207 protein-coding genes, 5 tRNA genes, 3 rRNA genes, 1 other RNA gene, 1 pseudogene and 1 other annotated feature (2 of these 218 running past the window's edge) are annotated in these 230,686 nt (G+C 54.7%); of the genes and pseudogenes, 80 read left to right on the top strand and 137 right to left on the bottom strand.

What is annotated here, in order from left to right; all coding sequences use genetic code 11:
* The 3 genes from copA to ybaK all read left to right on the top strand — a co-directional run.
* Window positions 1-2,476, top strand: the 3' portion of a protein-coding gene (gene copA / locus L2Y28_RS05145) for a copper-exporting P-type ATPase CopA (protein WP_022647285.1). Its footprint begins 23 nt before the window's first position; the window shows 2,476 of its 2,499 coding nt (coding positions 24-2,499); the start codon falls outside the window, past its left edge; its stop codon occupies window positions 2,474-2,476.
* Window positions 2,477-2,526: 50 nt separating this feature from the next.
* Window positions 2,527-3,321 (top strand): TraB/GumN family protein, encoded by a 795-nt coding sequence (locus L2Y28_RS05140; RefSeq protein ID WP_022647284.1) that lies wholly within the window; start codon window positions 2,527-2,529, stop codon window positions 3,319-3,321.
* A 198-nt stretch (window positions 3,322-3,519) separates the two neighbouring features.
* Complete coding sequence (ybaK, locus tag L2Y28_RS05135; RefSeq protein WP_010428207.1) at window positions 3,520-3,999, top strand: Cys-tRNA(Pro)/Cys-tRNA(Cys) deacylase YbaK; 480 nt, start codon at window positions 3,520-3,522, stop codon at window positions 3,997-3,999.
* 92 nt (window positions 4,000-4,091) lie between these two features.
* On the opposite strand, the gene ushA is transcribed toward ybaK, so the two are convergent.
* Complete coding sequence (gene ushA, locus L2Y28_RS05130; RefSeq protein ID WP_022647283.1) at window positions 4,092-5,744, bottom strand: bifunctional UDP-sugar hydrolase/5'-nucleotidase UshA; 1,653 nt, start codon at window positions 5,742-5,744, stop codon at window positions 4,092-4,094.
* Window positions 5,745-5,908: 164 nt separating this feature from the next.
* On the opposite strand from ushA, the gene L2Y28_RS05125 reads away from it, so the two are divergent.
* Both L2Y28_RS05125 and ybaL read left to right on the top strand, forming a co-directional pair.
* Window positions 5,909-7,129, top strand: a complete 1,221-nt coding sequence (locus L2Y28_RS05125; RefSeq protein ID WP_022647282.1) for an MFS transporter — start codon at window positions 5,909-5,911, stop codon at window positions 7,127-7,129.
* A 232-nt stretch (window positions 7,130-7,361) separates the two neighbouring features.
* Window positions 7,362-9,038 (top strand): YbaL family putative K(+) efflux transporter, encoded by a 1,677-nt coding sequence (ybaL, locus tag L2Y28_RS05120; protein WP_022647281.1) that lies wholly within the window; start codon window positions 7,362-7,364, stop codon window positions 9,036-9,038.
* Between the two features lie 106 nt (window positions 9,039-9,144).
* Here the strand turns inward: ybaL and L2Y28_RS05115 are convergent, their stop codons facing one another.
* The 9 genes from L2Y28_RS05115 to L2Y28_RS05075 all read right to left on the bottom strand — a co-directional run bounded on the left by L2Y28_RS05115 (window position 9,145) and on the right by L2Y28_RS05075 (window position 18,546).
* Window positions 9,145-10,449: an inosine/guanosine kinase gene (locus L2Y28_RS05115; RefSeq protein WP_022647280.1), complete on the bottom strand. Its 1,305-nt coding sequence runs from the start codon at window positions 10,447-10,449 to the stop codon at window positions 9,145-9,147.
* 62 nt (window positions 10,450-10,511) lie between these two features.
* Window positions 10,512-11,474 (bottom strand): ferrochelatase, encoded by a 963-nt coding sequence (gene hemH, locus L2Y28_RS05110; protein WP_017383216.1) that lies wholly within the window; start codon window positions 11,472-11,474, stop codon window positions 10,512-10,514.
* A gap of 124 nt (window positions 11,475-11,598) precedes the next feature.
* Complete coding sequence (gene adk / locus L2Y28_RS05105; protein ID WP_022647279.1) at window positions 11,599-12,243, bottom strand: adenylate kinase; 645 nt, start codon at window positions 12,241-12,243, stop codon at window positions 11,599-11,601.
* A gap of 229 nt (window positions 12,244-12,472) precedes the next feature.
* Window positions 12,473-14,347, bottom strand: coding sequence for a molecular chaperone HtpG (gene htpG / locus L2Y28_RS05100; protein ID WP_022647278.1), 1,875 nt, complete (start codon window positions 14,345-14,347; stop codon window positions 12,473-12,475).
* A 110-nt stretch (window positions 14,348-14,457) separates the two neighbouring features.
* On the bottom strand, window positions 14,458-15,063 hold the full coding sequence (gene recR, locus L2Y28_RS05095; RefSeq protein WP_006809843.1) for a recombination mediator RecR: 606 nt from the start codon (window positions 15,061-15,063) through the stop codon (window positions 14,458-14,460).
* Entirely contained in the window at window positions 15,063-15,395 is a 333-nt protein-coding gene (locus tag L2Y28_RS05090) for a YbaB/EbfC family nucleoid-associated protein (RefSeq protein WP_003858972.1), read from the bottom strand. Before L2Y28_RS05090 ends, recR begins: the two co-directional genes overlap by 1 nt.
* A 53-nt stretch (window positions 15,396-15,448) precedes the next feature.
* Window positions 15,449-17,377, bottom strand: a complete 1,929-nt coding sequence (gene dnaX, locus L2Y28_RS05085) for a DNA polymerase III subunit gamma/tau (RefSeq protein WP_022647277.1) — start codon at window positions 17,375-17,377, stop codon at window positions 15,449-15,451.
* Window positions 16,055-16,119 (bottom strand) — a sequence feature (DnaX frameshifting element). (Overlaps the previous gene by 65 nt.)
* An 88-nt stretch (window positions 17,378-17,465) precedes the next feature.
* Complete coding sequence (gene apt, locus L2Y28_RS05080) at window positions 17,466-18,017, bottom strand: adenine phosphoribosyltransferase (protein WP_000127359.1); 552 nt, start codon at window positions 18,015-18,017, stop codon at window positions 17,466-17,468.
* Between the two features lie 151 nt (window positions 18,018-18,168).
* Window positions 18,169-18,546 carry a DUF454 family protein gene (locus tag L2Y28_RS05075; RefSeq protein WP_001189855.1) on the bottom strand — a complete coding sequence of 126 codons (378 nt, stop codon included), beginning with the start codon at window positions 18,544-18,546 and terminating at the stop codon, window positions 18,169-18,171.
* Window positions 18,547-18,596: 50 nt separating this feature from the next.
* Here L2Y28_RS05075 and priC point away from each other — a divergent pair, with 50 nt between their 5' ends.
* A complete protein-coding gene (priC, locus tag L2Y28_RS05070; protein ID WP_022647276.1) occupies window positions 18,597-19,124 on the top strand; it encodes a primosomal replication protein N'' in 528 nt (175 codons plus the stop codon).
* Between the two features lie 12 nt (window positions 19,125-19,136).
* On the top strand, window positions 19,137-19,331 hold the full coding sequence (gene rsmS / locus L2Y28_RS05065; protein WP_058655694.1) for a pleiotropic regulatory protein RsmS: 195 nt from the start codon (window positions 19,137-19,139) through the stop codon (window positions 19,329-19,331).
* 33 nt (window positions 19,332-19,364) lie between these two features.
* On the opposite strand, the gene mscK is transcribed toward rsmS, so the two are convergent.
* Window positions 19,365-22,742 carry a mechanosensitive channel MscK gene (mscK, locus tag L2Y28_RS05060; RefSeq protein WP_022647274.1) on the bottom strand — a complete coding sequence of 1,126 codons (3,378 nt, stop codon included), beginning with the start codon at window positions 22,740-22,742 and terminating at the stop codon, window positions 19,365-19,367.
* A 113-nt stretch (window positions 22,743-22,855) separates the two neighbouring features.
* Window positions 22,856-23,509, bottom strand: coding sequence for a multidrug efflux transporter transcriptional repressor AcrR (gene acrR / locus L2Y28_RS05055; RefSeq protein ID WP_032621623.1), 654 nt, complete (start codon window positions 23,507-23,509; stop codon window positions 22,856-22,858).
* Between the two features lie 141 nt (window positions 23,510-23,650).
* Between acrR and acrA the strand changes: the two genes are divergently transcribed.
* From acrA to L2Y28_RS05025, 6 genes are all read left to right on the top strand, one after another.
* Window positions 23,651-24,844 carry a multidrug efflux RND transporter periplasmic adaptor subunit AcrA gene (gene acrA / locus L2Y28_RS05050; RefSeq protein WP_022647272.1) on the top strand — a complete coding sequence of 398 codons (1,194 nt, stop codon included), beginning with the start codon at window positions 23,651-23,653 and terminating at the stop codon, window positions 24,842-24,844.
* A 22-nt stretch (window positions 24,845-24,866) separates the two neighbouring features.
* On the top strand, window positions 24,867-28,013 hold the full coding sequence (gene acrB, locus L2Y28_RS05045) for a multidrug efflux RND transporter permease subunit AcrB (protein ID WP_022647271.1): 3,147 nt from the start codon (window positions 24,867-24,869) through the stop codon (window positions 28,011-28,013).
* Window positions 28,014-28,522: 509 nt separating this feature from the next.
* Window positions 28,523-28,897 carry an Hha toxicity modulator TomB gene (gene tomB, locus L2Y28_RS05040; protein WP_006809850.1) on the top strand — a complete coding sequence of 125 codons (375 nt, stop codon included), beginning with the start codon at window positions 28,523-28,525 and terminating at the stop codon, window positions 28,895-28,897.
* A 28-nt stretch (window positions 28,898-28,925) separates the two neighbouring features.
* Entirely contained in the window at window positions 28,926-29,144 is a 219-nt protein-coding gene (locus tag L2Y28_RS05035) for an HHA domain-containing protein (RefSeq protein WP_015571250.1), read from the top strand.
* 207 nt (window positions 29,145-29,351) lie between these two features.
* Window positions 29,352-29,903, top strand: a complete 552-nt coding sequence (gene maa, locus L2Y28_RS05030) for a maltose O-acetyltransferase (protein WP_022647270.1) — start codon at window positions 29,352-29,354, stop codon at window positions 29,901-29,903.
* Between the two features lie 116 nt (window positions 29,904-30,019).
* Window positions 30,020-30,487: a YlaC family protein gene (locus L2Y28_RS05025; protein WP_022647269.1), complete on the top strand. Its 468-nt coding sequence runs from the start codon at window positions 30,020-30,022 to the stop codon at window positions 30,485-30,487.
* On the opposite strand, the gene L2Y28_RS05020 is transcribed toward L2Y28_RS05025, so the two are convergent.
* Entirely contained in the window at window positions 30,459-31,919 is a 1,461-nt protein-coding gene (locus tag L2Y28_RS05020) for a PLP-dependent aminotransferase family protein (RefSeq protein WP_022647268.1), read from the bottom strand. The two genes, L2Y28_RS05025 and L2Y28_RS05020, sit on opposite strands and share 29 nt — an antisense overlap.
* A gap of 102 nt (window positions 31,920-32,021) precedes the next feature.
* Here L2Y28_RS05020 and L2Y28_RS05015 point away from each other — a divergent pair, with 102 nt between their 5' ends.
* Complete coding sequence (locus L2Y28_RS05015; RefSeq protein WP_022647267.1) at window positions 32,022-32,732, top strand: GNAT family N-acetyltransferase; 711 nt, start codon at window positions 32,022-32,024, stop codon at window positions 32,730-32,732.
* Here L2Y28_RS05015 and ykgO read toward each other — a convergent pair.
* Window positions 32,729-32,869, bottom strand: coding sequence for a type B 50S ribosomal protein L36 (gene ykgO, locus L2Y28_RS05010; protein ID WP_003859006.1), 141 nt, complete (start codon window positions 32,867-32,869; stop codon window positions 32,729-32,731). The two genes, L2Y28_RS05015 and ykgO, sit on opposite strands and share 4 nt — an antisense overlap.
* A 2-nt stretch (window positions 32,870-32,871) precedes the next feature.
* Window positions 32,872-33,132, bottom strand: coding sequence for a type B 50S ribosomal protein L31 (locus L2Y28_RS05005; RefSeq protein ID WP_015571255.1), 261 nt, complete (start codon window positions 33,130-33,132; stop codon window positions 32,872-32,874).
* A gap of 215 nt (window positions 33,133-33,347) precedes the next feature.
* On the opposite strand from L2Y28_RS05005, the gene L2Y28_RS05000 reads away from it, so the two are divergent.
* The gene (locus L2Y28_RS05000) at window positions 33,348-34,907 is read left to right on the top strand and encodes an EAL domain-containing protein (protein ID WP_022647266.1); all 1,560 of its coding nucleotides are present in this window, start codon (window positions 33,348-33,350) and stop codon (window positions 34,905-34,907) included.
* 51 nt (window positions 34,908-34,958) lie between these two features.
* Here L2Y28_RS05000 and L2Y28_RS04995 read toward each other — a convergent pair whose 3' ends face one another.
* From L2Y28_RS04995 to L2Y28_RS04985, 3 genes are all read right to left on the bottom strand, one after another.
* Entirely contained in the window at window positions 34,959-38,048 is a 3,090-nt protein-coding gene (locus tag L2Y28_RS04995; RefSeq protein ID WP_022647265.1) for a beta-galactosidase, read from the bottom strand.
* Between the two features lie 103 nt (window positions 38,049-38,151).
* Window positions 38,152-39,222, bottom strand: coding sequence for a LacI family DNA-binding transcriptional regulator (locus L2Y28_RS04990; RefSeq protein WP_022647264.1), 1,071 nt, complete (start codon window positions 39,220-39,222; stop codon window positions 38,152-38,154).
* A 75-nt stretch (window positions 39,223-39,297) separates the two neighbouring features.
* Window positions 39,298-39,909: a YitT family protein gene (locus L2Y28_RS04985; protein WP_022647263.1), complete on the bottom strand. Its 612-nt coding sequence runs from the start codon at window positions 39,907-39,909 to the stop codon at window positions 39,298-39,300.
* An 84-nt stretch (window positions 39,910-39,993) separates the two neighbouring features.
* Between L2Y28_RS04985 and L2Y28_RS04980 the strand changes: the two genes are divergently transcribed.
* Complete coding sequence (locus L2Y28_RS04980) at window positions 39,994-41,415, top strand: PLP-dependent aminotransferase family protein (protein WP_022647262.1); 1,422 nt, start codon at window positions 39,994-39,996, stop codon at window positions 41,413-41,415.
* A 70-nt stretch (window positions 41,416-41,485) separates the two neighbouring features.
* On the opposite strand, the gene L2Y28_RS04975 is transcribed toward L2Y28_RS04980, so the two are convergent.
* The 3 genes from L2Y28_RS04975 to ffs form a co-directional block, all read right to left on the bottom strand.
* Window positions 41,486-41,701, bottom strand: coding sequence for a hypothetical protein (locus L2Y28_RS04975; protein ID WP_006809861.1), 216 nt, complete (start codon window positions 41,699-41,701; stop codon window positions 41,486-41,488).
* The gene (locus L2Y28_RS04970) at window positions 41,698-41,949 is read right to left on the bottom strand and encodes a hypothetical protein (protein ID WP_022647261.1); all 252 of its coding nucleotides are present in this window, start codon (window positions 41,947-41,949) and stop codon (window positions 41,698-41,700) included. The genes L2Y28_RS04975 and L2Y28_RS04970 overlap by 4 nt, the downstream gene beginning before the upstream one ends.
* Before the next feature lie 248 nt (window positions 41,950-42,197).
* Window positions 42,198-42,294, bottom strand: an RNA gene (gene ffs, locus L2Y28_RS04965) — signal recognition particle sRNA small type.
* 170 nt (window positions 42,295-42,464) lie between these two features.
* On the opposite strand from ffs, the gene L2Y28_RS04960 reads away from it, so the two are divergent.
* The gene (locus tag L2Y28_RS04960; RefSeq protein WP_022647260.1) at window positions 42,465-42,776 is read left to right on the top strand and encodes an MGMT family protein; all 312 of its coding nucleotides are present in this window, start codon (window positions 42,465-42,467) and stop codon (window positions 42,774-42,776) included.
* Between the two features lie 37 nt (window positions 42,777-42,813).
* Here L2Y28_RS04960 and L2Y28_RS04955 read toward each other — a convergent pair whose 3' ends face one another.
* On the bottom strand, window positions 42,814-43,341 hold the full coding sequence (locus L2Y28_RS04955; protein ID WP_022647259.1) for a YbaY family lipoprotein: 528 nt from the start codon (window positions 43,339-43,341) through the stop codon (window positions 42,814-42,816).
* A gap of 203 nt (window positions 43,342-43,544) precedes the next feature.
* Here L2Y28_RS04955 and tesB point away from each other — a divergent pair, with 203 nt between their 5' ends.
* On the top strand, window positions 43,545-44,405 hold the full coding sequence (gene tesB, locus L2Y28_RS04950) for an acyl-CoA thioesterase II (protein WP_022647258.1): 861 nt from the start codon (window positions 43,545-43,547) through the stop codon (window positions 44,403-44,405).
* A gap of 93 nt (window positions 44,406-44,498) precedes the next feature.
* Here tesB and amtB read toward each other — a convergent pair whose 3' ends face one another.
* The 5 genes from amtB to L2Y28_RS04925 form a co-directional block, all read right to left on the bottom strand.
* Window positions 44,499-45,785: an ammonium transporter AmtB gene (gene amtB / locus L2Y28_RS04945; RefSeq protein ID WP_022647257.1), complete on the bottom strand. Its 1,287-nt coding sequence runs from the start codon at window positions 45,783-45,785 to the stop codon at window positions 44,499-44,501.
* A gap of 35 nt (window positions 45,786-45,820) precedes the next feature.
* On the bottom strand, window positions 45,821-46,159 hold the full coding sequence (glnK, locus tag L2Y28_RS04940) for a P-II family nitrogen regulator (protein WP_006809867.1): 339 nt from the start codon (window positions 46,157-46,159) through the stop codon (window positions 45,821-45,823).
* Between the two features lie 211 nt (window positions 46,160-46,370).
* The gene (locus tag L2Y28_RS04935; protein WP_022647256.1) at window positions 46,371-48,152 is read right to left on the bottom strand and encodes a SmdB family multidrug efflux ABC transporter permease/ATP-binding protein; all 1,782 of its coding nucleotides are present in this window, start codon (window positions 48,150-48,152) and stop codon (window positions 46,371-46,373) included.
* Complete coding sequence (locus L2Y28_RS04930) at window positions 48,145-49,899, bottom strand: SmdA family multidrug ABC transporter permease/ATP-binding protein (protein ID WP_022647255.1); 1,755 nt, start codon at window positions 49,897-49,899, stop codon at window positions 48,145-48,147. The genes L2Y28_RS04935 and L2Y28_RS04930 overlap by 8 nt, the downstream gene beginning before the upstream one ends.
* 30 nt (window positions 49,900-49,929) lie before the next feature.
* Complete coding sequence (locus L2Y28_RS04925) at window positions 49,930-50,388, bottom strand: Lrp/AsnC family transcriptional regulator (protein WP_022647254.1); 459 nt, start codon at window positions 50,386-50,388, stop codon at window positions 49,930-49,932.
* 115 nt (window positions 50,389-50,503) lie between these two features.
* On the opposite strand from L2Y28_RS04925, the gene L2Y28_RS04920 reads away from it, so the two are divergent.
* On the top strand, window positions 50,504-51,550 hold the full coding sequence (locus L2Y28_RS04920; RefSeq protein ID WP_022647253.1) for a PLP-dependent cysteine synthase family protein: 1,047 nt from the start codon (window positions 50,504-50,506) through the stop codon (window positions 51,548-51,550).
* Window positions 51,551-51,591: 41 nt separating this feature from the next.
* Here L2Y28_RS04920 and cof read toward each other — a convergent pair whose 3' ends face one another.
* The gene (gene cof / locus L2Y28_RS04915) at window positions 51,592-52,410 is read right to left on the bottom strand and encodes an HMP-PP phosphatase (RefSeq protein ID WP_022647252.1); all 819 of its coding nucleotides are present in this window, start codon (window positions 52,408-52,410) and stop codon (window positions 51,592-51,594) included.
* Between the two features lie 101 nt (window positions 52,411-52,511).
* On the opposite strand from cof, the gene L2Y28_RS04910 reads away from it, so the two are divergent.
* Both L2Y28_RS04910 and queC read left to right on the top strand, forming a co-directional pair.
* A complete protein-coding gene (locus L2Y28_RS04910; protein ID WP_022647251.1) occupies window positions 52,512-54,212 on the top strand; it encodes an SgrR family transcriptional regulator in 1,701 nt (566 codons plus the stop codon).
* A 66-nt stretch (window positions 54,213-54,278) separates the two neighbouring features.
* Window positions 54,279-54,974 (top strand): 7-cyano-7-deazaguanine synthase QueC, encoded by a 696-nt coding sequence (queC, locus tag L2Y28_RS04905; RefSeq protein ID WP_022647250.1) that lies wholly within the window; start codon window positions 54,279-54,281, stop codon window positions 54,972-54,974.
* Window positions 54,975-55,036: 62 nt separating this feature from the next.
* Here the strand turns inward: queC and L2Y28_RS04900 are convergent, their stop codons facing one another.
* The 9 genes from L2Y28_RS04900 to bolA form a co-directional block, all read right to left on the bottom strand.
* Window positions 55,037-55,435, bottom strand: a complete 399-nt coding sequence (locus L2Y28_RS04900) for a YbgC/FadM family acyl-CoA thioesterase (protein ID WP_017694410.1) — start codon at window positions 55,433-55,435, stop codon at window positions 55,037-55,039.
* Window positions 55,436-55,532: 97 nt separating this feature from the next.
* Window positions 55,533-55,913: a helix-hairpin-helix domain-containing protein gene (locus tag L2Y28_RS04895; protein WP_022647249.1), complete on the bottom strand. Its 381-nt coding sequence runs from the start codon at window positions 55,911-55,913 to the stop codon at window positions 55,533-55,535.
* Between the two features lie 148 nt (window positions 55,914-56,061).
* Window positions 56,062-57,933, bottom strand: a complete 1,872-nt coding sequence (ppiD, locus tag L2Y28_RS04890; RefSeq protein ID WP_022647248.1) for a peptidylprolyl isomerase — start codon at window positions 57,931-57,933, stop codon at window positions 56,062-56,064.
* A 212-nt stretch (window positions 57,934-58,145) separates the two neighbouring features.
* Window positions 58,146-58,418: a nucleoid-associated protein HU-beta gene (gene hupB / locus L2Y28_RS04885; RefSeq protein WP_002444653.1), complete on the bottom strand. Its 273-nt coding sequence runs from the start codon at window positions 58,416-58,418 to the stop codon at window positions 58,146-58,148.
* 210 nt (window positions 58,419-58,628) lie between these two features.
* Window positions 58,629-60,983: an endopeptidase La gene (gene lon, locus L2Y28_RS04880; RefSeq protein ID WP_006809878.1), complete on the bottom strand. Its 2,355-nt coding sequence runs from the start codon at window positions 60,981-60,983 to the stop codon at window positions 58,629-58,631.
* A 185-nt stretch (window positions 60,984-61,168) separates the two neighbouring features.
* Complete coding sequence (gene clpX / locus L2Y28_RS04875; protein WP_006809879.1) at window positions 61,169-62,443, bottom strand: ATP-dependent protease ATP-binding subunit ClpX; 1,275 nt, start codon at window positions 62,441-62,443, stop codon at window positions 61,169-61,171.
* Between the two features lie 127 nt (window positions 62,444-62,570).
* Entirely contained in the window at window positions 62,571-63,194 is a 624-nt protein-coding gene (gene clpP, locus L2Y28_RS04870) for an ATP-dependent Clp endopeptidase proteolytic subunit ClpP (RefSeq protein ID WP_006809880.1), read from the bottom strand.
* 260 nt (window positions 63,195-63,454) lie between these two features.
* Entirely contained in the window at window positions 63,455-64,753 is a 1,299-nt protein-coding gene (gene tig / locus L2Y28_RS04865) for a trigger factor (protein ID WP_006809881.1), read from the bottom strand.
* A gap of 331 nt (window positions 64,754-65,084) precedes the next feature.
* Complete coding sequence (gene bolA, locus L2Y28_RS04860) at window positions 65,085-65,402, bottom strand: transcriptional regulator BolA (protein WP_003859051.1); 318 nt, start codon at window positions 65,400-65,402, stop codon at window positions 65,085-65,087.
* 303 nt (window positions 65,403-65,705) lie between these two features.
* Between bolA and L2Y28_RS04855 the strand changes: the two genes are divergently transcribed.
* The 7 genes from L2Y28_RS04855 to cyoE all read left to right on the top strand — a co-directional run bounded on the left by L2Y28_RS04855 (window position 65,706) and on the right by cyoE (window position 73,068).
* Window positions 65,706-66,284 (top strand): lipoprotein, encoded by a 579-nt coding sequence (locus L2Y28_RS04855; protein WP_022647246.1) that lies wholly within the window; start codon window positions 65,706-65,708, stop codon window positions 66,282-66,284.
* Between the two features lie 45 nt (window positions 66,285-66,329).
* Window positions 66,330-67,805 (top strand): muropeptide MFS transporter AmpG, encoded by a 1,476-nt coding sequence (ampG, locus tag L2Y28_RS04850; RefSeq protein ID WP_022647245.1) that lies wholly within the window; start codon window positions 66,330-66,332, stop codon window positions 67,803-67,805.
* A gap of 478 nt (window positions 67,806-68,283) precedes the next feature.
* Window positions 68,284-69,231, top strand: a complete 948-nt coding sequence (gene cyoA, locus L2Y28_RS04845; RefSeq protein ID WP_022647244.1) for a cytochrome o ubiquinol oxidase subunit II — start codon at window positions 68,284-68,286, stop codon at window positions 69,229-69,231.
* A gap of 16 nt (window positions 69,232-69,247) precedes the next feature.
* Complete coding sequence (gene cyoB / locus L2Y28_RS04840; RefSeq protein WP_006809887.1) at window positions 69,248-71,239, top strand: cytochrome o ubiquinol oxidase subunit I; 1,992 nt, start codon at window positions 69,248-69,250, stop codon at window positions 71,237-71,239.
* Window positions 71,229-71,843 carry a cytochrome o ubiquinol oxidase subunit III gene (locus L2Y28_RS04835; protein WP_022647243.1) on the top strand — a complete coding sequence of 205 codons (615 nt, stop codon included), beginning with the start codon at window positions 71,229-71,231 and terminating at the stop codon, window positions 71,841-71,843. The genes cyoB and L2Y28_RS04835 overlap by 11 nt, the downstream gene beginning before the upstream one ends.
* On the top strand, window positions 71,843-72,169 hold the full coding sequence (locus L2Y28_RS04830) for a cytochrome o ubiquinol oxidase subunit IV (RefSeq protein ID WP_006809888.1): 327 nt from the start codon (window positions 71,843-71,845) through the stop codon (window positions 72,167-72,169). The genes L2Y28_RS04835 and L2Y28_RS04830 overlap by 1 nt, the downstream gene beginning before the upstream one ends.
* 11 nt (window positions 72,170-72,180) lie before the next feature.
* Window positions 72,181-73,068 carry a heme o synthase gene (cyoE, locus tag L2Y28_RS04825; protein ID WP_022647242.1) on the top strand — a complete coding sequence of 296 codons (888 nt, stop codon included), beginning with the start codon at window positions 72,181-72,183 and terminating at the stop codon, window positions 73,066-73,068.
* 40 nt (window positions 73,069-73,108) lie between these two features.
* Here the strand turns inward: cyoE and fucU are convergent, their stop codons facing one another.
* The 3 genes from fucU to fucI are packed head-to-tail and all read right to left on the bottom strand — an operon-like array spanning window position 73,109 to window position 76,761.
* The gene (gene fucU / locus L2Y28_RS04820; protein ID WP_022647241.1) at window positions 73,109-73,537 is read right to left on the bottom strand and encodes an L-fucose mutarotase; all 429 of its coding nucleotides are present in this window, start codon (window positions 73,535-73,537) and stop codon (window positions 73,109-73,111) included.
* Window positions 73,530-74,933: an L-fuculokinase gene (gene fucK, locus L2Y28_RS04815; protein WP_022647240.1), complete on the bottom strand. Its 1,404-nt coding sequence runs from the start codon at window positions 74,931-74,933 to the stop codon at window positions 73,530-73,532. The genes fucU and fucK overlap by 8 nt, the downstream gene beginning before the upstream one ends.
* A gap of 49 nt (window positions 74,934-74,982) precedes the next feature.
* Window positions 74,983-76,761 carry an L-fucose isomerase gene (gene fucI, locus L2Y28_RS04810; protein ID WP_022647239.1) on the bottom strand — a complete coding sequence of 593 codons (1,779 nt, stop codon included), beginning with the start codon at window positions 76,759-76,761 and terminating at the stop codon, window positions 74,983-74,985.
* 407 nt (window positions 76,762-77,168) lie between these two features.
* Here fucI and L2Y28_RS04805 point away from each other — a divergent pair, with 407 nt between their 5' ends.
* The 7 genes from L2Y28_RS04805 to L2Y28_RS04775 all read left to right on the top strand — a co-directional run bounded on the left by L2Y28_RS04805 (window position 77,169) and on the right by L2Y28_RS04775 (window position 85,460).
* Window positions 77,169-78,668 (top strand): sugar ABC transporter ATP-binding protein, encoded by a 1,500-nt coding sequence (locus L2Y28_RS04805; protein ID WP_022647238.1) that lies wholly within the window; start codon window positions 77,169-77,171, stop codon window positions 78,666-78,668.
* A 2-nt stretch (window positions 78,669-78,670) separates the two neighbouring features.
* Window positions 78,671-79,654, top strand: coding sequence for an ABC transporter permease (locus L2Y28_RS04800; RefSeq protein WP_058655696.1), 984 nt, complete (start codon window positions 78,671-78,673; stop codon window positions 79,652-79,654).
* A gap of 46 nt (window positions 79,655-79,700) precedes the next feature.
* A complete protein-coding gene (locus tag L2Y28_RS04795) occupies window positions 79,701-80,651 on the top strand; it encodes an ABC transporter substrate-binding protein (RefSeq protein ID WP_000858088.1) in 951 nt (316 codons plus the stop codon).
* Between the two features lie 11 nt (window positions 80,652-80,662).
* The gene (locus tag L2Y28_RS04790; protein ID WP_032621616.1) at window positions 80,663-82,252 is read left to right on the top strand and encodes an FGGY-family carbohydrate kinase; all 1,590 of its coding nucleotides are present in this window, start codon (window positions 80,663-80,665) and stop codon (window positions 82,250-82,252) included.
* 60 nt (window positions 82,253-82,312) lie between these two features.
* A complete protein-coding gene (locus tag L2Y28_RS04785) occupies window positions 82,313-83,308 on the top strand; it encodes a LacI family DNA-binding transcriptional regulator (RefSeq protein ID WP_022647235.1) in 996 nt (331 codons plus the stop codon).
* Window positions 83,309-83,336: 28 nt separating this feature from the next.
* Window positions 83,337-83,984, top strand: coding sequence for an L-fuculose-phosphate aldolase (fucA, locus tag L2Y28_RS04780; RefSeq protein ID WP_017383181.1), 648 nt, complete (start codon window positions 83,337-83,339; stop codon window positions 83,982-83,984).
* A gap of 114 nt (window positions 83,985-84,098) precedes the next feature.
* A complete protein-coding gene (locus L2Y28_RS04775; protein WP_022647234.1) occupies window positions 84,099-85,460 on the top strand; it encodes an MFS transporter in 1,362 nt (453 codons plus the stop codon).
* Window positions 85,461-85,492: 32 nt separating this feature from the next.
* Here L2Y28_RS04775 and L2Y28_RS04770 read toward each other — a convergent pair whose 3' ends face one another.
* Window positions 85,493-85,984 (bottom strand): YajQ family cyclic di-GMP-binding protein, encoded by a 492-nt coding sequence (locus L2Y28_RS04770; protein WP_022647233.1) that lies wholly within the window; start codon window positions 85,982-85,984, stop codon window positions 85,493-85,495.
* Between the two features lie 125 nt (window positions 85,985-86,109).
* Between L2Y28_RS04770 and panE the strand changes: the two genes are divergently transcribed.
* Both panE and yajL read left to right on the top strand, forming a co-directional pair.
* On the top strand, window positions 86,110-87,021 hold the full coding sequence (gene panE / locus L2Y28_RS04765; RefSeq protein WP_022647232.1) for a 2-dehydropantoate 2-reductase: 912 nt from the start codon (window positions 86,110-86,112) through the stop codon (window positions 87,019-87,021).
* A complete protein-coding gene (gene yajL, locus L2Y28_RS04760; protein ID WP_022647231.1) occupies window positions 86,984-87,574 on the top strand; it encodes a protein deglycase YajL in 591 nt (196 codons plus the stop codon). The genes panE and yajL overlap by 38 nt, the downstream gene beginning before the upstream one ends.
* A gap of 87 nt (window positions 87,575-87,661) precedes the next feature.
* Here yajL and thiI read toward each other — a convergent pair whose 3' ends face one another.
* Window positions 87,662-89,110 carry a tRNA uracil 4-sulfurtransferase ThiI gene (thiI, locus tag L2Y28_RS04755; protein ID WP_022647230.1) on the bottom strand — a complete coding sequence of 483 codons (1,449 nt, stop codon included), beginning with the start codon at window positions 89,108-89,110 and terminating at the stop codon, window positions 87,662-87,664.
* A gap of 178 nt (window positions 89,111-89,288) precedes the next feature.
* Between thiI and xseB the strand changes: the two genes are divergently transcribed.
* From xseB to L2Y28_RS04735, 4 genes are all read left to right on the top strand, one after another.
* Window positions 89,289-89,531, top strand: coding sequence for an exodeoxyribonuclease VII small subunit (gene xseB / locus L2Y28_RS04750; RefSeq protein ID WP_003859094.1), 243 nt, complete (start codon window positions 89,289-89,291; stop codon window positions 89,529-89,531).
* Window positions 89,532-90,431 (top strand): (2E,6E)-farnesyl diphosphate synthase, encoded by a 900-nt coding sequence (ispA, locus tag L2Y28_RS04745; RefSeq protein ID WP_022647229.1) that lies wholly within the window; start codon window positions 89,532-89,534, stop codon window positions 90,429-90,431.
* A 24-nt stretch (window positions 90,432-90,455) separates the two neighbouring features.
* The gene (gene dxs / locus L2Y28_RS04740; RefSeq protein WP_022647228.1) at window positions 90,456-92,318 is read left to right on the top strand and encodes a 1-deoxy-D-xylulose-5-phosphate synthase; all 1,863 of its coding nucleotides are present in this window, start codon (window positions 90,456-90,458) and stop codon (window positions 92,316-92,318) included.
* Window positions 92,319-92,380: 62 nt separating this feature from the next.
* Window positions 92,381-93,355, top strand: a complete 975-nt coding sequence (locus L2Y28_RS04735) for an aldo/keto reductase (RefSeq protein ID WP_022647227.1) — start codon at window positions 92,381-92,383, stop codon at window positions 93,353-93,355.
* 69 nt (window positions 93,356-93,424) lie between these two features.
* Here L2Y28_RS04735 and thiL read toward each other — a convergent pair whose 3' ends face one another.
* From thiL to nrdR, 5 genes are all read right to left on the bottom strand, one after another.
* The gene (gene thiL / locus L2Y28_RS04730; protein WP_022647226.1) at window positions 93,425-94,396 is read right to left on the bottom strand and encodes a thiamine-phosphate kinase; all 972 of its coding nucleotides are present in this window, start codon (window positions 94,394-94,396) and stop codon (window positions 93,425-93,427) included.
* A gap of 77 nt (window positions 94,397-94,473) precedes the next feature.
* Complete coding sequence (gene nusB / locus L2Y28_RS04725; protein WP_006809908.1) at window positions 94,474-94,893, bottom strand: transcription antitermination factor NusB; 420 nt, start codon at window positions 94,891-94,893, stop codon at window positions 94,474-94,476.
* A 21-nt stretch (window positions 94,894-94,914) separates the two neighbouring features.
* Entirely contained in the window at window positions 94,915-95,385 is a 471-nt protein-coding gene (ribE, locus tag L2Y28_RS04720) for a 6,7-dimethyl-8-ribityllumazine synthase (protein ID WP_003859098.1), read from the bottom strand.
* An 87-nt stretch (window positions 95,386-95,472) separates the two neighbouring features.
* Window positions 95,473-96,576 (bottom strand): bifunctional diaminohydroxyphosphoribosylaminopyrimidine deaminase/5-amino-6-(5-phosphoribosylamino)uracil reductase RibD, encoded by a 1,104-nt coding sequence (gene ribD, locus L2Y28_RS04715; protein ID WP_022647225.1) that lies wholly within the window; start codon window positions 96,574-96,576, stop codon window positions 95,473-95,475.
* Between the two features lie 4 nt (window positions 96,577-96,580).
* Window positions 96,581-97,030, bottom strand: coding sequence for a transcriptional regulator NrdR (nrdR, locus tag L2Y28_RS04710; protein WP_003859099.1), 450 nt, complete (start codon window positions 97,028-97,030; stop codon window positions 96,581-96,583).
* 152 nt (window positions 97,031-97,182) lie between these two features.
* Here nrdR and L2Y28_RS04705 point away from each other — a divergent pair, with 152 nt between their 5' ends.
* On the top strand, window positions 97,183-97,722 hold the full coding sequence (locus tag L2Y28_RS04705; RefSeq protein WP_022647224.1) for a DUF3251 domain-containing protein: 540 nt from the start codon (window positions 97,183-97,185) through the stop codon (window positions 97,720-97,722).
* Window positions 97,723-97,990: 268 nt separating this feature from the next.
* Window positions 97,991-98,875 carry a nucleoside-specific channel-forming protein Tsx gene (locus L2Y28_RS04700; protein WP_032621817.1) on the top strand — a complete coding sequence of 295 codons (885 nt, stop codon included), beginning with the start codon at window positions 97,991-97,993 and terminating at the stop codon, window positions 98,873-98,875.
* Between the two features lie 88 nt (window positions 98,876-98,963).
* Here the strand turns inward: L2Y28_RS04700 and L2Y28_RS04695 are convergent.
* The 6 genes and pseudogenes from L2Y28_RS04695 to queA form a co-directional block, all read right to left on the bottom strand.
* Window positions 98,964-99,074, bottom strand: a pseudogene (locus L2Y28_RS04695) (DNA-binding transcriptional regulator); the annotation flags it as partial.
* A 70-nt stretch (window positions 99,075-99,144) separates the two neighbouring features.
* On the bottom strand, window positions 99,145-100,116 hold the full coding sequence (gene secF, locus L2Y28_RS04690; protein WP_003859105.1) for a protein translocase subunit SecF: 972 nt from the start codon (window positions 100,114-100,116) through the stop codon (window positions 99,145-99,147).
* A gap of 10 nt (window positions 100,117-100,126) precedes the next feature.
* Complete coding sequence (gene secD / locus L2Y28_RS04685) at window positions 100,127-101,974, bottom strand: protein translocase subunit SecD (RefSeq protein ID WP_032621613.1); 1,848 nt, start codon at window positions 101,972-101,974, stop codon at window positions 100,127-100,129.
* Between the two features lie 27 nt (window positions 101,975-102,001).
* Window positions 102,002-102,334, bottom strand: a complete 333-nt coding sequence (gene yajC, locus L2Y28_RS04680; RefSeq protein WP_003859109.1) for a preprotein translocase subunit YajC — start codon at window positions 102,332-102,334, stop codon at window positions 102,002-102,004.
* A gap of 22 nt (window positions 102,335-102,356) precedes the next feature.
* Window positions 102,357-103,484, bottom strand: coding sequence for a tRNA guanosine(34) transglycosylase Tgt (tgt, locus tag L2Y28_RS04675; RefSeq protein ID WP_003859110.1), 1,128 nt, complete (start codon window positions 103,482-103,484; stop codon window positions 102,357-102,359).
* 53 nt (window positions 103,485-103,537) lie between these two features.
* Entirely contained in the window at window positions 103,538-104,608 is a 1,071-nt protein-coding gene (queA, locus tag L2Y28_RS04670) for a tRNA preQ1(34) S-adenosylmethionine ribosyltransferase-isomerase QueA (protein ID WP_022647221.1), read from the bottom strand.
* A 92-nt stretch (window positions 104,609-104,700) separates the two neighbouring features.
* On the opposite strand from queA, the gene acpH reads away from it, so the two are divergent.
* Window positions 104,701-105,282, top strand: coding sequence for an ACP phosphodiesterase (gene acpH, locus L2Y28_RS04665; protein WP_022647220.1), 582 nt, complete (start codon window positions 104,701-104,703; stop codon window positions 105,280-105,282).
* A gap of 127 nt (window positions 105,283-105,409) precedes the next feature.
* On the top strand, window positions 105,410-106,012 hold the full coding sequence (locus tag L2Y28_RS04660; RefSeq protein WP_003859113.1) for a peroxiredoxin C: 603 nt from the start codon (window positions 105,410-105,412) through the stop codon (window positions 106,010-106,012).
* Between the two features lie 50 nt (window positions 106,013-106,062).
* Here L2Y28_RS04660 and L2Y28_RS04655 read toward each other — a convergent pair whose 3' ends face one another.
* The 7 genes from L2Y28_RS04655 to phoB all read right to left on the bottom strand — a co-directional run bounded on the left by L2Y28_RS04655 (window position 106,063) and on the right by phoB (window position 117,309).
* Window positions 106,063-107,442, bottom strand: a complete 1,380-nt coding sequence (locus L2Y28_RS04655) for a DUF3999 domain-containing protein (RefSeq protein WP_022647219.1) — start codon at window positions 107,440-107,442, stop codon at window positions 106,063-106,065.
* Complete coding sequence (locus L2Y28_RS04650) at window positions 107,439-110,048, bottom strand: DUF2339 domain-containing protein (RefSeq protein ID WP_022647218.1); 2,610 nt, start codon at window positions 110,046-110,048, stop codon at window positions 107,439-107,441. Before L2Y28_RS04650 ends, L2Y28_RS04655 begins: the two co-directional genes overlap by 4 nt.
* Before the next feature lie 90 nt (window positions 110,049-110,138).
* A complete protein-coding gene (gene malZ, locus L2Y28_RS04645) occupies window positions 110,139-111,956 on the bottom strand; it encodes a maltodextrin glucosidase (protein ID WP_022647217.1) in 1,818 nt (605 codons plus the stop codon).
* A gap of 162 nt (window positions 111,957-112,118) precedes the next feature.
* A complete protein-coding gene (gene proY / locus L2Y28_RS04640) occupies window positions 112,119-113,492 on the bottom strand; it encodes a proline-specific permease ProY (protein ID WP_017383160.1) in 1,374 nt (457 codons plus the stop codon).
* A gap of 81 nt (window positions 113,493-113,573) precedes the next feature.
* On the bottom strand, window positions 113,574-114,893 hold the full coding sequence (brnQ, locus tag L2Y28_RS04635) for a branched-chain amino acid transporter carrier protein BrnQ (RefSeq protein ID WP_003859118.1): 1,320 nt from the start codon (window positions 114,891-114,893) through the stop codon (window positions 113,574-113,576).
* A gap of 409 nt (window positions 114,894-115,302) precedes the next feature.
* Window positions 115,303-116,598, bottom strand: a complete 1,296-nt coding sequence (gene phoR / locus L2Y28_RS04630) for a phosphate regulon sensor histidine kinase PhoR (protein ID WP_022647216.1) — start codon at window positions 116,596-116,598, stop codon at window positions 115,303-115,305.
* Window positions 116,599-116,619: 21 nt separating this feature from the next.
* A complete protein-coding gene (gene phoB / locus L2Y28_RS04625) occupies window positions 116,620-117,309 on the bottom strand; it encodes a phosphate response regulator transcription factor PhoB (protein ID WP_003859122.1) in 690 nt (229 codons plus the stop codon).
* 187 nt (window positions 117,310-117,496) lie between these two features.
* On the opposite strand from phoB, the gene sbcD reads away from it, so the two are divergent.
* Together sbcD and sbcC are read left to right on the top strand one after the other, a co-directional pair.
* A complete protein-coding gene (gene sbcD / locus L2Y28_RS04620; RefSeq protein WP_022647215.1) occupies window positions 117,497-118,702 on the top strand; it encodes an exonuclease subunit SbcD in 1,206 nt (401 codons plus the stop codon).
* Complete coding sequence (gene sbcC, locus L2Y28_RS04615; RefSeq protein ID WP_022647214.1) at window positions 118,699-121,830, top strand: exonuclease subunit SbcC; 3,132 nt, start codon at window positions 118,699-118,701, stop codon at window positions 121,828-121,830. Before sbcD ends, sbcC begins: the two co-directional genes overlap by 4 nt.
* An 87-nt stretch (window positions 121,831-121,917) precedes the next feature.
* Here the strand turns inward: sbcC and mak are convergent, their stop codons facing one another.
* Window positions 121,918-122,823 (bottom strand): fructokinase, encoded by a 906-nt coding sequence (gene mak, locus L2Y28_RS04610; protein WP_003859127.1) that lies wholly within the window; start codon window positions 122,821-122,823, stop codon window positions 121,918-121,920.
* A gap of 123 nt (window positions 122,824-122,946) precedes the next feature.
* On the opposite strand from mak, the gene rdgC reads away from it, so the two are divergent.
* Window positions 122,947-123,861: a recombination-associated protein RdgC gene (gene rdgC, locus L2Y28_RS04605; protein WP_022647213.1), complete on the top strand. Its 915-nt coding sequence runs from the start codon at window positions 122,947-122,949 to the stop codon at window positions 123,859-123,861.
* Between the two features lie 47 nt (window positions 123,862-123,908).
* Here rdgC and ppnP read toward each other — a convergent pair whose 3' ends face one another.
* The 5 genes from ppnP to L2Y28_RS04580 all read right to left on the bottom strand — a co-directional run bounded on the left by ppnP (window position 123,909) and on the right by L2Y28_RS04580 (window position 126,545).
* A complete protein-coding gene (gene ppnP, locus L2Y28_RS04600) occupies window positions 123,909-124,196 on the bottom strand; it encodes a pyrimidine/purine nucleoside phosphorylase (RefSeq protein ID WP_003859131.1) in 288 nt (95 codons plus the stop codon).
* Between the two features lie 71 nt (window positions 124,197-124,267).
* A complete protein-coding gene (locus L2Y28_RS04595; RefSeq protein WP_003859133.1) occupies window positions 124,268-124,945 on the bottom strand; it encodes an AroM family protein in 678 nt (225 codons plus the stop codon).
* Between the two features lie 236 nt (window positions 124,946-125,181).
* Entirely contained in the window at window positions 125,182-125,373 is a 192-nt protein-coding gene (gene yaiA, locus L2Y28_RS04590; RefSeq protein WP_003859135.1) for a protein YaiA, read from the bottom strand.
* Window positions 125,374-125,417: 44 nt separating this feature from the next.
* Window positions 125,418-125,942, bottom strand: coding sequence for a shikimate kinase AroL (gene aroL, locus L2Y28_RS04585; protein WP_022647212.1), 525 nt, complete (start codon window positions 125,940-125,942; stop codon window positions 125,418-125,420).
* Window positions 125,943-126,086: 144 nt separating this feature from the next.
* On the bottom strand, window positions 126,087-126,545 hold the full coding sequence (locus L2Y28_RS04580; RefSeq protein WP_022647211.1) for a YaiI/YqxD family protein: 459 nt from the start codon (window positions 126,543-126,545) through the stop codon (window positions 126,087-126,089).
* Window positions 126,546-126,642: 97 nt separating this feature from the next.
* Here L2Y28_RS04580 and proC point away from each other — a divergent pair, with 97 nt between their 5' ends.
* On the top strand, window positions 126,643-127,452 hold the full coding sequence (gene proC / locus L2Y28_RS04575) for a pyrroline-5-carboxylate reductase (protein ID WP_022647210.1): 810 nt from the start codon (window positions 126,643-126,645) through the stop codon (window positions 127,450-127,452).
* 16 nt (window positions 127,453-127,468) lie between these two features.
* On the opposite strand, the gene adrA is transcribed toward proC, so the two are convergent.
* From adrA to L2Y28_RS04550, 5 genes are all read right to left on the bottom strand, one after another.
* Window positions 127,469-128,572, bottom strand: a complete 1,104-nt coding sequence (adrA, locus tag L2Y28_RS04570) for a diguanylate cyclase AdrA (RefSeq protein ID WP_022647209.1) — start codon at window positions 128,570-128,572, stop codon at window positions 127,469-127,471.
* A gap of 102 nt (window positions 128,573-128,674) precedes the next feature.
* Window positions 128,675-128,995 carry a phosphate starvation-inducible protein PsiF gene (psiF, locus tag L2Y28_RS04565; RefSeq protein ID WP_022647208.1) on the bottom strand — a complete coding sequence of 107 codons (321 nt, stop codon included), beginning with the start codon at window positions 128,993-128,995 and terminating at the stop codon, window positions 128,675-128,677.
* A 294-nt stretch (window positions 128,996-129,289) separates the two neighbouring features.
* Window positions 129,290-129,550, bottom strand: a complete 261-nt coding sequence (gene iraP, locus L2Y28_RS04560; protein WP_003859148.1) for an anti-adapter protein IraP — start codon at window positions 129,548-129,550, stop codon at window positions 129,290-129,292.
* A 199-nt stretch (window positions 129,551-129,749) separates the two neighbouring features.
* Window positions 129,750-130,973 carry a multidrug efflux MFS transporter gene (locus L2Y28_RS04555; RefSeq protein ID WP_022647207.1) on the bottom strand — a complete coding sequence of 408 codons (1,224 nt, stop codon included), beginning with the start codon at window positions 130,971-130,973 and terminating at the stop codon, window positions 129,750-129,752.
* Between the two features lie 169 nt (window positions 130,974-131,142).
* Window positions 131,143-131,826, bottom strand: a complete 684-nt coding sequence (locus L2Y28_RS04550) for an extensin family protein (protein WP_022647206.1) — start codon at window positions 131,824-131,826, stop codon at window positions 131,143-131,145.
* A gap of 103 nt (window positions 131,827-131,929) precedes the next feature.
* Here L2Y28_RS04550 and ddlA point away from each other — a divergent pair, with 103 nt between their 5' ends.
* Entirely contained in the window at window positions 131,930-133,027 is a 1,098-nt protein-coding gene (gene ddlA, locus L2Y28_RS04545) for a D-alanine--D-alanine ligase (protein WP_022647205.1), read from the top strand.
* A 3-nt stretch (window positions 133,028-133,030) separates the two neighbouring features.
* Here ddlA and L2Y28_RS04540 read toward each other — a convergent pair whose 3' ends face one another.
* Window positions 133,031-133,249: a DUF2754 domain-containing protein gene (locus L2Y28_RS04540; RefSeq protein ID WP_022647204.1), complete on the bottom strand. Its 219-nt coding sequence runs from the start codon at window positions 133,247-133,249 to the stop codon at window positions 133,031-133,033.
* Window positions 133,250-133,489: 240 nt separating this feature from the next.
* On the opposite strand from L2Y28_RS04540, the gene L2Y28_RS04535 reads away from it, so the two are divergent.
* Window positions 133,490-133,792 carry a DUF2755 family protein gene (locus L2Y28_RS04535; RefSeq protein WP_003859159.1) on the top strand — a complete coding sequence of 101 codons (303 nt, stop codon included), beginning with the start codon at window positions 133,490-133,492 and terminating at the stop codon, window positions 133,790-133,792.
* Here the strand turns inward: L2Y28_RS04535 and L2Y28_RS04530 are convergent, their stop codons facing one another.
* The 3 genes from L2Y28_RS04530 to L2Y28_RS04520 all read right to left on the bottom strand — a co-directional run bounded on the left by L2Y28_RS04530 (window position 133,793) and on the right by L2Y28_RS04520 (window position 136,771).
* Window positions 133,793-134,890 carry a DUF1615 domain-containing protein gene (locus tag L2Y28_RS04530; RefSeq protein ID WP_022647203.1) on the bottom strand — a complete coding sequence of 366 codons (1,098 nt, stop codon included), beginning with the start codon at window positions 134,888-134,890 and terminating at the stop codon, window positions 133,793-133,795. It lies immediately after the preceding gene.
* Window positions 134,891-134,902: 12 nt separating this feature from the next.
* A complete protein-coding gene (sbmA, locus tag L2Y28_RS04525; RefSeq protein WP_022647202.1) occupies window positions 134,903-136,123 on the bottom strand; it encodes a peptide antibiotic transporter SbmA in 1,221 nt (406 codons plus the stop codon).
* Between the two features lie 114 nt (window positions 136,124-136,237).
* Window positions 136,238-136,771: an isochorismatase family protein gene (locus L2Y28_RS04520; protein WP_022647201.1), complete on the bottom strand. Its 534-nt coding sequence runs from the start codon at window positions 136,769-136,771 to the stop codon at window positions 136,238-136,240.
* Window positions 136,772-136,975: 204 nt separating this feature from the next.
* On the opposite strand from L2Y28_RS04520, the gene ampH reads away from it, so the two are divergent.
* The gene (gene ampH, locus L2Y28_RS04515; protein ID WP_236919575.1) at window positions 136,976-138,136 is read left to right on the top strand and encodes a D-alanyl-D-alanine-carboxypeptidase/endopeptidase AmpH; all 1,161 of its coding nucleotides are present in this window, start codon (window positions 136,976-136,978) and stop codon (window positions 138,134-138,136) included.
* Window positions 138,137-138,138: 2 nt separating this feature from the next.
* On the opposite strand, the gene L2Y28_RS04510 is transcribed toward ampH, so the two are convergent.
* Window positions 138,139-138,765 (bottom strand): helix-turn-helix domain-containing protein, encoded by a 627-nt coding sequence (locus L2Y28_RS04510; RefSeq protein WP_022647199.1) that lies wholly within the window; start codon window positions 138,763-138,765, stop codon window positions 138,139-138,141.
* Between the two features lie 88 nt (window positions 138,766-138,853).
* A complete protein-coding gene (locus L2Y28_RS04505) occupies window positions 138,854-141,628 on the bottom strand; it encodes an autotransporter outer membrane beta-barrel domain-containing protein (protein ID WP_022647198.1) in 2,775 nt (924 codons plus the stop codon).
* Window positions 141,629-142,080: 452 nt separating this feature from the next.
* Here L2Y28_RS04505 and hemB point away from each other — a divergent pair, with 452 nt between their 5' ends.
* Together hemB and L2Y28_RS04495 are read left to right on the top strand one after the other, a co-directional pair.
* On the top strand, window positions 142,081-143,055 hold the full coding sequence (hemB, locus tag L2Y28_RS04500; RefSeq protein WP_003859169.1) for a porphobilinogen synthase: 975 nt from the start codon (window positions 142,081-142,083) through the stop codon (window positions 143,053-143,055).
* 125 nt (window positions 143,056-143,180) lie between these two features.
* Window positions 143,181-144,905, top strand: a complete 1,725-nt coding sequence (locus L2Y28_RS04495; protein ID WP_022647197.1) for a lysophospholipid acyltransferase family protein — start codon at window positions 143,181-143,183, stop codon at window positions 144,903-144,905.
* A 69-nt stretch (window positions 144,906-144,974) separates the two neighbouring features.
* Here the strand turns inward: L2Y28_RS04495 and tauD are convergent, their stop codons facing one another.
* The 6 genes from tauD to mmuP all read right to left on the bottom strand — a co-directional run bounded on the left by tauD (window position 144,975) and on the right by mmuP (window position 150,929).
* On the bottom strand, window positions 144,975-145,826 hold the full coding sequence (gene tauD / locus L2Y28_RS04490; protein ID WP_022647196.1) for a taurine dioxygenase: 852 nt from the start codon (window positions 145,824-145,826) through the stop codon (window positions 144,975-144,977).
* Window positions 145,823-146,650, bottom strand: coding sequence for a taurine ABC transporter permease TauC (gene tauC, locus L2Y28_RS04485; RefSeq protein ID WP_022647195.1), 828 nt, complete (start codon window positions 146,648-146,650; stop codon window positions 145,823-145,825). Before tauC ends, tauD begins: the two co-directional genes overlap by 4 nt.
* Window positions 146,647-147,414: a taurine ABC transporter ATP-binding subunit gene (gene tauB, locus L2Y28_RS04480; protein WP_022647194.1), complete on the bottom strand. Its 768-nt coding sequence runs from the start codon at window positions 147,412-147,414 to the stop codon at window positions 146,647-146,649. The genes tauC and tauB overlap by 4 nt, the downstream gene beginning before the upstream one ends.
* A gap of 10 nt (window positions 147,415-147,424) precedes the next feature.
* Window positions 147,425-148,387: a taurine ABC transporter substrate-binding protein gene (gene tauA, locus L2Y28_RS04475; protein ID WP_022647193.1), complete on the bottom strand. Its 963-nt coding sequence runs from the start codon at window positions 148,385-148,387 to the stop codon at window positions 147,425-147,427.
* 222 nt (window positions 148,388-148,609) lie between these two features.
* Window positions 148,610-149,542 (bottom strand): homocysteine S-methyltransferase, encoded by a 933-nt coding sequence (gene mmuM, locus L2Y28_RS04470; protein WP_022647192.1) that lies wholly within the window; start codon window positions 149,540-149,542, stop codon window positions 148,610-148,612.
* Complete coding sequence (gene mmuP / locus L2Y28_RS04465; RefSeq protein ID WP_022647191.1) at window positions 149,529-150,929, bottom strand: S-methylmethionine permease; 1,401 nt, start codon at window positions 150,927-150,929, stop codon at window positions 149,529-149,531. Before mmuP ends, mmuM begins: the two co-directional genes overlap by 14 nt.
* A 158-nt stretch (window positions 150,930-151,087) precedes the next feature.
* Between mmuP and L2Y28_RS04460 the strand changes: the two genes are divergently transcribed.
* Window positions 151,088-152,197 carry an AI-2E family transporter gene (locus L2Y28_RS04460; RefSeq protein ID WP_022647190.1) on the top strand — a complete coding sequence of 370 codons (1,110 nt, stop codon included), beginning with the start codon at window positions 151,088-151,090 and terminating at the stop codon, window positions 152,195-152,197.
* A 114-nt stretch (window positions 152,198-152,311) separates the two neighbouring features.
* Complete coding sequence (locus tag L2Y28_RS04455) at window positions 152,312-154,096, top strand: diguanylate cyclase (protein WP_022647189.1); 1,785 nt, start codon at window positions 152,312-152,314, stop codon at window positions 154,094-154,096.
* Window positions 154,097-154,118: 22 nt separating this feature from the next.
* On the opposite strand, the gene L2Y28_RS04450 is transcribed toward L2Y28_RS04455, so the two are convergent.
* Entirely contained in the window at window positions 154,119-154,628 is a 510-nt protein-coding gene (locus L2Y28_RS04450) for a hypothetical protein (protein ID WP_022647188.1), read from the bottom strand.
* A gap of 182 nt (window positions 154,629-154,810) precedes the next feature.
* Here L2Y28_RS04450 and L2Y28_RS04445 point away from each other — a divergent pair, with 182 nt between their 5' ends.
* From L2Y28_RS04445 to L2Y28_RS04425, 5 genes are all read left to right on the top strand, one after another.
* The gene (locus tag L2Y28_RS04445) at window positions 154,811-155,305 is read left to right on the top strand and encodes a molybdopterin-dependent oxidoreductase (protein WP_022647187.1); all 495 of its coding nucleotides are present in this window, start codon (window positions 154,811-154,813) and stop codon (window positions 155,303-155,305) included.
* Window positions 155,306-155,322: 17 nt separating this feature from the next.
* A complete protein-coding gene (locus tag L2Y28_RS04440; RefSeq protein WP_022647186.1) occupies window positions 155,323-157,260 on the top strand; it encodes a bifunctional diguanylate cyclase/phosphodiesterase in 1,938 nt (645 codons plus the stop codon).
* Window positions 157,261-157,519: 259 nt separating this feature from the next.
* Window positions 157,520-157,777, top strand: a complete 258-nt coding sequence (locus tag L2Y28_RS04435; protein ID WP_022647185.1) for a YjhX family toxin — start codon at window positions 157,520-157,522, stop codon at window positions 157,775-157,777.
* A gap of 10 nt (window positions 157,778-157,787) precedes the next feature.
* A complete protein-coding gene (locus L2Y28_RS04430; RefSeq protein ID WP_022647184.1) occupies window positions 157,788-158,534 on the top strand; it encodes a cyclopropane-fatty-acyl-phospholipid synthase family protein in 747 nt (248 codons plus the stop codon).
* Window positions 158,535-158,703: 169 nt separating this feature from the next.
* Window positions 158,704-159,198 (top strand): DUF523 domain-containing protein, encoded by a 495-nt coding sequence (locus L2Y28_RS04425; RefSeq protein WP_022647183.1) that lies wholly within the window; start codon window positions 158,704-158,706, stop codon window positions 159,196-159,198.
* 366 nt (window positions 159,199-159,564) lie between these two features.
* On the opposite strand, the gene hha is transcribed toward L2Y28_RS04425, so the two are convergent.
* The 7 genes from hha to L2Y28_RS04390 all read right to left on the bottom strand — a co-directional run bounded on the left by hha (window position 159,565) and on the right by L2Y28_RS04390 (window position 166,471).
* Window positions 159,565-159,768, bottom strand: coding sequence for a hemolysin expression modulator Hha (hha, locus tag L2Y28_RS04420; protein ID WP_022647182.1), 204 nt, complete (start codon window positions 159,766-159,768; stop codon window positions 159,565-159,567).
* Between the two features lie 49 nt (window positions 159,769-159,817).
* Window positions 159,818-160,903 carry a fimbrial protein gene (locus L2Y28_RS04415; protein ID WP_157843486.1) on the bottom strand — a complete coding sequence of 362 codons (1,086 nt, stop codon included), beginning with the start codon at window positions 160,901-160,903 and terminating at the stop codon, window positions 159,818-159,820.
* 35 nt (window positions 160,904-160,938) lie between these two features.
* On the bottom strand, window positions 160,939-163,524 hold the full coding sequence (locus L2Y28_RS04410; RefSeq protein WP_022647180.1) for a fimbria/pilus outer membrane usher protein: 2,586 nt from the start codon (window positions 163,522-163,524) through the stop codon (window positions 160,939-160,941).
* Between the two features lie 24 nt (window positions 163,525-163,548).
* Window positions 163,549-164,262, bottom strand: a complete 714-nt coding sequence (locus L2Y28_RS04405; protein ID WP_032621364.1) for a molecular chaperone — start codon at window positions 164,260-164,262, stop codon at window positions 163,549-163,551.
* Window positions 164,263-164,325: 63 nt separating this feature from the next.
* Complete coding sequence (locus L2Y28_RS04400; protein ID WP_022647178.1) at window positions 164,326-164,874, bottom strand: fimbrial protein; 549 nt, start codon at window positions 164,872-164,874, stop codon at window positions 164,326-164,328.
* A 216-nt stretch (window positions 164,875-165,090) separates the two neighbouring features.
* Entirely contained in the window at window positions 165,091-165,678 is a 588-nt protein-coding gene (locus L2Y28_RS04395; RefSeq protein ID WP_022647177.1) for a hypothetical protein, read from the bottom strand.
* 13 nt (window positions 165,679-165,691) lie between these two features.
* Window positions 165,692-166,471 (bottom strand): EAL domain-containing protein, encoded by a 780-nt coding sequence (locus tag L2Y28_RS04390; protein WP_022647176.1) that lies wholly within the window; start codon window positions 166,469-166,471, stop codon window positions 165,692-165,694.
* A gap of 421 nt (window positions 166,472-166,892) precedes the next feature.
* Here L2Y28_RS04390 and L2Y28_RS04385 point away from each other — a divergent pair, with 421 nt between their 5' ends.
* Both L2Y28_RS04385 and L2Y28_RS04380 read left to right on the top strand, forming a co-directional pair.
* Window positions 166,893-167,750 carry a winged helix-turn-helix domain-containing protein gene (locus tag L2Y28_RS04385; protein WP_022647175.1) on the top strand — a complete coding sequence of 286 codons (858 nt, stop codon included), beginning with the start codon at window positions 166,893-166,895 and terminating at the stop codon, window positions 167,748-167,750.
* A complete protein-coding gene (locus tag L2Y28_RS04380; RefSeq protein ID WP_022647174.1) occupies window positions 167,743-168,231 on the top strand; it encodes a hypothetical protein in 489 nt (162 codons plus the stop codon). Before L2Y28_RS04385 ends, L2Y28_RS04380 begins: the two co-directional genes overlap by 8 nt.
* A gap of 319 nt (window positions 168,232-168,550) precedes the next feature.
* On the opposite strand, the gene L2Y28_RS04375 is transcribed toward L2Y28_RS04380, so the two are convergent.
* From L2Y28_RS04375 to proB, 3 genes are all read right to left on the bottom strand, one after another.
* A tRNA-Thr gene (locus L2Y28_RS04375) sits at window positions 168,551-168,625 on the bottom strand.
* A 111-nt stretch (window positions 168,626-168,736) separates the two neighbouring features.
* The gene (proA, locus tag L2Y28_RS04370) at window positions 168,737-169,990 is read right to left on the bottom strand and encodes a glutamate-5-semialdehyde dehydrogenase (protein WP_022647151.1); all 1,254 of its coding nucleotides are present in this window, start codon (window positions 169,988-169,990) and stop codon (window positions 168,737-168,739) included.
* A gap of 11 nt (window positions 169,991-170,001) precedes the next feature.
* Window positions 170,002-171,105 carry a glutamate 5-kinase gene (gene proB, locus L2Y28_RS04365; protein ID WP_015571369.1) on the bottom strand — a complete coding sequence of 368 codons (1,104 nt, stop codon included), beginning with the start codon at window positions 171,103-171,105 and terminating at the stop codon, window positions 170,002-170,004.
* Window positions 171,106-171,410: 305 nt separating this feature from the next.
* Between proB and phoE the strand changes: the two genes are divergently transcribed.
* Window positions 171,411-172,463, top strand: coding sequence for a phosphoporin PhoE (gene phoE / locus L2Y28_RS04360; protein WP_022647150.1), 1,053 nt, complete (start codon window positions 171,411-171,413; stop codon window positions 172,461-172,463).
* A gap of 131 nt (window positions 172,464-172,594) precedes the next feature.
* On the opposite strand, the gene crl is transcribed toward phoE, so the two are convergent.
* The 3 genes from crl to gpt all read right to left on the bottom strand — a co-directional run bounded on the left by crl (window position 172,595) and on the right by gpt (window position 174,860).
* Window positions 172,595-172,996, bottom strand: coding sequence for a sigma factor-binding protein Crl (gene crl / locus L2Y28_RS04355; RefSeq protein ID WP_022647149.1), 402 nt, complete (start codon window positions 172,994-172,996; stop codon window positions 172,595-172,597).
* 56 nt (window positions 172,997-173,052) lie between these two features.
* Window positions 173,053-174,297, bottom strand: coding sequence for an esterase FrsA (gene frsA / locus L2Y28_RS04350; RefSeq protein WP_022647148.1), 1,245 nt, complete (start codon window positions 174,295-174,297; stop codon window positions 173,053-173,055).
* Between the two features lie 104 nt (window positions 174,298-174,401).
* Entirely contained in the window at window positions 174,402-174,860 is a 459-nt protein-coding gene (gene gpt / locus L2Y28_RS04345) for a xanthine phosphoribosyltransferase (RefSeq protein ID WP_003863205.1), read from the bottom strand.
* Between the two features lie 258 nt (window positions 174,861-175,118).
* Here gpt and pepD point away from each other — a divergent pair, with 258 nt between their 5' ends.
* Entirely contained in the window at window positions 175,119-176,576 is a 1,458-nt protein-coding gene (gene pepD / locus L2Y28_RS04340; protein WP_022647147.1) for a cytosol nonspecific dipeptidase, read from the top strand.
* A gap of 55 nt (window positions 176,577-176,631) precedes the next feature.
* Here the strand turns inward: pepD and dinB are convergent, their stop codons facing one another.
* The 8 genes from dinB to L2Y28_RS04300 all read right to left on the bottom strand — a co-directional run bounded on the left by dinB (window position 176,632) and on the right by L2Y28_RS04300 (window position 183,837).
* Window positions 176,632-177,690 carry a DNA polymerase IV gene (gene dinB / locus L2Y28_RS04335; protein ID WP_022647146.1) on the bottom strand — a complete coding sequence of 353 codons (1,059 nt, stop codon included), beginning with the start codon at window positions 177,688-177,690 and terminating at the stop codon, window positions 176,632-176,634.
* A gap of 107 nt (window positions 177,691-177,797) precedes the next feature.
* Window positions 177,798-177,998, bottom strand: coding sequence for a (Na+)-NQR maturation NqrM (nqrM, locus tag L2Y28_RS04330; RefSeq protein ID WP_003863212.1), 201 nt, complete (start codon window positions 177,996-177,998; stop codon window positions 177,798-177,800).
* Window positions 177,999-178,000: 2 nt separating this feature from the next.
* Complete coding sequence (gene nqrF / locus L2Y28_RS04325) at window positions 178,001-179,224, bottom strand: NADH:ubiquinone reductase (Na(+)-transporting) subunit F (protein WP_022647145.1); 1,224 nt, start codon at window positions 179,222-179,224, stop codon at window positions 178,001-178,003.
* Between the two features lie 10 nt (window positions 179,225-179,234).
* On the bottom strand, window positions 179,235-179,831 hold the full coding sequence (gene nqrE / locus L2Y28_RS04320) for an NADH:ubiquinone reductase (Na(+)-transporting) subunit E (RefSeq protein ID WP_003863217.1): 597 nt from the start codon (window positions 179,829-179,831) through the stop codon (window positions 179,235-179,237).
* A 6-nt stretch (window positions 179,832-179,837) separates the two neighbouring features.
* A complete protein-coding gene (locus L2Y28_RS04315) occupies window positions 179,838-180,476 on the bottom strand; it encodes an NADH:ubiquinone reductase (Na(+)-transporting) subunit D (RefSeq protein ID WP_003863219.1) in 639 nt (212 codons plus the stop codon).
* Window positions 180,469-181,263 carry a Na(+)-translocating NADH-quinone reductase subunit C gene (locus L2Y28_RS04310; protein ID WP_022647144.1) on the bottom strand — a complete coding sequence of 265 codons (795 nt, stop codon included), beginning with the start codon at window positions 181,261-181,263 and terminating at the stop codon, window positions 180,469-180,471. Before L2Y28_RS04310 ends, L2Y28_RS04315 begins: the two co-directional genes overlap by 8 nt.
* The gene (locus tag L2Y28_RS04305) at window positions 181,256-182,491 is read right to left on the bottom strand and encodes an NADH:ubiquinone reductase (Na(+)-transporting) subunit B (RefSeq protein WP_022647143.1); all 1,236 of its coding nucleotides are present in this window, start codon (window positions 182,489-182,491) and stop codon (window positions 181,256-181,258) included. The genes L2Y28_RS04310 and L2Y28_RS04305 overlap by 8 nt, the downstream gene beginning before the upstream one ends.
* 2 nt (window positions 182,492-182,493) lie before the next feature.
* Window positions 182,494-183,837, bottom strand: a complete 1,344-nt coding sequence (locus tag L2Y28_RS04300) for a Na(+)-translocating NADH-quinone reductase subunit A (protein WP_022647142.1) — start codon at window positions 183,835-183,837, stop codon at window positions 182,494-182,496.
* A gap of 300 nt (window positions 183,838-184,137) precedes the next feature.
* On the opposite strand from L2Y28_RS04300, the gene dpaA reads away from it, so the two are divergent.
* A complete protein-coding gene (gene dpaA / locus L2Y28_RS04295; RefSeq protein ID WP_006810008.1) occupies window positions 184,138-184,878 on the top strand; it encodes a peptidoglycan meso-diaminopimelic acid protein amidase in 741 nt (246 codons plus the stop codon).
* On the opposite strand, the gene L2Y28_RS04290 is transcribed toward dpaA, so the two are convergent.
* Both L2Y28_RS04290 and lpcA read right to left on the bottom strand, forming a co-directional pair.
* Window positions 184,849-185,616, bottom strand: a complete 768-nt coding sequence (locus L2Y28_RS04290) for a class II glutamine amidotransferase (RefSeq protein ID WP_017383120.1) — start codon at window positions 185,614-185,616, stop codon at window positions 184,849-184,851. The genes dpaA and L2Y28_RS04290 overlap by 30 nt on opposite strands.
* A 48-nt stretch (window positions 185,617-185,664) precedes the next feature.
* A complete protein-coding gene (lpcA, locus tag L2Y28_RS04285) occupies window positions 185,665-186,243 on the bottom strand; it encodes a D-sedoheptulose 7-phosphate isomerase (protein WP_003863232.1) in 579 nt (192 codons plus the stop codon).
* Between the two features lie 239 nt (window positions 186,244-186,482).
* On the opposite strand from lpcA, the gene fadE reads away from it, so the two are divergent.
* Window positions 186,483-188,927: an acyl-CoA dehydrogenase FadE gene (gene fadE / locus L2Y28_RS04280; protein WP_022647140.1), complete on the top strand. Its 2,445-nt coding sequence runs from the start codon at window positions 186,483-186,485 to the stop codon at window positions 188,925-188,927.
* Window positions 188,928-189,034: 107 nt separating this feature from the next.
* Window positions 189,035-189,805, top strand: coding sequence for an amidohydrolase (locus L2Y28_RS04275; protein WP_022647139.1), 771 nt, complete (start codon window positions 189,035-189,037; stop codon window positions 189,803-189,805).
* Window positions 189,806-189,846: 41 nt separating this feature from the next.
* On the opposite strand, the gene L2Y28_RS04270 is transcribed toward L2Y28_RS04275, so the two are convergent.
* The 9 genes from L2Y28_RS04270 to dnaQ all read right to left on the bottom strand — a co-directional run bounded on the left by L2Y28_RS04270 (window position 189,847) and on the right by dnaQ (window position 198,949).
* Window positions 189,847-191,448, bottom strand: a complete 1,602-nt coding sequence (locus tag L2Y28_RS04270; RefSeq protein ID WP_022647138.1) for a gamma-glutamyltransferase family protein — start codon at window positions 191,446-191,448, stop codon at window positions 189,847-189,849.
* 9 nt (window positions 191,449-191,457) lie between these two features.
* Window positions 191,458-192,333: an ABC transporter permease gene (locus tag L2Y28_RS04265; RefSeq protein ID WP_022647137.1), complete on the bottom strand. Its 876-nt coding sequence runs from the start codon at window positions 192,331-192,333 to the stop codon at window positions 191,458-191,460.
* 2 nt (window positions 192,334-192,335) lie between these two features.
* Window positions 192,336-193,277, bottom strand: a complete 942-nt coding sequence (locus tag L2Y28_RS04260; RefSeq protein ID WP_022647136.1) for an ABC transporter permease — start codon at window positions 193,275-193,277, stop codon at window positions 192,336-192,338.
* Between the two features lie 18 nt (window positions 193,278-193,295).
* Window positions 193,296-194,810, bottom strand: a complete 1,515-nt coding sequence (locus tag L2Y28_RS04255; RefSeq protein WP_022647135.1) for an ABC transporter substrate-binding protein — start codon at window positions 194,808-194,810, stop codon at window positions 193,296-193,298.
* A gap of 2 nt (window positions 194,811-194,812) precedes the next feature.
* Window positions 194,813-195,895, bottom strand: a complete 1,083-nt coding sequence (locus L2Y28_RS04250; RefSeq protein WP_236919574.1) for an ABC transporter ATP-binding protein — start codon at window positions 195,893-195,895, stop codon at window positions 194,813-194,815.
* On the bottom strand, window positions 195,892-196,905 hold the full coding sequence (locus tag L2Y28_RS04245; RefSeq protein WP_022647133.1) for an ABC transporter ATP-binding protein: 1,014 nt from the start codon (window positions 196,903-196,905) through the stop codon (window positions 195,892-195,894). Before L2Y28_RS04245 ends, L2Y28_RS04250 begins: the two co-directional genes overlap by 4 nt.
* Window positions 196,902-197,621, bottom strand: coding sequence for a FadR/GntR family transcriptional regulator (locus L2Y28_RS04240; protein ID WP_022647132.1), 720 nt, complete (start codon window positions 197,619-197,621; stop codon window positions 196,902-196,904). The genes L2Y28_RS04245 and L2Y28_RS04240 overlap by 4 nt, the downstream gene beginning before the upstream one ends.
* Before the next feature lie 387 nt (window positions 197,622-198,008).
* Window positions 198,009-198,085: transfer RNA gene (locus L2Y28_RS04235), tRNA-Asp, on the bottom strand.
* A 132-nt stretch (window positions 198,086-198,217) separates the two neighbouring features.
* Complete coding sequence (gene dnaQ / locus L2Y28_RS04230; protein ID WP_072201000.1) at window positions 198,218-198,949, bottom strand: DNA polymerase III subunit epsilon; 732 nt, start codon at window positions 198,947-198,949, stop codon at window positions 198,218-198,220.
* Here dnaQ and rnhA point away from each other — a divergent pair.
* Window positions 198,903-199,481 (top strand): ribonuclease HI, encoded by a 579-nt coding sequence (rnhA, locus tag L2Y28_RS04225; protein ID WP_160840538.1) that lies wholly within the window; start codon window positions 198,903-198,905, stop codon window positions 199,479-199,481. The two genes, dnaQ and rnhA, sit on opposite strands and share 47 nt — an antisense overlap.
* On the opposite strand, the gene L2Y28_RS04220 is transcribed toward rnhA, so the two are convergent.
* Entirely contained in the window at window positions 199,482-200,198 is a 717-nt protein-coding gene (locus L2Y28_RS04220) for a class I SAM-dependent methyltransferase (protein WP_022647130.1), read from the bottom strand.
* A 32-nt stretch (window positions 200,199-200,230) separates the two neighbouring features.
* Between L2Y28_RS04220 and gloB the strand changes: the two genes are divergently transcribed.
* Together gloB and mltD are read left to right on the top strand one after the other, a co-directional pair.
* A complete protein-coding gene (gloB, locus tag L2Y28_RS04215) occupies window positions 200,231-200,989 on the top strand; it encodes a hydroxyacylglutathione hydrolase (RefSeq protein WP_022647129.1) in 759 nt (252 codons plus the stop codon).
* Between the two features lie 68 nt (window positions 200,990-201,057).
* Complete coding sequence (gene mltD / locus L2Y28_RS04210; protein WP_022647128.1) at window positions 201,058-202,422, top strand: murein transglycosylase D; 1,365 nt, start codon at window positions 201,058-201,060, stop codon at window positions 202,420-202,422.
* A 52-nt stretch (window positions 202,423-202,474) separates the two neighbouring features.
* On the opposite strand, the gene L2Y28_RS04205 is transcribed toward mltD, so the two are convergent.
* From L2Y28_RS04205 to L2Y28_RS04195, 3 genes are all read right to left on the bottom strand, one after another.
* Window positions 202,475-203,248, bottom strand: coding sequence for a class I SAM-dependent methyltransferase (locus L2Y28_RS04205; protein ID WP_022647127.1), 774 nt, complete (start codon window positions 203,246-203,248; stop codon window positions 202,475-202,477).
* 77 nt (window positions 203,249-203,325) lie between these two features.
* Window positions 203,326-204,126 carry an endonuclease/exonuclease/phosphatase family protein gene (locus tag L2Y28_RS04200; RefSeq protein WP_032621812.1) on the bottom strand — a complete coding sequence of 267 codons (801 nt, stop codon included), beginning with the start codon at window positions 204,124-204,126 and terminating at the stop codon, window positions 203,326-203,328.
* Between the two features lie 137 nt (window positions 204,127-204,263).
* Entirely contained in the window at window positions 204,264-205,439 is a 1,176-nt protein-coding gene (locus L2Y28_RS04195; protein WP_022647125.1) for an MFS transporter, read from the bottom strand.
* A 104-nt stretch (window positions 205,440-205,543) separates the two neighbouring features.
* Here L2Y28_RS04195 and yafC point away from each other — a divergent pair, with 104 nt between their 5' ends.
* On the top strand, window positions 205,544-206,449 hold the full coding sequence (yafC, locus tag L2Y28_RS04190) for a DNA-binding transcriptional regulator YafC (protein WP_022647124.1): 906 nt from the start codon (window positions 205,544-205,546) through the stop codon (window positions 206,447-206,449).
* A 30-nt stretch (window positions 206,450-206,479) separates the two neighbouring features.
* Here the strand turns inward: yafC and dkgB are convergent, their stop codons facing one another.
* The 8 genes from dkgB to gmhB form a co-directional block, all read right to left on the bottom strand.
* Complete coding sequence (gene dkgB, locus L2Y28_RS04185) at window positions 206,480-207,283, bottom strand: 2,5-didehydrogluconate reductase DkgB (RefSeq protein ID WP_022647123.1); 804 nt, start codon at window positions 207,281-207,283, stop codon at window positions 206,480-206,482.
* Between the two features lie 160 nt (window positions 207,284-207,443).
* Window positions 207,444-207,520, bottom strand: a tRNA-Asp gene (locus L2Y28_RS04180).
* 55 nt (window positions 207,521-207,575) lie between these two features.
* Window positions 207,576-207,691: ribosomal RNA gene (rrf, locus tag L2Y28_RS04175) — 5S ribosomal RNA — on the bottom strand.
* A gap of 69 nt (window positions 207,692-207,760) precedes the next feature.
* Window positions 207,761-210,666: ribosomal RNA gene (locus L2Y28_RS04170) — 23S ribosomal RNA — on the bottom strand.
* A 170-nt stretch (window positions 210,667-210,836) separates the two neighbouring features.
* A tRNA-Ala gene (locus L2Y28_RS04165) sits at window positions 210,837-210,912 on the bottom strand.
* A gap of 105 nt (window positions 210,913-211,017) precedes the next feature.
* Window positions 211,018-211,094, bottom strand: a tRNA-Ile gene (locus L2Y28_RS04160).
* Window positions 211,095-211,164: 70 nt separating this feature from the next.
* Window positions 211,165-212,706: ribosomal RNA gene (locus L2Y28_RS04155) — 16S ribosomal RNA — on the bottom strand.
* Together the 16S, 23S and 5S rRNA genes with 3 tRNA genes alongside form the textbook arrangement of a ribosomal RNA operon.
* 371 nt (window positions 212,707-213,077) lie before the next feature.
* Window positions 213,078-213,644: a D-glycero-beta-D-manno-heptose 1,7-bisphosphate 7-phosphatase gene (gene gmhB / locus L2Y28_RS04150; RefSeq protein WP_022647122.1), complete on the bottom strand. Its 567-nt coding sequence runs from the start codon at window positions 213,642-213,644 to the stop codon at window positions 213,078-213,080.
* A 188-nt stretch (window positions 213,645-213,832) separates the two neighbouring features.
* Between gmhB and metN the strand changes: the two genes are divergently transcribed.
* From metN to proS, 6 genes are all read left to right on the top strand, one after another.
* Window positions 213,833-214,864 (top strand): methionine ABC transporter ATP-binding protein MetN, encoded by a 1,032-nt coding sequence (gene metN / locus L2Y28_RS04145; RefSeq protein ID WP_006810022.1) that lies wholly within the window; start codon window positions 213,833-213,835, stop codon window positions 214,862-214,864.
* The gene (locus L2Y28_RS04140; RefSeq protein ID WP_003856130.1) at window positions 214,857-215,510 is read left to right on the top strand and encodes a methionine ABC transporter permease MetI; all 654 of its coding nucleotides are present in this window, start codon (window positions 214,857-214,859) and stop codon (window positions 215,508-215,510) included. The genes metN and L2Y28_RS04140 overlap by 8 nt, the downstream gene beginning before the upstream one ends.
* Window positions 215,511-215,550: 40 nt before the next feature.
* The gene (gene metQ / locus L2Y28_RS04135; RefSeq protein ID WP_006810023.1) at window positions 215,551-216,366 is read left to right on the top strand and encodes a methionine ABC transporter substrate-binding lipoprotein MetQ; all 816 of its coding nucleotides are present in this window, start codon (window positions 215,551-215,553) and stop codon (window positions 216,364-216,366) included.
* A gap of 106 nt (window positions 216,367-216,472) precedes the next feature.
* Window positions 216,473-216,877 (top strand): Rcs stress response system protein RcsF, encoded by a 405-nt coding sequence (gene rcsF, locus L2Y28_RS04130; protein WP_003856133.1) that lies wholly within the window; start codon window positions 216,473-216,475, stop codon window positions 216,875-216,877.
* Window positions 216,874-217,581: a tRNA (N6-threonylcarbamoyladenosine(37)-N6)-methyltransferase TrmO gene (tsaA, locus tag L2Y28_RS04125; protein ID WP_022647121.1), complete on the top strand. Its 708-nt coding sequence runs from the start codon at window positions 216,874-216,876 to the stop codon at window positions 217,579-217,581. Before rcsF ends, tsaA begins: the two co-directional genes overlap by 4 nt.
* 112 nt (window positions 217,582-217,693) lie before the next feature.
* Window positions 217,694-219,412, top strand: coding sequence for a proline--tRNA ligase (gene proS, locus L2Y28_RS04120; RefSeq protein WP_022647120.1), 1,719 nt, complete (start codon window positions 217,694-217,696; stop codon window positions 219,410-219,412).
* 46 nt (window positions 219,413-219,458) lie between these two features.
* Here proS and nlpE read toward each other — a convergent pair whose 3' ends face one another.
* From nlpE to L2Y28_RS04105, 3 genes are read right to left on the bottom strand one after another with little or no spacing between them, the layout of a single operon-like run.
* Entirely contained in the window at window positions 219,459-220,157 is a 699-nt protein-coding gene (gene nlpE / locus L2Y28_RS04115) for an envelope stress response activation lipoprotein NlpE (protein ID WP_006810026.1), read from the bottom strand.
* Between the two features lie 39 nt (window positions 220,158-220,196).
* Window positions 220,197-220,613 carry an alternative ribosome rescue aminoacyl-tRNA hydrolase ArfB gene (gene arfB / locus L2Y28_RS04110; protein WP_022647119.1) on the bottom strand — a complete coding sequence of 139 codons (417 nt, stop codon included), beginning with the start codon at window positions 220,611-220,613 and terminating at the stop codon, window positions 220,197-220,199.
* Entirely contained in the window at window positions 220,610-221,155 is a 546-nt protein-coding gene (locus L2Y28_RS04105) for a YaeQ family protein (RefSeq protein WP_022647118.1), read from the bottom strand. Before L2Y28_RS04105 ends, arfB begins: the two co-directional genes overlap by 4 nt.
* A 195-nt stretch (window positions 221,156-221,350) precedes the next feature.
* Between L2Y28_RS04105 and L2Y28_RS04100 the strand changes: the two genes are divergently transcribed.
* Window positions 221,351-221,551 carry a YaeP family protein gene (locus L2Y28_RS04100; RefSeq protein WP_003856146.1) on the top strand — a complete coding sequence of 67 codons (201 nt, stop codon included), beginning with the start codon at window positions 221,351-221,353 and terminating at the stop codon, window positions 221,549-221,551.
* Window positions 221,538-221,798 (top strand): Rho-binding antiterminator, encoded by a 261-nt coding sequence (rof, locus tag L2Y28_RS04095; protein ID WP_022647117.1) that lies wholly within the window; start codon window positions 221,538-221,540, stop codon window positions 221,796-221,798. Before L2Y28_RS04100 ends, rof begins: the two co-directional genes overlap by 14 nt.
* Window positions 221,799-221,824: 26 nt before the next feature.
* On the opposite strand, the gene tilS is transcribed toward rof, so the two are convergent.
* The 6 genes from tilS to rnhB all read right to left on the bottom strand — a co-directional run.
* The gene (gene tilS / locus L2Y28_RS04090; RefSeq protein ID WP_022647116.1) at window positions 221,825-223,111 is read right to left on the bottom strand and encodes a tRNA lysidine(34) synthetase TilS; all 1,287 of its coding nucleotides are present in this window, start codon (window positions 223,109-223,111) and stop codon (window positions 221,825-221,827) included.
* Between the two features lie 58 nt (window positions 223,112-223,169).
* Window positions 223,170-223,559 carry a VOC family protein gene (locus tag L2Y28_RS04085; protein ID WP_022647115.1) on the bottom strand — a complete coding sequence of 130 codons (390 nt, stop codon included), beginning with the start codon at window positions 223,557-223,559 and terminating at the stop codon, window positions 223,170-223,172.
* A gap of 66 nt (window positions 223,560-223,625) precedes the next feature.
* Window positions 223,626-225,758 (bottom strand): lysine decarboxylase LdcC, encoded by a 2,133-nt coding sequence (locus L2Y28_RS04080; protein WP_022647114.1) that lies wholly within the window; start codon window positions 225,756-225,758, stop codon window positions 223,626-223,628.
* A 100-nt stretch (window positions 225,759-225,858) separates the two neighbouring features.
* Window positions 225,859-226,818 carry an acetyl-CoA carboxylase carboxyl transferase subunit alpha gene (accA, locus tag L2Y28_RS04075; protein ID WP_003856154.1) on the bottom strand — a complete coding sequence of 320 codons (960 nt, stop codon included), beginning with the start codon at window positions 226,816-226,818 and terminating at the stop codon, window positions 225,859-225,861.
* Between the two features lie 12 nt (window positions 226,819-226,830).
* Window positions 226,831-230,313, bottom strand: a complete 3,483-nt coding sequence (gene dnaE, locus L2Y28_RS04070; protein WP_022647113.1) for a DNA polymerase III subunit alpha — start codon at window positions 230,311-230,313, stop codon at window positions 226,831-226,833.
* Between the two features lie 38 nt (window positions 230,314-230,351).
* A protein-coding gene (gene rnhB / locus L2Y28_RS04065; protein WP_022647112.1) for a ribonuclease HII crosses the window boundary here: on the bottom strand, window positions 230,352-230,686 show its 3' portion. Its footprint extends 262 nt past the window's final position; 335 of the gene's 597 nt are visible here — the last part of the coding sequence; the start codon falls outside the window, past its right edge — the gene reads right to left on this strand; it ends in the stop codon at window positions 230,352-230,354.

Raw genomic sequence — 230,686 nt, 5'->3', positions numbered from 1 at the left:
ACTGGACGGCCTCTCCTGCGGCCACTGTGTCAAACGTGTTAAAGAAAGCCTGGAGCAGCGTCCTGACGTGGAAAGCGCTGAGGTGACTATCGATCATGCCGCCGTGACCGGCAGCGCCAGCGCCGACGCGCTGATTGATACCATTAAACAGGCCGGTTACGGGGCGGAGTTAAGCCACCCAAAGGCTAAACCGCTGGCAGAGTCATCATCCCCGTCGGAAGCACTGACAGCGGCCACCCCTGAGCTTCCGGTAGCTGATGATATTGATGACAGCCAACAGCTGCTGATCAACGGCATGAGCTGCGCCAGCTGTGTCTCACGGGTACAAAACGCCTTACAGGCGGTACCGGGCGTCGCACAGGCACGGGTAAACCTGGCGGAGCGTACTGCGCTGGTGATGGGCAGTGCCTCCGCCGCAGATTTAGTGCAGGCCGTGGAGAAAGCGGGCTACGGGGCGGAGGCCATCGAAGATGATGCCGAGCGCCGCGAGCGCCAGCAGGAAACGGCTGTCGCCACCATGAAGCGCTTCCGCTGGCAGGCGATCGTCGCCCTGCTGGTCGGTATTCCGGTGATGGTGTGGGGCATGATGGGTGACAACATGATGGTCACCGCAGACAACCGCACCCTGTGGCTGGTGATTGGTCTGATTACCCTTGCGGTGATGGTGTTTGCAGGCGGACATTTCTATACCAGCGCCTGGAAGAGCCTGAAAAACCGCACCGCGACGATGGACACGCTGGTCGCGCTCGGGACGGGCGCGGCGTGGCTGTATTCGATGAGCGTTAACGTCTGGCCGCAGTGGTTCCCGATGGAGGCGCGCCATCTCTATTATGAAGCGAGCGCGATGATTATTGGTCTGATTAACTTAGGCCATATGCTCGAAGCCCGCGCGCGTCAGCGTTCGTCGAAAGCGCTGGAAAGATTACTCGATTTAACCCCGCCGACGGCCCGCGTGGTCACCGACGATGGGGAAAAAAACGTTCCTCTCTCAGAGGTGCAACCCGGTATGACGCTGCGTCTCACCACCGGTGACCGCGTACCCGTCGACGGTGAAATCACCCAGGGCGATGCCTGGCTGGATGAAGCGATGCTGACCGGCGAGCCGATCCCTCAGCAGAAATCTCAGGGCGATGCGGTGCATGCGGGTACGGTGGTACAGGACGGCAGCGTGCTGTTCCGCGCCAGCGCGGTCGGGAGCCATACCACGCTGTCACGCATCATTCGCATGGTCCGCCAGGCGCAGAGCAGTAAGCCGGAGATTGGTCAGCTTGCCGATAAAATCTCCGCCATTTTTGTGCCGGTGGTCGTCGGTATTGCCCTGCTGAGCGCGGCGATCTGGTATTTCTTCGGCCCGGCGCCGCAGATTGTCTACACCCTGGTGATCGCCACCACGGTGCTGATCATCGCCTGCCCTTGTGCCCTTGGCCTGGCCACGCCGATGTCGATTATCTCTGGCGTCGGACGCGCCGCCGAATTTGGCGTACTGGTCCGTGATGCTGACGCCCTGCAACGGGCAAGCACGCTGGACACCCTTGTCTTTGATAAAACCGGCACGCTCACCGAGGGCAAACCGCAGGTGGTAGCCGTCAGTACCGTTGGCTGTACGGAGACGGATGCCCTGCGCCTGGCCGCCGCGCTGGAACAAGGCTCCAGCCACCCGCTGGCGCGCGCCATCCTGGAGAAAGCCGGTGATGCCCGTCTGCCGCAGGTAAGCAACTTCCGCACCCTGCGCGGTTTAGGGGTCAGCGGTGAAGCTGAAGGCCATACGCTGCTGCTGGGTAACCAGGCACTGCTGACTGAACACGGCGTTGATACGTCCGCGCTGGACGCAGAGCTGAACGCGCAGGCCTCTCAGGGCGCGACGCCGGTTCTGCTGGCGAGGGATGGTCAGGTGGCGGCGCTGCTGGCCGTGCGCGATCCGTTGCGCCAGGACAGCGTAGATGCCTTACAGCGCCTGCACCGCGCGGGCTATCGTCTGGTGATGTTAACCGGTGATAACCCGACCACCGCCAACGCCATCGCCAAAGAAGCCGGTATTGATGAGGTGATCGCGGGCGTGCTGCCGGACGGCAAAGCGGACGCCATCAAGAACCTGCAAAGTCAGGGTCGTCAGGTGGCGATGGTCGGCGACGGCATTAACGACGCCCCGGCGCTGGCGCAGGCTGACGTAGGTATTGCGATGGGCGGCGGGAGCGATGTCGCCATTGAAACCGCGGCGATCACCCTGATGCGCCACAGCCTGATGGGGGTGGCGGATGCGCTGGCGATTTCGAAAGCCACGTTGCGCAACATGAAGCAGAACCTGCTGGGGGCGTTCGTCTATAACTCGCTCGGCATTCCGATTGCCGCCGGGATTTTGTGGCCGCTGACCGGCACCCTGCTGAACCCGGTTGTTGCGGGTGCGGCGATGGCGCTCTCGTCAATTACCGTGGTGAGCAACGCTAACCGTCTGCTGCGGTTTAAACCGAAGGATTGAACCTTGTACCCGTACGCGCTAGCATGAACCTTTCCGGTCATGGAGCGCGTATGGGTCTGTTTAATCGTATAAAAACATCGTTTCGCGCCCTTTTTCCCCGCCGTTATGCCTGGCCCGGTATGGATATTTCGCTTCCGGGTGGGCAGCAACTGCACCTGGTGGGAAGCATTCATATGGGCACGCAGGATATGTCCCCCCTGCCCTCCGGCCTGATTAAACTACTGAAGCGCGCCGACGCGCTGATCGTCGAAGCCGACATCTCCGGCCATGAATCGCCGTTTGCCGGGCTGGAAAGCGACCGCCCCCTGGCTGAACGTCTTAACGAGACGCAGCTGGCTGAGCTTACCCGTCTTGCGGATGAGTCCGGCGTCTCGCTCTCAATGCTCGACACCCTGCCCCTGTGGCAAATTGCCATGGTGCTACAGGCAACCCAGGCGCAGCGCCTGGGGCTGCGCGGCGATTACGGTATCGATTATCAACTGCTGAATGCGGCAAAGGCGTGCAACCTGTCCGTCATTGAACTGGAAGGCACGGACAGCCAGATTGCGCTTCTTCGCCAGCTTCCTGATGACGGCAAGATGCTACTGGATGATACCCTGACCCACTGGCACACCAACGCGCGTCTGCTGCAAACGATGATTGGCTGGTGGCTGGATGCGCCGCCCGCAGACGGTAAGCTGGCGTTACCGTCGACGTTCAGTGAATCGTTGTATGATGTGCTGATGAACGCGCGCAACCAGGCGTGGCGGGAGACGCTGTATGCCCTGCCTGCCGGTCGTTATGTTGTCGCGGTTGGCGCGTTGCATTTGTACGGAGAAGGGAATTTGCCGTCGCTGCTGAAATAAAAAAATGGCCAATATTTCTATTGGCCCGTCAAAGAGGAATTTCATCGTTTTTGTTATACCGAAGTGACCTTCGGCTACGCCGATTGTCGCTCAAAGTAACCATCACTGCCAATACTATTGCGCAAGATGGTGCTATTTTTTAGACAAACGTCAGGCGTATGCTGCTGGCATGAACCGTCTGTCGTAAGAAGGATAGCCATGACTCCCGCCGTTAAATTACTCGAAAAAAACAAAATTTCTTTCCGGATCCACACCTACGATCACGATCCGAACGAAACCAACTTTGGTGATGAAGTGGTGCGCAAGCTGGGGCTGAACGCGGACCAGGTCTACAAAACGCTGCTGGTCGCGGTGAATGGCGATATGAAGCACCTCGCCGTGGCAGTGACGCCCGTCGCCGGACAGCTTGATCTGAAGAAAGTGGCCAAAGCGCTGGGAGCGAAAAAGGTCGATATGGCAGACCCGATGGTTGCGCAACGCACTACGGGTTATCTGGTCGGCGGGATCAGCCCGCTCGGCCAGAAAAAGCGTCTGCCGACCCTGATCGATGCGCCTTCGCAGGAATTTGAGACGATCTATATTTCTGGCGGCAAACGCGGGCTGGATATCGAACTGGCCGCAGGCGATCTGGCGAAAATGCTGGACGCGAAATTTGCGGATATTGCGCGCAGGGATTGAGAAAATTGCCCGGTGGCGCTGCGCATACCGGGCCTACGATTCGAATGTAGGCCGGGTAAGGCGTAGCCGCCACCCGGCACAACACACCCGCTCTACTGCCAGCTCACCTCGCCCTTCGGCTCATACGCGTTCACGTCAATCGGTGAATTTTGCTGGATAAACTGCTTTAACACTTCCGCATCAATAAACCCGGTATTTACATAGCCCGGTTTGTTATCGATATGCGGATAGCCGTCGCCGCCGGTGGCGTTAAAGCTTAACGTTGCCAGGCGGTAGGTTTTCGCCGGATCAACAGGTTCGCCTTTGATTTTGAGATCGTTGAGCTTACCGTCCTTCGCGACGAAGCTGACGTTAGCAAACTGCGGATACGCTCCGGAGTCCGGCTTCATCTGCGCCACGGCGGTCAGGTAGTCAATTACCTCTTTCCCGCTCATGTCCGCATACACCACCACGTTGCCAAACGGCTGCACTTTGAGCACGTCTTTATAGGTGATGTTTCCGCCATCGATGGAATCTCGAATACCGCCGCCGCTCATCACGCCGAAATCCGCATTCGTGCGCGCCATCTGCGCGGCCAGCACCAGACGCCCCATGTTGGTTTGTACGAAGCGGACTTTGCTGCGGTCCCCTTCCAGTCGTCCGTTAAGCGTGCCAATCTTCACGTCCAGCTGCGCTTTCCCTTTGCTCTGGAACGGCGTCAGCAGGGAGAGCATCTGCTGGTTTTCAGCGATCTCTGGCGTGTAGAGTACCCGCTCGCTTTTGCCGTCCGGGTAGGTTACTTTCTTCTTCAGGTTGACCGGGATGAGCTGATAGTGCACCAGCTTCATCTCGCCGTTACGGAATTCGAAATCCGCACGGCCTACGTATTTACCCCACTCGTGGGCCTGTACAATCCAGATCCCGTTCTGACGATCCGGCGCGCACGGCGTGCCGGGCACATAATCTACCTGCTTTTTATTCTCAGAAGCCATGCAGACCGGATCCTGTGAGTGACCGCCCACAATCATCGCCAGCGAGCCCGCAGGAAGGCTGCGCGCCATCTCCACGTCGCCCGGCGCGTTAGAGCCGTGCTGACCGTTGTCGTAATGCCCCATGTGGGTGGTAGCGATAATCACATCCGGTTTTTCATTCTGCTGCAACTCCTGGATCACCAGCTTCGCTTCGTCCGCCGGTTTACGGAATTCGATGTCGGTGAAAAATTCAGGGTTGCCAATTTTGGCCGTATCGTCGGTGGTTAAGCCGATGACCGCGATCTTCAGATCCTGACGCTTAAACAGCGCCCACGGTTTAAACAGGCGCTCGCCGGTGCTTTTCTGATAAATATTGGCGGAAAGGAACGGAAATTTGGACCACTTTTCCTGCTGGCGCAATACGCTCAGCGGGTTATCAAACTCGTGGTTTCCGACCGCCATCGCGTCGTAACCAATTAAATTCATGCCGCGGAAATCAGGCTCGGCATCCTGCAAATCAGATTCCGGTACGCCGGTATTAATATCCCCGCCCGACAGCAACAGCACGCTGCCGCCCTGAGCCGAGACCTCTTTACGAATGCCGTCCACCAGCGTTTTTTGCGCCGCCAGGCCATATTCACCGTATTCGCTGCGCCAGAAATGGCCGTGATGATCGTTAGTATGCAGAATGGTAATTTTATAGGTTTTATCTTTTTCATACGCCTGCGCGGGCAGGCTTGTCAGCCCCCATGCGGCGATGAGCGCCAGCGCGACGCCACGCTTTATTAACTTCATCTTCTCTCTCCCTGACCCATAGACAAACGCAAAAATTACAGTGACTCACAAGAATAGACAAATAAGTTTTCAGAATTGCGACTTTCTTCAAATGTCACGGACGGGTATGTTAGTCGGATAATAATTACTCCCTGCATCTCTAATTACAAATTGACGTGGTATTTATGGCAATCAGTGAATCAACCCAGCCTGTTCAGGGCGTTCCGGCGTCGCCGCCGAAATCGCGCACTTCCTTCAAAGTATTAGGCGCAATCAGTCTCTCTCATCTGCTCAACGACATGATCCAGTCGCTGATTCTGGCGATCTACCCGCTGTTGCAGTCTGAGTTCTCATTAACCTTCGTGCAGATCGGGATGATTACCCTGACCTTCCAGCTGGCCTCTTCGCTGCTACAGCCGGTGGTGGGCTACTGGACGGACAAATACCCGATGCCATGGTCGCTGCCCATTGGGATGTGCTTCACCCTGAGCGGGCTGGTGCTGCTGGCCATGGCGGGCAGCTTTGAGGCGGTACTGGTTGCCGCGGCGCTGGTGGGAACCGGTTCATCGGTGTTCCATCCGGAATCGTCCCGCGTGGCGCGTATGGCCTCCGGCGGACGCCACGGGCTGGCGCAGTCTCTGTTCCAGGTGGGGGGGAACTTTGGTAGCTCCCTCGGTCCTCTGCTGGCGGCGGTAATTATCGCGCCTTACGGCAAAGGCAACGTGGCGTGGTTTGTGCTGGCCGCGCTGCTGGCGATTGTCGTCCTGGCGCAAATCAGCCGCTGGTATGCCGCGCAGCACCGCGTAAATAAGGGAAAACCTGTCGCGAAGATAACCAATCCCCTTCCGCGTAATAAGGTGATCCTTGCCGTCAGCGTGTTGCTGGTGCTGATTTTCTCGAAATATTTCTATATGGCGAGCATTAGCAGCTATTACACCTTCTATCTGATGCAAAAATTCGGATTATCGGTACAAAACGCCCAGTTCCATCTCTTTGCCTTCCTGTTTGCGGTGGCGGCAGGCACGGTGATTGGCGGCCCTGTGGGAGATAAAATCGGACGTAAATATGTGATTTGGGGCTCTATCCTCGGCGTTGCGCCGTTTACGCTTGTTTTACCGTACGCAACGCTGGAATGGACCGGAATATTGACAGTGATAATTGGTTTTATTCTCGCGTCGGCGTTTTCAGCCATTCTGGTCTATGCGCAAGAGCTGCTGCCGGGACGTATCGGTATGGTTTCCGGTCTCTTTTTCGGTTTTGCCTTTGGCATGGGCGGCCTTGGCGCCGCCGTGTTAGGGATGGTTGCAGACCACACCAGCATCTTCCTGGTCTATAAAATCTGCGCTTTCCTGCCACTTCTGGGGATGTTGACCATATTCCTGCCTGACAACCGTCATAAAGCGTAACTTCATGGCTGCCAAAGTTAAACTTTGGCAGCCGGATAACCTGATGCCATAAGGCTTTCCTCTCCCTCCCCTCAGCAAATTTATCAAAATCTGCCTTTTTTCATGCTTATTGCCTTTTTATTGTGATTTCAACAATTATTCATAAACATAAGCGTAAAAATTGTCATAAACTATTAATCGGCTTTTTGGTATTTGCACCAAAAATGGATCACCCATCGCGAAAGGAGACGGAATGCACCACGCCACACCGCTTATCACCACCATTGTTGGTGGACTTGTGCTCGCTTTTATCCTCGGCATGATTGCCAATAAACTGCGTATTTCGCCCCTGGTAGGCTATTTGCTGGCGGGCGTGCTGGCAGGACCCTTTACGCCGGGTTTTGTCGCAGATACCAAACTTGCACCGGAGCTGGCGGAACTGGGCGTTATCCTGCTGATGTTTGGCGTCGGACTGCATTTTTCCCTGAAGGATCTGATGGCGGTAAAGTCGATCGCCATACCGGGAGCGATCGCCCAGATAGGGGTGGCGACGCTGCTGGGCATGGCGCTTTCGGCGGTGCTGGGCTGGTCAATCATGACCGGTATCGTATTTGGGCTGTGTCTTTCAACCGCCAGTACCGTGGTGCTGCTGCGCGCGCTTGAAGAGAGGCAGCTGATAGACAGCCAGCGCGGGCAAATCGCGATTGGCTGGCTGATAGTTGAAGATCTGGTGATGGTGCTGACGCTGGTACTGCTGCCCGCCGTCGCCGGGATGATGGAAAAAGAGAATATCGGCTTCGCTTCGCTGGCGCTGGATATGAGCATTACCATCGGTAAGGTTGTGGCGTTTATTGCCATCATGATGCTGGTGGGCCGCCGTCTGGTGCCGTGGATCATGTCCCGCAGCGCCGCCACCGGCTCGCGTGAACTGTTCACGCTTTCGGTCCTTGCGCTGGCGCTGGGCATTGCCTTTGGCGCTGTCGAGCTGTTTGACGTCTCCTTTGCGCTGGGCGCGTTCTTCGCCGGGATGGTGCTGAACGAGTCCGAGCTGAGCCACCGTGCCGCGCACGATACTCTGCCACTACGTGATGCGTTCGCGGTGCTGTTCTTTGTCTCCGTCGGGATGCTGTTCGACCCGATGATCCTCATCCAGCAGCCGCTGGCCGTGCTGGGTACGCTGGCAATCATCATCTTTGGTAAGTCCGTTGCCGCCTTCTTCCTGGTGCGGATGTTCGGTCACTCGCCGCGCACGGCGCTGACCATCGCCGCCAGCCTGGCGCAGATTGGCGAGTTCGCCTTTATTCTGGCTGGTCTGGGAATGGCCCTGAATCTGCTGCCACAGGCTGGGCAAAATCTGGTGCTGGCGGGGGCGATCCTCTCCATCATGTTGAACCCGGTATTGTTTGCCCTGCTGGAGAAATATCTCGAGAAGACTGAAACCCTCGAAGAGCTGACGCTGGAAGAGGCGACAGAAGAAGAGAAACAGATCCCGGTGGATATCTGCAACCACGCGCTGCTGGTCGGTTTTGGCCGCGTCGGCAGCCTGCTGGGTGAAAAACTGATGGCTCAGGGCATTCCACTTGTAGTGATTGAAACGTCACGCACCCGCGTCGACGAACTTCGCGAACGCGGCATCCGCGCGGTGCTGGGCAACGCGGCTAACGAAGAGATTATGAATCTGGCGCATCTGGACTGCGCTCGCTGGCTGCTGCTCACTATCCCGAACGGTTACGAGGCTGGCGAGATTGTCGCCACAGCCCGTGAAAAATGCCCGCATATCGAAATCATAGCCCGCGCCCATTATGATGACGAAGTGGAGTACATTACCGAGCGCGGCGCGAATCAGGTGGTGATGGGTGAGCGTGAGATTGCGAATACGATGCTGACAATGCTGACGAAGCCGCCGGTTGAAGAGGCGGTGACGGGGTAAATTTTGTGCGGCCTGGTCCCCTCACCCCAGCCCTCTCCCCAAAGGGGAGAGGGTGTTCAAGTTCCCTCTCCCCTTTGGGGAGAGGGCCAGGGTGAGGGGTCTTCTTTTACCTGTCCCAATACGCCTCTTCGAGGCTGTCTTCCCGTTCCGGCAGCCCACGCGTTAAGCGCGGTGAATGCTGGTTCAGCACCTGATAACTCACGCGGTTCGCGTACTTGCACACCTGCGCCAGCGAGGAATAGGTCAGCCAGTTGAAGGTGTGTTTGCTGGAATTCGGCACATTGGTTTTGTGGTAGGCGTTAGCGGTGATGTCGTGCAGCAGCGCGGCCAGCGCGCCGTCGCCCGCGCCGTTGGTGTTCATGATCTTCTCGGGGCCACCCATATACGGTGCAATGTGGGAGAAGATACGCAGCGGGTTGATGCAGTCTTTATGACGCATGGCGCGGCTGAACTCGTACTGGTTAAATTCGGCGATAGCGCCCGGCAGCAGCGGGTGCTGGGTTTTCCGCTTGCTCTCTTCTTCCGTGAAGCCCGCCATGTACAGCCCGACCGGCCCGGCGGTGCAGAGCACCAGATCCACCCAGTCCAGCGCCTTATCAGACGCCAGCAGCGGATCGCTTTCTCCGGTCAGCGCTTCGGCTTCTTCTTCATTCATCGCCAGAATCGAAACGTGTTCTTTCAGGAAGGCCTGCCACCACTCCGGGTTGTCGGCAATCACGAATTTGGTGCCCAGCGTCAGAACCACAGGCACGTTGTATTTCTTCGCATACTCAATTGCCTTCATGGTTGCGTCCGGCATTGGTTCGCCCGGCTTGCAGCGCACCAGATAAGACGTCAACACCAGCGCAGACGCGCCCGCGATCACCTCTTCCGGAATACTTTCAGCGCGTAGCTTGTTCATATGGCCGGGGCTGATGGCAAAGGTACGCTCGCCGGAATCGCTTATCAGCGTAAAGCAACGACCAATCGGCCCGTCAACGCCCTGCAAATAGTTCAGATCGGTGCGGCTGGAGGTATTGCACAGGTAGCGGTAGGCGTAGCCACCGATTTCGATATTGCTGCACATCACGCCAAGCAGCACCGAGCGGTCGTCTGCCAGAACGGAGTAGTTGTGCATGGTGTTACCGATGGTGCCGCCAGCAAACTGGTGGGTGATAAGATTTTCGCGCATCAGTTCCTGATACAGCGCTTCGGCAACGTCATCCTCAATCACCAGCGAGTGCCCGGCGCTCAGACCGTAACGTGCGACAAACGCATCATCCACTTTGGCTTCAATGTCCACCAGCGTCTGATCGATACCGACCACCCAGGCAGCGCTGGTTTCGCTTTCCTGCTGAATTTGCTGTAACAGCGGATCGCGGGCATCGACGGGGAAATAGTGTTTGGACTTACGTTTACCGGGAAATTTCATGGTCTGAACTGTGCAAAGAATACGGGCCGGGAATGGTAGCACAAACCCGGCCCGTAACGCGATCAGCGGCGGGTGGTGACCAGTGACACCATCATATCGATGTGTTCAGGGGAGTCGTTAAGCGCAGGAATGTATTCGTATTTCGTTCCGCCGGCCTCCATGAAGAACTCTTTGTTCTGGACGGCAATCTCTTCCAGCGTTTCCAGACAATCCGCCGAGAAGCCCGGCGACATAACCTGAATGTGCTTCACGCCCTTCTCGCCCAGCATTTTTAGCGTTTCATCAGTATACGGGGTCAACCACGGTTCACGGCCGAAGCGCGACTGGAAGGTCATCATCACCTTCTCAGGCGGCAGGCCGAGGGCGGAGACCAGCTCGCGGGTGGTATCGCGGCAACGCTGGGGGTAATCGTCCCCTTCGTTCGCGAAACGCTGCGGAATACCGTGATAGGAGAGCAGCAGCAGATCCGGCTCGCCGTGTTTTTCAAACGACGCGCGCGCGCTGCTGGCAAGCGCCTGAATGTACAGCTCGTTATCGGCGTAGTCGCGGATAAAGGTGATGCCCGGTATACGGCGGCGGGTCGCCAGAATGCGTGCCAGTTCGTCCCAGACGGCAGCCACCGTGGAGCACGAATACTGCGGATAAAGGGCCAGCACCACAATGTGTTCAACGCCCTGCGCCAGCAGAGAGTCGACGGCGCTTTCCAGGGATGGCTTACCGTAGCTCATACCGAGCGCAACGGGCATGTCCGGCAGACGGGCGGCCAGCGCCTTCTCCTGACGACGGCTGTAGACCATCAGCGGCGAGCCTTCTTCCATCCACACGGACTGATAGAGCTTTGCTACACGCGGAGAACGAATCGGCAGAATGACACCACGCAGCAGTGGCCACCACAGCAGTCTTGGGGTATCCACGACGCGCGTGTCGCTTAAAAATTGTCGCAGGTAGCGTTTTACCGCCGCTGGAGTAGGTGCTTCTGGGGTGCCCAGATTGGCAAGCAGGATGCCGGTTTTCGCCTGACTCATTCACGCCTCTTAACCATTTGATAGGCTGTCAATTGTAGCGGAAATGCGTTTAAACGAAACCCATTGCTGTAATAGGTAAGATGAGAATTTTTCTCACCCGGGGCTCCGGGTGAGAGAGGTGCGCTTAGCCGAGGATTTTTTCCAGCTCTGCACGTACGTCAGCCACGGCTTTGGTGCCGTCAACTTTCGCGTATTTGGTGTTACCCGCCTGCGCCTCTTTGGAGTAGTAGCCGATCAGCGGTGCGGTCATCTGATGGTATTCCACCAGGCGTTTACGCACGGTTTCTTCCTGGTCGTCTTTACGGGTGGTCAGCTCTTCGCCGGTCACGTCGTCTTTGCCTTCAACCTTAGGTGGGTTGAATTTGATGTGGTAAACGCGGCCAGAGGCAGCGTGCACGCGACGGCCAACGATACGGTCAACGATCAGTTCGTCCGGTACATCGAACTCCAGCACGTAATCCACGTTGATGCCCGCTTCTTTCATGGCGTCAGCCTGAGGAATGGTGCGCGGGAAGCCGTCCAGCAGGAAACCATTGCGGCAGTCTTCCTGAGCAATGCGCTCTTTTACCAGCGCGATAACCAGTTCGTCGGTCACCAGCTTGCCTGCGTCCATGATGTCTTTAGCTTGTTTGCCCAGCTCGGAGCCAGATTTAACAGCGGCACGCAGCATGTCACCAGTAGAGATTTGCGGAATACCGTATTTCTCCATGATGAACTGAGCCTGAGTTCCCTTACCCGCGCCCGGAGCGCCAAGCAGAATAATACGCATTGCGAAAATCCCCTCAAATGTCGATTCAATTTTTCAAAAGCGCTAAACAATACCACCAGAACGGGTATCGCTCAAGGAAGGCGGGGAGGCTGAAACGGTTAACGGGGGGAGATTATTTGGGTTAGTGCGAGAATGCCCCCTCACCCTAACCCTCTCCCCAAAGGGGAGAGGGGACGATTATACCCTCTCCCCTTTGGGGAGAGGGCCAGGGTGAGGGGTAGGTTTTGTATTACGCCAGCAGCAGCGCATTCACACGTTTAATGAACAGGTTAGGATCTTCCAGGGTGCCGCGCTCGGCCAGCAGGGACTGATCCAGCAGCAGTTCAACCCACTCCGCAAAGCGGGCGTCGTCCTGGGTATCCGCCGCGCGTTTCACCAGCGGATGATCCGGATTAAGCTCAAAGATATATTTCACTTCCGGCACGGCCTGGCCCGCCGCAGCGAACAGTTTCGCCATCTGGGTGCTCATTTCGTCCGCATCGGTGGTGACAATGGCTGGCGTATCGGTCAGACGGTGCGTGAAGCGCACCTCTTTCACGCGGTCGCCCAGCAGGGTTTTCACGCGCTCAACGAACGGCTCCAGCGCCTTCTCGGCTTCCTTCGCGCTGTCGTCCACTTCATCCGCCAGCTTATCGATAGACTCGTCGGCTTTAGCAACGGACTGGAAGGATTTACCGTCGAACTCGGTCAGGTAGTTCATCATCCACTCGTCGATGCGGTCAGACAGCAGCAGCACTTCGATGCCTTTCTTACGCAGCAGCTCCAGATGCGGGCTGCTCTTCGCTGCCGCATAGCTGTCGGCGGTGATGTAGTAGATCTTCTCCTGCCCTTCTTTCATTCGGGAGACGTACTCTTCCAGCGATACGGTCTGGGCGGAGGAGTCGTTGTGCGTAGAGGCGAAGCGCAGCAGTTTAGCGATAGCTTCCACGTTCGCGGTGTCTTCCGCCGGGCCTTCTTTCAGCACCAGGCCGAACTGTTTCCAGAAGGTCTGGTATTTTTCCGCATCGTCTTTCGCCAGTTTTTCCAGCATCTGCAACGCTCGCTTGGTCAGGGCGTTACGCAGGTTACGGGTGACGGTGCTGTCCTGGAGAATTTCACGGGAGACGTTCAGCGGCAGATCGTTGGAATCTATCAGGCCACGCACAAAGCGCAGGTAGTTCGGCATGAACTGCTCGGCGTCGTCCATGATGAAGACGCGCTGCACGTACAGCTTCAGGCCGTGCTTGTGATCGCGGTTCAACATGTCCCACGGCGCCTGCGCCGGAATGTACAGCAGGCTGGTGTACTCCTGCTTCCCTTCCACACGGTTGTGGCTCCAGGTCAGCGGGTCGGTAAAGTCGTGGGCGATGTGCTTGTAAAACTCGTTGTACTCGTCGTCTTTAATTTCAGCTTTGTTGCGCGTCCACAGCGCCTGCGCCTTGTTGATTTTCTCCCACGAAACCACGGTTTCGCCGTCTTTCTCTTCCTGTTTTTCAATCTCAACCGGCAGCGCGATGTGGTCAGAATATTTGCTGATGATGGAGCGTACGCGCCAGTCGTTCAGGAAATCGTCTTCGCCTTCGCGCAGGTGCAGAGTGATTTCGGTGCCGCGATCCGCTTTGGTGATATCATCAACGGTGTATTCGCCTTCCCCTTTGGATTCCCACAGCACGCCGTTTTCGGTGCTGTCGCCCGCGGCGCGGGTGCGCACGGTGACTTTATCCGCCACGATGAATGCCGAGTAGAAGCCTACGCCGAACTGACCGATCAGCTGGCTGTCTTTCGCCTGGTCAGAGCCCATGGACTCGAGGAACGCTTTGGTGCCGGATTTAGCGATGGTGCCAAGGTGGTCGATCACCTCGTCGCGGTTCATCCCGATGCCATTATCGGCAATCGTCAGGGTGCGGTTCTCTTTATTAAAAGAGACGCGCACGCGCAGTTCGCCATCGCCTTCGTACAGATCCGGGTTGGACAGCGCGCGGAAGCGCAACTTGTCCGCCGCATCGGAGGCGTTGGAAATCAGCTCACGCAGGAAGATTTCTTTGTTGGAATACAGGGAATGGATCATCAGGTGCAGAAGCTGTTTTACTTCTGACTGGAAACCACGGGTTTCTTGTCCTTTCATCTAAGTCGACCTCAACAATGCCATTTAATGGGGTTGTAAAACGTTGAGTGAGAGATGGGGATAAGGGGGGGAATTTTCAAGCGGAGGCCGCGCACGCAGCCTCCGTTTGGTCAGAAAATAATCTTGTGTCGTCCGGCCAGCGAGTGCGACAGCGTGGTGCCGTCGACCATCTCCAGCTCACCGCCGACCGGCACGCCGTGGGCGATGCGGCTGGCGTCAACGCCGTACTGCGCGCACAGCTCGGCGATGTAGTTGGCGGTTGCCTCCCCTTCCACCGTCGGGTTGGTGGCGAGGATCACCTCTTTGATCGTCTCGGACTCAAGACGCTGTTCAAGACGATCGAGACCGATATCATCCGGGCCGATGCCGTCCAGCGGGGAGAGATGCCCCATCAGCACGAAATAGCGGCCGGAAAACTGCCCGGTTTGTTCGATGGCGTAGATGTCCGCCGGACTCTCCACCACGCAAATCTGACCGTTTTCCTGACGACGCGGGTTCGTGCAGATGTTACAGACGTCCTGCTCGGTAAAGGTCCGGCAATCCGCACAGTGACCAATTTCTGACATGGCGCGGGTCAGAGCCTGCGCCAGGCGCATCCCGCCGCTGCGGTCGCGCTGCAATAGCGTAAACGCCATACGCTGCGCCGACTTCGGGCCAACGCCCGGCAGGCAGCGCAGTGCTTCCATTAACTGCGTGAGCAGCGGACTGGTTTGCATCAGAATGGCATCTTAAAGCCCGGCGGCAGTTGCATACCGCTGGAAACAGAGGCCATTTTCTCTTTCTGGGTTTCGTCGATACGGCGAGCGGCATCGTTAAACGCGGCTGCAACCAGATCTTCCAGCATCTCTTTGTCGTCTTCGAGCAGGCTCGGGTCGATTTCAACGCGACGGCAGTTGTGCGCACCGTTGATGGTCACCTTGACCAGACCGGCACCCGATTCACCCGTGACTTCCAGCTGAGCGATCTCTTCCTGCATCTTCTGCATTTTTTCCTGCATCTGCTGAGCCTGCTTCATCAGGCCACCCAGACCGCCTTTTCCACCAAACATAGGCTTCTCTCTTCTTTCACGTTAAGGATTACAACCGTAAGTCAGACTCACGATCAAAGGGGGCGAATACTCTCTTCATCCAGATCGGCGTCGAAGAACCGGCGCAGGGTCTGGATGTTGTTATCCGCGATAATCGACTCGCGCGCCTGCGCGAGCTTCTCTTCATAAATCGCCTGTCGCCACTCGAGCGGCGTTTTCACCGCCGGATTATCATCTTCAATGATAGTCAATTCAACCGGCACACCCTGTAATGCGGTAAGCGCCTCGGCCAGCGCCTTTTGCGCGCCTGGGGAGTTGAGGTGCCGCTGGCCAGGGCGCAGGTGCAGACGCACCTGATTGCCTTCCTGCTCTTTCCAGGCATTCAGCGCGACCTGCTCCACCAGCTTCGGCAGCTGAAGTTTGCTGACCTCAGCGGCCCAGGCGTCGCGCTCGATGGACTCTTCCGCGAGCTTCGCGGACAGCTCCGGCGTTTTTTCATGCTCAAGCGCCTTTTTCAGCGCTTTTGGCGTGGCGACCACTTCCTTGACCGTTTCAACAACGGTAGTCGCCTTCCAGCGGTATGCCTCTTCTTTCGCCGGGGCTTTTTGCTCGAGCGCGGACGGTGCCGGACGCGACTGCACGCGCTCCGTTACCGAGGCCAGTCGTTCAAGCGCGGCGTTGTTCACCGGCCGCGCTCTTGCAGGCGCTGCCGGTTCACTCTTTTTTGGTTTGGTTGCTCCCTGCGCACGTTGCAACTGGCTTCGTGCGGCAAGCACCGAACTGGTGGCATCCGACAGCGGCACGTTCTGCGGCGGCGGCGATGCCGGTTGCGATGGCACCTGCTGCGGTGACATTACCGCGGTCGGCGCAACCGGCGCAAAGGACTGCCGGGGCGTTTCCGGCTCCGGCAATGGCTTGCGCGGATGGAAGGCCAGCGCGCGCAGCAGCGTCATTTCAACGCCCATCCGGCGATCCGGTGCAAACGGCAGCTCTTTGCGGCCAATCAGCAGCGTCTGATAATAAAGCTGAACATCAGCCGGCGGCACGGTGCGCGCAAGTTCACGCATCCGCTGTTCAATGGTCGCCATGTCCGCGCCAATGGCCGACGGAGACAATTGCAGCATCGCCACGCGATGCAGCAGGCTGAGCATCTCGACCAGCAGCGCTTCCCATTCAATGCCACGGGCGGCGGCATCGTTGACGAGGGTCATTACCCGCTCACCGTTGGCGGCAATCATCGCTTCGATAAGCGACAGCGCCTGATCGTCATCCAGCGTGCCGAGCATGGTGCTAACCGCGTCAGTGGAAAGCTTACCGTCACCGCTGGCAATTGCCTGGTCAGTCAGGCTCAGCGCATCACGCAGGCTGCCGTCCGCCGCGCGGGCCAGCAGCTGCAGGGCGCGCGGCTCGTGAACGATCTTCTCTTCATCAAGAATGTGTTCAAGCTGTGCGCGGATCTGCTCAACGTCCAGCGCCTTCAGATGGAATTGCAGGCAGCGCGACAGGATCGTGACCGGCAGCTTTTGCGGATCGGTGGTCGCCAGCAGGAATTTTACATGCGCAGGCGGCTCTTCCAGCGTTTTCAGCAGGGCGTTGAAGCTGTGGCGCGACAGCATGTGTACTTCATCGATCAGATAGACCTTGAAGCGGCCGCGCGCCGGGGCGTACTGCACATTGTCGAGCAGATCGCGGGTGTCTTCCACCTTGGTGCGCGAGGCGGCGTCGATCTCGATCAGATCGACAAAACGCCCCTGCTCGATCTCCCGGCAGTTGTCACATACGCCGCACGGGGTGGCGGTGATCCCGGTTTCGCAGTTCAGACCTTTTGCCAGCAGACGGGCAATAGAGGTTTTACCGACGCCACGGGTGCCGGAGAAAAGATAGGCGTGATGGATGCGACCTAGCGACAAGCCGTTCGCCAGGGCCGTCAGCACATGTTCCTGACCGACAACGTCAGCAAAGGTTTGTGGTCGCCATTTACGGGCTAACACCTGATAACTCATGGGCAGGCTCTGCAACGCTGGAAGGTGAATTAATGGAGGGGAATGCTATCACAACCTCACCCATTGAGCGAGGTTGTGAGATACGGGATTAATGACCCGGGAAAGGCACCAGGCTGTAGCTGGTAATACCCTGTTTTTCCAGGCGCTGCTCGCCGCCGAGATCGAACAGGTTGATGATGAAGGCCGCGTCAGTCACTTCCCCGCCCAGACGACGGATCAGCTTCACGGTCGCTTCGATGGTGCCGCCGGTTGCCAGCAGATCGTCCACCACCAGCACTTTGTCGCCTGGCTTGATGGCATCAACGTGAATTTCCAGCTGATCGGTGCCGTATTCCAGCTCATAGCTCTCAGCAATGGTTTCACGCGGCAGTTTGCGCGGCTTACGCACCGGCACAAAACCCACGCCCATCGCCAGCGCAACCGGTGCGCCGAACAGGAAGCCACGGGCTTCGGTACCTACTACTTTGGTGATCCCGGCGTTTTTATAACGCTCAACCAGCAGTTCAATGCTGAGGGCGTACGCTTTCGGGTCTTCCAGCAAGCTGGTGACATCACGGAAAAGAATGCCAGGCTTTGGATAATCCTGGATACTTTTGATGCTATTTTTCAGATATTCAAGCTGCTGTGCAGTTGCGGTCATCGGTTTGTGCCTAAATGAAACAGTGTTACTCACGGCGCGCGACGAGTCGGTCAAAGTAACAGTTGTTTAACCTTTGACCAGGCGCACCTGTGCTCGAAAACGGTCGAATTTACTGGCTGTGCGCCATAATTGCAACCGCCATGATGAGGCTTCAGTGCTTTTGTTGCTTTTCATCAACCACGGGGATCCGCCACATGAAGATCAGCAGGCAGGCCAGGATTGCCAGCAGCAGAATGCGCACCCACATCATTTTCACCAGCCATAACGAGACGGCGAAGGTGATCAGGATGAAGGCAATGGCGCGCGGCTTGGCCCCGGGCGGCATGGCCCGGTGTTTTTGCCAGTGCCGCAGGTAGCCGCCAAACCACGAACGGTACAGGAGCCAGTGGTGAAAACGCGGCGACGAGCGGGCGAAGCACCAGGCGGCCAACAGGATGAACGGGGTGGTCGGCAGCAAGGGCAATACGATGCCCAACGTACCCAGCACTACCGCGAGCCAGCCAATGATGATTAAAATAGTACGCTGCATAATGCGAATCGTTATCAAACTGAACGGCTACTTTACCACTGGAGAGCGCATTGAAAACAGCACTGCTTCTTGAGAGGCTGCAAAATCAGCTGATCGCGCTGCGGGCGCAGGCCACACCGCTGATGGGACATGCTACGCTGAAACCGCGCTTTGACCGGCAGCTCTTCCGCACCCGCAGTACCGTCATTCAGGATTACCTTGCTGAGATGCAGACCAACCTCGACGAGCTTCGCCACGCGGTTGAGAGTGAACAGCAGGAACAGGTGGTGTGGCTTGCGGAGCATCTTACTGAGCAGATCACCGCCCTGCACCGCGAAATCGCCGCCTGGCCGCTACGGGCGTGGGACAGCGCCTCGCCTGGGCTCGGAAAATGGCAGCGCAAGCGGCTGGAGAACCAGGAGTTTGAGCGGCGTCTGTTTGAGATGAAGTGTGAGCGCGAAGCCCGCCTGACCACCAGCGAAACGCTGCAAGAGCAGCAGTTATTAATGCGTGAAATCAGCGCGCTGGAAGGCCGCATCGTCCGCTGCCGTCAGGCGCTGGATGAGATTGAACGCGTCATTGAACGCCTGACCCGTTAACAGGAGCCACTAATGTCACTGGAAAATGCCCCCGACGAGGTCAAGCTGGCCCTCGATTTAATTATGCTGCTGGAGAATCACGAGATCCCGGCGGAGACGGTGCTGAAAGCGCTGGAGATTGTGCGGCGGGATTTTGAGGGAAAGGTGAAGGCCGGTTGCCCTCACCCTCACCCTAGCCCTCTCCCTGGAGGGAGAGGGGACCGTTAGGTGCGGTTTGAAAGATCTGCACTGATTCGCTTTTTACCCTCTCCCCTCTGGGGAGAGGGCAGGGTGAGGGGCGGAGTTTTCGTCCCCCTTAATCTCACGCTTCACTTCCGTATGTTCGTCACCTTTCTCGTTACGCAGGTGAACTTCAAGCTGGTTGAAGGCGATATTAATGTTGTTTTCACGGCACAGACGGTCAATGGTGCGGTTCAGCTCATCGACGGTGTAGCTGCGATCGCGTAGTTCGCGTACGTACAGGCGCAGCTCATGATCCAGCGTGCTTGGCCCGAAGGTGGTGAAGAACACGTCAGGCGCAGGATCGTGCATCACTTTAGGATGTGATTTCGCGGCTTCCAGCAGGACCTCTTTCACTTTATCCAGATCTGAACCATAGGCCACCCCGAGTCGGACCACCACGCGCGTCGTAGTATCCGAAAGCGACCAGTTGATCAGTCGCTCGGTCACGAAGGCTTTGTTCGGGATGATCACCTCTTTACGATCGAAGTCAGTGATGGTGGTCGCACGAATACGGATCTTGCTGACGGTCCCGGAGAAGGTGCCGATGGTGACGGTATCGCCGATACGCACCGGACGTTCGAACAGGATTATCAGGCCAGAAACAAAGTTACCGAAGATCTCCTGCAAGCCGAAGCCCAGACCTACCGACAGCGCCGCCGCCAGCCACTGGAGTTTATCCCACGAGACGCCCAGCGAGCCGAATACCGTCATCGCCCCGACAATAATAATGACGTAGTTCAGGATGGTGGTAATGGCATACGACGCCCCCTGACGCAGGTTCAGCCTTGAGAGCACCAGCACTTCCAGCAGACCAGGCAGGTTGCGGATCAACGCCCAGGCCACCACCGACGACACCAGCGCAAAGAGCAGGCTGCCCATGGTGACGCTTTTCATTACCGCAGCGCCCGCTTCGGTACCGTTGTATTGCCAGAGGGTGATACTGTCGAGGTAGGCGAAGACGGTAATTAAATCAGACCAGATGGCCCAGAACATCACCGCAAACAGCGCAATCATCACCAGCATGGTAATACGCATCGTTTGCTGGTTTACCTGCTCCAGGGCAATGGTCGGCTCTTCCTGCGGCTCAGCCCCTTCAGCCCCCTCTTTAACCTGATGCTGTCGACGGGCAACAGCGCGACGATACGCAATGCGGCGCGCCGCCACGCTCAAACCGCGCAGCACGGTCTGGAACAGCAGGTTCCACAGGATCACCAGATACACGGTTTCAATCCAGCGGCCTGACAGACGAAGCGTGGTATAGAAGTAACCCGTTGCCGTCAGCACCATCAGCGCCAGCGGAATGATCGCCAGCACCGTTACGGTAACCAGACGAAGATTGTGGGACTCTTTATCACGCCAGCTGTCGCGGCACATCGGCCACATCAGGACGGCTATCAGCAGCAGGTTCAGCATAATTACCAGCTGTCCCAGCACGTCATCCATCAGATGCAGCGGCGAAAGCTCGGCCACAACGGACCAGAAGTGCAGCGGCAACAGCGCGAGGCTGATACGTACAATCTGGCGACGCCAGTGGCTGGTGAGTTTCTCCGGCATGTTGAAGTGTCGGACCGCGACGCCATCTTTTTCCAGCACTTTCCAGCACAGGCCAAACACCAGCCAGAACAGCGCCAGCTTTTTGCTGAACGCCCACAGCAGGTCGCTGATATTGAGCTGCATGGTCAACAGGATCAGGCCGACGGCGAGGATCAGCAGGCAGACCGGCAGAGCACGGATCAGATCGATCAGGATCGCTTTCGGGGTGTGCAGCTGGCTGTCGTTACGCAGTTGCCCCACTTCCGAGGCCAGCTTCGCCTGGTACTGCTTCAGCCATTTCAAACGCCAGCGTATTACTCCGGCGATAAGCAGCAAAGGCAGACCCGCAAGGAAGGCAATCATCACCGCAGGCCAGGCTTTCTCCCAGTTCACGGTAATTTTCATGCTTTTGATCTGGGATTTCAGCGTTTCAGGGAAAGATTTAAACCAGCCCCAGTCCATGGGTTTGTTGCTGTTCACCCAGAAAATCTGCTGGGTCAGGATCTCCTGGAGGCTTTTAGACACGCTCACCAGCTGCTGCTGGTTGATTTGCAGGTTAATCGCCATCATCAGCTGGTTGCCCAGCTGCTTATTAAGCTGATCGAGCAGCTCGCGGCGCATATCCACAACCTGCAACAGCGCGTCGTGAACTTCACCGTTTACTTCACTTGAATGGCCTTCTTCCACTTTGGCAACAAACGTATCGCTCTGGAACAGGGCATCGCGCTGCTGGTTAACGTCAAACTGTTCAAGACGCAAATCCGCAATGCGGTTGGTCATGTCTTCCAGCTCGTCGGCGGACGGCAGCGTCTGCTGCTGCTGGTAAAGAATGCGCGACAGCAGCAGGCTTCCCTTCAGGACGGCAATCTGCTCTTTGACATTGCGCTCAGCCTGCAAAGCGCGATCCAGCCAGTTTTTGACTTTAATATTCTGCTGCACCAGCGCGCTGCCGCTTTCAGTAGCCTGAATCAGGCGCTCGCTCAGCTGATGATTAATCTCCAGCTCCTGCTTCACCAGCGGATTGGCCTGGATACGCGCCGTTTCGTCTGGCGAGACCGCTTCCTGCGCCGTTTTTTCGGTCAGCGTCAGGCGCTTGCTGTTCACCGCCTCCTGCAACAGCTGAAGCTGATGCTCGAGCCGGTTGATATTCGCGTTCACGTAGTCACGCTGTTTTTGCAGCGCATCCTGCAACACCGTGTTGCCTTCCAGACTCTTACGCTGCTGTTCAATCTCCGCGTTCAGCAGCGTCTGCTGGATGTTCAGCAGCGTTTGCTGGGTCGGTCGAAGCGCCCCTTCCCCCACGGTAATGCCATTCAGACGGTTACGTATCTGCTGTAGCTGTTGCGATGCAGAATACATGGCGTTCTGCACGCGCTCAGGCTGGGTTTGCAGCGAAACCAGCTGGCTGTTATAGGTCGAGAGATCGGACTGCGCCGTTTGCAGATCGTCCAGCAGCTGCGCCACGCGCGACTCGAGCTGGCGCAAAGAAAGCGTGGCAAGCGTTTTTCGGGTTTCATCGTCGTTATCAACGTCGCTAAGCGCGTTCAGGGCCTCCGTTGCTTTACGCATGTTCTCCGGCGCCTGAGCGACCTTCTGCCGCAGCTGGGCCGTTTCGGCTTTGATGCGATCGATCTTATCCAGCGTATCCAGGGTTTCCGTCAGGTCCTGCTGAACGAGCTTTTCCTGGGCGGAGAGATCTTTTTGTTTATTTAGGGTGTCGAGTTGCGACTGAACCTCGGCACGCGTCGGGACGTCACTGCCGTTGTCTGCACGGGCCCAGGAATGCGGTGCGGCTGCAAAGAAAAACAGCAGGATCAAAAAAACGGCCAGAACAGAATGTGTCGAGCGATAGGTGTGCAGCATAGTCGTGAATGTGATCTGAGAAATGACCGAAAATAGTCGGGCGTGAAGAATATCACGCCCGGCTAAAGCAGAATAGCGGGAAGGTAATCCTCTAAGACATTTCCTGGAAAGATTCAGGCAGTAAGCGGCGATCCCTCGCTGCGGAGGGTCGGGCAAAGCTGGCACATCTCCAGGAAAATCGCGACGTAGCTACGCGCCTCTGATTTCAGATCGAACGACTGCGGGGCGAAAAGCCAGTTTTCCATCAGGCCGGAAATATAGCTGCGCATCAGGATCGCCGCCCGGCGCGTTAACAGCGTAGCGGGAAGCATGTCGGCCTGCATACATTCCTTAAGAACTTGCTCGATGCGATCGTAGCTTTCCAGACACAGGTCGCGCTGCGCCTGCTGAACCACCGCCATTTCGCCAACAAACTCACATTTATGGAAGATGATTTCCATCATCAGACGTCGGCGTTCTTCCACAACAGTCGCTTCAAGGATATATACTAATATTTCTCTTAATACTGAGAGTGGATCGTGAGGGAATTTTGCCCGATACTCACTCTCAAGATCGCTGATGCTGGACTCTGAAAGCTCCCAGATTTCACCAAACAGATCTGACTTGTCTTTAAAATGCCAGTAAATCGCTCCCCGCGTGACGCCCGCGGCCTGAGCAATCTGCGCCAGCGAGGTTGCCGAAACACCCTGCTGTGAGAACAAACGCATTGCCACATCCAGAATGTGTTGTCGGGTTTCCAGCGCTTGTTGTTTGGTTTTTCGTGCCATACGTTGATGAATTTACAGGAGTCAGATTTACATACATTTATGAATGTATGTACCATAGCATGACGATAATATAAACGCAGCAATGGGTTTTTAGACTCAGGACCCTTGATCAATTTGAAATCGGACACTCGAGGTTTACATATGAACAAAAACAGAGGGTTAACGCCTCTGGCGGTCGTTCTGATGCTCTCAGGCAGCTTAGCGCTTACAGGATGTGACGACAAAGAGGCTCAACAAGGAGCTCAGCAGGTGCCAGAAGTTGGCGTCGTGACGCTCAAATCCGAACCTCTCCAGATGACAACAGAACTACCGGGCCGCACCAGCGCCTACCGCATTGCAGAAGTACGTCCGCAGGTGAGCGGTATCATCCTGAAACGTAACTTCACCGAAGGCGGTGATGTGAAAGCAGGTGAGTCTCTTTATCAGATTGATCCAGCAACCTATCAGGCGTCTTATGAGAGCGCTAAAGGCGATCTGGCGAAAGCAGAAGCGGCAGCCAAAATTTCGCAACTGACGTTGAATCGTTACAAGAAACTGCTCGGCACGCAGTACATCAGCCAACAGGATTACGATTCTGCCCTGGCCGATGCACAGCAAGCCAATGCAGCCGTTGTGGCGGCGAAAGCGGCGGTAGAAACCGCGCGTATTAACCTCGCCTACACCAAAGTGACCTCCCCTATCAGCGGTCGCATTGGTAAATCAGCCGTCACCGAAGGTGCGCTGGTGCAGAACGGTCAAACCAACGCGCTGGCCACCGTGCAGCAGCTTGACCCGATCTACGTTGACGTTACACAGTCCAGCAACGATTTCCTGCGTCTCAAACAGGAGCTTGCCAGCGGACAACTGAAACAGGAAAACGGTAAAGCCAAAGTTGAACTGGTTACCAACGACGGTATCAAGTTCTCACAAACAGGCACACTGGAATTTTCTGATGTGACCGTCGATCAGACCACCGGCTCTATCACCATCCGGGCTATTTTCCCGAATCCGGATAAAACCCTGCTGCCGGGTATGTTCGTACGCGCCCGTCTTGAAGAAGGGACTAACCCAAGCGCCATTCTGGTTCCGCAGCAAGGTGTGACCCGTACGCCACGCGGCGATGCGAGCGCGCTGGTTGTAGGTGCCGATAACAAAGTCGAAACACGCAATATCACTGCAACGCAGGCGATTGGCGACAAGTGGCTGGTAACGGAAGGTCTGAAAGATGGCGATCGCGTGATTATTACTGGTTTGCAAAAAGTTCGTCCTGGCGCGCAGGTCAAAGCTCAGGAAGTGAAATCTGACGACAAACAACAAGCGTCGGCCGCTGGCCAGTCAGAACAAACCAAGTCTTAACTTAAACAGGAGCCGTTAAGACATGCCTAATTTCTTTATCGATCGCCCCATATTTGCGTGGGTGATCGCCATTATCATCATGCTGGCCGGGGGACTTGCGATCCTGAAGCTGCCTGTTGCGCAATATCCAACGATTGCGCCGCCGGCAGTGACGATCTCCGCAACCTACCCGGGCGCTGATGCCAAAACGGTGCAGGACACCGTTACGCAGGTTATCGAACAGAACATGAACGGTATCGATAACCTGATGTACATGTCCTCAAACAGTGACTCAACCGGTACAGTTCAGATTACCCTGACCTTTGAATCCGGTACGGATGCGGACATTGCGCAGGTTCAGGTGCAGAACAAACTGCAGCTGGCGATGCCCCTGCTGCCGCAGGAAGTGCAACAACAGGGTGTGAGCGTCGAGAAATCGTCCAGTAGCTTCCTGATGGTTGTCGGCGTGATTAACACCGATGGCACCATGACGCAGGAAGATATTTCCGACTACGTGGGCGCCAACATGAAGGACGCCATCAGCCGTACGTCTGGTGTGGGTGATGTTCAGCTGTTCGGTTCACAGTACGCGATGCGTATCTGGATGGATCCGAATAAGCTGAACAACTTCCAGCTAACCCCGGTTGACGTGATCAGCGCAATTAAAGCGCAAAACGCCCAGGTTGCAGCCGGTCAGTTAGGCGGCACGCCGCCGGTGAAAGGCCAGCAGCTTAACGCGTCTATCATCGCGCAAACGCGTCTGACCTCGGCGGATGAGTTCAGTAAAATTCTGCTGAAGGTGAATCAGGACGGTTCGCAGGTTCGCCTGCGTGACGTGGCGAAAGTGGAGCTGGGTGGCGAGAACTACGACGTTATTGCGAAGTTCAACGGTAAACCGGCTTCCGGTTTAGGTATCAAACTGGCGACTGGTGCGAACGCCCTGGACACCGCGACGGCTATCCGTGCAGAACTGAAGAAGATGGAACCTTTCTTCCCGTCAGGTCTGAAAATTGTTTACCCGTATGACACCACGCCGTTCGTTAAAATTTCGATTCACGAAGTGGTTAAAACCCTGGTTGAGGCGATCATCCTCGTCTTCCTGGTAATGTACCTGTTCCTGCAAAACTTCCGCGCAACGCTGATCCCAACCATCGCCGTGCCGGTTGTACTGCTCGGCACCTTCGCGGTTCTGGCGATATTTGGCTATTCGATAAACACCCTGACGATGTTCGGGATGGTGCTCGCCATCGGCCTGCTGGTGGATGACGCCATCGTAGTGGTCGAAAACGTTGAGCGTGTGATGGCGGAAGAAGGCCTGCCGCCGAAGGAAGCAACCCGTAAATCAATGGGCCAGATCCAGGGCGCGCTGGTCGGTATCGCGATGGTTCTGTCTGCGGTATTTATCCCGATGGCCTTCTTCGGTGGTTCAACCGGTGCGATTTACCGTCAGTTCTCTATTACCATCGTTTCCGCGATGGCGCTGTCGGTGCTGGTAGCCCTGATCCTGACGCCAGCCCTGTGTGCGACCATGCTGAAGCCGATTAAGAAAGGTGGCCACGGCGAGCACAAAGGGTTCTTCGGCTGGTTTAACCGCATGTTTGATAAGAGTACGCATCACTACACCGACAGCGTGGGGAACATCCTGCGCAGCACCGGTCGTTATCTGCTGCTCTATATCATCATCGTGGTGGGCATGGCTTTCCTGTTTGTTCGTCTGCCAAGCTCGTTCCTGCCAGATGAAGACCAGGGCGTGTTCCTGAGCATGGCTCAGCTTCCGGCGGGTGCGACGCAAGAACGTACGCAAAAAGTGCTGGATGAGATGACCGACTACTTCCTGACCAAAGAGAAAGACAACGTCGAATCCGTGTTTGCGGTTAACGGCTTTGGCTTCGCGGGTCGTGGTCAGAACACCGGTATTGCCTTCGTTTCTCTGAAAGACTGGTCCGAACGCCCGGGTGATGAGAACAAAGTTGAAGCCATTACCAACCGGGCCATGGGTACCTTCTCACAGATTAAAGATGCGATGGTCTTCGCCTTTAACCTGCCAGCGATTGTTGAACTGGGTACGGCGACCGGCTTCGACTTCCAGCTGATTGACCAGGGCGGTCTGGGCCACGAAAAACTGACTCAGGCGCGTAACCAGCTATTTGGCGAGGTGGCTAAACACCCTGACCTGCTGGTGGGCGTGCGTCCTAACGGTCTGGAAGATACGCCGCAGTACAAGATCGATATCGACCAGGAAAAAGCACAGGCGCTGGGTGTGACCATCAGTGACATCAATACCACGCTGGGTGCAGCCTGGGGTGGCAGCTACGTCAACGACTTCATCGACCGTGGTCGCGTGAAGAAAGTGTACGTCATGTCCGAAGCGCAATACCGTATGCTGCCGAACGATATCAACAACTGGTACGTTCGCGGCAGCGATGGCCAGATGGTGCCGTTCTCCGCCTTCTCAACTTCGCGCTGGGAATACGGTTCGCCGCGTCTGGAGCGTTATAACGGCTTGCCATCGATGGAGATTCTCGGTCAGGCGGCGCCGGGCCGAAGCACCGGTGAAGCCATGAACCTGATGGAAGAGTTGGCCAGCAAACTGCCTGCGGGTATTGGCTACGACTGGACCGGTATGTCCTATCAGGAACGTCTGTCCGGTAACCAGGCCCCTGCCCTGTACGCCATTTCACTGATTGTGGTGTTCCTGTGTCTGGCGGCATTGTATGAGAGCTGGTCGATTCCGTTCTCCGTTATGCTCGTGGTTCCGCTGGGGGTTATCGGTGCGCTGCTTGCCGCAACCTTCCGTGGGCTGACTAACGACGTTTACTTCCAGGTGGGCCTGCTGACAACCATTGGCTTGTCGGCGAAGAACGCGATACTTATCGTCGAATTCGCCAAAGATCTGATGGAGAAAGAAGGTAAAGGCCTGATTGAAGCAACGCTTGAAGCCGTTCGTATGCGTCTGCGTCCAATCCTGATGACGTCCCTGGCGTTTATCCTCGGCGTTATGCCGCTGGTTATCAGCTCAGGCGCAGGCTCCGGCGCACAGAACGCGGTAGGTACCGGTGTAATGGGTGGTATGGTCACTGCGACCGTTCTCGCCATCTTCTTTGTACCGGTGTTCTTCGTGGTGGTACGTCGCCGCTTTAGCCGCAAAAATGAAGATGTGGAGCACAATCATTCGGTAGAACATCACTGATACCGGTTTCACATGATAAAAAGGCCGCATTTGCGGCCTTTTTCATTTTCAGAAAAATTCATAAAATAGTCTTATTGTCGTTTTATTTATTTTCACCCGTCCTGATAAGACTTATCATAATAATCCGATAAGCTAATCGTAGAATTCAGCATTCTTTTTATATCAATTCATCGCCTAAAATATTCGGACAAATCCTAAATCATCGTAAATGCCGAAGACATCTGAATCCGGACTTCAATTGAAACATTGCGCTAACTCAATGAATCTTAAGGAACGGATTAAAAAAAGGGTTTCTCTCGATAAAAGTGTTCGCGTCTGAGGTCACATTTGCGTAAGCGCTCGCAAGGAAACGTTTTAATTGTAATTTTTCGTAATAGCGCGGTGAAATCCTGATCAGAGTGGCTTATAGTTAGAGTTATCAGGAACACAGCTCCCGTGTGGCTAAGCAAGTTGTATCCATCCCGACATGATGTTCGGTGAGTAAAAAATCACTCAGAAGGGGATGCGCTTTGGACGAGTACTCGCCAAAAAGGCATGATATCGCGCAGTTGAAATTTCTCTGCGAATCCTTGTACCATGACTGCCTTGCCAATCTTGAAGAAAGTAACCATGGCTGGGTGAACGATCCAACGTCTGCTATCAATTTACAGCTTAATGAGCTGATCGAGCATATCGCAACCTTCGCACTTAATTATAAAATTAAGTACAATGAAGATAATAAGTTGATAGAGCAAATTGATGAATACCTGGACGACACCTTTATGTTGTTCAGCAGCTACGGCATTAACGCACAGGATTTGCAGAAATGGCGTAAATCAGGAAACCGTCTATTTCGCTGCTTCACGAATGTCAGCAGAGCTAATCCGGTTAGTCTTTCCTGTTAAAATTATTACAAATACTAAGGTGAATTTTATGTCTGATAAACCATTAACTAAAGTCGATTATTTGATGCGCCTGCGACGCTGTCAGTCAATTGACACGCTCGAACGAGTTATTGAGAAAAATAAATACGAGCTGTCTGATAATGAACTGGCGGTATTTTATTCAGCTGCCGACCATCGTCTTGCTGAACTGACCATGAATAAACTCTATGACAAGATCCCCTCTTCGGTATGGAAATTTGTTCGTTAGTCGTTGAAGAGAGACTTTAAGGCACTACACCCGTTGTTAAGCTGAATTTACCTTTCGTATTACGCTTCAAGTGCAAACGCCAGGTCCCCGTATAAAACGTATTTATACGCAAGAATGTTGTGACTCCTGTCACAGCCACTTTTAGGGAACGTTCCCTTTCTGGCTAATCCTCTTTACGCTACGTAAAACGATTCCAGAGAGGTTCCCATGAGTGAAGAAAAACAGAAGATGATTGCCGGTGAATATTATCGCCCTGGCGATGACACGCTGAGGGCTGACCGTTTACGCGCTCGTCATATTGTTCACCGCTATAACCATACCGCACCCGATGAGAAGGCCGAACGTCGCGCCTTATTAGCTGACCTGCTGGGTCAAAGCGAAGGCGCTTATATTGAGCCGAGCTTCCGCTGCGACTACGGCTATAACATCTATCTGGGCAACAATTTTTACGCCAACTTCGACTGCGTCATGCTGGACGTCTGCCCTATCCGCATTGGCGATAACTGTATGCTCGCACCGGGGGTGCACATTTATACAGCCACGCATCCTCTGGACGCGACCGAACGTAACAGCGGGCTGGAGTACGGTAAATCGGTCACCATAGGCCATAACGTCTGGATCGGCGGACGCGCGGTGATTAATCCTGGCGTGACCATTGGCGATAATGCGGTTATCGCTTCCGGCGCGGTAGTGACCAAAGACGTGCCGGCCAATGCGGTAGTGGGCGGGAATCCGGCGAAAATCATTAAAATGATCTAAGCGCATCCTGAGTAACTGTTATGCTTTTTCCTGGCATAACTGTTACTTTCATCGCATAAACCCCTCTCATAAAATAGGCAGATCACCTGTATTTTTAACAATCATAAAGGCAAAAAATGACAGAGATACAGCGCCTGCTTACCGCCACCATCGACGAGCTCAATACCCGCGAAAAGCGCGACAATCGTCCGCGCTTTAGCATCAGCTTTATTCGCAAACATCCCGGATTGTTCGTCGCCATGTACGCCGCCTGGCTGGCAACGCTTATCGTCATGCTGAAGTCTGAAACGCTGGTCGATTCCGTCTGGCTGCTGGTTGTGCTGTTCGTGGTGTTTAACGCGTTTTTCTTTTTCGACGTCAATCCGCGTTACCGGTATGAAGATATCGACGTACTCGATTTCCGCGTCTGCTACAACGGGGAGTGGTACAACACGCGTTACGTGCCGAAGGAGCTGATCGACAGCATCCTGCACTCGCCGGCTGTCGAAGCCGGGCAAAAAGAGAAGTTGCAGAAAATGGTCATCACCAAGGGCCAGCTCTCTTTTTATGATGTCTTTACCCTTTCCCGCCCCGCTGCTGTGTAATGAGCGCCTGAAGACGTCGAATACCCGGCGCAAACTGCGAAGCAGAGGTATTGCCGTAACCTAAAACCAGACCGGTTTGCCCCTGCGTCGTCTCAAGGTAGTACCCGCTCAGTGCAGCGGGTGCCAGCTGAAACGCTCTTGCCTGCTCCACCAGCCGCTGGTCGTCGATACCGTCAATCGCCAGCGCCAGGTGCATCCCTCCTTCTCCGGCAAGAACACGGTGCGGCGTATGAAGCTCTGCGCTTAGCACCTCCCGCAGCTGGCGGTATCGCTTACGATAAAGTCGGCGCATGGCGGCAAGATGTCGCGCATAGTGGCCTTCCTCAATAAATAGCGCCAGGGTGCGCTGTTCAGCGCGATGCCCGCCGCGCAGCAGCGAGCCGATGGCCGGACGCGCCGCCTTAGCCAGCGCTGGCGGTAATACCATGAACCCCATTCTGAGCGACGGAAACAGCGTTTTGCTGAACGTCCCCAGATACACAACGGGCGCATTGTTGACCATTCCCAGCATCGCCGGTACGGGCTCACCGGCATAACGGAATTCGCTGTCGTAATCGTCCTCAATGATCCACGCGCTGTGCTGCCGGGCCAGTTCCAGCAGCGCCAGACGCCGCCGCGCGCTGAGCACGCTTCCGTAAGGGAACTGATGCGATGGCGAGGTAAAAATCAGCGTGGGTGAAGGCGCACACAACCCTTCCCAGCACATCCCCTCGTCATCCACCGGTATGCCGGTCATCGCCAGGCCGGTTTTGACGAAAGCGCTTTTGGCGCCGCTATAGCCAGGATTTTCCACCCAGGCGACATCCCCCGGCTCGCTTAACAGCATCGTGCACAGATTGACGCCCTCCAGCGCCCCTTCGGTTATCACTATCTGGCTTGCATCGCAGTCAATGCCGCGGGAGAGCGCAAGATGGCGGGCAATGGCGGCCCGCAGCGTCGGCTCACCGGCCGGGTCGCCATACCCTAACAGGGCGCTCCCCTCCTCGCGCAGGACGCGATCGTATAACCGCCGCCACAGCGGCAAGGGGAAATAGTTGATGGCAGGCGTTCCCGGCGTAAACGCCATCACCGGAGTGTCGCGCGGCACAGGCGCGGGCAGTAGCGCGACACGTTTTGTCAGCCTGACGTCCGGGTCCGGTAATGTCCGGGCAAGCGTCCGAGGAGTGAATTGCCCCACCCGCGTACCCTGGCGGCTACGCAGCAAATAACCTTCGAGCGTGAGCTGGTCCAGCGCCGCATTAACGGTGTTTCGGGACACCGAGATCTGCTGCGCCAGCGTTCGCGAGCCGGGCAAATGACTGCCGGACCGAAGCCTTCCGCACAGTATGGCCTCCCGCAAAGCAAGGTAGAGCGCGCGCTGGAGCGTTTCTTCCCCACGTTTTTTCAGCGCAGCATGGAGCAGGGTGTATAGCTCATCACCCGGTATATTCATCTTTACCTCCTCGTGGTACCAGCAAAACATAGCCTGGTGGTTCTTTTTAAGGAACCAGTAATTCACTAATCTGGAGATCTTTTCAACATCGTGGAAATAAAGATGAGTGTATTCAATGAGTTTGGACAACCTGTAGGGGAAAGCCTTGCCGACTGGCAGCCTCGCCCGCCCCCGTCCCGGGTGGTACTTCAGGGTCGCTATTGTCGGCTTGAGCCGCTGCGCGTGGAGCATGCCCACGCGTTGTTCTCTGCGTATTCCCTGGCCGGAGATACCCGAAGCTGGACGTGGCTGCTGCGTGAACCCGATGCCACCGCAGAGGAGTTTGCCGAATGGGTGGCGAGCGTGAGCAAATTATCCGATCCCATCCACTTTAGCGTTATCGATAACCAGACCCAATCTCCTGTCGGGACGCTGTCCCTTATGCGGATCGATCCTAAAAACGGCGTTGTAGAAGTGGGACATGTTCACTTCTCGTCAATGTTAAGCCGCACGCCCATGTCGACAGAAGCGCAGTATCTGCTGATGCGGTACGTGTTCGATACCCTGGGCTACCGACGTTATGAATGGAAGTGCAACAGCCTGAACGAACCCTCCCGCAAAGCGGCCCTGCGTCTTGGCTTTCAGTTTGAAGGGCGTTTTCGCCAGGCGCTGGTCATTAAAGGCCGAAACCGGGACACCGACTGGTTTTCAATTCTCGACAAAGAGTGGTCAGCGCTGGCGAGCGCGTTTGAAAGCTGGCTTGCCACCGACAATTTTACCGTCGATGGCAAACAGAAAAGATCCCTGGAAAGCTGGCGAGAAACGCGCGTCTAGCGTCTTTTTTTACGCCCCTGCACCGCCTTAAAGCGCGGGTTAGATTTGCAAATCACGTATAAGCGTCCCTTGCGTTTGACTATCTGGCAATCCGGGTGACGCTGTTTTGCACTGCGCAATGAGTTAAGCACCTGCATGATTAGCCTCGCTTCGCATCAAGAAAGCCACCAAAACGCTTGCGGAAGCGTGCCGCGCTGCCATCCGTCGAGAAGGTCTTCTGCTTCCCGGTATAAAACGGATGTGATTTAGAGGAGACATCAAGAGTAACGTAGGGATACGTTTTCCCCTCAAGTTCAATTTCACGGTCTGTCTTAATCGTTGAGCCAACTTTAAAATATTCATTAGCCGTGGTGTCGTGAAACACAACGGTGCGATAGGTTGGATGGATATTCGGTTTCATCTCTGGCCTTCATGTATTGTTATAACATAACAAAATACTATCTGAGCTTTGCTGCAAAAACAACCCCTGTGACGCACAGCCTGTTTTTGAAAGGTTTTTTCAAATACTGCCAGAGACTGTTACATGCTATAACTATATCATTTAGCGATAAAAAATTTTTCATCTGGCGCGCAAACTCCATGCCCTGGTCGGGCATATGGAAAGGATACAGCAGCATGCGAACCCGACATCTGGTCAGCCTGGTGACAGGCGTACTGATCTTCTCTGTGCTGGTCCCTGTGTGCCTCAGTATCTGGCTGGCGCATCGTCAGGCAGAGGCGAAATTTGTGGATGCACTGGACAGATATGCCTCGCGCGCCCTGATCCGTACCGACAGAGTCGTTGCGCAGGCAAAACAGGCGCTCACGCACCTACAGTTGTTCAACGCCCCGCCCTGCACTCCTCCGCACTTACGCGAAATGCGTCGTGTCGCGTTCTCATGGCGCTATATTCAGGAAGTGATGTATATCGATAACCTGAAGCCGCTCTGCTCCTCTCTGGAACAATCCAGTAATACGGCGATCTTACCGCCCCCGATGCGGATCACCGCAGACGGATATAGCGCGTGGCTCACCTCGCAAAACGACCTCGGCATTCACCGTTATATGGCCGTTCTGGGGAAAGGACATTATCTGGTAATGGTCGATCCGGCGTCGCTTGTGGATGTTGTCCCGTTCGGTGACATTTCGATGGATGCCGCCCTGGTGGGAAGCGAAACCCATCGGATATTTGCCAGAAGCAATATTCTCGACCCGTATATTCTTTCTGTCGTTAAGGAGCAGCAGGACGTTAAGCGCGTGCAATACAACGGCTCGATGTACGTGTTAAAACCGGTGCCAGAACTGGGGCTTACGGTTATTGCCTGGGCATCGTTAAAACCGCTCGCGGCATCCTGGCATCAGCAGCTGATCATCTGGCTACCGGCTGGCATACTGATAAGCCTGGTTGCAGCCCTTATTGTGCTTCGCATCCTCCGCCGTTTGCTTTCCCCGCGTAACCGGCTGATCGACGCGATCAACAACCGGGAGATCGAGGTTCACTATCAGCCCATTGTGGCGCTATGCAGTGGAAAACTGGTGGGTGCAGAAGCGCTGATGCGCTGGCCGCAGCCAGATGGCAGTGACCTGTCGCCTAATCTCTTTGTTCCCCTGGCGGAGCAGACGGGGCTTATTTCAACGCTGACGCAGCTGGTAGTGAATAAGGTGTTTGAGGATTTAGGTGCCTGGCTGCATCATCACCCGGAACTGCACATTTCTGTCAACCTTGCGCCAGCCGATTTAACGTCCCCCGAGCTGCCTCGCCTGCTGAGTCAATTGCTCAACAAATGGGGCGTCCACCCGCGCCAGATCACCCTTGAATTGACCGAGCGCGGCTTTGCCGATCCTGCCGTCAGCGCCCCTGCCATCGCTGCGTTTCGGCGCTCCGGGCATGCCATCTACATTGATGATTTTGGTACGGGTTACTCCAGCCTGAGCTATTTGCAGGATCTTGATGTCGATACCCTGAAGATTGATAAATCCTTTGTGGACGCGCTGGAGTATAAGAACGTGACTCCCCACATCATCGAAATGGCCAAATCGCTTAAGCTGGCGATGGTCGCAGAAGGCATTGAAACTGAAGGGCAGCTCGAATGGTTGCATCGCCACGGCGTGCAGTACGGACAGGGCTGGTATTTCAGCAAGGCGCTGCCTAAAGAAGATTTCATTCGCTGGGCCGAGCACAACCTCAGGAAATAAACCCATTACGCGGTGTTACGTGCGGTCACGACAGTGGCCGCACGTTTCGGCTCAGCCGTTCTGCTGCCAGCTAAACGTGTAGCGCAGCCGACGGTTTTGCAGAATGAAGGCGGGTGCTACGCTCGGGCTCCATGAGTCGTCCCCCCCCACGCCCATGTGGAACGCATCAAGATTCAACCAGCAGCCATCCTCTTCCCGTAGCAAATGGTGATGCGTTGTCGTATGCAGTTGCTGCTGGCTGTAACGGCTCAGGGAGAAATGGAACTGTCCCTGGAAGTGATGTGAGCCAAACGTCAGCTCACGGGTGTCGCAGCGTAAACCGTTCTCCGTCGGGAAGATATACGGCGTCTGCATGGCGTCCAGCGGTAACGCCCAGCGCCCCTGCTGCGCCGCCAGTTTTCTGTCCGGATAGTTCTCCAGCGGGCCCAGCCCCAGCCAGCGCACCGTTTGCGGGATATCCGCCAGCATAACGCTCAGGCCCACGCGAGCGAGTTCAGGAATGTCAGACGCCACCGTCACCTGCACATCACCGTGCAGTAACCCGTGGTCATCAATCCGCCAGACCTTGTAGCTGATAAACAGCGCTTTACCCTGATGCTCCCAGACGTGCTGCGTGGTCACCACCACCTCACGGGCATGCTGTTCCGCTTCACACTGGATAAGGCGCGAGGATATCTCATACATCCCTGCCGCTTTCCAGCGTTCCACCCACGCGTTCGGATCGATGCGAGTCGCCTCGCTGATGCCAATGTCATTATCCAGCGGCGCGCGGGTAAAGTTATCCGTTAGCGGGGAACGGAGCGTTTCAGCGCCCGCGTTCCACCACTGGGTCAGGTTGCCGGTGAGACGGCTAAACTGCCAGCGCTGCTGCTGATGAGTGATGTCCAGCACCTCGTCCTGCACCGTTAACTGTGGTGGGGTTCCGTCTGCTTTCGGTGGCGTAAGGTACAGCGGAGCCGGGAGCGGCCACTGATCCCAGGCACAACGGTGGCCGGACGGCGACCACGGCGTGGCCTGCGGCTGAACGATCTCCACGTTGAGCCAGACCTCGCCCGGTTCAGCGCCGAATTCAGTCTGCGGGATCTCAACGCGCTGTGTTCCCTGGGGCGCAACAGAAAGGGTTATTTCGCCGGAAGCCAACACCGCACCGTCACGCGCCACCGACCATCGCAGACTCTCGTTGTCAGTATGACGGAACAGATAATCGCTCTGGATATCGACGACCAGCGGAGCGGTGCTCACCAGCGTAAAGGTAAAGAACTGCTGGGCACGCTGTGCCTCGTAAAGGGCGGGATGCGGGGTGCGATCGGGAAACACCAGCCCGTTGAGGCAGAACTGACGATCGTTGGGCTTATCGCCAAAATCGCCGCCGTAGGCCCAGAATGCCGTGCCGTCTTCCGCTTTTTTCGTCAGCGCCTGATCGACCCAGTCCCAGACAAAGCCGCCCTGCAACCGGGGATGGCTGCGGAATGCCTGCCAGTAGCTGGCAAAGCCGCCAAAGCTGTTACCCATCGCGTGGGCATACTCGCACAGGATCAGCGGACGGGTTTCGTCCGGCATACCAATCCATTTTTTAATCGACCACTTTGGCACCGCCGGGAACGGCTGATCCTGATCGACGCGGGCATACATCGGGCAAATAATATCGGTTGCCGCCGTACTGGCCCCCCCGCCTTCGTACTGCACCGGCCGCGTGGGATCGGTGGTTTTCAGCCAGCGGTACAGCGCATCGTGATTCGCCCCATGCCCGGACTCATTCCCCAGGGACCAGATGATGATGGACGGATGATTCCGGTCCCGCTGCACCATACGCGTGACGCGTTCGCTCATGGCAGGCAGCCAGCGCGGATCGTCCGCCAGGCGGCTCATCGGCACCATGCCATGGGTTTCAATATTCGCCTCATCGACCACGTACAGGCCGTAGCGATCGCAAAGCGTGTACCACAGAGGGTGATTCGGATAATGCGAGCAGCGCACGGCATTGAAGTTATGCTGCTTCATCAGTTCGATGTCGCGGCGCATGGTCGCCTCATCCATCACCTGCCCCTTCTCAGGATGATGTTCATGACGGTTCACGCCGCGGATCAGCAGCGGTTTGCCGTTAAGCTTCAGCAGGCCGTTGCTGATTTCGACGCGTCTGAAACCGACATCGCAGGCTTCAGTCTCCAGCATGTTGCCCTGCACATCCCGAAGCGACATGGTCAAACGATAGCGTTCCGGTGTTTCAGCGCTCCACAGCGCGGGATTGTTCACGGGTATCGCCACCGTGAGCCGCTCCGCCCAACTGCCGCGTTCGTCCACGATGGCCGATCCGGGCTGTTGCGTGATTTGCGCGCAGGCTTCGCCGTTACGCCACAGGGTAAACGCCACCTCGCATTCGGCATAGCGTAAGCCTTCCAGCGCAACGTCAACCCGGAGCAGCGCCCGATCGCATTCGGCATTCAGATCGGTCACGATCTGATAATCGGCAATCTGCGTTTCCGGCTTGTGCAGCAGCGAGACGTCACGGAAAATGCCGCTCATCCGCCACATGTCCTGATCTTCCAGGTAGCTTCCGTCGCACCAGCGTAACACCATCACCGCCAGGCGGTTCTGCCCCGGTCGCAGCACCGCGCTGAGGTCGAACTCCGCAGGCAGACGGCTGTCCTGGGAATAGCCCATCCACTGGCCGTTACACCACAGATGAAAAGCTGAATTCACCCCATCAAAGATAATGCGGGTTTGCCCGCTGAGCAGCCAGGCACCATCCATCTCAAATGTGAGCGAGTAACAACCGGTTGGGTTTTCAGCCGGAACATAGGGCGGGTTCACATTTATCGGGTAGGTGACGTTGGTGTAGATGGGGGTATCAAATCCCTCCATCTGCCAGTTCGACGGCACGGGCATCTCAACGGCATCAGACAGATCGTCCGTTACCCATGCCTCGGGCACCTGCTCTGGTGCCGGGAAAAAGCTGAATCGCCAGATGCCGTTAAGCAGACGCTTGCTCAGCGAAGGCTTATCCTCCCGGGCGAGGGTTTCATCGCGCCAGCTATGAAAAGGCGCGTGTGCGGCCAGACGATTCCACTGCGTCACGCCCGGGTTTTCCCAGTCACGACGAGCCAGAATTGCGCTGAGGGTCAGCGGCAATGTGGAAGACATATCAACCTCTTTGCGAAGCGCTCACAATTTTAGTCAACATGCCCTGGTAAACGGTGGCGGTAAAGACTTTGATCGTCACCAGGCGAGCACGATCACAAAAGCGCTAGCTGCGCGCCAGTTTCTCCGCCAGCAGCGCCAGCGTTCTTAGCTGTTGCGCCAGCTCTTCACGATCGGCCTGTTGTACGGCGCGCGGCGCGGTGGAATGACGAACGATCAACGTAACGGGAAGTTGTTGTTGCCAGGGTTCGGCGTGACGGGCTGTTGCCAGGAGCCACTCCACGCTGCGTTCACCGGCCTCGCGGAACGCCTGCCGAACGGTGGTCAGCGGAGGGGAAAACCACGCGCTGTCAGCCGTATCATCAAACCCGACAACCGAGATCTGCCCCGGTACCGCAACGCCTTTTTCCGCACAGGCGCGTAAAACGCCAAGCGCCATCTGATCGTTCGCCACAAGGATCGCCTCCGGCAGCTGTGCGCCCGCCAGGAGCTGATGACCTTTCTCGTAGCCTGAAGCCGCGCTCCAGTCGCCCTGCGCCACCGCAAACGCCTCCACGCCAGCCTGAGCCAGCGTAGTTTTCCATCCCGCCAGGCGAGCCCGGGCAGAGACAGAACTTTCCGGCCCGGCGAGCAGCGCAATTCGCCGGTGCCCCAGCGAAAGCAGATGCTCCGCCCCCAGGCCAGCGCCCTGTTCAGCATTGAAAACGAGGCTGTTAACCCGAGCTGTGGGGGAAACATCAAGAAAAAGAACCGGGGTCGGCGAGGCCATTTCCTGAAGCATTTCTGCCTGAGCATCTTCCAGCGGAACGTTCACCAGCAGCGCCTCCACGCGCTGCGCCAGTAACTCCTGCAAAGCAGCCTGACACTGCGCGGGCTGCTCCACCATAGAGATGAGCACGCCAGCCCCCTGCTCCACTGCCCGGGATTTTACAGCTGAGGCGATTTGCGACGGCGCATGCAGCGCCAGATCGCTGGTCATCAGCCCCAGCGTGCGGGTGCGTTTTCCGGCCAGCTGCTGCGCGCCACGGTTAGGTACATAATGTAGCGCCGCCATGGCCTGTCGGACCTTTTCCCGCGTACGGGCAGAAACGTGTTCCGCGTCGTTAATCACCCGGGAAACGGTCTGATAAGAAACGCCCGCTACGCGGGCAACGTCATAAAGAGTGATCGCTTTCATAGATTCTGGCGTCGTAAAAGGTAGTCACTATTCTGACACAGTTACGCCACTATAGCCTGTGAGCGCTTCGCAAAATTAAGCAATCCGCTCCGGCTGCGCGGCTTTCTGCATGCGCGGTCTCTGGCGAAACCACGGCAAACAAAGCTGGATCAGCGGGCCGATGGTTAACGCATATAGCACGGTTCCGACGCCAAACGCTCCCCCGAGGAGATAGCCGACGATCAACACGGTCACCTCGATTGCGGTACGCACGCTGCGGATCGACCAGCCCAGCCGGGCGTGTATGCCGGTCATCAGACCGTCGCGCGGGCCTGCGCCAAAACCCGCGCCGATATACATTCCGGTGGCAAGGGCGTTAACCACAATGCCGGAAACCAGCAGGGTGATGCGCACGGGCAGCGAGGTGAGTTCCGGGATCAATGCCATTGACGCATCTGCCGCCAGGCCAATACAAATCACGTTACTGACCGTACCCAGCCCCGGAAGCTGACGCAGCGGGATCCATAGCAGCAGCACCGCAGCCCCGGTTAAAATCATCACCGTGCCGATGCTCATTCCGGCCTGGATGGCGACGCCAAGGTGAAAAACATTCCAGGGATCAACACCCAGATCCGAACGAATAAACATCGCGGTTGAAAGTCCGTAAAGGGCTAAACCGACATAAAGTTGTACCAGACGACGCACCATTTTCACTTCTCCGAAGAACCAGCTTCCATCTTCGCTGAAAATGGCACTATGATTAATGTCCAGTTTTCAAATAGTGGACTGCACATGTCATCACGTCGTTTTGGAAGCCAGTCTCTGGTTCGCCTGTTAGGGCACTGGCAACAAACCTCTTCCCGCACCCCGCGGTGGCGCCAGCTGGCTGACGCGTTACGCCTGTTAATTCTGGATGGCAGGCTGGCGCTAAACACGCGCCTGCCCGGAGAGCGGGAACTGGCCGCCGCACTGGACGTCAGCCGCACCACCATCAGCAGCGCGCTGGCGCATCTGCGTGAAGAGGGTTTTCTGGAGAGTCGTCACGGCAGCGGTTCCCGGGCGATCCTGCCAGACAGCCGGGCCGTGCCCACGCTTTCCACTGCCAGCGCGGCGCTGGATCTCTCAACCGCCGCGCTCAACGCAGGGCCAGAGATCCATCAGGCCTACACCCACGCGCTGACGACCATTACGCCGAATCTGGCGCTGACCGGGTACGATCAGCTTGGGCTTCCAGCGCTGCGTGAAGCTATCGCCGCCCGCTACACCGCACGCGGTCTGCCCACCCGGGCAGACGAAGTGATGGTGGTGAACGGTGCCGTCAGCGGCTTCGCCCTGATCTTAAGAATGATGACCGGGCCCGGGGATCGCGTGGTGGTGGATCATCCCACCTACCCGCTGGCGATAGCCGCGATTCAGGGGGCGCAATGCCGGCCCGTGGGCGTCTCGCTGCCAGAAACGGGCTGGGATACCGATGGTTTTGCCGCAACGCTTGCCCAGACAGCCCCGCGTCTGGCCTATCTAATGCCGGATTTTCATAATCCGACCGGGCGCTGCATGGATGCCGCGACGCGTCAGACCATAACCGACATCGCCGCGCAAACCCGCACCACGCTGGTGGTGGATGAAACCATGGTCGATCTCTGGTTCGATGCTCCCCCGCCGCCGCCGCTGGCCGCCTTTAACCCGGAGGCCGCGGTGATTACGCTGGGTTCCGCAGGCAAAAGCTTCTGGGGTGGGCTTCGTCTCGGCTGGATCCGCGCCTCGTCCCGCACTATCGCCACGCTCGCACAGACGCGCGACACGCTGGATCTGGGCTCTCCGGTGCTGGAACAGCTGGCCACGCTGTGGCTTATCGAAAACAGTGAAACCTTCCTGCCTGCCCGGCGGGAAATGCTGGCAGAACGGCGTGACCGCTGCGGCCAGATGTTACGGGAGCATTTCCCCGAATGGCGGTTTCAGGAAGCGGAGGGAGGACTTTCATACTGGATTGAACTACCCGGCATGCTGGCGACTCAACTGGCGGCACGTGCGGAAACGACAGGCATCATTATGGGCACCGGCACGCGCTTTGGGCTTTCAGGCGCGTTTGACCGCTACCTGCGTATGCCCTTCTCACTCAATTCGCCAGAACTTGAAGAGGCATTACTGCGTATCAAACCGCTGTGGCTTGCCTTAAATAAAAGTACACCGCCAGTAAAACGGAGCCTGGTGTAAATTATTCGCCAGAAACAATAAAAACAGCTGACTGTAACGCATGCAGTCAGCTATTTTCATGAAGAACAACTTAATGTTGAGGAGGAATCGGGAAGCCTTTCAGCGAAATAATGAAATTTTCACCTTCTTTCTTTATTTTCGCACCGGTATCACACCAGTCAGACGCAATTCGAAAGAACTCATCACTTCCTACATTCCAGCCAAGACGAACATGTTTCACATAGCCCGAACGTAACAGATTGCAGGCCTCGTTGTAATCGCTGGCTGTCGATAGTTGTTGTTTCATTTTCTCTTCTTCAGAAGTTTACGTAGTGCTTTGATTTCTTTAGGAGTAAATGGATTTACGCTCTCTTCTTCCGTATGCTGATTATCAACATCCTCTTCCGATACTCCCGCCTCTTCTACTGCTTCAAATGCCAGCAGCAGCAGTTTCTCTGTGGTCACGCTTAAATTCTCATTATTGTCTTCCGCATAGTGGCGGAGTCTTTCTTTTAGCGCTTCATCAATTTTAACGTTTAAAACCGCAGTTACCATGATTGTCACATCCTTTCGGAACACGTGTTTAATTTAATACACGAAGATAAGTTTGTTATCCAGATATATATTTTTTTACTTATGACAACAAAAAGACGCCCGATAATAAAATGACAGTCTATTATTACAGGTTTATGACATTATTATTTCAGTTCAATGAAGGATATATTGCACGAACAAAATAGGCACATAATTGAGAAGGTTTATATAGGGGGGAAACTTCAGAGAAGAACACAAATGGGTGGGGGCCCTGCCAGCTACATCCCGGCACCCACGTCGTCTGCCCTGGCTGCTTCCTTCCGGACCTGACCTGGTGAACAGAGTAGCGTTGCGGGAGAACCAACAGAGCCCCCATTGAGAGCGTTGATAACCAACGCGCTGGCGCATTATCCCTGTGGAGCACCTCAATTGCAAGCCGCTGGCAACTGGATGCTGGATTATTGCGCAAACTGACCCGACAATCTTCTTTATCTTCGTATAACATTACCCTTCGCTGAATTCCCGCTGGAGAAACAATGGACGAACACGACTCTTTCCCACAGCGAGTGTGGCAAATCGTGGCCTCGATTCCGGAAGGCTGTGTTACGACCTATGGGGAAGTCGCCCGACTGGCGGGCTCTCCGCGCGCAGCGCGTCAGGTTGGCGGCGTGCTAAGAAGGCTTCCGGAGGGAAGTACGTTACCATGGCACCGGGTCGTTAATCGCCATGGCGCCATTTCCCTCACCGGGCCAGACTTGCAGCGCCAGCGTCAGGCATTACTCTCAGAAGGGGTACAGGTGTCCGGGACGGGACAGATAGATATGCAGAAGTATCGCTGGGAATACTGACGCCCTCTCCCGTCAAGATGAAGAGGGCGAAAGAAAGTTACAACTGTGTTGGCGGTGTAGGCAAGGTCGGCTGATTGGTCTGCGTTGCCACAGGCACTTCAGTCTGCTGCACCGGGACCAGGGTCAGGTCGATTTTGGTGCCCCCTTTGTTGACCGCTTCCTGCACGGTATCGGTGATAAAGACCAGCTTATCGTTGATCGTTACCGCCGCGCTCAGGAGGATACGCGCGTTAGGCTGAACGTCAGACGGGTTGTACGGCAGCACGAAGCTGAACGGCGCCTGTTTACCCTCTGTACGAACTGCACGCTGTGCAAGGACTTTAGACGGTGCATCCGCCAGAGACGCATCGGATAACGTGACCGTTAAAACCGCGTCCGGCGGCAGAGCGACTTTCTGTTTGATCCAGATGGTACCGGACACGTTAGGCTGTCGAATAGCTTGCTGTGAAAGGGTGTTAATCCCGTTTGGGGTCGCCGTTGGTACCGCTACATCGGCACTCTTATCCGCACAGGCGGACAACGCCACCGCCATTGCAACACCGCTTAACATAGGCACGAGTTTCATTGAAGTCTCCTTATCATCAATGCACCGGCGGGATCGATCCCATCCGATGTCGTTTTATTCACATAACGTAAACAAGTGTGGCACAAATCACGGATTTATGCCTAATTTTGCCCAGGTATTAAGATAATTCTACCCATCGGACCACTATCGTTTCTGCGTTATACTCAGCGTATCTTTCGCCACGGCGTTTATTGAGGACCACTATGAGTCAGGCACTGAACAATCTGCTGACATTGCTGAACCTGGAAAAAATAGAAGAAGGGCTTTTTCGCGGACAAAGCGAAGATTTAGGCTTACGCCAGGTTTTTGGGGGCCAGGTCGTGGGGCAAGCGCTATATGCCGCTAAGGAGACCGTTCCGGCAGACCGTCTGGTGCACTCATTCCACAGCTACTTTTTACGCCCCGGTGACAGCGCTAAACCGATTGTGTACGACGTGGAAGTTCTGCGTGACGGCCAAAGCTTCAGCGCTCGCCGTGTGGCGGCCATCCAGCATGGGAAGCCCATCTTCTACATGACCGCCTCCTTCCAGGCGCCAGAGCCGGGCTATGAGCATCAAAAACAGATGCCGTCTGCCCCATCGCCGGACGATCTGAAATCGGAAACCGAAATTGCCCGCGCACTCGCACATCTACTGCCGCCGCAGGTAAAAGAGAAGTTTCTGTGCGATAAACCGCTGGAGATCCGCCCGGTCGAATTTCATAACCCAATGAAGGGGCATACTGCTGAGCCCACCCGCCAGGTGTGGATCCGCGCCAACGGCAGCGTACCGGCAGACTTGCGCGTGCATCAGTATCTGCTGGGTTATGCGTCGGATTTCAACTTCCTGCCGGTTGCGCTACAGCCGCACGGCGTGGGATTCCTGGAAAAAGGGATGCAGGTCGCCACAATTGACCATTCCATGTGGTTCCATCGTCCTTTCGATATGAACGAGTGGCTGCTTTACAGCGTAGAAAGTACCTCTGCGTCCAGCGCACGCGGTTTTGTTCGCGGGGAGTTTTACACCCAGGATGGTGTGCTGGTGGCTTCTACCGTGCAGGAAGGTGTGATGCGTAATCGCGGGTGAGGTAAAAAGCCCGGTCGCTACGCTTACCGGGCCTGCAAATTTCACTTTTTCAGGCCGGGTAAGGCGAAGCCACCACCCGGCAAGGCACTCAAATTATGCGTTGTACGCATTCTCGCCGTGGCTGTTGACGTCCAGACCTTCGCGCTCCTGCTCTTCCGGTACGCGCAGCCCCACGGTCATATCGGCCAGCTTGTAGCCGATAAAGGCCACAACGCCCGACCAGACAACCGTAATCGCGATACTTTCAAGCTGGACCAGCACCTGATGCATCATGGTCACGCCTTCAGCATAACCCACGCCGCCCAAAGATTGTGCAGCAAAGATACCGGTCATGATACAGCCGATAATGCCGCACACACCGTGTACGCCGAATACATCACACGGATCGTCAACGCGCAGAATACGTTTCAGTGCGGTAACGCCCCACAGCCCCGCCAGACCCGCGACGATACCGATCAGCAATGCGCCGCCCACGCCCACGTAACCGCATGCTGGCGTAATACCTACCAGACCGGCAATCGCCCCAGAACAGGCACCCAGCAGGGATGGCTTGCCGCGAACGGCCCACTCGCCAAATACCCATGAGAGGATGGCCCCGGCAGTTGCCACCACGGTATTCACGAAGGCCAGCGCGGCGATTTCGTTAGCGGCGCTGGCTGAACCTGCGTTGAAGCCGAACCAGCCAAAGTAGAGGATGGCGGTGCCGGTAAAGACCATCGGCAGGTTGTGCGGCTTAAATGCTTCTTTCCCGAAGCCCACGCGCTTGCCAATCAGGTATGCGCCTACCAGGCCGGCTACGGCGGCGTTGATGTGAACAACGGTGCCGCCCGCAAAGTCCAGAGCGCCATGGGAAGCCAACAGACCACCGCCCCAGACCATATGCGCAATCGGGACATAGGAGAGCGTCAGCCAGACCACCACGAAAATCAGTACCGCAGAGAAGCGGATACGCTCAGCCAGCGCGCCCACAATCAGCCCCACGGTGATGCACGCGAATGAGCCCTGGAACGCGACATGAATATACTGATAGAAGCTGCCCATTACCGCGGTCAGTTCGATATTTTTCAGCATCGCCCAGTTAACGTTGCCGAAGAAGGCGTTGCCCTCCCCGAAGGCCAGCGAGTAACCGTAAACCACCCACAGCACGCACACCAGCGCGAACGTGACGGCAACCTGCGTCAGCATGGAGAGTACGTTCTTGCCGCGGATCAGGCCGCCGTAAAACAGCGCGATCCCCGGAATCGTCATGAACAGCACCAGCGCGGTGCAAATCATCATAAAGGCATTATCGGCTTTGTCTGCCACAGCAGGTGCAGCCATTGCCAGGCCCGGCAGCAGTGCCAGCGAACCCAGACCTGTTTTCATTGTTGCTTTCATCATTTTCTCGATCCCTATCACTGTGTGCCAGGAGTTACTTACAACGCCGCTTCGTCAGATTCGCCGGTACGGATGCGAATGACGCGCTGTAGTTCGGCAACGAAAATTTTGCCGTCGCCAATTTTTCCGGTATAGGCCGCTTTGCTGACGACATCAATCACCTCATCAAGCTGATCGTCGGCAATCGCCACATCAATCTTCACTTTTGGCAGGAAGTTAACGCTGTATTCCGCCCCGCGATAAAGCTCGGCATGACCTTTCTGACGCCCAAAGCCTTTCACTTCGGTGACAGTCAGTCCCTGAATACCCATGGAAGACAGCGCTTCACGCACGTCTTCGAGTTTGAATGGTTTGATTACCACCGTAACCAGCTTCATATATCCCCTCCAGTCAGAATTCGGTAATGGCCGCAGCTAACACGAGAGGGATATTGCAAAGGGTGTGCCAGAAGTGAAATGTGAGGAGGAAAGCGCCGCGGCGCGCATGCGCCGCGAAGGGGGGAAAAAAAACGCACCATGGCAGTGCAGGGTGCGTTTCAGTTTTGCACCAACGGTTAAGACTGTTAGCGCATTGCCTTGTTATGGTGCATCAGGCGCTGAGCGACTCCTCCTCGCGCACGCTGGCGGCCAGCTCGTCGCCTGCCAGCTGCAACTGATACATCTGCCAGTAGCGTCCTTTCGCCTCGAGCAGCGCTTTGTGCGTACCCCGTTCAACGGCCTGGCCACGGTGCAGCACCAGAATGGTATCGGCATCGACGATCGTTGAGAGGCGGTGAGCGATCACCACCAGCGTAGTGCGATCCCGCACGGCAGCCAGCGCCAGCTGGATCGCCTGTTCGGTACCGGAGTCGATGCTTGCGGTCGCTTCATCCAGAATCAACACCTGCGGCGTCTCAATCAGCACGCGCGCCAGCGCCAGGAGCTGCTTTTGCCCGACAGAGAGGTTATTGCCTTGCTCGCCCAGCCGGGTATTGATCCCCTCGCTTAACCCGCGCGCCAGATCTGCCAGCTGCACCGTTTCCAGCACCTCCCATACCTGCTCAGGCGTGAAAGATCGTCCCAGCGTCACGTTGGCATAAAAGGTATCCGCCAGCACTACCGGATCCTGCTGCACCATCGCGACGCCTTTACGCAACGCGTTGTGGCTAAGCGCGGAAAGAGGCCGTCCATCCAGACGGATCTCCCCCTGCGTCAACGGATAGTAGCCCATCAGCAAACTGGCGAGCGTGCTTTTGCCGCTGCCGGTATGCCCAACCAGTGCGACAAAACCGCGCGACGGTACCTCGAGGTTGATATCCTGCAAGACAAGCTGATCGTCGCGGTAGGCAAACGAGACATGATCAAACGCTATGGATCCACTTTCCAGCGGACGTTCATCATCGCCATAGGTCTGACGCGGCCTGTCCATCAGCTCAAACACACGCTCACCCGCGACTACCGCCTGTTGCAGCATCGATTGCTGCGTAGTGAGTTCAATCAGCGGTTCGTTAAGACGGCCAAGGTAACTGATAAACGCGTACAGCACTCCCACCTCAATGGTTCCGCGCGTCGTCAGGCCAAACAGCATCAACAGCCCGCACAGCACCAGCGCAGAGAAGAGGCTCAGCAGCGGGCGTAACAGGAAGCCGTCCAGACGTAACGTCTGCATCCGCGCCATATAGTGCGAGCGGCTGGCTTCTCCCATTCGCTCGCCAAAACGCGCCTGCTGGCGAAACTGCTGGATAACGCTCATGCCGTTGATCACTTCGTTGAAGCCATCATTGATATCTGCAAGGTAAGCGCGCACGCGACGAACAATCGGCGTGCTGTAGCGCTGGTAAATTACCATCACAATCAGCACCGCCGGGAAAATAGCGATCGCCACCAGCGCCATCCGCCAGTCCAGACTGAACATCGCCACCAGCATCGCGCCAATCAATGCGGCACTGCGCAGAACCGTTGCGACAACGGTCACATAAAGGTCGCGGATCACCTCGGTGTCATTGGTGACGCGCGAAATAACCTGCCCGACCGGCTGGGTATCAAACTCGCTCAGCGGCTGGCGCAGCGCGGCATCCATCACATCCGTGCGTAGCTGCTGGACCACGCCCACGGCGGCCCGGTTAAACAGCAGCGACTGCGCATAGTGCAGCCCCGCCGCCGTCAGCTGTAGCCCGACATACGCCACACCCAGCCCCGCCACCAGCCCCAGCGGCAGATAGCTTTTCGCCACCATGTTATCGATAAAATAGCTGATAAGCAGCGGACCGGTCACCTCCGCAATCGCGGCGATCCACAGTAACAGCACGGCGATGGAAAGCGGTTTGCGCCACGGTGAGCCATAGGCGAGCAGCCGTTTTAACGTCGGCCACATCTGTCCAAACTTACGCATCGGTGACCTCCTCATCCAGCGCAGCTTCAAGCTGTTGATAGCGGTACATATCCCGATACCAGCCGGCCTGCCCGGCAAGCTGCTCATGCTGACCACGCTGAGCAATATGCCCGTGCTGAAGCACCAGAATTTCACTGGCTTCGGTAAGGGCCGACAGACGGTGCGCGCTGATGATGACCGTGCGCCCCTCCCCCCACTGCCGAAGGTTATGCAGAATTTGATGCTCGGTACGCCCGTCAACCGCGGACAGCGCATCATCCAGAATCAGGATCTCAGCGTCCAGCAGCAGCGCGCGGGCAATAGAGATACGCTGTTTTTGTCCGCCGGAGAGCATAACGCCCCGCTCACCCACTTCTGTGTCGTAGCCCTGCGGCAGGCGCAGAATATCCTCGTGGACGCTGGCTAAGCGCGCCACATGCTCGATCTGGTCCTGTGTCGCCGTCGGGCACCCGAGCGCGATATTGTTGGCTATGGTGTCTGAAAACAAAAACGGCGTCTGGCTGACGACCGCCAGGCGGCTGCGCCAGTCATCCAGCTGCAGACGTGGCAGGGGGACGTCATGGAAACGGATATCGCCTTCGCTCACGTCAAAATGGCGCTGAATCAGTGACAGAATGGTGCTTTTACCGGAGCCCGTCGGGCCGCAGATGCCCAGCATCTGACCAGGACGCAGCGTGAAACTGACGTTTTCAAGCACCGGATGTTCCGTTTGCGGGTAGATAAAGACGCGGATATCAGCCTTCAGAACACCCGGACCTTCCGGTACCGGCTCGCTGCCATCGTTCACTACCGGCACTTCCGCCAGCATGGCGCGGATACGGCTGTAGGCGGCGCTCCCACGTTCAACGATGTTAAACATCCAGGCCAGCGCCAGCATCGGCCAAATCATCAGCCCGAGGTACATCGCAAAGCTGGTTAACTGCCCGAGGGTCATGGTGCCTCGCACCACCATCCAGCTGCCGCCGCCCACCGCCAGCAGGTTCGCCATGCCAATCGCAATATAAATTGTCGGATCAAAGCGGGCGTCTATACGCGCCACGCGCATGTTTTTCGCACCGGTATCGGCGGCGTCGGCCGCAAACAGCGCGGACTGCCTGTCTTCCAGACCAAACGCTTTGATCATGCGGATGCTGGTCATGCTCTCCTGGGTGCGATCGTTTAACGACGAGAACGCCGCCTGCGCCAGCTTAAAGCGTTCATGGAGCTGTTCGCCGTAGCGGTTAATCGCCAGCGCCATCAGCGGCATCGGCAGCAACGCCAGCAGCGTGAGCTCCCAGCTAATTTGCGTAGACATCACAATCAGTACCGCACAGCCCATCACCAGGGAATCCACCAGCGTTAACACCCCTTCACCGGCGGCAAACACCACACGGTCCACATCGTTTGTGGCGCGGGCGATGAGATCCCCGGTACGGTGACGCAGATAAAACTCAGGGTGCTGGCGGCTCAGCTGGCGGTAAAAGTCCTCGCGCAGCTCAACGGCAAGCTGATAGGACGCGCCGAACAGCAGCACGCGCCAGACATAACGCAGCAGGTAAACCACCACGGCCGTCAACACCAGCGTACCGACCCACATCATCACCCGTGCGGCGGTGTAATGTTGTTCCGTAACACCATCCACGACGTATCCCACCACTTTGGGCGGGATCAGTTGCAAAATGGCAATGATAATAAGCAGAGCCACCGCGCCGAGGTAGCGTTGCCACTCCCGACGAAAGTACCAGCTTAATTGGGCAAATAATCGCACGCGGTCTTTTCCTGAAGATATTTTATGAAGTTATTCAATGGGTAACGCTGTGGTGTATTTAATCTGTTCCATGGCGAAACTGGAGGTGACATCGGACAAGCCCGGTACGCTATTGACCAGCCGCTTGTAAAAATCATCGTAGCGCTTCATGTCTGCCACCTGAACGCGCATCAGATAGTCGTATTCCCCCGCCATGCGCCAGAAGCCGAGCACCTCGGGCATGTCGGAAACCTGGGTGACGAAGCGGCTGTACCATTCGCTGCTGTGATGCTGCGTTTTTATCAGGACGAAGGCGGTCAGTCCAAGCCCCAGTTTTTCGGGGTCCAGCAGCGCCACACGTCCCAGCAGAATGCCATCGTCTTCCAGCTTCTTGAGGCGCTTCCAGCACGGTGTGGTGGTCAGATTAACGGCATCTGCCAGCGCCTGCAAAGAGAGGGTGCAGTCGCTTTGCAGCAAAGAAAGCAGCTTGCGGTCAATTTTATCTAGCATATCCACCTCCCAGAGAAAATTATTCTCCTTACATTCTATTTTAAAGGCCAGATAGCAACAATTTTTTCTGTGCTTTTCGCTATGCTGGGCACAAAATGACAAACGGATAACTACGATGAATAGCACCTGGGTTAAACATGCCATCAGCGAAATAAATGCCGACTATCAGCGCTCGGCAGATACCCATTTGATCCGCCTGCCTTTGCCTGGATTTCCCGGCATTCAGCTTTACCTGAAGGATGAAAGTACCCATCCTACCGGCAGCCTGAAGCATCGCCTGGCGCGTTCACTCTTTTTATACGGTTTATGTAACGGCTGGATTAAAGAAGGCACCACGATTATTGAATCGTCGTCCGGATCAACTGCCGTCTCAGAGGCCTACTTTGCCCGCCTGCTGGGCCTGCCGTTTATCGCTGTGATGCCCTCCTGCACGGCGAAACGTAAAGTTGAACAGATCGAATTTTACGGCGGACGCTGCCACTTTGTGGAAAGCGCCTGCGAAATCTATGCGGCCTCCGAAATGCTGGCCCGCGAACTAAATGGTCACTATATGGACCAGTTCACCTTCGCCGAGCGCGCCACCGACTGGCGCGGCAATAATAACATTGCGGACAGCATTTTCCGCCAGATGACCCACGAGCCACATCCCGTCCCCTCTTACATTGTCATGAGCGCGGGCACGGGCGGAACCTCCGCCACCATCGGACGTTATATCCGCTGTCAGGGTTATGATACGCAGCTGATGGTGGTTGACCCTCAGAACTCGGTGTTCCTTGATTACTGGCAATCTCGCGATGCCAGCCTGCGCAGCCCTGTGGGGAGCAAGATCGAAGGAATTGGTCGCCCGCGCGTCGAACCCTCGTTCATTCCGGACGTTGTGGATGAGATGCTCCGCGTGCCGGACGCCGCCAGCGTCGCGACGGCGCACTGGCTGGAGACACAGCTTGGCCGTAAGGTCGGAGCCTCTACCGGCACCAATATGTGGGGGGCGCTACAACTGGCCGCGAGAATGCGTGAAGAAGGCCTTAGCGGCTCTGTCGTCACGCTGCTGTGCGACAGCGGGGAACGCTACCTGGACACCTATTACAACGCAGAATGGGTACAGGCCAATATTGGCGATGTTGAACCGTGGAAAGCGCAGATTTCGCATCTGGTGAAATAAAAAAAAGCCAGGCTTTAGCCTGGCTTGCTGGAAGGATCTCGCTATTCGGGGGAATATGGGAGGTTATTTTTGTCCAGCCAATGCGTCAAAAAATGGGACACCGCTTCGTTACGACAGTGTCCGATAACCGGTAAATGCGGGAGCGCGGCGATAAGTTGCGGCATCGCGTTCCCCATAATCAGACCACGGCCTACGCTGCTCAGCATCTCGTGGTCGTTCATGGCGTCACCAAAGGCCATACAGTCCTGCATCGTCAGCCCCAGACGATCGCTCAGCACCGCCAGCGCAGATCCTTTGTTACAGCCCACCGGCAGAACTTCAAGACAGTCCACCGCCGAGAAGGTCAGGTGCGCCCGGTCGCCCAGCGCCTCGTTAAGCTGAATACGCAGGCGGCAGAGATCGTCGTGATCGCCGCAGAAGCAGATCTTGGTTACCTTGTGTGCCGGAATGCGGCGCAAATCGATGAGCTGATATTTAAAGCCGCTGTAAACGTGAGCGTGCAGCAAGGCCGGGATCTCACGCCCGGTAAACCAGCCTTCATCGTTAAAAACATGCACGCTGGCCTGCGTATCCCAGGTGCTGTGCAGGACGATGTTCGCCACTTCCGGATCCAGATCCTGACGGTGCAGCACATCGCCCTCGACGGAGTGAATGCGCGTCCCGTTGCCGGTGATCAGGAACGCATCGAGGGCAAATGTTCCCAGCAGATGGCGCATCTCCAGCACATGACGACCAGTGGCAAACGTCAGGGTGACTTCACGCTCGCGCAGGCGCTTAAGTGTGTTCAGGGTTTTCTCCCCTAAACGGTGATCCGGCATTAACAGCGTGCCGTCCATATCAAATGCAGCGAGCCGAGCCATAATTACTCCCGAAATGTGATGCGGTTAACTTGTGCATCAGTATTACGTGAGATATACGGAAGTAATAGTGAATAGATGATAATTATTGTTCCGGGTTTTTCATGCGCCAGCTTAACCGTCTTAACCAGTATCAGCGTCTGTGGCACCCCTCCGCCGGCGCAACGCAGCAGGTGACCATCAGTGAACTTGCCAGCCGCTGCTTTTGCAGCGAGCGACATGTACGCACCCTGCTGCGCCAGGCGCAGGAGGCGGGCTGGCTAAGCTGGCACGCCCGCTCCGGACGAGGAAAGCGTGGGGAATTACGCTTTCACGTCACCCCGGATTCGTTGCGTAATACGATGATGGAAGAGGCCCTGAAAAGTGGACAGCAGCACAACGCGCTGGAGCTGGCCCAGCTCGCGCCTGAAGATTTGCGATCGCTGCTGCATCCGTTTATGGGCGGGCAATGGCAGAACGATACGCCGACGCTGCGTATTCCCTACTATCGCTCGCTGGAGCCGCTTCAGCCGGGGTTTCTCCCTGGCCGGGCGGAGCAGCATCTGGCGGGACAGGTATTCTCTGGTTTGACGCGTTTTAATGGTAACAGCAGTGAACCCACGGGCGATCTGGCGCATCACTGGGAAGTCTCTGCTGACGGCCTGCGCTGGCATTTCTTCATACGCTCCACCCTGCACTGGCATAACGGCGATAAAATAGAGACGGCACAGCTCAGGCAAAGCCTGACGGCGCTGCTATCGCAGCCCGGCATGGACACGCTTTTCCGCAGCGTCTTACGTATCGAAACCACGCATCCGCAAAGCCTGACGTTTATTCTCCATCAACCTGACTACTGGCTGGCGCACAGGCTGGCAACCTACTGTAGCCGTCTGGCGCATCCCGATTACCCCGTGGTGGGCAGCGGTCCCTTTCGGCTGAGCGTTTTTGAGCCTGAACTGGTGCGTCTGGAAAGCCACGAGCAGTATCACCTTGGTCATCCGTTACTTAAGGCTATCGAGTACTGGATCACGCCCCAGCTTTTTGACTACAGTCTGGGCACCAGCTGTCGCCACCCGGTGCAAATCGCCATTGGCGAGGCCGACGAGCTGGCCAGCCTGCGGCTGGTGAGTAACAGCACCAGTCTGGGCTTCTGCTACCTCACGCTGAAACAAAGTCCGCGTCTGAGCGAACTTCAGGCAAAGCGGCTGATTAATATCATTCATCTCTCAACGCTGCTGCATACGCTTCCCCTGAACGAAGGGCTCATCACTCCTACCGAGGAACTGCTTCCCGGCTGGGCGATCCCCCAATGGCCTGATTTAACCGACGTTGTGCTGCCAGAGGCATTGACGCTTGTCTACCACCTGCCGGTTGAGCTTCACACCATGGCCAGCCAGTTAAAAGCATACCTTGCGCGGCAGGGCTGTGAACTGACCGTCATCTTTCACGACGCCAAGACGTGGGACGGTTGCCAGCAGCTTGCCGATGCAGACATCATGATGGGAGACAGACTGATTGGCGAAGCGCCAGCGTACACCCTTGAGCAATGGCTCCGCTGCGATGCGCTCTGGCCGCATCTGCTGAGCGCACCGGCATACGCCCATTTGCAGGCCACACTGGATGCGGTGCAGACGCAGGCCGACGAACGTGACCGACACGCAGGACTTCAGGCTATCTTCAGCCGGTTAATGGAGACAGCCGTCCTGACGCCGCTCTTTAACTACCAGTATCAAATCAGCGCTCCTCCGGGCGTCAACGGAATACGCCTTAACACTCGCGGCTGGTTTGACTTCACCGAAGCCTGGCTTCCTCCACCAAACGCGTGAAGAAGCTGGTCGCCGCTTTAGCCAGGCGTTAACATGACGCTTTTACCGTAACTGTCGAGATGATCTATGAAACGTGCCGTCGTCGTGTTCAGCGGAGGACAAGATTCCACAACCTGCCTGATTCAGGCACTTCACCAGTATGATGAAGTGCACTGCGTCACTTTTGATTATGGTCAGCGTCATCGCGCTGAAATCGATGTCGCTCGTGAACTGGCCCTCAAACTGGGCGCCCGCGCTCATAAAGTGCTGGACGTGACGCTGTTAAATGAACTGGCCGTCAGCAGTCTCACCCGCGACAGCATTCCGGTGCCTGATTACGAACCGGATGCCAGCGGCATTCCGAATACCTTCGTACCTGGGCGTAATATTCTCTTCCTGACCCTGACGGCAATCTATGCCTACCAGGTGAAAGCCGAAGCGGTGATCACGGGCGTGTGTGAGACCGACTTCTCTGGCTACCCGGACTGCCGGGATGAATTCGTGAAAGCGCTCAATCACGCCGTGGATCTGGGAATGGCAAAAGAGACCCGCTTCGAAACGCCGCTGATGTGGCTGGATAAAGCCGAAACCTGGGCGCTGGCCGACTACTGGGGCAAGCTGGATATCGTTCGCAACGAGACCCTGACCTGCTACAACGGCATTAAAGGGGACGGCTGCGGGCAGTGTGCCGCCTGTAACCTGCGCGCGAACGGTCTGAATCATTATCTTGCGGATAAAGCGGGCGTGATGGCCGCGATGCAGAAAAAGACCGGTCTGAAATAAGGGCGACCTGACCGTGCTGTCGAACGGTAAGTGGCGACAGCACGGTTATCCCTGAACATTTTTTACGCGATCATCAGCTCCAGCTTTTCGCGCAACTCCCCTTCCAGCGGCAACGCTTTCTGGGTTTTGAGATCGATACAGACAAAGGTGATCAGCGCATCGGCCACCACCTGCCCTTCTGGCTCAAGCGTGACGACCTGGCTCAATACACCACTTTTGCCATTCAGTTGTTGGACCTCACTGGTCACGGTGAGCACATCCCCCAGCACAGCCGGGCGGCGGTAGTTAATGTTGATGTTGACGACCACAAACGCGATGTTGTGTGCGGTCAGCCACTGGAAGCTTTCGCTATTCTCCAGGCCATCCCAGCGCGCCTCTTCAAGAAATTCAAGGTAGCGGGCGTTATTGACGTGCTGGTAAACATCGAGGTGATAACCACGGACTTTGATTTGTGTCTGCATAGCGCAATAGCCTTTCGTTGTTATAGGTTCAGAGGTCATAACTGGTATGACCTCTTTATCCTGGCAAATTTTTGCCGCAGTGCAAGTGATTACGCGATTACAGCGTCAGGTGTGCGAGATTGCGCTCAACCAGCGCGCTGCCCATACCCGGCACCTGCTTGAGATCGTCAAGGGTTTTAAAAGGACCGTACTCCTCGCGGTAACTAACAATGGCCTGGGCTTTTTTAAGTCCCACACCGTTCATCACGCGCGCGAGCTCTTCTGCCGATGCCGAATTGATGCTGACTCGCGTACCGTCATCCTCTGCACTTTTACCGGCCTCAGTCGCTTTTGATTGCGTATGAGCCTGCGCAGCTGAGTCTGTTTTGGTCTGTGCAGCCTGCGCTTTAGCCGAGGGCGACGCCGCCAGCGCTCCCGCACTCATCCCGGAAGTGGCAATAGCCAGTGTAATTAACAGTGCTTTGATTCCACATTTCATGCTGTTTTCTCCTTGTTTGTTGACAGCCACGCCACGATAGCCGTACGAGAAAACAGGGACAAACAGCAGATTGCAGAAATGGAAAAGGCCGCGAAAGCGGCCTTTAGTTTTTGCAGAGCGTTACGAAAATCTGCGAGCAGGTACGTAATTATTGCTCCTGGGTCACCACATCACCCAGCTTGATTTTGGCTTCTTTACGCAGGTTGCTCATCATCGCTTCGAAAGCAATCTGGGCATTATTCTGGGTAATTCCCTGAACCATGGCCTTCTTCTGCGCGTCTGGCAGCGTGCCGGCTTTGACTTCATCCAGCGCCAGAATCACCACGTTACCCTGCATATCGGTCGTGGTGCCAAAGACAGGTTTGTCTTTCGCCGGCAGGCTCAGACCAAACGCCGCCTGGCTGACAGGATCCTGACCGGTACGGCTCAGCGTTTTGGCTTCGCCAAAGTTCAGGCCAGCCGCTTTCAGTGCATCGTTCTTACCGGCTTTCAGATCGGCCAGAATTTTCTCTGCATCCAGTTTTGCCTGCTGTGCCGCTTTGTTGTGTTTGACCAGCGCCACCACCTGATCTTTCACTTGCGCCAGGGGCTTCACTGCCTCGGCTTTGTGCTCGCTGACGCGCAGTACGAACGCACGGTCACCGTCAACGGTAATGATGTCTGAGTTGCTGCCCGGCGTACCGTTCTCACCTACCAGACCACCATTGAAAATGGCATCTGAAACCGGTTTGAAGTTCAGTTCTTCCGGCAGATTTTCATGGCTGAACCAGCCCGTCTCAACCGCTTTCACGCCAGCAGCCTGCTCAGCGCCCGCCAGTGATTCGTTGTCGTTGCTTGCGGCATCGCTCACTTTCTGTTGCAGAGCATAGAAGGCGTCCAGCGCTTTCTCCTGCTTCACTTTCGCAGCGATATCATCACGAACGTCAGCCAGCGGCTTGGTTTTCGCCGCTACGACATCGTCCAGACGCGCCACCAGGAAGCCAACGGAGGATTTGATTACACCAGACAGTTGGCCTTTCTCTTTAAGACCCGCATTTTTCAGCTCGTCCGGGGTAGTGGAATCTTCCAGCCAGCCCATATCACCACCGTTTTTGGCAGAAATAATGTCGGTGGATTTTGCTTTCGCCACGGTCGCGAAATCAGCGCCTTTGTTCAGCTCGTCCAGCACGGCTTTTGCTTCTGCTTCCGTTTTGGTCTGGATCACGCTGTAACGGTTACGCTGCGGCTGAGTGAACTGATCCTGATGCTGGTCGTAATAAGACTGGATCTCGGCGTCAGTCGCGTTTTTCTGCATCGCGGCAGCATCCAGCTTGATATAGCTTACGCGGAACTGTTCAGGAGAGATGAAGTTGTTCTTGTTTTGCTCGTAGTAAGCATTAACTTCAGCGTCGCTAACCTGCTGTTTCGCCGCCAGTGCATTGACATCAATCGTCGCTTCACGCACCACGCGTTGCTGCGCTACCAGTGCCGCCAGCGCTTCAGTTTCGCCTTTCAGCATGAAATCGGTGCCCACCACCGCGTTGATCAGCTGTTGCGTGGTCAACTGGTTACGCAGCGCCTGTGCGTACTGGTCAGCCGTCATCCCCATCTGGTTAACAATGCTGTTGTAACGCGCGTTGTCGAACTTCCCATTAGACTGGAAAGCCTGCGTCGAGAAGATGGCTTTTTTAACCTGCTCATCGCTGATGCCCAGACCGAGGCTTTTCGCGTACTGGTCCAGCAGCGCTTCGTCGATAAGGCGGTTCAACGTCTGCTGACGCAGGTTTTTCATATAGCCTTCGTTGGCTGCAAGTTCAGAGTATTGGTCGCCCAGCTGTTGCTGCATGCGGTTACGTTCACCAGCAAAAGCGTTCTCGAACTGCCCACGGCTAATTTCCTGGCCATTCACTTTTGCGGCGTAGTTCGCGCCACCGCCGATGAGGTAACTACTCACACCGGTCAATATGAACGACACGATAATGATACCGAAAATAATCTTGAGCACGAGACTGTTAGCAGCCGTGCGTAAGCTGTCCATCATGGTGTAACAACACTCCGCTGTAGGTGACTGGTTACCTGACGCTGACGGAAAATCCTGACCGTCGCGCGTAAAGGCGTATTGTGACAAGAAAACAGGGCAATTGTCAGCCCACAACTCGCATAAACTCGCACAAATCAGGTCTGGACAAACAAAAAAGGCACATCAAACGATGCGCCCTTGTACTTTTCAGCTTCCCTGGAGCGGGAAAGCAATCAATTTACTGCGTCTTTCAGCGCCTTACCTGCACGGAAACCCGGCACTTTAGCGGCAGCAATGGTGATCTCTTTACCGGTCTGCGGGTTGCGGCCAGTACGGGCAGCACGCTCTTTAACCGCAAAAGTACCGAAGCCTACCAGTGCAACGTCGTCCCCAGCTTGCAGAGATTCAGTAACAGAAGCAATTAAAGCATCTAAAGCACGTCCAGCTGCAGCTTTAGAAATATCAGCACCCGCAGCAATTTTGTCAATCAGTTGAGATTTATTCACTGTTCTCTTCCTCTCTTTATAATTTATATCGCACCTGAATCCTTCACAGCGCGACCGCGCAGCAGTTATATCAGTCCTGCTATGACCTTACAACACCCGTTGTTGATGGCTAACCCAATCAGCAATCTAAATTAGCTATACAAAAAAAGGCTGGCAAGTACGAAATGACTTACCAGCCTTGTTTTTATTAGCGCTCTTTGCGCGAGGTCACTATTTTGCGGTTACAACCTGCATTCCGGACGGTTCATTTTGCAGTGCGAGAGTCAGAACTTCCTCAATGCGTTTCACCGGATGGATCTGCAAATCGGCAATAACGTTGTCCGGAATCTCTTCCAGATCGCGTTTATTCTCGTAAGGAATCAATACGGTTTTGATCCCACCACGGTGTGCCGCCAGCAGTTTTTCTTTTAACCCGCCGATGGGCAGTACCTGACCACGCAGCGTAATTTCACCAGTCATGGCCACATCAGCACGGACCGGGTTACCCGTCAGGCAGGAAACCAGCGCCGTACACATAGCAATACCCGCGCTTGGGCCATCTTTCGGCGTCGCCCCTTCCGGAACGTGAACGTGAATGTCGCGTTTTTCGTAGAAATCCGGGTTAATACCCAGTTTTTCCGCGCGCGCACGCACCACGGTCAACGCTGCCTGGATGGACTCCTGCATCACTTCACCGAGCGAGCCAGTGTAGGTCAGCTTGCCTTTACCCGGTACACAGGCGGTTTCAATGGTCAGCAGATCGCCACCCACTTCCGTCCACGCCAGTCCAGTCACCTGACCAACGCGGTTTTCGTTGTCCGCACGGCCATAGTCGAAGCGCTGAACGCCGAGGTAAGCATGCAGATTGTCGCCGTTAATCACGATGTGCTTCAGGCTCTTATCCAGCAGCAGCTGCTTAACCGCCTTACGGCACAGTTTAGAGATCTCACGCTCAAGGCTACGCACGCCCGCTTCACGGGTGTAGTAACGAATAATGCCGACAATCGCGCTGTCCTCGACGGTCAGCTCGTTAGCTTTCAGCGCGTTACGCTCAATCTGCTTCGGCAGCAGGTGCTGCTTAGCAATGTTCAGCTTCTCGTCTTCGGTATAACCGGACAGACGGATCACTTCCATACGGTCCAGCAGCGGTGCCGGAATGTTCATGGAGTTGGAGGTCGCCACGAACATCACATCGCTCAGGTCGTAGTCCACTTCCAGGTAGTGATCGCTGAACGCCACGTTCTGTTCTGGATCAAGCACTTCCAGCAGCGCCGACGCCGGATCGCCACGCATGTCCGAAGACATTTTGTCGATCTCATCGAGCAGGAACAGCGGGTTTTTAACCCCCACTTTCGCCATCTTCTGGATCAGCTTGCCCGGCATAGAACCGATGTAGGTACGGCGGTGACCGCGGATTTCCGCTTCATCGCGTACGCCGCCCAGCGCCATACGGATATACTTACGTCCGGTCGCTTTGGCGATGGACTGGCCCAGAGAGGTTTTACCCACGCCTGGAGGCCCTACCAGGCACAGAATTGGACCTTTGATTTTGTTCACACGGCTCTGTACCGCGAGGTACTCAAGAATGCGGTCTTTCACACGTTCCAGGCCATAGTGGTCGGTATCAAGGATTTCCTGTGCCTGACGCAGGTCTTTTTTGACCTTGCTGCGGGCATTCCATGGAACCTGAACCATCCACTCAATGTAGCCGCGTACAACGGTCGCTTCCGCCGACATCGGAGACATCATTTTCAGCTTCTGCAACTCAGCTTCGGCTTTCTCTTTCGCCTCTTTCGGCATCTTCGCCGCGTCGATCTTACGCTTCAGCGCTTCGTTTTCATCCGGCGCATCGTCCATCTCGCCGAGCTCTTTCTGAATGGCTTTCATTTGCTCGTTCAGATAGTACTCACGCTGCGATTTTTCCATCTGCTTTTTGACGCGGTTGCGAATGCGCTTCTCAACCTGGAGCAGATCGATCTCAGACTCCATCATCGCCATCAGGTATTCCAGACGTTCGTTAACGTCGGACATTTCCAGCACGGACTGTTTGTCAGCCAGCTTCAGCGGCATGTGCGCAGCGATGGTATCCGCCAGACGTGCAGGATCGTCGATGCTGTTCAGTGACGTCAGCACTTCAGGTGGGATTTTCTTGTTCAGCTTGATGTAGCCTTCAAACTGGCTGATCGCGGTGCGTACCAGCACTTCCTGCTCGCGCTCATCAAGTTCCGGTGAATCAAGGTACTCTGCCTTCGCAGAGAAGTGCTCGCCATCGTCTGACAGAGTGGTAATACGCGCGCGCTGTAAGCCTTCCACCAGCACCTTCACGGTGCCATCTGGCAGCTTCAGCATCTGCAAAATAGAGGCCACGGTCCCGACGGTGAAAAGATCGTTTACACCCGGCTCATCCGTTGATGCTTCCTTCTGCGCAACCAACATGATTTTTTTATCATGATCCATGGCGGCTTCGAGGCAACGGATAGATTTTTCCCGCCCTACAAATAAGGGTATGACCATGTGCGGATAAACCACCACATCGCGCAACGGCAATACGGGGATTTCAATGCGTTCAGAACGCTCAGGATTCATAGAGCTCTCTCTTAGTTTAGTGTCCGCCAGGTAAACTGGTCATGTAACTGTGCTTCACACAACCATTAACATGTAATCCAGTATATGGGGATGTTTCCCATACATTCAACGCCATGAATACGGAAAAAGTAAAGGGGAGATAAAATCCCCCCTTTGTTGATTAACTGATTGTATGAAATGGTGAATTATTCGCCAGATGCCTGCTGCGCTTCCGGTTTACCGTAAATCAGTAACGGCTTGGTCTGGCCACCAATGACGGACTCGTCGATCACGACTTTTTCGACATCTTCCATAGAAGGAAGATCGTACATCGTGTCGAGCAATGCTGCTTCCACGATAGAACGCAGGCCACGGGCACCGGTTTTACGCGCCATCGCTTTCTTGGCAATCGCGTCCAGTGCTTCGTCACGGAATTCCAGCTCAACGCCTTCCAGATTAAACAGCGCCTGATACTGCTTGGTCAGCGCGTTTTTCGGCTCTTTCAGGATCTGAATCAGCGCGTCTTCGCTCAGTTCGTTCAGGGTCGCCACAACCGGCAGACGGCCGATAAATTCCGGAATCAAACCAAATTTGATCAGATCCTCCGGTTCAACCTGCGCCAGCAGCTGGCCTTCGTTTGGTTTTTCAGACGTAGCTTTCACCGTTGCGCCAAAACCAATGCCGGAGCCGGTTTCCACACGGTGCGAGATCACTTTATCCAGGCCTGCAAACGCACCACCACAGATAAACAGGATCTTGGAGGTATCAACCTGCAAGAATTCCTGCTGCGGATGTTTACGCCCACCCTGCGGTGGAACAGCCGCAACCGTACCTTCAATCAGCTTCAGGAGCGCCTGCTGCACGCCTTCGCCCGAGACGTCACGGGTGATGGATGGGTTGTCTGATTTACGGGAGATTTTGTCAATCTCATCGATATAGACGATCCCGCGCTGGGCTTTCTGTACGTCGTAATCGCACTTCTGGAGCAGCTTCTGGATAATATTTTCAACGTCTTCGCCCACATAACCGGCTTCGGTCAGGGTGGTGGCATCCGCCATGGTGAACGGAACATCCAGCAGGCGCGCCAGCGTTTCCGCCAGCAACGTTTTACCGGAACCCGTAGGCCCGATCAGCAGAATGTTACTTTTGCCCAGTTCCACGCCATTGCTGGTATCGCCGTTACGCAGACGCTTGTAGTGGTTGTATACCGCCACCGCCAGCACTTTTTTCGCCTGCTCCTGACCAATGACATAGTCGTCCAGGTGGTGGCGAATCTCGTGTGGCGTTGGTAACGCGCTGCGCTCACGGTGCGGCGCGACTTCTTTAATCTCTTCGCGAATGATGTCGTTACATAAATCGACGCATTCGTCGCAGATATACACGGACGGCCCGGCAATCAGTTTACGCACTTCATGCTGGCTTTTGCCGCAAAAAGAGCAGTACAGCAGTTTGCCCGAACCATCTTTGCGTTTATCTGTCATGAGTCCAAACCTCTTTTTAAGTTCTATGTGCCGCACATGACGACGCAAATGCCATACTCAGACGCAAGCTGCTTACAGGCAACGTGCCGCCCTAAATTAGTATAGCGGCACACTCGCGTCGCGGGCATCAATTACGATGGGTCAAAATGGAGTCGACTAAGCCGTACTCAACTGCCTCAGGTGCAGACAGGAAGCGATCGCGCTCGGTATCGCGCTCGATCTGCTCGAGTGGTTGACCCGTATGCTGCGCCATAAGTTCATTCATGCGCGCTTTTACTTTCAGAATTTCTCGGGCGTGGATTTCAATATCCGTCGCCTGGCCCTGGTAACCACCCAGCGGCTGGTGAATCATCACGCGGGAGTTAGGCAGGCAGAAACGCTTACCTTTCGCCCCTGCGGTTAACAGGAAAGCCCCCATGGACGCCGCCTGTCCCATACAGATGGTGCTGACATCCGGCTTGATGAATTGCATGGTGTCATAAATAGACATGCCCGCCGTAATCACACCGCCCGGCGAGTTGATGTACAGGTAAATGTCTTTTTCCGGGTTTTCCGCTTCCAGGAACAGCATCTGCGCCACGATCAGGTTAGCCATATGGTCTTCCACCTGGCCGGTCAGAAAGATAACGCGTTCCTTGAGCAGACGGGAATAGATATCGAAAGATCGCTCACCGCGTGAGGTCTGTTCAATAACCATTGGCACCAGCGCCATATGGGGTGCAAAGTTATCTCGTTCGCCACTGTATGACATTTCCGTCTCCTGGTTCAAAATTGAAAACACCTGCTGTACTGATTGTAACCTTATGGACGGATTATCAGCCAGTCTCAATCATCGTGATTACATACTAATGGGGGTCGCCATGCCCTATTTCAAGCATAACAACGTTTTGTTGTAACGCTAACACTGAAAGGGCGTTTTAGCACCCTTCCAGGACTAAAGCTGTGATAAAAAAAACCCGTCGCCGGAGGGCAACGGGTTTTTTGTTCAAACTTTAAACCGTTGGGGCGAAATTACGCCTGCTGGTTCATCAGTTCGGTGAAAGAGGTCTCTTTTTCGGTTACTTTCGCTTTCGCCAGTACCGCTTCAACAGCCTGCTCTTCCAGTGCAACGTTGCGCATGTTGTCCATCAGCTCTTTGTTCTTACCGTAGAACTCGATCACTTCTGATGGATCTTCGTATGCAGAAGCCATCTCTTCGATCAGGCCTTTCACACGCTCTTCGTCAGCTTTCAGCTCGTGGGTACGAATCACTTCGCCCAGCAGCAGGCCAACAACAACGCGACGTTTCGCTTGCTCTTCGAACAGCTCGCGTGGCAGTTCCATCGCTTGCTGCTGGTTGCCACCGAAGCGCTGTGCAGCCTGACGGCGCAGAACGTCGATTTCGCTGTCGATCAGGGCAGCAGGAACGTCGATGTCGTTCGCTTTCACCAGACCTTCAATCGCCTGAGACTTCACACGGTTACGTACAGCGCCGTTCAGCTCGCGCTCCATGTTTTTACGCACTTCAGCACGCAGACCCGCAACAGAACCATCTTCCACGCCGAAACGCTTGATGAATTCTTCAGTCAGTTCTGGCAGTTCGCGCTCTTCAACTTTCTTCAGGTTGATGACGAACTTCGCTGCTTTACCTTTCAGGTTTTCAGCGTGGTATTCTTCAGGGAAGGTCACGTCGATGGTGAACTCTTCGCCTGCTTTGTGGCCTTTGATACCGTCTTCGAAGCCTGGAATCATACGACCCTGGCCCATCGCCAGTACGAAATCAGACGCTTTACCGCCTTCGAACTCTTCGCCGTCTACTGAACCGGTGAAGTCGATGGTTACGCGGTCTTCCGCGTCAACAGCGCCTTCTTTCTCTTTCCAGTTCGCCTGCTGCTTACGCAGGGTATCCAGCATGCCGTCAACGTCTTCGTCAGTCACGGAAACGATCGGTTTTTCAACTTCGATTGATTCCAGACCTTTCAGCTCAACTTCCGGGTACACTTCGAACTCGACGGAATAGGTGAAGTCTTCGCCCTGCTTGTATTCACCTGGAACGTAGTTTGGCGCGCCGGCTGGATTGATTTTTTCTTTGATGATCGCGTCGATAAAGTTGCGGCTCATCAGTTCACCCAGCACATCCTGACGCACGGAAGCGCCATAACGCTGAGCAACAACATTCATTGGTACTTTGCCCTTGCGGAAGCCGTCAATACGTACTTTTTTTGCTACGTTGACCAGCTCGCTTTTCACAGCAGTTTCGATGCTGTCAGCAGCGATAGTAATCGTTACACGGCGGCCAAGGCCTTGAGTGGTTTCAACTGAAACTTGCATCTTGTTACCTCAAAAAAATCACAGTGCTCGGTCAACTCTGAATCTGTCTGTTATACCGGGATGCTCTCTTATGTGCAGATTCACATTCCCTGTCGCCAGAATCATCCCGAAGACATTCAATAAGACGCGGCATTATAGCGGCATCACTTAGGTGAGTCGAGAACGGTTGGAGCATGTTGCTGCGGCTTTTTTCACACTTTAAGGCTATTTTTAGCCTTAAAAACGCGCCATCCGCTCAAAACTCAGACAAAACAAAACGGCCCGAAGGCCGTTTTGACGAAATCTGTAAGCAACATACTGGAAAAACTCCGGCGGTTGCAAATCCGATTTATCAGGCGATGGTGCCTGCACCCCGACAAGGCGGTGATGCGAATACCGTATCCTGCAGCCCTTCCCATTCCTTAATGGTGTAGGTATGCAGCGCCAGCGCATGTACGGTTGTGGAGAGTTCTTCCGTCAAGGTGCTGTAGATCAAGCGGTGTCGGTTCAGGAAACGTTCTCCCGTGAAGCGATCGCTGACCAGAACCACTTTGAAGTGGCTTTCAGAACCTGCCGGCACGTTATGACGATAGCTTTCGTCGACAACTTCGAGAAACACAGGGTTGAACGCTGCCCTTAATTTTTCTTCTATCTGTTCACGTATCATCATGAAATCACTCCTCCGACAACGCTAAGATGTCACCCATCCCTTTAAATATTAGCCGCTTTTACCGGTTCCATTACACCGTGACAACAAATATTTAGCTTTCGTCTGATTTTCTCATCCAAACGGATGAAGTTCACTATGAGGTTCATACGTTTTGTCATTTACAGGTAGAGAAAAGCGGAAAGGTGGTCAGTTTTCGGACAAGGCGATGAATTTACATGCGTTGACCACTTCCCCTGGCCGTTGGCGATGTTATGATGGCGGCAATTTTTCTCTCTTTGCTTACGATTCGTTGAGAACCCGAAAATGTTAAAAAAAATCTTCTTTCCGTTGGTAGCACTCTTTATGCTCGCCGGTTGCGCAACCCCGCCGACGACCATTGACGTTTCACCAAAAATTACCCTGCCTCAGCAGGATCCAAGCCTGATGGGCGTGACGGTCAGCATTAATGGCGCCGATCAGCGTCAGGACCAGGCGCTGGCGAAAGTGACTCGCGACAACCAGCAGGTTACGCTGACCGCTTCCCGCGACCTGCGCTTCCTGTTGCAGGAAGTACTGGAAAAACAGATGACCTCCCGTGGCTACATGATTGGCCCAAGCGGCGCGGTTGATCTGCAAATCATCGTGAACAACCTGTACGCTGACGTCTCTCAGGGTAACGTTCGCTACAACATTGCGACCAAAGCCGATATCTCCATCATCGCTACCGCGAAGAACGGCAACAAGATGAACAAAAACTACCGTGCAAGCTATTCCGTTGAAGGCGCATTCCAGGCCTCCAACAAAAATATCGCTAACGCGGTTAACAGCGTGCTGACTGACACCATTGCCGACATGGCACAGGACACCAGCATTCACGACTTCATCAAGCAGAACGCACGTTAATCCTGCTGACTGACCCGGTGCTTCACCGGGTCAGTTCATAAGAACATGTCCAGTCACTACTTACGCATTTTCCAGCAACCGAAATCAGCTATTCTGCTGATCCTGGGTTTCGCCTCCGGTTTACCCCTTGCGCTCACCTCCGGCACGTTACAGGCGTGGATGACGGTTGAGAACATCGATCTTAAAACCATTGGTTTCTTCTCGCTCGTCGGCCAGGCTTACGTCTTTAAGTTCCTGTGGTCGCCAGTGATGGATCGCTATACCCCACCGTTCCTCGGGCGCCGTCGCGGCTGGTTAGTGATGACGCAGGTGCTGCTGTTGCTCGCCATTGCCGCAATGGGTTTCCTTGAACCGTCAACGCAGCTGCGCTGGATGGCCGCGCTTGCGGTGGTCATCGCCTTCTGCTCCGCCTCGCAGGACATTGTTTTTGACGCCTGGAAAACGGACGTCCTGCCAGCAGAAGAGCGTGGCGCCGGTGCGGCAATCAGCGTGCTCGGCTACCGCCTGGGTATGCTGGTTTCCGGCGGACTCGCACTGTGGCTTGCTGACCGCTATCTCGGCTGGCAGGGCATGTACTGGCTGATGGCCGCACTGCTGATCCCCTGCATTATTGCCACTCTGTTCGCGCCTGAACCGAGCGATGTGATCCCGGTTCCACGCTCGCTGGAGCAGGCCGTCGCCGCACCGCTGCGCGACTTCTTTGGTCGCAATAATGCCTGGCTGATCCTGCTGCTTATTGTCCTTTATAAGCTTGGCGACGCTTTCGCCATGAGTCTGACCACTACCTTCCTGATCCGCGGCGTCGGGTTTGATGCGGGCGAGGTCGGCGTGGTGAACAAAACCCTGGGTCTGTTTGCCACGATTGTCGGCGCGCTGTACGGCGGCGTATTGATGCAGCGCCTGACGCTGTTCCGCGCTCTGCTGATATTTGGCATACTTCAGGGCGCATCGAATGCCGGTTACTGGCTGCTGTCGATCACCGACAAGAATATGATCAGTATGGGGACGGCGGTATTCTTTGAGAACCTGTGCGGCGGTATGGGCACTGCGGCATTTGTCGCCCTGCTGATGACGCTGTGCAATAAGTCATTTTCCGCTACCCAGTTTGCGCTGCTCTCTGCCCTTTCCGCCGTCGGGCGCGTATACGTTGGCCCCGTCGCGGGCTGGTTTGTTGAAGCCTACGGTTGGCCGACCTTTTATCTCTTCTCGGTGGTGGCGGCCGTGCCGGGGATTTTATTGCTGCTGGTCTGTCGCCAGACGCTGGAATATACCCAGCGGACGGAACACTTCATGCCGCGCACGGAATATCACGCTGCCTATCGGTTTGCCCTGCGTCTGCTAATGGCAGGTTGTCTTGCCCTGGTAGGGTGGCTCACGGTGCTCATCATGAATGCGACTACCGACTTGTCACTTCCTTTTGAAACCCTTCTGCTTGATGCAGGTGTGTTTCTCGCCCTGGCGGGGATCCTGACGGGTGGGATGCTGGATTTCATGTCATTACGAAAGACGCAGATGACATGAAGTAAAAAGCGAAAGGTTATTTCCCGTTGTAATAACAGCCCGAAATTATAACGGTGAAATAACCGCCATCGACAAAAAAAATATTTGTTGTTTTGTGCGGGATAGCATTCGGAAATTATTGGAGCTTATTTCGCTACGCTATTTTTCATTAAACGATTCAGCATTCGAAACATTGAATTTTCGTTTTTTAGTTGTCTTTTTATTGATAATTAATTGTTAACTAATTGTGTGTTTTTCGCAATGGTTATACCAATTGTCCCTTTTGCGGTATGCTGGGGCACCCTTTCGTTATAACGCCCACTCCGTGCGGCTTCCGTCTGGAAACGCGACATAATTTGCAACACTTGTGACATGTGCGGCAGAACCCAGTAACACCTTCCTGACACAGGGCTAATGATGTTTACAGTAATGTAACCTTCCCGTAAAATGCCCCCACACTTTAAACGCCACCAGACTCCCGTGGAATTGAGGTCGTTAAATGAGACTCAGGAAATACAATAAAAGTTTGGGATGGTTGTCATTATTCGCAGGCACTGTATTAATCAGTGGCTGCGATTCTGCACTACTAGACCCCAAAGGACAGATTGGACTGGAACAACGTTCATTGATACTGACGGCTTTTGGCCTGATGTTGATTGTGGTTATTCCTGCCATCTTGATGGCTGTTGGTTTCGCCTGGAAGTATCGTGCGAGCAATAAAGATGCGAAGTATAGCCCTAACTGGTCACACTCCAATAAAGTGGAAGCTGTGGTCTGGACGGTACCTATTCTGATCATCCTGTTCCTTGCTGTACTGACCTGGAAAACCACTCACGCACTTGAGCCGAGCAAACCGCTGGTTCACGATGAAAAACCCATTACCATTGAAGTGGTCTCCATGGACTGGAAATGGTTCTTCATCTATCCAGAACAGGGCATTGCTACCGTGAATGAAATCGCCTTCCCGGCGAACACTCCGGTTCAGTTCAAAGTGACCTCCAACTCCGTAATGAACTCCTTCTTCATCCCACGTCTGGGCAGCCAGATTTACGCGATGGCCGGTATGCAGACTAACCTGCATCTGATTGCGAATGAAGCAGGCACCTACGACGGTATCTCCGCCAGCTATAGTGGCCCGGGCTTCTCGGGTATGAAGTTCAAAGCTATCGCTACGCCAGACCGCGCGACTTTCGACCAGTGGGTTGCAAAAGCGAAGCAGTCTCCAAACACCATGTCTGACATGGCGGCGTTCGAAAAAGTGGCTGCACCTAGCGAATACAACAAGGTGGAGTACTTCTCTAACGTGAAACCGAATCTGTTCAAAGATGTTATTGGCAAATTTATGGATCACGGCATGAGCATGGACATGACCCAGCCTGAAGGCGAGCACAACACGCACCAGGGTATGGAAGGCATGGACATGAGCCACGCGGAAACCGCTCACTAAGGGGCCGAGGAAGAAAATGTTCGGAAAATTGACATTGGATGCGGTGCCGTACCATGAACCCATTATCATGGTTACGATTGCTGCAATTATCATTGGTGGCGCGGCCTTAGTTGGCCTGATCACTTACTTCGGTAAGTGGAGCTACCTGTGGAACGAGTGGCTGACTTCGGTTGACCACAAAAAACTCGGCATCATGTACTGCATCGTCGGTATCGTCATGTTAATTCGTGGCTTTGCGGATGCAATCATGATGCGTAGCCAGCAGGCGCTTGCGTCTGCGGGCGAAGCCGGATTCCTGCCACCGCACCACTACGATCAGATCTTTACCGCTCACGGCGTTATCATGATCTTCTTCGTGGCGATGCCGCTGGTAATCGGTCTGATGAACGTTGTCGTTCCGCTGCAAATCGGCGCGCGCGACGTTGCGTTCCCGTTCCTGAACAACCTGAGCTTCTGGTTCACCGTTGTCGGCGTTATCCTGGTTAACCTGTCACTGGGTGTGGGCGAATTTGCTCAGACCGGCTGGCTGGCCTACCCGCCACTTTCGGGAATTGAGTACAGTCCGGGCGTGGGCGTTGACTACTGGATTTGGGCGCTTCAGCTCTCCGGTGTCGGTACCACCCTGACCGGTATTAACTTCTTCGTGACCATCCTGAAGATGCGTGCACCAGGTATGACGATGTTCAAGATGCCAGTATTTACCTGGGCATCTCTGTGCGCCAACGTCCTGATTATCGCGTCGTTCCCAATTCTGACCGTCACCATCGCGCTGCTGACCCTGGATCGCTATCTGGGTACCCATTTCTTCACGAATGATATGGGTGGCAACATGATGATGTACATCAACCTGATTTGGGCCTGGGGTCACCCGGAAGTGTACATCCTGGTTCTGCCGGTGTTCGGTGTGTTCTCCGAAATCGCGGCAACCTTCTCGCGTAAACGTCTGTTTGGTTACACCTCTCTGGTGTGGGCAACTGTGTGTATTACCGTCCTGTCGTTCATCGTCTGGCTGCACCACTTCTTCACCATGGGTGCGGGCGCCAACGTAAACGCCTTCTTCGGTATTACCACTATGATTATCGCGATCCCGACCGGGGTTAAGATCTTCAACTGGCTGTTCACCATGTACCAGGGCCGTATCCAGTTCCACTCAGCGATGCTGTGGACCATCGGCTTCATCGTGACCTTCTCCGTAGGTGGGATGACCGGCGTGCTGCTGGCGGTTCCGGGCGCTGACTTTGTCCTGCACAACAGTCTGTTCCTGATTGCGCACTTCCATAACGTTATCATCGGCGGCGTCGTCTTCGGCTGCTTCGCAGGTGTGACCTACTGGTGGCCAAAAGCGTTCGGTTTCACCCTGAACGAAAAATGGGGCAAACGCGCGTTCTGGTTCTGGATCATCGGCTTCTTCGTGGCGTTTATGCCGCTGTACGTGCTGGGCTTCATGGGGATGACCCGTCGTCTGAGCCAGCAGATCGATCCGCAGTTCCATCCGATGCTGATGATTGCAGCGGGCGGCGCCGCGCTGATTGCCTGCGGTATCCTGTGCCAGCTGATTCAGTACTACGTGTCTATCCGTGACCGTAACCTGAACCGCGACCTGACCGGTGACCCGTGGGGTGGCCGTACGCTGGAGTGGTCTACCTCTTCTCCACCTCCGTTCTATAACTTTGCCGTAGTGCCGCACATTCATGAGCGTGACGCATTCTGGGAAATGAAAGAAAAAGGTGAAGCGTACAAGCAACCTGAACATTACGAAGAGATCCATATGCCGAAAAACAGCGGTGCGGGCATCGTGATTGCCGCCTTCGCAACGGTATTTGGTTTCGCAATGATCTGGCACATCTGGTGGATGGCGATTGTTGGCTTCGCTGGCATCGTAATCAGCTGGATTGTGAAGAGCTTTGACGAGGACGTGGACTACTACGTACCAGTCCGTGAAGTTGAAAAGCTGGAAAACCAGCATTTTGACGAGATTTCTAAAGCGGGGCTGAAAAATGGCAACTGATACTCTGGCGCACTCGACTGCCCACGCGCATGAACATGCGCACCATGATACAGGACCGACGAAAGTCTTCGGTTTCTGGATCTACCTGATGAGCGACTGCATCCTGTTCTGCTGTCTGTTCGCAACCTATGCCGTTCTGGTGAACGGCACAGCGGGCGGCCCGACCGGTAAGGACATCTTTGAGCTGCCGTTCGTTCTGGTTGAAACCGCACTGCTGTTATTCAGCTCCATCACCTACGGCATGGCGGCTATCGCCATGTACAAAAACAACAAAAGCCAGGTTGTTTCCTGGCTGGCGTTGACCTGGTTGTTTGGTGCTGGCTTTATCGGGATGGAAATCTATGAATTCCATCACCTGATTGCGGAAGGCTTTGGTCCGGATCGCAGTGGCTTCCTGTCAGCGTTCTTCGCGCTGGTCGGCACCCACGGTCTGCACGTGACCTCTGGTCTGATCTGGATGGCAGTGCTGATGTTCCAGATCTCCCGTCGCGGCCTGACCAGTACTAACCGTACCCGTATCATGTGCCTGAGCCTGTTCTGGCACTTCCTGGACGTGGTATGGATCTGTGTGTTCTCTGTTGTCTATCTGATGGGGGCGATGTAATGAGTCATTCTAACGATCATGGCGCTTCCCACGGCAGCGTAAAAACCTACATGACAGGTTTCATCCTGTCGATCATCCTGACGGTGATCCCGTTCTGGATGGTGATGAACGGTTCTGCATCTAAGCCGGTTATCCTGGGTGCAATCCTGGTGACCGCGGTGATTCAGATTCTGGTGCATCTGGTTTGCTTCCTGCACATGAACACCAAGTCCGATGAAGGCTGGAACATGACGGCCTTTATCTTTACCGTGATTATCATCGCTATCCTGGTAGTCGGTTCCATCTGGATTATGTGGAACCTTAACTACAACATGATGGTTCACTAAGAGCGGCGAGTATGTTTAAGCAATACCTGCAAGTCACGAAACCAGGCATCATCTTTGGCAACCTGATCTCCGTAATCGGAGGGTTCCTGCTGGCCTCTAAAGGCAGCATTGATTACACCCTCTTTATCTACACGCTGGTCGGTGTGTCACTGGTGGTTGCGTCCGGTTGTGTATTTAACAACTACATCGACATGGATATCGACAAGAAGATGGAAAGGACCAAAAATCGGGTGCTGGTTAAAGGCCTGATTGCTCCTTCCGTCTCGCTGGTGTACGCCACCTTGCTGGGTATTGCTGGCTTTATGCTGCTGTGGTTTGGTGCTAACCCGCTGGCCTGCTGGCTGGGGGTGATGGGGTTCGTGGTGTATGTAGGCGTCTACAGCCTGTATATGAAACGCCACTCCGTCTACGGCACGCTGATTGGTTCTCTCTCCGGCGCTGCGCCGCCGGTGATTGGCTACTGCGCCGTCACGAACGAGTTCGACAGCGGTGCGCTGATCCTGCTGGCTATCTTTAGCCTGTGGCAGATGCCGCACTCCTACGCCATCGCGATTTTCCGCTTTAAGGATTATCAGGCAGCGAACATTCCGGTTCTGCCGGTCGTGAAGGGCATCTCAGTTGCCAAAAACCACATCACGCTGTACATCATCGCTTTTGCCGTGGCAACGCTGATGCTCTCTCTGGGCGGTTACGCCGGATATAAATATCTGGTGGTGGCCGCTGCGGTGAGCGTCTGGTGGCTCGGCATGGCTCTGCGCGGTTACAAAGTGGAAGATGACAAGGTCTGGGCACGCAAGCTGTTTGTGTTCTCGATTGTCGCCATCACCTCCCTGTCCGTGATGATGTCCGTAGACTTCATGGTGCCAGATTCACAAAGCCTGCTGACGTACGTCTGGTAAGAAGACTGAAGTAAAAACGCCGGGTTTAACCCGGCGTTTTTTATTGGTACGGCGTAACCCCTTTCTTTAACAGTATATTGCCGTATTTCGCTGTCTCGCCTGTCACCACAATGGCGTACGCTTTCTGTGCCCGCGCATAAAACGCATAACGGTCAATACGCGTAATCCCCTCCCCTTCCGCCTCACCAAAGAGTGCGTTGCGATAGCGTGCTTCTACCTGTATATCGAGCGTATCCCCGTCGACAGGGGCCATCATCACCAGCGGTGGCGCATAGCTGTCGAGTTCAAACAGCGGTATCACCGCGGCCAGCAAATCGCTGATGAGCAGGCCATCTGCGCGGATCGTCTTTGGCCCCAGGCTGTGCGCGGGAAAGTGAGCGTCTGCAAAAATAATCTCGTCACCATGGCCCATCTCTGCCAGCGTTTTCAGCAGCTCGGGTGAAATCAGTGGGGATATCGTTTTAAGCACGGCTTTGCTCCTCAGGATAGAAATAACGGTAACGATAGTGGACCCGATCGCGAGCAGCCTCAGCGCTGGCCGTTTCACCGACGCCCCACCATCCGTACAAAGACGCCCCCAGCACGGTCGTATCTGCATCTTCAAGAACCTTCACCGGGATCCCAAGCGCATTGGACTTGAGCTGATTCCACAGCATATTGCGGCTACCTCCCCCCACCAGCAGGAGTTCACGCGCCTTAAATTGCGCGATCGCCTCCAGCGCCTGGAGTTTTTCTTGCAGATGCACCGTGAGTCCTTCCAGGGCTGCGCGGTAAAAATGGGCTGGCGTGGTGGTGAGCGTAACGCCCTGCCAGCCAGCGAGCGGAGAATCGAGCAACTGGGTATTCATCGTGACGCCATCCGCCCCGTACGGAATTGCCGCCGCCTGAGCCAGAATAGTGTCCCAGTTGACATCAGGCGACCAGAACAGCGCGCGGATCCACTCCAGTACGCCAGACGACAGATATTGCATTCCCGGATTATAGAGCCCCGTCCGGCTATCCAGTTCGCAGGTCGCGCCCGGGTATTGCCCCAGTAAAGCGGTATCAACCTGCGAGGTGCGCGCCATTAAAATCTCCCAGGTTCCCGAAGAGAGAACCGGCTCATTAATTCCCGCACCGGCGCCAAAAAGGGCAAACTGCGTATCGTGCCCGGCGGAGATCACCGGCACACCGCAAGGCAATCCGAGTCTGGATGCAGCGTCGGGCTGCAGTTCACCCATCATCTCTCCGGGGTAAACCAGCGGCGGGAAAAGGGAATGAGGCACGCCGATCTTGCTTAAGATCGTTTCGCTGAAGCACCGCTGATGCAGATCGAACATCTGACTGGTACCGGCCATCGTGAGATCGGTCGTCATTTTTCCGGTCAGGCGATGGTTGATTAGCGAGGAGATAAAAAGCCAGGCGTGAGCACGCTGTAACAGATCGGGATGGTTGTCCTGAAGCCAGCCTAGCTTATACAACGTGTTGAAACTAAACTGCCCAACGCCGGTGATCTGCTGTAGTTCAGCCGGGGAGCACAAACGGGCAACCGCTTCCATCACCGGCACGGTCCGTGGACATTTCCAGCTGATGATCGGGTAAAGCAGTTCTCCGCGCTCATCTACCAGCGCGCCATCCACGCCAAAGGTCGTCACACTCATTCCGCACAGTTGATGCTTGCTCAGCACTGCGCTGATTTTCTGACAACAGACGGCAAAACGTTGCATGATGGCGTCGAGCGACCACTGGTGCCAGGCCGGATTTTCAGCGGCACTTTCGCTTTCGTTCGCCACCGAGGCTCGCGCCACAATATTCCCTTCAGGATCCAGCGCAATGGCGCGCACGTTCGTCGCGCCACAATCGAGAACCAGAAAACATTTTTTCATTGCGGTCCCCACAGGCTGCCAGTCCGCCGGAGCAGGCTGGCAAACCGGCTTATTGTTTGTATAACGGTCCGTAATTTTCACAGGCGCGGTAATCCTGCCCTTCCGGATCCATACCGTGAGCGCCCCAGGCCGTCGGCCGATAAATCAGCGCCTCCGGTACGTTATGCATGCACACGGGAATGCGCAGCATGGACGCCAGGGTGATGAAATCAGCACCGACGTGCCCGACGGTTAATACTCCGTGGTTAGCGCCCCAGTTCGCCATCACTGAATAGACGTCGCTGAACGGGCCTTTACCGGTCAGACGTGGGGCAAACCAGGTGGTGGGCCAGGTTGAATCGGTGCGCTTATTCAGAATGTCATGTACTTGTTCCGGCAGCTCAACACTCCAGCCTTCCGCTATCTGTAATACCGGGCCCACCCCCTTGATGAGGTTTACGCGGGTCATGGTAAATGGCACGCCACCTCGGGTGAGGAAGTTTGATGAGAAACCGCCCCCGCGAAAGTATTCATGCACCGCCGGACACCAGTGGGTTGCGGCCAGGCACGCGTTGGCTTCCTGCTCAGTAATGTCCCAGTGTGGTTTCAGGGTCGGTTTCCCCTCGGCATCTTTCTGCTCCGCTGTACCGTCCAGTGCCGCCGAGCCGGAGTTGATCAGATGAATAATGCCCTGCTCAGCCCGTCCAGTGAGTTTCTGGCCGGTAACACGCTCAACCGACTCTGGCGACCAGTAGGTGCGCACGTCGGCAAAGATTTGCGCTGTACCGGTCATCAGATGTCCAAACAGCATTGCTACCCCGTTCAGGCTGTCATTTTCCGTCGCCACCACCAACGGCTGGCGAATACCGTTCCAGTCAAAGGAGCTGTTCAGCAGCGCCTCTGCGGTATCGCCATTTGGATACTGATCCGTCCAGTGGCGCTGTCCCTGGAACCCGGACGCGATGGCGTTATAGCCCAGAGATTCCTCCACGCGGCCCATCGCAGCGAGTTTTGGGTTACCCTGCATCATGTCGCGGATGCACATCGCCATCAGCAGACTCTCCCGCAGGATCGCGGCATTCTCCTGTTCATTGCGACGATACTGCTCCGCGTTTTTATCCTCGCCGAAACGGAAATGTGCTTGCGCCCAGTCCAGGGCCAGCTCAAGTTCTTGCTCGTCGTAAATCTTATGATCGATGCGGCGACGCAGTTCGGTCATATCCACCGCCTGCACCTTCATCCCCAGCCAGGATTCAAAGAAGTTGTGATCGACAATCGAGCCCGCAATCCCCATCGAGACGCCGCCCACCGACAGATAACTTTTCCCCTTCATGCTGGCGACCGCCAGGCCCGCGCGGGCGAAGCGCAACAATTTTTCTTCGACGTCTGCCGGGATGGTCTCGTCGCCCGCATCCTGTACATCGTGGCCATATATGGAAAACGCCGGGATCCCTTTCTGGTTATGCGCCGCCAGTGCCGCCGCGAGATATACTGCCCCCGGACGCTCGGTGCCGTTAAAGCCCCAGATCGCTTTCGGACGCAGCGGATCCATATCAATGGTTTCACTCCCGTAACACCAGCAGGGGGTGACGGTGATCGTCAGACCAACGTGGCACGTGCTGAACTTCTCTTCGCAAGCAGCGGCCTCCGCCATTCCGGCAATGCAGCTATCGGCAATCACGCACTCAACGGGCGTACCGCAGGGGTGGCGTAATTTTTCACTGAGTAGCGCCGCCGTGGCTTTCGCCATGTTCATGGTCTGCTCTTCCAGAGACTCGCGTACGCCCATTCGGCGGCCATCAATAACAGGTCGAATGCCAATACGGGGTAACGCTTTTATCGTTTTCATAGCCCTTCCTCACGTTGGTTAACCTATCCGTCTCAGGGGCATAGCCGTGAAAAAGCGCCCAGGCAGCGCCGTGAACGGAAAGTGGTGAAATTTGCTAACTCGAATTAGCTTAGGGTTCACACTAAAAATGAGACAAGATAAATGTGCAGGATCTGTGAGCAGTTTCACGATGAGAGGTCAAAATTCGATCAGTGTCAGGTATTACGATTCAGCAAAAACTAAACATATCGTTTAAATTCAATCAAATAACAAAATACCTTTGCACGACGTCACAATTTGAATACAAATGATTTGGCTAAATTATAACCCTAAAATAGCTTTTAAGGACGAAAGCTAAGTCGAGTTAGCTTATTAACTAAATCACTGTGGCTTGTGATTCATTGCCTTTCCAACACAGGAATTTTGCAATGTCAGAGACTCTTATTCAGATGACGCGCATTACCAAACGCTTTCCCGGCGTGCTGGCGCTGAATCAGGTTGATTTCGATTTACGCTGCGGCGAAGTTCATGCCCTCTTAGGTGAAAACGGTGCCGGCAAATCGACGCTGATGAAAATATTATCCGGTGTTTACCAACCTGATGCCGGTGAAATTCGCTTTGAAGGGCAATCCGTATCATTCAGCGATCCGCTAAGTGCTCAGCACGCAGGTATTACGATTATCCATCAGGAATTTAATCTCTTCCCCGATTTAACCGTGGAAGAGAATATCTTTATTGGCCGTGAATTTTGCAAAAATAGTCGCTGGCAGTTAGATAAACGCGCCCAGCGACAGGCGGTTGAGAAAATACTGCACACGCTGAATTTAAAAATCGCCCCGGACGCCCGCGTCAGTGAATTAACCGTAGCCCAGCAGCAGATGGTGGAAATTGCCAAAGCGATTTCGGTCAATGCCAAAGTGCTAATCATGGATGAACCCACCGCCGCGCTGACCGAAAGTGAAATCGAGAGTTTATTTGACGTCACGCGGATGCTCAAGGCTCAGGGCACGGGGATTGTCTACATCTCGCACCGTCTGGAAGAGCTGGCGCTGATCGCCGATCGCGCGACCGTCATGCGCGACGGACAATACATCGCCACCGTAGATTATGAAACGGTTCAGATCGGCGAGCTTATCGCCATGATGGTTGGCCGCAATCTCGATAACATCTACCCAAAACGCCCGCCGCATCAGCGCAGAGAAAAAGTGCTGGAGGTGAACGGCCTGACGCGTAATGGTGTACTGCATGACATCAACTTTACCCTCTGGCGCGGTGAGATCCTCGGTCTCGCTGGCTTAATGGGCGCAGGCCGAACTGAACTGGGCCGGGCCCTGTTTGGCGCCGATGCGATCGACGCTGGCACCCTGACGCTGAACGGCACCCCCACACGTATTAAAGACGTGGCTGACGCCATTGAGAAAGGCATCAGCTATTTAACAGAAGACCGCAAAAAAGAGGGACTCGCCCTGGGCCTTTCTGTTGAGATGAACATTATGCTCGGCAATTACCCGGACTACGCTGGCGCCGCGGGTAATGTCGATGAAAAACGCTGCCGGGAGTCCAGCCAGAAACTGGTGGATACGCTGCGAATAAAAACGCCACATCTGGAACAGGCGGCACTGAATTTAAGCGGCGGTAATCAACAGAAGATCATTATTGCCCGCTGGGTCTGCAAAGACACCGATATTTTAATTTTTGATGAGCCAACCCGGGGAATTGACGTTGGCGCCAAGCTGGAAATCTACGAATTAATGAATCGCCTTGTCGCTAAAGGTAAATCGATCATCATGATTTCATCCGAACTGCCGGAAGTATTAGGAATGTGCGACCGCATACTCGTGATGCGCAGCGGCCGCATTGCCGGCGAAATAGCGGCTGAGCACGCCACCCAGGAAAAAATCATGCAATACGCCACGCTGGAGGATTAATCATGTCCGTTACCGTTCCATCGCCGCAAAGCCGAAGTCATACGATGAAAATAAATAAAGCGCTCCTGATGCGTCTGGCGCCTCTTTTTAGCCTGGTATTGCTGGTTCTGTTTTTCAGCTTCAGCTCACCGTTCTTCTTTAATACTGAAAATATCATGACTATCGCCCTGCAAACGGCGGTGATTGGCATCATGGCCATTGGCGTGACCTTTGTGATTATTACCGCCGGGATCGACCTGTCACTCGGATCGGTGGTGGCGTTCTCAGGGGTTGCGGTGGGCATCGCCGCCGGGTTTGGTATGCCGTTGCCGGTCTGTATTCTGGCAGGCGTGCTCGCAGGCGGACTTTGCGGCTATGTGAACGCGTTTCTGGTCACCAAAATGACCATACCACCGTTTATTGCCACCCTCGGCTTAATGATGTCGGTACGCGGCATCAATATGGTGATGACCGATGGCCGCGCGATTTATTTTTCTGACTACCCGCAGTTCAAGCTGCTAGCACAGGGTCGCCTGTTCGACGTTCTGCCTTATCCGGTGTTCTACCTGGTCATCGTGGCACTGATCGCCATGTGGATCCTGAAGAAAACGGTGATGGGCCGCTATATCTACGCTGTCGGCAGCAATGAAACGGCGGCACACCTTTCCGGGATCAAAGTCCAGCGAGTGAAAATTTTCGTTTACGCCTTCTGCGGCCTGTTAACCGGCGTGGCCGGGGTGATCCTCGCCTCTCGTCTCAACTCAGGCCAGCCAACCGTGGGCGTGGGTTATGAGCTGGAAGCCATTGCGGCGGTAGTGATCGGCGGTACCAGTCTGATGGGCGGCGTGGGCACGATTGGCGGCACCATCATAGGCGCGTTCATTATGAGCGTGCTGAAAAACGGCCTCAATCTCATGGGCGTGTCCCAGTTCTGGCAGATGGTGGCGATGGGCGTGGTCGTCGTTGCCGCCGTCTACCTGGACACGTTACGTAAAAGAATGCGTTAGGTTCTCGATACAACAAGCCCTGCCAACCCTACAACGGAGCAAAATAATGAAAACCAGCCATATCCTGAGCGCCCTGTCGCTCGTTGCCATCCTGTCCAGCAGCGCGCTGGCAAAAGATTTAAACCTGCCGGTGGTCAGTAAAGGTTACCAGCACGAATTCTGGCAGACGGTCAAAATGGGAACGGAAGCTGCCGCAAAAGAGTTGGGTGACAAAACCAGCTACGTTGGCCCTGCCGATGAAACGCAAATCGCCGAACAGATCCAGTTAGTCGAAAACACCATGGCACAAAAACCAAACGGCCTGTTGCTGGCCGCACTTGATGCAAACGCCCTTGCCCCGCTGGTCGAAACCGCCAACAGCCGGGGGATCAAAGTGGTGACCTTCGACTCGGGCGTGAACTCGGATATCCCGGCCAGCTTTGTCGCCACCAATAACCGTAAGGCGGGCGCACAGGCTGCGGATGCGCTGGCAGAGCAGGTAGGCCAGAAGGGGAAAGTGGGTATTATCGCTCACGTAGCCGGGACGACGTCCGCCATTGAGCGCTCTGAAGGGTTCAGCGAGCGGATGAAAGAGAAGTACCCGAATATTCAGGTACTTCCGGTGCAATACAGCGATGGCGACCCGCAAAAAGCGATGGATAAAACCATTGATATGGTTCAGGCCAACCCGGATATCGCCGGTATTTATGCCACCAACGAAGGCTCAACCCTGGGCGTTGCGAACGCTATCGACAGCCAGAATCTGAAGGGCAAAGTAAAAGTCATCGGTTTTGACAGCACCGAAGCCATCATTAACTTCCTTAAAAACGGTGTGATTCAGGGCTTCGTGGTGCAGGACGCCTATCAGATTGGTTATCAGGGCATAAAAGCGCTGAACGCGGTGATTTCCGGACAGACGGTGGCCAAAGAAATTGATATTCCAGTGAAATATGTCAATGCGCAGAATATCAACACGCCTGAAATTGATAAACTGCTGCATCCGTTTGGTAAAAAATAAGGAAGTTCATGATGAGTGACGGCTATTTCCTCGGGGTAGATGTAGGTTCAGCCAGCGTTCGTGCAGGGCTTTACTCTGCGCAAGGCGAGCGTTTGAGCTTCGCGACCCGTCCGATTTCGCAGTTTCACGCCAGCAATGCGCGCGTGGAACAATCCTCTGTGGAAATCTGGCAGCAGGTTTGTGCGGTGGTGCGGGAAGCCGTCGACTCCTCTGGGATTTCACCTGACGCCATTCGTTCGATTGGCTTCGACGCCACGTGCTCGCTGGTCGCGCTGGATGCTGACGGTAACGGCCTGAGCGTCTCCCCGGACAGTCCGGCATCGCAGGACATCATTATGTGGATGGATCATCGTGCTCACGAAGAAACCGTTCACATCAATGCCACACGCGATCCGGCCCTGTGCTACGTGGGCGGCGAGGTGAGTATTGAAATGGAACTGCCAAAACTGCTGTGGTTGCAGCGACATCATCCTGAAACATGGAATCAGGCCTGGCGCTTTTACGACCTTGCCGATTTTCTGGTCTGGAAAGCGACGGGCCAGGACGTCGCCAGCCTGTGCACCCTCACCTGCAAATGGAACTACCTTGCGCATGAGGCGCAGTTCAGCGAATCGCTGCTCAGAGCGGTGGGGCTGGAAAACTTACTGACAAAAATTCCCGGCACTATTCTGGACGTCGCTGAATGCGTCGGGAAACTTAGCCCGCAGGCAGCGCAAGCTCTGGGTTTGTCCGAAGAAGTGGTTGTGGCAAGCGGCATGATCGATGCCCACGCGGGTGGCGTGGCGCTGACGGGCTCACACCCGGAAGGCACGCTGGCGCTCATCAGCGGAACCTCGAACTGCCATATGCTTGCCAGTCAGACGGAGATCCATACGCCCGGCGTCTGGGGACCTTACTGGAGCGCCATGCTGCCGGGCTACTGGCTGACGGAAGGCGGGCAAAGTGCTGCCGGGGCGCTGGTCGACTGGACGTTGCGCGAGCACGGAGTCAGCGCAGAGCTGTTTGCAAAAGCAGAAGCGGCGCAATGCCATCCGGTGGCATTACTCAACGACTGGGTAGCCGCGCTTGAACAGGAAGAAAAATATCCCACCCGCAACCTGCACATTCTGGCCGATCACCACGGCAACCGCTCGCCGCGTTCGCGTCCTGATGCCCGGGGCAGCGTAGTCGGTCTGACATTAGAGACCGGTGAGCGCGCGCTGGCGAGGCTCTATCTGGCCACGCTACAGGCCATTGCCTACGGCACACGACACATTATGGATACTCTGAAACATCATGGGCACACCTTGTCGCGCATTGTCATTTGTGGTGGAGCTACTCATAACCGGCTCTGGCTGCGGGAGTATGCCGATGCCACAGGCTGCGATATTCACCTTTTAGCCGAAGAAGATGCGGTCACTCTCGGCGCGGCCATTTGCGGCGCTGTGGCGAGCGGTGCATGGGCAACGCTTACCGACGCCACCCGGGAAATGGTCAAAGCCGGCGCTATCATCACCCGTCGGCCGGAAACCGCGGCCTTCCACCGGCAAAAATATGAGGCGTACCTGATGCTGTGGACCCAGCAACAGGCGCTTAATCTCCTGATGCAGCAGGAAATGTAATGGCAGGATGCGTATGCTTTATCAGCAGTTTTTACGTACGTTAAGGATTGAGGCGTAGCGATGGCCAAAACAGTTGAACAGATAGCGAAGGATCTGAATTTATCCGTCACCACCGTGCGGCTGGTACTGAGCGGGAAAGCCGAACAGTATCGGATCAGTGTGAAAACACAGTCCCGAATTAATGAACACGTCGAGCGCTTCGGCTATACCCTCAACCATTCGGCGCGCAGTCTGAAGTTAAACAAAACCGAGACGCTGGGGCTCATCGTGCCCAACATCTCAAACGTGTTCTTTGCAACGCTCGCCGAGAAACTCGAACTGCGCTGCCGCCGTTCGGGTTACCAGCTGATGATCAGCTGTACTTACAACGATGTGGATTACGAAAACAAGCTGGTAAAAGCTCTGATGGCGCGCAACGTGGACGGCTTATTTATCGTTCCCTCGACGCTGGAAAATCAGCAGCATCATTTGCGGCAGATCCAAAAGCCACTGGTGCTCCTCGACCGGGATTTTGGCTTTACTGACAACGCGCTGGTAGAGAGTCATAACGAGGCTGGGGGGGATGAACTGGCCAGCAATATGCTGGAAGAGTGCAAAACGCCGCTCTGGTTCCTTGTGGGCGATACCGCACTACCCAGCATTACGGACCGTCTGAACGGCTATTTGCAGGCCCTGAAAACAGCCGGTATTCACCATCGCGAGTGGGTCATCGAAGGGCCGGACAATACGCCGGAGGGCGGATATGCCCTGATGGATTCGCTTATCGACAGCCAGGGTGTTCCGCAGGCGTTTATCGCCTCATCGTTACCCGTCCTGGAAGGGGCAATCGAAGCCCTGCGGACGCGTACCGGTACTGTGCCCCAACACATCAATATTGGCACCTTCGATGAGCACCCCATGCTGGGGTTCCTGCCTAACAGCGTCTGGTCCATGCAGCAGGATGAAGATACCTGGGCGGAAAAAGCGTTTGAACTGATGCAGCGAGCCATCGACGGCGAAGCGGTCAACGAGACGGCGAAAGTCGATATGAAGCTGGTCAAACGTTCCCGCCAGTAAAAATAAAACTGTACCCGGAGAATAAAAAATGGAACGAGCCCGATTAGCCAGAGACATTATCGACACCTGCCTTGAGATGACCCGCATGGGATTAAATCAGGGCACCGCCGGGAATATCAGCGTTCGCTATCGCGACGGTATGCTGATTACGCCGACCGGAATTCCCTACGAGCATCTGACCGAAGAGAGTATCGTCTATGTCGATGCACAGGGGCGACACGAAGAGGATAAACTGCCCTCCAGCGAATGGCGTTTTCATCAGGTTGTGTATCAGACCCGCCCGGATGCTAACGCCGTCGTCCATAACCATGCGGTTAACTGTACCGCCGTCTCGATACTCAACCGCCCCATTCCTGCTATTCACTATATGATTGCCGCCGCCGGGGGAAACTCCATTCCCTGCGCGCCTTACGCGACCTTCGGGACGCGCGCGCTGTCAGAGCATGTCGCGGTCGCGTTACGCGATCGCAAAGCGACGCTATTACAGCACCACGGCCTGATCACCTGCGAAGAAAATCTTGAGAAGGCACTGTGGCTGGCGCAGGAGGTAGAGGTGCTGGCAAAACTCTACCTGGCCACGCTGGCGATCGTGGATCCCGTTCCGGTACTCAGTGACGATGAAATTGCCATTGTTCTTGAGAAATTTAAAAGCTACGGGTTGCGCGTCGAGGCGTAATTTTTTATCCGGGGGTGCTTTTATCACACCCTCGTAATATCTCTTAAACAAACACCTATTTACCGCACTTATCACCCCGCCTAAACTATGGCCTGCTTTTTGGTAGAGGTGGTAATGAACGATTATAAAATGACGCCAGGCGAACTGCGTGCGACCTGGGGTTTAGGGACTGTTTTCTCGCTGCGGATGCTTGGCATGTTTATGGTCCTGCCCGTTCTGACCACATATGGCATGGCGTTACAGGGTGCCAGCGAAGCGCTGATTGGTCTGGCGATCGGTATCTACGGCCTGGCGCAGGCGATATTCCAGATCCCCTTTGGCCTGCTCTCCGACCGCGTGGGTCGCAAACCGCTGATTGTCGGCGGGCTGCTGGTGTTTGTACTTGGCAGCATCATCGCCGCCCTCTCCCACTCCATCTGGGGAATTATTCTTGGCCGCGCCCTGCAAGGTTCCGGGGCGATTGCCGCCGCCGTGATGGCGCTGCTGTCAGATTTAACCCGCGAGCAAAACCGCACCAAAGCCATGGCGTTTATTGGCGTCAGCTTCGGCGTTACGTTTGCCATTGCCATGGTGCTGGGGCCGATTATTACCCATTCACTCGGCCTGCACGCCCTGTTCTGGATGATAGCCGTGCTGGCAACCATCGGGATCGCACTCACGCTGTGGGTTGTGCCGGACAGTAAAAACCATGTCCTGAACCGTGAATCCGGGATGGTCAAAGGCTGCTTCAGCAAAGTCATCGCCGAGCCGCGCCTGCTTAAGCTGAACTTCGGCATTATGTGCCTGCACATTCTGCTGATGTCCACCTTTGTCGCCCTGCCCGGTCAACTTGCCGCAGCAGGTTTCCCGGCGGCAGAGCACTGGAAAATTTATCTGGTCACAATGCTGATCTCGTTTGTCTCCGTTGTGCCCTTCATTATTTACGCCGAAGTGAAGCGCAAAATGAAACGCGTCTTCGTGGGCTGCGTGGCGTTACTGTTGATTGCCGAGATTGTGCTGTGGGGCGCCGGCCCACATTTCTGGGAGCTGATCGCAGGTGTACAGCTGTTCTTCCTGGCGTTTAATCTGATGGAAGCCCTGCTGCCGTCGCTTATCAGCAAAGAGTCTCCGGCAGGATACAAAGGCACCGCGATGGGCATTTACTCCACCAGCCAGTTTCTCGGCGTGGCGATCGGCGGGTCCCTCGGCGGCTGGGTGGACGGCCTTTTTGATTCTCAGACCGTGTTCCTCGCCGGTGCGCTGCTGGCGATGCTCTGGCTGTTTGTTGCCAGCACCATGAAAGAGCCGCGCTATGTGAGTAGCCTGCGGGTAGAAATTCCCGATGACGTGGCAATCGGTGACGCGTTACAACAGCGTCTGGAAGCGACAGAGGGCGTGAGCGAAGTGCTGATTGTCCCGGAAGAGCGCAGTGCGTATGTCAAAATTGACAGCAAAGTGACTAACCGCTTTGAGGTAGAGCAGGCGCTGAAGGCGTGAAAAAATGCCCGGTTTAGCCGGGCATAATTGTCTTAATCGCGGAAGTTTTTAAACTGGAATGGCTGACCGAGATCGCCGCCACGCACCAGCGCCATCACGGATTGCAGGTCATCACGGGATTTTCCGGTCACGCGGATCTCTTCCCCCTGGATCTGCGCCTGCACTTTCAGCTTACTGTCTTTGATAAGCTTAACGATTTTTTTCTGTACCGCGCTTTCAATCCCCTGCTTCAGCTTCGCTTCCACAAACCAGGTTTTGCCGCTGTGAACAAAATCTTCCGGTACATCAAGTGAGGTCCCTTCAATGCCGCGCTTGAGCAGCTTGGCGCGCAGGATATCCAGCAGTTGGTTGACCTGGAAATCAGACTCACTCAGGACTTTGATTGTCTTGTTCGCGTCGTTCAGTTCAATGGTCGCCTCAACGCCACGAAAATCGAAACGTGACTCCACTTCACGAATAGCATTATCTACGCCGTTACGCGCTTCCTGCAGATCAACTTCAGAAACAATATCGAAAGATGGCATCTTTTCTTCTCCCTTCATTTTTGTTGCGTTGCATAATACCTGCAACGAGGCATAACGAGAAGCTTAGCTGATGGCGCTATACTTAGCGTCTTAGCACCTGGCGCAGTTGCAGGTGAGGAGGAACAATGAAAGTAACAGTGCTTGGATGCGGCGCCCTTGGTCAACTCTGGCTCAGCGCGCTATGCAAACAGGGACACGACGTTCAGGGCTGGCTGCGAATTCCCCAACCCTATTGCAGTGTGAATGTGATGGGTACAGACGGTTCAATTTTTAACGAGTCTTTGACGGCAAACGATCCGGAATTTCTCGCGAGCAGCGATCTGCTGCTGGTCACGCTGAAGGCCTGGCAGGTCTCCGATGCGGTGAAAAGCCTGGCCGCCCAATTACCTGAAAGCACGCCAGTCCTGCTGATTCACAACGGTATGGGTACCATTGAAGAGCTAAAGTCTGTCCGGCAACCGCTGCTGATGGGAACAACCACCCACGCGGCACGCCGCGACGGTAACGTCATTATTCATGTTGCCAGTGGCATCACCCATATCGGCCCGGCGCGTGAACAGCCCGGCGATTACAGCTATCTTGCGGATACCCTGCAAAGCACGCTGCCTGACGTCGCCTGGCACAATAACATTCGCGCAGAACTGTGGCGCAAACTGGCGGTCAACTGCGCGATCAATCCGCTGACTGCCCTGCTGGATTGCCCTAACGGTGATCTGCGCCAGCATCCCGATCGGTTAGCGCTGATTTGCCGGGAAGTTGCCGCCGTCATTGAACGCGAAGGCTACCACACCTCAGAAACCGATTTACGTTATTATGTCGACCAGGTCATTGAGAGTACGGCAGAAAATATCTCCTCAATGCTGCAGGATATCCGGGCTATGCGGCATACCGAAATTGATTACATTACCGGTTATCTGTTAAAACGCGCCCGGGCACACGGCATTACCGTTGCGGAAAACAGCCGTCTGTTTGAGTTAGTTAAACGAAAGGAGAGTGAGTATGAGCGCATCGGCACTGGTATGCCTCGCCCCTGGTAGCGAAGAGACAGAAGCGGTCACCACCATTGATTTGATGGTACGTGGTGGTATTAAGGTTACCACCGCCAGCGTCGCCAGCGACGGAAGTCTGGCGATTACCTGCTCGCGTGGGGTCAAGATCCTGGCAGATGCACCGCTTGTACAGGTGGCGGACGGTGATTACGACATTATCGTGCTGCCGGGCGGTCTGAAGGGCGCGGAGTGTTTCCGCGACAGCCCGCTGCTGGTTGAAACCGTTCGTCAGTTTCATCTTTCCGGGCGTATCGTCGCGGCAATCTGTGCGGCCGCAGGTACGGTACTGGTTCCGCACGACATTTTCCCCATCGGCAATATGACCGGCTTCCCAGGCCTGAAGGATACGATTCCGGAAGACCAGTGGGTGGATAAACGCGTGGTCTGGGATCCGCGCGTTAACCTGCTCACCAGCCAGGGGCCGGGCACCGCCATTGATTTTGGCCTGAAGATTATTGACCTGCTGGTCGGGCGTGAGAAAGCGTACGAAGTGGCGTCATCGCTGGTGATGGCGGCAGGGATTTATAACTACTACGAGTAAAAAAAGCCGGGTGGCGGCTACGCCTTACCCGGCCTACAAGTGTACGGTACCGTAGGCCCGGTAAGCGAAGCGCCACCGGGCAATAGGCTACGGGCGATACACCTTCACGTTCGCGAAGCCCTGCTCGCGCAGGTACAGCGCCTGTAAACGGCTCATGACCCCACGTTCGCACCACAGCAGATACGTTTTGCTCTGGTCGAGATCGCCAAACTGGGTGCTCAGCTTGTAGAACGGCAGCGAAACCACCTCCACGCCTTCCACCTGCAACGGCTTGTCATCCTGCTCATCAACAGAACGTATATCCAGAATCGTATCGTTAGCACCGAAGCCGCTGACCGTCTCCACCTCAACCACGTCCTGCTCGGTCTGCTGGGCGATCTCACGGATATCGATGTTGGACGCTTCCGCCACCACTTTTTCCAGGATGCTGAAATCGAAGTTCTCTTCTTCCGCTTCGATCTTCGCCTTCACCGCTTTAATGGTTGGACTTTTTGAGATCACGCCGCAATATTCCGGCATGGTGCGGGCAAAATCTTCAGTACCGATTTTACGCGCCAGATCGATGATGTGCTCTTTATCGTGAGAGATCAGCGGACGCAGGATCAGCGTATCAGACACGTTGTCGATAAGACGCAGGTTGGTCAGCGTCTGGCTGGAGACCTGCCCCAGTGCTTCACCGGTGACCAGCGCCTGCACGCCGTAGCGCTCAGCCACTTTGGACGCCGCACGCACCATCATACGTTTCAGGACCACGCCCATCTGGCCGTCATCCACTTTCTCAAGAATTTCGCCGACCACCGGCTCAAAGTTGATCGCCACGAAACGCACGCGGTGAGAGCTGCCGAAGCGGTTCCACAGGTAATGCGCCACCTGACGTACGCCGATTTCGTGCGCCGCGCCGCCCAGATTAAAGAAGCAGTAGTGCACGCGGCAGCCGCGACGCATCAGCATATAGCTGGAAACGCCGGAGTCGAACCCGCCGGAGATCAGCGACAGCACATCTTCTTGCGTGCCGATCGGGAAGCCGCCAATACCTTCATAACGGCCCTTAACCAGCAGCAGGCGATCGTTTTCGATCTCAAGATTAACGGTAACGTCCGGATTAGTCAGGCGCACGCGCGCCGTCTCAACGTGCTGGTTCAGACCGCCGCCGACATAGCGCTCAACGTCAATGGAGCTAAACTCATGCTTACCACGGCGCTTCACGCGTACGCAGAACGTTTTCCCTTCGATCTGATCGCGGTACTGTACCAGCGCCTTTTCGAAGATATCGTGCATATCGGTGAAGGGAACGTCTTCCACTTCCAGAATATGGTGAATACCCGGGATACGGGTCAGCGCGTCGCGAATATCAAGACGTTTGTTTTCGTCTTTCGCGCGGACTTCAACGTGGTCCCAGTGACGCACCACGGCGAGCGTTTCGTCGTAGTGTTTTAATACGTTACGAATGTTCCCGGTGAGAATTTTAATAAAGCGCAAACGCACGGATTGGCTTTTGATGGTGATTTCAGGGAACAATTTAATGATAAACTTCATGGCGGCAATGTTTCTTAGGCAAGCTTATAAAGGCTTGTAGTGGAAAATGATACAGCAGCCCACACCCGTGGCTGCATCCAGGCGCGCAAGTATACCACCATCGCGCCACTCGCGTTATTTGATAATTGCCCCGAGTCCGTTACCATGTCAGGGCGAAAAATTTAAGAGTCAATTCACTATGCCGAAGAAAAACGACGCACCGGCCAGTTTCGAAACTGCGCTGAGTGAACTGGAGCAGATCGTTACCCGTCTTGAGAGCGGCGATCTCCCGCTGGAAGACGCGCTCAACGAATTTGAACGCGGCGTGCAGCTCGCGCGCCAGGGGCAGGTAAAACTCCAGCAGGCCGAGCAGCGTGTGCAGATCCTGCTTTCCGACAGCGAAGACGCTAAAACCACGCCATTCACACCGGACGCCGAGTAAATGGATTTTTCCAACGCGCTTCAGGCGCGCGTCATCCGCGCCAACGACGCGCTGCGCCGTTTCATTGAGCCGCAGCCTTTTCAGAACACTCCTCTGGTTGAAGCCATGCACTATGGCGCACTCTTGGGGGGTAAACGCCTGCGTCCGTTCCTGGTGTATGCCACGGGCAACATGTTCGGTATCAGCGATAACACGCTGGACGCCCCGGCAGCCGCCGTGGAGTGTATCCACGCCTATTCGCTGATCCACGATGATTTGCCGGCCATGGACGATGACGATCTGCGTCGCGGTCAGCCGACCTGCCACATTAAGTTCGGCGAAGCGAATGCCATTCTGGCGGGTGATGCGCTGCAAACCCTGGCGTTCTCCATTCTGAGCGATGCGCCGATGGTTGAAGTGAGCGATCGCGATCGTCTGGCAATGGTGTCCGAACTGGCAATGGCCAGCGGCGTCGCCGGGATGTGCGGCGGCCAGGCGCTGGATTTAGAGGCTGAAGGTCGTCAGGTAACTCTGGAACAGCTGGAGCGCATCCACCGTCACAAAACGGGCGCCCTGATTCGGGCAGCCGTTCGTCTGGGCGCGCTGAGCGCGGGTGAACGCGGGCGTAAAGCCCTGCCGATTCTGGACAGATACGCAGAAAGTATCGGTCTGGCATTCCAGGTTCAGGATGACATTCTGGATGTGGTGGGCGATACTGCAACATTGGGAAAACGTCAGGGTGCGGATCAGCAGCTTGGCAAAAGTACCTACCCCGCCCTGTTGGGCCTTGAGCATGCCCAACGTAAAGCCCGGGATCTGATAGACGATGCCCGCCGGTCACTGAATGAGCTGGCCGCGCAATCGCTGGATACCTCGGCACTGGAAGCGCTAGCGGACTACATAATCCAGCGTAATAAATAAACTATATATCTCGATGAGCCTTTGATGAGTTTTGATATTGCCAAATACCCGACACTGGCGTTAGTTGACTCCACTCAGGAGTTACGTCTGTTGCCGAAAGAGAGTCTGCCGAAGCTGTGTGACGAGCTGCGTCGCTACCTGCTCGACAGCGTTAGCCGCTCCAGCGGCCACTTCGCCTCCGGACTTGGCACGGTTGAGCTGACCGTGGCGTTGCATTACGTCTATAACACGCCGTTCGATCAGCTGATCTGGGATGTTGGCCACCAGGCCTATCCGCACAAAATTCTGACCGGACGTCGCGATAAGATTGGCACCATTCGCCAGAAAGGCGGCCTGCATCCGTTCCCGTGGCGCGGCGAGAGCGAGTTTGACGTGTTAAGCGTCGGCCACTCTTCCACCTCCATTTCCGCAGGCATCGGGATTGCCGTTGCCGCCGAAAAAGAGAATAAGCAACGCCGTACCGTCTGCGTGATTGGTGACGGGGCGATCACCGCCGGGATGGCTTTTGAGGCCATGAACCACGCGGGCGATATCAAACCGGACATGCTGGTGATCCTCAACGATAACGAAATGTCGATCTCCGAGAACGTCGGCGCGCTGAATAACCATCTGGCGCAGCTGCTGTCCGGTAAGCTTTACTCCTCACTGCGCGAAGGCGGGAAAAAAGTCTTCTCCGGCGTACCGCCGATCAAAGAGCTGCTTAAGCGTACCGAAGAACATATCAAAGGCATGGTCGTGCCGGGTACGCTGTTCGAAGAGCTGGGCTTTAACTATATTGGCCCGGTGGATGGCCACGATGTGCTGGGCCTGGTGACGACGCTTAAAAATATGCGCGACCTGAAAGGCCCGCAGTTCCTGCACATCATGACCAAAAAAGGGCGTGGTTACGAACCGGCGGAAAAAGATCCGATCACCTTCCACGCGGTGCCCAAGTTCGACCATACCAGCGGTTGTCTGCCGAAAAGCAGCGGCGGAATGCCGAGCTACTCAAAAATCTTTGGCGACTGGCTGTGCGAAACGGCGGCGAAAGACAACACGCTGATGGCGGTGACGCCTGCCATGCGTGAAGGCTCCGGCATGGTCGAGTTTTCCAAAAAATACCCGGACCAGTATTTCGACGTCGCCATTGCCGAGCAGCACGCGGTAACCTTCGCAGCGGGCCTGGCGATTGGCGGCTACAAGCCGGTGGTAGCGATTTACTCTACCTTCCTGCAACGCGCCTACGATCAGGTGATCCATGACGTTGCCATCCAGAAGCTGCCGGTGCTGTTTGCTATCGACCGTGCGGGCATCGTGGGGGCTGACGGCCAGACGCACCAGGGCGCATTTGACCTCTCCTTCCTGCGCTGCATCCCGGACATGGTGATCATGACGCCAAGCGACGAAAACGAGTGTCGTCAGATGCTGTATACCGGTTACCACTATCAGGACGGTCCCTGTGCGGTACGTTATCCACGCGGCAATGCCCTTGGCGTTGAATTACGGCCGCTGGAAAAACTGGATATCGGTAAAGGTCTGGTGAAACGTCGCGGTGAAAAAGTGGCGATCCTGAACTTTGGTACGCTGATGCCGGAAGCGGCAAAAGTCGCTGAAACCCTGAATGCGACGCTCGTCGATATGCGATTTGTGAAGCCGCTCGATGAATCTCTGATTCTGAGCATGGCGGAAAGCCATGAGGTGCTGGTCACGCTGGAAGAGAACGCCATCATGGGTGGCGCGGGTAGCGGCGTGAACGAAGTGCTGATGGCGAACCGTAAAGTCGTTCCGGTGCTTAATCTCGGCCTGCCGGACCACTTCATCCCGCAAGGCACTCAGGACGAGGCGCGCGCCGACATTGGCCTGGACGCCGTCGGTATCGAAGCTAAAATCCGCACCTGGCTGGCCTGATCCCTCCCCTTTTCTGCTCCTGCTATGCTTAAACGTATTGTTTAAACAGCAGGAGCGGAACCATGCAATACACGACATTAGGAAAAACAGACCTCAAGGTGTCCCGGCTTTGCCTGGGCTGCATGACGTTTGGCGAGCCTGACCGGGGAAATCACGCCTGGACGCTGCCTGAAGAGAGCAGCCGCCCTATCATTAAGCGCGCCATTGACGGCGGCATCAACTTCTTCGATACCGCCAACAGCTACTCCGACGGCAGCAGCGAAGAGATTGTGGGCCGCGCCCTGCGAGATTTTGCCCGTCGGGATGAGATTGTGGTCGCCACCAAAGTGTATTACCCGTCAGGCGATCTGGCGGAAGGCCTTTCTCGCGCACAGATCCTGCGCTCCATTGATGACAGCCTCAGACGCCTGAATATGGATTACGTCGACCTGCTGCAAATTCACCGCTGGGATTACAACACGCCGATCGAAGAGACGCTTGAAGCGTTGAACGACGTCGTGAAAGCCGGTAAAGCGCGCTACATCGGCGCATCGTCCATGCATGCCTCACAGTTTGCTCAGGCGCTCGATCTCCAGGCGCAGCATGGCTGGGCGCGTTTTGTCACTATGCAGGATCACTACAACCTGATCTACCGGGAAGAAGAACGCGAGATGCTGCCGCTCTGCTACCAGGAAGGCGTGGCGGTGATCCCGTGGAGCCCGCTGGCGCGCGGAAGGTTAACCCGTCCGTGGGGTGAAACTACCGCCCGGCTGGTATCGGATGAAGTAGGTAAAAATCTGTATGACGATACAGAAGCCAGCGATGCGTTGATTGCCGAACGATTAGCCGGGATCGCCGACGATATCGGTGCAACGCGCGCACAGGTTGCGCTGGCGTGGCTGCTGAGCAAGCGCGGTGTCGCCGCGCCGATTGTGGGCACATCGCGGGAAGAACAGCTGGACGAGTTGTTGAGTGCGGTGGACTTATCGTTGACGCCGGAGCAGATTGCCGAGCTGGAGACGCCGTATCAGCAACATCCGGTGGTAGGGTTTAAATAAACAATTCAGGGAACAAAATCCGTAGGCCGGGTAAGCGCAGCGCCACCCGGCAATACAGAGCGCACAAAATTACGCGAAGTGATCGTACCCTTTCCAGTCAAGCGTAACCGGGGCGCCGTCGCGGACAAACAGCAGCCCTTCACTTTCCGGCATCACCTGCCCGATGCAGGTAAATTTCGCCCCCAGATGCGCTAACGCCACATCCAGCGTCCCGCGATTCAGCTCGGGAACGGTAAAGCACAGCTCATAATCTTCCCCACCGGATAGTGCCCAGCGCAGCGCCTGTTCAGGATCGGCATGGCGACGCAACGGCTCTGACAGTGGGAACAGATCCAGATCGATCCGTGCGCCCACGCCACTGGCCTTCAGGATATGGCCGAGATCGGAGATCAGCCCGTCAGAGAGATCGATAGCAGAACTGGCCCGCTCGCGCAGCGCCTGACCGTGCAAAATACGCGGCGTGGGCCGCAGGTGGCGCTTCACCAGGTACGCCGCATCGTCAGCATCTTCAACTGCTAAACGGTTCTGAAGGATCGCCAGCCCGGCCGCGCTATCCCCCGGCGTACCGGTCACGTAGATCCAGTCGCCCGGTTTTGCGCCCGAACGCTTCAGCGCGCGCCCCGCTGGCACATAGCCGTGGATTGCCAGGGTCATCGACAGCGGCCCGGCGGTGGTATCACCGCCAATCAGCTGCATATCGTAATAATTCAGCTGTTCAAACAGGGCATCGCTGAAGGCTTCAAGCCAGGCTTCATCCACCTCCGGCAGGGTCAGAGCCAGCGTCAGCCAGGCCGGGTCGGCGCCCATTGCCGCCAGATCGCTAACGTTGACCGCCAGCGCCTTATACGCCAGGTCGGCAGGATCGATATCGGGCAGGAAGTGACGCCCACATACTAAGGTGTCGGTGCTGATTGCCAGCGTCTGTTTTTCGGGAATATTGAGTAGTGCACAATCATCGCCAATGCCGGTTTCAACATCAAGACGAGAGGTTCTGACACGGTCGAAATAACGGGCAATCAGGGAGAATTCGCCGCATGCCATACGTTATGCCTCAGCAAATAAAAGAAAAAACCGGAGCCGCACTGCCAAAAAGGCAATGCAAGACTCCGGTTTGCGGATCACTTTTTGTGGGGACGGATCGCAGGTGCGGCTTTATCCAGCACGCCGTTTACAAACTTGTGGCTGTCTTCAGCGCCGAAGGTTTTTGCCAGTTCGATCGCTTCGTTGATGGCCACTTTGTACGGCACATCATCACGTTTAGACAGCTCAAACAGCGCGATACGCAACACTGCTTTTTCGACCTGGCCCAGCTCTTCGAGCAGACGGGACAGGTATGGCTTCATCAGACCATCGAGATACGCGCTATTAGTCGCCACTCCCGACAGCAGTTCACGGAAGTACAGAACGTCAACGTCTTTCACGTCCTGTTCTGACAGGAACTGGTATTCAACATCAGCGATGTCGTTCTGGGACAACTGCCAGGAGTAAAGTGCCTGGACGGCACATTCACGGGCGCGGCGACGAGCAGCAGGTTTCACGGAATTCCCCTTACAAAAAAATCAGGCCTTGATGGCTTTCAATACATTGATCATTTCAAGCGCGGTCAGTGCAGCTTCTGCACCTTTGTTACCGGCTTTGGTGCCAGCACGTTCGATGGCTTGTTCAATACTTTCGGTAGTCAGTACGCCGAACGCGACAGGAATTTCAGCATCCTGTGCAACGTGCGCCAGACCATTGCTTGCACCGCCCGCAACGTATTCGAAGTGCGCAGTGCCGCCACGAATAACAGTACCCAGTGCAATCACCGCGTCGTATTTACCGGTTTTCGCCAGCGCGCCCGCTGCCAGTGGCAGTTCGTAAGCACCTGGTACCCAAACGACGGTAATGTTGTCATCTTTAACCTGGCCGATACGTTTCAGGGCGTCAACCGCACCTTCCAGCAGGCTGTCGTTGATGAAGTTGTTGAAACGCGCAATGGTGATGGCGACGCGAGCGTCCGGGGTAGCTACAGCAGCTTCAATAATGTTCATACTCTTCCTTTACGGGTTCATTTGGCCCCGCAGGGGGGCGGATTTTATCATAATACTTTGCGCACTGCTTCCCTATTTCAGGAGCAATTACGCTGTCGTTAAATGGAGGCAGACATCCGGGCCTACCGGACGAATCTCGCTGAATGAGAGTTGCGGCGCATCGGCCAGTTTTTCAAGGCCGGGCAGCACAAACAGGCCGCGCGCGTCGTTACCTAACAGTTTAGGCGCAACGTAGACCAGAAGCTCATCCACCAGCCCTGCCTGGAGCAGCGCGCCGGCGAGCGTCGGACCGGCTTCGACCCAGATGCTGTTGACCTGCTGTTTACCCAGCAGCATCATCAGCACCACCAGATCGAGATGCCCGTTGTGTTCCGGCACCATAATACTGCGCACGCCTTGCGGCCATTCGCGCGTATCTTCTTTGGTGCGGGCAATCCAGGTTTCCCCCGGCTGCTGCACGATGCGGTGTTCCGGCGTCACGCGGTTCTGGCTATCAATAATAATGCGCAGCGGCTGACGCAGGTTCTCCTGCGGATAGAGTGCCTGGGTATCGGCATTCAGCTCATCCCAGCGCACGGTCAGGACCGGATCGTCAGCCAGCACCGTTTCACTGCTGGTGAGAATAGCATGGCTTTGTGCGCGCAGACGTTGCACATCGCGCCTTGCCTGTGGCGAGGTGATCCACTGGCTCTCGCCGTTCGCCATCGCCGTGCGGCCATCCAGTGACGCGCCAAGCTTAAGCTGGATAAACGGGAAACCGGTGCGCATACGCTTCAGGAAGCCTTTGTTGATGGCTTCGGCATCCTGCATCATCAGGCCGTGACTGACGTCGATCCCTTCCTGTTGCAGACGATACAGCCCGCGGCCCGCCACCTGCGGGTTAGGATCCTGCATGGCGGCGACAACGCGCGAGACTCCCGCCGCAATCAGTGCTTCGCAGCACGGAGGCGTGCGCCCGTGATGACTGCATGGCTCCAGCGTCACGTAAGCCGTCGCGCCACGCGCCCTCTCCCCCGCCATGCGCAGGGCATGCACTTCAGCGTGCGGCTCGCCTGCGCGGTAGTGAAAACCTTCACCCACGATCTCGCCATCTTTAACAATGACGCACCCGACATTAGGGTTAGGGTGAGTGGTAAACCGACCGCGCTGTGCCAGCTTCATGGCTCTCGCCATGTACATCTCGTCCTGCATAGGCTTAATCCTGTAAGCGGGCGATCTCTTCGCCAAACTCTTTAATGTCTTCGAAGCTGCGGTAAACGGAGGCGAAGCGAATATAGGCGACTTTATCGAGCTTTTTCAGCTGTTCCATCACCAGGTTACCGATCATTTTGCTCGGCACTTCGCGCTCACCTAGCCCCCGCAGATAAGATTTAATATGATTTAACGCCATTTCGACGTCATCGGAGCTGACGGGCCGTTTTTCCAGCGCCTTGAGCATCCCGCTACGCAGTTTTTCTTCATTGAACGGTTCGCGCACATCGTTACTTTTTACCACGCGCGGCATTACCAGCTCTGCCACCTCGAAGGTGGTAAAACGCTCGTTGCACACCAGACACTGCCGACGACGACGCACGGAAGACCCTTCGCCTACAAGACGTGAGTCGATGACTTTGGTATCCACAGCGGAGCAAAATGGGCAATGCATACGATGTCCCTGTTATCTGGTTAACTGATTTCTATTTTACCCTGAACTGGCCCGACAACAAAGGAAGAGCTTTTTGAGACAAAGGATCTATGCCTGACGCCACTATCCTGTCTACCATTGCAGCAATGTGTGATTTCAAGGAATTAAACGCAATGACAAGACGTTACCTGAAAATAGTGCTGGTTGGGAGCCTGTTCACGCTCAGCGCCTGCGCACAGCAAAGTGAAGTTCGCGAGATGAAACAAAGCGTGAATACGCTCAATGTGGCGATGGACAAACTTAATAAAGAAACCGTGAAGATCACCCAGCAGAACGCGCTGAATGCCAAATCCAGCAATGGCGTTTATTTATTGCCGGGCGCAAACACGCCCGCGCGTCTGAACAGCCAGATTGGCACGCTAAGGATGTCTCTGGTGAATGTTGCAGCGAATGCCGATGGTACGCGCGCAACATTACGCATTCAGGGTGAATCCAACGATCCGCTTCCCGCCTTCAGCGGCACCGTAGAGTGGGGCCAGATTCAGGGCACCACGGAGAGCTATCAGGAGGTGAATGTGAAGAATCAGCTCTTCACCGCCCCCGCCAGCACGCTGGCACCGAGCGATGTTGATATCCCGCTCCAGCTGAGCGGACTGACGCCAGAACAGTTGGGCTTTATCCGCATTCACGACATTCAACCTGCCGCGCAATAACCCGCCCTTTTAGCGGAGTGAAATGTCACTCCGCTAACATTTACATTTCGTATGGATTGGCAACATAAATGATTGCCGCTACAATCCCGGCCGTTTAAAGTACGCAAACGTGAACGCAATCGATTACGTATGTGAGAGATATGTGAAACAACACATATTTTTGTGAGCAAGGATTCCTATAATAGGCTCCGCAGAAACACGAAATATTTAGAAACGCAATTCGCGCATTTTTCACTCCCGGAAGGGAATTTCAATCAGTGGCATGATTATGAAAAAAACATTACTCGCAGCTGGCGCCGTGCTGGCACTGTCCTCCTCTTTCACTGTTAACGCAGCGGAAAACGACAAACCACAATATCTCTCCGACTGGTGGCACCAGAGCGTTAACGTGGTAGGCAGCTACCACACCCGTTTCGGGCCGCAGATCCGCAACGATACCTACCTGGAATACGAAGCGTTTGCCAAGAAAGACTGGTTTGATTTCTACGGCTACGTCGATCTGCCGGTATTCTTCGGCGGTAACTCCGATGCGAAAGGTATCTGGAACAATGGCTCCCCGCTGTTCATGGAAATCGAACCGCGTTTCTCTATCGACAAACTGACCGGAACCAGCCTGGCGTTTGGTCCGTTCAAAGAGTGGTACTTCGCGAACAACTACATCTATGACATGGGTCGCAACGATTCTCAGGAACAGAGCACCTGGTATATGGGTCTGGGTACTGACATCGAAACCGGCCTGCCAATGAGCCTGTCACTGAACGTGTATGCGAAATACCAGTGGCAGAACTATGGCGCATCAAATGAGAACGAGTGGGATGGCTACCGTTTCAAAGTGAAATACTTTGTGCCAATCACTCAGCTGTGGGGCGGTAACCTGAGCTATATCGGCTTCACCAACTTTGACTGGGGTTCAGACCTGGGCGACGATAACTTCTATGACAACAACGGGAAGCATGCTCGTACCAGTAACTCCATCGCCTCCAGCCACATCCTGGCGCTGAACTACGATCACTGGCACTACTCTGTTGTTGCGCGTTACTGGCACAACGGTGGCCAGTGGAACGACGACGCCAGCCTGAACTTCGGCAACGGCGACTTCAGCGTTCGCTCTACCGGTTGGGGTGGTTACCTGGTCGTGGGTTACAACTTCTAACCTGTGCGGACTTCGCCCGGCGGCGCTGCGCTTGCCGGGCCTACGATCCGAATGTAGGCCGGGTAAGGCGTAGCCGCCACCCGGCTTTTTACTGCTTCACCTTCCGCAAAAAATCTGCCAGAGCTCTGTCCGCACTTTCGCTAAAGCGTCTCTCCGTCTGCACAATATTGAGGCACCTGTCGAGCCGGAAGCAGCGATATGCATACTGTCAGGAATAGACAAAAAAAATCCCGGCCAGCAGGCCGGGATTTCGATACCGCATAAGACTCTTACGGCAGAATGGACGGCTGATCCGCCCCTTCTTTCTCGACTTTCTGCTGGATCAGATGCTCGCGCTTCATGCCCAGCTTCAGCGCCAGCGCGGACGCGACGTAGATAGACGAGGCCGTACCGATAGACACACCGATCAGCATGGTCAGCGAGAAGCCTTCCAGCACCGGGCCACCGAACAGGAACAGCATCAGGATCACCATCAGGGTGGTGCCGGAGGTGATCAACGTACGGTGCAGCGTCTGGGTCAACGACACGTTAAAGATTTCGTACGGCGTGCCGCGACGGATCTTACGGAAGTTTTCACGAATACGGTCAGATACCACGATACTGTCGTTCAGTGAGTAACCGATAACGGACATCAGGGATGCCACAATCGTCAGGTCAATCTCAATGTGGAAGAGAGACAGTATGCCCATGGTGATCACCACGTCGTGCGCCAGAGCGATAACCACGCCTGCCGCCAGTCGCCACTCAAAGCGGAAACCGACGTAAATCAGAATCGAGATCAGCGCCACCAGCAGCGCCATCGCACCGGTCTGCGCCAGGTCAGCACCAACGCTCGGGCCGACAAACTCAATACGCTTAACCGTTGCATCCTGGCTGGTCGTTTCGTTAATAACCTGAACGACCTTGCTGCCCAGCTCCTGGCTGCCGTTGGCATCGTGTACCGGCGGCATACGCACCATGATGTCGCGGCTGCTGCCGAAGTTCTGTAGCAACGGCTCTTCAAAGCCCGCTTTTTGCAGAGACTCACGCATCTGGTCCATATCGACTGGTTTTTCCAGGGTAATTTCGATCACCGTACCACCGGTGAAATCCAGACCCCAGTTAAAGCCTTTCACGCCCATAATGACGATGGACAAGATCAGCAGAAAACCTGAAATGCCGAAGGCCCAGTAGTCCCAGCGCATAAAGTCCCAGACTTTACGGCCGTGGTTCAATTGTTCAACAGTATATTCCTGTGCCACAACGCACTCCTCAGATAGACAGCTTTTTGACGCGCTTGCCGCCGTACAGCAGGTTCACGATGGCACGGGTGCCGACAATAGCGGTAAACATCGACGTTGCGACACCGATACCGGTAGTAATCGCAAAGCCTTTGATCGCGCCAGTACCCACTGCATACAGGATAAGAACCTTAATCAGTGTTGTTACGTTCGCATCGAAGATGGAGCTGAACGCCCCTTTGTAGCCTTCTTCAATCGCCTGCTGTACAGAACGACCGTTGCTCAGCTCTTCTTTAATACGTTCGTTTATCAGTACGTTGGCGTCGACCGCCACCGCAAGGGTTAGAACGATACCCGCGATACCTGGCATGGTTAGCGTCGCCCCCGGCAGCAGGGACATGATACCGATGATCAGCACCAGGTTGGCAATCAGCGCGGAGGTCGCAATCAGGCCGAACTTCTTATAGAAGAAGATCATGAAGATAATGGACACCGCCAGACCGGCCAGACACGCTTCCAGACCCTGCTTGATGTTCTGCATACCCAGGGTTGGACCGATGGTACGCTCTTCAACAATCTGAATTGGCGCAATCAGCGCACCGGCACGCAGCAGCAGAGAGAGCTGACGCGCTTCGTTCGGGTTGCTGATACCGGTAATACGGAAGCTGTTACCCAGACGAGACTGGATGTTGGCGATGTTAATCACCTCTTCCTCTTTCACCAGCACGGCACGGCCATTGGCGTCTTTCTTACCGCTGTCTTTGTACTCCACGAACAGGGTCGCCATCGGCTTGCCGATGTTGTCCTTGGTGAAGTTAGACATGATGTTGCCACCTGCGCTATCCAGCGAGATGTTAACCTGCGGCTGGTTGTACTCATCCTGGCTTGAAGTGGAGTCGGTGATATGGTCACCGGTCAGGATCACGCGTTTGTACAGCACAACCGGCTGGCCTTCGCGGGTCTGTTTCACTTCGGAATCGCCCGGCACACGGCCTGAAGCCGCAGCAGCCTGGTCAACGTTGGCGTTAACCAGACGGAACTCCAGAGTCGCCGTCGCGCCCAGAATCTCTTTCGCACGGGCGGTATCCTGGATACCTGGCAGTTCGACCACGATACGGTCAGCACCCTGACGCTGTACCAGTGGCTCAGCCACGCCCAGCTGGTTTACACGGTTACGCAGAATGTTAATGTTCTGCTGAACGGCGTACTCACGTGCTTCACTCAGACGCGCGTCGGTCATTACCGCACGCAGCTGGTTGCTGCCCTGAGAAGTGATCACCAGATCGCGGTGACGCTGAGACAGATAGGTCACAGCCTGATCGCGTGCCGCGCTGTCGCGGAACGTGATGCTCATGCCGTAGTTATCTTCTTTACGTACGGTGGTGTACGGAATGCCTTTATCGCGCAGATCGCTGCGCAGGCTGTCGATATTCTGTTCCTGTAGCTTGCCGAGCGCGGTATCCATATCCACTTCCATCAGGAAGTGAACGCCGCCACGCAGGTCAAGACCCAGTTTCATTGGCTCTGCGTTCAGCGCAGCCAGCCAGCGTGGGGTTGCAGGAGCAAGGTTAAGCGCCACGACATATTTATCACCCAGCACGCCCATCAGCGCTTCACGTGCGCGGAGCTGCGTGTCGGTGGTGTCGAAGCGAGCAAGAATTGCGCCCTCTTCCAGTGCCACAGACTTAGCGGTAATTTTTTCTTCTTGTAACGTTTTCTGGACCTGGATCAGCGTTTGCTCACTGGCGGCGACACCGCGCGCGCCAGTGATTTGAACGGCCGGATCCTCACCATACAGGTTGGGAAGCGCGTACAGCAGGCCGACGATAATCACGACGACCAGCATGATGTACTTCCACAAAGGATAACGGTTTAACACGGCAGTTCCCTTTGGGAAAAGTTGGGATTACAGCGCCTTCATGGTGCCTTTCGGCAGAACGGCAGCTACGAAGTCACGTTTGATAACCACTTCAGTGGTGTCGTTCAGGGCGATAGCAATGTAGCCGTTTTCCGCTACTTTGGTTACGCGACCCACCAGGCCACCATTGGTCAGGACTTCATCGCCCTTCGCGATGGAGTTCATCAGGTTTTTGTGCTCTTTAGTACGCTTCTGCTGTGGACGCAGGATCATGAAGTAGAAGATCAGACCGAACACAACCAGCATCAGAATCAGAGACATCGGGCTGCCCTGCGCTGGTGCACCCGTTGCTGCTACCGCATCAGAAATAAAAAAGCTCATTCAAATTCCCTCATTATTAAAATTAATCAACGTTCAACGGTGGAACATCCCGCCCCTGACGTTGGTAGAAATCGGTCACGAAGCTCTCTAATTTACCCTCTTCGATAGCCTTACGTAAACCAGCCATTAAGCGCTGATAATAACGAAGATTATGAATGGTATTGAGACGCGCCCCCAAAATCTCGTTGCAACGATCGAGATGATGCAGATACGCGCGAGAATAATTGCGACAGGTATAGCAATCGCACTCGGAATCGAGCGGGCTGGTGTCACTCTTATGCTTCGCGTTACGGATTTTCACCACGCCATCGGTAACGAACAGATGACCGTTACGTGCGTTTCGGGTTGGCATAACGCAGTCGAACATATCAATGCCGCGACGTACGCCTTCCACCAGATCTTCTGGTTTACCCACACCCATCAGGTATCGTGGTTTATCCGCCGGGATTTGCGGGCAGACATGCTCCAGAATACGGTGCATATCTTCCTTCGGCTCACCCACAGCCAAACCGCCGACAGCGTAGCCATCAAAGCCTATCTCTACCAGACCTTTAACCGAGATATCGCGTAAATCTTCGTAAACGCTGCCCTGGATAATGCCGAACAGCGCATTTTTGTTTTGCAGGGAGTCAAAACGGTCGCGGCTACGCTTCGCCCAACGCAGGGACATCTCCATGGAACGTTTGGCATAGTCCCAGTCCGCCGGGTATGGCGTACATTCGTCGAAGATCATCACGATATCGGAACCGAGATCGTACTGAATCTCCATAGACTTTTCCGGATCGAGGAAGATTGGATCGCCGTTGATCGGGTTACGGAAGTGTACGCCCTGCTCGGTGATCTTACGGATATCGCCCAGGCTGAAGACCTGGAAACCCCCGGAGTCGGTGAGGATGGGGCCTTTCCACTGCATGAAGTCGTGCAGGTCGCCGTGGAGCTTCATGATCTCCTGGCCTGGACGCAGCCACAGGTGGAAGGTGTTGCCGAGAATAATCTGTGCGCCAGTGGCTTCAACTTCTTCCGGCGTCATTCCTTTTACGGTGCCGTACGTGCCCACAGGCATAAACGCGGGGGTTTCTACCACGCCGCGATCAAACACCAGGCGACCGCGACGCGCGCGGCCATCGGTGGTATCGAGTTCAAATTTCATTTTTTCTCCGACGTCAGAAAAACAGTCCAACGTTGTAACACGGTGCCGCGGACTTATTCCCCGACACGCTCATTCAAAGCCTGCGGATTGTACGTGATAAACATCGCGTCACCGTAGCTAAAAAAGCGATATTTTTGTTCTACCGCAGACTTGTAGGCGTTCATCGTATGCTGATACCCCGCAAACGCGGAGACCAGCATAATCAGCGTCGATTCAGGCAGATGGAAGTTGGTCACCAGCGCATCAATGACTTTGTACTGATAGCCCGGGTAGATAAAGATCTGCGTATCGCCAAAGAAGGGCTCAATCAGCTCTTTTTTCGCGGCCTGCGCAGCGCTCTCAAGGGAACGTACCGACGTTGTACCGACGGCCACGACGCGGCTACCGCGCGCTTTCGCCGCCAGCACCGCATCCACAACCTCCTGCGGCACTTCGGCATACTCAGAGTGCATGATGTGGTCTTCGATGCTGTCCACGCGCACCGGCTGGAACGTCCCCGCGCCGACGTGCAGCGTCACGAAGGCCATCTCAATACCCTTGGCGCGCAACTTTTCCAGCAGCGGTTCATCAAAGTGCAGGCCCGCCGTTGGCGCCGCCACTGCGCCAGGCTTCTGGCTGTAGACGGTCTGATACAGCTCGCGGTCGGCTTCTTCATCCGGGCGTTCAATGTACGGCGGCAGCGGCATGTGGCCGATGGCGTTGAGGATATCAAGCACCGTGCGCTCGTCGTTAAACTCCACCTCGAACAGCGCGTCGTGACGCGCGGTCATGGTCGCTTTGATGCTCTCGTCATCACCCAGCAGCAGTTCAGCGCCCGGCTTCGGCGCTTTGGATGCGCGAATATGTGCCAGAATACGTTTATCATCGAGCATACGTTCGACCAGCACCTCAATCTTGCCGCCGCTGGCTTTACGGCCAAACAGACGCGCTGGGATCACGCGGGTATTGTTAAAGACCAGCAGATCGCCAGGGTTGAGCTTGTCGAGCAGATCGGTGAAAGTACCGTGCGTCAGCGCGCCCGTTGGCCCGTCCAGTGACAGCAAGCGACAGCTGCTACGCTCAGGCATGGGGTAGTGAGCAATCAGGGATTCAGGTAGTTCAAAGGAGAAATCGGCGACGCGCATGACGTATACTCGTGACTTAAAAACAGGCGGCATAGTCTAGTGCTCACACCCTTTTGCTGCAACAACTAGCCGCCACCGGACGAATAAAACGCATGAATTTTCTCGCTCACCTGCATCTCGCTCACCTCGCGGACAGCTCCCTCTCCGGCAATTTGCTGGCCGATTTCGTACGCGGCAACCCCGCGGAAGATTATTCCCCCGAGGTTATCGACGGGATTTTTATGCACCGCCGCATCGACGTGCTGACCGATAACCTGCCGGAAGTGACGGAAGCCAAAGCCTGGTTCCGCCCCGAAACGCGACGCGTGGCGCCGATCACGCTCGACGTCATGTGGGATCATTTCCTGTCGCGCCACTGGTCCCAGCTGTCGCCTGATATGTCGCTGCCTGAGTTTGTGCGCTACGCCCACGCGCAGGTGTCGATCATTTTGCCGGACTCCCCACCGCGCTTTGTGAATCTGAATAACTATCTGTGGTCTGAACGCTGGCTGGAGCGTTACCGCGAGATGGATTTCATTCAGAACGTGCTCAACGGCATGGCCAGCCGTCGACCGCGTCTGGACGCGCTGCGCGACTCCTGGCACGACCTGGACAAACATTATGACGCGCTGGAAACGCGCTTCTGGCAGTTCTACCCGCGCATGATGGCGCAGGCGAAAAATAAAGAACTGTGATGCCGGTTCGATTGATAGGTAAAAGCTGGTGGAACGATTGTTACCACCTCTTTGTCTTATTCCCGCACTGCCTCTATACTGGCCCGCGTTGCGTTCCAAATAACCTTAGTATCTACAGGAGAATCATATGGTTCTGGTAACTCGTCCGGCTCCGGATTTTACAGCTGCCGCCGTTCTGGGCAACGGTGAAATCGTTGAAAACTTCAACTTCAAACAGCACACCAACGGTAAAGCGACCGTTCTGTTCTTCTGGCCAATGGACTTCACTTTCGTTTGCCCGTCTGAGCTGATCGCGTTCGACAAACGTTACGAAGAATTCCAGAAGCGTGGCGTGGAAGTGGTTGGCGTCTCCTTCGACTCTGAATTTGTACACAACGCATGGCGTAACACCCCTGTCGAAAACGGCGGCATCGGTGCGGTGAAATACGCGATGGTTGCGGACATCAAACGCGAAATCCAGCAGGCTTACGGTATCGAACATCCGGACGCTGGCGTTGCGCTGCGTGGTTCTTTCCTGATCGACGCGAACGGCATCGTTCGTCACCAGGTTGTGAACGATCTGCCGCTGGGTCGTAACATCGACGAAATGCTGCGCATGGTTGACGCGCTCCAGTTCCACGAAGAGCACGGTGAAGTGTGCCCGGCTCAGTGGGAAAAAGGTAAAGAAGGTATGGCGGCTTCCCCAGACGGCGTAGCTAAATACCTGTCTGAGAACGTATCCAGCCTGTAATCGGCACGGTTTACGAAAAAAACCCGCGACTACGCGGGTTTTTTTATGGCTTATGCTGCGCCGTCTTTTTTTACCTCGCGCCAGATGCGCCATGCCATAGCCGCAAGCACCATCACCCCGACGATCAGTACGCCCCAGACCATCAGCGTTTTCATTCTGCTTTCCTGCTCAGCCGCAGACGTCGCGGTTAAACGCGCCTCGCCGCCCAGCGGGACAGGTTCCAGCGTATCCGCCATCGGCAGGGCTGCCAGATCGTAGGTTTTACGCAGTTCGGTCGGGATCAGCATATCCGTCTCCACGCTTGCCGGTTTCGCAGCCCCGTTCCCCCATGCAAGCAGATACGGCCCCTTCCCCTGCGCGTTGAACACCAGATCATAGCGCACGCGTTGCCCGATCACGCCCGGCAGGTTCTCTGGCAAACGCGCATTGAAGGTCTTGATTTTTACCGCCTCGACCAGCCCGCCCGGGAGCGGAACAGGTTCAGACGTTTTGCCGCCGAGCTGGTAGATCACCTCTTTTTTCAGCGTATGCCACCGATCCTTGTCCGCCCCCCGCCAGGCTATTTCTGCCGGGAGAACGCCGTCACCATTCAGCATGAAGGCGATCGCACTCAGAGGCTGCGGATGTTTCCAGCGCCACACGGCTTCGCTTTCGGATAGCCGCTCCCCCTCTCCCGCCAGGCTAATGTGCTCTGATTCCGGCTGCACAGGAGCGGTAATCGCGTTGACGCCGGTTAACGTCAGGGCTGAACGCCCCGTGTTCAGCACCAGCAGCAGATAGCGATTCGCCTCAGGAGATAACACCAGATCGGTATCGATGCGGTCGAGCTTCAGGCGATCCTGTCCACTCATCACGTCCAGCAGGGGCATCTCTTCGCGCAGGGTATACCAGTTTTTCAGATCCTCGCTGTAATAGACCGATGCCGTCCCCTGCCACGAGCCCTGCGGCGTGTCCCAGAAAAGCTGGAGCTGAGAGAGCGGAACCTCCGTCGCGTTTTCCGGCAGGGTCAGCAGATAGTGCTGTCCGGCAGCCGCCGCGTGTTGCCCTTCCAGCACAATCTCCACGCCGTTTCTGGCACGTAACATAATTTTATCGCCACTGCCCTCTTCCCCGCCCGTCGAGGCGTTAAGCGCAAAGAGGCGCAGCGCCGTGGTGGTCGGTGCTGGCTGCGGACGCGTCGTGGTAACCAGGCTGAACGGTACCGGCTCGCCCGACTGATTAAACACGCGCACGTCGCGCAGATCGGGCGATGTGCTCTGCTGATAAACCGCCAGCGGCAGCATGACCCGATACCACGGCGAAGAGGCAGAGGTATCAAGGGACAGGCCATAGGCATAATCCCGCGGGGATTCCACCGGCGCGCCCTCGCTGAATGCCGGACCGGCCACGGCCAGCAGTGCCGCACAAACAACCGATTTCATCCATTTCATTTTTCTTCTCCTGCTTTAGGCGGTAGCGGCGAGAAATAGCCCACAATCAGGACCAGGATCGCCACGCCAATAAACGCGACAGCACGCGCCAGGCCGCCACCGCCCGCGCTGTCCACCAGCATCAGTTTGAGCATGACCACTCCCAGCAGCACCGCACCGGCAAGCCACTGCTGACGGGAGGCCTGACGGGTGGCGCGGATCATGACCACCAGCGCGCAGAACATCCAGAACAGGGCAAAGGTGGTCTGGATAAGCCGCGAATGCCACAGCGACTCCATATTCCAGGCCACCTCGCCGTACCACGCCAGCGCGCGCAGCAGTGCGCCGTTTAGCCACCAGAAGCCAAGCGCCATCAGCACAACGGCGGGCCACGGTCGGGACTGAGCAAGCGATGCCGGATAGTGGCGATCCACTGCCCGATAAAACACCACCAGCCCCAGCAGCGCGAACGCCGCCCCTTCCTCAAGCGGGTTCACCAGCGGCAGCCAGGTCTGTCGATAGACCACCCCGTCCTGGAAATTAGTCACGACCAGCAATACCACCAGCGCCACAACCACAGGGATCATGGCAAGGCAGGCGTAGAGCGCAGGCCATACCCGGAACGGCCACCCGCGACGCCGTACAGCCGCGGAGAGTGCCATAATCACCCCACCGCCGACAGCCATCGCAATGCCGCTTCCCCAGGCCGCCATGCCCCATGGCAGGGAGCGGGCAAACCAGTAAAGCTCGGCGGCCATGGCGAGTAAAATCATCCACAACAGCGACAGATGCAGCCCCATTGCGATGCGTGGAAGAAGTTTATCTTCGTCGCGCCGCAGCATCATCAGGGCGGCAGGCAGCGCAATAGCCCAGGCCAGATTTGCCCAGCCGGCTGCCAGGATCTGCTGTTGCCAGACCTGATAAAGCACCATCAGCAGCATCACCGGCCACAGCAGCCATTTGCTGGCATCCAGCTCCCGCCATGCCAGACGAGCGGCAGCCTGCCGCCATCCCCAGGCCGACACCGCCGTCAGCGCCAGCACGCCCGCAAGAACCGATAATTCTGTCTTGAGGATCAGTTGCGACGCACCAAGTTGCGCCACTAACCAGAACAGCAGCCCACCGACCAGCAGCGCCCAACTGCCCGACAGCACGATTTTCTGCCACAGCCAGGCCGCAGCCAGCCAGCAAAGACTGAGCACTGCGAAAATAAGCAGCAGGCTCAGCGAGGTGACGCCGTTCATCTGCGCCCATATCGCGCTGCCGAGCGCCAGCACCAGCAGCGCCGTCCCGCTATAGCTCATACGCCGCTGCTGCTGTTGCACGCCCAGCCAGAGGATACCCAGCCCCTCCAGCGCCCAGGCCATCGCCGTCCAGCGCGCCGAAAGCGCCAGCGGAATGGCAAGCGTGGCAAACCCGCCGCCAATCGCCAGCGCCGCCATAATCAGTGGTCGCCCAATGGAGGGGTAACGTCGCAGCGCGAGGAGCGCCAGTGAGAGATAAAACGCACCATAACCCAGCGCGCTGAGTGCCGGGCCGTACGTCCAGTGCGACGTCATGCCGTACTGCATCCCAAAACCAATCAGCGGCGGGGCAAACAGCAGTACGCCGTCAATAATCTGTTTACCTTTTTCCTGCGCCCGCAGCGACAGCGCTACGCTAAACACGCCAAAAATAAGCGTATTGGCAATCAGGAACAGCTGACAGATAACATAGTTTTCAGGCTGGTAGTCGCTCAGCCCCCACACTCCGCCAACGCCAAACGTGAAGAGCAGCCCGAGCAGGTTGAGCTCGCGCCAGTGCTGCCAGATGCTAATGACGAGAATGCCGATGGAGAGCAGAAGATAGAAGGAGAACAGCGCCACAAAGCTACCGCCCCCGGTAGACAGGAGCAGCGGCGCAAGATATCCGCCCAGGCTCGCCAGCATGGCAAGGCTCAGCGCCTTTTGCAGCACGGCCAGCCCGACGCTCGCCGCGCAAATCACCACCAGCAGCGCAAACGCCAGCGTCATCGGCAGCATCTGCCACAGCCGGAATGCGCCAAAGACGGTCAGGTAAAGCACGCCGGTCGCCCCGCCCTGGAGGATCAGCGCGTAGATCCGCTGCCTGTGCCGCAGCCGCCATCCAACGGCCAGCAGACCCATGGCAAACAGCGCCGTGGCGGCAAGACGCAGCTCAAGCGGAAACAGTGAATGTTCAACGGTATAGCGCAGCAGGAAAGAGAGGCCGAGGAAGAGCAGTACAATCCCCAGTTTTGCCAGCGGATTGCCCTGCATAAACCAGCGCGTCAGCGAGGACAGGATGCCGCCAAAGGCGGAAGGCCGTTTTGCCGCCGGGACAGGCGCAGGTTCTGCTTCAGTGACGGGCGGTTCGGGACGCCAGGGATCGACAGGTGCGTTAACGGCCTCTGGCACCGGCGCTGGTGTCTCCACTGGCGCGGCGGTCTGCACCGGCTCCGGCGCTTTCTCAGCTACACCGTGCTGCTCAAGCGCCTCAATGCGCTGGCGAAGCCGGGCGATCTCCTGCCGCGCCGCCGTGCTTCGATTAAAGCCTATCACCGCAAGCACGGGGGCCACGACCAGCGCAAAAACCAGGAACAAACAGCCAAGGATGTAAAGCTCGTCCATGTTTCCACCTTCACCGTAAAAGATCCGTTAAGATTGACACAAGTAGTTGCATTTGCGCCATCTAAAAGGTGAAAACCATGCTGCCTGCGCTTAGCTGCCGAACCAGACCGTAGCGGAGATCGCCGGCAGCGTGAGCACGTTCTCCTGTAACGTCGCTTTCCCCTCTTTGCTCTTCCACGTTTTACCGGCCAGCAGCGGTGAATCTTCCAGCACCACTTCACACGCCTCACCCCGGTTGATCGCCACCAGCACGCGCTGCTGGTTGTAGACGCGGACAAACACCACCACATTATCTTGGGCGTACATCACCTGACAGCCCCCGTAGCGCAGGGCCTGACTCTGCCTGCGCAGCGTCGCCATACGCTGGTACAGGCTGAACAGATCCTGATCCTGTTTTTCACTCTCCCATGGGAAGGTTTTGCGGCAGAACGGATCGTTGTTACCGTCCAGCCCCACTTCATCTCCGTAATAGATGCACGGCACGCCCGGCCAGGTGAAAAGCCAGGTCACCGCCAGCGGCAGACGCGCCAGATCTTTACCCAGCAGCGATTTAAAGCGCGCGGTATCGTGGCTGTCGAGCTGGTTAAACATCCGAAGCTGCTGCTGATGAGACAGGCCAGCGCGATAGTTCTCCATCCACGTCATGCAGGTTTCGGCGTCAATATGCTGCGGATCGTAAGAGATATCGGTGTTAGCGAGGAACCCCCACAGCGGGAAGGTGAAGCCGCGATAATTCATCGACGCGTCTTCTGCATCTGCCTGCAACCACTGACGCGCGTCGCCAAAGTGCTCCCCGAAGACGAATGCTTCCGACCGGGCCGCTTTTGCCGACCGGGTAATGGCGGCGACATGCTGAAGGTTATTCCGCGCCCCGCCTGCTTCCCCCAGCATATGCACCACGTCCAGCCGCCAGCCGTCCATATTCCACGGCGCTTTCAGCCAGTGGCGCACGATGCTGTCTTCGCCGCCGTAGATTTCATTCACAAGCGTTGACGACTGGAAATCGAGCTTCGGCAGACTCGGGTAGCCCAGCCAGTCCAGGGCGCGGCCATTCTCGTCAAAACTGTACCAGTCACGCTGGGGGGAATCCGGATTATGGCATGCGCCGCCCATCGACTGATTGTGGCGGTCGAACCACGCATGAGAATCACCGCTGTGATTGAACACGCCATCAAGGATCAGGCGCATACCTTCTTTTTGCGTGTTGTGGCGCAGCCGCAGCAGCGCCTCGTCACCGCCAAACTGCTCGTCAACGTGGCGGTAGTCCTGCGTATCGTATTTGTGAACGCTTGGCGCTTTAAACACCGGGTTCAGGTACAGCGCCGTCACGCCGAGCTTTTTCAGGTACGGCAGTTTTTCGCTGATACCGTCGAGATCGCCGCCGTAAAAGGTCGATCCCCCCGCCTGGGCGGTCAGCGGCTCGTCCCATTTTTTCAGAATGATGTCGTGACCGACCGCATGATGGTAATAAACCTTGTCCTGGTCGGCGGTGCGCTTTTCACTGCGCGCAAAGCGGTCCGGGAAAATCTGGTAAAAGACCTGATCGTTAACCCACTGCGGGCCGTTATCCGGGTGATCCACGGCAAACTGCTCCAGCCGGGCCGGAGGGAAACGGCTGAAGCCCTGCGGGGTAAACCACAGCTGACGGTTGTTCCACAGCAGCTTGAAGCTGTAACGGCGGCGCGGCTGCCCGCTGCGCAAATCGATATTTGCCCGCCATGCCGTAATACCCGGCTGAGGCTGGCTGCGCACCTTGTGCATTTTCAGCGACGTCTCTTCGTTATCCACTTCGGCGCGCAGGGTCACACGTTCAGGCTGATTTTCCCCTGCCAGCCAGAGCGTAATCACAAGGTTGTCTTTGTTTTGCTTAACAAATGGGGCAACCGGAAGGTGCCAGGCGTTTAACATCACGAATCCCCTTTGATGAAATTGACGTCACCTTGCCACAGGGTTGTTAAGGATAGCTCACCATGATGGGATTTATTGGGGGAGGAGGACGGGGGAGGAGGCATCAGTGCGGCCTGATGCCCTCACCCTAACCCTCTCCCACGGGGAGAGGGGAAAAGAATGTTACTGTGCTTCCGCCAGCTGACGATCGCGGCGACATTTAAACATCCAGCCCACCAGCAGCAGGACGATCCACGCGAAGCCCACGTACAGGGAAATACGGGTATCCGGGTGATAACCAATCAGGCCAATGATGAAGACCAGGAAGATGAGACCGACAATGGTCGTTGGCACGCCGCCCGGCACTTTAAACTTCAGCGCTTTGGCCTCTTCTGGCGACAGGCGGCGACGGAACGCAATCTGCGACAGCAGGATCATGATCCACACCCACACCGTCGCAAAGGTCGCCAGCGACGCAATCACCAGGAAGACGTTCTCTGGCATAATGTAGTTCAGGTAGACCGAGAACAGCAGCGCCACGGTCATGACCAGCACCGTTACCCACGGGGTACCGCGACGCGACGTTTTGGCAAACACCTTCGGCGCACTGCCCTGCTCCGCCATGCCGTGCAGCATACGGCCCACGCCGAACACGTCACTGTTGATGGCCGACAGCGAGGCGGTCAGCACCACAAAGTTGAGAATGCTGGCGGCAAACGCAATGCCCATATGCTGGAAAGTCAGGACAAACGGGCTGCCGTTGGTGCCCACCTGGTTCCACGGGTAGATGGACATAATCACAAACAGCGTGCCCACGTAGAACACCAGGATGCGCATCGGTACCGAGTTGATGGCGCGCGGAATAGACTTCTCCGGATCTTTCGCTTCCCCGGCGGTGATGCCGATAATCTCGATTCCGCCATAGGCGAACATGACCATCTGCAGCGACATGACCATCCCGAGCCAGCCGTTGCTAAAGAAGCCGCCGTTGCTCCACAGGTTGTGAATGCCGGTTGGCTGTCCACCGTTGCCGATACCCCAGATGATAATGCCGAAACCGGCGAGGATCATGATGATAATGGTCGCGACCTTGAAGAAGGAGAACCAGAACTCCAGCTCGCCAAACACCTTCACGCTCATCAGGTTAACGGCGCAGATAATCAGCACCACGCTCAGCACCCAGATCCAGTGCGGCACGGCGGGGAACCAGACCCCCATATAGATACCAAACGCCGTCACATCGGCAATGGCAACAATCAGGATTTCGAAGCAGTAGGTCCAGCCGGTGATAAACCCGGCCAGCGGGCCTAAATTTTCCTGCGCGTAGCGGGAGAAGGAACTGGCAGAGGGGTTGTGAACCGACATTTCGCCAAGGGCGCGCATGATGATATACGCCGCCACGCCGCCGATGATGTAGGCCAGCAGAACGCTTGGACCGGCCATTTTGATGGCATCTGCCGAGCCATAAAAAAGACCGGTACCGATAGCCGAGCCCAGCGCCATAAAGCGGATGTGGCGGGTGCTCAATCCACGTTTAAGTTTGTTAGTGCTTTCCATTAAAATCTTGCCATTCAACACGAAAAAAACAAAAAACCACGGGGCCTTAAGCCCCGTGGTTAAACAATTTGTTGCCGTTGATTAATGGGCGTTGGATGTCACCTGACGCCCTGCCGCACGGTCCCAGATAATCGCCAGAACCAGCGCTACAACGGAAGGCATCAGCCAGGCCAGGCCCTGCTCGGACAGCGGCAGACGCTGTGTCCAGGCTGGCAGGATTTCTGCAAATGCTGATGCTTTGATCCCGTCAAGGATACCAAAAATCAGGCTGATAAACATGGCTGGCGCAATAATTCGCGTGGAGTTATGCCACCACGGACGGGTGAAGCTCAGCACTACCAGCACGATACATGGCGGATAGATCGCCGTCAGCACCGGAATTGAGACCTGAATCAGGTGGCTCAGACCGAGGTTTGACACCGCCATGGAGAAGATGCCGAGGATAAACACCAGCGTGCGGTAAGAAAGCGGCAGATACTGAGCGAAGAACTCCGCGCAGGCGCAGGTCAGACCCACCGCCGTCACCAGACAGGCCAGGAAAATCAGCGCCGCCAGCAGCATGCTGCCTGCACCACCAAAGGTGTGCTGCACGTAAGCATGCAGGATCGCCGCGCCGTTTGCGCTCTGATCGACCAGCGTTGCGCTATCTGAACCCAGGCGGAACAGCGCCAGATACAGCAGCGTCAGGCCGACACCGGCCATCAGGCCAGCCCAGATGGTGTAGCGAGTCAGCAGACGCGCTTCGGTCACACCGCGGGAACGCGCGGCGTTAACGATAACGATACCAAACACCATCGCGCCAAGCGTATCCATCGTCAGATAGCCGTTCACGAAACCGTTTGAGAACGCCGCGTTCTGGTAAGCGTCCATCGCGGAGCTGATGGGCCCCGCAGGCCAGACGATGGCCGCAACCGCCAGCACAATCAGCGCCACAATTTTCAGCGGTGCCAGGAAGTTACCCACAGTATCCAGCAGTTTGCCGGGATAGAGAGAAACCAGAATAACGATGGCGAAGTAAATGAGGCTGTAAATAAACAGCGGCATCGCGCCGTCACCGGTCAGCGGGGCAATACCCACTTCAAAGGAGACGGTCGCCGTACGCGGGGTTGCGAACAGCGGGCCAACAGCCAGATAGCAGACGGTTGCCAGCAGAACGCCAGCCACTTTGCCAATCGGGGTGCTGAGGCTGTCCACACCGCCACCGACTTTCGCCAGCGCGATAACGGTCAGTACCGGCAGGCCCACGGCAGTAAGCAGGAAGCCAAACGCAGCCGTCCAGACGTGTTCACCCGCCTGTAAGCCAACCATTGGAGGAAAAATGATGTTACCTGCGCCAACGAACAGCGCAAATGTCATAAAGCCCAGCGCGATAATGTCACGCGATTTCAAGTGATGGGTCATAAAACCTTACTGCCTGTGGATGTGGTGTTGAATACGTTGAGATTTTCGCCATCCCTGACGGGACGATACAGCGGAAAATTTGCTCAATTTCAGCGGGATATGCTCCCGTCCAGGCGTGGCGAAGAATAGTTTTTCGATTTACCACGCAAATACAGTCGGTCTGACAGTATATGGGGGGCAATTTAAACGCTTATAACGTTTAAAGGCAAGAAGGGATCGTAAAACCAGAACAATATGCCAGCATGAAAATTAAGACCAAAATAATATGCCATGTATAAGAAAAACTCATGGCTAATCATGCGAACAAAAAAGCACCAGCCGTATAATATTCACTCGCGTTTCGCTTGACTGCAAAGCAAACGGGCCAGCAATCGCTGGCCCGTGGAAAGGTAGCCTGACACACACGCTGTCAGGCACTTTTTTTGGCAATTAATCGTTCCGGGATCGCGAAGCTAAAGCGCGTGCCCTTACCCAGGGTGCTTTCGATATTGAGCCGGCTTTCGTGGTGGCTGACGGCATGCTTCACAATTGCCAGCCCCAGTCCGCTCCCGCCGGTCTGCCGCGAGCGCGCCTTATCCACCCGGTAGAACCGTTCGGTGAGACGCGGGAGGTGTTCAGGCCCAATCCCCGGCCCGTTGTCCTCGACGCTAAACTCAGCCCCTGCCGGAGTATGCTGCCACCGCACCGCGATATGCGTCCCTGTCGGGGTATGATTCACGGCGTTATAGACCAGGTTTGAGATAGCGCTTCGCAGCTCATCTTCACTGCCGAGCACTTTCAGCGTGTTATCAACATCAAAACTCAGGGTGTGTTGATTATGGCTCAGCGTTTGGGCTTCGCGCTCCACCACTCGCAGCATCATCGGCACATCAATGATGTCGTTTAGCGCCAGCGACGGGGCAGCCTCAATTTTTGAAAGCGTTAGTAGCTGTTTGACCAGCCCTTCCATGCGGAACGTCTGTTCCCGCATGGTATGCAGCGCTTTCTCACGCGGCGCCCCCTCAAGCGTTTGCTCCTGCATCATCTCCAGATAGCCCTGAAGCACCGTCAACGGCGTACGCAGCTCGTGGCTGACGTTGGCAAAGAAGTTACGTCTTGCGCCCTCAAGCTGATGCATCTGGGTGACATCCCGCGCCACCATCAGCCACTGCCGATCGCTGTAGGGCATCACGCGAATTTCAAGATGGCGACCGTTATTGAGCTTCAAATTGTGCGGACGACTAAAATCACGCGTTTTCAGATACAGCGTGAACTCGGGATAGCGCAGAAGGTTGAGGATGTTCTGACCGTTATCATCCGGCCAGCGCAGGCCCAACAGCTGCTGTGCGAGGCCATTGCACCAGAAGATGGTCCCTTCTTCCGTCGTCAGGATCACTGCGTCCGGCAGCGACTCCGCGCCGCTGCGAAAGCGTTTTATCAGGCTTCCCAGCTCACGACGGCGCTTTTTATTACGCATCTGCATCTGGTGCAGGCCGTAGAGTAGCGGTTCCCAGCTCCCGCTTCCCGGCGGGGGTGTCATACTTCTGTCGACCCACAGCCACCAGGAAAGACGCAGTAAATTCCAGAAATGCCAGACGAGCAACCCCGTCACGGCCACCAGTAAAAACCACGGCAGATAGCCAAAAATAGCCCCCAGAATGAGGGCCGGAATACAGCATAAGATCAGTTCAAAGACGAGCCTTTTCCATGACAGACGTTCCAGCACGCGTCACACTCCTGTCATTGTTCAGAAACGGGTCGAGAAGCGATAACCCGTGCCGCGGACCGTCTGTACCATGCGATCGTGGCCGCTCAGTTCCAGTGCTTTACGCAGGCGGCGAATATGGACGTCAACCGTTCGGTCTTCGACATAGACGTTAGTTCCCCAGACGTTATTCAGCAACTGTTCGCGGCTGTAAACGCGCTCCGGGTGTGTCATAAAGAAGTGCAGGAGTTTAAATTCGGTGGGGCCCATATCGAGGGGATTTTCACCGGTCATGACCCGGTGTGAGGTAGGATCCAGGCTCAGGCCCTGCATCTCAATCACCTCTTCCACCGCCATCGGTGAAATACGGCGCATCACGGCTTTGATACGCGCCACCAGCTCTTTCGGGGAGAACGGTTTGGTGATGTAATCGTCCGCGCCGGTTTCCAGACCGCGCACGCGATCCTCTTCCTCACCGCGCGCCGTCAGCATCACCACCGGGATATCGCGGGTCATCGCCTCGCGTTTGATATGCTTGATAAACTGCAATCCGGAACCGCCAGGCAGCATCCAGTCCAGCAGGATCAGATCGGGCCAGGGTTCATTCAGCTGGTTCACCGCGCTGTCATAATCTTCCGCTTCAACCGGCTGGAAGCCATTTTGTTCAAGCACGAAGCACACCATTTCACGGATCGGAGCTTCATCTTCTACGACCAGAATACGTCTCGCCATACTTTGCCCTGTCTTATCGTATTTAAGTTACAAGTCTGTAATGCGGCGTCATTATGCGTCAGATTTATGACAGATTTATGAAAAACATTACCACGATAAATAGCAAACTGTTGTTTTATTACAGCGGTTATTTTCCGTTCCCCGAACGTTTATAATCCTGCTTTCTTATTATTGCCACGGATCTCTTATGCGCATACTTCACACCTCAGACTGGCACCTGGGTCAAAATTTTTACAGCAAAAGCCGCGCCGCGGAACATGAAGCGTTCCTGAACTGGCTGCTGGAGACGGCTCAGGCTCACGAGGTGGACGCAATTATTGTGGCGGGCGACATTTTTGATACCGGATCGCCGCCGAGCTATGCGCGTGAGCTGTACAACCGTTTTGTGGTCAACCTCCAGCAAACCGGTTGTCACCTGGTGATTGTCGCCGGAAACCATGACTCGGTGGCGACGCTGAATGAATCCCGCGATATTCTGGCGTTCCTCAATACCACCGTGGTGGCCAGCGCCGGACACGCGCCGCAGATCCTGAAAAAACGTGACGGCACGCCGGGCGCAGTGCTATGCCCAATTCCGTTTTTACGCCCGCGCGATATCGTGCAAAGCCAGGCAGGCCTGTCCGGGAGCGAAAAACAGCAGCATCTGTTGCAGGCCATCACCCGCTATTATCACCAGCAGCATACGGAAGCCTGCGCCCTGCGCGGCGAACAGGCCATTCCTATCGTTGCCACCGGGCACCTCACCACCGTCGGGGCCAGTAAGAGTGACGCGGTGCGCGAGATTTATATCGGTACGCTGGACGCGTTTCCAGCGCAAAACTTTCCCCCCGCCGACTACATTGCCCTCGGGCATATTCACCGGGCCCAGATCGTCGGGGGATGCGAGCATATTCGCTATTGCGGCTCGCCCATTTCCCTCAGTTTTGACGAAACGGGCAAAGCCAAATCCGTGCATCTGGTGAGCTTCACCGAAGGCAAACTTAGCGCCGTTGAGACGCTTGAGGTGCCGGTCACCCAGCCGCTGGCGGTGCTGAAAGGCGATCTGGCCGCCATTACCGCTCAGCTTGAGCAGTGGCGCGGCGCAGCGCTTAATCCCCCCGTCTGGCTCGATATCGAAATCACCACCGATGACTACCTGTACGATATGCAGCGTAAAATTCAGACGCTGACGGAAGACCTTCCCGTAGAGGTGCTGCTGGTACGTCGCAGCCGCGAGCAGCGCGAGAAAATTCTGCTGAACGCCCAGCGTGAAACGCTTAGCGAACTTCGGGTTGAAGAGGTGTTCGCGCGGCGGCTTGCGCATGAAGAAGTGGACGAGGCCAGGCGCACCAGGCTTAACGAGCTGTTTGCCCATACCTTGCATTCCCTCAATGACGAGGACGAAAACGCATGAAAATTCTGAGCCTGCGTCTGAAAAATCTGAATTCGCTAAAGGGTGAGTGGAAAATCGATTTCACCGCGGAGCCTTTCGCCAGCAATGGGCTGTTTGCCATCACCGGCGCAACCGGCGCGGGTAAAACCACGCTGCTGGATGCCATCTGCCTGGCGCTTTACCACGAAACACCGCGTCTTAATAAGGTCTCTCAGGCACAAAACGACCTGATGACGCGCGATACCGCCGAATGCCTGGCTGAAGTGGAATTTGAGGTCAAAGGCGTTGCTTATCGCGCTTTCTGGAGCCAGAACCGCGCCCGCAACCAGCCAGACGGGAACTTACAGGCACCGCGCGTTGAGCTGGCCCGCTGCGAAGACGGCAAAATTCTGGCCGATAAAGTCACGGATAAGCTGGAACAAACCGCCGCACTCACCGGGCTGGACTATGGTCGCTTTACCCGCTCGATGTTGCTCTCACAGGGGCAGTTTGCCGCCTTCCTGAATGCTAAACCGAGCGATCGCGCAGAGCTGCTGGAAGAACTGACCGGCACGGAAATTTACGGCCAGATTTCCGCCATGGTTTTTGAAAAACACAAAGCGGCACGCAACGCGCTGGAGATGTGCGAAGCGCAGGCCGCAGGCGTTGTGCTGCTGAGCGAGGAACAGCAGCAGCACTTGCAGCAAAGTTTGCAGGCACTTACTGACGAAGAAAAAATCCTGCTGGCACAGCAGCAGAGCCAACAGAAAGATTTTCAGTGGCTTACGCGTAACGACGAGCTGATACGTGAGCAGCAGCGCGTAGCCGCTTCGCAGCAGCAGGCGCAACAGGCTCTGACGGACGCCGCGCCGCAACTGGCGAAGCTCCAGCTGGCACAGCCCGCCGCCCAGCTACGTCCGCTGTGGGAGTATCAGCAGGAGCAGACCACCCGCCTGGCGCAGACAACAGCGCGAATTATTGAAGTAAATACTCGCTTACTCGACAGAGCGGCGCAGCGCTCGCGTATTCGCAACGGTGCGCTGCGCAACCGTGAACAGTTGCAGACAGAACACACGGTACTGACGCAGTGGCTAACCGAACACGATCGTTTCCGTCAGTGGGGGCAGGAAATTGCCGGCTGGCGGGCGCATTTTACGCAACTGAGTCGCGATAAAAATCAGCTTGTGGCCCAGTCAGCGCGTATGGCTGAGCTTCGTCAGAAACTGACTGAGATGCCGGAGAGTACGCTGACGCTGACGGCTGAGGATCTCGCGACGGCAATGGAGCAACAGGCACAATCGCGGGCGCTCCGCCAGCGTCTGACTGCGCTTCACGCTCGCTATCAGCCGCTGCAAAAACGGCTGCGCCATAATGCGGAAAGCGTTCAGAAAGCGCAGGCTGAGCAGGGTAAGCTCAATGAAACGCTGATCCTGCGGCGTCAGCAGTTCAAAGAGAAAAATCAGCACTATGCCGACCTGAAAGCGCTCTGTGAGCGTGAGGCGACAATCAAGGATCTTGAGAACTATCGTGCACAGCTCGAAGCGGGTAAACCTTGCCCGCTCTGCGGTTCAAGCGAACATCCGGCAGTTGTGCAGTATCAGGCGCTTGAACTGACCGACAATCAGCGCCGCCGCGACGCGCTGGAGAAAGAGGTTGCCGCGCTAAAAGAGGAAGGATTGCTGGTGCTCGGGCAGGTGAATGCGCTCACCCAACAGATCCAGCGCGAGACAGAGGAAGTACAGGCCCTCTCTCAGGAAGAGCAAGCACTCACTAAAGAGTGGCTGGAGGTCTGCGCCTCCCTGAACATAGCGCTGAATATTCAGGATGATATTGCCCCCTGGATGAGCGAACAGGAGCAGTATGAACGCCATCTGTATCAGCTTAGCCAGCGTCTGACGCTGCAAAACCAGCTCAATGAACAGGAAGATCAGGCGCGCCAGTACCAGCAGCAGCTGACGGCGACGCGTCAGGCGCTGGCGGCCTCGCTAGAGTCGCTGTCGCTTAGCGTGCCCGATGAAGGGGCCGAAAGCGCCTGGCTGAGCGCACGCGAAGCTGAATATACCCGCTGGCAGGAAAAACAGGCCCAGCACGGTACGATTCAGGAACGTATTAACGTCCTGATGCCCATCCTGGAGACGCTGCCGGATTCTGATGACGCAGAAGCCGACGCGGTTATCCCTGAGAACTGGCGCGGCATCCATGACGAATGCGTGTCGCTGCAAAGCCAGCTCGCCACCCTACAGCAGCAGGAGACGCTTGAGCGTGAACGGCTTCAGCAGTCGCAGGCTCAGTTCAGCGCCGCGCTGACCGCGAGCTGCTTTGCCAGTCAGGAGGCATTTCTCTCCGCCCTGCTGAATGAAGCGTCGATCCGCCAGCTTGAACAACAAAAGCAGACGCTGGAGAACCAGCTCCAGCAGGCCACGGCGCTCTCCGTACAGGCAAACCAGCAGCTTCAGGCGCATCAGGCACAACGCCCGGAGGGGCTGGAAACCGACGCCGCAACCCTTCAGGCGCAGTTACACCAGCTGGCGCAACAGCTTCGTGAAAACACCACGCATCAGGGGGAGATCCGCCAGCAGCTCAAACAGGACGCCGATAACCGTCTGCACCAGCAGGCGCTTATGCAGCAGATTGAGGAGGCGGCGCGTCAGGCTGACGACTGGGGCTATCTCAATGCGCTGATAGGCTCCAGCACCGGCGATAAATTCCGTAAATTCGCCCAGGGGCTGACGCTGGATAATCTGGTGTGGCTTGCCAACCAGCAGCTCAACCGTCTGCATGGCCGCTATCTGCTTCAGCGTAAAGCCAGCGACGCGCTGGAGCTGGAGGTGGTTGATACCTGGCAGGCCGATGCGGTACGCGATACCCGTACCCTGTCCGGCGGGGAAAGTTTCCTCGTCAGTCTGGCGCTGGCTTTAGCGCTTTCCGATCTGGTCAGTCACAAAACGCGCATTGACTCGCTTTTCCTGGATGAAGGGTTCGGCACACTCGACAGCGAAACGCTGGACACCGCGCTGGATGCGCTCGACGCGCTGAACGCCACCGGGAAAACCATCGGCGTGATCAGCCACGTAGAGGCAATGAAAGAACGTATTCCGGTGCAGATCAAGGTGAAGAAGATCAACGGGCTGGGGTATAGCAGGCTGGACAGGGAGTTTGCGGTGCAGTAAATGGGGGATGTTGCCCTCACCCTGGCCCTCTCTCTGTGGGAGAGGGTACAAACATCAAAAACGGCAACGCAAGTTGCCGTTTTGCGTTTATTCCGGCCAGAGCCACGCCGCGCCGCGCACACCGCTGGAATCTCCATGGACGGCTTTGCGGATCGGCGTTTCGCATTCGCCCCCAAATACCCACTGTTTCACCAGCGTTGGCACCGTCGCGTACAGCCGGTCAACGTTGCTCATGCCGCCGCCCAGCACAATCACGTCCGGATCGAGGATATTGATCACATGCGCCAGTGATTTAGCCAACCGCATTTCGTAGCGGCTGAGCGCCAGTTCAGCCACCGGATCCTGTTCCTCAACCAGACGCATAATCTCGTTGCCTTTCAGCGGCTGGCCGCTCAGACGATGATAATCGGTGGCAAACCCCGTGCCGGAAATAAAGGTCTCAATACAGCCCTGCTTGCCACAGTAGCACGGCACCTCGGCACGGTATTTGAGTTCATCTTCGTCCATCCACGGTAACGGGTTGTGCCCCCACTCACCTGCGGTGCCGTTGCCGCCAATATGCGAGCGCCCACCGAAGGCCACGCCCGCCCCGCAGCCGGTACCGATAATGACCGCAAATACGGTCTGCGCGCCAGCCGCTGCGCCATCTACGGCCTCAGAGACCGCCAGGCAGTTAGCGTCATTTGCCAGACGCACTTCCCGGTTCAGACGCTGGCTTAAGTCTTTATCAAACGGCTGACCGTTGAGCCAGGTAGAGTTGGCATTTTTCACCACGCCGGTATACGGCGAAATGGAGCCGGGGATCCCCATCCCGACCGTGCCCGTCTCGCCCGTTGCCTGCTCTGCCATATCGACCAGACGGGCAATCGTCTCTATGGTCTGGTGATAATCATCGCGCGGCGTAGGCAGACGGTGGCGAAACAGTTGCTCCCCCTGCTCGCTCAACGCAATAACTTCTGTTTTGGTGCCGCCCAAATCAATCCCAATACGCACAAGACACTCCTCATTATTTTGATTATCAACAGAGTAGAAGCCCACTTCCCGATTAGCAATGCAAGCGATGCGACAATTCGTTATCATGCCCGCTGATTTAACGACAAGGCCGTGGAAATTATCATGCTGTGGTTCAAAAATTTGATGGTTTACCGTCTCAGCCGCGACGTTTCGCTGCGTGCAGAAGAGATGGAAAAACAGTTAGCCGCTTACTCCTTTACCCCTTGCGGTAGCCAGGATATGGCAAAAACCGGCTGGGTTCCGCCAATGGGTTCTCAAAGCGATGCGCTGACCCACGCCAGCAGCACGGGGCAAATCATCGTTTGCGCCCGCAAAGAAGAGAAGATCCTGCCGACGCCTGTGGTGAAGCAGGCGCTCGAAGCGAAGATCTTCAAGCTGGAAGCTGAACAGGGCCGTAAGCTTAAAAAAACCGAAAAAGATTCACTGAAGGATGAAGTGCTGCACTCGCTGCTGCCGCGCGCCTTTAGCCGCTTTAGCCAGACCATGATGTGGATCGACACCGTGAACGGGCTGATCATGGTCGACTGCGCCAGCGCCAAAAAAGCGGAAGATACGCTGGCGCTGCTGCGTAAGAGCCTTGGCTCATTACCGGTGGTACCGCTGGAACTGGAGACGCCGATTGAGCTGACCCTGACTGAGTGGGTGCGCAGCGGGACTGCCGCGCAGGGCTTCCAGATCCTTGATGAAGCAGAGCTGAAAGCGCTGCTGGAAGATGGCGGCGTGATCCGCGCGAAGAAACAGGATCTGGTGAGCGACGAAATCGCCGTGCACATTGAAGCGGGCAAAGTGGTGACCAAACTGGCACTCGACTGGCAGCAGCGCATTCAGTTTGTGATGTGTGATGACGGCTCCGTGAAGCGCCTTAAGTTCTGCGATGAACTGCGCGATCAGAACGAAGATATCGACCGCGAAGATTATGCTCAGCGCTTTGACGCAGACTTTATCCTGATGACCGGCGAGCTGGCGGCGTTAATTCAGAACCTGGTGGAAGGTCTCGGCGGCGAAGCGCAGCGCTGACAGGCAAAACGTAGGCCGGGTAAGCGAATGCGCCACCCGGCATGCTTTTATTTCAGATAGCGGCACAGATAAGAGGTTGGCTCTGCAACCTGCAAATGGAACTCGCTGTGGCCCGGCACGTTGAACACCTGCCCGGCACTATAGACTTTCCACTCCGTTTCACCCGGCAGCAGGACGTTCAGCGCACCACTGACCACCGTCATCTCTTCCGCTTCTGCGGTGCCAAAGGTGTATTCCCCTTCCGCCATGACGCCGACACTGGCGCGGCCAGTGCTGCTGCTGGTAAAACCAATGGATTTCACTTTACCGGAAAAGTATTCGTTACTTTGAAGCATGAACTGGCCCTTATATTTATTGAGAAAAATCCACTATAGGGGCCATGCTCATGACCTGTCACGAAAAATCATTACACCAGTAATTCTGACGCCAGGCGCGCCATCAGGACGTTAGAGAGCAACACCGGAACATCCAGCGCCTTTTGCAGTAAATCACGATGCCGCTGATGGAAGCCCAGGCAGTCCAGCATCAGGACATCCGCCCCTCTGTCGATCAACTCCTGCCCGGCCGCAATCAGCTTCGCTTCGCTGTCCCAGAACGGGTTTGCCAGCGCGTACAACGGGGTGTGCTCCAGCGCGGCCCACTTCACCGTCTGGTTATCCAGCAGTTCTTCTACGGGAACGATAACGCCCACCTGATGACCATCAACAATTGACGCCACCAGCGGGGGGATAATCCGCATCGGTTCGAGCAGAATGGCATTACGCGCGCTGAGTCCTTTAACGGGTGCCGTGCTCATCAGCAAAATAACGTCATAGTCCTGATTGTCGAGCACTTCGATCACGCCCTGTAGCGCGCGCTCGATTTTCTGGCGCGACACATGCGCCAGTTTACCGTCACTGAGTAACGTTGCCAGGGGATCTTCCCCCTCTCCGACCGCGTAGTCTTCCATGACCTCTTCCCGACTGAGCTTCCCTAACAGACTGAGATGCGTAATTTGTTGTTCAGAGACATGCTCGGTTAAGAGCGGTAATACTTCGCTTACAGGCACCACACCAATCGTGAGGATCGCCAACGTCGCCTTCATTTTGATCGCCTTCCGTTACTACCACAACTGCCACACAAGTACAGGCTCACTACGCTGCACTGTTCATTTTTTCAACAAAACAGCACCAAGGGTAGCAGGGGATCTCTACACCGTAATGTAAAGATCGACTTGCCTTTCCGAATCCACCTGTAATAACTAAATATTAACTGCTGCTTAACATCAGCGATATGTTAAAAGTGTGATTCAGGCACGGTTGTAACGAATTCGGATTCCTGTCAGGACTTCTCAGGATCCTCATAGCGCCGTTTCGCATCCAGCGCTTCCTGTTCGGTTTCATGTTCGCTGATCAGCGAATCAGGTTTAGGGTGATCGGCACGCAGCTGGTACCAGGTTACGGTCTGATCGCCGTTACCTTTTTCAACGGTAACGATGCGGGCTTCACGTGGATAGGGAGGTCTGGTTGGCATAGCTCATCCTTTTTTTATGTCTGAGCTATGAGTATAGACGGCTGTTAGCTGGCGCAAGCCAAACGCAGGGCGGTAATAATCTGAATCGCAACTTTCTCGGGTGACGCTGACGCATCCACAACGTGGTGTGCCGCCTCGCGGTACAGTGCATCGCGTTCGGCGAGGACGTCGCTGACCTCTTCACTCAGCGGTTTCGCGGTCAGCGCCGGGCGCTGTCCCTCTTCCGGAAACGCCTCCAGCCGCCCCACCAGCGTAGAAACCGGGGCACAAAGGTAGATTACGACACCCTTTTCGCGCATAAACTGGCGGTTATACGGCGCCAGAATAATGCCTCCACCGGTCGCAATCACGGTCGACGGTGCGGTCACCGCTTCCAGCGTGGCCGTTTCGCGCGCACGAAAGCTCTCCCACCCCTCATTCTCCACGATATCGGCGATGGTCTTACCGGCATTCTCCTGGAGCCAGTGGTCAGTATCGACAAACTGACTCTGGCACAGACGCGCCAGCTCCAGACCAACGGTGGTTTTCCCACAGCCGCGAGGGCCAACTAAAAAGATGGGTGGGTTCATAACCAGGTGTTCCCCTTGCTGCCGGATAACTGAAGGCTGTAAAGAAATGATTGCAGAAGATGTTGCGCTAACTTTACTGCAAAGCGGTACGGAATGACAAGCCTGTGGAAGTCACACTGTACCACAAAACAGCCCGGAGGTGGGCTACGCCGGGCGGCGCTTCACTTCCAGCAGCCATTTATCCAGCTCGGCGGCAAACTGCTGGCGATCGCGCTGCGACAGGCTGTCCGGCCCACCGGTTTGCACGCCGCTGGAACGCAGGGTATCCATAAAATCACGCATGGTGAGCTTCTCCCGGATCGTTGCCGGCGAATAGCGTTCTCCGCGCGGGTTAAGCGCCGCGGCCCCCTTCGCCAGCACGTCGGCAGCCAGCGGGATATCCGCCGTGATCACCAGATCTCCTGCGTCACACAGGCGTACTATCTCGTTATCTGCCACGTCGAACCCGGCCGGCACGCGCAGAGAACGAATGAACCTGGAGGGCGGCACGCGGATATTCTGGTTCGCCACCAGCGTCATCGGCATCTGCACCCGCTCGGCGGCGCGGAATAAAATCTCTTTAATCACATTCGGACACGCGTCCGCATCAACCCAAATCGCCATAGTGTCTCCCCATTATGATTCTGGCGACTATTGTCGCCTGCATTTCGTTGTTAAGCTATCAATGAGAGATAACAACGCATAATAACGGAGAGACGTGATGGATAAGAAAATCGGGTTTATCGGCTGCGGAAACATGGGTAAAGCTATCCTCGGTGGACTGATAGCCAGCGGCCAGGTGCTGCCGGGGCAGATTTGGGTCTATACCCCATCCCCGGATAAAGTCGCGGCGCTGCGTGATGAGTATGGTATCAACGCCGCCGAAAGCGCGCAGGAAGTGGCTCAGGTGGCGGACATTGTCTTTGGCGCCGTTAAGCCGAATATCATGATTAAAGTCCTGAGCGAGATCACCTCCAGCCTGAACAAAGAGAGCCTGGTGGTGTCGATTGCCGCAGGCGTGACCCTCGACCAGCTCGCCCGCGCGCTGGGGCACGACCGTAAGATTGTTCGCGCCATGCCAAACACCCCGTCGCTGGTAAATGCCGGTATGACCTCCGTTACCCCAAACGCGCTGGTTACTACTGAAGAGGTGGCGGATGTATTGAACATTTTCCGCTGCTTCGGCGAAGCGGAAGTGATTGCCGAACCGATGATCCACCCGGTTGTCGGCGTGAGTGGTTCTGCCCCGGCGTATGTCTTTATGTTTATCGAAGCCATGGCTGATGCCGCCGTACTTGGCGGTATGCCACGCGCGCAGGCCTACAAATTTGCAGCGCAGGCGGTGATGGGCTCGGCCAAAATGGTGCTGGAAACGGGTAAACATCCGGGCGAACTGAAAGATATGGTGTGCTCTCCGGGTGGCACAACCATTGAAGCCGTGCGCGTGCTGGAAGAGCGCGGGTTCCGCTCCGCCGTGATCGAGGCGATGGAAAAATGCATGGAAAAATCAGAGAAGCTGAGTAAGTCCTGATGCGTTACGCCGGGCGTCAGGCGGCCACTTCGGTGCGACCCCGTCCGGCATTTTTGGCTTTATAGAGGGCCACGTCCGCGGCCTTTAGCCATTCACGATAGTGCGTGAACTGCGCCCCCCAGGGGGCAACCCCAACGCTGATACACAACCTCGCCATAGGTGCTCCGTGCAGCGGCATGTTGACCAGCCTTTCATGGACGCGCGCCATCGCCGCAATCGCATTGTCGGCAGGCGTGCCGGACATGATCACCGCAAATTCATCTCCCCCGAAGCGGCCAATATAATCGCCTGCGCGCAGGGTAAGCTGAAGCTGGCGCGTGATGGCAACAATCGCTTCATCCCCCACGTCATGCCCCCAGGTGTCGTTGATCGTCTTGAAGTGATCGATATCGATGAGCAGTATCGTCGCATGTCGATGGCTGCGACGGCAGGCCTCAAATTCGTTACGCAGCAACGTTTCCCAGTGACGGCGATTGAACACGCCGGTCATTCCGTCGCGGGTACTCATCAGCTCAAGCCGACGCTTATGCTCTGCCAGCCGGATCGCCGTGTGGTGGCTGAGCCAGGCAAACAGCATGGGGTAGACCACCAGCACGGGGAGCGTCAGCCACAACGCCAGCGGTTCAGAGGTCAATAGCACAGGAGTACCCGTGGATTGCACGGTGAGCAGGGCAGACAGAGCAAGCAGCGCAAGTCCTGTCAGAAATAAGCGGCATCCCCCCGATCCCATCATGTTCATGCCGATCATCACGATCAGCGCCGCCGTTGGCAGCGCATTGAACCCTATTAATCCCATCCAGACGCCAGCAATGATGGCATCGATTTTCAGATTAACGATTTCACCGCCGTGGGGGCAGGTCGAACGAAAAGCCAGCTGCCAGGCCAGATGGGGCCAGACAAAGACCCAGCCCACCAATAGCAACCACCAGACGCCAGAAAGAAGCTGACTCACCAGAACGCTGGCAAGCGGAACAAACAGCGCCGCCAGACCAACGATGCGTGCCAGCCGTATTCGCCGGGCAAATCGCAGACCGGAACGGTATGAGTCATCCTGAGAAAGCTGCTGATACCACGCTTCCCGAATGTTCTCGTGATTGTCATAAAACTCATCATTCATCATTTTTGGGAATATTCTGAAACATTTTCCCAAATTATAGAGAGGGGGATAGCGGGGAAAGTATGAAATTTTGGGTGAGCCACAGCCGTGACTCACCCGTTAGCACTACGCCTGTTTTTTCAGGCACGCGCTCATAAATTTGCTGCGATCGTCGCCTTTAAGCATCTGCTGTGTCGCCTGGGCATTGCACTCGCGCATTTTTTGCTGCTGCGGGGTCAGGCTTTTTTCACCCGGTTTGGTCGTACCATTTTTAAGGCAGTCGCTCATATACGTTTTACGGGCATCCCCTTTCAGACTTTGCGAGGTCGCCTGTTGGTTACAGGTCGTCATGCGCTGCTGCTGGGGCGTTAACGTTTTCTCTTCCGCATGTGCTGAGGCGATCAGACACAGGCCAGAGAGCAGGGTAACCAGTATTGTTGTTTTCATTGCACCATCCTTTATGTGAAGTTCCACGTTAAGTCTGGTTCGTTACGGGAAAAAAACCACCCTGCGGCCATGATTTTCACCGTGATTCAGGGTTATTTCAGTCCCGTCGCAGCGCGATTATTATTAACCGGTTTCGCAGGAACGGAGGAGGTAATTACGAGCGAGTTTAATGCGGTGAAAAGTGTGCTCTGCTTCATTTTAATTTCCCCATGGTAACGGGGTAAAAATAAAAACAGAGCGACGCCAGGCATCCGGCATGACAATTCTGTGACACGTCATTTCACCTCTGGCCGTTTAACTGCGCGGATGCCTTAAAAGCTTCTTTACGTATTGCTGAAGCAGCTCCGCGTCCTCTGCAGGCACCTGTGAATCAGGGCGAGCTTTTTCCAGCGCGCCTTCAACGTTGTCGATCAACGCCTCCTGCTCTGGTTTTGCCATCTGTCGCAGCAGCGCCGTCACAACGATCTCCAGCGCCTCGACCTGGGCAACCAGCTCTTTCGACTCTTCTTCCTTTTGGGCAAGCTTAACCAACAACTCAGCAATGAGATTTTTCATGGTGCTATGTCCTTATGTGATTTCCCCTGAAATTAACACCCTCACTGAATAATGAAAAGCATGGATTGGTTTTATCTTATGCAAAAGTGACATTGCTGCCAAAAAAGATATTTCGGAGGGCAAGCGAAACGTTTTTCTAAAAGACAGAAGCCGCATTTCGTTATATAAAAATGCGGCCATCATAAGAATTAATAATATATTATCGTGTTTGTCGGCCTGACTTTGCCTCAGCGATTCGCCGGCGACGGCGCAAGGCAAAGGCCAGTTGAATAATATTAAGAAGCACCACCAACGCCGTCGCGGCAAATACCCAGCGGAAACCCGCCATCGCCGAGACCGAGGCGCCAAGAAGCGGGCCCGCTACGTTGCCTAAATACATGAACGACTGGTTGTAGCCAAAAATGCGGCCGGTTACCTGGTCACTGGAATATTTCACCAGCAGCGTCTGTACAGCGGGCAGCATAGCACCATCCGCGAAGCCAAGCAGGAAGCGCAACACCCCGAGCTGAAGCGGTGTTGTGACGAACGACATGGCAAAGAAAAGGATCACCGCAATAATGAGCGTTGCCATCAGAATGCGTGCCGTACCGATCCTGTCGCCCAGTTTCCCCAGACGCGGAGCGGACATCAGCGCCGACACGCCCGGCACGGCGGCAATCATCCCGCTCAGAAAAGCAATGTTGCTGCTGTCCGGTGCCATCGACTTGATAAACAGCGCCAGAATCGGTCCCACCGAGCCGTTACAGAGCTGGATCACCATCGTTGTCACAAAAAGGCTAATCATCAGGCCAGGATAAGGTAGCGAGGCGAAAACCGCCTTTCCGCTCAGGCGTTCTGATTTGCTGACGACAGGCCGACCGCCCTCTTTAATCAGAAAAAGGGTGACCAGAAAGCTGACCGTTAGCAGGATGGCGGTAATGATAAAGACCGCGCGCAGCCCAACATGGTCAGCCAGGAAGCCGCCGAGCAGGGGGCCGCCAATTACACCGCTAATCTGGGCCGTGGAAAGCGTGCTGAGTGCCCAGCCGCTCCGCTCGCGCGGTACCTGTGAGGCCACCAGCGCCATGGCATTCGGAATGTACCCGGAGGTCAGCCCCATTATCGCCCGCAGAATAAACAGCTGCCAGACGTTGGTGGCGAAGGCCTGGAGCAAAATGGCTATCGCCATCCCCAGCGAGGCGCGGAGCAGCATCAACTTGCGCCCCTTGCGATCCGCAAGGCTGCCCCACATCGGTGACACAATGGCGGACACCAGAAACGTCACGCTGAACGTCAGGCCGGACCACATAGAGAGCGCTTCATGGGAAGTGACCCCCAGCTGCGACACGTAAAGCGGCAGGAAGGGCAATATCTGGCTGATAGCCAGTCCGGTGAAGAAGCAGCCGAACCAGACTGAAATGAGGTTAACTTTCCAGGATTCCATAACAGAAATAGTCTTCATTTTTAGGCGAATTCGCCGACAGATTAGCAAGTTACGCGCAATGACATAGCGCCAGAGATGCGGCCTTGCAGACTTTGGTGTTTTATCTTCCCAGTCATCATATTTGTGAGATAAGTCACAATCTATCCAATTTTCGGCGGAAGATTATGCTTCATCGACATAAGCCATAGCCGCGCATTCCCAGATGGAAATGGTTGGCATGGGCGGCATTGTAGTCCGGCCCCAGACCGTTACCGTAATAGCCGCAACTTGCCGACAGCAGCGCCTGTAGCCAGGGCTGCGTCTTTTCCGCTTTCCAGCCGTTGAGGACGGTAACACGCTGTCCGTTTGCCAGCCTGAAAGCGCTGATATCCAGCGCATCCGCCGTGGCATGTTCGCTGCGCCGCGCATCCGGGCGGCTGTAGATATTGCGGCAGGCGAAGCTGCCCAGATGTTCAATACGCGTAAGCTCGCTTCCGGTCCAGGTTTTGGTGAGCGGCCGGGCCTGCTGGCTGACAAACAGCGCCGAGCTTAACGCCAGCGGGCAACTGGCAATAAAGCTGCCGTTGAGGCTGACCGGGCCAAAATCGCGCACGCGCACCACGTTACTCAGCGGACACTCACCGGCGCTGTCAGCGACCGCCTGGGTACGGATAAGCTGGCGTTGATTCGCCTGCGCTAACAGGTTTGCGCACGCCTGCGGCGTTAAGCGCCGGAGTTTAAACTGGGTTATTTTTCCAGGCGGATCGTCAAGCGTAAGCGGCACGAAAGGGTTGTAATGCGGCGGCAACCAGCGGTAGCCCACCGTGGCGATCCCGGCAATAACAATAAGAATAAGCAGACCTTTTCCTTTCACGCGCCCCCCTTCAACATCCCTCAAACATTATGGCAGAAGGCCGCGAAACTCGCCGGGCATCGTGGTATGTTATTGGCTTTTCGTCAGACTGGAAGAGAGTGAGATGGCAAAGCAGCGCGTAGGTATTGTCTTTGGGGGAAAATCATCAGAGCACGAGGTGTCATTGCAATCGGCTAAAAATATCGTTGATGCGATTGATAAAAGCCGTTTTGACGTGGTGCTGCTGGGCATTGATAAACAGGGCCAATGGCATGTTAACGATGCCAGCCAGTATCTGTTACACGCTGATGATCCGGCGCGCATCGCCCTTAATCCTTCTGATATCAGCGTCGCAACGGTTCCAGGCGTGGCACAGGGACAGCTTATCGATGCCGGGAACGCGCAGGCGCTGGCACAAATTGACGTGGTGTTCCCTATCGTTCACGGCACGCTGGGCGAAGACGGGTCCCTGCAAGGCATGTTGCGGATGGCGAACCTGCCGTTTGTCGGCTCCGATGTGCTGGGTTCTGCCGCCTGCATGGATAAAGACGTCACTAAACGTCTGCTGCGCGACGCCGGTCTGAATATTGCACCGTTCGTCACGCTCACTCGCGCCAACCGTGATAAACACAGCTTCGCGCAGATCCAGGCGCAACTCGGCCTGCCGCTGTTCGTGAAACCGGCGAATCAGGGCTCGTCCGTCGGCGTCAGCAAAGTCACCAGCGAAGCACAGTTTAACGATGCCGTTCGTCTGGCCTTTGAGTTTGACCACAAGGTGGTGGTTGAGCAGGGAATTAACGGGCGCGAAATTGAGTGCGCCGTACTGGGTAACGACTTCCCGCAGGCGAGTACCTGTGGTGAAGTGGTGCTGAATAGCGACTTCTACTCCTACGACACCAAATATATTGACGACAAAGGTGCCCAGGTTGTGGTTCCCGCCGCGCTCGATCCTGACGTTAACGACAAGATCCGGGCGATCGCCGTTGAAGCCTATCAGGCGCTGGGATGCAGTGGGATGGCGCGCGTCGATGTGTTTCTGACGGCGGATAACGAGGTGGTGATTAACGAAATCAACACCCTGCCGGGCTTTACCAATATCAGCATGTACCCGAAATTGTGGCAGGCCAGCGGAATAAGCTATCCAGAACTGATCACCCGCCTGATTGAACTGGCGCTGGAGCGTCACGCCGCTGACAGCGCCCTGAAAAGCTCTGTTAACTGACGGTTAGTCGGCTTTCTCTGCCGTCGTCTCATCGGGACGACGGCGGATAATGAATCCCGCCAGCCAGAAACTGATTACCCAGGTCACCAGCCCAACCGCATAGGTTTGCCAGCCCTTCGCTTCAAATCCCAGCAGCCCGACAACACCATTGAGTATAAAGATCAGCCCGATCGCAAAGGCGTAGTAATGCCAGTCACGGCGTAGTTTGGAAGTGAGCTTCATGACAACTCCGGCAGAAAAAAAACTATCCTCTCACAGTTTGATAAAGCCGTCTGTGGCGAATTCTGAAAAGCAGCGTAGTTTCACTTATGTTATCAATTTGTGACGTGATGCAGAAATCGACAATCCAGGAGAAATCCTGAGCCGAATTTCCCACGATTCTGATATTGACAAATGCTATGACCTGTCACACTCACCCTGTACGACGCGTATTAAAACAGAGTGATATTTTCGGGAGGTCTTATGGCAGACTTTACATTGTCGAAACCGATTTTTGGCGGAAAACAACCAAAAACCTCCACGGCGGGGAATATTGCCTATGCCCTGTTTGTTCTGTTTTGTTTCTGGGCAGGAACCCAACTGCTGAATATGCTGGTGCATGCCCCTGGCGTGTATGAGCATCTGATGCAGGTGCAGGATACCGGCCGCCCGCGCGTTGAAATCGGTTTAGGCGTGAGCACCGTATTCGGGCTCATTCCCTTCCTCGCGGGCAGCATGGTTCTGGGCGTGATTGCGCTCGTGCTGCGCTGGCGCAACCGCCACTGATTACAGTCCCATACAGCGAGCCCGACGATCGTCCACGCGTTTTGCGAACCATGCGGTCGTCAGGTTACGCGTGATCTTCGGGCTTTCAAGCTGAATGCCTGGCAGAATGGCTCTGGGTAGTGCCTTTCCACTTTTCTTCTCTGCAAGCGCGAAAACCTGCTTATACAGATCCGTTTTCTCAAACGCCAGGCTGTCACCCTTCTCCAGCTGTCGGCGAATGTCACTGTTGCTCATCTCCAGCTTCGTCGAAAGTTTTCGCACTGCCCGTTCGGTGGACCCTGCCTCGCTGCTGCCGTATGCAATGAGATCGCCATCCAAAGCGAGCTTCACACCGCTGGAGCGGCTTACCGCATTCTGGAAGGCTGCATTTCGGCTGGCATACCAGCCCGCGTTAAAGTCGGCAAAACGATACAGCGGTTTATCGTAGTTGGCCGGATAATTCAGCAGGTGATACGTCCCAAACCACAGCCCACCGCGCAGGGAGAAGACTTCCTGACGCACCGTACCGTCGATATCCCACGGATAGCCGTCGGTATGCTTTTCCGCAAATGCGATGCTTACCTGCATCGGACCGCCGGTATGTACCGGATTCAGCGAGCCAAACAGCTTCTGCCCCATCGGCACCATATTGATGAAATCATCGAAAATGGCGCTGAGCTGCCTCTCGGTTTTCACCGTATCCAGCCGTTCGCTGTAGCTTTTCCCGTTTGGCGAGGTGATTTTAAGTGCGGTATGTACCAGGAAAACCGGGATATGCATCGATTCGGCCCGGCGGTCGATCTCCTTCCAGGCGATTTTGTTCAGGCCAGGCACAACAGGATCTGACTGATACATCGATTCCTGCTGCGCCACCGCCAGCACCGAGCAGATGTTCTCCTCGGTAGGCGCGATCTTCTGACTTTTGAAGGTCGTTGCCAGCGCATCAGCCCACTCACTGCGATCCTTCACGCTGGCGGGCATTTTTTGCCGCACCACGCTCGCCACATCAACGGGCTTCTCCCCTTCTTTGAGCGGGGCGGCCCCTTTCTCGGCACAGCCCGCCAGCACGACGGCGGCGAGTAACGTCAGCGGTAATGCACGTGGTACGGCAAATGGCATAGCAATTCCTTTTTAACCTAATGTATGGGTGACTTCCTGCAAATCCTTATCGTCCAGCTCACGCTCGAAACTGCGTAAACGTTTGTAGATGGACATCAGCTCCACCAGCGTAGTCCAGGAGCTAATCAGGTACTGGAACGAACCGCGAACCTGACCAAAAACGTTGGTGATCTGGGTCATCAGACCGAGTGTAATCGTACCCGCAACGATGGACGGGAACAGCAGGAACAACCCGAAAACGTTATCAACCTGAAGATAAAGGATGCGCGCGATATTGAAATACATGTAATGGAAATAGAGGCGGAAGTAATTACGACGTACGGCGCCAAACAGCTCACGCACGGTAGGCGGTGACGCACGGTTGGGATCGTCTTCACCATACACCAGCTCTTTACGGTAGGCCGCTTCCACGCGCTGGTTTTTAAATTCCAGCCCCGGCAGCTTGATCCCCACCACTGCCAGCAGTCCCGTTCCCATCAGCGACCAGACAATCGCGGCAATGACCAGGCCGTACGGCAGATGGCCGACAATCGGCAGTTCCGGAACGTGGGATGAGAGCGTCACCAGCACCGGCAGGAAGGCGATCAGCGTCATGATGGCATTAATAAAGCTCACGCCCATATCTTCGAGTGTAGAGGCAAAACGCATGGTGTCTTCCTGCACACGCTGTGCGGCACCTTCGATATGACGCAGGTGCTGCCAGTGCGCCATATAGTGTTCGTTCATCGCGGTACGCCAGCGGAACACATAGTGACTGACGAAAAAGTTATTCATCACGCCGATCACCACGGCGATGAGGGCGATGCCGAGGAAGATCCCCACCTCATGGTAGAACTGGTTAATGGTCACTTTATGCGGCGAACTCAGCGCCGTCTGGATCAGATCGTAAAACGGCGCATACCAGGCGTTGACCGCCACGCCCACTTCCACCAGGAACCAGGTGACAAAGATGATTAACGACGTGCCGAGAATCGACCAGTATTGCCAGCGGTGAGGCGAATAGATAAACCAGAACATGGCAAAAAGCCCCACGCAGAGCATGTAATAGGCGTAGAAAAGCAGATAGCTCATGGACCAGAAGCGCGCAGCGCTAATGGGAATGTCGCCCGTTGCCCCCGTAAGACGGGTCAGCCACGCGCCGCCACCGGCCTGCCAGAAAATGACAGCCAGCAGTGCCCAAATAAATGCCGACAGGAAAAAGGGCCCCGGCTTTGGGAAAAAAGACTTAAACATTGTGCTTCCTTCTTGTTGTTATGGCTGTTGCTGTGTTTAACATATCGCCACACGAAACCTTGCCTGGGCCAGCCTCCCGGCTCAGGCAAAAAAGTCAGACCTGCAGGTGAATTATTAGTTCGCTTTCCAGTTTTCAAGAATTGTTTCGGTGCGTTTCACCGAAGGCGGGTTGGCAGGGGCGATGAAGTTACGCCAGACATCGTTATAGTGCGCGATCAGAACCTGGGCATCGGCCGCTGGACGATTGGCCGTGGTGTGGGCATCCTCCGCAACCGTGATGTGGTAGCCCCGGCTGACACCGTTTTTAAAGGTGGCATCGACACAATAATCCGTCGCGCAGCCGCAGATAATAAATTCATCGATCCCCTGTTCGCGCAACAGTGCCTCGAGCGAAGTGTTATAGAAGGCATCGCAAGCGGTCTTCGTGACGTAAAACGCCCCTGCCGGCTGGTTGAGATCGGGCAGCAATGCAAACCCTTCGCTCCCCTCCTCTAGCCCGCCAGCTTCAGTATGCTGTATGAAAATAACGGCCTCAGCAGCCTGGGTAAGCTGATTGATCAGTGAGACACATTTCTCACTCTGATGGCGCGGCGTCTTAAACACCCCATTCTGCATATCAACCACCAAAACCACACGCTTTTCAGACATACCGTTCTCCGCAATAATGAATGTAACTGGTGACTATCATAAGCCCGATGTCACAAAATGGGAGTCTGGCCGTAAGTAAATTGTGCAAATTTACCCACGGTTACGTTTTTCTCGCTATCGTTATGCAAATCGGACGATTGCCCGACGCCGATTAGTAGTATAACTACCCGTAACTCTCCTTATTCACTGGATGGATGCTTTTCGTTGAAACGTTGTCTGCTCTCTTTCGCCGCGCTGTGTGCGGTGAGCCTGTCCACCGCCCAGGCAGCACAGCCTCTGACGGCACCGGTTCTGGCCTCTGACATTGCCGATCGCTATGCGAACCTTATTTATTACGGCAGTGGTGCGACGGGAATGGCGCTGGTCGTGATCGACGGTAACCAGCGGGTGTTTCGCAGCTTCGGTGAAACACGACCGGGAAATAACGTTCGCCCGCAGCTGGATTCCGTTATCCGTGTCGCGTCGATAACTAAGCTGATGACCAGCGAAATGCTGGTGAAATTGCTCGATCAGGGCGTGGTAAAACTCGACGATCCACTTAGCAAATATGCGCCACCCGGCGCTCGCGTTCCGACATATCAGGGAACGCCGATCAGGCTGGTGAACCTGGCGACCCATACCAGCGCCCTGCCGCGAGAACAGCCCGGTGGCGCTGCGCATCGCCCTGTCTTTGTCTGGCCAACTCGCGAACAACGCTGGAACTACCTGAGCACCGCAACGCTGAAATCGGCTCCGGGTTCTCAGGCTGGCTATTCTAACCTGGCGTTTGATCTGCTGGCCGACGCGTTAGCAACGGCATCAGGTAAGCCTTACCCTCAGCTGTTTGAAGAGCAAATCACGCGTCCGCTCGGGATGAAAGATACTACTTACACCCCCTCCCCGGACCAGTGCAAGCGTCTGATGGTGGCGGAAAAAGGGGCCAGCCCGTGTAATAACACGCTGGCAGCCATTGGCAGCGGTGGGGTTTACTCTACGCCTGGCGACATGATGCACTGGATGCAACAGTTCCTCTCATCGGATTTTTACGCGCGCAGTAATCAGGCCGACCGAATGCAGACGCTCATCTACCAGCGTGCTCAGTTACGTCGCGTCATTGGTATGGATGTTCCCGGTAAAGCCGATGCCCTCGGCATGGGCTGGGTATATATGGCGCCAAAAGATGGTCGCCCGGGTATTATTCAAAAAACCGGTGGGGGTGGCGGATTCATCACCTACATGGCGATGATTCCGCAATCAAACGTGGGCGCTTTTGTGGTGGTCACCCGGTCACCGAACACCCGCTTCGTGAATATGAGTGATGGCGTAAATAACCTTGTAGCCGAGCTGAGCGCCAATAAAGCGCAGGTACTTACGGCCGCTAACTGAGCTTAATAGTCCGTGGGCAAACGGTTGATACTGATCAGTTTGCCCCGGCTCATATTGATGTAGTTCCCCTGACGCAGCGCCGCCAGAACCTCCGCAACCACCGAACGTGATATACGCGTGCTACGCTGAATATGATTCATCACACCAATTTTTGAGCGTAGCGTGTCATCCCACTCGGCCATATTGATTAGCATCGCCCGAATTTGGCTATACGAATTATTTCCGACCAGCTGGATATCACGTTTTCCCAGTAAATGATTTAGCCATGAAAGCCAGCAGAATGCTTCTTGCCAGAGTTGCGCTTCTTGAATAATTTCGCATGCAGTAGAGGCTGGCAAATAAAATCCGGTACAAGGTGTTTGTGCCATCAGGGAATATTCAAGATAGCTGTCATTAATCCATGCACTTAATCCATGAATATAGGGTGCCCGTGCAATACCCACGAGTAATTCATCTGATTTACGGTGAACGACTGTCAGGCCGGATTGTATTACAAATGTCAATGGTTCATCATCATTATTGCCGGTAGTTATAAATTGTTGTGGTTCCGTTTTAAATGGGGTACCGGCGACTTCCAGACACTTTATGAGCCGGCTTAATTCAGAAAGTGGTTTCGCATTAACGTTCATGCATACCTCAAGTCATCTGTATATGTCGGTTCTTTATTATTTTTAAAGCACATAAAAAAGCGGGGGCAAAATCCCCCGCGTTTTTTTCTTACCAGGTATATTTCACACCCAGGTTTGCTCCCCAGTTCTGGTCAACGTCGCCGCCGCCCAGATAAGTCGCATCAGTGTAAGCACTGAAGTTTTTCGTGAAGCTGAACTGAGTACCCAGTCCCACGCGAACCGCAGAGCCTTCCACGCCGTTGTCAATGCTGTCACTGTTGATATCAGCATTGTTGTCGGCATCGTCATACACGTAAGCCAGCTTGAAGTAAGGGGTTAATGCCTGCTCGCCACCGTAGTTGAAGGTATAACCTGCATCCACGCCGAGCTCATAACGCATACTGTCGTAAGACTGGCCATCGATACGCATGTCGTTGCTTAACTGATAGTCATCACCGGACTGGAACAGGCCAGAGATCGCCGCGTAAGGCGTGACGTAGCCAGACAGGTTTGGTTTCCAGTCATAGCCCAGTTTCATCCCGAAACCAACGGCGTCAGTCGTGGTATTACCGTCAACATACTGACCGTTGCTCATGGTAGCAGAGAGGTCGTTGTTGAAGCGGGTGTAGCTCATAGAGCTGTCGAGGAAGATGTCGTTCATGAACTTCGCCGACGCGTAGATCATCGCAGTCTGGCTGTCCTGATCGACCTGACCAGTACGATCGCTGATATCACCCTTCGCGAAACCAGCCGCACCACCGACAATCCACTTCGCGTTATTACCGTCGATCTGAGTATCCAGACCCACCATAATGCCGCTTACGTCCTGATCGTAGCTAACGGTGCCATTATCCGCGTCAAAGTTGCCGCCAAAATAGCTCACCCATGCGCCGCCGTTATCTGCCAGGCCATGACGGCTGTTGGTCAGACGGGTACCCACGGTATCCTGTTGCAGATTCCAGATGTTGGTATTAGCAGAAGGAATGCTCAGCGCCATGTTGGCGTAGTCAGTCAGCTCTTCCTGCTGGAGAACAACGGTGTCACCCTTCTGCTGCGCCTGATAGGTGTATGCACCTAAATCAGCTTTGTTTGCCGCAGTAAAGCTGGCAGCGGTATCCGCGTTATTGTCATAGACGCGAATGATCTCTTTGTTTTTGTAGTCAGCTACGGAGCCTGCACCGGTCGCATCGTCGATGCGCACTTTATAGTTACCGGCAACGTCACCGTTCACCGCCAGATGGCCGTCAGAGTTCAGCGCGACAACACCATAGTCGTAGTCCGCTTTATGGCTATCGTTGGTGATATAGCGTGCGTTGTTCAGGTCGCTGTTCAGCACATAATCGCGGCTGGCAACGTTGAGCACACCGCCATCAGTCAGCACCATATTGTGCGTATCAACCTGACCCAGACCCAGCGCCAGCTCTGCACCGTTGTCTACAGTAATGGTGTTGGCATACAGTTCTGCCGTCTCTTCAGTCAGTGCCGCACGGCTGTAGCTATCCAGATACAGACTGTCGGTTGCCACGGCACCGCTGTCGCCAATATTCAAGGTTGAAGCATTGGTCAGGGTGATGGAATCTGCCAGCAGGCCGGAGTTTTCAACATTGACCTGAGACTGGTTGTTCACCGTCAGTGCATCGATGATGGAGATCTTGCGGGTATCCCACTCGGAACCGTTATCCAGCGCCACGTTGAACAGGCCGCTCTGATACACCTCTTCACCGGCAACGTGACCGTTGCTGTCAAAGGTAGAATCAGGCCAGATGCTATTCGGGGACAATGCGTGCCAGTCTACGTTGCTGTAGCCCTGGCCATACATCTGCGCAGTGCCGATAGCTTCAACGCTGGACTGCGCTGCACCCACCCACTTACTGCCGTTGGTCAGCGTGACATCCAGTTTATCGGTACCATCCCAGCCGTTGGTGGTTGGGTTATAGACGCCATCTTCTGTGGTATCCGTTGCCGGATCGCCATTCTCGTAGAAGTTGTTATCAAAGGTGCTGGAGAAAAGAATGTCACCCGTAACGGTAGAGTGATCGAAGGTAGCGGTGGTCTGCATGGCGTTATCAGACGCACTGGCAGCAACGATCAGCGCCGCATCATCCGCAGCCGTGGCGTTGGTTTCACCGTAGTCGCTCGGCTTCGCCGTTTGACCGTAGAAGCCGCTGGTGCCCAGATCGCTGTATGCGCCAGAGGTCAGCACAGAGTCTTTCACCACCAGCGTATCGGTAAAGATATTGCTGCTGTTAGCAACGCCTTCAACACCGTCGTATGGCGTGTTATCAAGCTCCTGATAACCCTGCGTCAGCGTGATGCCCGCGATGTGGGAATTGTTCTGAATAACGATATCAGACTCAACATCCAGGGTGATGGCGTTACCCAGACCATAGGTGTCCAGATAATGCGTTTCAGTGGTATCGCCATTATCGACATCATACGCATAATGCTCGTAGGTATCGTTGATGGTGGAGTTATCAACAGTCAGGCTAAAACGATCGTACTGGGTATGCGTAGTGCCGTCAGTATCCACGCCTTCTGCACACGTCGTGGTCATACACTCTGACGTGATCATGCCGTTAATGGTGCTGTTAGAAATACTCAACGCGTTCGCACGGCCATTGACACCATCATCCAGATAGTATGTCGAAATAACTCCGTTTACGGTTGATTTATTGATGACTGGATAAATGTCACCATCATGTGTGGCATCTGAATAATCCCAGTCAGCATAACCATAATACCAGGGCGTGGACGCAGTATTGTCATATCCAAAAGTATTATATGTCGTGCCGGATATATCTTTCGCATTGGCCTGAGAAGCGATAGCCAGTGTGCAGGCTAATGCAAGTTGTGATACAACCAGTTTCTTTTTCCATGTTTGCATTGGGTCATCCCTCCTCAGGGACGTAAGCAAGTTTGTCCATCAAATCATTTGGCAACGTTTAATTGCGGAAGGAATTATGCAGTTTCACTTCGAAAAGGTTCAATGAATGATTCCATTAAGTCCGTATTCAGACAAATAAGCTTATAAACCCAGGACAATATCAATCAATATGAATAAATATTATAAATTCAACTGATTGCAAACTTCTTTAGTTGCTTCGACACATATAATAAAAAGCAATAAATCATTTATATTTATAATCCCAAACCAATATAGAAGCCTCACCAATATCACATACCACTCTGGACACCATAATAAGATTTATAATATATACAAAAAACATGTAGCGTATATTAATCGATTTCGAAAATCTAAAAGACAACTTTAGTAAAACACCACTCTCCGCTTTCAGGTACACTAAGCCTCTTTGTTCCACAAACATCAGGCATACCATGACCGATTTAATTGCTCGTCCCCGTCGCCTGCGCAAGTCACCCGCACTGCGCGCCATGTTTGAAGAGACAACACTGACCTTAAACGATCTGGTGTTGCCGATTTTTGTTGAAGAAGAGATCGATGACTACAAAGCCATCGACGCGATGCCGGGCGTGATGCGCATTCCTGAAAAGCATCTGGCCCGCGAGATCGAACGCATTGCGAATGCGGGCATCCGCTCGGTGATGACGTTCGGTATCTCCCACCACACTGACGCAACCGGCAGTGATGCATGGAAAGAAGACGGTCTCGTGGCACGCATGTCGCGCATCTGCAAAGAGAGTGTGCCGGAGATGATCGTCATGTCCGATACCTGCTTCTGCGAATACACCTCTCATGGCCACTGCGGTGTGCTGTGCGATCACGGCGTGGACAACGATGCGACCCTGCTGAATCTGGGCAAGCAGGCGGTGGTTGCCGCCGCCGCGGGTGCGGATTTCATTGCACCTTCTGCGGCAATGGATGGTCAGGTTCAGGCTATTCGTCATGCGCTGGATGCGGCAGGCTTTACCGACACAGCCATCATGTCCTACTCCACCAAATTCGCCTCCTCCTTCTACGGCCCGTTCCGTGAAGCGGCGGGCACGGCGCTGAAGGGCGATCGTAAAACCTATCAGATGAACCCGCTGAACCGCCGCGAAGCGATTCGTGAATCTCTGCTCGATGAAGCACAGGGCGCAGACTGTCTGATGGTGAAACCGGCCGGCGCGTATCTGGATATCCTGCGCGACATTCGCGAACGCACCGAACTGCCTCTGGGCGCATACCAGGTGAGCGGCGAGTACGCGATGATCAAATTCGCCGCGCAGGCGGGTGCCATCGACGAAGAGAAAGTGATCCTCGAAAGCCTGGGTGCGATCAAACGCGCGGGCGCGGATCTGATCTTCAGCTACTTCGCGCTGGATCTGGCTGAGAAGAAAATTCTGCGTTAATCCGCTTTAGCGCCGGGTGGCTTCGCCATACCCGGCCTACTCTCTGCGCGAATCTTCACTAAACTGCAATACAACCGACATCTCCTCCTTCTACTGTCTGGGCAAGACGGCAGGAGGAGTGATCAATGTTTAGTCTCGACAGCGTTCTTGATGACCTTTGGCCTCAGGCGAGGCCCGCACCCTGGCAAAAAAGTCTGTTAAAAAGACTGCTCCACGAAGACGAATTTCAGCAGTTTGCCGCCAGCCACCGTCACCTGAAAGGGCTGGATATGGTAGAGCAGGTTCTGGAACACCTTGATATTCTCTGCACCATTTCCGCCCGAGACCTCGAACAAATCCCCGAACACGGCCCACTCATTGTGATAGCGAACCACCCGACGGGCACCCTGGATGGGCTGGCGCTACTGTACGCCGTTTCGCGCGTGCGCCGGGACGTCAAGGTTGTCACCAACCGGATGCTGTCTCACCTTGAGCCCCTCAGCTCGTTGTTTATCCCCGTGGACAATATGGGCGGCAGAACCGCAAAAGCATCTCTGGTGCAGATGGAGCAGCACCTGCAAAACGCCGGCGTGCTGATCTTCTTCCCGGCGGGCGAAGTCTCCCGCCCAACGCGTAAAGGCATCCGCGATAAAAAGTGGCATCCGGGCTTTATCAAGCTGGCCAGCAAACTACGGGTACCGCTGCTACCGGTACATATTCAGGCCCACAACAGCCTGCTGTTTTATGCCAGCACCCTGGTATCGCCGACGGTATCCCTGCTGCTGCTGATGCAACAGATGTTTCGCCGCCGTCACAGCCAGCTGCCGATTAAAATCGGCCAGCAGATTGCCTGGAATGATCGGTTTAGCTCTACCCTTTCATCGCGTGAGATGGCCGAGCAGTGCCGTCAGCACGTGATACGACTTGGCAAGGGATTGCCTGGCGTCTTTAAAACCCAGTGCGCCATTGCCCGCCCGGAAGACAGGGCCACGCTGAAGCGGGAGCTGGCGCAGGCCGAATGTCTGGGCAAAACCAGCGATGGTAAAACCATCTATTTGTGGCAGCGCAACGGGCAGGAAGAGGCGCCTCTGCTGCGCGAGCTGGGGCGACTGCGCGAGATTGCCTTTCGCGCCGTGGAGGAAGGCAGCGGAAAGCGCCGGGATACCGACAGCTACGATGATGACTATCTGCACCTTATTCTGTGGGATGATGATGACCTCGAGATTGTCGGCGCGTACCGCTTTATGCCAACGGCCATGCAGGTTGAAAAGTGCGGCGTCGAGGGATTGTACAGTTACAGCCTGTTCCACTACGACGAAAAAATGCAGGACATACTGGAGCACGGCATTGAGCTGGGGCGCAGCTTTATACAGCCGCGCTACTGGGGACGTCGCGGTCTGGACTACCTGTGGTCAGGCATTGGCGCCTATCTGGCGCGCTATCCACATTACCGTTACCTGTTTGGTCCGGTGTCCATCTCCGGCGGCTTACCGCCTGCCGCCCGGGATCTGCTGGTCGCGTTTTATCGTCTCTGGTTTCCGGCCAGCCACCCGTTAGCCGCCTCGCGTCAACCCTACCCGGCGTCACTCCCGGACGTGCTGGCGCAATTTAGCGGGGTGGATTACGTGGATGACCTGACAAAGCTCAAATCCCTGCTCGGCAATCTGGGCTGCGGTATTCCGCCGCTTTATAAACAATATTCCGAGCTATGCGAGCCAGGCGGCGTGCAGTTTATCGATTTCGGCAGCGATCCGGCGTTCAATAACTGTATCGACGGGCTGGTGCTGGTGGATCTGTGTTATCTGAAGACGAACCGCTATCAGCGGTATATTGAGGCGCACTTAATACCCTCACCCCTGCCCTCTCCCTAAAAGGGAGAGGGTGAAAACCGCACCGGTCAGTCCCCTCGCCCCTTTGGGGAGAGGGTTAGGGTGAGGGGCTCAAACCGCACGGTAGAACGGCTTATCCCCCAAAATCGTCGCCCGCTGCATAATCCTTCGCTGCGGCAGGTAATCCGCATTGGCGTAATGCTGCGTGACGCGGTTATCCCAGATCGCCAGATCGTTCTCCTGCCAGCGCCAGCGCACCTGAAACTCCGGCTTCGTGATATGCGCAAACAGGAAACTGAGCAGCGCCTCGCTCTCTTTTTCCGTTACGTCCACAATGCGCGAGGTAAACCCTTCGTTCACAAACAGCGCCTGCTTGCCGGTCACCGGATGGGTACGCACCACCGGGTGCAACAGCGGCGGATGCTTTGCAACCGCATCCAGCCAGCGCTGGTGCTCCTCTTCCGTTTTACGGTACTTATACTCCTGGAACGATTTTTTAAAATCATGCTCCGCCCGCAGGCCACTTAGCAAGGTCTGGAACGGCGCGGAGAGCGCCTCAAACGCCGCAATGCCGCTCGCCCACAGCGTATCGCCGCCGGTCTCTGGCAGTAGTTTTGCTGCCAGAATCGCCCCGGCTGGCGGTGTGTCGATAAAGGTAACATCCGTATGCCAGTTGTCATTATCGGGCGGGTTATCGTTATGAGTGTCCAGCACGATAATTTCCTCCACCCCTTCCGCATGCGGGTAGACCGGGTGGATATGCAGGTCGCCAAAACGCAGGGCCAGCGCGCGCTGCTGTTGCGGGGTGATGGCCTGATCGCGCAGGAACACCACCTGATGGCGCAGCACCGCGTGGTACAGCTGCTCAAACTGGTTATCGCTCAGCGGACGGGTTACGTCCAGGCCCGACACCTGCGCGCCAATGTACGGCCCCAACGGGATAATCGTCAGACGTTCACTCATTGTATTTCTCCATGCCAGGGCGTCAGGCGACGCTGTAGCGTGCGCAGTCCCAGTTCTAATCCAAAGGCGATCGCGGCGATGACCGCGATCCCTGCCAGTACCACGTCAGTCGCCAGGAACTCTCCCGCCGACTGCACCATAAACCCAAGGCCGCGCGTGGCGGCAATCAGCTCTGCCGCCACCAGCGTTGACCAGCCCACCCCAAGGCCGATGCGCAACCCGGTCAATATCTCCGGCAGCGCACCTGGTAAAATGACGAACAGCAGTACCTGCGCGCGGCTGGCGCCGAGCGACTGCGCCGCACGTATGCGTACCTGCTGCGCACTCTTTACGCCAGCCAGAGCCGACATTGCTACCGGCGCAAAAATAGCCAGATATATCAGTAAGATCTTTGACGTCTCGCCGATGCCAAACCAGATCACCATCAGGGGCAGATAAGCCAGCGGCGGTACGGGACGGTAAAGCTCTATCAGCGGGTCGAGAATGCCGCGCACCGTCGGGCTCAGTCCCATCGCAATCCCCACCGGAACGCCAATAATGACCGCCGCCAGCAGCGCCACCAGAATACGCGTCAGACTGGCGCCTAAATGCTGCCAGAGGGTGGCATCCATAAAGCCCTGCGGTCCGGCGATGGCGATCAGTTTTTCCAGAACCTGGCCTGGCGGGGGCAGAAACAGCGGGCTGATCCACTGCTGCGCGGCAACCGCCCACCATACCGCCAGCAACACCACCAGCGTGCTGACGCTTAAGGTGAGCTGGCGAGAGAACGGCCAGCGTAAGGCACGGCGCGTCCGCCGCGTTTTTTCACTGAAGACAATGCTCATGAGAACGCCTCCCGCTGTTCAAACACACGGCTCAGGATGTATTCCCGTTTTTCGATAAATAGCGGGTCTGATTTAATGCTGCGTACTGGCTCTCCCGCCACATAGCGCCGGGCAAACTCAAGCGGCAGACGCTCCAGCACGCGTCCCGGTCCCGGTGAGAGCAGCACCAGCTCCGTCGCCATAAACACGGCCTCTTCGATATCGTGGGTGATTAACAGCACCTGCTTGCCGGTTTCGTGCCACAGGCGCAGCAGCAGGGTTTGCATCTGCTCACGGGTAAAGGCATCCAGCGCCCCGAAAGGTTCGTCCAGCAACAGCAGCTGAGGGTTAGCCGCCAGCGCACGGGCAATCCCGACGCGCTGACGCTGCCCGCCTGAAAGCTGCCAGATAAAGCGTTTTTCAGCCCCCTCCAGCCCGACCTTTTTCAACATGTCGCGCGCCGTATTCAGACGCTGTTCACGCGCTACGCCGGCCAGTTGCAGACCAAACGCAACGTTTTCCTGCACGTTTCGCCACGGAAGTAGCCCTTCGTTCTGGAAGACCACGCCGCGCTCTGCGCCCGGCCCCGTTACCCGTTTTCCTTCGAGTTGGATCGTGCCGTGCTGATACGGTACAAACCCGGCGATCAGGTTCAGCAGCGTCGTTTTCCCGCAGCCGGACGGCCCCAGTACGACCAGCAGTTCACCGCTGTCCAGCGTCAGGTTGATCTCTTTCAGGGCGGGTTTGCCGCCGTAATCGGCAGACAGGTTTGTAATGTTCAGCATCGCAGCCCCCTTATTTCACAAAGCGGTCGGTCACGAACCGGCTGTAATCCGCTGCCACCGCAGGCACTTTGCCCTGCTCTTTCAGGAACGTCGCAGTGTCGACAATCGCTTTGCTCACCGGCCCGTTCAGCTGCTGGACCTGCTGCGCAGGTGTCAGATAGGTGTTGCCTTTCACCAGCCCCGGCACGTCAGCTTCCGGCACGCCGCTCAGACGTGAGAGTTTCTCCAGGTTGGCGGGCTGTTTCAGCCATTCATCCGGGTTGCTGATGTAAGGCTGCTGGGCCTCGATGGCGCTTTTGGCGAAGGCTTTCACCACTTCAGGGTGTTTTTCGGCAAAGTCCTTACGAACGACCCAGACATCAAGTGTTGGCGCCCCCCATTGCCCCACTTTTTCGGAGTCGGTCAGCACGGTGCCGTCTTTTTCCAGCTCGTTGACGGCGGGCGCCCAGACGTATGCTCCGTCAATGTCGCCACGCTGCCAGGCGGCAATAATCGCTGGAGGTTGCAGGTTGATGATCTGCACCTGGCCCGGCTTAATGCCCCAGTGTTTCAGCGCTGCCAGCAGGCTGTAATGCGTGGTGGAGATAAACGGCACCGCGATGCGTTTGCCAATCAAATCTTCGGGTTTCGTGATGCTTTTCTTCACCACCAGCGCTTCGGAATTTCCGAGCTGCGACGCCAGCAGGAAGACTTCAATCGGCACCTGCTGGCTGGCGGCAACGGCCAGCGGGCTGGAACCCAGGTTGCCAATCTGCACGTCGCCCGAGGCTAACGCCCGCACAATTGCCGCGCCGCTGTCGAACTTGCGCCAGTCGACGTTCGCCCCGCTCGCTTTGGCGAAGGTGTTATCCGCCTGCGCGACTTTCGCCGGTTCCGCGGAAGTCTGATACGCGACGGTGACGTCCACCGCCTGCGCCTGAAATGCCCACAGCGCCAGTGCACCAAGTAACGTGATTCGCGATGAAATTGCCATACCGTCTGCTCCCCTTGTTGTTATAAGGGCAGTATTTCCGGCGTGGGATTTTTGATAAAGGAATAAAAAAGAATCGCTAATGACGATTCGTTTTTAGAAAAAAAGCGGGAAAGGATAGTGAATTTTGTGCGGTTGTTTCGCAGGGTGGCGCTGCGCTTACCCGGCCTACGGTTCGTGCAATTTGTAGGCCGGGTAAGGCGCAGCCGCCGCCCGGCAAAGGCCTCAGCGCTGAACCGTCAGCGCAGCAATATCCTGCGGCGTGGTCCGACAGCAGCCGCCAATCAGCTTCGCGCCTGCTTCCAGCCACTGCGGTAAATACCCCGCCAGCGTCTCGCACGTTTCACCGTGGTGATGCCAGGTTTTACTCACCGCATCGTAATGCTCGCCGGAGTTCGGATAGACCACCAGGGGCAGCGACGTCAGGCTGTGCAGATGCGTCAGCGCCGCCGTGGTGTTTTCCAGCGCGATACAGTTAATCCCCAGCGCGACAACCTGCGGGTAGCTTTCCAGCGCAGAAACAACATCCCGCAGCGGCGTTCCGTCGCTCAGGTGCTCACTGTCACGCAGGGTAAATGAGAACCATGCCCGGGCGCGCGGATATGCCGTCAGCAACGCCGCCAGCGCCTTAATCTCAATGAACGAAGGCAGCGTTTCACAGGCCAGGAGGTCCGCGCCCGCATCCAACAGCGCCTCTACACGCGGGCGGTGGAAGGCGGTAAATTCTTCAGCGCTACGCACATAATCGCCGCGATACTCGGAACCATCGGCCAGATACGCGCCGTAAGGGCCCACAGATCCCGCCACCAGCAAAGTGCCTGCATTTGCGTTCTCAGCCAGGTACGCTTCGCGCGCTTTGCGTGCCAGCTCTACGCTTTTGCCGATCAGCGTCCGGGATTGCGACTCGTCCAGCCCGCGAGCGGCAAAGCCTGCGGGTGTCGCCTGATAGCTGGCGGTGATCGCCACCTGTGCCCCCGCGCGGTAGTAGTCGAGGTGTACGTCGCGGATCAGCTCCGGATTTTCCATCAGCACTTTGGCCGACCAGAGACTGTCGGCAAGGTTACAACCGCGCGCTTCCAGCTCCGTTGCCATCGCCCCATCCAGCACGACAAACGGCTGTTTTTCAAGGAGGGCGGTAAGCGGATTATTCTGCGACATGTTCAGGCTCCTGCGTGGTCAGATTTCGGGTCAGGTAGTACGCACCATAACACAGGGCGACAAACGGAAGCCCGCAATAAAGGGCAATACGCTGGCTTGGGTCAAACCACAGGCCGACGCAGGCCACCAGACAGAGGATAAAGCCAAGCACGGGCACCAGCGGATACCATGGCGCGCGATACTGCAACGCGGATAGCGGCTGGCCGGACTGCACGTGACGGCGACGAAACACGAAGTGCGACGCGCAAATGCTAATCCACACCGCCACCACCGCAAAACCGGAAATGGCTGACAGGGCCACAAACACCGTATCCGGCGCGACCACGCTGGAGAACAACGCCAGCACGCCGCCCAGCATGGAAACAGAAAGCGCCGTCAGCGGCACGCTGTTTTTGTTGACGCGGGCAAAGCAGCGCGGCAGCGTTTTCTCGTTAGACAGAGACCAAAGCATACGGCCAGAGGCGTACAGACCCGAGTTCGCCGCCGAGAGGATCGCCGTCAGGATCACGAAGTTAAAGATATCCGCCGCATACGGAATGCCGACCTTTTCAAACACCAGCACGAACGGACTTTTCTCCACGCCAGCCTGCTGCATCGGGATCAACGCCGCCAGCACAAACACGGTGCCAATAAAGAAGATGATGAGCCGGGCGATGGTGGTGCGAATAGCAACCGGAATAACCTTGTGTGGGTTTTCCGTTTCCCCTGCCGCGATGCCGATAAGCTCCGTTCCTGAGAAGGCAAAGTTGACCGCCACCATGGTCATCAGGATCGGCAGGCCACCGTGCGGGAACCAGCCTTCGGCGGTAATGTTGCTTAGTCCCGGCGCGGCAGAGCCGTCCGCCATCGGGATAAAGCCAAAGATGGCCGCGCCGCCGAGAATAATAAAGGCGACGATGGTGATAACCTTGACCAGCGAGAACCAGAATTCCCCTTCCGCGAAAAAGCGCGTGGAAATCACGTTAAGACCAAAAATCACAGCGCAAAAGACAACGCACCACGTCCAGACGGGAACCTGTGGGAACCAGTACTGCATGCAGAACCCGGCCGCGGTAAAGCTCGATCCCAGCGCCACTGTCCACGTAAGCCAGTAGAGCCACGCCACGGTATACCCCGTCGCCGGACCGAGATAGCGGGCGGCATAGACGTGAAACGCGCCGGTTTCCGGCATCGCCACGGAAAGTTCGCCCAGACATTGCATGACCAGCCAGACCACCAGCGCACCGATAAGATATGCCAGCAGCGTGCCCGCCGCGCCGGTTGTCGAGATGATATATCCGGTATTGAAGAATAACCCTGTGCCGATAACGCCACCCAGCGAGAGCATAATCAGGTGGCGGGTTTTCATGGTGCGCTTAAGTTGCCCGTTTTCTTGTTGTGTTTGCATGTTACCTTCTAAACGTATGGACATCTAAACATCCAAAGAAGGAGTGTTATACCGCGATTGTTAACAAAAAGCCACCCGGCGCGACTTCAGCGCAATTATTGGTAAATCCTTAAATCAGTTCTATAGTCGACACAGTTTCTTCTTCACCAGGACTCACTATGCGATTTAACGGACTGACCAAAGGTTTCTTTATTCTCATCCTGGCCCTTGTAACCTGGGCCTTCTTTGACGTGCTGTCTCCCTATTTCTCGGCGATTCTGTGGGCCGCGATCCTGACCATCATTTTCAACCCGGTGAAAAACAAACTGCGTACCGCGCTGGGCGATCGCAACGGGCTGGCTTCACTCCTCACACTCGGCATTATCTGCCTGATCGTGTTTATTCCGTTGATGGTGATCCTTTCCTCGCTCGCGGTGGAACTGAACATGGTTTACACCAGGCTGCAACAGAACAACACGCAGTTCCCGGAAGTGATCGCCGGTATCTTCAACCGCCTGCCGGACTGGGCCAGCGGCTTCCTGGCGGATCACAACCTGACCAACGCCGCGCAAATCCAGAAAAAACTCTCCGATGTCGCGTTACAGGGCGGGCAGTATCTGGCGGGCAGCGCGTTCCTGATTGGGAAAGGGACGTTCGGCTTTGCCATCAGCTTTGGCATTATGCTGTATCTGCTGTTTTTCTTGCTGAAAGACGGGCCGTATCTGGTGCGCCAGATCCTCGACTCGCTGCCGCTGTCTGACTTCGTCAAACAGCACCTGTTCGCTAAGTTTGTCGGCGTGTCGCGCGCCACGGTAAAAGGCACGGCGGTCGTGGCGGTGGTTCAGGGCACGCTCGGTGGTATCGCCTTTGCTATTGTCGGTATTGACGGCAGCGTATTGTGGGGCGCACTGATGGCATTTCTCTCCCTGGTGCCTGCCGTTGGGTCGGCCATCGTCTGGGTTCCCGCCGCCATCTTCCTGTTTGCCACTCACCAGCTGTGGCAGGGTCTGTTCATTGTGGGCTTCTTCGTCATTATCGTCGGGCTGGTGGACAACCTGTTGCGTCCGCTGCTGGTGGGCAAAGACACCAAAATGCCGGACTACCTGATACTGATCACCACGCTCGGCGGTATGGAGCTGTATGGCATTAACGGCTTTGTGATTGGGCCGCTGATTGCCGCTCTGTTTATCGCCTGCTGGAACCTCTTCTCCGGCCGCGACCACGCAGGCAACGCCGAGGAGCTGGACGCAGACTTTATCGAAGAGGGGAGAAATTCTCCGGATCTATAAAGAAAGGCGTTCTGTGAGGCGGCCCTGTGCCGCCTTTTTTTTCGCGATAAATCAGAGGTTTTCTATAATCTGAAATGAACGCTCTTTCACATTTGTCGTAGAAGGATCCAACAGGTGCGAATCGCCACGATCACGAACTGGGCTTATGGTGTCACGGTGTGCCTGACCATTGCCTCCGGCATCGTCATGCTGATGGCTTCCCACGCCGATAACATCGAACGTGAAGCCGTTAAACAACGCCAGGTCTTCGATCAGCTGACGGAGGAGATCGAGACAGACACCTGGATGCTCTCCGATCTGGCGCGGCTTTACGTCATCCAAAAAGAGCCCGAGGTGCTTGAGAAATATCAGGCGAAAGAAGCCGAGCTGAAGAATATCGAACACACGCTGCGACAGCTCAAAAATACGGGGGCATCGGGCGAAGAGCTGGCGCTGCTGTACGACGGACTGAAAATTGTAGACGATCTCCAGGATGAACAGCAGGCAGCCATTGACGGCATCGCCCGTGGCGAGGAACAGCAGGCCGTTTCGCTGCTGTTTGGTAAGAGCTATGAGCTGGAACTCGAACGGGCACACAACACTATCGAACGCTTTCGCATGCTGCTGGACAAGCGAATTATTGCCGACGTGCAGGCCGCAACCAAAACGTCCAAAACGCTTCGAACGGCCTCTGAGGTGATGGTCGGCCTGACCGCCCTGCTCTTCCTGTTTGTGATGGTTTTCATCCTCAAGCGCCGCGTACTCCGTCCGGTGGTGCGTCTGAGTGACGTGGTTCATCGTCTTGCATCGCAGGATTACGCCGTCGAAACGCCGAACTTTACCCAGGTTGATGAAATCGGTGATATGGCGCAGGCCATCCGCATCTTCCGTGAGAACGGGCTGGCAAGGCAGCGGCTGGAAAAAGAGCGCGATGCTGACTGGGCCATCCGCGAACTGCTGGCGCGAATGACCCAGCGGTTGCAGGGCTGTGAAAACTTTGCCGACGTGATGAATGTGGCGGAGCTGTTTGCACCCAATATTGCGCCGGGGGTTTCAGGGCGTCTGTATATTCTGGAACGCGAGCCGTGGCAGATGCGCTGTACGGCCGAATGGCTATCGCCAGAAGGGGATAAAAAGCCGTTCCATCCTGACGAATGCTGGGCCGTCCGGCGTGGTCAAAGCCATCCGCCAGTGAACGGCGAGCCGGATATCGGCTGTTATCATCTGCCCGAATCACAGGCGCAGCAATCGCTGTGCGTTCCCCTGATTGCTCAGGGCGAGGCGATTGGATTGCTCTCATTCCAGAACATCACGCCTGAAACCGCGCCGTCCCGCGCCTATCTGGAACTGATGGCCGAGGCGCTGGGACTGGCGCTGGCCAACCAGCGGCTGCGCGATGCACTGCTGGAAAAAGCCCTGTTCGATCCCTTGACGGGGCTGCGTAACCGCCACCATCTGGAAGATACGTTACGTACTCAAATGAAGCAGGCCGTGCGTAACGAGGAGCCGGTAAGCTGCCTGATGATCGATATCGATCACTTCAAGAGCATTAATGACCGCTTTGGTCATGAGGCTGGCGATCTGGTGATCAAAAGCGTGGCAGCCATTATTCAACGGGCGGTACACGATAGCGGGCTGGCCTTCCGCTATGGGGGTGAAGAGTTTTTGGTGCTTCTTACCGGTGCAGACGAGGAAGCAGCGCACGGCGCTGCAACGGAGATCTACAACGGCGTGCATGCGCTTTCGCTGCGCTACGGGCTTTCGGAGATTGGCCCGGTGGATGTGTCGATCGGGATCGCCAGCTATCCGCAGCACGCGCAGAGCGATAATCTGCTGCGCGCGGCGGACGTCGCGTTGTACCGGGCGAAAGAGCTGGGCCGCTCGCGGATTGTCAGCTTTGGGATGCTGGAGGCGGGCTAAAGGGGTTATTCGAGCCTGAGGTTCAGGATCGCGCGATCGCCCAAAGCACCACCATACCCAGCGAATTACTCCGCTTTTCCACGTACAGGGTGCCATCGATTAAATAATATCCCTGAGGATAACAGATGCGGATCTCTCTCTTGAGTTCCGGCTCATAGACTTCCGCCCCCGAACAGCTATTTCTGCTGCCGGATTCATACCGGTAAGGTTGGCTCCAGGCAGAGTATTCTCCGTTCAGTAGCCAGGCCGCGGTAAAGATGACGAAAATGGCAACCGGCAGGCTGAAGATGATGAGGCCGAGGTAAAGTTTGACAACGTCAACAAGGGTTTTGTCTTTAAACGCCCTCTTCGCGGCGAACATCACCATCGCCACCAGCGGCAGCAGCAATGTGACAGCCGCAAGATACTGTTCCCCCAGGGCCGTAAGAAATGTCACGCGATAAATCTCGATTGACCAGACAACAAAGCCAAATATCAACGCTAACCCGCCAACGATGAGTGGAATTAAAAAGGCATAGCTATCTTTTTTCATGATGGACGGTTCCTTGTCATGCGTCTGCGGTAAGAAGGTTAAGCATCGCTCGGGTGGCTGCCGACTGACGGCGTTTTTACATCCTGATTATGATGGATAAACGTGGGGAGAGATAAAATATATAAACTAGTAGGATAACTAAATTATAATTCTTATACTTATGTTAAAACGTGGAGGCTGAAATGCGATTAATCCTAATGCTGTGCTGCTTTTTAGTGCAAAGCGTCACCCTGGCTGGTGAGTTGCCAAAACCTGCTGGTAAACCCATTTTAACGATTTACGGTAATATCGAGAACACGAATGAAAGTGGAAAAGCCGTGTTTGATATCGCCAGCCTTGAAAAACTCGGTATGGTGAGCTTCCAGACATCATCCCCCTGGTATAATGGCCGCACAAAGTTTGAGGGTGTTCCAATGAGCAAACTCATGGATTATATTGGCGCAAAGGGTAACGTGGTTAATGTTATAGCGCTTAATGATTACGCGACAGCCATCCCGCTGAGCGACTTTAAAAAATATAATGCCATACTCGCTTTGAAGGTTAATGGTGAATATATGCGCATCCGAGATAAAGGTCCGGCATTCATTGTATATCCCTACGACAGTCTTCCTGAATTAAATAATCAGATATATTATTCGCGATCGGCATGGCAGGTCAGCAAAATGAAGATTGAATAGCAGTTCAGGAGAACATAATGAACAGGATACTGGTTGGTATCATTTTTTCTCTTTTTATCACGACTGGATATATTGCTTTTCTTGTTTACGATCGACAGCAGGAGCTCCAAAAACTGACTCATTACACGGAGTCATGGTCTGTCGCCCAACTGGTATCCGAATATTACCGCTTTGAATCATGGCTTGGTCTGTACGCAACCGATTCCGATGACGTTACGATAGACCAGGTCCGGATGCGGCTGGAAATTATGCTAAGCCAGAATGATCTGTTTAAGGAGGGGGATTTAGGACATTACATTAAAAACGTTCAGGCACATCATGACCTCGCGTTAAGCCTTGATAAAATCCTTACGTATCTGGATGCTAACCTCGAAAAAATGAGCCATTCGGATGTAAAAACATACCTTCATACCATGCATTTGCTGGATGCTCCACTCAGTCAGCTTTCATCAAGCGCGTTAACGAAAGACATTAGCACGATTAACAGTAGCAACCATAAAATACAGATCCTGTATTATATTTACTCAGCCCTCTCTTTACTGCTGATCATTCTGAGTATTATCCTGGGTTTTTTAACGATCTATCAAAATAAAAACATCCTTAAAGCGCACAGGCAGGTTGAAAGTCTTGCAGAAGAACTCCAGTTATCCAAGGAGACCCTACAGATTCAGAATTCAAAACTAGAGTATGACGTTTACCATGATTCCCTCACTGGCATGAAAAACCGTCTGTACTTCTGGGATGAGCTCAGCAAACTCAATCTTGAGGCCGAAGAAAATCATGTTCCCGTTACGGTAATGTTATTTGATTTAGACCGATTCAAAGAGGTCAACGATACCTATGGTCATGATGCTGGCGATTTACTGTTACGTCAGGTATCAAGACGATTGACCGCCATGAGCAATATTTCAGACAGATTTTACCGTTTAGGCGGAGACGAGTTTGCTTTTTTAGCCAGTGGGTTAAACGAAAGCGAAGCCGTTTTGCGCGCTAGAGAAATCAGCGAGAATATCAGTAAACCCTATACGATTAATAACCAGCTCATAAAAATTGCCACCTGCGTGGGTATTGTTTTATCAGATAATGAACGACGTGCTGATTATCTTTATAAGTTCGCCGATCTGGCGCTCTATGAAGCCAAAAAGGCAGGCTCACAGCAGATTAAAGTTTTCCGTCAGCGAATGCTTCAGAAGTTGCAGGAGAGCAGAACGCTTGAAAATGATATGGCAAGGGCGATAGAAAACAATGAATTTATTGTTTATTACCAGCCTATTGTGAATTCCGTCAGCAAGGAAATTTACGGCTATGAAGCGCTTATTCGCTGGATGCATCCTGTAAAGGGAATGCTTTCCCCGGATAGCTTTATTTTCGCCGCTGAAAAAACAGGCATGATCAACGAGATAGGTAAAACCGTACTTAAACTGGCCTGCAGGGAAGCGGTCTCCTGGGCTGTTCCGGCCAGGATCTCCGTAAACGTCTCGCCTGTTCAATTAGGCAGCAAATCATTTATTAATACGGTGCAGACCGTTCTGGCTGAGACCGGGCTCCCGGCTAACCGTCTTGAGTTAGAGGTCACGGAGTCATCCCTCTTTAGTGACAGAAATAACCCCATTGCGATTCTGAAAAAACTCCGCGCACTGGGCGTAAGAATTTCCATTGATGATTTTGGCACGGGTTATTCGTCGCTCTCCAGACTCAGCGAACTGAATTTTGATAAAATCAAGATCGATAAATCTTTTGTCAATCCGATATCTACACAAGAAGATGCGCTTAATATTGTGAAGCTTATTACCGGTATGGCTAAGAGCCTTAATATGGGCGTTATAGCCGAGGGCGTTGAGACCGAAGAGCAGCTTGAGCGGCTTCAGGCTCTGGGTTGCGAGCTTGTGCAGGGATATCTTTTCAGCAAACCACAGCCTCAGGTCGACAGCAAAATTAAGAGCGGCCTGGAATGATTCCCTCTCCTCAACCCGATGCCAACCGTGATCACGTTTTTCACCCCTGGGTATTCACTTATAAAAATCAGGTGTTATCATTCACCCCGTAAATACCTTTCAACTCAACCCGAGGCTTTGATGCTGGAGAATGTAATCATCCGATAATCAGCTTACCGACCTTTCCAGGCCGGACTGATTATCAATGCGCCGAAATCGAATGCGGACACCGCTGTGTGTTTGCACGTTTTGCACATGATGATTAAACAGGTTTTCCAGTATGAATTTATCCCGTCAGGAACAACGTACCTTACACGTTCTCGCCAAAGGTGGCCGTATTGTGCACGTCCGCAATACCTCCGGCCGCGTCACCGCCGTTGAATGCTATAGCCGCGAAGGGCTACTGCTGGCTGACTGCACGCTCGCCGTTTTCAAAAAGCTCAAAACCAAAAAGCTGATCAAATCCGTTAACGGTCAGCCCTACCGCATTAACACTACCGGGCTGAATAACGTCCGCGCCCAGCCCGATAACCGTTAAGGAGAGGATGATGGATATCCCACGTATTTTTACTGTTAGCGAAAGCGAACACCGCATTCATAACCCCTTTACGCAAGAGAAGTACGCGACGCTGGGCCGCGTGTTACGCATGAAGCGAGGCACACGCATTCTCGATCTTGGCAGCGGCTCGGGAGAGATGCTTTGCACCTGGGCACGTGATTACGGTATCACCGGTACCGGCATCGACATGAGCCCGCTCTTCACCGCGCAGGCCACGCGGCGCGCAGAGGAACTCGGCGTCAGCGAACGCGTCCATTTCATTCATAACGACGCGGCTGGCTATGTCGCGAATGAAAAATGTGACGTGGCGGCCTGCGTTGGCGCAACCTGGATTGCGGGTGGCGTAGCCGGGACGATGGATCTGCTGGCAAAAAGCCTCAAGCCCGGGGGAATAATGCTCATTGGCGAACCGTACTGGCGTCAGGTACCCGCGACGGAGGAGACAGCCCAGGCGTGCGGCGTCTCGTCGATTGCAGACTTTCTCACTCTGCCCGGTCTGGTTGCGTCTTTCGATCAACAGGGCTATGACCTGGTTGAAATGGTGCTGGCAGACCAGGAAGGCTGGGACAGGTACGAAGCCGCAAAATGGATGACCATGCGTCGCTGGCTGGAGGAAAACCCAGAAGATGACTTCGCGCAGGAGGTTCGGGCGGAGCTGACGATAGCGCCTGAACGTCATGTGACGTACTCGCGGGAGTACTTTGGCTGGGGGGTGTTTGCGTTAATGGCGCGATAATATGGCGCTGGCGGTATAGCCTTGGGGGTATGCCGCCATTCGGCGTTTACGATCATGCTTTTTCTCAATCAGTCTAAAGATACAGCGCAGCATTCCCCCGCTAAGAGACAGATATATACAAGTAATGTGTTAACATACAGCTATACGGGTTACGTCATATTAGATAACGATGATCAATAAAATACTGGTAAGTGCATGCCTGACGGGACTCAAAGTACGTTATGACGGAAGCGAGAAAGCACAGATGTCAGATCAGTTGCAGCGCTGGCAGAAAGAAGGACGCCTTGTGATCTTCTGTCCAGAACTGGCCGCCGGTTTATCAGTGCCCCGTCCTCCGGCTGAAATTATTTCTGCTGAAATTAAAGATACATTGCTGGCGCAGGTCAGAATAATTGAAATTAATGGGCAGGATGTCACTGAACAATATCAGCTCGCCGCCAGATTAGCGCTTCGTACCGCTCAGGAGTCAGATTGTACCGCGGCGCTATTAACCGACGACAGCCCAACATGCGGTAGTCAATTTATCTATGACGGTTCATTCAGCGGCCAGCGTAAGTCAGGAATGGGTGTCGCTGCATCGCTACTCTCCAAACATGGTATAGCCGTATTTTCTGAGAAGAGGCTCGCCGATCTGATTGCCTGGATTGATGAAAAAGAAAAGTGAGTTCTTTTTAAATAGCTACGGACAAAACTCACTTAATCCGTTTATGTCATTTTTTGAGAAAAACACGCTTCACAAAACCTTTCTGAATCTCATTAATTTTAAGCAGCAATCGATTTGGTGAAACGTTAGCGCGGAAATGTCGATGAGATCAGGGATAGACACATGAAAATTGCTAAAAATATGATCATCTCAGCCATCCTGTTACCTTTCTAGTGATTATCTGCGGATGGCCAATAACATCATAAAATTTAACGTGCATGGAGCATTCAGCCCACCTGACGACGAGAAGGTTACTCTTCTTCCAGCCGTCAGGTTTGACATAACATAACGTCACGCAGGCGCTGTGCTACCTGCCACGCCCGCATTTTATTTCACAAATTTCCACACTTCCGGAGGTACCTTGTCGTAAAGTTTCCCCATTGTCAGTTCGGCCAGTCGATGATCAACCGCTGAATTAAATGTTTCCAGCTCATCACTGGAAAGAGAATATGTGTTTTTATCTATCACTTTTTCTAACGTATCTTTTGAAGTACATCGTCTTAGTTGCAAAAGCCATTCCTGCCTGGTCATATCGACTCTTTAATTTCAATGGATGAGAGAAAAATTATTATTTATCATACTAATAATAATTTATTGTGAACGTTAGCGCTGACTCCGCCAAACCAGGAGTCACCTGCCCGCCTGACTGTATATATCTGGCCTGCAGAGGGATGCGTAATTGCTTAACGCCTGTATTTCCGGTGACGGGGCCCAGGGGGTCAAAACCTGTTCCCATTGTTATCATGCTGGTATCATTTTGCTTTCTGACCTGCATATCTATCCCCGTTGCGCTGCCAGTACCTGATTTGAGACTGAATGAATCAGGGGTCGGATTGCCATAAACGGGATTAATCAATAAACTCATTTGGTTTTTAGCCTGATAATATCCTGGATAATTCCCCGGGCAGTTATCTAATTCAATATTGAAATCCACCCACTGACTGGTACTTCCCACGCCGGTAAAATCTGTCGTCTTGTATTTTCCCATTGGCACGACAACATCAGGTGTCTGGCATGTAAACGGAATAATATTTACTGAACCGCTAAAAGATAAAGACCCCATCAATATTTTCTTTCCGTCATAGACTGTTCCATCATTCTTAAAAATCATGCCGTATATGCCGAAGGTGGGCAGGTCACTCCCCGATAAAACTCCTGGCTGTAACAGAGAGCCATTAACTAATGATATATAATAAATACCACCAAATAAGCCAGTATCAATACTACCGCTTTTGTTAAAAAATACTGTACGAACCGTAGTCATCCCCATACCAGGTCGGGAAAATGGACCTGGAGTGAATCCGATCCCAAATGCTGGAGCATTTATTGCAACGACACTACTGTAAATCCCTGACACCCCAAAATTTAAATAATAAGAACTACCATATGAACTCAATGGCTCAAGAAAAATCTCTAAAAGATAATCTTCATTGTCTCCACTGGTTGTGTGACATTGATAATTGGTAGGAGGTGGACCTGCAATATCATCCGGGCCAAAACCACCACCTGATACTATGGTGATAGATGACAAGTCCACACCAGGCGAAATACTACTTCCACGCAATACTAGCTCCTTGTGCCCAATATTGGCATTATCGCAAACAGGGGCTGCCAATGCTGCCAATGGGAAATTCACCATGATGAAAAATAAAATAGCAAGTAGCATTCTCATGCTACTGCGTGACAGAAACCCTACCGCATTCAGTAACATTCCAGGACCTCTTTCTTCATATTAATTGCTGAATCTTCTTCGGAAACGATGACTTTCATTTTACATTCACCCTGATGACCGGCCTTCAGTTTGAGAATATGAGTGCCTGGCTCAAGGCGAACAAATATCTGCCCGGCCTGGCCGACGGTCGCAATATAATTACCTTTCTCATTGTTGATATCCGCGCCGAAGGGGGCTGGTTCTCCTTTCCATCGGGCAGAAATCAGTACGGGGACCCCTGTCTGCGTATGATATTGAACCTTTACAATGGCACCGGCGTAGGGGGCTACCTTACGTGACGTGCTCTCAAAACCGACATTGTTTGTCGCATCCTTTGGATCGATGGCCACTTCATTCAGTTCATACGCATTCAGATAAGGCACTGCGGCATAACCGGCATTATCAATGCGGATACCAGGGTAAGAGGAAACCCGGGCACCTTCGGCTCCTCTGGCTTCAATCAACGCCCAGGTATCTGAGGTGTAAGGGCTGAGCGTTGCGCCACCGGAATGCAGGATCACGGACCCATTCGCACCAAATGACTGGCTCTGGTAATGATTACCAACGCTGCTGCTGCCATTAAGGTACGTATATGGTGTCCGCCACTGCCCGTTAACATACAAGCTGCTGCCGGTTGCGCCGCTGGTATTGCGGGCTGTTACCCCATAGTTGTACTGGTTGTCTTCGCCGGCAGTTCCGGACAGGGAGGCCGCCTCAGACCATGAACCATCATTGTTGCGCCCTGTTTCCAGACGCGCGGATGGAACGTGTGTATCTCCGGCAGTACCGAGAGGGAAGCTGAGGGACAGAAGCCAGCTGGTATCGCTTTTGCCGTACCAGGTGTATGTCCGGTTGACATTCAATCCGTAAGTGACTGAATTCCAGCTATTACTGTAACCGACCTGGAATTGTTTATCGGTATCCTTACTGTTCCAGTAATTCTGTAATGACGCACTTGAATAGAACTGTCCCAGACCTGCTGGAAGAGACTGACTGGCAGTCAGGGTATAGCGGCTTTTGGAACGTTTCAGACGCTGTTCAGCGTAACCACGCGCCAGCAGATCTTTTGTCATCATGGCTGTTGCCAGATCGTAATAGCCCTGAGTTGAAAAACGATAGGTTGCCAGCGTCAGATTGGTACCCGTCCGGGGGATTAATTTTGAATAGCTGAGTCTGTAGCTCTGTCCGGATGACGTTTTATGGCTATACTCCTGACCGTTCGGGTTGCCCGCGAAAGAAGCGTGCGACTGGGTGATATCCAGAGAAATCGCCCCGGCCTGCGTTCCTAATGCCATACCTGCCTGAGCAGCATAATAACCGTCGCTTTGTTGCCAGCCAGTATAGCCCGTCAGGTAATTTGTCAGGCCGTGCTGCCAGGTTGCCTCATAAAACTCTGGTTTATCTCTAAGGTTGAGCTGGCGTAATTTACCCGCCGTAAAGGAATAGCGGTACGACCCCGGTCTAATGAGCTGGGGCATCGCGGTATATGGGACCAGAAAAAAGTTTTCATTGCCATCTGCCTCCCGGACGGTCACTGTCAGGTCACCACCAAATCCTGTCGGATAAAGATCGTTAATGACGAATTCACCCGGGGACACGGTAGTTTCGTAAATAATGGCGCTGTTCTGGCGTACAGTGACTTTCGCATTCGTTCTGGCCATCCCCCTGATTTCAGGTGCATAACCCCGCAGCGAAGCCGGATACATGCGCTCATCACTGGCAATTTGCATACCGGAAAAGGGCAGTGAGTCAAAAACCCTGCCTGTAGTATTAGACTGGCCGACAAGTAAGCGGCCTTTAATGAACGGAATATCCCGCTGCGCATACGAGTTCAGAGACTGATAATCCTTTTTCCCGTCATCTGACCAGGAATAAGAGCCATTATGACGGAAATACCATGCACCAAGATTAAATCCGGTATTTAGCGAGGCAAACAACGATTTATAATCGTAATGACTGGACTGACTTGTCCAGGCGTTGAGGCCATAGCTGAGAAATGCTGCTGGTATACCGCTATCCCAGAGTTCCGGGTTCACGAAACCACGCGCAGAGCGATGGACATATTTTTGCGGCAACGTAATATCCAGTACCTGCTCACCGGCATCGAATTCGACCCTGGCATTCGGGATGCCAGATAAGATCTCGGTGCAGCCATCAGAATTTGGCTGTCGCACTGTGTCGGTCTCATTGATTCTTTCCCAGGCCAGAGGGATCGCTTTCAGTAATTCCGGCGTTATACAGACATAACCAGAGTTATCCGCCCGGGTTTTAATCTCGATATTTTCATTCCCTACTTCACTCCCATTTACCCGAATAGAGGCATAATATTTCCCGGGTAAAAGAAAACCGCGCTTTGAAAAGCGGCTGATATCGACGGGTTGATTGTTTTGTAACATCAGTACATCACTGATAAATTCAACGTCCCCGGTCCCGGGGTCAGGTATCACTTCTGACAGAGGATTCTCAGGCTGCGCTCCTGTGTATTCCATTGCTTCAGTTGAATGCGATATACTGCAAAAACCCGCAACAGCTGCTGCAAGAAAGCTCTTGCGGAAATATTTATTATGGTTTTTCACGTTATATTCTCTGTCAAACAGACGTTATTGAACAGCAGCAGATTTCGCAGTGACTGCGCCATAATCATTGACGGCGTCAAAGTGAATCGTTTGTCCATGCCTTACCTGCAACGGAAACGACTCAGCATCAAAAGGTGCTATCATTTTCCCTTCGGTCTTTTTTCCATTCGCTTTTACGCCAGAAATAGATACATTCCAGGGCGTTTTATTGATGGCCTGTAATTTCCCGTCTACGGTTTTCCATTCGAGCTTATCCGGAGCTTCAATGGATTTCCCCTGAAGCGCCTGCGGCCGATAAAAAAGTTTTATCCGGGTACGAAAAGCGATTTGTAAAAAATTATCATCTTTCTTTGCACTGTTACGTGCTGGCACTTCAAGCACGTTAAGCCAGAATACTGACTCTTTATCAGAAGGAAGCTGTTTTCCGGTAAAACTGATCTGTAGTGTCTGACCTTTGCCGGGATCAACACGGTTTATCGGTGGCGTCACAATAAAGGGGGCAGTGCTGGTATCTGGTGATTTGCCCATAACGCCATCATCAATCCAGCTCTGGATAAGTACGGGGGATTTACCATTATTATTAAGTTTCACACTGACAGAGCGCTCGCCCTGAGAGTAAATCACCCGGGTACCGGTAATAACAATACTGGCTTTCACGGGCGCGCTAAGCAGCACCAGAAAAAGTATGCATAGTGAACTCAGTGTCTGAATAAAAAAAAAGGTATGCTTCCGCTGCATAGGCATAATTCCACTCTCTCTGAAAGGGGGCCGAAGCCCCCCTGATTAATAAAGTACGTTGAATTACATGTACTGAATGGAGTAAACCACCTGGCTGATAACTGTCCCGGCAGTGGTTGCAGCATCAGCAAAATACTCAACTGAATAAGGCAGATTTGCACTGCCGGATGAAACATCAACATAAGTTGTGTTGGCAGCCTGATTGCCGTTACCCGCCACAATGACATCTCCAGTAGCAGAGGACTCATCACGCAGCTGCAGGCTGACATTCGTTGCCGACCCGCCCTTATTCAGAAGATGTCCGCTGGCTAAATCCACGGTCGGACCCGCTTCAAAGAACGCAGACGCGGTTTTAAGAGTACCCTGGCAGTTAGTCAGCGCGATATTAAAGCCCGTACGCCCCGCAGTCTCACCCAGATTTACCAACTGGTTGGTTCCTACTGTTGGCAGGACAACCGTTGCATTCGCAGCCTGGTTATCAACAACGGCATCACAGGTAGTGGCAGTCAGTTCACCATTAAAAGTAATGGTTCCTGTCGATGCAGCGTTCGCAGAGCTTACAGTTGCACCCAGAACAGCAAACAGCGTTAATGCAATAGCACTTTTTTTCATGTCTATATCCTTAGATCATATTTATACACGATAGAGTTGTAATAAGGAGATGTGAAAATATCCTTATCAAACCACTTACTTAGAATGGTGAAAATCACCAGGCACTACAAAAAAACATAAAGCGTTGAGTTATTAACTTTCAGTATTAAGCACTTCATCTGTTCAAACAAATGAATTTTGGCAATAAACAAACAGAGGTAAACCATGGGACAGCGGTTATAGCATCCCTGTTCTAATTTCACTTAATGCTTTCACTACAAAATGAGCTTCCCCATCACCATTAACCAACATTTTCTGATAAGCAGAACGTTTATAATGACTAATTTTCTTAACCCCAGTTTTATACTTAAAGGAACTAAACTGGGCACCGGTTAAGTTAAAATAGTTGAAAATCACCTGTTCCTCTTTTTGGGTAAGAGATATGCCAGGCATAAAACTTACCCTCCCGTACTTCTTAATTACATCTAACATCCGCCATGATGAAAGGCATCTGTTAATTACCAGAAAACCTTTATAACAAAGCGCCATTTCTCTTTTGCCGAGGGTTCTCAGAGAAAAGACAATATTAGTTCTAAAACGCGCAGCGAAATTCCTGATGAGGTTCAAGTCATCCACTGCCAGTATAATGATGCTTTTTTCATTATAGTTTTCAAAAGGAATACCATCAGAAAAACATTCCTGCTGGTTTTGATCTACATAATGACAAAAAACATTTAGATTATTTTCATTCTTTAATAAAAACCCCAACCCATTAAGGTAAAAATAATCATCGGAGATGATAAAAACTGTTTTTTTTACTGTCATGGTATCCGTCCTGTCAGCGGTAGTGTTTTATAAAATCACAAAAAGCAGCTACGGATAAAGGTCGTGAAAAAAAATACCCTTGCATATGTATGATGCCAGCCTTTTCCAGAGCTTCTTTTTGATGTTGATTTTCCACTCCTTCCGCAACAATATGCACCCCGCACAGCGAAGATACCTTTACGATGCCATCAATTAACTTCCGGTAAATTAGTTCAAAGTTCTCTTTTATCTGCGTAACCGAGCGATCCAGTTTTAGAATTGAAACATTACTTACGCCAAAAAATTTCATTGCAGCAGTGTTTATCCCAGCATCATCAATAGCGAACTTCACTCCGATAGAATTATAGAATGTGATTGCATTCAGAATATCACTGGTCGCATCATTAATATTTCTTTCCACTATCTCAAGCAGGATCACCACGTCTGTTTTGAAATAACTCTTAAACCTCACCACCGCATTTCTGATAGTTTGAGAACTTATCTGACCACAGGTGATATTCAGAGAAAAAACAAAGCCCGATGGAATTTCGCCTGCGCCGTCATTTTTCCTTAACAGTTCTGCCGTTTTCAATAAAAGCTCTCTTGCATAAAAATCTGCACGCTCAGGAACCTCAAGCTCTTCGATATGCAGCTGATTCAGTATGTATCCTTTTTTTGTTTTTACTCTACAGAGGATTTCTGCTCCCACGATACAGTTATCATAAGTATTAATAACAGGCTGAAGGAAAGGCGTAACATCCATTTCACAATTGTAAGAACATTTCTTTTCAAGTGTATCATTCATTATCAGCATGTTTCATACCCTTCTTTTATCTGTATCGCAGTGTTTATCCTTACTTTCGTTTGCTTCAGCGTGTCCGTCTGCAATGAAACAATCATAACTCTGACTTCTAATTTTTTATATAATATATTGCAAAATATATAAATATCAGATGATTCATCTGAGTATATGTGCAATATTAATTTTTTTATTCTTTTATATAGAAATAAGGCTCATCATTGAGAGAGTTTTACGAACTATCAGAATGTATATAAAACATTCATGTCGGAAGGACAATTCTAAATTTTGATATGATAGTTATTGTAAATAACAAAACACTATCATATTCGCGTGACAGATATGTTTAATATGCTAAACTCAGCGCCAAAATCAGTTTCACTATTTCATACAGGTAAAAGTGCCGCAGGTAAGACCTGAAGGATAAGGACGGGTTATGCTCTATATTTTCAATGAGAATATTGTTTATGATGACGCTCAGTGTTCTTTAACTAACTGTAAGAGTTATGACTCGATCCTTCTTCCAGCAACGGCCTCAAGGTTGCTGTCTTTGTTTATCAGATATCAGGGGTCAACTTTAACCCGTGAAGAAATCCTCAATTGCGTATGGGATGAGTACGGTTATAAAGCGTCCAACAATACACTTACACAATATGTATCGTTGATTAGAAAAAATTTTCAGTTACTTGGTGAAACAGCCGATATCATCATCACTATTCCACGTACCGGTTTTGTGATGAACAAAGATGTAGAAGTGAAAATGATCGAACCCGGAGCAGAAAAACAAGACCTGTTGCTTCCGGATACCCGTTCATTCAGTGATGATTTTCTAGCTGACACGGTCGAACAGGGGATGTCTCTTACAGAGACTAATACAGATACAGGCACTGAAGAGGACAGTACGACTTCCATTACAAAAAACAGTAAAAGATTAGTATGGTTTCATGGCCTTAATGCATTGTCATTAATCATGTTCTTACTTATTTGTTATCATATTCAGCTTAAAACTAATGAGATGAAAGTATCCAGGGTATACCAGGTCGGTACGATTGACAGCTGCCCTGTATATATGTTTTTCAGAAGTGCGCATGAACTGCTCCCCGTGAGACTCACCTTAACTGAAAAGATAGCCAGAGAATCAATACCTTGCCTCCCAGGAAGCTTTTATATCTCTCAGCAGGAAGACAGCCTGATTTTTGATGAAGCAGGACGTTTATTCATCAGCAGATGCAGTTATCAGGCTGGCAACAAGAAAAAGTTATCCAGTTGCAAGAGCGTATATAGCCATGAATAAAAAATATAAATTATTAACAATTACTTTATTTGTGTTTTTCTCAGGCATCCTTGTCACTATCAGTAACATGACTAAAAGTGGCAATGTTAACTGCTCTGGAACCTTACAAATGAATTCACCGGGCGATCAAGAGTTTCTCTTTAATGGAACCATCAGTGTGGTGATACGACCGGGTACTGAAAGTATTATCAGTATCTTTGGTACTTCGGTATCAGCAAGACAGCCTTCCCCCATCAATACGCATCTCGTTAATCGGGATATAACATTCACGGTCCTGAGCAGAAACAAAAGCGATTTTTACCTGAGTGATATGAAGACAACAGCTCACCCCGGGGACAGCATGACCGAGACAGAGGCCTCTGGGCTGCTTTTCGATATGTTTGATCTGGAAAACAACAGGCTTACCGTTCGAAGATATCTCAATACCTTTGTTTTTGGCGATGTTCCTCTTCCTTTATTTATTTGTGTGAAAAAAAGATAAAATTTTATATCCCTTTAATCGGTTCAAAATGAAATAAGGTGATTTTCGGACGACCATCTTAACGTTGGTGATATGCACATCTCACGGCAGAGTTCAAACCAGAATCCGGTCAACTGGTCCTGCTCCATAACTTTGCGGTACGACGTAACGTATGTCTGTGCTAAATACACTGTGCATATCTTGCCGTTATTCTCGACCTGTTCACAACAGAACGGATAACAAACCAGGCGGGGAGACAAACCAAAATGATTAGGCGTTTAAATAGAACTTCAGATTGCAACCAAACGAATCCGAAAAGAGATAGCGGGAGAAGTTGAAATGGTGCGATAATAGGAGTCGAACCTACGACCTTCGCATTACGAATGCGCTGCTCTACCAACTGAGCTATATCGGCCCTGAGAGACCGGTTACGAGCGTAACCACGGGGCAAAAGAGTAGATCTAACCGGGTGATGCGTCAATGCCCTTTTGAATCAAACGGCTATTTTTGCATCACCCGCGATTATTTACGCACGAATGGTATCATCACCGAAGCCGATCCACTTGTAGGTGGTAAGCGCTTCCAGCCCCATCGGACCGCGGGCATGCAGCTTCTGAGTGCTCACAGCCACCTCTGCACCCAGACCAAACTGGCCGCCATCGGTGAAGCGCGTCGAGGCATTCACGTAAACCGCAGACGAATCCACTTCATTCACAAAACGATCGGCATTGCGCAGGGTGCGCGTCAGGATCGCATCAGAATGCTGGGTTCCGTGTTCACGAATGTGCGCAATAGCATCATCGAGATCCGCAACTACCTTCACGTTCAGATCCAGCGACAAATACTCATCGTCGTACTGCTCCGCGTTAACCGGAACGACCTTTGCCGGACCGTCTTTCAGCAGGGCGAGAGCCTTCTCGTCCGCATGCAGCGTAACGCCACTTTCCGCCATCTGCTTGCTCAGCGCTGGCAGGAAGGTACTGGCGATGCCCTGATGCACCAGCAGCGTTTCCACCGTATTGCAGGTGCTTGGACGCTGAGTTTTAGCGTTGACGATAATCTTCAGCGCAGGTTCGATCTCCGCGGTGTCATCCACCACGATATGGCATACGCCGATACCGCCGGTAATGACCGGAATGGTGGAATGCTCACGGCACAGCTTGTGCAGGCCCGCGCCGCCGCGTGGGATGAGCATGTCGATGTGTTTGTCCATGCGCAGCATCTCGTTGACCAGCGCGCGGTCGGGGCTTTCAATCGCCTGCACGGCAGCCGCCGGTAAGCCGCACTCCTCCAGCGCCTGCTGAATGACGTTCACCGTGGCGGCGTTGGTGCGCCAGGTCTCTTTCCCGCCACGCAGGATAGCGGCGTTACCGGTTTTCAGGCACAGGGAGGCAACATCCACCGTCACGTTTGGACGCGCTTCGTAAATCACACCGATGACGCCGAGTGGCACACGACGACGCTCAAGGCGTAACCCGCTGTCGAGCACCCCACCGTCAATCACCTGCCCTACCGGGTCGGCGAGGTTGCACACCTGACGGACGTCGTCGGCGATACCTTTCAGACGCGCCGGGGTCAATGCCAGACGGTCGAGCATCGCTTCGCTCAAGCCGTTGCGACGCGCTTCCAGCAGATCCTGCTCGTTGGCGAGCAAAATTTCCTGCGACTGGGATTCCAGATAATCAGCGATTTTTTCCAGCACGCGGTTTTTCTCGCGGCTGGAAAGGAGCGCCAGTTTATACGAGGCGGCTTTCGCGGCTGCGCCCATTTGTTCCAGCATGTTCTGGCTCCTTAACGAATAATCATGTCGTCGCGATGCACGGCAACCGGGCCATATTCATAGCCCAGGATGGCGTCGATCTGCTGGGAATGGTGGCCAGCAATCCGACGCAGCGCGTCGCTGTTATAACGACTGACGCCATGAGCGATGTCGCGACCTTCAAGGTTACGGATTCGGATCACTTCACCACGCGAGAAGTTACCTGTCACGCTTTTAATTCCTTTTGGAAGTAATGAGCTTCCTCTTTCCAGAATAGCGGCGGTCGCGCCTTCATCCACGGTCAATTCACCAGCCGGGGGCGCGCCAAAGATCCAGCGTTTGCGGTTTTCCAGCGGGGACGCCTGGGCGTGGAAGCGTGTGCCCACAGAGATGCCTTCCATCACATCACCTATCACGCCCGGACGGCTGCCCGCGGCAATGATGGTGTCGATACCGGCACGGCACGCCACGTCCGCGGCCTGGAGCTTGGTGCCCATACCGCCTGTCCCAAGACCAGAAACACTGTCTCCCGCAATGGCACGCAGCGCATCGTCAATGCCGTGAACGTCTTTGATCAGTTCTGCCTGTGGATTGGAACGCGGGTCAGCGGTAAACAGCCCCTGCTGATCGGTCAGAAGCAGCAGCTTATCGGCCCCTGCCAGGATCGCCGCCAGCGCAGAGAGGTTATCGTTGTCGCCTACTTTGATTTCAGCGGTGGCAACAGCGTCGTTTTCATTGATGACCGGAACGATATGGTTATCCAGCAGTGCGCGCAGCGTATCGCGGGCGTTCAGGAAACGTTCTCTGTCTTCCATATCCGCACGCGTCAGCAGCATCTGCCCGACGTGAATGCCATAAATGGAGAACAGTTGTTCCCAGAGCTGTATGAGTCGGCTTTGTCCTACGGCGGCCAGCAGCTGTTTGGAGGCGATCGTCGCGGGGAGTTCGGGGTAGCCCAGGTGTTCACGCCCGGCGGCAATCGCCCCGGAGGTCACAATCACAATACGATGCCCTGCGGCATGCAACTGAGCGCACTGACGTACAAGCTCAACGATATGGGCACGATTAAGGCGGCGCGATCCGCCTGTTAACACACTGGTACCGAGTTTTACCACCAGCGTCTGGCTGTCACTCATGATTCTCTGCCGTTCAACAATAAGGGAAAATGATGTCAGTCAGACGTTTTAACAGGTGTCAGCCCCGTTGCCAACTGCCTTAGCACATCACCCGTCACTTTGTTGCGCGGGATCAGGAAGCGTAGCGGCAGATTTTGACAATTTTATTACCGAAAAATTAAAACATACTTTTTTAGACATATTCTTACTTTGTCATAAAACGTTCACCCACTAACGATAAAACCCTTCCTGTTTTTCACGGGGTAATAAGTTGAATCTTATTGCTCAGCGAATATTAGCGCGTTTTTATAAAATCAGGATTGAAAATGAAAAAGAGCACTCTGGCATTAGTGGTAATGGGCGTAGTTGCATCCACATCTGTTCACGCAGCAGAAGTTTATAATAAAAACGGTAATAAACTGGACGTGTACGGCAAAGTAAAAGCAATGCACTACCTCAGTGATGATGACGCGAAGGATGGTGACCAGACTTACGTTCGTTTTGGCTTTAAGGGTGAAACGCAGATTAACGATCAGCTGACGGGCTACGGACGTTGGGAAGCAGAGTTCGCGGGTAACAAAGCAGAAAGCGACTCTTCTCAAAAAACGCGCCTGGCATTTGCGGGTATTAAACTGAAAGATTTTGGTTCTTTTGATTACGGTCGTAACCTGGGTGCGCTGTATGACGTCGCCGCATACACCGATATGTTCCCGGAGTTCGGCGGTGACGGCCTGGCGCAGACCGATAATTTCATGACGAAACGCGCTTCCGGTCTGGCTACATACCGTAATACCGATTTCTTTGGCATGGTTGACGGTCTTAATATGACCCTGCAATACCAGGGTAAAAATGAAAACCGCGACGTGAAGAAGCAAAACGGTGACGGCTTCGGTACCTCCCTGAGCTATGACTTCGGCGGCAGCGATTTCTCTGTGATTGGTGCGTATGCCAGCTCCGATCGCACCAATGAGCAAAACCTTCAGGCACGCGGCGAAGGTAAAAAAGCAGAAGGCTGGGCGACCGGTCTGAAATATGATGCCAACGATATATATCTGGCCACTCTCTATTCTGAAACCCGCAATATGGCCCCTATTTCCGGTGGTTTTGCAAATAAAGCGCAAAACTTCGAAGTGGTTGCGCAATATCAGTTTGACTTTGGTCTGCGCCCATCTCTGGGTTACGTGCAGTCTAAAGGCAAAGATATCGAAGGCATCGGCGATGAAGATATCGTGAAATACATCGATGTAGGTGCAACCTATTATTTCAACAAAAACATGTCTGCGTTTGTTGATTATAAAATCAACCAGATCGATGACGATAATAAACTGGGCGTAAGCAGCGATGATATCGTTGCGCTGGGCATGACCTACCAGTTCTGAGGTTGTGGTAATAAAAAAACCGGCGCTGAGCCGGTTTTTTTGTGCCCGGTGACGCTGTGCTTACCGGACCTGGGGAGTAATACGTTTTTAGGCCGGGTAAGGCGTAGCCGCCACCCGGCGCTGTGACATCATCAGGCTCTCAGTTTCACCGCTTCGCTGGAAAAATCGTCCGCAGGCTCCAGCTTCAGATCCAGCGTTGCCAGCAGGTCGCGAGCTCTGCCGTGAAATTCTTTTAGCGTATGCTCCAGGCGATCGATCACTTCCTGATCTTTGATGCTCGTCGCCTGCCAGTGCCCGTCTTTATTAAACAGGCCAAACTGATAGCTATAGGTAAAACGGTTTTCCTGTGCTTCCATTTCCATCCACCAGCCCCAGAACTCACGTTTTTCGGGTGCAGGCTTCACGTTGACGCAAACAGCCAGGCAGTCGAAAAAAAAGCGATTCTCTTCACACTGCTCTTCTCGAATATACGGGCCAAGAGCCATGAACTTCTTAATCAGTCTACTTTTCGGGTGTCCACTCGGTAACGTCATTGCGATCTCCTTTTGTGAAGCACTGTTTTACCAAACCAACGAAATTTAGCAAACTATTAACACAATCTCTGCGTGATCCAGCGTGTGATCTCTTTAAGCGCTTTGTCAAAATTCTGGTACACCGGGCTGAAGGGTACCTCCAGCAATTTGCCATCCGAAGATGACGAGGTGATTAAGCGTGACTCCTCTTCCGGGCTAAATGGATCGTTCTTCCAGAAACCGGACATCATCGGGGTTGGGCAACGGCGGCCCAGCAAGCCCTGCGTTTTTAATGAATACCGATTAAGTTCAATGCGCAACGCTTCATCTGAAGCATCATGCATGCCAAGTCGGCTCGCCAGCACGTCCAGATACATTTCAGGAACGCTACCCTGACGCGCAGGCTCGCTTAACAGTGCATGCACTACCGGGCCAAGACAGGCGACGGCCTTCAGGCGGGAAGATTCAAGGTAGGCCAGCCGTACCGCGACGTTAGCGCCAAAGCGGAAGCCAAACGCACCTACCCGGGTATGGTCAACCCAGGGGATATTCTCCAGCGCTTTTAATGCATGCTGGTGCAGCAGGCTGGAATCTTGCGTAAGTTTCCATTTGGATGAAAAACCAATTGATGGCATATCGAGCGTCAGCATGGCGATCCCGTTTGGGGCAAAGTAGCGCTCATACAGGCTGTAATAATCAATTTGTAACGAATCCAGGCCGCCGCACATCAGAACCGTCGGGAACGGGCCTTCCCCCTCCGGCATATGCAGGAATCCACTCACCGGGCTACCGCCGGGAATGGCGAACTCAATTTCACGCATCCGGCCAGGCAGCCGCTGGGCGGCCTCTTCATAAGCCCGGTTTGCCAGCGCCTGGGCCTGCTCCGCCAGTTCGTCTCCTTTCAGATGCGGGTATGCAGCGATGCTGTAAAGGTTTGCCGCATGCAGCCAGTGTTTGCCGCTGAGAGTGGCATCTTCTTCCTGGCTCGCTTTTTGCTGCCAGAGCATGGCCTGCTTTGACCATTCGTAGATCCAGTTCCCGCCACGGTAGCCCACCACCGTGTCGTAGAGATCGCTGTCGGTGCGCTCAGACTCGCTCATCACGATACGCGCCTGCACGTCGAGGATTTCACGTGGATCGATACCGCGCCAGATCCACATCAGGCGATTAATCATGCGGTACCAGTGGGGCACGTTTTTACCATCTAGCGCTGACTGTACAGCAGGCATGGTCCCCGGATTAAACCGACGCACCAGCGTCGAGGTTTCAGGATGCTTGAAACGGGGTTTGAAAAGAGTTTCGGTGAGATTCGCCTGCGCCATTGCGTTGCCTCCATGGATACATCACTTGGAGACCATTGTAACGCGTGACAGGCCAAAAAGAACAACGCCCGGCATAACCGGGCGTGTAAAGTTACGTACTGAAATTAACGGCCAGAGATAGGCGGTACGAAGACCACGCCCATATCCCATGGCTGTTCAATCCAGGTATCCTGTGGGATATCAATGACGTAATCATCAACCAGGGGACGACCCGCTGGTTTCGCGAAGATAGTGACGAAGTGCGCTTTTGGATACATTTCGCGGATAGCCACAGCGGTACCGCCGGTGTCCACCAGATCGTCGATAACGATAAAGCCTTCACCGTCGCCTTCCGCGCGCTTCAGCACTTTCAGCTCACGCTGGTTATCGTGGTCATAGCTGGAGATACATACGGTATCGACATGACGAATACCCAGCTCACGTGCCAGCAGCGCCCCCGGTACCAGACCGCCACGGCTGACGGCAATAATGCCTTTCCACTGTTCGGAAGGCATCAGACGCGCAGCCAGTTTGCGTGCGTGAATCTGCAACATGTCCCAGGTGACGACGTATTTTTCGCTCATGTGAAGTGTCCCAGCCTGTTTATATACGGCTTAAAAAAATGAGGGTGAACCAGGTTGCGCGAGATTATAGAGATCTGACGCACTAAAAACCAGTGTTACGCGCCATGAGCCTGAGTTTTTACATGCTTAATGCTACCAGCCACGGGAGAAAGTGGTATTCTCAGATGCATCTCGCAAGCCCGTCTTGTGGTAACGATTAACCTGCTAACCCTGTGACCTGCAACATTGTTTTGCAGCGCAACGACAAGGAGACCTATCGTGTCTGAACTGTCTCAATTATCTCCACAGCCGCTGTGGGATATTTTTGCCAAAATCTGCTCCATTCCGCACCCTTCCTATCACGAAGAACAGCTTGCCGAACATATTATGGGCTGGGCAAAGGAAAAAGGTCTGCACGCTGAGCGCGACCAGGTTGGCAATATTCTCATCCGCAAACCTGCCACCGCAGGTATGGAAAACCGTAAGCCAGTGGTATTGCAGGCGCACCTGGACATGGTTCCGCAGAAAAACAACGACACCGTTCACGACTTCACAAAAGACCCGATTCAGCCGTACATCGACGGTGAGTGGGTGAAGGCGCGCGGCACGACCCTGGGCGCAGATAACGGTATTGGTATGGCTTCCGCGCTGGCCGTGCTGGCTGACGACAGCGTTGAACACGGTCCGCTGGAAGTGCTGCTGACCATGACTGAAGAAGCGGGCATGGATGGCGCGTTCGGTCTCCAGGCAAACTGGCTGCAAGCGGACATTCTGATCAACACCGACTCCGAAGAAGAAGGTGAGATCTACATGGGCTGCGCGGGCGGGATCGATTTCATCTCTACCCTGCAGCTGTCCCGCGAAGCGATTCCTGCCGGTTTCGAGACCTTTAAGCTGACGCTGAAAGGGCTGAAAGGCGGTCACTCCGGCGGCGATATCCACCTGGGCCTGGGCAACGCCAACAAACTGCTGGCGCGTTTCCTGGCGGGCCATGCCGCTGAACTGGATCTGCGTCTGGTGGACTTCAACGGCGGCACTCTGCGTAACGCGATCCCTCGTGAAGCCTTTGCGACCGTGGCGGTGCCTGCGGCGAAAGCGGAAGAACTGAAAAACCTCTCCAGCCTGTATCTGGATATCCTGAAAAACGAGCTGTCTGAGAAAGAGAAAAACCTGACGGTGGTACTGGAGTCCGTTACAACGGATAAAGCCGCGCTGACCGCACAGTCTCGTGACACGTTCGTCCAGTTGCTGAACGCAACGCCAAACGGCGTGATCCGCAATTCTGACGTTGCAAAAGGCGTGGTTGAAACCTCCCTGAACGTGGGCGTAGTGACCATGGGCGACGACAGCGCAGAGATCATTTGCCTGATCCGTTCCCTGATCGACAGCGGTAAAGAGTACGTTGTGAGCATGCTGAAATCTCTGGGTACCCTGGCGGGCGCGAAAACGTCTGCAAAAGGCAGCTACCCTGGCTGGCAGCCGGATGCAAGTTCTCCGGTCATGGCACTGGTGCGTGAAACTTATCAGAGACTGTTCAACAGCACCCCGAACATTCAGGTTATTCACGCGGGTCTGGAATGTGGTCTGTTCAAGAAACCGTATCCGGATATGGACATGGTCTCCATCGGGCCGACCATCACGGGGCCACACTCCCCGGATGAGCAGGTTCACATTGAAAGCGTCGGTCACTACTGGACGCTGCTGACTGAGCTGCTGAAAGCAATCCCTGTTAAGTAATAAGCCGTTTGATGCCCGGTGGCGCTTCGCTTACCGGGCCTACGATTAGCCTAATCTACAGTCCCAGCACCAGCTGACGCTCCAGCTGCGGATCCAGCAATGTGACGTGCAGCCCCACCAGCCTTACCCCTCGTCCGCCCCGCCGCTCTTCCCATGCCTTTTTTGCCGTCGCAATAAGATCCTCTTTGTTGAGGCGTGGCCAGACGTGCTCCTGCGTCGTCTGCTGAAAATCGTTAAATTTCAGTTTGATGCCCTGTCGTGCAATAAGCAGATCTGGTTTGACCTTCAGTAAGCGTCGTTCAAGCTCAGGATAGAGTTGTTCCGTAATAATGGTTTCACACTCTGCCCAGTCATGGATATCTTCGCTCAGCGTGCGTTCAACGCCGACCGATTTACGCAGCCGTTCGTTGTTCACATCCCGGTCATCAATGCCCTGACTGCGTTCCCACAGTACGCGGCCAAACTTACCAAAACGCTTAAGCAGCAGCGCCAGATCGCTGCGCTGAACGTCTTCACAGGTGCGTAGCCCCATATTTTCCAGCTTCGCGGCGGAGACTTTACCCACACCGGGGATTTTGCTGAGCGGCAGCGTCTTTAAAAACGCCGGAACCTCTTCCGGGGTGATGACGTACTGGCCGTTGGGCTTATTTAAATCGGAGGCGATTTTGGCGAGAAATTTTATCGGCGCGACGCCTGCCGATGCCGTCAGGTTCAGCTCGTTAAAAATAGTCTGGCGGATCTCCTGCGCCATCAGGGTGGCGGAGCCGTGGCAGTGCACGCTGTGGGTGACATCCAGATAGGCTTCATCCAGCGATAACGGTTCAATCAGAGAGGTGTAGCGGGAGAAGATCTCCCGAATGTGGTTCGATGCTTCTTTATAGGCATCAAAACGTCCGGGCAAAAGAGTGAGATGCGGGCACAGTTTCAGCGCCATCGCTGTCGGCATGGCGCTGCGCACACCGTATTTGCGAGCAGGATAGTTGGCGGTGCTGATGACACCGCGCTGAACCCGGCTGCCGCCAATGGCGATGGGAATATCCCGCAGCGCCGGGTTGTCACGCATCTCCACTGCGGCAAAAAAGCAGTCCATATCGACATGGATTATTTTGCGCATAGTAAGCCCTCACTCATTACTGGATAAGTATACAGTAAACAAATGAGGGTTGAGAAGTATGCGTGGGAATTGTCGGGTGGCGGCGTTGCCTTACCCGACATACAAAACTAAATAATGCGTTGCTGCTCGCGAGCCATCCGTTTTTTTCGCGCATCGCACGGTTCCGGACAATCGCATACTTTTTCCATTCCGATGGAAGATATACCTCCACAGCTGCCCTGGATGCTTTTACGCTTGATGATCCAGCCTAAGGACATCCCGAATATCACCAGTACAAACACCGCAAAGGTCGCCAGAAAGGTCAGCATAATCAGCCTCCGAAATCATCGAGCATGATGTTCTCATCTTCCACGCCAAGATCTTTTAGCATCTTAATCACGGCAGCGTTCATCATTGGCGGGCCACACATATAAAACTCGCAATCTTCCGGTGCCGGGTGCTGTTTGAGGTAATTTTCATACAGCACGTTGTGGATGAAGCCCGTATAACCTGTCCAGTTATCTTCCGGCTGCGGATCGGATAACGCCACATGGAAGGTAAAGTTAGGGTTATCACGTGCCAGTTGTTCAAACTCATCGTCATAGAACATTTCGCGCAGTGAACGCGCCCCGTACCAGAAGCTAATCTTGCGCTTGCTGCCAAGGCGTTTGAGCTGGTCAAAGATATGTGAACGCATCGGCGCCATACCCGCACCGCCGCCGATAAAGACCATTTCCGCGTCGGTGTCTTTGGCAAAGAATTCGCCGAACGGGCCGGAAATCGTCACTTTGTCACCAGGCTTGAGGGACCAGATATAGGACGACATGACGCCAGGGGGTGCATCAGGCGCATTCGGCGGCGGCGTGGCGATACGCACGTTGAGCATAATAATGCCCTTCTCTTCCGGGTAGTTAGCCATGGAATAAGCGCGAAGCGCGGGCTCTTTTACTTCGGAAACAAAGCGGAAGAGGTTAAATTTATCCCAGTCGGCCCGGTACTCCTCGGGCACGTCGAAGTCAGCATACGCCACGGTGTGTGCCGGACAATCAATCTGAATATACCCACCCGCACGGAACGGGACGCTCTCCCCTTCAGGAACGCGCAGCTTGAGCTCTTTAATGAACGTGGCTTTATTATCGTTAGAGATAACTTCGCACTCCCATTTTTTCACGCCGAAGATCTCCTCCGGCAGCTCAATCTTCATGTTCTGGCGCACAGCGACCTGACACGCCAGACGGCAGCCCTCTTTAGCTTCACGCTTCGTGATATGCGACAGTTCTGTTGGCAGAATATCCCCGCCACCCTCTTTCACCTTCACACGGCATTGTCCACAGGAGCCACCGCCGCCACAGGCAGACGAGACAAAAATCCCGTTGCCGGAGAGCGTATTAAGCAGCTTATCCCCTGCCGGGGTACGGATCTGATTCTGCGGATCGTCATTGATATCAATGATCACATCCCCGGAATTCACCAGCTTCGCACGCGCCGCCAGGATCAGCCCTGACAGCACCAGTACTATCAGCGTGAACATCACCACGCCAAGAATAATTTCCATCTTTTAGCCCTTATAGCTGCACACCGGAGAAGGACATAAAGCCCAACGCCATCAGGCCGGTGGTGATAAAGGTGATCCCTAAGCCACGAAGCCCCGCAGGTACGTTGGCATATTTCATTTTTTCACGGATCCCCGCCATGGTGACAATCGCCAGCATCCAGCCGATACCGGAACCGAAACCATACACAACCGATTCACTGAAGTTGTAATCGCGCTGAACCATAAATGAGACGCCGCCGAAAATGGCGCAGTTCACCGCGATTAGCGGCAGGAAGATCCCCAGTGCGTTGTACAGCGACGGGAAGTATTTATCGAGGATCATCTCCAGGATCTGAACAAGCGCCGCAATCACCCCGATAAAGGTGATGAAGTTCAGGAAGCTAAGATCAACGCCCTCCACCAGCGCGCCATCGCGAAGCACGAAGTTGAACACCAGGTTGTTAATCGGAACGGAAAGCCCCAGCACAACAGTGACCGCCACACCCAGACCGAATGCCGTCGATACCTTCTTAGAAACAGCAAGGAACGTACACATGCCCAGGAAGAAAGCGAGCGCCATGTTTTCAACAAACACCGCGCGCACAAATAAACTCAAGTAATGAGCCATCGTCGGTTACTCCTTTTCCTGCTGTTCAGGCTTCAGCGTACGAATCAGCCAGATCAGCAAACCGATAATGAAAAATGCGCTTGGTGCCAGCAGGAACAGGCCGTTCGGCAGATACCAGCCGCCGTTCTGTACCGTATCCAGCACCGGAATGCCAAACAGTTTGCCGCTGCCAATAAGTTCGCGCAGGAAACCAACCGTCAACAGGATCACACCGTAACCCAGCCCGTTGCCTATACCGTCCATAAAGCTCGCCAGTGGCGGCATTTTCATCGCATAGGCTTCAGCGCGCCCCATCACGATACAGTTGGTGATAATCAGGCCGACAAACACCGAAAGCTGCTTCGAGGTTTCATAAGCGAAGGCGCGCAGAAGCTGATCAACCACGATCACCAGCGAGGCGATGATCGCCATCTGGACAATGATCCTCACGCTGTTGGGTATGTGGTGGCGGATCATTGAGATAAACATGCTGGAAAACGCTGTCACCAGCGTTACCGCCAGCGTCATGACCACCGCCGTTTCCAGCTTGGTGGTTACCGCCAGAGCCGAGCATACGCCCAGCACCTGAAGCGTTATCGGGTTATTGGCTAAAAGTGGGCCAATCAGCACCTTTTTAACTTCTTTCAGTTCACCCGTATCAGCCATTGTTCAGCGCTCCTTCACGTACATTCTTCAGGAAGGGACCAAAGCCCAGTTCACCCATCCAGAAATCAAAGCTGTGCTGCACCCCATTAGAGGTGAGCGTGGCGCCGGAAAGGCCATCAACGGCAAATTCATCACCGGGACGCGCTCCTCCTTTCACCACCTTCAGCGCAGGCTGGCCGTTATCATCGAGCACTTTTTTACCGACAAACTGTGCCCGCCAGTTAGGGTTCTCAACTTCGCCCCCCAGCCCTGGTGTTTCGCCCTGATCGTAATATGTAATGCCTTTGACCGTACGGCCATCGGTATCCAGCGCCACAAAGGCGTACATCATTGACCATAAACCGTTGCCATAGATGGGCAACACGATTTCCTGGATGCGCTTTTGCTCGTCGCGGACGAGGTAAATCTCCGCGACATTGCTGCGGCGCTTAATGCCTGCCGGATCCTGCGAGGCGTCAAGCATGGTGCTCATCTGCGGATCTTTTAGCGCCAGCGCCTGGTTATATTTCGCCGGGTCTTTATCCATTAACTCCCCGGTTTTTAAATCCACCAGCCGTGCGGTAATGCGTTCGGCAAACACCGCTGCGACGTCATCCTTCGTCATGCCTTCCTGCATCAGCCCGGCAACGGCAAGGATGTTACGCTGTTTATCCAGCGCACGTTGCTCCTGCTGTAGCGGTTTCAACCCAACGGCAGAACCGGCCACGACAATGGAACAGACCAGACACAGTACCAGCACCACCAGCAGCGTTTTGCTGATACTGTCGTTATTTTTGATCTCAGCCACGCGCCTTCCTCCGCTTAATGTTGGCGCGCACGACCAGGTAGTCGAACAGCGGCGCAAACAGATTGGCAAACAGAATGGCCAACATCATCCCTTCCGGATAGGCCGGGTTGACCACGCGAATCAGTACACACATCACCCCAATGAGCGCGCCGTAGCACCATTTTCCTCTGTCGGTAAACGAAGCCGAGACGGGATCGGTGGCCATGAACATCATGCCAAACGCAAAGCCTCCCAGCACGAGGTGCCAGTACCACGGCATGGAGAACATCGGGTTAGTGTCTGAACCAATGAAATTGAAAAGCGTGGCGGTGAGGACCATCCCAAGCATGACGCCAGCGACAATGCGCCAGGACGCCACGCGGCCAAAGAGGATGATGGCTCCGCCGATCAAAATCATCAGGGTAGACACTTCACCGATGGAGCCTGGAATATTGCCAATAAACGCATCAAACCAGGTGACAGGCTGTCCGGTTGCATTGTTAACCAGCGTTTCGCCGCCGCCAGCCGCCCACTGTGAAAGTGGCGTCGCGCCGGAGAATCCGTCTGCTGCCGTCCACACCAGGTCGCCCGAGATTTGCGCCGGATAAGCAAAGAACAGGAACGCGCGCCCTGCCAGTGCCGGGTTGAGGAAGTTGCGTCCGGTCCCGCCGAAGATCTCCTTGGCAATCACCACGCCAAAGCTGATCCCCATCGCCGCCTGCCAGAGCGGCAGCGTTGGCGGAACAATCAGCGCAAACAGAATAGAGGTAACAAAGAAGCCTTCGTTTATCTCATGTTTGCGAATAATAGCGAACAGAACCTCCCAGAAACCGCCCACAATAAAGACAGTCATATAGATGGGGAGGAAGAAGACAGCGCCCAGCGTCATCATGCTGATCCAGCCTGCATCTGCCGCAAAGCTCACCCCCAGCGACTGCGCCAGACGATAGTGCCAGTCAGACTGAATCACCTGCGCCAGCTGCTCTGCATCGTACATATGGTGCAGCGCCGGAATAGTCTGCAACCCAACGTTATACATCCCCCAGAACATGGCCGGGAAGACCGCAAACCAGACCAGAATCATCATTCGCTTGAGGTCGATGGCGTCGCGAACGTGCGCCGCGCCTTTCGTCACCAGACCCGGGGTGTAGAAAATGGTCGTTGTCGCTTCATACAGCGGGTAGTACTTTTTGAGCTTCCCTTCGGTAAAGTGCGGCTCAATTTTTTCAAAGAGGTGTTTTAAGCCCATGGTTATCCTTCCTGCTCAATGCGGGTTAACACCTCGCGCAATACGGGTCCATATTCGTATTTACCTGGACACACATAGGTACACAGCGCCAGATCTTCCTCGTCCAGCTCCAGACAGCCCAGCGCCTGGGCACCGTCGGTATCGCCGGCCAGCAGATCGCGCAGCAGCACAGTGGGCAGAATATCCAGCGGCATCACGCGTTCGTAGTTGCCAATCGGGACCATGGCGCGCTCACCGCCGTTGGTGCTGGTGGAGAAGTTAAACAGCTTACGACGCAAAAAGTGGCCGAGCGTGGTACGGGTTACCGAGTATTTTTCTGCGCCAGGCAGCACCCAGCCGAACAGCTCTTTCTCGCGCCCTTCAAGCACCACGCTCACCTGAAGATGGAAACGACCCAGCCAGGCCATCGGGCCTGTCGCGTGTCTGCCGCTCAGCACCGAACCGGAAATAATGCGGTTTTCACCTTCTTTCGTTTCGCCAGCCAACAGCGCCGTCAGGTCTGCCCCAAGCAGCGTGCGAACCAGACGCGGTTGGGTTGCCTGAGGGCCGCCGATGGCAATAATGCGTTCTGCGCACAGCTCACCCGTGGTGAAGAGCTTACCGATAGCGATCACGTCCTGATAATTAAGATGCCAGACCTGTTTCGTCAGGCTTACCGGCTCCAGGAAATGAATATGCGTTCCCACCAGCCCGGCCGGATGCGGGCCGGCAAATTCATTAAAGGCGACCTGCCCTTGCGGATGCCCGCCCAGCTTACCGCCGCTGGCCTGGCAGACATGCACTTTGCCCGGCGTCAGGCGCGTTAACACGGTGAGGCCGGCATCGAAAGCTTTGCGTTCCGCCAGGATAAGAGGCTGCGGATCCGCGCTGAGCGGGTTAGTGTCGATGGCCGTAACGAAGATAGCGGCTGGCACAGTGCCAGGTACGGGCGTTTTGCTATAGGGACGCGTGCGAAGCGCCGTCCACAGTCCTGACTCCAGCAGTTGCGTCTGCACCGCGTCGTGGCTGAGGGTAGCGAGATCGGCGGCGTCAAAACGCGCAAACTCGCGTTTTTCGTCACCTTCAATTTGAATGACAACCGACTGCAGGACGCGACGCTCACCACGATGGATGGCGGCAACGGTGCCGCTGGCAGGGGCTGTAAACATAACGCCAGGATTTTTTTTATCCTCGAAGAGTGCCTGGCCTTTTATTACACGATCGCCTTCCTGTACCAGCATCGCGGGGCGCATGCCCACGTAATCATCACCCACAATAGCGACATGATGAATACTGGCGCCGGTCGTTACGTGCTGTTCAGGCACGCCAGAGATTGGCAGATCGAGTCCTTTTCTGATTCTAAACATGTGGTTAGCAGGTATCCATGAACAACAATCCAGAGAGGCCGGAGTGTACCATTTTCGGCCCTGCCAAGGGCAGTAAATCCGCCGTCTGGCGCGCCGAAATGCGAGCTATTGCGCAAAGTTCCTGGAGTCAGGACAATATGAATGGGTTATAAAGTAAAACTAATTTGTAAACGCAAAGGTTGGCTCTTGCGAAAATCTCCATCGGTGCTAATGTGAGCGCTCCTGTCCAGATTAGTCTGATTTCGGGTGTCTTTTGCCGTTCTGGCAAGTTGGTCATTGTTTTATCAAGGAACCAGTAGTATGCGTAAAATCGCATTGTTCATTGCGATGCTTCTGATACCGTGCATGTCGTTTGCCGGGCTGCTTGGCAGTAATAGTTCAACGACGCCGGTCAGCAAAGAGTATAAACAGCAGTTGATGGGATCCCCTGTTTATATTCAAATCTTCAAGGAAGAGCGCACACTCGATCTGTTTGTCAAAATGGGCGAGACGTATCAACTGCTCGATAGCTACAAAATCTGTAACTATTCTGGCGGACTGGGGCCGAAACAGCGCCAGGGTGACTTCAAAAGTCCGGAAGGGTTTTACAACGTTCAGCGTAACCAGCTAAAACCGGACAGCCGCTTCTATAAAGCGATTAACATCGGTTTCCCCAATGCCTTCGACCGTGCGCACGGTTACGAAGGGAAATACCTGATGATCCACGGCGCCTGCGTGTCTGTCGGCTGTTATGCGATGACGGATTCCGGCATTGATGAAATCTTCCAGTTTGTCACGGGCGCACTGGTCTTCGGCCAGCCGAATGTTCAGGTCAGCATCTATCCGTTCCGTATGACGGATGCCAACATGGCGCGCCATAAGTACTCTGTTTACACAGATTTCTGGAAACAGCTAAAACCGGGTTATGACTACTTCGAGCAGACCCATAAGCCGCCGGTGGTGTCCATCGTCAATGGCCGTTACGTGGTGAGTAAACCGCTCAGCCATGAAGTGGTTCAGCCTCAGCTGGCGTCAAATTACGCGGTCCCCGAGACAAAATAGCGCCCACTCGCCTGGCATGATCTTTTGCCAGGTTTCATTGCCCGTCAGCGGCTGCGTTGCAATGACAGTGACCACATCGTTCGGTGTGGTCTCCTTCTGAAAATCAATTTCCACATCCTGATCGAGCAGCGTGGCGACGCCAAACGGCGCACGTCGGGTGATCCAGAACAGATTCGTCGAGCAGAATGCCATCACGTAGCGTCCGTCAGACAGCAGCATATTAAACACGCCCTTCTCGCGTAACTCAGACGCCAGTGACGCTATGTACTTAAATACTGCGGTCATGTTGCCGGGCGTACGGGGGTAGCGCTCGGTCAGCTTGTGCAGCAGCCAGCAAAATGCTTTTTCGCTGTCCGTTTCACCGACAGGACGAAAATTGCCGGTTTCCAGTGATTTATAGCCCGAGAGCTGCCCGTTGTGCGCATAGGTCCAGTTACGTCCCCACAGTTCACGGGTAAACGGATGGGTATTTTCCAGCGCCACTTCGCCGCGATTGGCCTGGCGGATATGGGCGATCACCGAACAGGATTTAATAGGATAGTCCTGCACCAGTCTGGCAATGGGTGAGTTAAAGCTGGGTTGTGGATCTTTAAACGTGCGACATCCTTTGCCTTCGTAGAAGGTGATGCCCCAGCCGTCTTTATGCGGCCCGGTTCCTCCACCGCGCTGAACCAGCCCGGTGAAACTAAAGCAGATATCGGTTGGCACATTGGCGCTCATCCCGAGCAGTTCGCACATAGAACACCTCCACAACAGCGGGGGGCACCGGCGCCCCCCAGCGAAGTCTTACTTAACCATCTCTTTTTCGATCAGTTGGATCAGGATGTGGATCACTTTGATGTGAATTTCCTGAACGCGATCCGCATAACCGAAGTGTGGTACACGGATTTCAATGTCCGCTGTACCGTCCATCTTACCGCCATCTTTCCCGGTCAGGGTGATCACTTTCATGCCCTTCTCACGCGCGGCGGCGATCGCTTTGATCACGTTAGCGGAGTTACCGGACGTGGAGATCCCCAGCAGCACGTCGCCTTCACGGCCTACGGCTTCAACGTAGCGGGAAAAGATATGGTCGTAACCGAAGTCGTTGCCTACACAGGAGATGTGGCTCACGTCGGAAATCGCAATCGCCGGGTAGCCCGGACGGTTTTCGCGATAGCGTCCGGTCAGCTCTTCGGCGAAGTGCATGGCGTCACAGTGGGAACCGCCGTTACCGCAGGAGAGCACTTTACCGCCAGCTTTGAAGCTGTCGGCAAGCAGGACCGCCGCGCGCTGAATAGCGTGAATATTGGCATCATCTTTCAGAAAATTCGCCAGCGTTTCCGCCGCTTCGTTCAGTTCGTTACGAATAAGATCCTGGTACATGAGGATAATCCTTCAGTATTGATGAAATAACACAGTGGAGTGTACCGGATAGCAGTAAAAGCGAGAAGCTAAAGCCATGCGAATAGTCCGGCGTTTTGATTTTTTGTGCCGGCTAAAACGCGAACAATGTGAACCAGGTTGTAATTATTTTGTAAACACATTGCTAAAGGAAATGACATCAACTACAACCATATCATCACAAGTGGTCAGACCTCCTACAAGCAAGGGAGCTTTTCTTTATGATGATTTTGAGCATTTTCGCAACCGTTGTGCTGCTCGGGGTGTTGTTCTATCACCGTGTCAGTTTATTCCTGAGTAGCCTGATTCTTCTGGCCTGGACGGCTGCACTTGGCGTCGCTGGCCTGTGGAATATCTGGGTACTTGTTCCCCTGGCAATCATTTTGCTGCCGTTTAACCTGACGCCGATGCGTAAGTCGATGATCTCCGCGCCGGTGTTCAAGGGATTCCGTAAAGTGATGCCGCCGATGTCGCGCACGGAGAAAGAGGCGATTGATGCGGGCACGACCTGGTGGGAAGGCGATCTGTTCCAGGGCAACCCGGACTGGAAAAAGCTGCACAACTACCCGCAGCCGCGTCTGACCGCCGAAGAACAAGCCTTTATTGACGGCCCGGTGGAAGAAGCCTGCCGCATGGCGAACGATTTTGCCATCACTCACGAAATGGCCGACCTGCCGCCTGAGCTGTGGGCATATCTGAAAGAGCATCGCTTCTTCGCGATGATCATTAAGAAAGAGTACGGCGGTCTGGAATTCTCCGCTTACGCTCAGGCTCGCGTCCTGCAAAAACTGGCGGGTGTTTCCGGGATCCTGGCGATCACCGTTGGCGTGCCAAACTCCTTAGGCCCGGGCGAGCTGTTACAGCATTACGGTACGGAAGAGCAGAAAGATCACTATCTGCCGCGTCTGGCGCGTGGTCAGGAAATTCCGTGCTTCGCGCTGACCAGCCCGGAAGCCGGTTCTGATGCCGGTGCGATCCCGGATACTGGCGTGGTCTGCATGGGCGAATGGCAGGGCGAACAGGTGCTGGGCATGCGCCTGACCTGGAACAAACGTTATATCACCCTGGCGCCTATCGCCACCGTACTCGGTCTGGCGTTCAAACTTTCTGACCCGGAAAAACTGCTGGGCGGTGATGAAGATCTGGGCATTACCTGTGCGCTGATCCCAACCTCGACCCCGGGGGTTGAAATTGGTCGTCGTCATTTCCCGCTGAACGTACCGTTCCAGAACGGCCCGACTCGCGGTCAGGATATCTTTGTGCCGATTGACTACATCATCGGTGGTCCGAAAATGGCTGGTCAGGGCTGGCGTATGCTGGTGGAATGTCTGTCGGTGGGCCGCGGCATTACACTGCCATCGAACTCTACCGGCGGTCTGAAATCGGTGGCGATGGGGATTGGGGCTTACGCGCATATCCGCCGTCAGTTCAAAATCTCCATCGGCAAGATGGAAGGTATCGAAGAGCCGCTGGCGCGTATTGCGGGCAATGCCTACGTGATGGACGCCGCAGCCTCGCTGATTACCTACGGTATTATGCTGGGCGAAAAACCTGCCGTGCTGTCGGCGATTGTGAAGTACCACTGTACCCACCGCGCACAGCAGTCAATTATTGATGCAATGGATATCGCAGGCGGTAAAGGCATTATGCTTGGCGAAGGCAACTTCCTGGCGCGCGGCTATCAGGGCGCACCGATTGCCATCACCGTGGAAGGGGCAAACATCCTGACCCGCAGCATGATGATCTTCGGCCAGGGGGCGATTCGTTGCCATCCGTACGTGCTGGAAGAGATGGCCGCCGCGCAGAATAACGACGTGGATGCCTTCGACAAGCTGCTGTTCAAACATATCGGTCACGTTGGCAGCAATGAAGTTCGCAGCTTCTGGCTCGGCCTGACGCGGGGGCTGACCAGCGCGACGCCGACCCGCGATGCAACCAAACGTTACTACCAACACCTGAACCGTCTGAGCGCTAACCTGGCGCTGCTGTCTGACGTCTCCATGGCCGTTCTGGGCGGAAGCCTGAAGCGTCGCGAACGCATCTCCGCCCGTCTGGGTGATGTGCTGAGCCAGATCTTCCTGGCCTCTGCGGTGCTGAAACGCTACGACGATGAAGGCCGTCAGGAAGCGGATCTGCCGCTGGTGCACTGGGGCGTGCAGGATGCGATGTATCAGGCGGAACAGGCGATTGACGACCTGCTGGCAAACTTCCCGAACCGCTTCGTGGCGGGCGCCCTGCGCGCGGTGATCTTCCCGACCGGTCGTCACCATCTGGCACCGTCTGACAAGCTGGATCATAAAGTGGCGAAGATCCTCCAGGTACCAAGCGCAACCCGTTCCCGTATTGGCCGTGGTCAATACCTGGAACCTACCCCGCATAACCCGGTAGGTTTGCTGGAAGAAGCGCTGCTTGATGTGATGGCCGCCGACCCGATTCACCAGAAGATCTGCAAACAGCTGGGCAAAAACCTGCCGTTTACACGACTGGATGAGCTGGCAAAACAGGCGCTGGCGGGTGGCATCATCGACAACAGCGAAGCTGCGATTCTGGTGAAAGCCGAAGAGAGCCGTCTGCGCAGTATTAACGTGGATGATTTCGAACCAGAAGAGCTGGCGACTCAGCCGGTAAAGCTGCCAGAGAAGCACCGCAAACCTGAAGCGGCATAAGGTATTTTGCTCTCACAAACCCCGCCCCGCGCGGGGTTTTTTATTGCCACATTTTCTGGTAATGACGTGCTACAGTGTCAAAAAGTGTTTATTAAGGAGCCTGTATCGTGCCTGGTTTAAAGATTTCTGTTTTGCAGCAACCTTTAGTGTGGATGGACGGCCCCGCCAACCTTCGCCATTTTGATCGCCAGCTGGAAGAGATTACCGGACGCGATGTGATTGTCCTGCCGGAGATGTTCACCACAGGTTTCGCGATGGAGGCAGCAAAACAGTCCATGCCGCAGGACGAGGTGGTGGCCTGGATGCACGCCAGGGCGCAGGAAACAAACGCGCTGATTGCCGGCAGCGTCGCGCTCCAGACCGCGCGCGGCCCGGTCAATCGCTTCCTGCTGGTCGAGCCGGAAGGAAACGTCCATTTCTACGATAAGCGCCATCTGTTCCGCATGGCGGATGAACATCAACATTATGAAGCCGGAAACGAACGCGTGGTATTTGAATGGCGCGGCTGGCGTATTCTGCCGCTGGTCTGCTATGACCTGCGCTTCCCGGTGTGGTCGCGCAACCGCAACGATTATGACCTGGCGTTGTACGTCGCCAACTGGCCCGCCCCACGCTCCCTGCACTGGCAGGCTTTACTGACCGCGCGCGCGATTGAAAATCAGGCTTATGTCGTTGGCTGTAACCGCGTAGGAACGGACGGCAACGGGCATCACTATCGCGGTGACAGCCGGGTGATCAGTCCGCAGGGTGAGATTATTGCCACCGCCGAGCCGCATCAGGCGACACGAATTGACGCTGAGATCTCGTTAACGGCGTTAAAGGAGTATCGGGAGAAGTTTCCGGCCTGGCAGGATGCAGATCCATTTAGCATTGGATAAGAAAAAGCCGGGTGGCGGCTGCGCCTTACCCGGCCTACAAATCAGCTCACCAACGCCTGCCCGTCTTTGCGGCTCTCCGTCGCAGCCACGTAGTGCCCTTCCGGCATACGGTAAATCACCTGCGCGCCGCCAAAATTGTAATCCTGAAGCGGATCTTCCACCACGATCTGGTGTCCGCGCTCGCGCAGCGCCGCGATGGTATTGCGATCGAAGGTCGATTCAACAACCACTTCCCTGCCCTGCACCACGCGCCAGCGCGGGGCGTCAATCGCCGCTTGCGGGTTTTGCCCGTGCAGCATAATGCGCAGCGCCATCTGCATGTGCCCCTGCGCCTGCATCGGGCCGCCCATCACGCCGAAGGACATCAGCGGTTTGCCGTTACCGTCCATCGCAAAGCCCGGAATGATGGTGTGGAAAGGACGCTTGCTGCCCGCCAGCGCGTTCGGGTGTTTGGGATCGAGTACAAAGCCGCAGCCGCGGTTTTGCAGGCTGATCCCCGTATCCGGCACCACGATCCCTGAACCGAAGCCCATAAAATTGGACTGAATAAAGGAGATCATCATCCCGCTGGAATCCGCTGCGCTGAGGTAAACCGTCCCACTCTGCGTCGGCGATCCGTACACAAAATCAGAGGCTTTATCGTGATTGATAAGCGCGGCGCGCGACTTCAGATAATGGTCGCTCAGCAGCGCTTTGGCGGCAAACTCCATATGCTCTTCATCCGCAACGTAGCGATCGAGATCCGCCAGCGCCAGCTTCATTGCCTCTATAGAGAGGTGCAGCCCCTGCACGGAATCCGGGTGATGTTTCTCGATGCCGCACTGCTCCAGAATGCCGAGCGCAATCAGGGTGGCGATCCCCTGACCGTTTGGCGGCAATTCCTGCACCGAACCGCCCGCGAAGTCGCGCGATAGCAGTTCCACCCAGTCCACACGGTGATTCGCCAGGTCTGCTTCGGTCAGGTGTGCACCATGTGCTTTGGCGAAGGCGGCAATTTTCTGCGCCAGTTCGCCACGGTAAAACGCGTCGCCGTTGGTTTTGGCGATCAGCTCCAGTGAGTTCGCCTGCGCCGGGTTACGGAAGATCTCCCCCACGCGCGGCGCGCGGCCTTCTGGCGCAAAGCAGGCACTAAACCCGGGCTGATCTTTCAGCTTGTTGTAGCCGCGCTGCCAGAGATGGCCGATCAGCGGCGAGACCGGGAAACCGTCACGTGCGTAATCAATGGCTGGCTGCGCGAGCGTGGTCAGCGGCAGCGTGCCAAAACGTTCAGCCAGCGCCACCCAGCCCGACACCGCACCCGGCACGGTCACCGCGTCCCAGCCGATTTCCGGTACGGCGGTTTTTCCGGCAAACAGATCCGCATGCCAGCTGGCTGGCGAACGACCGGAAGCATTCAGACCGTGAAGTTTTTCACCGTCCCAGACAATGGCAAAAGCATCGCTGCCGATGCCGTTGCCGGTCGGCTCGACAACGGTCAGCGCCATGGCGGTCGCAATCGCCGCATCAACGGCATTTCCGCCCAGCTGTAGCATCTTCATTCCCGCCTGTGCCGCCAGCGGCTGCGAGGTGGCAACGGCGTTATGGCCCATCATCGGCGGGCGTCGTGAATCGTAACCGGTTGTAAAATCGAGCGCTTTGGTCATCATGACTCCTTAGTCGTGGCGCGGATCGAGCGCATCGCGCAGCCCGTCGCCGAGTAAATTAAAGCCCTGAACGGCAAGGAAAATCGCCACGCCGGGGAAAACCGACATCCACGGCGCCTGTTCGAGAAACCCTTTTGCGGTGTTGAGCATGGAGCCCCAGGATGGGTTCGGCGGCTGTTGGCCTAACCCTAAAAACGAAAGGCTGGCTTCGGCGATAATCGCCGAGGCAATGGCCAGCGTGGCCTGCACCAGGATAGGTGACATCACGTTGGGCAGAACGTATTTAATGATGATCCAGCGGTCCGGCAGGCCAATCGCCCGCGCGCCGTCGATGTACTCTTCGTTGCGAATGGCGATCACCTGGCCGCGCGTCAGGCGGGCGAAGATCGGCATTGCCGAGAGTCCAATAGCGATCATGGCATTCGTCAGGCTTGGGCCTAAGAATGCCCCCAGCGCGATCGCCATGATCAGGAATGGACAGGCCAGCAGTGCCTCAATAAAGCGGGAGATCACCCCGTCCCACATCTTCTGGAAATAACCCGCCACCAGCCCCAGCGGCACGCCGATGACAACCGCGATCGCCACCGACATACAGCCCGCCATCAGCGAGGTTCTCGCCCCCCAGATAATGCGGGACAAGATATCGCGCCCCAGCTCGTCGGTGCCGAACCAGTACATCGCCGATGGCGCTTTGCGCACCGCGAGGAAGTTAGCTTTGACCGGGTCAAATGGCGCGATCCACGGCGCCAGCAGCGCCACCAGCACAAAAAAGCCCACCACAATCGCGCCAATCACCGCACTTTTATTGGCGAGGAATTTTTTCAGCACCCGGTTTTGCGCGCGCGGCAGCGCGGGCGCCACGGTTTGCGTCGTCAGTTCCGCCATGATTAACCTCGCATTTTCGGGTTGATAAGGACGTAGAGCACGTCAGCCAGCAGGTTGAGCATCAGGAAACCGATCGCCACGATCAGCACTACGCCCTGCACCACCGCGTAGTCGCGGTTGAACACCGAGTCGACGATCATTTTGCCGAAGCCCGGAATGGTGAACACCTGCTCGGTCAGCACCGCCCCGCCCAGCAGCTCGCCGAACAGCAACGTGGTGAGGGTGATCACCGGCACCAGCGCATTGCGAAAGGCGTGCTTCAGGATCACCGCTTTCGGCAGCAGCCCCTTAGCGCGCGCGGTGCGGATGTAATCCGCTTTCAGCACCGCAATCATCGACGCGCGGGTATGGCGCATCAGCGTCGCCGCCAGGCCGGTTCCGAGCACGGACGCGGGCAGCAGCAATGTCCGCAGGTTCTGGATCGGATCTTCACTGAACGGCACATAACCGGACGCAGGCAACCATTGCAGGTTTACTGAAAAGACCAGAATCAGCAGGATCCCCAGCCAGAAGTGCGGTATTGAGATCCCCGAGATCGCCACAAAGTTCGCCCCGTGATCGACCCAGCTGTTTTTGTTCACCGCCGCGAGGATCCCCATGCTGATACCAAACACCAGCGCGATAATCATCGCCAGCAGCGACAGTTCCAGCGTGACCGGCAGCTTGCTGGCAATCAGTTGCGTGACCGGCTCATGAGTGCGTAAGGAGACACCCAGATCGCCTTGCAGCGCCCGCGTCAGCCAGTTGAAATACTGCACGGGGATCGGCGCGTCCAGATTCAGCTCAGCACGCAGCTGGGCGATCACCGCCGGATCGCGCTCCTCCCCGGCCATGGCAATCAGCGGATCGCCAGGCAGCAGCTTTTGCAGGCCGAATACCATCATGCTCACCAGCAGCAGAGTGGGTATAGCCAGCAGCAGACGTTTGCAAATCAGTTCCAGCATGGGTTCTCCTCAGGAGGTTTATTTCGCCAGCGTTAAGCCAGCCAGACGCACAATGCCGTCCGGGTACGCTTTAAAGCCCTGCACGCGCTTGTTCAAGCCAAAAATGCGCGGTTCGAAGTAAAGGTATGCAATCGGCATATCGGTCTGAAGCTGCTTCACAACCTTGTCATACAGCGGCTGGCGGGCGGCCTGATCGGTGCTCTGGCGCGCCTGCGTTAGCCATTCATCCACCTGAGCATTGCTGTAGCGGCCGTCGTTGAGGGTGCCTTTGCTGTTGATAAAGCCGTAGATGCTGCCATCTGGATCCGGGCGACCCGACCAGCCGGAGAAGCTCAACTGGTAGTCACCGCTCTGCTGGCGATCCAGAAGCGTGGCGAACTCGGTCATTTGCAGGTTCAGGTTAAAGCCCGCCTCTGCCACCATCGCCTGCAATACCTGGCCCACCTGCTGCGAGGTTGGGTTGTTCGGCACCAGTAGATTGACGGTCAGCGGCGCGGTGACGCCTGCGGCTTTCAGCAGCGCTTTGGCTTTGTCGACGTCACGCGGGGGAACCGGGAAATTGACGTGATACGGGCTTACCGGCGAAAACGCCTGGTTTGCCGGAGTGTAAAGCCCTTCGAACACTACCTGGTTTAAAGCATCGCGATCGATGGCCTGGGAAAATGCTTCACGCACGCGGGCATCTTTGAAGGGATCGTTCGCCGGGACTTTGCCATTGTTAATATTGAAGGTGATGCCCTGGTATCCGAGGCCCGTCACCTTCGCCAGCGCCAGCTTGCTGTCGGCTTCGACGGTTTTGACGTCGCTGGCGGCAATGCCTTCGGTCAGGTCGAGATCGCCCGCGCGCAGGTTCGCCAGGCGCACGGAGGCATCCGGGATCGGCAGATAGATAATTTTATCGAAGTGATAGGCGTCTTTGTTCCAGTAGTTGTCGAAGCGGGTCAGCACAATGCGGTCCTGCGACACGCGGCTGTCGAATTTATACGGGCCGGAGCAGACCGGATGGGCGGCAAAATCGGCTTTTTTCGCGGCTTCCGGCGCCATCATTGCGCCTGCGCGATCGGTGAGCTGCATCAGAAGTGCGGCATCCGGCGTTTTCAGGTGCAGGGCTATCTGCATCGGGCCGGTGACCTCCACCGACTCAACAGAAGAGAGTTCACTTTTACGCAGAGAGCCTTTTAGCGTCAGGGCCCGGTCGAGGTTGTATTTCGCGGCGGCGGCATCGAATTTTTCACCGTCGTGGAAGGCCACGCCTTCACGGAGATCCAGGGTCAGCGTTTTGCCGTCATCGCTCCACGCCCAGGATTTCGCCAGTCCCGGCACCACCTTGAGGTGCTCGTCCACGTCCACCAGCCGGTCACACAGGGAGGCAAAGACGAAGCGGCCATAATAGGTACGCGCCAGATGCGGGTCCAGCATGTCCGGATCTGCACCCAGGCCGATTCGCAGCACGCTTTCAGAATGGGCGGGCAGCGCCGCACCAAGCAACATAACACTTCCCAGTACGGTCAAAAGAGAATTACGCATTGTCATTATCATGAGTTCCTTGAAGGAAGGGAGGAGTGAGTAGCCGCGTGTTCAAACAGCGCGCGGCGGCGCAAAAATGCGGCGGATGGCGGTGCGATCTGTATAACGCTGCGATCGCGATTAATCTCCTGCCAGCGGTGGCAGGCGACCTGACGTCCGCCGTCGATTACCTGATGAATCGGCTCAACCTGACGACATTCATCGCTAACATAGGGGCAACGGGTGTGGAAACGGCAGCCGGAGGGCGGATTAGCCGGGTTCGGTAAATCACCCTGCAACAGCGGCGCATCCCGCGCTACGCCTGGCTGCATTTGCGGCGCAGAGGCAATTAATGCCTGGGTATAAGGATGCAGCGGCGCGTCTAAGATATCGTCGACGGTGGCCAGCTCGACGATTTGCCCAAGATACATCACCGCCACGCGGTCGCTCATATGACGGATAACCGCCAGACCGTGGGCGACGATCACCATCGTTAGCCCCAACTGGTGCTTCAGGCTTTCCAGTAAATTGACCACCTGTGCCTGGACGGAAACATCCAGTGCGGAAACCGGTTCATCGCCCAGCAGCAGCTTTGGGCCTGACGCCAGCGCGCGCGCAATGCCGATACGCTGACGCTGCCCGCCGGAAAATTCGTGCGGATAACGTCCGGCCCAGGCCGCGGGCAAGCCGACCGTCCTGAGCAGCTCGGCGACGTGGTACTGGCGATCCGCTTTTTTCATGTTCTGGTGCAGCCACAGCGGCTCACCGACAATCTGTTCTACCGTCATGCGCGGGTTCAGCGAGGCGAAGGGATCCTGAAAGATGATCTGTAGCTCACGCCGGAGCTGGTTCAGACGTGCGCCTGAGGCGTGGGTGATCTCCTCACCCTGATAAAATACGCGCCCTTCGCTGGCGCCCAGCAGGCGCAGCAGCAGCCGGCCGAGGGTGGATTTCCCGGAACCTGATTCGCCGACAATAGCCAGCGTTTCGCCTGGCAGTACCGACAGTGAAACGCGGTCAACAGCCGTGACAAAGCGGGCCGGCGTAAACAGTTTTTTCGGGCCGGGGAAAAGCTTGCTCAGATCCCGGGCTTCAAGAATGGGCGTGGTCATGCAATTTCTCCCAGGGCAATGTGTTGTTCCAGCGGCACGCGGAAGCAGGCAACCTGATGACCCGTGCCGAGCATAGTGAGCGGTGGTTTTTCAGCATGACAGCGCGTCTGCGCGAAGGGACATCGGGTGGCAAAGCGGCAGCCTTGAGGCATGGATTCCGGCAGCGGGACCGATCCGGGAATGGTGGAAAGCTGGCCCTTGCGTACGCCAAGGGAGGGGATCGAGCCCATCAGGCCAATTGTGTACGGGTGCTGCGGGTCGGCAAATATCGCCTCGACGCTTCCCTGCTCTACTACCTGGCCGGCATACATCACCGCCACCTGCTGTGCCACTTCGGCCACCACGCCTAAATCGTGGGTGATCATCAGCACCGCCGTGCCCGTTTCTTCTTTTAAGGTATTGAGCAGAGCGAGAATTTGCGCCTGAATGGTCACGTCCAGAGCGGTAGTGGGTTCGTCAGCGATCAGTAATTTGGGATGGTTTATCAGCGCCATCGCAATCATCACGCGCTGGCGCATACCGCCGGAAAGCTGATGCGGGTAAACCTTAAGGCGCATCTCTGCGGCCGGGATCTGCACCTTCTCCAGGATCTGTAGCGCAACCGTCATCGCCTCAGCCCGGGAGAGCGTTTGATGGCGCATCACCGCTTCACTGAGCTGATCGCCAAGCGTGAAGGCCGGGTTGAGCGAGGTCATGGGCTCCTGGAATATCATCGCCAGCTCGCTGCCGCGCAGATTGGCATACTCGCGCGGCGAGAGCTTGCGCAGATCGTGGCGGCGGAAGTGCATCTCCCCACTGACGATCCTGGCGCTGGCAGGCAATAACCCCATCAGCGCCAGGGAAGTGATGCTTTTACCGCAGCCGGACTCGCCCACCAGCGCCAGCGTTTCGCCCGCCCTTACCGCCAGCGAGATATCTTCGAGCACACTCACCGGCGAGCCCGCGAATTTAACGTTGAGGTTTTGCAGCCGCAGTACGGGAGTGGAATCCTTAAAGGGTATCGTCGTCATAGCGTGGAATCGTCCTCAAGGTGGATAGCCTGAATCAGGGCGGTTTGCAGGCTGAGCAGGTGTTCGCGCATGGCGGCCGCAGCTTCATTAGGCTGGCGATGAATAATCGCTGACATGATTTTGTGATGGTGGTCGTTATAGTTGTCGACACGTTCGGGAGTGCGGGCAAGCTCGCGTAAATACTGCCAGCCGGGCTCCCGGCGGACGGCATCTATCGCATCGAAAAGCCCTAGCATCAGGCGGTTGCCGGCTGCTTCCGCAATGGCGCGGTGAAAGGCGCTATCCCACAGTTCGTTAAGATCGCGGTCATCCGGGCTGACCTTGTCAATGCGTTCCAGCATGCGCTGCATGAGCGCGAGGTTTTCCCTGGTGGCACGCAGTGCCGCAAGTCGGGCTAAGCCGGGTTCGAGCTGTAGTCGAGCTTCCATGACTTCCAGCAGGTTGGTTTGCTGAACCAATCCCTGAAGCGCCAACGGCTCAACAGGGGCAGCCGGACCAATGAAGGTACCTTTGCCCTGCTTGCGCCAGATCCGCCCTTCTTCTTCCAGCACGTCCAGCGCGCGACGCACTTCGCGTCGTCCTACGCCGAGTGTTTCCGATAGCTCACGTTCAGTGGGCAGCGGAGTGCCTGGTGTTGACTCGTGCTGGTTGATAAGCCCGCGCAACTGGTCAAGCGCGGTGCTGGAATTTGCTAAAACCCGTGAAGGTTTTTCCATATTGGTTCGCTCGCTTTCATCATGACTTTATTTTTATTAACGATAAGTTATTGATATGACGGACTACTTATCGTGATAATGATTAAGCAATAAGCGAACCAATAACGTATTGGTTCATGAGTTTTCTGAAGAATGACAGGTAACTGAATGATTTCTTATGAATTATTTTTACATAATTATTACATATCAAAATGAGGGCAGGAGGTGAGATGGAGACATAATGCACAATAACAGTGCAAATTACGCACCAATAATGTGCATTTGTTAATAAATTGCACTTTGTTTATTAAATTTTTGTTAATGAAAATAGAATGAGAATAGGTGAGTTTTTAGGGGGTATAAAACGACGAAAGCCTGAATCATTTCTGATTCAGGCTTTCTGAATAGTGGCGGAACGGACGGGACTCGAACCCGCGACCCCCTGCGTGACAGGCAGGTATTCTAACCGACTGAACTACCGCTCCACTGTTCCCGTTTGGGGAACGAGGCGAATATTACGGTTTGCCTCTGAACTCGTCAACGCTTTTTCTCAGGTTTTGAATCGTTTGCTGCAAAAATCACCCAAACGGCGATTTAACAAACGTTTCCGCCTTTTTTCATCCACGCCACAGACAGCTTCCGCCCTTCTTCTGCACTAAATCGAGGCGAGATTCGTGGTTCATTAGCTCTTCATCACTGGCTAAAACAACCCGCAGGCGATTAGCCTGGCGCACGACACGCTGAATGCCGCCTTCATCCCGCGTCTGCTGGGATTCATTTTCCATACTGAATTTTATCGACGTTTGCCCGCCGGTCATGGTCAGGTATACATCGGCCAGGATCTGGGCATCGAGCAATGCGCCGTGCAGGGTACGCTTGGTGTTGTCTATCTCATAGCGAGAGCACAGGGCATCAAGGCTGTTACGCTTGCCGGGGAACATCTTCCTTGCCAGCGCCAGGCTATCCGTGACTTTACAGAACGTATTGGTCTTTGGAATATCGCGGTTGAGCTTGCTGAACTCATAGTCCATAAAGCCGATATCGAACGACGCGTTATGAATGACAAGTTCCGCACCTCTGATGTAGTCGAGAAATTCATCCGCGACATCGGCGAAGGTGGGCTTATCCAGCAAAAACTCATCGGCAATCCCGTGAACGCCGAACGCTTCCGGATCCACCAGCCGATCGGGTTTGAGGTAAACGTGGAAGTTGTTGCCCGTAAGACGGCGGTTCACCACTTCAACGGCACCAATCTCAATGATTTTGTGCCCTTCGTAGTGGGCGCCAATCTGGTTCATACCGGTGGTTTCGGTATCAAGAACAATCTGGCGAGTAATTGCAGTGCTCATAGCGGTCATTTATGTCAGACTTATCGTTTTACTGAACGTTTCAAATACAGGAAGTCTACCAGAGATGCGTAAACAGGTAGAAATTTTCACCGATGGATCTTGTCTCGGTAACCCAGGGCCCGGCGGCTATGGCGCCATTATGCGCTATCGCCAGCATGAAAAAACATTTAGTGAAGGCTATTTCCTGACCACCAACAACCGCATGGAGTTGATGGCGGCCATCGTGGCGCTGGAAGCCTTAAAAGAACATTGTGACGTGGTGCTGAGTACCGACAGCCAGTATGTTCGCCAGGGCATTACCCAATGGATCCACAACTGGAAAAAGCGCGGCTGGAAAACGGCAGAGAAAAAACCCGTCAAGAATGTCGATCTCTGGAAGCGTCTTGATGCCGCCCTCGGTCAGCACGAAATCAAATGGGAGTGGGTAAAGGGGCACGCCGGTCACCCTGAAAACGAACGCTGTGACGAGCTGGCTCGCGCGGCGGCATCAAACCCAACCCATGAGGATGCAGGTTATCAACCTGAATCCTGATCACGGTTTTTTGTACTGCCGCGTGGCACCCACGGTCTGGCGGATCCGCGTTTTTGATTTGCTTTGCTTCATTGGGTTGAGCGTAAGTGGGATCGTCCTCTTACGCGCGACAATAAATTGCATGCAGCCCAGCGCGGGTAAATGGGTACTTAATAAGACCCCGCCTTTACGCGTCCAGGGGATGACCTGAAAACCCCCGTAGCTCAGCACTTCGAAATTTAACAGTGAAAGCCAGTCCAGCTGGCGCATCATGGTAAACATCCTGCTGTTATATGGCGGCGTGCGGCGCAGAACGGGCGTCAGTTTACGTAGCCCGATCAGACTCAGCGGATTAAAACCGCTCAGGATCAGCCAGCCGTCATCAATCAAAACGCGGTCGGCTTCCCGCAGCAGACGATGGGGATCGCTGCACCAGGGCAGCGTGTGAGCGAGCAGACAGGCATCAATGGATTTTTCCGCAAACGGCAAATGCAGCGGATCAGCCTTCACCTGAACCGGGGAGCCATTAAGCGATACGCAAACCTGATGCGAGATAGCGCAGCTTTCGGTATTGATTTCTGCGCTCAGATTGCCAATCTTAAGCAGGTGAAAACCATACATTTTCGCGAGCCAGGGTTTAAGCTGAAGTTCTAAGGCCTCGCGATAATATTCACCCCAGGGCAACTCTGCCCAACGTTCCGGTGGTGCGACAGTCTGAGGTATCCTTGCCGGTTTCATCAAAACACCCGCCACGCTATAAGAGGTAATGCATGAATCTTATCAGTATTTCCGCCTTTCAGGACAATTACATCTGGGTTTTAGTCGACGACGATCGCAGATGCATCATTGTTGATCCCGGCGAATCCGTACCGATCCTGCACGCGATAGAAGAAAACGACTGGCAGCCTGAAGCGATCCTCCTTACCCATCACCATCACGATCATGTCGGCGGTGTTCCCGATCTCCTTGCGCGCTATCCCCATATTCCCGTCTACGGACCAGCAGAGACACAGGATAAGGGTACGACGCAAGTTGTCGAAGAAGGCGAAAGTATCCTCATCCTCGGGTGCGAGTTTTCCGTATTTGCTACGCCAGGTCACACTTCCGGTCATCTCTGTTTCTACAGCAAACCTTATCTTTTTTGTGGCGACACGCTGTTTTCCGGCGGCTGTGGAAGGCTGTTTGAAGGCACGCCAGAACAGATGTATCAATCTTTACAAAAAATTAATGCGCTGCCAGCCGACACCGTAATTTGTTGCGCACATGAGTATACATTAGGGAATATGAAGTTTGCTGCAAGCGTACTACCAGAGGATCGGGCGATTCAGGATTATTACCAGAAAGTGAAGGAGTTACGTGCAAAAAACCAAAAAACACTCCCCGTAATTCTGAAAAATGAGCGACAAATAAATTTATTTTTAAGAACGAATGACGTTGATTTAATTAATAAAATTAATCAAGAAACAAATTTGTTACAACCTGAAGCGCGATTTGCATGGTTAAGGTCAAAGAAAGATAACTTCAGATAATTGCGGGTTGCCTTTTCAAAATTTCGCCGTTATCATCGCTCGTCTTTTAAGCAACTATTGACACACACATGAAGGCAAAAGCGATATTACTCGCCTCTGTCCTGCTTGTAGGTTGCCAGTCACAAAACGGCAGCAACGTACAACAGCACGCACAGAGCCTTTCTGCGGCTGGTCAAGGGGAAGCAGGGAAGTTTACGAGTCAGGCGCGATGGTTGGACGATGGGACATCCTTCGCGCAGGAACAAGACTTGTGGGCCTCTATTGGCGACGAGCTAAAGATGGGAATTCCGGAAAACAGCCGGATTCGCGAACAGAAACAGAAGTATTTGAGAAATAAGAGCTATCTCCACGATGTAACATTACGGGCAGAGCCGTATATGTACTGGATAGCAGGGCAAGTTAAGAAACGTAACATGCCTATGGAACTGGTACTACTACCCATAGTGGAGAGCGCTTTTGACCCGCACGCGACGTCTGGCGCCAATGCAGCAGGCATCTGGCAGATCATTCCGAGCACAGGGCGAAATTATGGTTTAAAGCAGACCCGCAACTACGATGCGCGTCGTGATGTTGTCGCTTCAACGACAGCCGCTCTCGACATGATGCAACGTCTGAACAAGATGTTTGACGGCGACTGGTTATTGACTGTCGCGGCGTATAACAGTGGTGAAGGTCGTGTACTGAAGGCAATGAAAGCGAATAAAGCGCGTGGAAAATCCACAGACTTCTGGTCGCTCTCACTGCCACAGGAAACAAAGATTTACGTACCGAAAATGCTGGCATTGAGTGACATTCTCAAGAACAGCAAACGTTACGGTGTACAACTGCCAACACCAGACGAAAGTCGTGCACTGGCGCGTGTCCGCCTCAGCAGCCCTGTTGATATTCAACAGGTTGCTGATATGACGGGTATGTCGGTAAGTAAGCTTAAAACCTTTAATGCAGGTGTTAAAGGCTCCACGCTGGGTGCAAGCGGCCCGCGCTATGTGATGGTTCCGCAGAAACACGCGGAGCAGTTACGTGAGTCTTTAGCTTCGGGTGAAATTGCAGCCGTTCAGTCTACGCTGATTGCTGATACGTCGCCTGTAAGCAGCCGCAGCTATAAGGTGCGTTCAGGTGATACGCTTTCAGGTATTGCATCACGTCTTGGCGTGAATACGAAAGATCTCCAGCAGTGGAATAATCTGCGCGGATCCGGTCTGAAAGTGGGTCAAACGCTGACCGTAGGTGCAGGTAGCAGCGCACAGCGTCTCGCTAAAAACAGCGATAGCATTACCTATCGCGTACGTAAAGGCGACTCGCTGTCCAGTATTGCTAAGCGTCACGGCGTAAACATCAAAGATGTGATGCGCTGGAACAACGATACTGACAACCTGCAACCTGGCGACCAGCTGACGTTGTTTGTGAAAAACAGCGCTACGCCAGATTCCTGATAGTACGATCGCTTATTAAAAAGGCACCGATTCCCCTCGGTGCCTTTTTTGTTTATCCCGCTTTTTGCGCTTCAGCCATAATGGTGTCGCTGGTAAACGAACCATCGTCATGCAGTTCAAAGTACGCCTTGACGTCAGCAGAGGCACTCTCCTGATACAATCGGATCGCCTGAGTTAATGCCTCCGGTGTGCGCATCCGTGCAATCCATGACGTGAACTCCAGCGGCAAACGGTCGGTTATCAATGAGCGTGAAATCAAGCCAGCTTCGGTGATAAACGTAAGCCACTCTCCACTGGAGTAGTTTTGCACGTGCGAGGTATCACGCAGCGCTTCAACCGTCTGGAGCCAGATATTCCGTACCGGATGCCCGGGAGACATCACGTCCATGATGATGAATATTCCGCCCGGTTTGAGCACGCGTTTCACTTCCCGTAATGCCTGCCCCACATCATGCCAGTGGTGTGCAGAGTAACGGCTAATCACAGCCTCAAAGGATGCATCCTCAAAGGGTAAAGATTCAGCGTAGCCCTGGCGCGTCGTGACGTTATTCAGCCCTTTCGCTTTCGCCGCTTCAGCAACCACATCCAGCATCTGGCTCGATAAGTCATACGCCGTCACCTGAGCAACCTGCTGTGCGGCGGTAAAACTGGCGTGCCCCGCCCCGCAGCCTAAGTCCAGCACGTGCGCGTCAGGAAATGCGGCGAGCCGTTCGCCGAGACGTACCAGATCGCGGCCAGAGGCATGTACGGCACTGCTCAGGTAGGCACTTGCCTGAGAACCAAACTGTTTTTCGACGTTGTCATGATGGGAGTGTGTTGTTGTCATGTTGCTGTCCTTTTATGGTTTAAAAAATAAAGGGCAGCACCCGCACAGGCCTGCCCCACGGCAGACCTGACGCACCATTATTTATCAGGTTTGCCGGGACTGAATTCGACTAGTAGAGGATTATGATCGGAGGCGCGCGTCACCAGAACGGAGGCGTCGTGCACGCTTAAACCCCGATAGAAGACAAAATCGAGAGGACGACCAAACGCTTTCTTGCGCTGGTCATCGTTAAAACGAACTTCACGCAGCGACATTTCACGCGCGAAGCGGTACAACGCGTTCATACGCGGACGGCTCCAGGCATTGAAGTCCCCGGCCATAATGATCGGCCCACTGTGATGAGCAATCTGATCGCCGATGGGAAGTAACTGCTTACTGTACACATCAACACCCAGGCTGAAGTTTACCGCATGAATGTTTACCACCATCAGCAGACGGGTGTCGGGCAACGGATAGACCGTGACCAGCGCTGATTTTGCCAGACGCAGGATCGGCTCACGTTCACGCAGCGGGCAGCAATAGACCGGATGTGCGGCTGAAAGGGTCATCACCCCGGAAGGATGCTGTGGCAGAACAAAGGCAGGCACCTGATCGGCTGCAAGATAGTTCGTCGTTGCAAACCTGACCAGTTCAGGCGTGGTTTGCGCCTCCTGTAACAGAACCAGATGCGCATCTTTACCAAAATTTTGAAGTACGGATAACCACTCCGCACGCTGTTGCTTAAAGATGTTCCACACCAGTACGCGAATTTTCTCGTCACTGCTTAATGGAGTGCCCGCTGGTAATGCCTGGCTAAGGCTCGCAAACGACCCCGGAGGCAAGATCCTCTCCGCAGGCATTCCGGCAACATAACGCATGGCATAGGTATTTTTTCGCACTTTTGGAAACGGCCTCTGTAACATTAACCAGCCCGGAAAACGGACTGGTTCTAATGTTATAGGGATTTTAGGTCACACTTTCAACGCAATTACTGAGAAACCGCTTTCCAGTTTTGTAAGCAAGCACTTACTGATACTTATCCAAGTGCAACGCGAGCGGGTTTATCAAGCCGTCCACTGAGACCAATAAGGAGGAAAGCGATAAGCACAATTACCGCACCAATCCATGGCGTTTGGGTTAATCCAACATGTTCAACCACCTGCCCACCGATAACCGAACCGAGTGCGATACCGATATTAAATGCGGCGATATTCAGCCCAGATGCGACATCCACCGCATTAGGCGTATAACGTTCGGCTTTCTGCACAACATATACCTGCAATCCCGGCACGTTACCAAAAGCGAATATCCCCATAACCAACACCGTTACCAGCGCGGCGTATTGCATCGATGCGGTGAACTGGAAAATCATCAGCAGGGCAACCAGGGCGGCGAAGATGAATTTCAGCGCCGGTACCGCACCATGCTTATCCGCAAGCTTGCCGCCCCAGATATTGCCGATTGCGACGGAGATACCGTAGCCCAGTAAAATCCAGCTCACCGCGCCCGGAGAAAAACCAGCCAGTTCCTGCATCATCGGTGCAAGGAAGGTGAACGCAGTGAACACACCTCCATAACCCAGGGCCGTAACGGCATAGATCAGCAGCAGGCGCGGGTGTGTCAGAACCTTAACCTGATCGCTCAGGCTGGCGCTCGCGCGTCCCGGAATACTGGAGGGCACCAGCAGCAGGCTGGCTACCAGAGCAATCACGCCCAACAGCGATACCGCGAGGAAGGTTTCACGCCAGCCAAAATGTTGTCCGATAAACGTTCCTAACGGCACGCCGGTGACCAGCGCGACGGTTAAGCCACCAAACATAATCGCAATGGCTGACGCCGCTTTCTCTTTTGGCACCAGGCTGGTTGCAATCGTGGAACCGATGGAGAAGAAGACACCGTGCGCGAGGCCTGTCAGCAGGCGGGCAATGACCAGCGTGGAGTAATCCGGTGACTGCCACGCCAGAATATTGCCAGCGGTGAAGAGCACCATCAGGGCAACTAACAGTTGTTTACGTGGAAAGCGTCCAGTCAGTGCGGTCAGCACAGGCGCCCCAACAGCGACGCCTAACGCGTAAATAGATACCAGCAGCCCGGCAGAAGGCAGCGAGATAGCGAGTTGTTCAGCAATGGTAGGAACAAGTCCTACAATAACAAATTCGGTCGTGCCAATTGCGAAGGCACTGATCGTCAGGGCAAGAAGCGCCAGTGGCATAAAATACTCCGTCTCTTCAGGATTAAGATGACAGGCAGTATGCGCCAGTGTTTAAATAACAAAAATGGTTAGAATCTCAATAGAATTTTGCAGGTGATGCAATAATGAAAGCCACATCGGAAGAACTGACTGTCTTCGTTGCCGTTGTTGAAAGCGGCAGCTTCAGCCGTGCTGCCGAACAGCTCGGACAGGCGAACTCCGCCATCAGCCGCTCGGTGAAAAAGCTGGAGATGAAGCTCGGGGTGAGTCTGCTCAACAGAACAACGCGGCAGCTCAGCCTGACGGAAGAAGGTGAACGTTATTTTCGACGCGTGCAGTCCGTTTTGCAGGAGATGGCGGCAGCAGAAACGGAAATCATGGAATCACGCAGCACGCCGCGTGGGCTGCTGCGCATAGATGCGGCGACGCCGGTCGTGCTGCATTTCCTGATGCCGTTGATTAAACCCTTCCGCGAACGCTACCCGGAGATGACCCTGTCTCTGGTCTCTTCTGAGACGTTTATTAACCTGATTGAGCGTAAAGTTGATGTGGCGATCCGCGCGGGAACCCTGACGGATTCAAGTTTACGCGCTCGCCCTCTGTTCACCAGCTACCGCAAAATTATCGCGTCACCGCAATATATTGCAGAGCATGGCAAACCTGAGACCGTTGAGGAGCTGAAGCAGCACCTGTGCCTGGGCTTTACGGAACCTGTCTCGCTGAACACCTGGCCCGTGGCCTGTCATGACGGACAACTTCATGAGATCACCTGCGGACTTTCGTCTAATAGCGGGGAAACGCTGAAACAGCTATGTCTTGAAGGAAACGGGATCGCCTGTTTATCAGACTATATGATTGATAAGGAAATAGCTGCGGGCCAGCTAGTTGAGCTAATGGCTGACAAACGCTTACCTGTAGAGATGCCTTTTAGCGCGGTGTATTACAGTGACAGAGCAGTAAGTACGCGCATACGCGCTTTTATCGACTTCCTTAGCGAACATATAAAAACAGCTCCCGGAGGAGCTGTATGAGGGTTTAAAGGCACAGAGGGAGGGTTGTTATTAATCCCAGTTAGGTGCTAACCCTTCGGGGCTGACCAGACGATCGTTGCATTCCAGTGCAGCGATCGCTTTTTTGTCTTCATCATCGAGCTGGAGATCCCACGCTAACAGGTTACTTGCCAGGTTTTCACGTTTGGTTGAAGACGGGATCACGGCATATCCTTCACCTATCGCCCATGCCAGGATCACCTGTGCAGCTGTTGCATTGTGTTTTTCAGCGATGCGCGCAATCACTTCATCTTTCAGGGCCTTACCATATGCCAGCGTCATGTACGAGGTGATGTGAATGCCTTGCTGTTTCGCCCAGTCCACAACTTTGCGGTTTTGCAGGTAAGGAGAGAGTTCAATCTGGTTAGTAGCAATATTCTCTTTACCCACTGCGGCAATGGCTTTTTCCATCAACGGGATAGTGAAATTCGAGATACCAATTTCACGCGTCAAGCCCTGCTCTTTTGCTTCCAGCAGCGCCTGCATGAACTCTTCTACGGAGAAGGCATCGCCAGGTGATGGCCAGTGGATCAGCGTCAGATCAACATAATCAGTACGCAGCTTTTTCAGACTTTCCTTCAGGCTTGGGATCAGCTTGTCTTTGCTGAGGTTCTCAATCCAGATTTTGGTGGTGATGAAAAGCTCATGGCGCGGTACGCCGCTCTCCTCGATAGCCTGACCTACGGCAGCTTCGTTGTCATAAATCTGCGCCGTATCAATAGCGCGATAGCCCAATTCGAGTGCGGTTTTAACAGATGCGATAACAACGTCGTCCTTCAGGCGAAAAGTGCCCAGACCCAGTGCAGGGATAGTCATATCATTCCTCAATCGTTATGTTCGTAAACTGAGGAGGATTATCGCTGTGGTTGTTATGTCGAAAAAGATCGTAAAACGCAGAGGATTTTTGCTAATTTCGCAATAGTTAAACGACAGAAAAGAAAAAAGCCCTGAGCGTTAGCTCAGGGCTTTTAATAAGTGGCGGAACGGACGGGACTCGAACCCGCGACCCCCTGCGTGACAGGCAGGTATTCTAACCGACTGAACTACCGCTCCACCGAATACTTCTGTAACCACCGGATTAATGCACCGGCTTACTACTTAATTTGATGCCTGGCAGTTCCCTACTCTCACATGGGGAGACCCCACACTACCATCGGCGCTACGGCGTTTCACTTCTGAGTTCGGCATGGGGTCAGGTGGGACCACCGCGCTAAAGCCGCCAGGCAAATTCTGTTAATCTGTATCAGGCTGAAAATCGTGTCTGTCTCTTCGCCGAAACAGCTTCGGCGTTGTAAGGTTAAGCCTCACGGTTCATTAGTATCGGTTAGCTCAACGCATCGCTGCGCTTACACACCCGACCTATCAACGTCGTCGTCTTCAACGTTCCTTCAGGAGACTTAAAGTCTCAGGGAGAACTCATCTCGGGGCAAGTTTCGTGCTTAGATGCTTTCAGCACTTATCTCTTCCGCATTTAGCTACCGGGCAGTGCCATTGGCATGACAACCCGAACACCAGTGATGCGTCCACTCCGGTCCTCTCGTACTAGGAGCAGCCCCCCTCAATTCTCCAGCGCCCACGGCAGATAGGGACCGAACTGTCTCACGACGTTCTAAACCCAGCTCGCGTACCACTTTAAATGGCGAACAGCCATACCCTTGGGACCTACTTCAGCCCCAGGATGTGATGAGCCGACATCGAGGTGCCAAACACCGCCGTCGATATGAACTCTTGGGCGGTATCAGCCTGTTATCCCCGGAGTACCTTTTATCCGTTGAGCGATGGCCCTTCCATTCAGAACCACCGGATCACTATGACCTGCTTTCGCACCTGCTCGCGCCGTCACGCTCGCAGTCAAGCTGGCTTATGCCATTGCACTAACCTCCTGATGTCCGACCAGGATTAGCCAACCTTCGTGCTCCTCCGTTACTCTTTGGGAGGAGACCGCCCCAGTCAAACTACCCACCAGACACTGTCCGCAACCCGGATTACGGGTCTACGTTAGAACACCAGCCATTAAAGGGTGGTATTTCAAGGTTGGCTCCACGCAGACTGGCGTCCACGCTTCAAAGCCTCCCACCTATCCTACACATCAAGGACCAGTGTTCAGTGTCAAGCTATAGTAAAGGTTCACGGGGTCTTTCCGTCTTGCCGCGGGTACACTGCATCTTCACAGCGAGTTCAATTTCACTGAGTCTCGGGTGGAGACAGCCTGGCCATCATTACGCCATTCGTGCAGGTCGGAACTTACCCGACAAGGAATTTCGCTACCTTAGGACCGTTATAGTTACGGCCGCCGTTTACCGGGGCTTCGATCAAGAGCTTCGCGTTGCCGCTAACCCCATCAATTAACCTTCCGGCACCGGGCAGGCGTCACACCGTATACGTCCACTTTCGTGTTTGCACAGTGCTGTGTTTTTAATAAACAGTTGCAGCCAGCTGGTATCTTCGACTGATTTCAGCTCCGTCCGCAGGGACTTCACCTACATATCAGCGTGCCTTCTCCCGAAGTTACGGCACCATTTTGCCTAGTTCCTTCACCCGAGTTCTCTCAAGCGCCTTGGTATTCTCTACCTGACCACCTGTGTCGGTTTGGGGTACGATTTCGTGTTACCTGATGCTTAGAGGCTTTTCCTGGAAGCAGGGCATTTATCACTTCAGCACCGTAGTGCCTCGTCATCACACCTCAGCGTTAATAAGGTACCGGATTTACCTGGAACCTCCGCCTACATGCTTAAACCGGGACAACCGTCGCCCGGCTGACATAGCCTTCTCCGTCCCCCCTTCGCAGTAACACCAAGTACAGGAATATTAACCTGTTTCCCATCGACTACGCCTTTCGGCCTCGCCTTAGGGGTCGACTCACCCTGCCCCGATTAACGTTGGACAGGAACCCTTGGTCTTCCGGCGAGCGGGCTTTTCACCCGCTTTATCGTTACTTATGTCAGCATTCGCACTTCTGATACCTCCAGCATGCCTCACAGCACACCTTCAACGGCTTACAGAACGCTCCCCTACCCAACAACGCCTAAGCGTCGCTGCCGCAGCTTCGGTGCATGGTTTAGCCCCGTTACATCTTCCGCGCAGGCCGACTCGACCAGTGAGCTATTACGCTTTCTTTAAATGATGGCTGCTTCTAAGCCAACATCCTGGCTGTCTGTGCCTTCCCACATCGTTTCCCACTTAACCATGACTTTGGGACCTTAGCTGGCGGTCTGGGTTGTTTCCCTCTTCACGACGGACGTTAGCACCCGCCGTGTGTCTCCCGTGATAACATTCTTCGGTATTCGTAGTTTGCATCGGGTTGGTAAGCCGGGATGGCCCCCTAGCCGAAACAGTGCTCTACCCCCGAAGATGAGTTCACGAGGCGCTACCTAAATAGCTTTCGGGGAGAACCAGCTATCTCCCGGTTTGATTGGCCTTTCACCCCCAGCCACAGGTCATCCGCTAATTTTTCAACATTAGTCGGTTCGGTCCTCCAGTTAGTGTTACCCAACCTTCAACCTGCCCATGGCTAGATCACCGGGTTTCGGGTCTATACCCTGCAACTTAACGCCCAGTTAAGACTCGGTTTCCCTTCGGCTCCCCTATACGGTTAACCTTGCTACAGAATATAAGTCGCTGACCCATTATACAAAAGGTACGCAGTCACCCCATAAAGAGGCTCCCACTGCTTGTACGTACACGGTTTCAGGTTCTTTTTCACTCCCCTCGCCGGGGTTCTTTTCGCCTTTCCCTCACGGTACTGGTTCACTATCGGTCAGTCAGGAGTATTTAGCCTTGGAGGATGGTCCCCCCATATTCAGACAGGATACCACGTGTCCCGCCCTACTCTTCGAGTTCACAGCAAGTGTGCTTTCGTGTACGGGACTATCACCCTGTACCGTCGGACTTTCCAGACCGTTCCACTAACACACAAGCTGATTCAGACTCCGGGCTGCTCCCCGTTCGCTCGCCGCTACTGGGGGAATCTCGGTTGATTTCTTTTCCTCGGGGTACTTAGATGTTTCAGTTCCCCCGGTTCGCCTCGTTAACCTATGTATTCAGTTAACGATAGTGCAACGGATTGCACTGGGTTTCCCCATTCGGACATCGCCGGGTCAAAGGTTCATATCACCTCGCCGGCGCTTTTCGCAGATTAGCACGTCCTTCATCGCCTCTGACTGCCAGGGCATCCACCGTGTACGCTTAGTCGCTTAACCTCACAACCCGAAGATGTTTCACTTCTGATTGCGAAAATTTGAGAGACTCGAACACACATGAGCTGTGTGTCGTTTCAATTTTCAGCTTGATCCAGATTTTTAAAGAGCAAAACTTCGCAGTGCACTTTTTCAGGTTCACTCTGAAGTTTTCTTGTGTTCGCAGTAAAGGATGGTGGAGCTATGCGGGATCGAACCGCAGACCTCCTGCGTGCAAGGCAGGCGCTCTCCCAGCTGAGCTATAGCCCCATCGTAGTTATCTCTCTACCGGTAATTTTTGTTGAGGCAAGGCGTGGTGACACAAAGCATACTCAGGTATGTGAGTGTCGCCGCAACGCAGCATCAGCAAAAATTTGGTAGGCCTGAGTGGACTTGAACCACCGACCTCACCCTTATCAGGGGTGCGCTCTAACCACCTGAGCTACAAGCCTGCAGAGATTTTTTACTGCTGTTTTTCATCAGACAATCTGTGTGAGCACTGCAAAGGCAGGTTCTTTAAGGTAAGGAGGTGATCCAACCGCAGGTTCCCCTACGGTTACCTTGTTACGACTTCACCCCAGTCATGAATCACAAAGTGGTAAGCGCCCTCCCGAAGGTTAAGCTACCTACTTCTTTTGCAACCCACTCCCATGGTGTGACGGGCGGTGTGTACAAGGCCCGGGAACGTATTCACCGTGGCATTCTGATCCACGATTACTAGCGATTCCGACTTCATGGAGTCGAGTTGCAGACTCCAATCCGGACTACGACGCACTTTATGAGGTCCGCTTGCTCTCGCGAGGTCGCTTCTCTTTGTATGCGCCATTGTAGCACGTGTGTAGCCCTACTCGTAAGGGCCATGATGACTTGACGTCATCCCCACCTTCCTCCAGTTTATCACTGGCAGTCTCCTTTGAGTTCCCGGCCTAACCGCTGGCAACAAAGGATAAGGGTTGCGCTCGTTGCGGGACTTAACCCAACATTTCACAACACGAGCTGACGACAGCCATGCAGCACCTGTCTCAGAGTTCCCGAAGGCACCAATCCATCTCTGGAAAGTTCTCTGGATGTCAAGAGTAGGTAAGGTTCTTCGCGTTGCATCGAATTAAACCACATGCTCCACCGCTTGTGCGGGCCCCCGTCAATTCATTTGAGTTTTAACCTTGCGGCCGTACTCCCCAGGCGGTCGACTTAACGCGTTAGCTCCGGAAGCCACGCCTCAAGGGCACAACCTCCAAGTCGACATCGTTTACGGCGTGGACTACCAGGGTATCTAATCCTGTTTGCTCCCCACGCTTTCGCACCTGAGCGTCAGTCTTTGTCCAGGGGGCCGCCTTCGCCACCGGTATTCCTCCAGATCTCTACGCATTTCACCGCTACACCTGGAATTCTACCCCCCTCTACAAGACTCTAGCCTGCCAGTTTCGAATGCAGTTCCCAGGTTGAGCCCGGGGATTTCACATCCGACTTGACAGACCGCCTGCGTGCGCTTTACGCCCAGTAATTCCGATTAACGCTTGCACCCTCCGTATTACCGCGGCTGCTGGCACGGAGTTAGCCGGTGCTTCTTCTGCGGGTAACGTCAATCGACAGGGTTATTAACCCTGTCGCCTTCCTCCCCGCTGAAAGTACTTTACAACCCGAAGGCCTTCTTCATACACGCGGCATGGCTGCATCAGGCTTGCGCCCATTGTGCAATATTCCCCACTGCTGCCTCCCGTAGGAGTCTGGACCGTGTCTCAGTTCCAGTGTGGCTGGTCATCCTCTCAGACCAGCTAGGGATCGTCGCCTAGGTGAGCCGTTACCCCACCTACTAGCTAATCCCATCTGGGCACATCCGATGGCAAGAGGCCCGAAGGTCCCCCTCTTTGGTCTTGCGACGTTATGCGGTATTAGCTACCGTTTCCAGTAGTTATCCCCCTCCATCAGGCAGTTTCCCAGACATTACTCACCCGTCCGCCACTCGTCAGCAAAGCAGCAAGCTGCTTCCTGTTACCGTTCGACTTGCATGTGTTAGGCCTGCCGCCAGCGTTCAATCTGAGCCATGATCAAACTCTTCAATTTAAAAGTTTGATGCTCAATGAATTAAACTTCGTAATGAATTACGTGTTCACTCGTTGAGACTTGGTATTCATTTAGTGTCCGAGGACATTAAGAATCCATGTCACTTTGAGTGCCCACACAGATTGTCTGATAAATTGTTAAAGAGCAGTTGCGACGCGCTTCAGCGCTCTGTCGCGAGGTGGCGTATATTACGCTTTCCTCTTTCAGAGTCAACCCGTTATTTCAGGATTTTTTCTCTTCAACCGACCGGGTTGTCTGTGAAGTGATTCACATCCGCCGTGTCGATGGAGGCGCATTATAGGGAGCCGCCGAGGAATGACAAGCGGAAAAATGCATTTTTATTTCAACCGCTCACCTTTTCACCAAAACGTCTATTTTTGGTGCTTTTTAATCTCTTTTGGCAGATCTGCCAGACTAGTTATCACCCAGTCAGCTGCATTTTCTGCTTCTGGGGTGACTGGTTTACCGGTCCGCACTAATACTTTGGTTCCCACACCTGCCGCCGCCGCCGCCTGCATATCCTCCAGTTTATCGCCCACCATAAAAGACGCGGCCATATCAATGTGCAGGAATTCCTGTGCAGAGATAAACATGCCCGGGTGTGGCTTACGGCAATCACATGTCTGACGATACGCTTCTACTGTTCCCTGTGGATGATGCGGACAATAATAGATGCCATCAAGATCGACGCCACGATCGGCCAGAGACCAGTCCATCCATTCCGTCAGCGTCTCGAACTGCGCTTCGGTGAATTTACCCCGGGCGATACCGGACTGATTAGTTACCACCACCAGCGCATAGCCCATCTCTTTCAGCTGGCGCATGGCATCTATTACGCCCTCAATAAATTCGAACTCATCAATCTCATGGACGTAACCGTGATCCACATTAATTGTGCCGTCACGATCGAGAAAAATTGCGGGTACAGATTTTGCCACCGGTTTGCTCCTGAAAAAGGCTTGTTCAGCTAGTATCTCATGAATCGCAGCGCAATAAAGTGCTCATCGCACAGAGGTGGATTGATTTAGACGTCTGGATGCCTTAACATCCATTTTGTTTACGGTCATTCCCCGTATCTGGCAGAAGAAAATGCCACGGCTAACTTACATACGATAAAAATAATCTAATGATTAAACTTTCCAATATCACCAAAGTGTTCCAGCAGGGGAACCGAACCATTCAGGCGCTGAACAACGTCAGTCTGCATGTGCCTGCTGGTCAGATTTATGGCGTCATTGGCGCATCGGGTGCGGGTAAAAGTACGCTGATCCGGTGTGTTAACCTGCTTGAGCGCCCGACCCAGGGCAGCGTAGAAGTTGGCGGCCAGGAGCTTACCGCTCTCTCAGAAAAAGAACTCACCAAAGCGCGTCGCCAGATTGGCATGATTTTCCAGCACTTTAACCTGCTGGCCTCACGCACGGTTTTTGGAAACGTGGCGTTGCCGCTGGAGCTGGATAACACACCAAAAGAAGAGGTTACCCGACGCGTCACCGAACTGCTGGATCTGGTTGGCCTGGGTGATAAGCATGACAGCTACCCGGCCAACCTTTCCGGCGGGCAAAAGCAGCGTGTAGCAATCGCTCGCGCGCTGGCAAGCAACCCAAAAGTGCTGCTGTGTGATGAAGCCACCAGCGCGTTAGATCCGGCCACCACGCGTTCTATCCTGGAACTGCTGAAAGACATTAACCGTCGTCTGGGCCTGACTATCCTCCTTATTACGCACGAAATGGACGTGGTGAAGCGTATCTGTGACTGCGTCGCCGTCATCAGCAACGGTGAGCTGATTGAGCAGGACACGGTCAGCGAAGTCTTCTCGCACCCGAAAACGCCTCTGGCTCAGCAGTTCATTCAGTCCACACTGCATCTGGATATTCCGGAAGATTATCTGGAACGTTTAAAAACAGACGCAACGCCTGACAGCGTCCCGATGCTGCGCATGGAGTTCACGGGCCAGTCCGTTGACGCACCGCTGCTGTCCGAAACCGCGCGTCGCTTTAACGTGAATAACAACATTATTAGCGCGCAGATGGACTACGCCGGTGGCGTGAAGTTCGGCATTATGCTGACGGAAATGCACGGCACACAGGAAGAAACCCAGGCGGCAATTGCCTGGCTGCAAGAACATCACGTAAAAGTAGAGGTGCTGGGTTATGTCTGAGCCGATGATGTGGCTACTGGTTCGCGGCGTTTGGGAAACGCTGGCAATGACCTTCGTATCGGGCTTTTTTGGTTTTGTGATTGGGCTGCCGGTCGGCGTACTGCTGTACGTCACGCGCCCGGGTCAAATTATTGAAAACGCGAAGCTGTATCGCACGCTCTCTGCGCTGGTGAACATTTTCCGTTCTATACCGTTTATTATCCTGCTGGTGTGGATGATTCCGTTTACACGCGTTATTGTCGGGACGTCGATTGGTTTGCAGGCGGCAATTGTCCCGCTAACCGTAGGCGCCGCGCCGTTTATCGCCCGTATGGTGGAAAACGCCCTGCTGGAAATCCCAACAGGCCTGATTGAAGCTTCCCGCGCTATGGGTGCGACGCCAATGCAGATCGTTCGCAAAGTTCTGCTGCCTGAGGCGCTGCCTGGGCTGGTGAATGCAGCAACCATCACGCTTATCACCCTGGTCGGTTATTCCGCGATGGGCGGCGCCGTGGGTGCTGGCGGTTTAGGGCAGATTGGATATCAGTACGGCTATATTGGCTATAACGCTACCGTAATGAATACCGTTCTGGTATTGCTGGTTGTGCTGGTTTACTTAATCCAATTCTCTGGCGATCGTATCGTCCGGGCTGTTACGCATAAATAACGTTACAAACAACACAAACTCGACGAGTTAAGGATATAACATGGCGTTTAAATTTAAGACCTTTGCAGCAGTAGGCGCACTGATTGGTTCGCTGGCACTGGTGGGTTGCGGTCAGGACGAAAAAGATCCGAACCACATCAAAGTAGGCGTTATCGTCGGTGCAGAGCAGCAGGTTGCTGAGGCCGCGCAGAAAATCGCGAAAGAAAAATATGGCCTGGACGTTGAGCTGGTGACCTTCAACGATTACGTTCTGCCGAACGAAGCGCTGAGCAAAGGCGACATTGATGCTAACGCCTTCCAGCATAAACCGTACCTGGATCAACAGATCAAAGATCGCGGCTACAAGCTGGTTGCTGTCGGTAACACCTTCGTTTACCCGATTGCCGGTTATTCCAAGAAAATTAAATCTCTGGATGAACTCCAGCCGGGTTCACAGGTTGCCGTCCCTAACGACCCAACCAACCTTGGCCGTTCGCTGCTTCTGCTCCAGAAAGTGGGCCTGATTAAACTGAAAGAAGGTGTTGGCCTGTTGCCGACCGTTCTGGACGTGACCGAAAACCCGAAAAATCTGAAAATTGTTGAGCTGGAAGCCCCTCAGCTGCCACGTTCTCTGGACGATGCACAGATCGCGCTGGCCGTTATCAACACCACTTACGCCAGCCAGATCGGTTTGACCCCTGCGAAAGATGGCATCTTCGTTGAAGACAAAGATTCCCCGTACGTCAACCTGATCGTGACTCGCGAAGACAACAAGGACGCGGAAAACGTGAAGAAATTCCTGCAGGCATATCAGTCTGAAGAAGTTTACCAGGAAGCCAATAAGGTGTTTAACGGCGGCGCGGTTAAAGGCTGGTAATCTCACCTCAGTGTAATATCATCAAGACGGGCATTTGCCCGTCTTGTCATTTGTGCGGTCAACTGCTTCAATATCTGACGTTTTGATTATCCACTGAGGAACTATTATGCGTGCTTTACCGATCTGTCTTTTAGCACTGATGCTGAGCGGCTGTTCTATGCTAAGCAGATCTCCTGTTGAACCCGTTCAAAGCACTGCAACCCCGCCAAAAGCGGAGCCAGCAAAACCGAAAGCGCCTCGCGCTGCGCCGGTACGTATTATTACTAAAGCCGACGAGCTGGTCGGTAAGCCATTCCGTGAACTGGGCGAAGTGAGCGGCGAATCCTGCCAGGCAACGAATCAGGACTCCCCTCCAAATATCCCAACAGCCCGCAAGCGTATGCAAATCAACGCGTCGAAAATGAAAGCCAACGCGGTGCTGCTGCACAGTTGCGAGGTCACCAGTGGTACGCCGGGCTGCTACCGTCAGGCGGTATGTATCGGTTCTGCGCTTAACATCACGGCGAAATGAGTTCATTTCAGTTCGAGCCGATAGGCGTTATCCGCTCCCCTTATAAAGAAAAGTTCGCCGTGCCGCGTCAGCCGGGACTGGTCCTTAACGGCGGCGGCGAGCTGCATCTTGTCGCGCCGTATAATCAGGCCGATGCAGTGCGCGGGCTTGAGGCATTCAGCCATTTATGGGTGGTGTTTGTGTTTCACCAGACCATGGAAGGCGGCTGGCGTCCTACCGTGCGTCCTCCTCGTCTGGGCGGAAATGCCAGAATGGGAGTTTTTGCCACCCGCTCAACGTTCCGACCGAATCCAGTCGGGATGTCGCTGGTCGAACTGAAAGGGATACGCTGTCAGAAAGATCGGGTGATCCTGGAGTTAGGTAGCCTTGACCTGGTTGATGGCACGCCGGTCATCGATATTAAACCTTACCTGCCCTTCGCCGAAGCGCTGCCGGATGCCCGTGCAAGCTATGCTCAGGACGCCCCACAGGCAGTGATGCCGGTTTACTTCACATCTGAAATAACGACGCAAATCAGCCAGCTGGAAAAGCGCTATCCTCGTCTGCGTGACTTTATCGTCGAAGTCCTGGCGCAGGACCCTCGTCCCGCCTACCGCAAAGAGGAAGACGCAGGAAAAACGTACGCCGTCTGGCTGCTGGACTTTAACGTGCGCTGGCGCGTAACTGATGCAGGTTTTGAAGTGTTTGCCCTGGAACCCAGGTAATTTTGTTCTCCTCTCTTTTGGCATCTTTGCCACACTGGTAAACTAAACCACTTTTTTTGTGTCAGGCTGGTGTTTCAGCCTGTTCCAATCGTCGAAATGGAACCGTAACAACATGCGTACTAGCCAATATCTGCTCTCCACTCTGAAGGAGACACCTGCCGACGCCGAGGTGATCAGCCACCAGCTGATGCTGCGCGCCGGGATGATCCGCAAGCTGGCCTCCGGGTTATACACCTGGCTGCCGACCGGCGTGCGCGTCCTGAAAAAAGTCGAAAACATCGTGCGTGAAGAGATGAACAACGCCGGTGCTATCGAGGTGTTAATGCCGGTCGTTCAGCCTTCTGAACTGTGGCAGGAGAGCGGTCGCTGGGAGCAGTACGGTCCTGAACTGCTGCGTATTGCCGATCGTGGCGATCGTCCATTCGTTCTCGGCCCAACGCATGAAGAAGTGATCACCGATCTGATCCGTAACGAGCTGAGCTCTTACAAACAGCTGCCGCTGAACTTCTTCCAGATCCAGACCAAGTTCCGTGACGAAGTGCGCCCACGCTTTGGCGTGATGCGCTCTCGCGAATTCCTGATGAAAGATGCCTACTCTTTCCATACTTCTCAGGAATCACTGCAAGAGACCTACGACAAAATGTACGTGGCCTACAGCAAAATCTTCTCCCGCATGGGGCTGGATTTCCGTGCTGTACAGGCTGATACCGGTTCAATCGGCGGTAGCGCCTCTCATGAATTCCAGGTTCTGGCGCAGAGCGGCGAAGACGATGTAATTTTCTCTGACTCCTCTGATTACGCCGCCAACATTGAGTTCGCAGAAGCGCTGGCACCAAAAGAACCACGCGGCGCGGCAACGCAAGAGATGACGCTGGTTGATACGCCAAACGCGAAAACCATCGCCGAGCTGGTTGAACAGTTTAATCTGCCGATCGAAAAAACCGTGAAAACCCTGCTGGTGAAATCGGCTGAAGGCAGCGCTTACCCGCTGGTAGCCCTGCTGGTCCGTGGCGATCACGAGCTGAACGAAGTGAAAGCCGAGAAGCTGCCGCAGGTTGCCAGCCCGCTGACCTTCGCGACGGAAGCCGAAATCCGCGCCGTGGTGAACGCAGGTCCAGGTTCTCTGGGTCCGGTGAATATGCCTGTTCCTGTAGTGATTGACCGCACCGTTGCGGCAATGAGCGACTTCGCTGCGGGCGCAAACATCGACGGTAAACACTACTTCGGCATCAACTGGGATCGTGACGTGGCGACGCCGGAAGTGGCTGACATCCGTAACGTGGTCGCAGGCGATCCAAGCCCGGACGGCAAGGGTACCCTGATGATCAAACGCGGTATCGAAGTAGGCCACATCTTCCAGTTGGGAGATAAGTACTCGCGCGCAATGAACGCTGCCGTTCAGGGCGAAGATGGTCGTAACCAGGTTCTGACCATGGGCTGCTACGGCATTGGGGTAACGCGCGTTGTTGCGGCCGCTATCGAGCAGAACTATGACGAACGCGGAATCGTCTGGCCGGATAACATCGCGCCGTTCCAGGTGGCGATCCTGCCATTGAACATGCACAAGTCTTACCGCGTGCAGGAGCTGGCAGAGAAACTCTACGCTGAGCTGAGCGCGAAAGGTATCGACGTGCTGATGGATGACCGTAAAGAGCGTCCTGGCGTGATGTTTGCTGATATGGAACTGATCGGTATTCCACACACCATCGTCATCGGCGACCGTAACCTCGACAGCGACGAGATTGAATACAAGTACCGTCGCAACGGCGAAAAACAGATGATCAAGACGGGCGACATTCTTGATTACCTGGTGAAAACCATCAAAGGCTAAGAAACAAAAAAACCCCGCCAGTGCGGGGTTTTTTAATCGCTATAACTTATTTGCTTTCGCAGTCTTTACCCGCAGCAAACTTCGCGTCTTTATCTGCCACCAGCGTTTTCACCAGCTCACCGCTATCGGGGTTTGGCTCCAGCGTAAAATGCCCTTCAACCGTCAGCAACACTGGTTTGCTGTCGTTACCGCGCGCGACGGCATAGTCACGCTCCAGCTGGGCATTGTTCGCCACGCTGACTTTCTTCCCGGTTGCACAGTCAGTGAAGATTGCCGCATCCGCCATGTAGAAATACATCCCTCGCATCGCCATTGGAGTTGCAGGCAGGGTCGCTTTTACCGGGGCCAGTGTGTAGTTGAACTGAGATTCAATCGGATTGCCTTCGCGATCGAGCATCTCCATCCCCTCGCCTTTGGCGCGGAAATACGTTTTATCGCCCGTGGTATCAGTCAATACCAGCTTTTCAGCCGTACGCGCCCATGTTCCGTATGTTGCAAAAGAAGACGGCTCTTTCGCCCCCTGATAGCGCTGGTTCATCACCCAGGTGCCATCTTTTTGCAGGAACAGAGAGGTTTCGATGCCTTCACAATCTGCACATGGCAATACGCCGCGCCAGCTCTGCTGCATCGGCTTCAATTCTTCGTTTTGCGTTGGCTGTAGTACCTGTGTTTCTGAACGGTTGTTACAGCCAAAAAGCGCGAACAGGCTTGTCACGGCCAGCGCTGATAATAATGCTTTTTTCACAATACATTCCTTATGAAAAAGTGTGTCCCTTTCGTCACATTACGGATGACGGACTTTGCCACGCAGTGACTTTACGGTGGATTTCTGCGCCTTCGATGACAACCGACGTTCTTTCGATGCCCGCGTTGGACGTGTTGCCCGGCGACTTTTTTGTACAGCCGTCAGCTCTTTTATGACCGCCGCCAGTCTGGAAAGTGCCGCTTCCCGGTTCATTTCCTGGCTGCGATATTCCTGCGCTTTAATCACAATCACACCTTCACTGGTGATCAGATGATGGCTGGCGGCGAGCAGGCTTTCTTTATAATACTCTGGCAGGCTGGAGGCCCGGATGTCAAAGCGCAAATGGATAGCCGTTGAGGCCTTGTTAACGTGCTGCCCCCCTGCGCCCTGAGCACGGATGGCGGTGATCTCCAGCTCGTGATCAGGGATGCTGACGTTTCGGGACAACTCAATCATGATACGGGCTGCCAGGCCGTGAGATGAATTTCCAGATTATTCTGAGAATCGGAAAGCCAGATGGCGCCGTCCTGAATCGTTGCCTGAAGCGCCATTGTCCGGCTGGCGAATGCGCTCAGCTGTGCCAGTTGTTCATCGTCCAGATACCAGACGGTAAGATTTTTGAACTGCGCACATTTATTTTTGTTTTGCTGCCACCAGATCTCCGCCGCGCGCTGGTTGTAGGCAAACAACGCCACTTCAGCTGACTGGGTGCAAGCCTTTTTGATCCGGCGTTCATCCGGCAGGCCAAGCTCAATCCATAAATCGATACCCAGATGATCGTTGCGCAGCCAGGCTTCCGGTTCATCTTCCGCGCTTAAACCACGGGTAAATTGCAGACGCTCGTCGGCATACTTAATCCACGCCAGCAGGCGCAGCATCATGCGCTCCTGGGTTTCAGAAGGGTGACGCGCCAGCGTCAATGACGCATCCAGAAACTGGTTACGGTCAAGATCCGCCACATTGACCACAGCTTTATAAATTGTCGCTTTCAGCGCCATGAGAGAACTCCTTTCGAATCAGGCGTACATTGTAGCGAAAACCGCAGCAAAAGGCTGTTACGAGGTGGTGGCACCCCGTTATCAAGGCGCTGATATTGCTTAAATGAGTATGGTATAGTCACCTTGCTAAACCGAGTTTAACTTCGTAGGCTTAATGATATCTCACAGTAAGTCAGTACGCTGGCAGGAGGTGATGTGAATAATTATTGTGAGTTGATTCGCAGACGGTATGCGGAAATTGCCAGCGGAGATCTGGGGTACATCCCGGATGCGTTGGGCTGTGTATTGAACGTGCTGAATGAAGTGGCCTCTGATGAGAGCCTTTCTGAATCGGTCAGGGAAAAAGCAGCGTATGCTGCGGCGAATTTACTGGTGAGCGATTATGTCGATGAATGATACCTATCAACCCATCAATTGTGATGACTATGACAACCTCGAACTCGCCTGCCAGCATCATTTAATACTGACGCTGGAGCTAAAAGATGGCGAAGTGCTAAAGGCAAAGGCCAGCGATCTGGTTTCCCGTAAAAATGTGGAATACCTGGTTGTGAAAGATGCAGGTGCAACGCGTGAGTTACGCCTCGACAAAATTGCCAGTTTCAGCCATCCGGAAATCGGCACCGTCGTGGTGAGCGAATCCTGATAACCAACGGGCAGCCAGGCTGCCCGTTACGCTTTCCATTCAAAATTAACACCCGCTTCAGCCCACCCTTCCTGAGTAATAAACACACCTGCCGCCGCGATGAGCGTGTCGCCGTAAAACAGAAGCGGCGTGGTATCACGTCGCCAGGGCGGAACGTTCTGTTCCTGCCAGATTTTCTTCAGTTTACGCCCGCCGTTACGCCCAACGATATGCAGCATGCCGCTGGCCCTGAAGCGTATGGTGACGTTCTCGTCCGGCTCAGGTAGACGCACATTGCCCGAATGGCTTAACGCAACGACACCGGCATTCAACGGTAGCGTTAGTGCTTTTTCCGGCGACGGCCAGTCGAGCACAACGTCAGCCAGCGACGGCACAGATTTCACCCACCAGAGTTGCTCTTTATAGCGCCTGACGTTATAACCATTCAGGTGTATACACGGTGCGGCATCTTCCCGCGCCTGTGCAACTTCTTCCCAGATACGGTTGAGCATCGCCCGGGACGGCATAACCGCACGGTGGGAAGCCAGCCAGCGACGAATCAGAGCAGCCCGACGCACGGGGCTCATCACTTTCAACGGCGCAATGTTCAGGGCACCGTCAGCGGTAGTCAGCGTATTCAGCTCCCCGCTCAGCAACTCATCCAGCAAGCTTTCCTGTTCAGCACAAAGCATGGCACTTCTGGCCACCGCTTCGGAAAAATGGGCCCAGCGCTCACTCAGCAGCGGTAAGACGCGCAGGCGCAGGAAGTTACGGTCGTAACTGTCGTCCTGATTGCTTTCGTCTTCAATCCAGCGCAGATGATGTTGCTGCGCCCAGGCTTCCAGTGATGCGCGCGTCTCACCCAGTAGCGGGCGGATGAGCTCTGTTTCAGCAAAACCAGCACGCTCAGGCATGGCGGATAAACCCGCAGGCCCGCTGCCCCGCTTGAGCGCCAGTAAAAACGTCTCGCACTGGTCGTCCAGATGCTGCGCGGTGACCAACGCTTCTCCAGGCTTTAACGCGCCGGAAAACGCGGCGTAGCGGGCTTTGCGCGCCTGCGCCTCAATACCCAGCCCTTCATCCTCAAGCGTGACGCGTTCAACGATTAGCGGGATCGCCCACCCTGAGCACACCGCTTCGCAGTGCGCCACCCACTCGTCGGCATGGGGGCTTAAGCCGTGATGGATATGCATCGCCCGCAGCTGGACGTCAGGCTCACGGTCGCGCCAGAGCTTAAGACGGTGCAGCAAAACGGTGGAATCCAGGCCACCGCTGAACCCCACCAGCAGCTGGCGGTAGGGTGAAACGGCGTGCGCGATAGCGGGTAAGGTCATAGGAAATTACACATAAAAAATGCCCGAACTGAACGGGCATTATCACACATGACGGCGATTACTGCTGATAAAGCTCCAGCGGCAGACCGTCCGGATCGTTGAAAAAAGTGAAACGTTTATCGGTGAAGGGATCGATGCGAATTGCTTCACAGGCCACGCCGTGGGCTTCCAGATGCTTTACCGCGCTGTCCAGGTTATCGACGCTGAAGGCCAGGTGGCGCAGGCCGCAGGCTTCCGGGCGCGAAGGACGCGCTGGCGGGAAAGGAAAAGAGAACAGTTCAATCACATATTGTCCGTTTAACGCCAGATCGCCTTTCCAGGAATCGCGCTCCTCGCGGTAGGCCTCGCTCAACAGCGTAAAGCCGAGAATGTCGCAGTAAAAAGCCTTACTTTTCGCGTAATCGGTGGCAATGATCGCAATATGATGAACAGCTTTTAAACCCAGCATAGTTTCTCCTTTTTATGGTGCCCTGAACGTTACAACCGACAACCCGCCCCTGGCAAGCGGCCCCTTTTATTTTAGGACTCTCACCCAGTACACGCCGTTATCATCGCGTTTCGCACCGTGAATATCCGTCTCAAAGCCCGGATAGTGGCGCCCTATCGAACAGAGCATCAGCAGGAAATCGAGCACCGCCCGGCTCTCCTCGGTGATCATCTCGCCCGGCATCAGCAGCGGTACGCCCGGCGGATAAGGCAGGATCATGTTGGCTGATACCCGCCCGACCAGGTTCTCCAGCTCAATGGTTTCAACCTCCCCTTTCACCTGGCGCTGCCACGCCCTGTGCGGCGTCAGCTTCATTTCAGGCAGAACATCAAATGCCTGCAGCATCAGGCGCGGCAGATCGTGCTGGCGGATCAGCCTGTGGATCCCCTGGGCCAGATCCTGAATACGCATATTGCGGTAGAAGTCAGGATCTTCCGCGTAGAGATCCGGCAGCATATTCTTCACCCGCAGGTTAAGATCGTATGCGCGCTTAAACTCCATCAGTCCGCGCAGCAGCCCCATCGCGCGGGTTTTATCGATCCCGATACTGAACAGGAACAGCAAATTATAGGGGCCGGTTTTCTCCACCACCACGCCGCGTTCATCAAGGAACTTCGCCACCAGCGCAGCCGGGATCCCTTCCTCACCCATCACACCCTGCTCATCCATACCCGGCGTCAGGATCGTCACCTTAACCGGATCGAGGAACATGTGGTCTGCATCAGCATCCCGAAAACCGTGCCAGCTCTCCCCCGGCGCGACGGGCCAGCATTCTGCTTCATCAATCTCTTCCGGCTGCCAGATATCAAAGAACCAGCCGTCCGCTTCATCTTTAAGTCGCTGAACCTCTTTTCGGAAATGCAGCGCCCGCTCCACCGAACGATTAATAAGGCGTTTCCCGGGATTGCCGCGCAGCATCGCCGCCGCCGTTTCGATGGACGCCACCAGCGGGTAGCTCGGCGACGTGGTCGTGTGCATCATGAAGGCTTCGTTGAAGGTGTCCTCGTCGTACTCACCCTTGATGTGAATGAGAGACGCCTGGGAAAACGCGGCCAGCATTTTGTGCGTCGACTGCGTCTCGAAGAACACCTTGCCCGGCACCCGCTCGCCGCTCATCCCACTTTTACCCGAGTAAATCGGGTGGAAATTGGTGTAAGGCACCCACGCGGAGTCAAAGTGAATCGACGGCACGTCCAGCGTCTGCTTGATCCAGTTCGTGTTGTAAAGCAGCCCGTCATAGGTGGAGTTGGTGATCACCGCATGCACAGGCCAGCTTGCCTCGGGGATCGCCGCGATCTTATTTTCAATGGCTTCATGCGCGAACTCACGGCGAGGAATGCCACCGAGGATCCCCAGCGCATTACGCGTGGGAGACAGCCAGAGCGGCACGACGTCACTCATCATCAGCAAATGCGCCAGTGATTTATGGCAGTTCCGGTCAATCAGCAGGGTGCTACCGGCAGGCGCGGCATACATGCCGACGATCTTGTTCGATGTCGAGGTTCCGTTGGTCACCATGTAGCTCTGCTCGGCACCAAAGGTCCGGGCGATGTACTCTTCGGCTTCCAGATGCGGGCCGGTATGATCCAGCAGCGAGCCCAGCTCGGTCACTGAAATCGACACGTCCGCCTTCAGCGTATTGCCGCCAAAGAAATCGTAGAACAGGCACCCTACCGGGCTTTTTTGATAGGCCGTTCCCGCCATGTGGCCTGGCGTACAGAAGGTGTACTTCCCTTCATTCACATAGGTGAACAGCGCACGCGTAAACGGCGGGGTGATGTTATCCAGATATTCACCGGTGTACTGCTGAATGCGGGTCGCAATGTCCTCGGCAACGCCGAGCGCGTATTCGAAGAACCACAGCGCCATACGCATATCATGGGCGCTGACGTCCATGGTCGAGTGAGTGTTGATAAAGGCGTACAGCGGAAGATATTCGTTGAGCTTATTGATCTCGCTGCACAACTCCATGTCGTATTCGTCCCAGTCGAATATCACGCCACAGATGCGCGGATTGTGTTCGATGAATTTCAGCAGGTCGGCGCTGTTTTGCGGCCAGATTAGCTGATATCCGCGTGCTTTAAGGGCTTGCTCCAGCTCCTTGATGGGTTCGTCTTTATAAAAGACGCCGTGTGGCCCCATGATGGCAATGATGTTCATGGTTTACCTCCTTGAAAAACATCAGATAAGCATAGTTAAGGTAAACGGCAGGTATAAAAAAAGCCGCAACAATGTGCGGCTTTTAGGATAATTGTGAGGCTTATGCGTAACCGTAGGTCATCAGACGCTGATAACGACGGTTGAGCAGATCTTCTGTGCTCAGCACGTCCAGATCCGCCAGATCTGCCAGCAGCTGCGCTTTCAGGGAAGCAGCCATCACTTCCGGCTTACGGTGCGCGCCACCCAGCGGTTCAGGGATAACGGTGTCGATCAGCTTCAGCTCTTTCAGACGTGGGGCAATGATGCCCATCGCTTCCGCAGCCAGCGGCGCTTTATCGGCACTTTTCCACAGAATGGAGGCACAGCCTTCCGGAGAGATAACGGAATAGGTGCTGTACTGCAGCATATTCACTTTATCGCCCACGCCAATTGCCAGCGCACCGCCGGAACCACCTTCACCGATAACGGTACAGATGACCGGCACTTTCAGGCGAGACATCTCACGCAGGTTGCGTGCGATGGCTTCAGACTGACCGCGCTCTTCTGCGCCAACACCCGGGTAAGCACCCGGTGTGTCGATGAAGGTGATGATTGGCATATTGAAACGCTCAGCCATCTCCATCAGACGCAGGGCCTTACGGTAGCCTTCTGGTGCTGGCATACCGAAGTTACGACGGATCTTCTCTTTGGTTTCACGGCCTTTCTGGTGACCAATGATCATCACCGGACGTCCATCAAGACGCGCGATACCGCCGACGATAGCTTTATCGTCAGCGTATGCGCGGTCGCCTGCCAGTTCGTCAAATTCGTCAAACGCCAGGCGGACATAATCCAGGGTGTACGGACGCTGTGGATGACGCGCCAGCTGGGCGATCTGCCATGCGCCGAGATCGGCAAAGATTTTGCGCGTCAGTTCTACGCTTTTTTCACGCAGACGATGCACTTCTTCGTCGATGTTAATATCCAGTTTTTCATCCTGACGGCTTACGGCTGTCAGAGAATCGATTTTCGCTTCCAGCTCTGCAATCGGCTGTTCGAAATCAAGGAAATTCAGACTCATAGTATTCCTGTATTAGTCAAACTCCAGTTCCACCTGCTCCGAACCAATGAGGCCACGGAGATCGTTCAGTAAACGATCGCTCGGAGAGACACGCCACGTTGCACCAAAGCGCAACCGCGCACGTGCATCCGCCCTCTGATAGTAGAGATGTACTGGAATGGTCCCCGAGCGGTGGGGTTCCAGAGACTGACGGAGTCGGTTTAAAAGCTGGTCATCAATTTGCCTGTCCGTCAGCGAGATAGCAAGCCCGCGAGCATATTTTTCCCGGGCTTCGTCAATGTCCATCACTTCGCGGGCGGTCATTTTAAGCCCCCCGCTGAAGTCATCAAAGCTGACCTGTCCGCTGACGATAAGTATGCGGTCTTTTTCCAGCAATTGCTGGTATTTATCCAGCGCGTCGGTGAACAACATCACCTCCAGACGCCCGGAACGGTCATCCAGGGTACAGATGCCGATACGATTGCCGCGCTTGGTGACCATTACCCTTGCAGCAATCACGAGCCCCGCAGCCGTGGTGATTTTACCACGTTCTGTCGGATGCATGTCTTTAAGCCTGTGGCCGCCGACATAGCGCTCAATTTCTTTCAGATACTGGTTGATCGGGTGTCCCGTCAGGTACAGGCCTAACGTCTCACGCTCCCCATCCAGCACCACCTGTTCTGGCCAGGGCTGGCAGTTGGAATACGACTGCTCGATCTGCTCTGGCTCTTCCGCCAGCACACCGAACATATCCGCCTGACCAATGGCTTCCGCTTTAGCATGCTGATCGGCCGCTTTCAGCGCATCGCCGAGCGAGTTCATCAGCGCGGCGCGGTGTGGCCCCAGCCGGTCAAACGCACCGGACATGATCAGTTTTTCCAGCACGCGCCGGTTCAGTTTTTTGGTATCGGTGCGGGCGCACAGGTCGAACAGCTCGCGGAAATAGCCGCCGTTGTTACGCGCTTCGATGATCGCCTCGATCGGCCCCTCACCCACGCCCTTGATCGCGCCGATCCCATAGACGATTTCCCCGTCATCGTTGACGTGGAAATGGTACAGGCCCGAGTTAATATCCGGCGGCAGGATCTTCAGCCCCATGCGCCAGCACTCGTCCACCAGGCCAACCACCTTTTCGGTGTTGTCCATATCGGCGGTCATTACCGCCGCCATAAACTCAGCGGGATAGTGAGCCTTCAGCCACAGCGTCTGATACGACACCAAAGCATAAGCGGCGGAGTGGGATTTGTTAAATCCGTACCCGGCGAATTTCTCCACCAGGTCGAAGATTTTCATCGCCAGTTCGCCATCGACGCCGTTTTTCTTCGCCCCATCTTCAAAGATGGAACGCTGCTTGGCCATCTCTTCCGGCTTTTTCTTACCCATCGCACGACGCAACATATCTGCGCCGCCAAGGGTGTAACCAGAAAGCACCTGGGCGATCTGCATGACCTGTTCCTGATACAGGATGATGCCGTAGGTTGGCTCCAGTACCGGCTTCAGGCTTTCATGCTGCCACTGCACATCCGGATAGGAAATCTCTTCGCGCCCGTGCTTACGGTCGATAAAGTTATCTACCATCCCCGACTGCAACGGGCCCGGACGGAACAGGGCCACCAGCGCGATCATATCTTCGAAGCAGTCTGGTTGCAGACGCTTAATCAAATCTTTCATGCCGCGGGATTCAAGCTGGAAGACGGCTGTCGTCTCGGAGCGTTGCAGCATGTCGAAACTTTTCTTGTCATCAAGCGGGATAGCCGCGATATCCAGCGGCGGCTCGCCGTTCTTCTCACGGCGGGCGTTGATCATCTCCAGCGCCCAGTTGATGATGGTCAGCGTACGCAAACCAAGGAAGTCGAACTTCACAAGCCCGGCGTATTCAACGTCGTTCTTGTCGAACTGGGTGACCGGATGCTGGCCCGCTTCATCGCAGTACAGCGGCGCGAAGTCGGTGATTTTGGTCGGGGCAATAACCACGCCCCCCGCATGCTTACCGGCGTTACGCGTGACGCCCTCCAGCTTGCGCGCCATGTCGATCAGCGCTTTCACCTCCTCGTCGGCTTCGTAGATTTCCGGCAGCTGAGGTTCAGCTTCAAAGGCTTTCGCCAGGGTCATGCCCGGATCGGGCGGCACCAGCTTAGAGATTCGATCGACAAAACCGTAGGGGTGGCCCAGAACGCGGCCCACATCGCGGATAACCGCTTTCGCCGCCATCGTACCGAAGGTAATGATCTGTGAAACCGCATCACGACCGTACATATCGGCCACGTGCTCAATAACCTGGTCGCGTTTTTCCATGCAGAAGTCGACGTCGAAGTCGGGCATGGAGACACGTTCCGGGTTGAGGAAACGTTCGAACAGCAGGTCGAATTCCAGCGGATCGAGGTCGGTGATTTTCAATGCGTACGCCACCAACGAGCCGGCTCCTGAACCACGGCCCGGGCCAACCGGTACGCCGTTATCCTTCGACCACTGGATGAACTCCATTACGATCAGGAAGTAGCCAGGGAACCCCATCTGGTTGATCACCTGGAGTTCAATATCCAGACGCTCGTCATATTCAGGACGCTTCTCTTTACGGACCGCTTCATCCGGGAAGAGGAATTCCAGACGCTCTTCAAGGCCCTCTTTCGATTTCATGACCAGGAAATCTTCCGTGGTCATGTCGCCCGTCGGGAACTGCGGCAGGAAATATTCGCCGAGACGCACGGTGACGTTGCAGCGCTTGGCAATCTCTACGCTATTTTCCAGCGCTTCCGGGATGTCGGAGAAGAGCTCACACATTTCCTCTTCGCTGCGCATGTACTGCTGCGATGAGTAATTGCGAGGACGTTTCGGATCGTCGAGGGTGAAGCCGTCGTGGATAGCGACGCGAATTTCATGTGCGTCAAAATCGCCCGGCTCAAGGAAGCGCACATCGTTGGTGGCTACCACAGGCAGGCCACGCGCTTCCGCCAGGGCGACGGCCGCATGCAGATAGCTCTCTTCATCCGCACGCCCGGTACGGATTAGCTCCAGGTAATAGCGATCCGGGAAATGCTCTTCGTAGAACGAGACGCACTGATCCACCAGCGCGTTGTTCCCGCGCAGCAGGCATTTGCCGACATCCCCCATACGACCACCGGAGATCAGCAGCAGACCTTCGTTCAGCTCCGCCAGCCAGTCGCGGTCAATCCATGGACCCAGCGCGCCGTAGCCGCGCTGGTAGGCTTTTGAGATCAGCAGAGTGAGGTTCTGATAGCCCGTGTTATTCATGGCTAACACGGAAATTTGCGTCATCTCATCGCCGAGCAGGTCGCTCTGCACGTGGAAATCCGCGCCGACGATGGGCTTTAATCCTGCGCCATGCGCCGTTCCGTAGAACTTCACCAGGCCACACAGGTTGGTAAAATCGGTGATCGCCAGCGCAGGCATGCCAAGCGAGGCCGCCTTCTTTACCAGCGGCCCGGTCTTTGCCAGCCCATCGATCATGGAGTAGTCGCTATGCACCCGCAGGTGTACGAAACGTGGTTCAGCCATCTTCAGATCCCGCGTTACTTAATTGCTTGCGTCTTGATTCAGGACACCAGTCCCAGCGCGCGTTTCACCGGGCCAAAGCTGCGCCGATGATGTTCAGTTGCGCCATGTTCAGCCAGCTTTTCCAGATGGAAAGCCGTTGGATATCCCTTGTGCTGGGCGAAACCATACGCGGGATAAGTGAGGTCCAGCGCGGCCATTTCGGCATCGCGCGTCACTTTAGCAATGATTGACGCCGCACTGATTTCTGCGACGCGGCTATCGCCTTTAACAACAGCCATTGAAGGCATCGGCAGCGCCGGGCAACGGTTACCGTCGATCAGCACATACTCAGGCACAATCTTCAGGCCAGCAACGGCACGCTGCATCGCCAGCA

The sequence above is a fragment of the Enterobacter sp. JH25 genome, from assembly GCF_021725435.1.
GTDB classification, from domain to species: domain Bacteria; phylum Pseudomonadota; class Gammaproteobacteria; order Enterobacterales; family Enterobacteriaceae; genus Enterobacter; species Enterobacter intestinihominis.
This window is presented reverse-complemented; position numbering and strand designations above follow the sequence as displayed.

What these genes read in the sequence shown, in the direction of transcription:
- L2Y28_RS04260 (WP_022647136.1), bottom strand. Translation starts at nt 193,277, where the DNA reads ATGCTGGAACTGATTTGCAAACGTCTGCTGCTGGCTATACCCACTCTG.
- L2Y28_RS05090 (WP_003858972.1), bottom strand. Translation starts at nt 15,395, where the DNA reads ATGTTTGGTGGAAAAGGCGGTCTGGGTGGCCTGATGAAGCAGGCTCAG.
- mmuP (WP_022647191.1), bottom strand. Translation starts at nt 150,929, where the DNA reads ATGCAAACACAACAAGAAAACGGGCAACTTAAGCGCACCATGAAAACC.
- tilS (WP_022647116.1), bottom strand. Translation starts at nt 223,111, where the DNA reads ATGACCTTACCCGCTATCGCGCACGCCGTTTCACCCTACCGCCAGCTG.
- L2Y28_RS04660 (WP_003859113.1), top strand. Translation starts at nt 105,410, where the DNA reads ATGGTTCTGGTAACTCGTCCGGCTCCGGATTTTACAGCTGCCGCCGTT.
- L2Y28_RS04140 (WP_003856130.1), top strand. Translation starts at nt 214,857, where the DNA reads ATGTCTGAGCCGATGATGTGGCTACTGGTTCGCGGCGTTTGGGAAACG.
- rof (WP_022647117.1), top strand. Translation starts at nt 221,538, where the DNA reads ATGTCGATGAATGATACCTATCAACCCATCAATTGTGATGACTATGAC.
- L2Y28_RS04990 (WP_022647264.1), bottom strand. Translation starts at nt 39,222, where the DNA reads ATGAAAGCGATCACTCTTTATGACGTTGCCCGCGTAGCGGGCGTTTCT.
- mscK (WP_022647274.1), bottom strand. Translation starts at nt 22,742, where the DNA reads ATGCTGCACACCTATCGCTCGACACATTCTGTTCTGGCCGTTTTTTTG.
- L2Y28_RS04265 (WP_022647137.1), bottom strand. Translation starts at nt 192,333, where the DNA reads ATGGCGGAACTGACGACGCAAACCGTGGCGCCCGCGCTGCCGCGCGCG.
- adrA (WP_022647209.1), bottom strand. Translation starts at nt 128,572, where the DNA reads ATGATGAATGATGAGTTTTATGACAATCACGAGAACATTCGGGAAGCG.
- L2Y28_RS04895 (WP_022647249.1), bottom strand. Translation starts at nt 55,913, where the DNA reads ATGAAATGTGGAATCAAAGCACTGTTAATTACACTGGCTATTGCCACT.
- gpt (WP_003863205.1), bottom strand. Translation starts at nt 174,860, where the DNA reads ATGAGCGAAAAATACGTCGTCACCTGGGACATGTTGCAGATTCACGCA.
- L2Y28_RS04435 (WP_022647185.1), top strand. Translation starts at nt 157,520, where the DNA reads ATGAATTTATCCCGTCAGGAACAACGTACCTTACACGTTCTCGCCAAA.
- L2Y28_RS04505 (WP_022647198.1), bottom strand. Translation starts at nt 141,628, where the DNA reads ATGCAAACATGGAAAAAGAAACTGGTTGTATCACAACTTGCATTAGCC.
- dpaA (WP_006810008.1), top strand. Translation starts at nt 184,138, where the DNA reads ATGCGTAAAATCGCATTGTTCATTGCGATGCTTCTGATACCGTGCATG.
- hemB (WP_003859169.1), top strand. Translation starts at nt 142,081, where the DNA reads ATGACCGATTTAATTGCTCGTCCCCGTCGCCTGCGCAAGTCACCCGCA.
- L2Y28_RS04405 (WP_032621364.1), bottom strand. Translation starts at nt 164,262, where the DNA reads ATGCAGCGGAAGCATACCTTTTTTTTTATTCAGACACTGAGTTCACTA.
- metN (WP_006810022.1), top strand. Translation starts at nt 213,833, where the DNA reads ATGATTAAACTTTCCAATATCACCAAAGTGTTCCAGCAGGGGAACCGA.
- acrB (WP_022647271.1), top strand. Translation starts at nt 24,867, where the DNA reads ATGCCTAATTTCTTTATCGATCGCCCCATATTTGCGTGGGTGATCGCC.
- L2Y28_RS04430 (WP_022647184.1), top strand. Translation starts at nt 157,788, where the DNA reads ATGGATATCCCACGTATTTTTACTGTTAGCGAAAGCGAACACCGCATT.
- L2Y28_RS04580 (WP_022647211.1), bottom strand. Translation starts at nt 126,545, where the DNA reads ATGGCGATTTGGGTTGATGCGGACGCGTGTCCGAATGTGATTAAAGAG.
- dkgB (WP_022647123.1), bottom strand. Translation starts at nt 207,283, where the DNA reads ATGACTATCCCTGCACTGGGTCTGGGCACTTTTCGCCTGAAGGACGAC.
- ddlA (WP_022647205.1), top strand. Translation starts at nt 131,930, where the DNA reads ATGGCAAAGCAGCGCGTAGGTATTGTCTTTGGGGGAAAATCATCAGAG.
- mltD (WP_022647128.1), top strand. Translation starts at nt 201,058, where the DNA reads ATGAAGGCAAAAGCGATATTACTCGCCTCTGTCCTGCTTGTAGGTTGC.
- L2Y28_RS04955 (WP_022647259.1), bottom strand. Translation starts at nt 43,341, where the DNA reads ATGAAACTCGTGCCTATGTTAAGCGGTGTTGCAATGGCGGTGGCGTTG.
- proB (WP_015571369.1), bottom strand. Translation starts at nt 171,105, where the DNA reads ATGAGTGACAGCCAGACGCTGGTGGTAAAACTCGGTACCAGTGTGTTA.
- rcsF (WP_003856133.1), top strand. Translation starts at nt 216,473, where the DNA reads ATGCGTGCTTTACCGATCTGTCTTTTAGCACTGATGCTGAGCGGCTGT.
- L2Y28_RS05115 (WP_022647280.1), bottom strand. Translation starts at nt 10,449, where the DNA reads ATGAAATTTCCCGGTAAACGTAAGTCCAAACACTATTTCCCCGTCGAT.
- L2Y28_RS05035 (WP_015571250.1), top strand. Translation starts at nt 28,926, where the DNA reads ATGTCTGATAAACCATTAACTAAAGTCGATTATTTGATGCGCCTGCGA.
- accA (WP_003856154.1), bottom strand. Translation starts at nt 226,818, where the DNA reads ATGAGTCTGAATTTCCTTGATTTCGAACAGCCGATTGCAGAGCTGGAA.
- L2Y28_RS04255 (WP_022647135.1), bottom strand. Translation starts at nt 194,810, where the DNA reads ATGACAATGCGTAATTCTCTTTTGACCGTACTGGGAAGTGTTATGTTG.
- malZ (WP_022647217.1), bottom strand. Translation starts at nt 111,956, where the DNA reads ATGTTAAACGCCTGGCACCTTCCGGTTGCCCCATTTGTTAAGCAAAAC.
- yajC (WP_003859109.1), bottom strand. Translation starts at nt 102,334, where the DNA reads ATGAGCTTTTTTATTTCTGATGCGGTAGCAGCAACGGGTGCACCAGCG.
- hemH (WP_017383216.1), bottom strand. Translation starts at nt 11,474, where the DNA reads ATGAGTCAGGCGAAAACCGGCATCCTGCTTGCCAATCTGGGCACCCCA.
- L2Y28_RS04785 (WP_022647235.1), top strand. Translation starts at nt 82,313, where the DNA reads ATGGCCAAAACAGTTGAACAGATAGCGAAGGATCTGAATTTATCCGTC.
- L2Y28_RS04995 (WP_022647265.1), bottom strand. Translation starts at nt 38,048, where the DNA reads ATGTCTTCCACATTGCCGCTGACCCTCAGCGCAATTCTGGCTCGTCGT.
- L2Y28_RS04425 (WP_022647183.1), top strand. Translation starts at nt 158,704, where the DNA reads ATGATCAATAAAATACTGGTAAGTGCATGCCTGACGGGACTCAAAGTA.
- L2Y28_RS05025 (WP_022647269.1), top strand. Translation starts at nt 30,020, where the DNA reads ATGACAGAGATACAGCGCCTGCTTACCGCCACCATCGACGAGCTCAAT.
- L2Y28_RS04970 (WP_022647261.1), bottom strand. Translation starts at nt 41,949, where the DNA reads ATGGTAACTGCGGTTTTAAACGTTAAAATTGATGAAGCGCTAAAAGAA.
- L2Y28_RS04835 (WP_022647243.1), top strand. Translation starts at nt 71,229, where the DNA reads ATGGCAACTGATACTCTGGCGCACTCGACTGCCCACGCGCATGAACAT.
- queC (WP_022647250.1), top strand. Translation starts at nt 54,279, where the DNA reads ATGAAACGTGCCGTCGTCGTGTTCAGCGGAGGACAAGATTCCACAACC.
- L2Y28_RS04910 (WP_022647251.1), top strand. Translation starts at nt 52,512, where the DNA reads ATGCGCCAGCTTAACCGTCTTAACCAGTATCAGCGTCTGTGGCACCCC.
- L2Y28_RS04655 (WP_022647219.1), bottom strand. Translation starts at nt 107,442, where the DNA reads ATGAAATGGATGAAATCGGTTGTTTGTGCGGCACTGCTGGCCGTGGCC.
- L2Y28_RS04985 (WP_022647263.1), bottom strand. Translation starts at nt 39,909, where the DNA reads ATGGTGCGTCGTCTGGTACAACTTTATGTCGGTTTAGCCCTTTACGGA.
- tgt (WP_003859110.1), bottom strand. Translation starts at nt 103,484, where the DNA reads ATGAAATTTGAACTCGATACCACCGATGGCCGCGCGCGTCGCGGTCGC.
- L2Y28_RS05015 (WP_022647267.1), top strand. Translation starts at nt 32,022, where the DNA reads ATGAGTGTATTCAATGAGTTTGGACAACCTGTAGGGGAAAGCCTTGCC.
- L2Y28_RS04195 (WP_022647125.1), bottom strand. Translation starts at nt 205,439, where the DNA reads ATGCCACTGGCGCTTCTTGCCCTGACGATCAGTGCCTTCGCAATTGGC.
- ribD (WP_022647225.1), bottom strand. Translation starts at nt 96,576, where the DNA reads ATGCAGGACGAGATGTACATGGCGAGAGCCATGAAGCTGGCACAGCGC.
- L2Y28_RS04385 (WP_022647175.1), top strand. Translation starts at nt 166,893, where the DNA reads ATGCTCTATATTTTCAATGAGAATATTGTTTATGATGACGCTCAGTGT.
- tauD (WP_022647196.1), bottom strand. Translation starts at nt 145,826, where the DNA reads ATGAGTGAACGTCTGACGATTATCCCGTTGGGGCCGTACATTGGCGCG.
- tauB (WP_022647194.1), bottom strand. Translation starts at nt 147,414, where the DNA reads ATGCTGAACATTACAAACCTGTCTGCCGATTACGGCGGCAAACCCGCC.
- arfB (WP_022647119.1), bottom strand. Translation starts at nt 220,613, where the DNA reads ATGATTGAGTTGTCCCGAAACGTCAGCATCCCTGATCACGAGCTGGAG.
- tsaA (WP_022647121.1), top strand. Translation starts at nt 216,874, where the DNA reads ATGAGTTCATTTCAGTTCGAGCCGATAGGCGTTATCCGCTCCCCTTAT.
- cyoE (WP_022647242.1), top strand. Translation starts at nt 72,181, where the DNA reads ATGTTTAAGCAATACCTGCAAGTCACGAAACCAGGCATCATCTTTGGC.
- L2Y28_RS04270 (WP_022647138.1), bottom strand. Translation starts at nt 191,448, where the DNA reads ATGACCAAAGCGCTCGATTTTACAACCGGTTACGATTCACGACGCCCG.
- dnaX (WP_022647277.1), bottom strand. Translation starts at nt 17,377, where the DNA reads ATGAGTTATCAGGTGTTAGCCCGTAAATGGCGACCACAAACCTTTGCT.
- L2Y28_RS05140 (WP_022647284.1), top strand. Translation starts at nt 2,527, where the DNA reads ATGGGTCTGTTTAATCGTATAAAAACATCGTTTCGCGCCCTTTTTCCC.
- fucK (WP_022647240.1), bottom strand. Translation starts at nt 74,933, where the DNA reads ATGAAAAAATGTTTTCTGGTTCTCGATTGTGGCGCGACGAACGTGCGC.
- L2Y28_RS04440 (WP_022647186.1), top strand. Translation starts at nt 155,323, where the DNA reads ATGAACAGGATACTGGTTGGTATCATTTTTTCTCTTTTTATCACGACT.
- L2Y28_RS04650 (WP_022647218.1), bottom strand. Translation starts at nt 110,048, where the DNA reads ATGGACGAGCTTTACATCCTTGGCTGTTTGTTCCTGGTTTTTGCGCTG.
- L2Y28_RS04220 (WP_022647130.1), bottom strand. Translation starts at nt 200,198, where the DNA reads ATGAAACCGGCAAGGATACCTCAGACTGTCGCACCACCGGAACGTTGG.
- L2Y28_RS04735 (WP_022647227.1), top strand. Translation starts at nt 92,381, where the DNA reads ATGCAATACACGACATTAGGAAAAACAGACCTCAAGGTGTCCCGGCTT.
- maa (WP_022647270.1), top strand. Translation starts at nt 29,352, where the DNA reads ATGAGTGAAGAAAAACAGAAGATGATTGCCGGTGAATATTATCGCCCT.
- L2Y28_RS04960 (WP_022647260.1), top strand. Translation starts at nt 42,465, where the DNA reads ATGGACGAACACGACTCTTTCCCACAGCGAGTGTGGCAAATCGTGGCC.
- dnaQ (WP_072201000.1), bottom strand. Translation starts at nt 198,949, where the DNA reads ATGAGCACTGCAATTACTCGCCAGATTGTTCTTGATACCGAAACCACC.
- L2Y28_RS04205 (WP_022647127.1), bottom strand. Translation starts at nt 203,248, where the DNA reads ATGACAACAACACACTCCCATCATGACAACGTCGAAAAACAGTTTGGT.
- cyoB (WP_006809887.1), top strand. Translation starts at nt 69,248, where the DNA reads ATGTTCGGAAAATTGACATTGGATGCGGTGCCGTACCATGAACCCATT.
- L2Y28_RS04935 (WP_022647256.1), bottom strand. Translation starts at nt 48,152, where the DNA reads ATGCGTAAGTTTGGACAGATGTGGCCGACGTTAAAACGGCTGCTCGCC.
- acrA (WP_022647272.1), top strand. Translation starts at nt 23,651, where the DNA reads ATGAACAAAAACAGAGGGTTAACGCCTCTGGCGGTCGTTCTGATGCTC.
- L2Y28_RS04700 (WP_032621817.1), top strand. Translation starts at nt 97,991, where the DNA reads ATGAAAAAAACATTACTCGCAGCTGGCGCCGTGCTGGCACTGTCCTCC.
- L2Y28_RS04305 (WP_022647143.1), bottom strand. Translation starts at nt 182,491, where the DNA reads ATGGGCTTAAAACACCTCTTTGAAAAAATTGAGCCGCACTTTACCGAA.
- rdgC (WP_022647213.1), top strand. Translation starts at nt 122,947, where the DNA reads ATGCTGTGGTTCAAAAATTTGATGGTTTACCGTCTCAGCCGCGACGTT.
- L2Y28_RS04705 (WP_022647224.1), top strand. Translation starts at nt 97,183, where the DNA reads ATGACAAGACGTTACCTGAAAATAGTGCTGGTTGGGAGCCTGTTCACG.
- nqrM (WP_003863212.1), bottom strand. Translation starts at nt 177,998, where the DNA reads ATGCTGACCTTTCTGGCGACCTTTGCGGTGTTTGTACTGGTGATATTC.
- L2Y28_RS04245 (WP_022647133.1), bottom strand. Translation starts at nt 196,905, where the DNA reads ATGACGACGATACCCTTTAAGGATTCCACTCCCGTACTGCGGCTGCAA.
- hha (WP_022647182.1), bottom strand. Translation starts at nt 159,768, where the DNA reads ATGACCAGGCAGGAATGGCTTTTGCAACTAAGACGATGTACTTCAAAA.
- acrR (WP_032621623.1), bottom strand. Translation starts at nt 23,509, where the DNA reads ATGGCACGAAAAACCAAACAACAAGCGCTGGAAACCCGACAACACATT.
- L2Y28_RS04830 (WP_006809888.1), top strand. Translation starts at nt 71,843, where the DNA reads ATGAGTCATTCTAACGATCATGGCGCTTCCCACGGCAGCGTAAAAACC.
- cof (WP_022647252.1), bottom strand. Translation starts at nt 52,410, where the DNA reads ATGGCTCGGCTCGCTGCATTTGATATGGACGGCACGCTGTTAATGCCG.
- ppiD (WP_022647248.1), bottom strand. Translation starts at nt 57,933, where the DNA reads ATGATGGACAGCTTACGCACGGCTGCTAACAGTCTCGTGCTCAAGATT.
- lpcA (WP_003863232.1), bottom strand. Translation starts at nt 186,243, where the DNA reads ATGTACCAGGATCTTATTCGTAACGAACTGAACGAAGCGGCGGAAACG.
- L2Y28_RS05005 (WP_015571255.1), bottom strand. Translation starts at nt 33,132, where the DNA reads ATGAAACCGAATATCCATCCAACCTATCGCACCGTTGTGTTTCACGAC.
- proA (WP_022647151.1), bottom strand. Translation starts at nt 169,990, where the DNA reads ATGCTGGAACAAATGGGCGCAGCCGCGAAAGCCGCCTCGTATAAACTG.
- L2Y28_RS04080 (WP_022647114.1), bottom strand. Translation starts at nt 225,758, where the DNA reads ATGAACATCATTGCCATCATGGGGCCACACGGCGTCTTTTATAAAGAC.
- L2Y28_RS04085 (WP_022647115.1), bottom strand. Translation starts at nt 223,559, where the DNA reads ATGCTGGGTTTAAAAGCTGTTCATCATATTGCGATCATTGCCACCGAT.
- L2Y28_RS04775 (WP_022647234.1), top strand. Translation starts at nt 84,099, where the DNA reads ATGAACGATTATAAAATGACGCCAGGCGAACTGCGTGCGACCTGGGGT.
- L2Y28_RS04920 (WP_022647253.1), top strand. Translation starts at nt 50,504, where the DNA reads ATGAATAGCACCTGGGTTAAACATGCCATCAGCGAAATAAATGCCGAC.
- metQ (WP_006810023.1), top strand. Translation starts at nt 215,551, where the DNA reads ATGGCGTTTAAATTTAAGACCTTTGCAGCAGTAGGCGCACTGATTGGT.
- L2Y28_RS04510 (WP_022647199.1), bottom strand. Translation starts at nt 138,765, where the DNA reads ATGAACGTTAATGCGAAACCACTTTCTGAATTAAGCCGGCTCATAAAG.
- rsmS (WP_058655694.1), top strand. Translation starts at nt 19,137, where the DNA reads ATGTCACTGGAAAATGCCCCCGACGAGGTCAAGCTGGCCCTCGATTTA.
- frsA (WP_022647148.1), bottom strand. Translation starts at nt 174,297, where the DNA reads ATGGCGCAGGCGAATCTCACCGAAACTCTTTTCAAACCCCGTTTCAAG.
- L2Y28_RS04415 (WP_157843486.1), bottom strand. Translation starts at nt 160,903, where the DNA reads ATGCTACTTGCTATTTTATTTTTCATCATGGTGAATTTCCCATTGGCA.
- L2Y28_RS04390 (WP_022647176.1), bottom strand. Translation starts at nt 166,471, where the DNA reads ATGCTGATAATGAATGATACACTTGAAAAGAAATGTTCTTACAATTGT.
- L2Y28_RS04530 (WP_022647203.1), bottom strand. Translation starts at nt 134,890, where the DNA reads ATGCCATTTGCCGTACCACGTGCATTACCGCTGACGTTACTCGCCGCC.
- L2Y28_RS04900 (WP_017694410.1), bottom strand. Translation starts at nt 55,435, where the DNA reads ATGCAGACACAAATCAAAGTCCGTGGTTATCACCTCGATGTTTACCAG.
- sbmA (WP_022647202.1), bottom strand. Translation starts at nt 136,123, where the DNA reads ATGTTTAAGTCTTTTTTCCCAAAGCCGGGGCCCTTTTTCCTGTCGGCA.
- L2Y28_RS04805 (WP_022647238.1), top strand. Translation starts at nt 77,169, where the DNA reads ATGTCAGAGACTCTTATTCAGATGACGCGCATTACCAAACGCTTTCCC.
- proS (WP_022647120.1), top strand. Translation starts at nt 217,694, where the DNA reads ATGCGTACTAGCCAATATCTGCTCTCCACTCTGAAGGAGACACCTGCC.
- iraP (WP_003859148.1), bottom strand. Translation starts at nt 129,550, where the DNA reads ATGAAAAATCTCATTGCTGAGTTGTTGGTTAAGCTTGCCCAAAAGGAA.
- adk (WP_022647279.1), bottom strand. Translation starts at nt 12,243, where the DNA reads ATGCGTATTATTCTGCTTGGCGCTCCGGGCGCGGGTAAGGGAACTCAG.
- ybaL (WP_022647281.1), top strand. Translation starts at nt 7,362, where the DNA reads ATGCACCACGCCACACCGCTTATCACCACCATTGTTGGTGGACTTGTG.
- queA (WP_022647221.1), bottom strand. Translation starts at nt 104,608, where the DNA reads ATGCGCGTCGCCGATTTCTCCTTTGAACTACCTGAATCCCTGATTGCT.
- dxs (WP_022647228.1), top strand. Translation starts at nt 90,456, where the DNA reads ATGAGTTTTGATATTGCCAAATACCCGACACTGGCGTTAGTTGACTCC.
- htpG (WP_022647278.1), bottom strand. Translation starts at nt 14,347, where the DNA reads ATGAAAGGACAAGAAACCCGTGGTTTCCAGTCAGAAGTAAAACAGCTT.
- tig (WP_006809881.1), bottom strand. Translation starts at nt 64,753, where the DNA reads ATGCAAGTTTCAGTTGAAACCACTCAAGGCCTTGGCCGCCGTGTAACG.
- psiF (WP_022647208.1), bottom strand. Translation starts at nt 128,995, where the DNA reads ATGAAAACAACAATACTGGTTACCCTGCTCTCTGGCCTGTGTCTGATC.
- L2Y28_RS04250 (WP_236919574.1), bottom strand. Translation starts at nt 195,895, where the DNA reads ATGACCACGCCCATTCTTGAAGCCCGGGATCTGAGCAAGCTTTTCCCC.
- gloB (WP_022647129.1), top strand. Translation starts at nt 200,231, where the DNA reads ATGAATCTTATCAGTATTTCCGCCTTTCAGGACAATTACATCTGGGTT.
- sbcD (WP_022647215.1), top strand. Translation starts at nt 117,497, where the DNA reads ATGCGCATACTTCACACCTCAGACTGGCACCTGGGTCAAAATTTTTAC.
- sbcC (WP_022647214.1), top strand. Translation starts at nt 118,699, where the DNA reads ATGAAAATTCTGAGCCTGCGTCTGAAAAATCTGAATTCGCTAAAGGGT.
- L2Y28_RS04795 (WP_000858088.1), top strand. Translation starts at nt 79,701, where the DNA reads ATGAAAACCAGCCATATCCTGAGCGCCCTGTCGCTCGTTGCCATCCTG.
- yajL (WP_022647231.1), top strand. Translation starts at nt 86,984, where the DNA reads ATGAGCGCATCGGCACTGGTATGCCTCGCCCCTGGTAGCGAAGAGACA.
- L2Y28_RS04800 (WP_058655696.1), top strand. Translation starts at nt 78,671, where the DNA reads ATGTCCGTTACCGTTCCATCGCCGCAAAGCCGAAGTCATACGATGAAA.
- glnK (WP_006809867.1), bottom strand. Translation starts at nt 46,159, where the DNA reads ATGAAGCTGGTTACGGTGGTAATCAAACCATTCAAACTCGAAGACGTG.
- ushA (WP_022647283.1), bottom strand. Translation starts at nt 5,744, where the DNA reads ATGAAGTTAATAAAGCGTGGCGTCGCGCTGGCGCTCATCGCCGCATGG.
- L2Y28_RS04315 (WP_003863219.1), bottom strand. Translation starts at nt 180,476, where the DNA reads ATGGCTGATACGGGTGAACTGAAAGAAGTTAAAAAGGTGCTGATTGGC.
- L2Y28_RS04400 (WP_022647178.1), bottom strand. Translation starts at nt 164,874, where the DNA reads ATGAAAAAAAGTGCTATTGCATTAACGCTGTTTGCTGTTCTGGGTGCA.
- L2Y28_RS04445 (WP_022647187.1), top strand. Translation starts at nt 154,811, where the DNA reads ATGCGATTAATCCTAATGCTGTGCTGCTTTTTAGTGCAAAGCGTCACC.
- ykgO (WP_003859006.1), bottom strand. Translation starts at nt 32,869, where the DNA reads ATGCAGGTGCTTAACTCATTGCGCAGTGCAAAACAGCGTCACCCGGAT.
- proC (WP_022647210.1), top strand. Translation starts at nt 126,643, where the DNA reads ATGGATAAGAAAATCGGGTTTATCGGCTGCGGAAACATGGGTAAAGCT.
- bolA (WP_003859051.1), bottom strand. Translation starts at nt 65,402, where the DNA reads ATGATGATACGTGAACAGATAGAAGAAAAATTAAGGGCAGCGTTCAAC.
- L2Y28_RS04450 (WP_022647188.1), bottom strand. Translation starts at nt 154,628, where the DNA reads ATGAAAAAAGATAGCTATGCCTTTTTAATTCCACTCATCGTTGGCGGG.
- L2Y28_RS04975 (WP_006809861.1), bottom strand. Translation starts at nt 41,701, where the DNA reads ATGAAACAACAACTATCGACAGCCAGCGATTACAACGAGGCCTGCAAT.
- L2Y28_RS04595 (WP_003859133.1), bottom strand. Translation starts at nt 124,945, where the DNA reads ATGAAGGCGACGTTGGCGATCCTCACGATTGGTGTGGTGCCTGTAAGC.
- dnaE (WP_022647113.1), bottom strand. Translation starts at nt 230,313, where the DNA reads ATGGCTGAACCACGTTTCGTACACCTGCGGGTGCATAGCGACTACTCC.
- L2Y28_RS04520 (WP_022647201.1), bottom strand. Translation starts at nt 136,771, where the DNA reads ATGTCTGAAAAGCGTGTGGTTTTGGTGGTTGATATGCAGAATGGGGTG.
- tauA (WP_022647193.1), bottom strand. Translation starts at nt 148,387, where the DNA reads ATGGCAATTTCATCGCGAATCACGTTACTTGGTGCACTGGCGCTGTGG.
- proY (WP_017383160.1), bottom strand. Translation starts at nt 113,492, where the DNA reads ATGGAAAGCACTAACAAACTTAAACGTGGATTGAGCACCCGCCACATC.
- yafC (WP_022647124.1), top strand. Translation starts at nt 205,544, where the DNA reads ATGAAAGCCACATCGGAAGAACTGACTGTCTTCGTTGCCGTTGTTGAA.
- L2Y28_RS05075 (WP_001189855.1), bottom strand. Translation starts at nt 18,546, where the DNA reads ATGCAGCGTACTATTTTAATCATCATTGGCTGGCTCGCGGTAGTGCTG.
- L2Y28_RS05125 (WP_022647282.1), top strand. Translation starts at nt 5,909, where the DNA reads ATGGCAATCAGTGAATCAACCCAGCCTGTTCAGGGCGTTCCGGCGTCG.
- dinB (WP_022647146.1), bottom strand. Translation starts at nt 177,690, where the DNA reads ATGCGCAAAATAATCCATGTCGATATGGACTGCTTTTTTGCCGCAGTG.
- fucA (WP_017383181.1), top strand. Translation starts at nt 83,337, where the DNA reads ATGGAACGAGCCCGATTAGCCAGAGACATTATCGACACCTGCCTTGAG.
- fadE (WP_022647140.1), top strand. Translation starts at nt 186,483, where the DNA reads ATGATGATTTTGAGCATTTTCGCAACCGTTGTGCTGCTCGGGGTGTTG.
- ispA (WP_022647229.1), top strand. Translation starts at nt 89,532, where the DNA reads ATGGATTTTTCCAACGCGCTTCAGGCGCGCGTCATCCGCGCCAACGAC.
- brnQ (WP_003859118.1), bottom strand. Translation starts at nt 114,893, where the DNA reads ATGACCCATCACTTGAAATCGCGTGACATTATCGCGCTGGGCTTTATG.
- clpP (WP_006809880.1), bottom strand. Translation starts at nt 63,194, where the DNA reads ATGTCATACAGTGGCGAACGAGATAACTTTGCACCCCATATGGCGCTG.
- L2Y28_RS04395 (WP_022647177.1), bottom strand. Translation starts at nt 165,678, where the DNA reads ATGACAGTAAAAAAAACAGTTTTTATCATCTCCGATGATTATTTTTAC.
- thiI (WP_022647230.1), bottom strand. Translation starts at nt 89,110, where the DNA reads ATGAAGTTTATCATTAAATTGTTCCCTGAAATCACCATCAAAAGCCAA.
- clpX (WP_006809879.1), bottom strand. Translation starts at nt 62,443, where the DNA reads ATGACAGATAAACGCAAAGATGGTTCGGGCAAACTGCTGTACTGCTCT.
- tesB (WP_022647258.1), top strand. Translation starts at nt 43,545, where the DNA reads ATGAGTCAGGCACTGAACAATCTGCTGACATTGCTGAACCTGGAAAAA.
- panE (WP_022647232.1), top strand. Translation starts at nt 86,110, where the DNA reads ATGAAAGTAACAGTGCTTGGATGCGGCGCCCTTGGTCAACTCTGGCTC.
- nqrF (WP_022647145.1), bottom strand. Translation starts at nt 179,224, where the DNA reads ATGGAAATTATTCTTGGCGTGGTGATGTTCACGCTGATAGTACTGGTG.
- L2Y28_RS04980 (WP_022647262.1), top strand. Translation starts at nt 39,994, where the DNA reads ATGTCATCACGTCGTTTTGGAAGCCAGTCTCTGGTTCGCCTGTTAGGG.
- L2Y28_RS04855 (WP_022647246.1), top strand. Translation starts at nt 65,706, where the DNA reads ATGTTAAAAAAAATCTTCTTTCCGTTGGTAGCACTCTTTATGCTCGCC.
- mmuM (WP_022647192.1), bottom strand. Translation starts at nt 149,542, where the DNA reads ATGTCGCAGAATAATCCGCTTACCGCCCTCCTTGAAAAACAGCCGTTT.
- L2Y28_RS04535 (WP_003859159.1), top strand. Translation starts at nt 133,490, where the DNA reads ATGGCAGACTTTACATTGTCGAAACCGATTTTTGGCGGAAAACAACCA.
- L2Y28_RS04770 (WP_022647233.1), bottom strand. Translation starts at nt 85,984, where the DNA reads ATGCCATCTTTCGATATTGTTTCTGAAGTTGATCTGCAGGAAGCGCGT.
- L2Y28_RS05020 (WP_022647268.1), bottom strand. Translation starts at nt 31,919, where the DNA reads ATGAATATACCGGGTGATGAGCTATACACCCTGCTCCATGCTGCGCTG.
- acpH (WP_022647220.1), top strand. Translation starts at nt 104,701, where the DNA reads ATGAATTTTCTCGCTCACCTGCATCTCGCTCACCTCGCGGACAGCTCC.
- L2Y28_RS04495 (WP_022647197.1), top strand. Translation starts at nt 143,181, where the DNA reads ATGTTTAGTCTCGACAGCGTTCTTGATGACCTTTGGCCTCAGGCGAGG.
- L2Y28_RS04300 (WP_022647142.1), bottom strand. Translation starts at nt 183,837, where the DNA reads ATGTTTAGAATCAGAAAAGGACTCGATCTGCCAATCTCTGGCGTGCCT.
- ppnP (WP_003859131.1), bottom strand. Translation starts at nt 124,196, where the DNA reads ATGCTTCAAAGTAACGAATACTTTTCCGGTAAAGTGAAATCCATTGGT.
- phoB (WP_003859122.1), bottom strand. Translation starts at nt 117,309, where the DNA reads ATGGCGAGACGTATTCTGGTCGTAGAAGATGAAGCTCCGATCCGTGAA.
- thiL (WP_022647226.1), bottom strand. Translation starts at nt 94,396, where the DNA reads ATGGCATGCGGCGAATTCTCCCTGATTGCCCGTTATTTCGACCGTGTC.
- xseB (WP_003859094.1), top strand. Translation starts at nt 89,289, where the DNA reads ATGCCGAAGAAAAACGACGCACCGGCCAGTTTCGAAACTGCGCTGAGT.
- ybaK (WP_010428207.1), top strand. Translation starts at nt 3,520, where the DNA reads ATGACTCCCGCCGTTAAATTACTCGAAAAAAACAAAATTTCTTTCCGG.
- L2Y28_RS04240 (WP_022647132.1), bottom strand. Translation starts at nt 197,621, where the DNA reads ATGGAAAAACCTTCACGGGTTTTAGCAAATTCCAGCACCGCGCTTGAC.
- tauC (WP_022647195.1), bottom strand. Translation starts at nt 146,650, where the DNA reads ATGAGCATTGTCTTCAGTGAAAAAACGCGGCGGACGCGCCGTGCCTTA.
- L2Y28_RS05000 (WP_022647266.1), top strand. Translation starts at nt 33,348, where the DNA reads ATGCGAACCCGACATCTGGTCAGCCTGGTGACAGGCGTACTGATCTTC.
- amtB (WP_022647257.1), bottom strand. Translation starts at nt 45,785, where the DNA reads ATGATGAAAGCAACAATGAAAACAGGTCTGGGTTCGCTGGCACTGCTG.
- L2Y28_RS04290 (WP_017383120.1), bottom strand. Translation starts at nt 185,616, where the DNA reads ATGTGCGAACTGCTCGGGATGAGCGCCAATGTGCCAACCGATATCTGC.
- apt (WP_000127359.1), bottom strand. Translation starts at nt 18,017, where the DNA reads ATGACCGCAACTGCACAGCAGCTTGAATATCTGAAAAATAGCATCAAA.
- L2Y28_RS04460 (WP_022647190.1), top strand. Translation starts at nt 151,088, where the DNA reads ATGCGATTTAACGGACTGACCAAAGGTTTCTTTATTCTCATCCTGGCC.
- aroL (WP_022647212.1), bottom strand. Translation starts at nt 125,942, where the DNA reads ATGAACCCACCCATCTTTTTAGTTGGCCCTCGCGGCTGTGGGAAAACC.
- ribE (WP_003859098.1), bottom strand. Translation starts at nt 95,385, where the DNA reads ATGAACATTATTGAAGCTGCTGTAGCTACCCCGGACGCTCGCGTCGCC.
- L2Y28_RS04925 (WP_022647254.1), bottom strand. Translation starts at nt 50,388, where the DNA reads ATGCTAGATAAAATTGACCGCAAGCTGCTTTCTTTGCTGCAAAGCGAC.
- L2Y28_RS04555 (WP_022647207.1), bottom strand. Translation starts at nt 130,973, where the DNA reads ATGGAATCCTGGAAAGTTAACCTCATTTCAGTCTGGTTCGGCTGCTTC.
- crl (WP_022647149.1), bottom strand. Translation starts at nt 172,996, where the DNA reads ATGACGTTACCGAGTGGACACCCGAAAAGTAGACTGATTAAGAAGTTC.
- L2Y28_RS04105 (WP_022647118.1), bottom strand. Translation starts at nt 221,155, where the DNA reads ATGGCGCTGAAAGCGACAATTTATAAAGCTGTGGTCAATGTGGCGGAT.
- L2Y28_RS04540 (WP_022647204.1), bottom strand. Translation starts at nt 133,249, where the DNA reads ATGAAGCTCACTTCCAAACTACGCCGTGACTGGCATTACTACGCCTTT.
- nqrE (WP_003863217.1), bottom strand. Translation starts at nt 179,831, where the DNA reads ATGGCTCATTACTTGAGTTTATTTGTGCGCGCGGTGTTTGTTGAAAAC.
- fucI (WP_022647239.1), bottom strand. Translation starts at nt 76,761, where the DNA reads ATGAAAACGATAAAAGCGTTACCCCGTATTGGCATTCGACCTGTTATT.
- ampG (WP_022647245.1), top strand. Translation starts at nt 66,330, where the DNA reads ATGTCCAGTCACTACTTACGCATTTTCCAGCAACCGAAATCAGCTATT.
- lon (WP_006809878.1), bottom strand. Translation starts at nt 60,983, where the DNA reads ATGAATCCTGAGCGTTCTGAACGCATTGAAATCCCCGTATTGCCGTTG.
- cyoA (WP_022647244.1), top strand. Translation starts at nt 68,284, where the DNA reads ATGAGACTCAGGAAATACAATAAAAGTTTGGGATGGTTGTCATTATTC.
- L2Y28_RS04380 (WP_022647174.1), top strand. Translation starts at nt 167,743, where the DNA reads ATGAATAAAAAATATAAATTATTAACAATTACTTTATTTGTGTTTTTC.
- recR (WP_006809843.1), bottom strand. Translation starts at nt 15,063, where the DNA reads ATGCAAACCAGTCCGCTGCTCACGCAGTTAATGGAAGCACTGCGCTGC.
- yaiA (WP_003859135.1), bottom strand. Translation starts at nt 125,373, where the DNA reads ATGCCAACCAGACCTCCCTATCCACGTGAAGCCCGCATCGTTACCGTT.
- phoE (WP_022647150.1), top strand. Translation starts at nt 171,411, where the DNA reads ATGAAAAAGAGCACTCTGGCATTAGTGGTAATGGGCGTAGTTGCATCC.
- nrdR (WP_003859099.1), bottom strand. Translation starts at nt 97,030, where the DNA reads ATGCATTGCCCATTTTGCTCCGCTGTGGATACCAAAGTCATCGACTCA.
- L2Y28_RS04790 (WP_032621616.1), top strand. Translation starts at nt 80,663, where the DNA reads ATGAGTGACGGCTATTTCCTCGGGGTAGATGTAGGTTCAGCCAGCGTT.